The organism is Microbacterium sp. 05T445 (assembly GCF_056395865.1).
In genome coordinates this window covers 1,233,148-1,461,090 of record NZ_JBFTKJ010000001.1, presented here as the reverse complement: position 1 = coordinate 1,461,090, position 227,943 = coordinate 1,233,148, and the positions used below count along the sequence as shown (strand labels likewise).

General features: G+C 70.8%; 210 protein-coding genes and 1 tRNA gene (2 of these 211 cut by a window edge). 135 read left to right on the top strand and 76 right to left on the bottom strand.

Annotated features, from left to right (window positions below; genetic code table 11):
* On the bottom strand, positions 1–2,221 hold the 5' portion of the coding sequence (locus tag AC1DDU_RS07025; protein WP_477432450.1) for a DUF6049 family protein. The gene continues 89 nt to the left of window position 1, outside the view; the window shows 2,221 of its 2,310 coding nt (coding positions 1–2,221); it begins with the start codon at positions 2,219–2,221; the stop codon falls past the left edge of the window.
* Between the two features lie 183 nt (positions 2,222–2,404).
* On the opposite strand from AC1DDU_RS07025, the gene AC1DDU_RS07020 reads away from it, so the two are divergent.
* Both AC1DDU_RS07020 and AC1DDU_RS07015 read left to right on the top strand, forming a co-directional pair.
* The gene (locus tag AC1DDU_RS07020; protein ID WP_477432448.1) at positions 2,405–3,928 is read left to right on the top strand and encodes a DUF7059 domain-containing protein; all 1,524 of its coding nucleotides are present in this window, start codon (positions 2,405–2,407) and stop codon (positions 3,926–3,928) included.
* Positions 3,929–3,952: 24 nt separating this feature from the next.
* A complete protein-coding gene (locus tag AC1DDU_RS07015) occupies positions 3,953–5,380 on the top strand; it encodes a CCA tRNA nucleotidyltransferase (protein WP_477432446.1) in 1,428 nt (475 codons plus the stop codon).
* Between the two features lie 47 nt (positions 5,381–5,427).
* Here AC1DDU_RS07015 and AC1DDU_RS07010 read toward each other — a convergent pair whose 3' ends face one another.
* Both AC1DDU_RS07010 and AC1DDU_RS07005 read right to left on the bottom strand, forming a co-directional pair.
* A complete protein-coding gene (locus tag AC1DDU_RS07010) occupies positions 5,428–5,991 on the bottom strand; it encodes a hypothetical protein (RefSeq protein ID WP_477432444.1) in 564 nt (187 codons plus the stop codon).
* Positions 5,992–6,017: 26 nt separating this feature from the next.
* Positions 6,018–6,455 (bottom strand): excisionase family DNA-binding protein, encoded by a 438-nt coding sequence (locus AC1DDU_RS07005; protein ID WP_477432443.1) that lies wholly within the window; start codon positions 6,453–6,455, stop codon positions 6,018–6,020.
* Between the two features lie 151 nt (positions 6,456–6,606).
* On the opposite strand from AC1DDU_RS07005, the gene AC1DDU_RS07000 reads away from it, so the two are divergent.
* Genes AC1DDU_RS07000 through AC1DDU_RS06990 form a run of 3 tightly spaced genes read left to right on the top strand, consistent with a single transcriptional unit; the run spans position 6,607 to position 8,898 of the window.
* Positions 6,607–7,809, top strand: a complete 1,203-nt coding sequence (locus AC1DDU_RS07000) for a globin domain-containing protein (protein WP_477432441.1) — start codon at positions 6,607–6,609, stop codon at positions 7,807–7,809.
* A 13-nt stretch (positions 7,810–7,822) separates the two neighbouring features.
* On the top strand, positions 7,823–8,473 hold the full coding sequence (locus AC1DDU_RS06995) for a DivIVA domain-containing protein (RefSeq protein ID WP_477432439.1): 651 nt from the start codon (positions 7,823–7,825) through the stop codon (positions 8,471–8,473).
* 47 nt (positions 8,474–8,520) lie between these two features.
* Positions 8,521–8,898 carry a group I truncated hemoglobin gene (locus AC1DDU_RS06990; protein ID WP_477432437.1) on the top strand — a complete coding sequence of 126 codons (378 nt, stop codon included), beginning with the start codon at positions 8,521–8,523 and terminating at the stop codon, positions 8,896–8,898.
* 62 nt (positions 8,899–8,960) lie between these two features.
* Here AC1DDU_RS06990 and AC1DDU_RS06985 read toward each other — a convergent pair whose 3' ends face one another.
* Positions 8,961–9,353 (bottom strand): hypothetical protein, encoded by a 393-nt coding sequence (locus AC1DDU_RS06985; RefSeq protein ID WP_477432436.1) that lies wholly within the window; start codon positions 9,351–9,353, stop codon positions 8,961–8,963.
* Between the two features lie 82 nt (positions 9,354–9,435).
* Between AC1DDU_RS06985 and AC1DDU_RS06980 the strand changes: the two genes are divergently transcribed.
* The 8 genes from AC1DDU_RS06980 to AC1DDU_RS06945 all read left to right on the top strand — a co-directional run bounded on the left by AC1DDU_RS06980 (position 9,436) and on the right by AC1DDU_RS06945 (position 19,057).
* Positions 9,436–10,773 carry a GAF domain-containing protein gene (locus tag AC1DDU_RS06980; RefSeq protein WP_477432434.1) on the top strand — a complete coding sequence of 446 codons (1,338 nt, stop codon included), beginning with the start codon at positions 9,436–9,438 and terminating at the stop codon, positions 10,771–10,773.
* 55 nt (positions 10,774–10,828) lie between these two features.
* A complete protein-coding gene (locus tag AC1DDU_RS06975; RefSeq protein ID WP_477432432.1) occupies positions 10,829–11,230 on the top strand; it encodes a VOC family protein in 402 nt (133 codons plus the stop codon).
* 102 nt (positions 11,231–11,332) lie between these two features.
* On the top strand, positions 11,333–12,883 hold the full coding sequence (exaC, locus tag AC1DDU_RS06970) for an acetaldehyde dehydrogenase ExaC (protein ID WP_477432430.1): 1,551 nt from the start codon (positions 11,333–11,335) through the stop codon (positions 12,881–12,883).
* Between the two features lie 124 nt (positions 12,884–13,007).
* Positions 13,008–13,427, top strand: a complete 420-nt coding sequence (locus tag AC1DDU_RS06965; protein WP_477432428.1) for a DUF779 domain-containing protein — start codon at positions 13,008–13,010, stop codon at positions 13,425–13,427.
* A gap of 154 nt (positions 13,428–13,581) precedes the next feature.
* A complete protein-coding gene (locus tag AC1DDU_RS06960) occupies positions 13,582–15,219 on the top strand; it encodes an ABC transporter substrate-binding protein (RefSeq protein WP_477432427.1) in 1,638 nt (545 codons plus the stop codon).
* 127 nt (positions 15,220–15,346) lie between these two features.
* A complete protein-coding gene (locus tag AC1DDU_RS06955) occupies positions 15,347–16,393 on the top strand; it encodes an ABC transporter permease (RefSeq protein WP_477433457.1) in 1,047 nt (348 codons plus the stop codon).
* Between the two features lies 1 nt (position 16,394).
* Positions 16,395–17,387 carry an ABC transporter permease gene (locus AC1DDU_RS06950; RefSeq protein WP_477432425.1) on the top strand — a complete coding sequence of 331 codons (993 nt, stop codon included), beginning with the start codon at positions 16,395–16,397 and terminating at the stop codon, positions 17,385–17,387.
* Positions 17,387–19,057 carry an ABC transporter ATP-binding protein gene (locus tag AC1DDU_RS06945; RefSeq protein ID WP_477432423.1) on the top strand — a complete coding sequence of 557 codons (1,671 nt, stop codon included), beginning with the start codon at positions 17,387–17,389 and terminating at the stop codon, positions 19,055–19,057. Before AC1DDU_RS06950 ends, AC1DDU_RS06945 begins: the two co-directional genes overlap by 1 nt.
* Positions 19,058–19,159: 102 nt before the next feature.
* Here the strand turns inward: AC1DDU_RS06945 and AC1DDU_RS06940 are convergent, their stop codons facing one another.
* On the bottom strand, positions 19,160–19,651 hold the full coding sequence (locus tag AC1DDU_RS06940) for an FBP domain-containing protein (protein WP_477432421.1): 492 nt from the start codon (positions 19,649–19,651) through the stop codon (positions 19,160–19,162).
* Positions 19,652–19,901: 250 nt separating this feature from the next.
* On the bottom strand, positions 19,902–21,104 hold the full coding sequence (locus AC1DDU_RS06935) for a hypothetical protein (RefSeq protein ID WP_477432420.1): 1,203 nt from the start codon (positions 21,102–21,104) through the stop codon (positions 19,902–19,904).
* A 46-nt stretch (positions 21,105–21,150) separates the two neighbouring features.
* Between AC1DDU_RS06935 and AC1DDU_RS06930 the strand changes: the two genes are divergently transcribed.
* The 6 genes from AC1DDU_RS06930 to rplI all read left to right on the top strand — a co-directional run bounded on the left by AC1DDU_RS06930 (position 21,151) and on the right by rplI (position 25,288).
* On the top strand, positions 21,151–22,350 hold the full coding sequence (locus AC1DDU_RS06930) for an acyl-CoA dehydrogenase family protein (RefSeq protein WP_477432418.1): 1,200 nt from the start codon (positions 21,151–21,153) through the stop codon (positions 22,348–22,350).
* Positions 22,347–23,498 carry a CaiB/BaiF CoA transferase family protein gene (locus tag AC1DDU_RS06925; RefSeq protein WP_477432416.1) on the top strand — a complete coding sequence of 384 codons (1,152 nt, stop codon included), beginning with the start codon at positions 22,347–22,349 and terminating at the stop codon, positions 23,496–23,498. Before AC1DDU_RS06930 ends, AC1DDU_RS06925 begins: the two co-directional genes overlap by 4 nt.
* Positions 23,499–23,607: 109 nt before the next feature.
* Positions 23,608–23,976 carry a 30S ribosomal protein S6 gene (gene rpsF, locus AC1DDU_RS06920; RefSeq protein ID WP_018173635.1) on the top strand — a complete coding sequence of 123 codons (369 nt, stop codon included), beginning with the start codon at positions 23,608–23,610 and terminating at the stop codon, positions 23,974–23,976.
* Between the two features lie 5 nt (positions 23,977–23,981).
* On the top strand, positions 23,982–24,503 hold the full coding sequence (locus tag AC1DDU_RS06915; protein WP_477432414.1) for a single-stranded DNA-binding protein: 522 nt from the start codon (positions 23,982–23,984) through the stop codon (positions 24,501–24,503).
* 66 nt (positions 24,504–24,569) lie between these two features.
* Complete coding sequence (rpsR, locus tag AC1DDU_RS06910) at positions 24,570–24,824, top strand: 30S ribosomal protein S18 (protein WP_045301896.1); 255 nt, start codon at positions 24,570–24,572, stop codon at positions 24,822–24,824.
* An 11-nt stretch (positions 24,825–24,835) separates the two neighbouring features.
* Positions 24,836–25,288: a 50S ribosomal protein L9 gene (gene rplI / locus AC1DDU_RS06905; protein WP_477432412.1), complete on the top strand. Its 453-nt coding sequence runs from the start codon at positions 24,836–24,838 to the stop codon at positions 25,286–25,288.
* A gap of 78 nt (positions 25,289–25,366) precedes the next feature.
* On the opposite strand, the gene AC1DDU_RS06900 is transcribed toward rplI, so the two are convergent.
* From AC1DDU_RS06900 to AC1DDU_RS06890, 3 genes are all read right to left on the bottom strand, one after another.
* Positions 25,367–26,641, bottom strand: coding sequence for a GNAT family N-acetyltransferase (locus AC1DDU_RS06900; RefSeq protein ID WP_477432410.1), 1,275 nt, complete (start codon positions 26,639–26,641; stop codon positions 25,367–25,369).
* 308 nt (positions 26,642–26,949) lie between these two features.
* Positions 26,950–28,491 carry an LPXTG cell wall anchor domain-containing protein gene (locus AC1DDU_RS06895; protein WP_477432408.1) on the bottom strand — a complete coding sequence of 514 codons (1,542 nt, stop codon included), beginning with the start codon at positions 28,489–28,491 and terminating at the stop codon, positions 26,950–26,952.
* 126 nt (positions 28,492–28,617) lie between these two features.
* Positions 28,618–29,586, bottom strand: coding sequence for a hypothetical protein (locus AC1DDU_RS06890; protein WP_477432406.1), 969 nt, complete (start codon positions 29,584–29,586; stop codon positions 28,618–28,620).
* A gap of 604 nt (positions 29,587–30,190) precedes the next feature.
* On the opposite strand from AC1DDU_RS06890, the gene dnaB reads away from it, so the two are divergent.
* Both dnaB and AC1DDU_RS06880 read left to right on the top strand, forming a co-directional pair.
* The gene (gene dnaB, locus AC1DDU_RS06885; RefSeq protein WP_477432404.1) at positions 30,191–31,564 is read left to right on the top strand and encodes a replicative DNA helicase; all 1,374 of its coding nucleotides are present in this window, start codon (positions 30,191–30,193) and stop codon (positions 31,562–31,564) included.
* Between the two features lie 146 nt (positions 31,565–31,710).
* Complete coding sequence (locus AC1DDU_RS06880; protein WP_477432402.1) at positions 31,711–32,277, top strand: dihydrofolate reductase family protein; 567 nt, start codon at positions 31,711–31,713, stop codon at positions 32,275–32,277.
* Between the two features lie 23 nt (positions 32,278–32,300).
* On the opposite strand, the gene AC1DDU_RS06875 is transcribed toward AC1DDU_RS06880, so the two are convergent.
* A complete protein-coding gene (locus AC1DDU_RS06875) occupies positions 32,301–34,736 on the bottom strand; it encodes a transglycosylase domain-containing protein (RefSeq protein ID WP_477432400.1) in 2,436 nt (811 codons plus the stop codon).
* 172 nt (positions 34,737–34,908) lie between these two features.
* Between AC1DDU_RS06875 and AC1DDU_RS06870 the strand changes: the two genes are divergently transcribed.
* Together AC1DDU_RS06870 and AC1DDU_RS06865 are read left to right on the top strand one after the other, a co-directional pair.
* Entirely contained in the window at positions 34,909–35,439 is a 531-nt protein-coding gene (locus AC1DDU_RS06870) for a VOC family protein (protein WP_477432398.1), read from the top strand.
* A gap of 48 nt (positions 35,440–35,487) precedes the next feature.
* Positions 35,488–36,726, top strand: a complete 1,239-nt coding sequence (locus AC1DDU_RS06865) for an amidohydrolase (RefSeq protein WP_477432396.1) — start codon at positions 35,488–35,490, stop codon at positions 36,724–36,726.
* On the opposite strand, the gene AC1DDU_RS06860 is transcribed toward AC1DDU_RS06865, so the two are convergent.
* On the bottom strand, positions 36,727–37,968 hold the full coding sequence (locus tag AC1DDU_RS06860; protein WP_477432394.1) for an MFS transporter: 1,242 nt from the start codon (positions 37,966–37,968) through the stop codon (positions 36,727–36,729).
* A 112-nt stretch (positions 37,969–38,080) separates the two neighbouring features.
* On the opposite strand from AC1DDU_RS06860, the gene AC1DDU_RS06855 reads away from it, so the two are divergent.
* On the top strand, positions 38,081–38,752 hold the full coding sequence (locus AC1DDU_RS06855) for a FadR/GntR family transcriptional regulator (protein ID WP_477432392.1): 672 nt from the start codon (positions 38,081–38,083) through the stop codon (positions 38,750–38,752).
* 15 nt (positions 38,753–38,767) lie between these two features.
* Here AC1DDU_RS06855 and AC1DDU_RS06850 read toward each other — a convergent pair whose 3' ends face one another.
* The gene (locus AC1DDU_RS06850; RefSeq protein ID WP_477432390.1) at positions 38,768–39,679 is read right to left on the bottom strand and encodes a LysR family transcriptional regulator; all 912 of its coding nucleotides are present in this window, start codon (positions 39,677–39,679) and stop codon (positions 38,768–38,770) included.
* A 73-nt stretch (positions 39,680–39,752) separates the two neighbouring features.
* Here AC1DDU_RS06850 and AC1DDU_RS06845 point away from each other — a divergent pair, with 73 nt between their 5' ends.
* A complete protein-coding gene (locus AC1DDU_RS06845; RefSeq protein ID WP_477432388.1) occupies positions 39,753–40,670 on the top strand; it encodes an EamA family transporter in 918 nt (305 codons plus the stop codon).
* A 46-nt stretch (positions 40,671–40,716) separates the two neighbouring features.
* On the top strand, positions 40,717–41,313 hold the full coding sequence (locus AC1DDU_RS06840) for a CueP family metal-binding protein (protein ID WP_477432387.1): 597 nt from the start codon (positions 40,717–40,719) through the stop codon (positions 41,311–41,313).
* Positions 41,314–41,358: 45 nt separating this feature from the next.
* Here the strand turns inward: AC1DDU_RS06840 and AC1DDU_RS06835 are convergent, their stop codons facing one another.
* Together AC1DDU_RS06835 and AC1DDU_RS06830 are read right to left on the bottom strand one after the other, a co-directional pair.
* Positions 41,359–42,342 carry an HNH endonuclease signature motif containing protein gene (locus AC1DDU_RS06835; protein ID WP_477432385.1) on the bottom strand — a complete coding sequence of 328 codons (984 nt, stop codon included), beginning with the start codon at positions 42,340–42,342 and terminating at the stop codon, positions 41,359–41,361.
* Complete coding sequence (locus AC1DDU_RS06830; RefSeq protein WP_477432383.1) at positions 42,293–42,709, bottom strand: hypothetical protein; 417 nt, start codon at positions 42,707–42,709, stop codon at positions 42,293–42,295. Before AC1DDU_RS06830 ends, AC1DDU_RS06835 begins: the two co-directional genes overlap by 50 nt.
* Before the next feature lie 308 nt (positions 42,710–43,017).
* Here AC1DDU_RS06830 and AC1DDU_RS06825 point away from each other — a divergent pair, with 308 nt between their 5' ends.
* Positions 43,018–44,547, top strand: a complete 1,530-nt coding sequence (locus AC1DDU_RS06825; protein ID WP_477432381.1) for an MATE family efflux transporter — start codon at positions 43,018–43,020, stop codon at positions 44,545–44,547.
* A 52-nt stretch (positions 44,548–44,599) separates the two neighbouring features.
* On the opposite strand, the gene AC1DDU_RS06820 is transcribed toward AC1DDU_RS06825, so the two are convergent.
* Positions 44,600–45,175 (bottom strand): putative immunity protein, encoded by a 576-nt coding sequence (locus tag AC1DDU_RS06820; RefSeq protein ID WP_477432379.1) that lies wholly within the window; start codon positions 45,173–45,175, stop codon positions 44,600–44,602.
* A gap of 93 nt (positions 45,176–45,268) precedes the next feature.
* On the opposite strand from AC1DDU_RS06820, the gene AC1DDU_RS06815 reads away from it, so the two are divergent.
* Positions 45,269–46,516 carry an alpha/beta fold hydrolase gene (locus AC1DDU_RS06815; protein ID WP_477432377.1) on the top strand — a complete coding sequence of 416 codons (1,248 nt, stop codon included), beginning with the start codon at positions 45,269–45,271 and terminating at the stop codon, positions 46,514–46,516.
* A 347-nt stretch (positions 46,517–46,863) separates the two neighbouring features.
* The gene (locus tag AC1DDU_RS06810) at positions 46,864–47,355 is read left to right on the top strand and encodes a hemerythrin domain-containing protein (RefSeq protein ID WP_477432375.1); all 492 of its coding nucleotides are present in this window, start codon (positions 46,864–46,866) and stop codon (positions 47,353–47,355) included.
* On the opposite strand, the gene AC1DDU_RS06805 is transcribed toward AC1DDU_RS06810, so the two are convergent.
* Complete coding sequence (locus AC1DDU_RS06805) at positions 47,342–47,857, bottom strand: ATP-dependent endonuclease (RefSeq protein WP_477432373.1); 516 nt, start codon at positions 47,855–47,857, stop codon at positions 47,342–47,344. The two genes, AC1DDU_RS06810 and AC1DDU_RS06805, sit on opposite strands and share 14 nt — an antisense overlap.
* A 159-nt stretch (positions 47,858–48,016) precedes the next feature.
* Between AC1DDU_RS06805 and AC1DDU_RS06800 the strand changes: the two genes are divergently transcribed.
* Positions 48,017–48,952: an aldo/keto reductase gene (locus tag AC1DDU_RS06800; RefSeq protein ID WP_477432371.1), complete on the top strand. Its 936-nt coding sequence runs from the start codon at positions 48,017–48,019 to the stop codon at positions 48,950–48,952.
* A 47-nt stretch (positions 48,953–48,999) separates the two neighbouring features.
* Positions 49,000–49,830 carry a MerR family transcriptional regulator gene (locus AC1DDU_RS06795; protein ID WP_477432369.1) on the top strand — a complete coding sequence of 277 codons (831 nt, stop codon included), beginning with the start codon at positions 49,000–49,002 and terminating at the stop codon, positions 49,828–49,830.
* A 51-nt stretch (positions 49,831–49,881) separates the two neighbouring features.
* Here the strand turns inward: AC1DDU_RS06795 and AC1DDU_RS06790 are convergent, their stop codons facing one another.
* The gene (locus tag AC1DDU_RS06790; protein ID WP_477432367.1) at positions 49,882–50,568 is read right to left on the bottom strand and encodes a type 1 glutamine amidotransferase domain-containing protein; all 687 of its coding nucleotides are present in this window, start codon (positions 50,566–50,568) and stop codon (positions 49,882–49,884) included.
* Positions 50,569–50,683: 115 nt separating this feature from the next.
* Here AC1DDU_RS06790 and AC1DDU_RS06785 point away from each other — a divergent pair, with 115 nt between their 5' ends.
* Positions 50,684–51,583, top strand: a complete 900-nt coding sequence (locus tag AC1DDU_RS06785) for a LysR family transcriptional regulator (RefSeq protein WP_477432365.1) — start codon at positions 50,684–50,686, stop codon at positions 51,581–51,583.
* A 75-nt stretch (positions 51,584–51,658) separates the two neighbouring features.
* Here the strand turns inward: AC1DDU_RS06785 and AC1DDU_RS06780 are convergent, their stop codons facing one another.
* Positions 51,659–51,838: a CsbD family protein gene (locus AC1DDU_RS06780; RefSeq protein ID WP_477432363.1), complete on the bottom strand. Its 180-nt coding sequence runs from the start codon at positions 51,836–51,838 to the stop codon at positions 51,659–51,661.
* A gap of 216 nt (positions 51,839–52,054) precedes the next feature.
* Here AC1DDU_RS06780 and AC1DDU_RS06775 point away from each other — a divergent pair, with 216 nt between their 5' ends.
* On the top strand, positions 52,055–52,879 hold the full coding sequence (locus tag AC1DDU_RS06775) for an alpha/beta fold hydrolase (RefSeq protein ID WP_477433455.1): 825 nt from the start codon (positions 52,055–52,057) through the stop codon (positions 52,877–52,879).
* A 24-nt stretch (positions 52,880–52,903) separates the two neighbouring features.
* On the opposite strand, the gene AC1DDU_RS06770 is transcribed toward AC1DDU_RS06775, so the two are convergent.
* Positions 52,904–53,344, bottom strand: a complete 441-nt coding sequence (locus AC1DDU_RS06770; protein ID WP_477432361.1) for a hypothetical protein — start codon at positions 53,342–53,344, stop codon at positions 52,904–52,906.
* 203 nt (positions 53,345–53,547) lie between these two features.
* Between AC1DDU_RS06770 and AC1DDU_RS06765 the strand changes: the two genes are divergently transcribed.
* From AC1DDU_RS06765 to AC1DDU_RS06755, 3 genes are all read left to right on the top strand, one after another.
* Positions 53,548–55,203, top strand: a complete 1,656-nt coding sequence (locus AC1DDU_RS06765) for a glycoside hydrolase family 13 protein (RefSeq protein WP_477432359.1) — start codon at positions 53,548–53,550, stop codon at positions 55,201–55,203.
* 134 nt (positions 55,204–55,337) lie between these two features.
* Positions 55,338–55,553, top strand: coding sequence for a hypothetical protein (locus AC1DDU_RS06760; RefSeq protein WP_477432358.1), 216 nt, complete (start codon positions 55,338–55,340; stop codon positions 55,551–55,553).
* 130 nt (positions 55,554–55,683) lie between these two features.
* Positions 55,684–56,805, top strand: a complete 1,122-nt coding sequence (locus AC1DDU_RS06755) for a glycoside hydrolase family 27 protein (protein WP_477432356.1) — start codon at positions 55,684–55,686, stop codon at positions 56,803–56,805.
* A gap of 20 nt (positions 56,806–56,825) precedes the next feature.
* Here the strand turns inward: AC1DDU_RS06755 and AC1DDU_RS06750 are convergent, their stop codons facing one another.
* Positions 56,826–57,260 carry an Lrp/AsnC family transcriptional regulator gene (locus AC1DDU_RS06750; protein ID WP_477432354.1) on the bottom strand — a complete coding sequence of 145 codons (435 nt, stop codon included), beginning with the start codon at positions 57,258–57,260 and terminating at the stop codon, positions 56,826–56,828.
* A 151-nt stretch (positions 57,261–57,411) separates the two neighbouring features.
* Here AC1DDU_RS06750 and AC1DDU_RS06745 point away from each other — a divergent pair, with 151 nt between their 5' ends.
* The 3 genes from AC1DDU_RS06745 (at position 57,412) to AC1DDU_RS06735 (ending at position 59,963) form a co-directional block, all read left to right on the top strand.
* Entirely contained in the window at positions 57,412–58,770 is a 1,359-nt protein-coding gene (locus AC1DDU_RS06745) for a pyridoxal phosphate-dependent decarboxylase family protein (RefSeq protein ID WP_477433453.1), read from the top strand.
* 138 nt (positions 58,771–58,908) lie between these two features.
* The gene (locus AC1DDU_RS06740; protein ID WP_477432352.1) at positions 58,909–59,622 is read left to right on the top strand and encodes an acyl-CoA synthetase; all 714 of its coding nucleotides are present in this window, start codon (positions 58,909–58,911) and stop codon (positions 59,620–59,622) included.
* On the top strand, positions 59,619–59,963 hold the full coding sequence (locus tag AC1DDU_RS06735; RefSeq protein ID WP_477432350.1) for an amino acid transporter: 345 nt from the start codon (positions 59,619–59,621) through the stop codon (positions 59,961–59,963). The genes AC1DDU_RS06740 and AC1DDU_RS06735 overlap by 4 nt, the downstream gene beginning before the upstream one ends.
* 529 nt (positions 59,964–60,492) lie before the next feature.
* On the opposite strand, the gene purB is transcribed toward AC1DDU_RS06735, so the two are convergent.
* On the bottom strand, positions 60,493–61,875 hold the full coding sequence (gene purB / locus AC1DDU_RS06730) for an adenylosuccinate lyase (RefSeq protein ID WP_477432348.1): 1,383 nt from the start codon (positions 61,873–61,875) through the stop codon (positions 60,493–60,495).
* Positions 61,876–61,921: 46 nt separating this feature from the next.
* Positions 61,922–62,428, bottom strand: a complete 507-nt coding sequence (locus tag AC1DDU_RS06725; RefSeq protein ID WP_477432346.1) for a low molecular weight protein-tyrosine-phosphatase — start codon at positions 62,426–62,428, stop codon at positions 61,922–61,924.
* A 163-nt stretch (positions 62,429–62,591) separates the two neighbouring features.
* On the opposite strand from AC1DDU_RS06725, the gene AC1DDU_RS06720 reads away from it, so the two are divergent.
* From AC1DDU_RS06720 to AC1DDU_RS06710, 3 genes are all read left to right on the top strand, one after another.
* Entirely contained in the window at positions 62,592–65,222 is a 2,631-nt protein-coding gene (locus AC1DDU_RS06720; RefSeq protein WP_477432344.1) for an ExeM/NucH family extracellular endonuclease, read from the top strand.
* Between the two features lie 136 nt (positions 65,223–65,358).
* The gene (locus AC1DDU_RS06715; RefSeq protein ID WP_477432342.1) at positions 65,359–65,658 is read left to right on the top strand and encodes a hypothetical protein; all 300 of its coding nucleotides are present in this window, start codon (positions 65,359–65,361) and stop codon (positions 65,656–65,658) included.
* The gene (locus AC1DDU_RS06710; protein ID WP_477432341.1) at positions 65,655–67,166 is read left to right on the top strand and encodes an alpha/beta hydrolase family protein; all 1,512 of its coding nucleotides are present in this window, start codon (positions 65,655–65,657) and stop codon (positions 67,164–67,166) included. The genes AC1DDU_RS06715 and AC1DDU_RS06710 overlap by 4 nt, the downstream gene beginning before the upstream one ends.
* Positions 67,167–67,178: 12 nt before the next feature.
* Here AC1DDU_RS06710 and AC1DDU_RS06705 read toward each other — a convergent pair whose 3' ends face one another.
* Positions 67,179–67,568, bottom strand: a complete 390-nt coding sequence (locus AC1DDU_RS06705) for a phage holin family protein (RefSeq protein ID WP_477432339.1) — start codon at positions 67,566–67,568, stop codon at positions 67,179–67,181.
* Positions 67,569–67,717: 149 nt separating this feature from the next.
* On the opposite strand from AC1DDU_RS06705, the gene AC1DDU_RS06700 reads away from it, so the two are divergent.
* From AC1DDU_RS06700 to AC1DDU_RS06685, 4 genes are read left to right on the top strand one after another with little or no spacing between them, the layout of a single operon-like run.
* Positions 67,718–68,839, top strand: coding sequence for a histidinol-phosphate transaminase (locus AC1DDU_RS06700; protein ID WP_477432337.1), 1,122 nt, complete (start codon positions 67,718–67,720; stop codon positions 68,837–68,839).
* Positions 68,840–68,856: 17 nt separating this feature from the next.
* A complete protein-coding gene (locus tag AC1DDU_RS06695) occupies positions 68,857–70,002 on the top strand; it encodes a thiamine pyrophosphate-dependent enzyme (RefSeq protein ID WP_477433452.1) in 1,146 nt (381 codons plus the stop codon).
* A gap of 53 nt (positions 70,003–70,055) precedes the next feature.
* Positions 70,056–71,021, top strand: a complete 966-nt coding sequence (locus AC1DDU_RS06690; protein WP_477433450.1) for an alpha-ketoacid dehydrogenase subunit beta — start codon at positions 70,056–70,058, stop codon at positions 71,019–71,021.
* Positions 71,022–71,037: 16 nt separating this feature from the next.
* Complete coding sequence (locus tag AC1DDU_RS06685; RefSeq protein ID WP_477432335.1) at positions 71,038–72,402, top strand: dihydrolipoamide acetyltransferase family protein; 1,365 nt, start codon at positions 71,038–71,040, stop codon at positions 72,400–72,402.
* Between the two features lie 27 nt (positions 72,403–72,429).
* Here the strand turns inward: AC1DDU_RS06685 and AC1DDU_RS06680 are convergent, their stop codons facing one another.
* Both AC1DDU_RS06680 and AC1DDU_RS06675 read right to left on the bottom strand, forming a co-directional pair.
* Entirely contained in the window at positions 72,430–73,077 is a 648-nt protein-coding gene (locus AC1DDU_RS06680; RefSeq protein WP_477432333.1) for a DUF2238 domain-containing protein, read from the bottom strand.
* 56 nt (positions 73,078–73,133) lie between these two features.
* The gene (locus tag AC1DDU_RS06675) at positions 73,134–73,712 is read right to left on the bottom strand and encodes an SRPBCC family protein (protein WP_477432331.1); all 579 of its coding nucleotides are present in this window, start codon (positions 73,710–73,712) and stop codon (positions 73,134–73,136) included.
* A 196-nt stretch (positions 73,713–73,908) separates the two neighbouring features.
* Between AC1DDU_RS06675 and AC1DDU_RS06670 the strand changes: the two genes are divergently transcribed.
* The 4 genes from AC1DDU_RS06670 to AC1DDU_RS06655 all read left to right on the top strand — a co-directional run bounded on the left by AC1DDU_RS06670 (position 73,909) and on the right by AC1DDU_RS06655 (position 77,659).
* Complete coding sequence (locus tag AC1DDU_RS06670; RefSeq protein WP_477432330.1) at positions 73,909–74,643, top strand: hemerythrin domain-containing protein; 735 nt, start codon at positions 73,909–73,911, stop codon at positions 74,641–74,643.
* 64 nt (positions 74,644–74,707) lie between these two features.
* Positions 74,708–75,826: a type III polyketide synthase gene (locus AC1DDU_RS06665; protein ID WP_477432328.1), complete on the top strand. Its 1,119-nt coding sequence runs from the start codon at positions 74,708–74,710 to the stop codon at positions 75,824–75,826.
* Positions 75,823–76,524 carry a methyltransferase domain-containing protein gene (locus tag AC1DDU_RS06660; protein WP_477432326.1) on the top strand — a complete coding sequence of 234 codons (702 nt, stop codon included), beginning with the start codon at positions 75,823–75,825 and terminating at the stop codon, positions 76,522–76,524. The genes AC1DDU_RS06665 and AC1DDU_RS06660 overlap by 4 nt, the downstream gene beginning before the upstream one ends.
* On the top strand, positions 76,517–77,659 hold the full coding sequence (locus AC1DDU_RS06655) for an FAD-dependent oxidoreductase (protein WP_477432324.1): 1,143 nt from the start codon (positions 76,517–76,519) through the stop codon (positions 77,657–77,659). The genes AC1DDU_RS06660 and AC1DDU_RS06655 overlap by 8 nt, the downstream gene beginning before the upstream one ends.
* 34 nt (positions 77,660–77,693) lie before the next feature.
* Here AC1DDU_RS06655 and AC1DDU_RS06650 read toward each other — a convergent pair whose 3' ends face one another.
* Complete coding sequence (locus tag AC1DDU_RS06650) at positions 77,694–78,536, bottom strand: UbiA family prenyltransferase (RefSeq protein WP_477432322.1); 843 nt, start codon at positions 78,534–78,536, stop codon at positions 77,694–77,696.
* A gap of 68 nt (positions 78,537–78,604) precedes the next feature.
* Between AC1DDU_RS06650 and AC1DDU_RS06645 the strand changes: the two genes are divergently transcribed.
* From AC1DDU_RS06645 to AC1DDU_RS06605, 9 genes are all read left to right on the top strand, one after another.
* The gene (locus AC1DDU_RS06645) at positions 78,605–79,582 is read left to right on the top strand and encodes a metal ABC transporter solute-binding protein, Zn/Mn family (protein WP_477432320.1); all 978 of its coding nucleotides are present in this window, start codon (positions 78,605–78,607) and stop codon (positions 79,580–79,582) included.
* Positions 79,579–80,412, top strand: a complete 834-nt coding sequence (locus AC1DDU_RS06640) for a metal ABC transporter ATP-binding protein (RefSeq protein ID WP_477432318.1) — start codon at positions 79,579–79,581, stop codon at positions 80,410–80,412. The genes AC1DDU_RS06645 and AC1DDU_RS06640 overlap by 4 nt, the downstream gene beginning before the upstream one ends.
* Positions 80,409–81,272 (top strand): metal ABC transporter permease, encoded by an 864-nt coding sequence (locus AC1DDU_RS06635; RefSeq protein WP_477432316.1) that lies wholly within the window; start codon positions 80,409–80,411, stop codon positions 81,270–81,272. Before AC1DDU_RS06640 ends, AC1DDU_RS06635 begins: the two co-directional genes overlap by 4 nt.
* Before the next feature lie 45 nt (positions 81,273–81,317).
* Positions 81,318–81,731 (top strand): Fur family transcriptional regulator, encoded by a 414-nt coding sequence (locus tag AC1DDU_RS06630; protein ID WP_477432314.1) that lies wholly within the window; start codon positions 81,318–81,320, stop codon positions 81,729–81,731.
* A gap of 46 nt (positions 81,732–81,777) precedes the next feature.
* Positions 81,778–82,782 carry a permease gene (locus AC1DDU_RS06625; protein ID WP_477433448.1) on the top strand — a complete coding sequence of 335 codons (1,005 nt, stop codon included), beginning with the start codon at positions 81,778–81,780 and terminating at the stop codon, positions 82,780–82,782.
* Complete coding sequence (locus AC1DDU_RS06620; RefSeq protein ID WP_477432312.1) at positions 82,775–83,650, top strand: TIGR03943 family putative permease subunit; 876 nt, start codon at positions 82,775–82,777, stop codon at positions 83,648–83,650. The genes AC1DDU_RS06625 and AC1DDU_RS06620 overlap by 8 nt, the downstream gene beginning before the upstream one ends.
* Positions 83,640–85,058, top strand: coding sequence for a hypothetical protein (locus AC1DDU_RS06615; protein WP_477432310.1), 1,419 nt, complete (start codon positions 83,640–83,642; stop codon positions 85,056–85,058). The genes AC1DDU_RS06620 and AC1DDU_RS06615 overlap by 11 nt, the downstream gene beginning before the upstream one ends.
* A gap of 98 nt (positions 85,059–85,156) precedes the next feature.
* On the top strand, positions 85,157–85,516 hold the full coding sequence (locus AC1DDU_RS06610; protein ID WP_477432308.1) for a PadR family transcriptional regulator: 360 nt from the start codon (positions 85,157–85,159) through the stop codon (positions 85,514–85,516).
* Entirely contained in the window at positions 85,501–86,337 is an 837-nt protein-coding gene (locus AC1DDU_RS06605) for a hypothetical protein (RefSeq protein ID WP_477432306.1), read from the top strand. Before AC1DDU_RS06610 ends, AC1DDU_RS06605 begins: the two co-directional genes overlap by 16 nt.
* 144 nt (positions 86,338–86,481) lie before the next feature.
* Here AC1DDU_RS06605 and AC1DDU_RS06600 read toward each other — a convergent pair whose 3' ends face one another.
* Positions 86,482–88,122, bottom strand: a complete 1,641-nt coding sequence (locus AC1DDU_RS06600) for an MFS transporter (protein ID WP_477432304.1) — start codon at positions 88,120–88,122, stop codon at positions 86,482–86,484.
* A gap of 74 nt (positions 88,123–88,196) precedes the next feature.
* On the opposite strand from AC1DDU_RS06600, the gene AC1DDU_RS06595 reads away from it, so the two are divergent.
* Positions 88,197–88,865 carry a DNA-3-methyladenine glycosylase gene (locus AC1DDU_RS06595; RefSeq protein ID WP_477432302.1) on the top strand — a complete coding sequence of 223 codons (669 nt, stop codon included), beginning with the start codon at positions 88,197–88,199 and terminating at the stop codon, positions 88,863–88,865.
* Positions 88,866–88,885: 20 nt separating this feature from the next.
* Here the strand turns inward: AC1DDU_RS06595 and AC1DDU_RS06590 are convergent, their stop codons facing one another.
* Positions 88,886–90,862 carry an ABC1 kinase family protein gene (locus AC1DDU_RS06590; protein WP_477432301.1) on the bottom strand — a complete coding sequence of 659 codons (1,977 nt, stop codon included), beginning with the start codon at positions 90,860–90,862 and terminating at the stop codon, positions 88,886–88,888.
* A 666-nt stretch (positions 90,863–91,528) separates the two neighbouring features.
* Here AC1DDU_RS06590 and rpmB point away from each other — a divergent pair.
* The 4 genes from rpmB (at position 91,529) to AC1DDU_RS06570 (ending at position 93,401) form a co-directional block, all read left to right on the top strand.
* Complete coding sequence (gene rpmB, locus AC1DDU_RS06585; protein ID WP_013584774.1) at positions 91,529–91,765, top strand: 50S ribosomal protein L28; 237 nt, start codon at positions 91,529–91,531, stop codon at positions 91,763–91,765.
* Positions 91,765–91,935, top strand: coding sequence for a 50S ribosomal protein L33 (rpmG, locus tag AC1DDU_RS06580; RefSeq protein WP_005051772.1), 171 nt, complete (start codon positions 91,765–91,767; stop codon positions 91,933–91,935). The genes rpmB and rpmG overlap by 1 nt, the downstream gene beginning before the upstream one ends.
* A 3-nt stretch (positions 91,936–91,938) precedes the next feature.
* Entirely contained in the window at positions 91,939–92,244 is a 306-nt protein-coding gene (gene rpsN, locus AC1DDU_RS06575; protein ID WP_018173549.1) for a 30S ribosomal protein S14, read from the top strand.
* Positions 92,245–92,324: 80 nt separating this feature from the next.
* Positions 92,325–93,401 carry an alpha/beta hydrolase gene (locus AC1DDU_RS06570; protein ID WP_477432298.1) on the top strand — a complete coding sequence of 359 codons (1,077 nt, stop codon included), beginning with the start codon at positions 92,325–92,327 and terminating at the stop codon, positions 93,399–93,401.
* A 255-nt stretch (positions 93,402–93,656) separates the two neighbouring features.
* On the opposite strand, the gene AC1DDU_RS06565 is transcribed toward AC1DDU_RS06570, so the two are convergent.
* Complete coding sequence (locus AC1DDU_RS06565) at positions 93,657–94,511, bottom strand: alpha/beta hydrolase (protein ID WP_477432296.1); 855 nt, start codon at positions 94,509–94,511, stop codon at positions 93,657–93,659.
* Positions 94,512–94,737: 226 nt separating this feature from the next.
* Here AC1DDU_RS06565 and AC1DDU_RS06560 point away from each other — a divergent pair, with 226 nt between their 5' ends.
* From AC1DDU_RS06560 to AC1DDU_RS06550, 3 genes are all read left to right on the top strand, one after another.
* Positions 94,738–95,331, top strand: coding sequence for a TetR/AcrR family transcriptional regulator (locus tag AC1DDU_RS06560; protein WP_477432294.1), 594 nt, complete (start codon positions 94,738–94,740; stop codon positions 95,329–95,331).
* 210 nt (positions 95,332–95,541) lie between these two features.
* Positions 95,542–95,829 (top strand): HU family DNA-binding protein, encoded by a 288-nt coding sequence (locus AC1DDU_RS06555; RefSeq protein WP_477432292.1) that lies wholly within the window; start codon positions 95,542–95,544, stop codon positions 95,827–95,829.
* Positions 95,830–95,954: 125 nt separating this feature from the next.
* A complete protein-coding gene (locus AC1DDU_RS06550; RefSeq protein ID WP_477432290.1) occupies positions 95,955–97,940 on the top strand; it encodes a bifunctional copper resistance protein CopD/cytochrome c oxidase assembly protein in 1,986 nt (661 codons plus the stop codon).
* Positions 97,941–97,973: 33 nt separating this feature from the next.
* On the opposite strand, the gene AC1DDU_RS06545 is transcribed toward AC1DDU_RS06550, so the two are convergent.
* Together AC1DDU_RS06545 and AC1DDU_RS06540 are read right to left on the bottom strand one after the other, a co-directional pair.
* A complete protein-coding gene (locus AC1DDU_RS06545) occupies positions 97,974–99,032 on the bottom strand; it encodes a hypothetical protein (protein WP_477433446.1) in 1,059 nt (352 codons plus the stop codon).
* Between the two features lie 173 nt (positions 99,033–99,205).
* Positions 99,206–100,039: an NAD(P)/FAD-dependent oxidoreductase gene (locus AC1DDU_RS06540; protein ID WP_477432289.1), complete on the bottom strand. Its 834-nt coding sequence runs from the start codon at positions 100,037–100,039 to the stop codon at positions 99,206–99,208.
* 54 nt (positions 100,040–100,093) lie between these two features.
* On the opposite strand from AC1DDU_RS06540, the gene AC1DDU_RS06535 reads away from it, so the two are divergent.
* Positions 100,094–100,576, top strand: a complete 483-nt coding sequence (locus AC1DDU_RS06535) for a MerR family transcriptional regulator (RefSeq protein ID WP_477432287.1) — start codon at positions 100,094–100,096, stop codon at positions 100,574–100,576.
* 9 nt (positions 100,577–100,585) lie between these two features.
* Positions 100,586–101,950 carry an ATP-dependent DNA helicase gene (locus tag AC1DDU_RS06530; RefSeq protein ID WP_477432285.1) on the top strand — a complete coding sequence of 455 codons (1,365 nt, stop codon included), beginning with the start codon at positions 100,586–100,588 and terminating at the stop codon, positions 101,948–101,950.
* An 18-nt stretch (positions 101,951–101,968) separates the two neighbouring features.
* Here the strand turns inward: AC1DDU_RS06530 and AC1DDU_RS06525 are convergent, their stop codons facing one another.
* Complete coding sequence (locus AC1DDU_RS06525; RefSeq protein WP_477432283.1) at positions 101,969–102,622, bottom strand: biliverdin-producing heme oxygenase; 654 nt, start codon at positions 102,620–102,622, stop codon at positions 101,969–101,971.
* 45 nt (positions 102,623–102,667) lie between these two features.
* Positions 102,668–102,994, bottom strand: a complete 327-nt coding sequence (locus tag AC1DDU_RS06520) for a DUF2470 domain-containing protein (RefSeq protein ID WP_477432281.1) — start codon at positions 102,992–102,994, stop codon at positions 102,668–102,670.
* Positions 102,995–103,074: 80 nt separating this feature from the next.
* Here AC1DDU_RS06520 and AC1DDU_RS06515 point away from each other — a divergent pair, with 80 nt between their 5' ends.
* Positions 103,075–104,343 carry a serine hydrolase domain-containing protein gene (locus AC1DDU_RS06515; protein WP_477432279.1) on the top strand — a complete coding sequence of 423 codons (1,269 nt, stop codon included), beginning with the start codon at positions 103,075–103,077 and terminating at the stop codon, positions 104,341–104,343.
* A gap of 41 nt (positions 104,344–104,384) precedes the next feature.
* On the opposite strand, the gene AC1DDU_RS06510 is transcribed toward AC1DDU_RS06515, so the two are convergent.
* Positions 104,385–105,491, bottom strand: coding sequence for a LacI family DNA-binding transcriptional regulator (locus AC1DDU_RS06510; protein ID WP_477432277.1), 1,107 nt, complete (start codon positions 105,489–105,491; stop codon positions 104,385–104,387).
* The gene (locus AC1DDU_RS06505; protein ID WP_477432275.1) at positions 105,488–107,434 is read right to left on the bottom strand and encodes a heparinase II/III domain-containing protein; all 1,947 of its coding nucleotides are present in this window, start codon (positions 107,432–107,434) and stop codon (positions 105,488–105,490) included. Before AC1DDU_RS06505 ends, AC1DDU_RS06510 begins: the two co-directional genes overlap by 4 nt.
* A gap of 192 nt (positions 107,435–107,626) precedes the next feature.
* Between AC1DDU_RS06505 and AC1DDU_RS06500 the strand changes: the two genes are divergently transcribed.
* From AC1DDU_RS06500 to AC1DDU_RS06445, 12 genes are all read left to right on the top strand, one after another.
* Positions 107,627–109,618, top strand: coding sequence for a DUF2264 domain-containing protein (locus AC1DDU_RS06500; RefSeq protein WP_477432273.1), 1,992 nt, complete (start codon positions 107,627–107,629; stop codon positions 109,616–109,618).
* 51 nt (positions 109,619–109,669) lie between these two features.
* Positions 109,670–110,974 (top strand): ABC transporter substrate-binding protein, encoded by a 1,305-nt coding sequence (locus AC1DDU_RS06495; protein WP_477432271.1) that lies wholly within the window; start codon positions 109,670–109,672, stop codon positions 110,972–110,974.
* A gap of 153 nt (positions 110,975–111,127) precedes the next feature.
* Positions 111,128–112,060, top strand: coding sequence for a carbohydrate ABC transporter permease (locus AC1DDU_RS06490; protein ID WP_477432269.1), 933 nt, complete (start codon positions 111,128–111,130; stop codon positions 112,058–112,060).
* Entirely contained in the window at positions 112,060–113,022 is a 963-nt protein-coding gene (locus tag AC1DDU_RS06485) for a carbohydrate ABC transporter permease (RefSeq protein WP_477432267.1), read from the top strand. Before AC1DDU_RS06490 ends, AC1DDU_RS06485 begins: the two co-directional genes overlap by 1 nt.
* Positions 113,023–113,025: 3 nt before the next feature.
* Positions 113,026–113,715 carry a ferredoxin-NADPH reductase gene (locus AC1DDU_RS06480; protein ID WP_477432265.1) on the top strand — a complete coding sequence of 230 codons (690 nt, stop codon included), beginning with the start codon at positions 113,026–113,028 and terminating at the stop codon, positions 113,713–113,715.
* A gap of 47 nt (positions 113,716–113,762) precedes the next feature.
* On the top strand, positions 113,763–114,947 hold the full coding sequence (locus AC1DDU_RS06475; protein ID WP_477432263.1) for a glycoside hydrolase family 88 protein: 1,185 nt from the start codon (positions 113,763–113,765) through the stop codon (positions 114,945–114,947).
* Complete coding sequence (locus AC1DDU_RS06470; RefSeq protein WP_477432261.1) at positions 114,944–115,822, top strand: fumarylacetoacetate hydrolase family protein; 879 nt, start codon at positions 114,944–114,946, stop codon at positions 115,820–115,822. The genes AC1DDU_RS06475 and AC1DDU_RS06470 overlap by 4 nt, the downstream gene beginning before the upstream one ends.
* Positions 115,819–116,583, top strand: coding sequence for a 2-dehydro-3-deoxy-D-gluconate 5-dehydrogenase KduD (kduD, locus tag AC1DDU_RS06465; protein ID WP_477432259.1), 765 nt, complete (start codon positions 115,819–115,821; stop codon positions 116,581–116,583). The genes AC1DDU_RS06470 and kduD overlap by 4 nt, the downstream gene beginning before the upstream one ends.
* A 31-nt stretch (positions 116,584–116,614) precedes the next feature.
* Positions 116,615–117,460, top strand: a complete 846-nt coding sequence (gene kduI / locus AC1DDU_RS06460) for a 5-dehydro-4-deoxy-D-glucuronate isomerase (RefSeq protein WP_477432257.1) — start codon at positions 116,615–116,617, stop codon at positions 117,458–117,460.
* A 27-nt stretch (positions 117,461–117,487) separates the two neighbouring features.
* Positions 117,488–118,378 carry a sugar kinase gene (locus AC1DDU_RS06455; RefSeq protein WP_477432256.1) on the top strand — a complete coding sequence of 297 codons (891 nt, stop codon included), beginning with the start codon at positions 117,488–117,490 and terminating at the stop codon, positions 118,376–118,378.
* 50 nt (positions 118,379–118,428) lie between these two features.
* Complete coding sequence (locus AC1DDU_RS06450; RefSeq protein WP_477432254.1) at positions 118,429–119,073, top strand: bifunctional 4-hydroxy-2-oxoglutarate aldolase/2-dehydro-3-deoxy-phosphogluconate aldolase; 645 nt, start codon at positions 118,429–118,431, stop codon at positions 119,071–119,073.
* 51 nt (positions 119,074–119,124) lie between these two features.
* Positions 119,125–119,997: a carbohydrate kinase family protein gene (locus tag AC1DDU_RS06445; RefSeq protein ID WP_477432252.1), complete on the top strand. Its 873-nt coding sequence runs from the start codon at positions 119,125–119,127 to the stop codon at positions 119,995–119,997.
* A gap of 84 nt (positions 119,998–120,081) precedes the next feature.
* Here the strand turns inward: AC1DDU_RS06445 and AC1DDU_RS06440 are convergent, their stop codons facing one another.
* Positions 120,082–121,119, bottom strand: coding sequence for a LacI family DNA-binding transcriptional regulator (locus AC1DDU_RS06440; protein WP_477432250.1), 1,038 nt, complete (start codon positions 121,117–121,119; stop codon positions 120,082–120,084).
* A 205-nt stretch (positions 121,120–121,324) separates the two neighbouring features.
* Here AC1DDU_RS06440 and AC1DDU_RS06435 point away from each other — a divergent pair, with 205 nt between their 5' ends.
* The 12 genes from AC1DDU_RS06435 (at position 121,325) to AC1DDU_RS06380 (ending at position 140,639) form a co-directional block, all read left to right on the top strand.
* Positions 121,325–122,611, top strand: coding sequence for an ABC transporter substrate-binding protein (locus AC1DDU_RS06435; protein ID WP_477432248.1), 1,287 nt, complete (start codon positions 121,325–121,327; stop codon positions 122,609–122,611).
* Positions 122,612–122,682: 71 nt separating this feature from the next.
* A complete protein-coding gene (locus tag AC1DDU_RS06430) occupies positions 122,683–123,663 on the top strand; it encodes a carbohydrate ABC transporter permease (protein ID WP_477432246.1) in 981 nt (326 codons plus the stop codon).
* Entirely contained in the window at positions 123,660–124,574 is a 915-nt protein-coding gene (locus AC1DDU_RS06425; protein ID WP_477432244.1) for a carbohydrate ABC transporter permease, read from the top strand. The genes AC1DDU_RS06430 and AC1DDU_RS06425 overlap by 4 nt, the downstream gene beginning before the upstream one ends.
* Positions 124,571–126,394 (top strand): glycoside hydrolase family 35 protein, encoded by a 1,824-nt coding sequence (locus AC1DDU_RS06420; RefSeq protein ID WP_477432242.1) that lies wholly within the window; start codon positions 124,571–124,573, stop codon positions 126,392–126,394. Before AC1DDU_RS06425 ends, AC1DDU_RS06420 begins: the two co-directional genes overlap by 4 nt.
* Before the next feature lie 186 nt (positions 126,395–126,580).
* Entirely contained in the window at positions 126,581–127,792 is a 1,212-nt protein-coding gene (locus tag AC1DDU_RS06415) for an ROK family transcriptional regulator (RefSeq protein ID WP_477432240.1), read from the top strand.
* Positions 127,793–128,050: 258 nt separating this feature from the next.
* Positions 128,051–131,251: a glycosyl hydrolase family 95 catalytic domain-containing protein gene (locus AC1DDU_RS06410; RefSeq protein ID WP_477432238.1), complete on the top strand. Its 3,201-nt coding sequence runs from the start codon at positions 128,051–128,053 to the stop codon at positions 131,249–131,251.
* Between the two features lie 272 nt (positions 131,252–131,523).
* Positions 131,524–132,612, top strand: a complete 1,089-nt coding sequence (locus tag AC1DDU_RS06405; RefSeq protein WP_477432236.1) for a mandelate racemase/muconate lactonizing enzyme family protein — start codon at positions 131,524–131,526, stop codon at positions 132,610–132,612.
* A gap of 159 nt (positions 132,613–132,771) precedes the next feature.
* Positions 132,772–134,058 (top strand): ABC transporter substrate-binding protein, encoded by a 1,287-nt coding sequence (locus tag AC1DDU_RS06400; RefSeq protein ID WP_477432234.1) that lies wholly within the window; start codon positions 132,772–132,774, stop codon positions 134,056–134,058.
* Positions 134,059–134,135: 77 nt separating this feature from the next.
* Entirely contained in the window at positions 134,136–135,026 is an 891-nt protein-coding gene (locus AC1DDU_RS06395) for a carbohydrate ABC transporter permease (RefSeq protein ID WP_477432232.1), read from the top strand.
* A 131-nt stretch (positions 135,027–135,157) separates the two neighbouring features.
* On the top strand, positions 135,158–136,006 hold the full coding sequence (locus AC1DDU_RS06390) for a carbohydrate ABC transporter permease (protein ID WP_477432230.1): 849 nt from the start codon (positions 135,158–135,160) through the stop codon (positions 136,004–136,006).
* Entirely contained in the window at positions 136,003–138,459 is a 2,457-nt protein-coding gene (locus AC1DDU_RS06385; protein ID WP_477432228.1) for a glycoside hydrolase family 38 N-terminal domain-containing protein, read from the top strand. The genes AC1DDU_RS06390 and AC1DDU_RS06385 overlap by 4 nt, the downstream gene beginning before the upstream one ends.
* Positions 138,456–140,639 (top strand): alpha-galactosidase, encoded by a 2,184-nt coding sequence (locus AC1DDU_RS06380; protein ID WP_477432226.1) that lies wholly within the window; start codon positions 138,456–138,458, stop codon positions 140,637–140,639. Before AC1DDU_RS06385 ends, AC1DDU_RS06380 begins: the two co-directional genes overlap by 4 nt.
* Positions 140,640–140,844: 205 nt before the next feature.
* Here AC1DDU_RS06380 and AC1DDU_RS06375 read toward each other — a convergent pair.
* Positions 140,845–140,918, bottom strand: a tRNA-Gly gene (locus AC1DDU_RS06375).
* A 58-nt stretch (positions 140,919–140,976) separates the two neighbouring features.
* Here AC1DDU_RS06375 and dcd point away from each other — a divergent pair.
* Positions 140,977–141,582 carry a dCTP deaminase gene (gene dcd, locus AC1DDU_RS06370; protein ID WP_477432224.1) on the top strand — a complete coding sequence of 202 codons (606 nt, stop codon included), beginning with the start codon at positions 140,977–140,979 and terminating at the stop codon, positions 141,580–141,582.
* Positions 141,583–141,585: 3 nt separating this feature from the next.
* On the opposite strand, the gene AC1DDU_RS06365 is transcribed toward dcd, so the two are convergent.
* The 3 genes from AC1DDU_RS06365 to AC1DDU_RS06355 are packed head-to-tail and all read right to left on the bottom strand — an operon-like array spanning position 141,586 to position 143,989.
* Positions 141,586–142,422 carry a hypothetical protein gene (locus AC1DDU_RS06365; protein ID WP_477432222.1) on the bottom strand — a complete coding sequence of 279 codons (837 nt, stop codon included), beginning with the start codon at positions 142,420–142,422 and terminating at the stop codon, positions 141,586–141,588.
* 32 nt (positions 142,423–142,454) lie between these two features.
* Positions 142,455–143,207 carry a cache domain-containing protein gene (locus AC1DDU_RS06360; RefSeq protein ID WP_477432220.1) on the bottom strand — a complete coding sequence of 251 codons (753 nt, stop codon included), beginning with the start codon at positions 143,205–143,207 and terminating at the stop codon, positions 142,455–142,457.
* Positions 143,204–143,989 (bottom strand): FadR/GntR family transcriptional regulator, encoded by a 786-nt coding sequence (locus tag AC1DDU_RS06355; protein WP_477432218.1) that lies wholly within the window; start codon positions 143,987–143,989, stop codon positions 143,204–143,206. The genes AC1DDU_RS06360 and AC1DDU_RS06355 overlap by 4 nt, the downstream gene beginning before the upstream one ends.
* Positions 143,990–144,113: 124 nt before the next feature.
* Here AC1DDU_RS06355 and AC1DDU_RS06350 point away from each other — a divergent pair, with 124 nt between their 5' ends.
* The 5 genes from AC1DDU_RS06350 (at position 144,114) to AC1DDU_RS06330 (ending at position 149,080) form a co-directional block, all read left to right on the top strand.
* The gene (locus AC1DDU_RS06350) at positions 144,114–145,148 is read left to right on the top strand and encodes an ABC transporter ATP-binding protein (RefSeq protein WP_477432217.1); all 1,035 of its coding nucleotides are present in this window, start codon (positions 144,114–144,116) and stop codon (positions 145,146–145,148) included.
* Between the two features lie 90 nt (positions 145,149–145,238).
* Positions 145,239–146,405 (top strand): ABC transporter substrate-binding protein, encoded by a 1,167-nt coding sequence (locus tag AC1DDU_RS06345; protein ID WP_477432215.1) that lies wholly within the window; start codon positions 145,239–145,241, stop codon positions 146,403–146,405.
* A 76-nt stretch (positions 146,406–146,481) separates the two neighbouring features.
* Positions 146,482–147,408, top strand: a complete 927-nt coding sequence (locus AC1DDU_RS06340) for an ABC transporter permease (RefSeq protein WP_477432213.1) — start codon at positions 146,482–146,484, stop codon at positions 147,406–147,408.
* A 9-nt stretch (positions 147,409–147,417) separates the two neighbouring features.
* A complete protein-coding gene (locus AC1DDU_RS06335) occupies positions 147,418–148,218 on the top strand; it encodes an ABC transporter permease (protein WP_477432211.1) in 801 nt (266 codons plus the stop codon).
* Between the two features lie 211 nt (positions 148,219–148,429).
* Positions 148,430–149,080 carry a PadR family transcriptional regulator gene (locus AC1DDU_RS06330; RefSeq protein WP_477432209.1) on the top strand — a complete coding sequence of 217 codons (651 nt, stop codon included), beginning with the start codon at positions 148,430–148,432 and terminating at the stop codon, positions 149,078–149,080.
* A 6-nt stretch (positions 149,081–149,086) separates the two neighbouring features.
* Here the strand turns inward: AC1DDU_RS06330 and AC1DDU_RS06325 are convergent, their stop codons facing one another.
* The 13 genes from AC1DDU_RS06325 to AC1DDU_RS06265 all read right to left on the bottom strand — a co-directional run bounded on the left by AC1DDU_RS06325 (position 149,087) and on the right by AC1DDU_RS06265 (position 162,230).
* Positions 149,087–150,046 carry an NAD(P)/FAD-dependent oxidoreductase gene (locus AC1DDU_RS06325; RefSeq protein WP_477432207.1) on the bottom strand — a complete coding sequence of 320 codons (960 nt, stop codon included), beginning with the start codon at positions 150,044–150,046 and terminating at the stop codon, positions 149,087–149,089.
* A complete protein-coding gene (gene fdxA, locus AC1DDU_RS06320) occupies positions 150,036–150,368 on the bottom strand; it encodes a ferredoxin (protein WP_477432205.1) in 333 nt (110 codons plus the stop codon). The genes AC1DDU_RS06325 and fdxA overlap by 11 nt, the downstream gene beginning before the upstream one ends.
* Positions 150,365–151,759, bottom strand: a complete 1,395-nt coding sequence (locus AC1DDU_RS06315) for an FAD-dependent oxidoreductase (RefSeq protein WP_477432203.1) — start codon at positions 151,757–151,759, stop codon at positions 150,365–150,367. The genes fdxA and AC1DDU_RS06315 overlap by 4 nt, the downstream gene beginning before the upstream one ends.
* Positions 151,760–151,804: 45 nt before the next feature.
* Positions 151,805–152,626, bottom strand: a complete 822-nt coding sequence (gene cobA, locus AC1DDU_RS06310) for a uroporphyrinogen-III C-methyltransferase (RefSeq protein WP_477432201.1) — start codon at positions 152,624–152,626, stop codon at positions 151,805–151,807.
* The gene (locus tag AC1DDU_RS06305; protein ID WP_477432199.1) at positions 152,623–153,543 is read right to left on the bottom strand and encodes an ABC transporter permease; all 921 of its coding nucleotides are present in this window, start codon (positions 153,541–153,543) and stop codon (positions 152,623–152,625) included. Before AC1DDU_RS06305 ends, cobA begins: the two co-directional genes overlap by 4 nt.
* Entirely contained in the window at positions 153,533–154,432 is a 900-nt protein-coding gene (locus AC1DDU_RS06300) for an ABC transporter ATP-binding protein (RefSeq protein WP_477432198.1), read from the bottom strand. Before AC1DDU_RS06300 ends, AC1DDU_RS06305 begins: the two co-directional genes overlap by 11 nt.
* A gap of 1 nt (position 154,433) precedes the next feature.
* Entirely contained in the window at positions 154,434–155,513 is a 1,080-nt protein-coding gene (locus AC1DDU_RS06295) for an ABC transporter substrate-binding protein (protein WP_477432196.1), read from the bottom strand.
* A 54-nt stretch (positions 155,514–155,567) separates the two neighbouring features.
* Positions 155,568–156,878, bottom strand: coding sequence for a sulfate adenylyltransferase subunit 1 (locus AC1DDU_RS06290; RefSeq protein ID WP_477432194.1), 1,311 nt, complete (start codon positions 156,876–156,878; stop codon positions 155,568–155,570).
* The gene (gene cysD / locus AC1DDU_RS06285; RefSeq protein WP_477432193.1) at positions 156,878–157,798 is read right to left on the bottom strand and encodes a sulfate adenylyltransferase subunit CysD; all 921 of its coding nucleotides are present in this window, start codon (positions 157,796–157,798) and stop codon (positions 156,878–156,880) included. The genes AC1DDU_RS06290 and cysD overlap by 1 nt, the downstream gene beginning before the upstream one ends.
* Positions 157,795–158,538, bottom strand: a complete 744-nt coding sequence (locus tag AC1DDU_RS06280) for a phosphoadenylyl-sulfate reductase (protein ID WP_477432191.1) — start codon at positions 158,536–158,538, stop codon at positions 157,795–157,797. The genes cysD and AC1DDU_RS06280 overlap by 4 nt, the downstream gene beginning before the upstream one ends.
* A 118-nt stretch (positions 158,539–158,656) precedes the next feature.
* Positions 158,657–160,384 carry a nitrite/sulfite reductase gene (locus tag AC1DDU_RS06275; RefSeq protein WP_477433444.1) on the bottom strand — a complete coding sequence of 576 codons (1,728 nt, stop codon included), beginning with the start codon at positions 160,382–160,384 and terminating at the stop codon, positions 158,657–158,659.
* Between the two features lie 165 nt (positions 160,385–160,549).
* Positions 160,550–161,263 (bottom strand): sirohydrochlorin chelatase, encoded by a 714-nt coding sequence (locus AC1DDU_RS06270; RefSeq protein ID WP_477432189.1) that lies wholly within the window; start codon positions 161,261–161,263, stop codon positions 160,550–160,552.
* 109 nt (positions 161,264–161,372) lie between these two features.
* Entirely contained in the window at positions 161,373–162,230 is an 858-nt protein-coding gene (locus tag AC1DDU_RS06265; RefSeq protein WP_477432188.1) for a MarR family winged helix-turn-helix transcriptional regulator, read from the bottom strand.
* A gap of 124 nt (positions 162,231–162,354) precedes the next feature.
* Between AC1DDU_RS06265 and AC1DDU_RS06260 the strand changes: the two genes are divergently transcribed.
* Positions 162,355–162,987 carry a MarR family winged helix-turn-helix transcriptional regulator gene (locus AC1DDU_RS06260; RefSeq protein WP_477432186.1) on the top strand — a complete coding sequence of 211 codons (633 nt, stop codon included), beginning with the start codon at positions 162,355–162,357 and terminating at the stop codon, positions 162,985–162,987.
* Positions 162,988–163,002: 15 nt separating this feature from the next.
* Here the strand turns inward: AC1DDU_RS06260 and AC1DDU_RS06255 are convergent, their stop codons facing one another.
* The 3 genes from AC1DDU_RS06255 to AC1DDU_RS06245 all read right to left on the bottom strand — a co-directional run bounded on the left by AC1DDU_RS06255 (position 163,003) and on the right by AC1DDU_RS06245 (position 167,352).
* Positions 163,003–165,087: a vWA domain-containing protein gene (locus AC1DDU_RS06255; RefSeq protein ID WP_477432184.1), complete on the bottom strand. Its 2,085-nt coding sequence runs from the start codon at positions 165,085–165,087 to the stop codon at positions 163,003–163,005.
* A gap of 124 nt (positions 165,088–165,211) precedes the next feature.
* Positions 165,212–165,403, bottom strand: coding sequence for a hypothetical protein (locus tag AC1DDU_RS06250; RefSeq protein WP_477432182.1), 192 nt, complete (start codon positions 165,401–165,403; stop codon positions 165,212–165,214).
* Positions 165,404–165,897: 494 nt separating this feature from the next.
* Positions 165,898–167,352, bottom strand: coding sequence for an MFS transporter (locus tag AC1DDU_RS06245; protein ID WP_477432180.1), 1,455 nt, complete (start codon positions 167,350–167,352; stop codon positions 165,898–165,900).
* Positions 167,353–167,436: 84 nt separating this feature from the next.
* On the opposite strand from AC1DDU_RS06245, the gene AC1DDU_RS06240 reads away from it, so the two are divergent.
* Positions 167,437–169,020: an MFS transporter gene (locus tag AC1DDU_RS06240; protein ID WP_477432178.1), complete on the top strand. Its 1,584-nt coding sequence runs from the start codon at positions 167,437–167,439 to the stop codon at positions 169,018–169,020.
* A 25-nt stretch (positions 169,021–169,045) separates the two neighbouring features.
* Positions 169,046–169,603: a hypothetical protein gene (locus AC1DDU_RS06235; protein WP_477432176.1), complete on the top strand. Its 558-nt coding sequence runs from the start codon at positions 169,046–169,048 to the stop codon at positions 169,601–169,603.
* Positions 169,604–169,614: 11 nt separating this feature from the next.
* On the opposite strand, the gene AC1DDU_RS06230 is transcribed toward AC1DDU_RS06235, so the two are convergent.
* Both AC1DDU_RS06230 and AC1DDU_RS06225 read right to left on the bottom strand, forming a co-directional pair.
* Positions 169,615–170,025 carry a VOC family protein gene (locus tag AC1DDU_RS06230; RefSeq protein WP_477432174.1) on the bottom strand — a complete coding sequence of 137 codons (411 nt, stop codon included), beginning with the start codon at positions 170,023–170,025 and terminating at the stop codon, positions 169,615–169,617.
* A 44-nt stretch (positions 170,026–170,069) separates the two neighbouring features.
* On the bottom strand, positions 170,070–170,627 hold the full coding sequence (locus AC1DDU_RS06225) for a GNAT family N-acetyltransferase (RefSeq protein ID WP_477432172.1): 558 nt from the start codon (positions 170,625–170,627) through the stop codon (positions 170,070–170,072).
* Between the two features lie 190 nt (positions 170,628–170,817).
* On the opposite strand from AC1DDU_RS06225, the gene dnaK reads away from it, so the two are divergent.
* The 13 genes from dnaK (at position 170,818) to AC1DDU_RS06160 (ending at position 186,904) form a co-directional block, all read left to right on the top strand.
* Complete coding sequence (gene dnaK / locus AC1DDU_RS06220) at positions 170,818–172,686, top strand: molecular chaperone DnaK (protein ID WP_477432170.1); 1,869 nt, start codon at positions 170,818–170,820, stop codon at positions 172,684–172,686.
* Between the two features lie 2 nt (positions 172,687–172,688).
* Entirely contained in the window at positions 172,689–173,288 is a 600-nt protein-coding gene (locus tag AC1DDU_RS06215; protein ID WP_477432168.1) for a nucleotide exchange factor GrpE, read from the top strand.
* A 14-nt stretch (positions 173,289–173,302) separates the two neighbouring features.
* The gene (locus AC1DDU_RS06210; protein ID WP_477432166.1) at positions 173,303–174,301 is read left to right on the top strand and encodes a DnaJ C-terminal domain-containing protein; all 999 of its coding nucleotides are present in this window, start codon (positions 173,303–173,305) and stop codon (positions 174,299–174,301) included.
* A gap of 128 nt (positions 174,302–174,429) precedes the next feature.
* Positions 174,430–174,918 carry a heat shock protein transcriptional repressor HspR gene (locus tag AC1DDU_RS06205; protein WP_477432164.1) on the top strand — a complete coding sequence of 163 codons (489 nt, stop codon included), beginning with the start codon at positions 174,430–174,432 and terminating at the stop codon, positions 174,916–174,918.
* A gap of 103 nt (positions 174,919–175,021) precedes the next feature.
* Positions 175,022–176,185, top strand: a complete 1,164-nt coding sequence (locus AC1DDU_RS06200) for a DUF4185 domain-containing protein (protein WP_477432162.1) — start codon at positions 175,022–175,024, stop codon at positions 176,183–176,185.
* Positions 176,182–176,439, top strand: a complete 258-nt coding sequence (locus tag AC1DDU_RS06195) for a hypothetical protein (protein ID WP_477432160.1) — start codon at positions 176,182–176,184, stop codon at positions 176,437–176,439. Before AC1DDU_RS06200 ends, AC1DDU_RS06195 begins: the two co-directional genes overlap by 4 nt.
* 10 nt (positions 176,440–176,449) lie before the next feature.
* Positions 176,450–177,796: an ABC transporter substrate-binding protein gene (locus AC1DDU_RS06190; RefSeq protein WP_477432158.1), complete on the top strand. Its 1,347-nt coding sequence runs from the start codon at positions 176,450–176,452 to the stop codon at positions 177,794–177,796.
* Positions 177,797–177,869: 73 nt separating this feature from the next.
* Entirely contained in the window at positions 177,870–178,826 is a 957-nt protein-coding gene (locus AC1DDU_RS06185; RefSeq protein WP_477432156.1) for a carbohydrate ABC transporter permease, read from the top strand.
* Position 178,827: 1 nt separating this feature from the next.
* Positions 178,828–179,709, top strand: coding sequence for a carbohydrate ABC transporter permease (locus AC1DDU_RS06180; RefSeq protein ID WP_477432154.1), 882 nt, complete (start codon positions 178,828–178,830; stop codon positions 179,707–179,709).
* A gap of 4 nt (positions 179,710–179,713) precedes the next feature.
* A complete protein-coding gene (locus tag AC1DDU_RS06175; RefSeq protein ID WP_477432152.1) occupies positions 179,714–181,435 on the top strand; it encodes an ABC transporter transmembrane domain-containing protein in 1,722 nt (573 codons plus the stop codon).
* Positions 181,432–183,219: an ABC transporter ATP-binding protein gene (locus AC1DDU_RS06170; RefSeq protein ID WP_477432150.1), complete on the top strand. Its 1,788-nt coding sequence runs from the start codon at positions 181,432–181,434 to the stop codon at positions 183,217–183,219. Before AC1DDU_RS06175 ends, AC1DDU_RS06170 begins: the two co-directional genes overlap by 4 nt.
* Before the next feature lie 275 nt (positions 183,220–183,494).
* Positions 183,495–184,823, top strand: a complete 1,329-nt coding sequence (locus tag AC1DDU_RS06165) for an ABC transporter substrate-binding protein (RefSeq protein ID WP_477432148.1) — start codon at positions 183,495–183,497, stop codon at positions 184,821–184,823.
* A 56-nt stretch (positions 184,824–184,879) separates the two neighbouring features.
* A complete protein-coding gene (locus AC1DDU_RS06160) occupies positions 184,880–186,904 on the top strand; it encodes a DUF4185 domain-containing protein (protein WP_477432146.1) in 2,025 nt (674 codons plus the stop codon).
* A gap of 107 nt (positions 186,905–187,011) precedes the next feature.
* Here AC1DDU_RS06160 and AC1DDU_RS06155 read toward each other — a convergent pair whose 3' ends face one another.
* Both AC1DDU_RS06155 and AC1DDU_RS06150 read right to left on the bottom strand, forming a co-directional pair.
* On the bottom strand, positions 187,012–188,646 hold the full coding sequence (locus AC1DDU_RS06155) for a hypothetical protein (RefSeq protein WP_477432145.1): 1,635 nt from the start codon (positions 188,644–188,646) through the stop codon (positions 187,012–187,014).
* 5 nt (positions 188,647–188,651) lie between these two features.
* Positions 188,652–189,794, bottom strand: coding sequence for a glycoside hydrolase family 172 protein (locus AC1DDU_RS06150; protein WP_477432143.1), 1,143 nt, complete (start codon positions 189,792–189,794; stop codon positions 188,652–188,654).
* Positions 189,795–189,937: 143 nt separating this feature from the next.
* Here AC1DDU_RS06150 and AC1DDU_RS06145 point away from each other — a divergent pair, with 143 nt between their 5' ends.
* The 9 genes from AC1DDU_RS06145 to AC1DDU_RS06105 all read left to right on the top strand — a co-directional run bounded on the left by AC1DDU_RS06145 (position 189,938) and on the right by AC1DDU_RS06105 (position 200,521).
* On the top strand, positions 189,938–190,927 hold the full coding sequence (locus tag AC1DDU_RS06145; RefSeq protein ID WP_477432141.1) for a LacI family DNA-binding transcriptional regulator: 990 nt from the start codon (positions 189,938–189,940) through the stop codon (positions 190,925–190,927).
* 113 nt (positions 190,928–191,040) lie between these two features.
* Complete coding sequence (locus AC1DDU_RS06140) at positions 191,041–192,561, top strand: FGGY-family carbohydrate kinase (RefSeq protein ID WP_477432139.1); 1,521 nt, start codon at positions 191,041–191,043, stop codon at positions 192,559–192,561.
* A complete protein-coding gene (locus AC1DDU_RS06135) occupies positions 192,558–195,149 on the top strand; it encodes a GH116 family glycosyl-hydrolase (RefSeq protein WP_477432137.1) in 2,592 nt (863 codons plus the stop codon). Before AC1DDU_RS06140 ends, AC1DDU_RS06135 begins: the two co-directional genes overlap by 4 nt.
* Positions 195,146–196,783, top strand: a complete 1,638-nt coding sequence (locus AC1DDU_RS06130) for a fucose isomerase (RefSeq protein WP_477432135.1) — start codon at positions 195,146–195,148, stop codon at positions 196,781–196,783. The genes AC1DDU_RS06135 and AC1DDU_RS06130 overlap by 4 nt, the downstream gene beginning before the upstream one ends.
* A 29-nt stretch (positions 196,784–196,812) precedes the next feature.
* Entirely contained in the window at positions 196,813–197,811 is a 999-nt protein-coding gene (locus AC1DDU_RS06125; protein ID WP_477432133.1) for a hypothetical protein, read from the top strand.
* Between the two features lie 4 nt (positions 197,812–197,815).
* Positions 197,816–198,220: a YciI family protein gene (locus AC1DDU_RS06120; RefSeq protein WP_477432132.1), complete on the top strand. Its 405-nt coding sequence runs from the start codon at positions 197,816–197,818 to the stop codon at positions 198,218–198,220.
* The gene (locus tag AC1DDU_RS06115) at positions 198,217–199,533 is read left to right on the top strand and encodes an RNA polymerase sigma factor (RefSeq protein WP_477432130.1); all 1,317 of its coding nucleotides are present in this window, start codon (positions 198,217–198,219) and stop codon (positions 199,531–199,533) included. Before AC1DDU_RS06120 ends, AC1DDU_RS06115 begins: the two co-directional genes overlap by 4 nt.
* Before the next feature lie 39 nt (positions 199,534–199,572).
* Positions 199,573–200,037: a VOC family protein gene (locus tag AC1DDU_RS06110; RefSeq protein WP_477432128.1), complete on the top strand. Its 465-nt coding sequence runs from the start codon at positions 199,573–199,575 to the stop codon at positions 200,035–200,037.
* A gap of 70 nt (positions 200,038–200,107) precedes the next feature.
* Positions 200,108–200,521, top strand: a complete 414-nt coding sequence (locus AC1DDU_RS06105) for an MmcQ/YjbR family DNA-binding protein (protein ID WP_477432126.1) — start codon at positions 200,108–200,110, stop codon at positions 200,519–200,521.
* A gap of 14 nt (positions 200,522–200,535) precedes the next feature.
* Here AC1DDU_RS06105 and AC1DDU_RS06100 read toward each other — a convergent pair whose 3' ends face one another.
* Positions 200,536–202,161: an amidohydrolase gene (locus tag AC1DDU_RS06100; RefSeq protein ID WP_477432124.1), complete on the bottom strand. Its 1,626-nt coding sequence runs from the start codon at positions 202,159–202,161 to the stop codon at positions 200,536–200,538.
* A gap of 80 nt (positions 202,162–202,241) precedes the next feature.
* On the opposite strand from AC1DDU_RS06100, the gene AC1DDU_RS06095 reads away from it, so the two are divergent.
* A complete protein-coding gene (locus AC1DDU_RS06095; RefSeq protein ID WP_477432122.1) occupies positions 202,242–202,853 on the top strand; it encodes a TetR/AcrR family transcriptional regulator in 612 nt (203 codons plus the stop codon).
* A 3-nt stretch (positions 202,854–202,856) separates the two neighbouring features.
* Here the strand turns inward: AC1DDU_RS06095 and AC1DDU_RS06090 are convergent, their stop codons facing one another.
* Positions 202,857–204,254, bottom strand: a complete 1,398-nt coding sequence (locus AC1DDU_RS06090; protein WP_477432120.1) for a DUF2252 domain-containing protein — start codon at positions 204,252–204,254, stop codon at positions 202,857–202,859.
* A 54-nt stretch (positions 204,255–204,308) separates the two neighbouring features.
* On the opposite strand from AC1DDU_RS06090, the gene AC1DDU_RS06085 reads away from it, so the two are divergent.
* Positions 204,309–205,403, top strand: a complete 1,095-nt coding sequence (locus tag AC1DDU_RS06085) for an AI-2E family transporter (protein WP_477432118.1) — start codon at positions 204,309–204,311, stop codon at positions 205,401–205,403.
* Between the two features lie 38 nt (positions 205,404–205,441).
* Positions 205,442–206,542 (top strand): DUF998 domain-containing protein, encoded by a 1,101-nt coding sequence (locus AC1DDU_RS06080; protein ID WP_477432116.1) that lies wholly within the window; start codon positions 205,442–205,444, stop codon positions 206,540–206,542.
* Here the strand turns inward: AC1DDU_RS06080 and AC1DDU_RS06075 are convergent.
* On the bottom strand, positions 206,531–207,826 hold the full coding sequence (locus AC1DDU_RS06075; protein WP_477432114.1) for an ion channel protein: 1,296 nt from the start codon (positions 207,824–207,826) through the stop codon (positions 206,531–206,533). The two genes, AC1DDU_RS06080 and AC1DDU_RS06075, sit on opposite strands and share 12 nt — an antisense overlap.
* A 92-nt stretch (positions 207,827–207,918) precedes the next feature.
* On the opposite strand from AC1DDU_RS06075, the gene AC1DDU_RS06070 reads away from it, so the two are divergent.
* Positions 207,919–208,695 carry a potassium channel family protein gene (locus AC1DDU_RS06070; RefSeq protein WP_477432112.1) on the top strand — a complete coding sequence of 259 codons (777 nt, stop codon included), beginning with the start codon at positions 207,919–207,921 and terminating at the stop codon, positions 208,693–208,695.
* A gap of 78 nt (positions 208,696–208,773) precedes the next feature.
* On the opposite strand, the gene AC1DDU_RS06065 is transcribed toward AC1DDU_RS06070, so the two are convergent.
* The 3 genes from AC1DDU_RS06065 to AC1DDU_RS06055 are packed head-to-tail and all read right to left on the bottom strand — an operon-like array spanning position 208,774 to position 209,973.
* Positions 208,774–209,112, bottom strand: coding sequence for an SHOCT domain-containing protein (locus tag AC1DDU_RS06065; protein ID WP_477433442.1), 339 nt, complete (start codon positions 209,110–209,112; stop codon positions 208,774–208,776).
* A 26-nt stretch (positions 209,113–209,138) separates the two neighbouring features.
* The gene (locus tag AC1DDU_RS06060; RefSeq protein WP_477432110.1) at positions 209,139–209,555 is read right to left on the bottom strand and encodes a DUF6325 family protein; all 417 of its coding nucleotides are present in this window, start codon (positions 209,553–209,555) and stop codon (positions 209,139–209,141) included.
* 25 nt (positions 209,556–209,580) lie between these two features.
* The gene (locus tag AC1DDU_RS06055; protein WP_477432108.1) at positions 209,581–209,973 is read right to left on the bottom strand and encodes an SHOCT domain-containing protein; all 393 of its coding nucleotides are present in this window, start codon (positions 209,971–209,973) and stop codon (positions 209,581–209,583) included.
* A gap of 176 nt (positions 209,974–210,149) precedes the next feature.
* Here AC1DDU_RS06055 and AC1DDU_RS06050 point away from each other — a divergent pair, with 176 nt between their 5' ends.
* A complete protein-coding gene (locus tag AC1DDU_RS06050) occupies positions 210,150–211,289 on the top strand; it encodes an AI-2E family transporter (RefSeq protein ID WP_477432106.1) in 1,140 nt (379 codons plus the stop codon).
* Between the two features lie 200 nt (positions 211,290–211,489).
* Here AC1DDU_RS06050 and AC1DDU_RS06045 read toward each other — a convergent pair whose 3' ends face one another.
* The 7 genes from AC1DDU_RS06045 to AC1DDU_RS06015 form a co-directional block, all read right to left on the bottom strand.
* Positions 211,490–212,347 (bottom strand): endonuclease domain-containing protein, encoded by an 858-nt coding sequence (locus tag AC1DDU_RS06045; RefSeq protein WP_477433440.1) that lies wholly within the window; start codon positions 212,345–212,347, stop codon positions 211,490–211,492.
* Between the two features lie 268 nt (positions 212,348–212,615).
* The gene (gene cls / locus AC1DDU_RS06040; RefSeq protein WP_477432104.1) at positions 212,616–214,091 is read right to left on the bottom strand and encodes a cardiolipin synthase; all 1,476 of its coding nucleotides are present in this window, start codon (positions 214,089–214,091) and stop codon (positions 212,616–212,618) included.
* A gap of 107 nt (positions 214,092–214,198) precedes the next feature.
* Entirely contained in the window at positions 214,199–214,993 is a 795-nt protein-coding gene (locus tag AC1DDU_RS06035) for a hypothetical protein (RefSeq protein ID WP_477432102.1), read from the bottom strand.
* A 96-nt stretch (positions 214,994–215,089) separates the two neighbouring features.
* A complete protein-coding gene (locus AC1DDU_RS06030; protein WP_477432100.1) occupies positions 215,090–216,004 on the bottom strand; it encodes a formylglycine-generating enzyme family protein in 915 nt (304 codons plus the stop codon).
* 62 nt (positions 216,005–216,066) lie between these two features.
* The gene (locus tag AC1DDU_RS06025; protein ID WP_477432099.1) at positions 216,067–216,738 is read right to left on the bottom strand and encodes a GAP family protein; all 672 of its coding nucleotides are present in this window, start codon (positions 216,736–216,738) and stop codon (positions 216,067–216,069) included.
* A gap of 60 nt (positions 216,739–216,798) precedes the next feature.
* Entirely contained in the window at positions 216,799–217,635 is an 837-nt protein-coding gene (locus AC1DDU_RS06020) for an LLM class F420-dependent oxidoreductase (RefSeq protein ID WP_477432097.1), read from the bottom strand.
* Positions 217,636–217,648: 13 nt separating this feature from the next.
* Positions 217,649–218,245: a hypothetical protein gene (locus AC1DDU_RS06015; protein WP_477432095.1), complete on the bottom strand. Its 597-nt coding sequence runs from the start codon at positions 218,243–218,245 to the stop codon at positions 217,649–217,651.
* Positions 218,246–218,372: 127 nt separating this feature from the next.
* Here AC1DDU_RS06015 and AC1DDU_RS06010 point away from each other — a divergent pair, with 127 nt between their 5' ends.
* From AC1DDU_RS06010 to AC1DDU_RS06000, 3 genes are all read left to right on the top strand, one after another.
* Entirely contained in the window at positions 218,373–219,590 is a 1,218-nt protein-coding gene (locus tag AC1DDU_RS06010) for a glycosyltransferase (protein WP_477432093.1), read from the top strand.
* 5 nt (positions 219,591–219,595) lie between these two features.
* Complete coding sequence (locus AC1DDU_RS06005; protein ID WP_477432091.1) at positions 219,596–220,876, top strand: glycosyltransferase family 4 protein; 1,281 nt, start codon at positions 219,596–219,598, stop codon at positions 220,874–220,876.
* A 297-nt stretch (positions 220,877–221,173) separates the two neighbouring features.
* Positions 221,174–222,256, top strand: a complete 1,083-nt coding sequence (locus AC1DDU_RS06000; RefSeq protein WP_477432089.1) for a GlxA family transcriptional regulator — start codon at positions 221,174–221,176, stop codon at positions 222,254–222,256.
* 28 nt (positions 222,257–222,284) lie between these two features.
* Here the strand turns inward: AC1DDU_RS06000 and AC1DDU_RS05995 are convergent, their stop codons facing one another.
* On the bottom strand, positions 222,285–222,695 hold the full coding sequence (locus AC1DDU_RS05995) for a DUF7144 family membrane protein (protein WP_477432087.1): 411 nt from the start codon (positions 222,693–222,695) through the stop codon (positions 222,285–222,287).
* A 218-nt stretch (positions 222,696–222,913) separates the two neighbouring features.
* Here AC1DDU_RS05995 and AC1DDU_RS05990 point away from each other — a divergent pair, with 218 nt between their 5' ends.
* Both AC1DDU_RS05990 and AC1DDU_RS05985 read left to right on the top strand, forming a co-directional pair.
* Entirely contained in the window at positions 222,914–224,578 is a 1,665-nt protein-coding gene (locus AC1DDU_RS05990) for a SulP family inorganic anion transporter (RefSeq protein WP_477432085.1), read from the top strand.
* 94 nt (positions 224,579–224,672) lie between these two features.
* The gene (locus AC1DDU_RS05985; protein WP_477432083.1) at positions 224,673–226,883 is read left to right on the top strand and encodes an ATP-dependent Clp protease ATP-binding subunit; all 2,211 of its coding nucleotides are present in this window, start codon (positions 224,673–224,675) and stop codon (positions 226,881–226,883) included.
* Between the two features lie 80 nt (positions 226,884–226,963).
* Here AC1DDU_RS05985 and AC1DDU_RS05980 read toward each other — a convergent pair whose 3' ends face one another.
* Positions 226,964–227,545 (bottom strand): nitroreductase family protein, encoded by a 582-nt coding sequence (locus AC1DDU_RS05980; RefSeq protein ID WP_477432081.1) that lies wholly within the window; start codon positions 227,543–227,545, stop codon positions 226,964–226,966.
* 137 nt (positions 227,546–227,682) lie between these two features.
* Positions 227,683–227,943, bottom strand: partial view of an MFS transporter gene (locus AC1DDU_RS05975; RefSeq protein WP_477432079.1) — the 3' portion only. The gene runs 1,155 nt beyond the window's last position; 261 of the gene's 1,416 nt are visible here — the last part of the coding sequence; the start codon falls outside the window, past its right edge; its stop codon occupies positions 227,683–227,685.

The window sequence follows — 227,943 nt, the reverse complement described above, 5'->3', positions numbered from 1 at the left end:
GCGTCGCCGTGTCCTGTTCCTCGACGGCAGCCTCGGCGTCCGCGTCTCCGTCCGGCTCTTCCGCACCGGCCGGCTCGGCGGCATCCGCCTTCTTCCCGCGGCGGCGCACGCGCAGCACCGTGCGCGCGACGCCGATCACCAGGAGTGCGCCGACGAGCACCGCGAGGGCGGCGATGCCGACGCCCTCCCAATCGGCCCACACGTTGACCTCGACGGTCTCGGGATCGCCGATCGCCACGAACGCGGGGCTGCGCAGCTGCAGGGTCAGCGTCACCTCGCCGCGGCCGACGCGGGCCTGGACGGGCACCTCGACGCGCGTGTTGCTCTCAGGCGTCGCCACGACCGGGGTCTCGCTCTGCACGTCGATGCGCAGGTTGTCGCGGGTCGCGTACAGCACCAGGTTTACCGGGTAGGGCAGGTCGTTGCGCACCCAGAACTGCAGGCCGGCGCGGGATCCGTACAGGTCGCTGGGGCTCGTCGGCAGCAGCGCCACCGAGGTCAGCGTGTCGGCCGTCTGCGCGCGATGGTCAGCGAGTGCCGCCGGCCAGCCGTCATCGCCCACCCACGCGACGCCGAGGACCTGGAGGATCTCCGCACGCTCGGGGCCCGTCAGCAGCGCCGGGTCATCGAGGATCGTCGCGAACCGGCCGATCTCGCTCTCCTCCCCCACCAGGACGGATGCCGCGTCCGCACGACCGCTCGACGGGGCGACGTCGGTCAGCTCCACCGCGACGGGGTCGCCGGCGGCCAGGGCGGGGAGCGTCCGGGGCTCCACGCCGGGGGCGGTCAGCGCCGCGGAGATCGCCGCGCCCAGCCCCAGGCGGGTGCGGTCGTCGCCGCGGCCGACGGTCACCAGCAGCGCGTCACCGGTCTCTGCCGTCGCGAACGCGAGGTAGGCGGTGGCCGCGGTGAGGGGTGCGCCGCGCAGCCAGGACTCCTCGGTGCCGCTGGCGTCATCGAGCGCCGACGACACGTCGCTGTCGTACACGAGCACGTCGGCGTCGCCGACGCGGCCGTGCGCCGACACCGTGCCGCCGCCGGCACCGGTCCTGGTCGTGTCGGACGGCACGATCGTCGTCGCGGCGACATCGTCGGTGGACAGGTCGCCGAGGCTGCCCACGACCTCCGTGGTCGCCGTGCCGTCGGCGGGCCAGTAGACCGCCGAGCGCGTCGCGGGGCCGACGGCCAGGAGTTCGTCCGTGCTGGGGAAGACGCTGCCGGGGGTCGGGGTCGCTGTGGGAGTCGGGGTGGGCGTGCCGGTGGGCGAGGCCGTCGGGCCGGGCGTCGGCGCCGAGAAGTCCGACGCGTCCATGTAGGCGGTGAGCGACGTCGGTGCGAGCGGGCGGGGGAATCCCGCCTCCATCTGCGCCGTGACGTCGGCATCGCCGAACTGCAGGGCGAACCGCGAGTTCTGGAGGGCGTCGAGGCGGGTGAGCCAATCGACGGCGGACTCGGGCGCCGAAGACCCGAGCACGCGGATCGCGGCGGGGATCGCGGGGTCGACGGCCAGGATCGCGAGCGTCCCGGTCACGGCGTCGAGCTGCTCGGTGAGCTCGCCGTCCGCGGCGGTCAGTTCGGCGAGCTCGTCGGCCGTGAGGAGCCCCTCCCCGAGCGGGCCGGCGGTGATCGGCACGACGACGCCGATGCCGACCGCGGCGTCGTCGGCGCGCGGCACGATGAGGGCGCTTGTCGAGGTGACCACGGTCCCGGTGGCGTCCTGGTACGACGCGGCCAACGGGTAGACGCCGGCCCCGAGGCCGGCCAGCGCCGGATCGTCCGCGGCGACGGTGAGGCCGCGCACCTGGAAGGATCCGGGGTCGACCGCCTCGAGCACCCCGGTGGTGACGGGTTCGAGGGCGGGCGTCTCACCGGTGCCGTCGAGCCACGCGGTCAGTCGCGCACGGTCGGCGAGCGGGGTCCGCCCGAGCGACAGGGTCACCGTGGTGGCCGGGAGCTCGGCATCCGTCCCGTTCTGCAGTGACACCGTCACCGCGAGGACGCTGCCCGGGCGCACGACGCCGTTTCCGAGCGGCGACAGGGCGAACGCGGTCGTACCGGGCGCCAGGCTCGACGTCGGGGTAGGCGTGGGCGTAGGCGCGGGCGCCGCCAAGGCCGCCGTGGGAAGCAGCAGGCCGACGACCACTGCCGCCGCGGCGAAGGCGGCGGTCACGAGACGCGGTGCGCGGCGGGGGGGACGCCGCAGGGCTCGCGGTGGGGTCACGATCATCCTGTCGGGGGTTTCGCTCCTGTGCGATGTCCTGACCGCACGATCCAGGAGAGTCTACGGTCCGAGCCTCCGAGCCCGCCGGACGCCGGGCGGTGCGGGCGCAACCTGCAGATGCGGGCCATCGCCTCCCACGCGGCCGGGCACGCGCCCTCGTCCCCGGCGCGATTGAATGGACGGGTGCTGCCCGAACCGGATCCCGCCCTGTGCCGCGACCTCGCCGACGACCTCCGCGAGGCCGGATTCACCGCCGAAGCGCTCCGCGACGCGTGGGGCGCCGCGGCCGACGACGCCATCGCCCGGGGCCTCCGATCGCCGGCCGCGCGCGCACTCGGCGCGCGCACCGACCCGTTGGCCGTGCTGGCACGGCTGCTGGTGCTCGGGATGCCGCAGGCTGCGGCATCCGTCGATCTCGCGCTGACACGCAGCGGTGCCGACGGGCTCACCCGGCTGGGACTGGCCGCTGCCGCCGGCGACGAGGTGCGTCCGCTCGCAGTCGTGCGGCCGCAGTCGTACGCTGACGCGTCCGGAACCGGACAGTGGTGGATCGCGAGCGACCTGGACGAGGCGGCGCTGGGCGGCCCGCTGCCGGAGGACCACGTCCTCGGCGTGGGCGGCGCATCGCTGACCCTCGCCGGACTGCAGCTGCCCACTCCCGCCGCACGCGGGCTGGACGTGGGTGCGGGATGCGGCATCCAGGCCCTGCGGGCACGCGCACAGGTCGACGCGATCGTGGCGACCGACATCTCGGCGCGCGCACTGTCGTTCACGCGACTGAACGCGCTCCTCAACGGCGTCGACGGCATCGAGGTGCGCCTGGGCAGCCTGTTCGAGCCGGTCGCCGGCGAGCGATTCGACCGCATCGTCTCCAATCCCCCGTTCGTCATCACCCCTCGGGTGGCCGACGTGCCCTCCTACGAGTACCGCGACGGCGGGATGGTGGGCGATGACGTGGTCGCGGCGTTCGTCACCGGCGTCGGGGCGCATCTCACGCCCGGCGGGGTGGCGCAGCTCCTGGGCAACTGGGAGACGCGGGACGGCGTCGCGGGGCTGGATCGGGTGCGGGAGTGGGTCGCCGCATCGCCGGTGGCCCTGGACGCGTGGGTCGTCGAACGGGAGAGCCTCGACCCGTTGTCTTACGCCGAGCTGTGGGTGCGCGACGGCGGGACGCTCCCCGGCACGCCTGGCTTCGCACGGCTGGTGGATGCCTGGCTCGACGACTTCGCCTCCCGTCACGTGACCGAGGTGGGTTTCGGGTATCTGCTGCTGCGGCGTCCCTCCGAAGGCGCCGCCCCGACGCTGTCGCGCTACGAGACCCTGCACACCGCCCTGCCCGGCGACAGCCTCGGTGCGCACCTGGCGGCGGCACTGGAGGCCCATGACCGCCTGGAGGTGCTCGACGAGGCGGGGCTGGCGGCATCCGTCCTCACCGTCGCACCGGACGTCACCGAGGCGCGCCACCACCTGCCCGGCGCCGAGGACCCCACCGTCATCGAGCTGCGGCAGGGCGGCGGGTTCGGCCGCGCGCTCGGCGTCGATCCGGGACTCGCGGCACTCGTCGGCGCGTGCGACGGCGACCTCGCCGTCGGGGTTCTGATCGACGCGATCGCCGAGCTGCTCGAGGTCGACGCGCCGGCGCTGCGCGCCGACCTCCTGCCCCGCGTGCGCGAGCTGACCTTCACCGGGTTCCTGCGGTTCGCCTGAGCGAGCCTCGATAGGCTGGAACCCATGCTCACCATGGCCGAGGGCATCGTGCGCCTCGGCGCGCTCGCCGAGTCCCCCGTCGTCGCCACCCTGGCGCGCGCCTTCGCCGACGCCGGGTTCGACCTGGCCATCGTGGGCGGTCCGGTCCGCGACGCGCTGCTCGGCCGCGAGACCCACGACCTCGACTTCACCACCGACGCGCGGCCCGACGACATCCTGCGCATCGTCAAGCCCGTCTCGACCGCCCAGTGGGACATCGGGCGGGCGTTCGGCACGATCGGCGCACGCGTGCAGGGCGAGCAGGTCGAGATCACGACCTACCGCGCCGACAGCTACGACGGAATCACCCGCAAGCCCACCGTGGAGTTCGGCGACACCATCGAGGGCGACCTCGTGCGACGCGACTTCACCGTGAACGCGATGGCGCTGCGGGTCCCCGGCCAGACGCTGGTCGATCCCACAGGCGGTGTCGAAGACCTGCTGCGCGGCATCCTGCGCACCCCCGCCGACCCTGCCGTCAGCTTCGGCGACGACCCGCTGCGCATGCTCAGGGCCGCGCGGTTCTCGTCGCAGCTCGGGTTCGACGTCGATCCGGCCACGGTCGCGGCGATGGAGGACCTGCGCCAGACCCTCGAGATCGTCAGCCCCGAGCGCATCCAGAGCGAGCTGGCGCGGCTGCTGGCCACCGACCAGCCGGTGCGCGGTGTGCGCCTGCTCGTCGAGACCGGGCTCATGGCCGAGTTCCTGCCCGAGATCCCCGCTCTGCAGCTCGAGGTGGACGAGCACCACCACCACAAGGACGTCTACGAGCACTCGCTCACGGTGCTGCGTCAGGCGATCGAGCTCGAGAAGGCGCGGAACCCCGGCTCCGCCCCCGATGTGCCGCTGCGGCTCGCGGCGCTGCTGCACGACATCGGCAAGCCCTCGACCCGGCGTCTGGAGCCCGGCGGCGGCGTGACCTTCTACCACCACGATCTCAAGGGCGCGCGGCTGGCGCGCAAGCGGCTGCAGGCGCTGCGCTTCGACTCCGACACGATCGGGACCGTGACGCGGCTGATCGAGCTGCACCTGCGGTTCTTCGGATACTCCGAGGGCGCGTGGACCGACTCCGCGGTGCGCCGGTACGTGCGGGATGCCGGAGCCGAGCTCGAGCGCCTCCACATCCTCACCCGCGCCGACGTGACCACCCGCAACGTCAAGAAGGCCACGCGGCTCGCGCGGGCCTACGACGACATCGAGCGCCGCATCGCCGAGCTCGCCGAGCAGGAGGAGCTGGACGCGATCCGCCCCGAGCTCGACGGCAACCACATCCAGGAGGTGCTCGGCATCGGCCCCGGCCGCGAGGTCGGCGAGGCCTACCGCTTCCTGCTCGACCTGCGGCTCGACGAAGGCCTGGTCGGTGAGGACGAGGCCGAGAAGCGCCTGCGCGCGTGGTGGGCCGACCGGGGCTGATCCGCCTCAGGGGCAGTGGATGCCGCGGCCCCGCCGCTTCGCGGGGATCACCGGAGCGCCTGCAGGTGCGAGGACACCCGCTCGGCGAAGGCGGGGCAGCCCGCGTCGGCGAGAGCCTCTGCGAGAGGCTCGAGGCGGCAGTCTGCCCGCGTTCGCCGCCTGCCTCCGTGCTCCCGGGAGACCACCTCCCTCACGTCGGCACGCGCGCTGTCGTCGACGAGGCACAGGAACTCGTCGGGGGTCCACACCTCGAAGGGCAGCGCGGCGTCGTCGCTGATTCGACGAGGGCGGGAAGAGACCACCACATGGGCCGCGCAGGACGCGATCTCGGCCGCGACGAGACGACGAGGTTCGACCGCCTCGTCCAGGTCGATGTCGGCGTCGATGGCGCCGATCACCTCGTCGAGGCTGGCCGCGACGAGCGCAAGGCGTCGCCCCGCGGCGGTCCGGCGCGCAGGGTGTCGCCTCGACCACAGCCGGGCGGCGTCCGCCACGACGCCCGCGGACGAATGCAGCTGGAAGGACCCTGTCTGGTGGCGCAGGAGCGCGAGCCATTCGAACGGGGTGCGCGCGGCGAGGACGTCGCTGTCGACGAACACACGGTGCAGCACCCGGTCAGACTACCCAGCGGAGGTTGTCAATCCACCCCGAATCCTTCGTCGAGCTCGCGCAGGGCGTCGAGGGCTTCGCGCCGCTCACGCGCGCGGCTGCGTCGCAGCGCGAGCACGTCCGCCGTGCGCAGCCGCGTGTGGGTTCCGACGCGGTGGGAGGCGAGCTCGCCCGCCTGGACGAGCTTCATCAGCGTCGGCCGGGACACCCCGACGAGCTCGGCGGCCACGGTGGTGGTGACCTCCTCGGGGAGGGTGGCGACGGACACGCGTCCGCGCGCCAGGCCCTTGAGGACGTGGGTCAGGAACGAGCCCAGGTCCGTCGGGATCGCGGTCTCCGCTCCGCCCTCCGCAGCGACGGCGTACCCGAGGGAACCGAGGTCGGGCAGGCGCCGGAGGAGGTCCGCCGCCTGCTCGCGCAGACCTTCTTCGACGAACACTGTCCCGTTCGACAACAACACGCTCATGCGGCCCCCCGACCCGTGTCGCGCACCACCCCCGGGCGCTCTACCTGACGATCGTATCCGGTTGCAGTTGCACCTGCTTGCTTTGCAGATACATCTGTAAAGCGCTAGCGTCGCCCGAGATCGACTCGCCGATGGAGGGGACAGGAATCACGTGGATGCGGTAGCGCTCAAGCGGACCTGGAGTCAGGTCGCTGCCCACGGGGACGCGGTTCCCGGGTACTTCTACGCGCACCTCTTCCTCGCCCACCCCGAGACCCGCGACCTCTTCCCGGTCGCGATGGCGGCGCAGCGCGACCGGCTCGTCAAGGCGCTCGGTCACATGGTGAGCAATGTCGACCGTGTCGGCGACGTGGTGCCGTACATCGAGGATCTCGGACGCGATCACCGCAAGTTCGGAACGATCGCCGCCCACTACCCCGCGGTGGGCGCGTCGCTGCTCGCGACCCTGAAGCACTTCCTCGGCGACGCGTGGACGGCCGAGCTCGCCGCAGACTGGGCGGACGCGTACGGACTCATCGCCACGACGATGATCACGGCCGCGGAGGCCGTCGAGTCCCAGCCCGCCACGTGGGCCGCCGAGGTCGTCGCGACGGAGCGGCGGGGGATGGATGTCGGCACCCTCACGATCCGTCCCGACGACAGGTACCGCTACCAGGCCGGCCAGTCGCTGGCCGTCGAGATCCCTCAACGACCTCGGCAGTGGCGCTACCTGTCGCCCACGCACGCGCCGCGCGCCGATGGAACCATCACCTTCCACATCCAGCTCGTCGCCGGCGGCCAGGTCAGCGGTGCGCTGCTGCGCGATGTCGGCCCGGGCGATCGCGTCCGGCTGGGCCCGCCCATCGGCGAGCTGCTGACGCTCCCCTTCGACAGCGAGTGGCCCGACCTGCTCCTCGTCGCCGGAGGCACCGGGCTCGCCCCTCTGCTCGCCGTGATCGACCAGGTCGCCGCCCGCCACGCCGCCCGCGGGAACGGCCCGCGCGTCGCGCTGTACCAGGGGGTGCGGCATCCGTGGGGGTTCTACGCGAAGCCCGAGCTCGAGCGGTACGCCGACGCCACCTGGCTGGACGTCGAGTACGGCGTGTCGGACGACCCCTCCTTCCCCGGACGCCGCGGGCTGATCGGCGACCTCGCCGCCGCGGACGGTCCCTGGGACGACCGACTCGCGATGGTCTGCGGCTCGCCGCGCATGGTCGATCACACCATCGCCGTCCTGCGCCGCGCAGGGCTCGACGAACACCGCATCCGCAGCGAGAAGTACGAAGACCCGTTCACCCAGCAACCCAGCGCCGCCGCCGGACGAGCAGACTCCCCGGAGCTCGTCCGCTCCAGCGTCACGCAGGGCATCCAGTAGAGGGCAGACGATCATGACCGCGATCCAATCCGTATCCACCACGCCGGAGTCGCTCCGCTCCGCATCCTTCTCGGACGAGCGCCACGGCTACGCGCGCGGCGAGGTCCACGCGCTGCTGACGGCGGCGGCCGACGCCCTCGAGGTCGCCTGGCGCGAGAACGCGGCCCTGACGGCCAGCGGCGTGAGCTCCGACGAGGGCGAGATCTCCAGCCGCGCGGTGCTGCTGCTCAGCAGCGCCCAGCGCATCGCCGACGACGCGGTCGCCGAGGCCGAGTCGTACGCGAGCGACCTGATCGAGACCGCGCGCCGGCAGTACCGCGAGATCGTCGAGCGGGCGCAGCAGGCCGCCCACTCGATCGAGAAGCGGGCGGCGGCGCACCCGGGCCAGGTCGCAGCCGCCCAGCCGCCGACCGCGGACCGGTCGTCCGTTCTCGCGTTCGCGACCGACGATCTCGAGGTCGCGGGGCCCGCCTCCCCCGACGACGTCGTCCGAGCCCGCCAGTTCGCACGGATGGCCACCGCGCAGGTGCACTCGCTGCTCGAGTCGATCGAACGCGAGCTGGGGCGCCTGGGAGCCGGTGCCGCACGAACGACTCCTCCCGAGCCTGCCGTGATCGATCCCGCGGACGAACGCCGCCGGCGATCGAGCGACATCGACTACTGAACGACCTGTGACGACGACATCCCTCACCTCACGATCGGAGCACCCGCATGACTGACACGACGGAAGCGACGCTGTACCAGCGACTCGGCGAAGGCGACGGCATCGCCGCCGTGGTCGACGGCCTCTACCGCCGCATCATGGCCGACGAGACGCTCGCCCCATTCTTCGAGAGCACCCGCATGATCGAGCAGAAGCGGCACATGGCGCTGTTTCTCGCGGCCGCAGCCGGGGGCCCCGACGGGTACCGGGGCAAGGACCTGGGCGTCGCGCACGCCGGGCGCGGCATCACCGACGCCGACTTCGACCGTGTCATCGGCCACGCGGCGGCAGCCCTCGCCGAGGCGGGCGTCGACGCCGACGCGATCGACCAGGTCGCCGGGGCGCTGATGCCCCTGCGCGCGCACGTCACCGGCGCGGCAGCGTAGCATTCGCGGCATCCGGTCGGCGCGCCCTCGTCGGCCGGGTGGCGGATGCGCCGAACGCGGGGTCAGCCCGAGACCATGATCGCCGCGGCGGTGATCATGCCGACGGCGCCGAGCAGCAGGAGCAGCGTCACCGCAGCGGCGAAGATCACCAGCCCGGTGCTGCGGCCGGTCCGGGCCAGCACGATCGCGACGACGCCGAGACCCGTGAGCATGAGCATCGCGACGGCGAACATCCAGGTGACGACCACGTTGACGAAGTTCGAACCGGTCGACCACTCCGATCCCAGCGGTTCCGCCGAGGCTGCGGCCACGAGACTCAGCGGTGCGAAGGCGAGTCCGAACAGCAGCAGCACCGACGACACCACCGCCGAAGCCGCGCGTCTGCCGCCACCAGGCGCCGGCGCCGCCGCGACAGCCGGTGAGGGCTGCGGGCGAACGACCGAATCCGTGGACATGGGTTCACCGTAGCGGGCTCGTTCGCGGCGCCGCCGCGCCTACACTGGACGCACGCTCCACCGCCGTCGATCGGAGCCCGCCGTGTCGTCACCCTGGTCGCCGCGCCGGGAGGTGTCGCCCGAGACCTCCCGTCTGCTGATCGAGCGCGCCCACGACGAGCTGGTCGCGGGCAACGCGGGCGACGATCGCCTGCGCGACGTGCGCACCCTGGTGCGGGAGTCGTGGCGCCGCTCGCTCGACAGCTTCGTGGGCGCCGAGGCGCTGCCCCCGCTGGACCTCACCGCCGACGAGCTCGAGGCCTACCGGCGCGCCCATCCGCTCTCCGCCGTCATCGACATGGTGCGCGGCCTCCTGCTGCCGGGCGAGGCCTCGGAGTCGGGCGTGGTCGTGGCGGTGGGCGATGCGGCCGGCCGGCTGCTGTGGATCGAGGGCGACCGCGATGTGCGACGGCTGACGGGCGACATGGGCTTCGTCGAGGGCGCGAACTGGTCGGAGGACGCCGTCGGCACCGCCGCACCGGGCACCGCCATCGCCCTGGATCGATCGGTGCAGATCCACGGCGCCGAGCATTTCAACCGGCTCGTGCAGCCGTGGTCGTGCACGGCAGCGCCGGTGCGCGACCCCGAGACGCGCCGGATCCTCGGCGTGATCGACGTGACCGGAGGGTCGGAGGCCGTCACGCCGCAGGCCCAGCTGCTGGTGGATGCCACGGCCCGCGCGATCGAGGGAGAGCTGCTGGTCTCGCGGCTCCGCGCCCGCGCCGCGCCACCGGCGGCTCGGCGTGCCCCCGCGCGGCGCGTCGAACCCACGCGGGCGACGCTGCGGGTGCTCGGCCGCGACCGGGCGCAGCTGGAGGTGGTGAGCGCCGAGACCGAGACCATCACCGAGATCGGGCCGCGGCACGCCGAGCTTCTGCTCATGCTCGCCGTGCATCGGCAGGGACTGTCGGCGGAGCGGCTCGGCGACCTGGTGTACGGCGAAGCGGCCGGCGAGGCGGCGGCCGTCACCCTTCGCGCCGAGATGGTGCGGCTGCGCAAGGCGCTCGCGACGGCGGCTCCCGCCCTGGTCCCGGAGTCCCGGCCGTACCGGCTGGGCGTCGAGGTCGAGACCGACGCGCAGCAGGTGCTGTCGCTGCTGGATCGAGGGGCCCACCGTGTGGCCCTCGCCGCCTACCGCGGCGACGTGCTGCCCGACTCCGTCGCGCCCGGCGTGGAGGAGCTGCGCGACACCGTCCGCACCGCGCTGCGAGAGGGGCTGATGGCAGAGGCATCCGTCGATGTGCTGCTCGCGTTCGCCGAGACGGATGCCGGCGCCCGCGATCATGAACTCCTGCGGCTGTGCCTGTCGATGCTGCCGCCGCGGTCGCCGCGACGGGCGGGCCTGGTCGCCCGGATCGAGCGGCTCGAGACCGATCTCTGATCACGGACCGGATCTGTCCGCATTCGGCGGGAAGGTGGTCCCACCACAGAGAGGGATGACCATGCTCAACGGTTTCGCCACCCAGAACGTCTACTCCGCCGACCTCGACGCCGCGGCCGACTGGTACGCCGACGTGTTCGGCATCGACCCGTACTTCCGCCGCGCCGGGTACGTCGAGTTCCGCGTCGGACCTTATGAGCACGAGTTCGGCATCATCGACGCGGCCTACCGCCCCGACGCGCCGACGGCACCGGGCGGACCGATCCTCTATTGGCAGGTCGACGACGTCAGCGCCGCGCATGAGGCGCTGCTGGCCAAGGGGGCGTCGCCCTTCCAGCCGGTGATCACGCGCGGTGAGGGCTTCGTGACGGCATCCGTCGTCGACCCGTTCGGCAACCTCCTCGGCGTCATGGAGAACGCCCACTTCGTGGCCACGCGCGACCGCCTCGGCGCCTGACGCGCACCGCCTGCGGCCCCGCAACGTTCTGCAACGTCGCGGGGCCTACCTTCGACCCATCGCGACGACGACCGTCGCGGACAGCGTCGAAGGAGACCAGCAATGACCATCGTCGAAGAGGGCGTCTCGAGCGTCTACGCCGCACCCGGGCAGCGAGGATCGATCGCCGACTACCGTCCCCGCTACGGCCACTACATCGGCGGCGAGTTCGTCGAGCCGATCGAGGGTCAGTACTTCGAGAACATCTCGCCTGTCACGGGCAAGCCCTTCACCGAGGTCGGCCGCGGGACCGCCGAGGACGTCGACCGCGCGGTGGATGTCGCGTGGAAGGCCTTCGAATCCTGGAAGCGCACGACGCCCGCCGAGCGCGCCGTCATCCTCAACAGGATCGCCGACCGCATCGAGCAGAACCTCGAGCGGATCGCCGTCGCCGAGACGTGGGAGAACGGCAAGCCCGTCCGCGAGACGCTGGCCGCCGACATCCCGCTCGCCGTCGACCACTTCCGCTACTTCGCGGGCGTGCTGCGCGGCCAGGAGGGCTCGCTCAGCCAGCTCGACGAAGACACCGTGGCCTACCACTTCCACGAGCCGCTGGGCGTGGTCGGGCAGATCATCCCGTGGAACTTCCCCATCCTCATGGCCACGTGGAAGCTCGCCCCGGCCCTCGCGGCCGGCAACTGCGTCGTGCTCAAGCCCGCCGAGCAGACGCCCGCGTCGATCCTGTTCCTGTTCGAGATCATCGGCGATCTGCTGCCGGCCGGCGTCGTCAACATCGTCAACGGCTTCGGCATCGAGGCGGGCGCGCCGCTCGCGCAGCACAAGCGCATCCGGAAGGTCGCGTTCACGGGTGAGACCACGACCGGCCGCCTCATCATGCAGTACGCGTCGCAGAACCTCATCCCGGTGACCCTCGAGCTCGGCGGCAAGAGCGCGAACGTCTTCTTCGAGGACGTCGCGCGCGACACCGGCGACGCCTACTACGACAAGGCGCTCGAGGGCTTCACGCTGTTCGCCCTCAACCAGGGCGAGGTGTGCACGTGCCCCTCGCGGGCGCTCATCCAGCGCTCGATCTACGACGGCTTCCTCGGCGACGCCCTGGGCCGCGTGGGCAAGATCGTGCAGGGCAACCCGCTGGATCCTGCCACGATGATCGGCGCGCAGGCGTCCAACGACCAACTCGAGAAGATCCTCAGCTACATCGAGATCGGCAAGGCGGGCGGCGCGAAGCTGCTCGCCGGCGGGGAGCGCGTGGACCTCGGCGGCGACCTGTCGGGCGGCTACTACGTCGCGCCGACGGTGTTCGAGGGCACGAACGACATGCGCATCTTCCAGGAGGAGATCTTCGGGCCGGTCGTCTCGGTCACCTCGTTCGACGACTTCGACGACGCCATCTCCATCGCCAACGACACGCTCTACGGCCTCGGCGCGGGGGTCTGGAGTCGCTCCGGCGACACCGCCTACCGCGCCGGCCGCGCGATCGAGGCCGGTCGCGTCTGGACGAACACGTACCACCAGTACCCCGCGCACGCGGCGTTCGGCGGCTACAAGCAGTCCGGCATCGGCCGGGAGAACCACCTCAAGATGCTCGACCACTACCAGCAGACCAAGAACCTGCTGGTGTCGTATGCCGACGGAGCCATGGGCTTCTTCTGAGTCGGCGCCGGCCGGTCGCGCCTCCGGGGGGCGGCGCGACCGGCATCCCCGACCCGGGTGGAGCGGTCCCCAGACTCTCCGCCCGGGTCATCCTCTTCCTTCTGCAGAGACCGAGGCGAACCCGATGGCCGAGACCGGCACCCACTCCCGTGTGGCGGTGACGGATGCCGCGGCATCCCTCCTGCGACAGCTCACCGCCCAGCACGGCCCGCTGATGTTCCACCAGTCGGGCGGATGCTGCGACGGCAGCGCGCCGATGTGCTTCCCGGTCGGGATGTTCGTCGTCGGCCCCGCGGACGTGCGGCTCGGCGACCTCGACGCCGGGCTCGACGAGCCGATCGAGGTGTACATGTCGCAGGCGCAGTTCGAGTACTGGAAGTACACGCACCTCACGATCGACGTGGTCGCGGGGCGTGGGGCGGGGTTCAGCGTCGAGGGTCCGACCGGGAGCCGTTTCATCATCCGCAGCCGCATGCTGGACGAGTCCGAGCTCGCGCATTTCGGCCTCGGATCGGGCCTCTCGGGTGGCAGTTCGACAAGCTGAGCGACCGCGGAAGCGGCATCCGGCATCATCGCGCGCGGGTTTCAGTCTGGTTACGAATCCTTCACTGGATTGCCGTATCGCCGGGTCGGAGACAAGATAGCCAGCAACCGCGACCACCTGACGCGGACGGACACCACTACGCAGAGGTAGCACTATGTCACTGCACCACACCACGCGCGGGCGCGTCGGTCTCGCGATCGGGGCCTTCGGCGCCTCGGCACTCCTCCTCGCCGGTTGCGCCGGCGGTGGCGGCGGCAACGGCGGGTCCACGGACGGTGCCTCGGGCGAGCCCATCATCGTCGGCACCACCGACAAGGTCACCACGCTCGACCCCGCCGGCTCGTACGACAACGGCTCGCTCGCGGTGCAGACCCAGGTGTTCCCGTACCTCGTCAACACCGACTACAACAGCACCGAGGTCGTTCCCGACCTCGCAGAGTCGGCGGAATTCACCTCGCCGACCGAGTACACGGTGAAGCTGCCCGAAGGCCTCAAGTGGGCCAACGGCAACGACCTCACCTCGGCGGACGTCAAGTTCTCGTTCGACCGCAACGTGAAGATCGCCGACCCGAACGGCGCCTCGAGCCTGCTCTACAACCTCGACAGCGTCGAGGCCCCCGACGACACCACTGTCGTGTTCCACCTCAAGACGGCGAACGACCAGGTCTTCCCGTTCATCCTGACGAGCTTCCCGGGCGCGATCGTCGACGACGAGGTCTTCTCGCCCGACGCCGTCACGCCCGACCAGGACATCGTCGACGCGAACGCGTTCGGCGGCCCGTACGCGATCACGTCGTGGGACTTCAACAAGACCGTCGAGTTCACGCCCAACGAGAACTACAAGGGTCTGCTGGACGCCCCCGCCAACAGCGGCGTCATCCTGAGCTACTTCGCCGAGTCGTCGAACCTCAAGCTCGCGGTGCAGCAGGGTGACATCGACGTGGCGTACCGCAGCCTCTCGGCGACCGACGTCGACGACCTGAGCGGCAACAAGGACGTCCAGGTCATCAACGGCCCCGGCGGCGAGATCCGCTACATCGTGTTCAACTTCAACACGCAGCCGTACGGCGCGACGACCCCCGAGGCCGACCCGGCCAAGGCGCTCGCCGTCCGCCAGGCAGTGGCCGACCTCGTCGACCGCGAAGCGATCGCGACGCAGGTCTACAAGGGCACCTACACCCCGCTGTACTCGTACGTCCCCGAGGGCTTCGCCGGCGCCACCGATGCGCTGAAGGGCCTCTACGGCGACGGCAGCGGCGGTCCCGACGCCGACAAGGCGAAGGCGACCCTCGAGGCCGCCGGCGTGCAGACGCCCGTCGCGCTCAGCCTGCAGTACAGCCCCGACCACTACGGCCCCTCGTCCGGCGACGAGTACGCCCTGGTCAAGTCGCAGCTCGAGGAGAGCGGCCTGTTCACCGTCGACCTCAAGTCGACCGAGTGGGTGCAGTACTCGAAGGACCGCACCTCGGACGTCTACCCCGCCTACCAGCTGGGCTGGTTCCCGGATTACTCCGACGCCGACAACTACCTGACGCCGTTCTTCCTGACGAAGAACTTCCTGGGCAACCACTTCAGCGACCCGCAGACCGAGGAGCTCATCCTCCAGCAGGCCGTCGAGACCGACCCGGCGAAGCGCACGCAGGAGATCGAGGACATCCAGGGGCGCGTGGCCGAGCTGCTCTCGACCGTGCCGCTGCTGCAGGGTGCCCAGGTCGCCGTCGCCGGAACGGACGTGAACGGCGTCACCCTCGACGCGTCGTTCAAGTTCCGCTTCGCTCCGGTCACGAAGTAGCGAAAGATGATCGATGGGGCGGCCCGAACCCCGGGCCGCCCCATCGGCATTCGCCACCTCGGCAGTACGAACAGTTAGGCCCACGATGACGAGCGACGTCGCCGCATCCATCGATCAGCCGCCGGCCATGCTGGCGCGCCGCCGCCCCGCCTCGGGGGGCACCCTCGGCCGCTACCTCCTGGTGCGGTTCCTTCTGATCTTCCCGACCGTGCTCATCCTGGTGACGCTGGTCTTCTTCCTCATCCGCCTCACCGGCGACCCGATCACCGCCGCCCTCGGCGGACGCCTCCCCGCCGACCAGCTGCAGGAGCGCATCCACGAGGCCGGGTACGACCGGCCTGTACTCGTGCAGTACGTCGAGTACATCGGCCAGGTGCTCACCGGAAACTTCGGCACCACGATCACCGACAACCAACCGGTGACGCAGGTGCTGCTCACCTACGGCGCCGCGACCTTCGAACTCGTCACCTACGCCTTCCTCATCGCGTTCGTCGTCGGCATCCCCCTCGGCATGGTGGCCGCCGCGAAGCGCGAGAAGGCGACGGATGCCGGACTCCGCGTGGGCGCCATCCTCTTCTACGCGACACCCGTGTTCTTCTCGGGCCTGCTCGCCAAGCTCGTGTTCTCGGTGTGGCTCGGCTGGTTCCCGGTGTCGGGCCGCGCGAGCGTGCGCACCGAGATCGCGCTGACGCGCGAGGGTGGCACGGGCTTCTACCTGATCGACGCGATCAGGTCCGGCAATCCCGCGTACGTGCAGGACGTGCTGCTGCACGCGTTCCTCCCGTCGATGGTGCTGGGTCTGCTGACCGCGAGCGTCTTCCTGCGACTGGTGCGCACGAACGTCATCGGCACGCACAACATGCCGTACATCGACGCGGCACGCTCCCGCGGAGTGAGCGAGTACCGCCTGGTGCGTCGCCACGCCTACAAGCCGGCGCTGATCCCGATCGTCACCGTGATCGGTCTTCAGATCGCCCTTCTCCTGGGTGGCGCCATCCTCACCGAGACGACCTTCGAATGGCAGGGCATCGGCTTCCAGCTGGGCGAGTACCTGAAGTCCCGCGACTTCGTCGCGATCCAGGGAATCGTCGCCATGATCGCGATCCTCGTCGCCCTGACGAACTTCATCGTCGACGTGATAGCCGCGTTCCTGGACCCGAGGGTGAGGTACTGACATGGCCAAGGCTCGTCTCCTCGACCGCGTCCCGGTCGTGCACCAGCTGCGACAGAGCGTCGGCCTCCAGCGAGGGATGCTCGTGGCCGGCCTGGTGCTCACCGCTCTCTTCGTCGTCTTCGCGGTCTTCGCGCAGTGGATCGCACCGTACGGCTTCAACCAGCTGCGCGACGCGCAGGGCAACTTCGGCTCCACCCAGCCGCCGAGTGCCGAGCACTGGCTGGGCACGACCGTGGGCGGGTACGACGTGCTCTCGCGCACCATCTGGGGAGCGCAGACCGCGATCCTCGTCGTGATCGTCGCTCTCCTGCTTTCGGTGATCGTCGGCATCCTGCTCGGACTCGTCTCGGGGTACCTGGGCGGGTGGGTCGACCGCACGCTCGTGGTCATCGCCGACGCGATCTACGCCTTCCCGACGCTGCTGCTGGCGATCGTCGTCGCCATCGCGATCAGCGGTGGGCAGTCGGGCCTGTGGCCGGGGATCATGGCTGCGGCGGTGTCGATCACGGTCGTGTTCATTCCGCAGTACTTCCGTGTGGTCCGTGCCGAGGTGGTGCGCATCAAGGCCGAGGCGTTCGTCGAGTCGGCGAAGGTGATCGGCGCGCCGACCTCGCGGATCATGTTCGTGCACGTGCTGCGCAACGCGACCCGCACTCTGCCGCTGATCGTGACGCTCAACGCGTCGGAGGCGATCGCGACCCTCGCCGCGCTGGGCTTCCTCGGCTTCGGCATCGAGCCGTCGGCCGCCGCCGAGTGGGGCTACGACCTGCAGCGCTCGATCAGCGATGTGGCGGCCGGGATCTGGTGGACGGCGATCCCACCCGGCATCGCGATCGTGCTGGCCATCCTCGGCATGACGCTCATCGGCGAGAGCCTCAACGACCTCGCCGACCCGCGCCTGCGCGCCCGACGTCGTGCGACGAACCAGACACCGGCCGATGCGGTCGCGGCGAGCCAGCCCGCGTCGCGCGAGTTCATGGGAGAGGTGGAGTGATGTCTTCTGCGGCTCCCGCATCCGACGACGTCGCGGTCGACATCCGCGATCTCACGGTCACGTTCGCCAGCGACGGCGGTGACGTCCATGCCGTCCGGGGCGTGACCCTCGACGTGCGACGCGGAGAGGTGCTCGCCATCGTGGGAGAGTCCGGCAGCGGCAAGACCGTCACCGCTCGCACGATCCTCGGGCTCCTCCCCGACACCGCGGTCATGAACGGTGCGGTGGTCCTCGACGGCACCGAGATCGTCGGCCTCGACAAGAAGGAGCTCCGCGAGGTGCGCGGCTCGAAGGCCGCGATGATCTTCCAGGAGCCCTCGACCGCACTGAACCCGGTGTACACCGTGGGCTGGCAGCTCGCCGAGGGGCTGCGGGCGCACGGCAAGTACACCAAGTCCCAGGCGAAGGCGCGCGCGATCGAGATGCTGGGCAGGGTCGGCATCCCAGATCCCCAGCGCCGTGTCGACGACTACCCGCACCAGTTCTCGGGAGGGCAGAAGCAGCGCATCGTCATCGCGATGGCGCTCGCCCTCGAGCCGACGGTGATCATCGCCGACGAGCCGACGACGGCGCTCGACGTGACGGTGCAGGCCGAGATCCTCGACCTGCTGCGCAAGCTTCGCGATGAAGACGGGACGGCCATCGCGCTCATCACCCACAACATGGGGGTGGTCGCCGACCTCGCCGATCGCGTCGCGGTGATGTACAACGGCGAGATCGTCGAGACGGCGCCCGCGCGCGACCTGTTCGCGGCGCCACAGCACGAGTACACGCGCAAGCTGCTGGCCGCGGTGCCGCGGCTCGAGATCGTCGATCGCCGCCTGCCGGAGCCGGAGACCCCGGTCGAGCCGGTGGTGAAGGCGGACGAGCTCGTCATCGAGTACGGCGGCCGTTTCGGCCGTTCCGCCTTCCGCGCCGTGGACCGGGTGAGCTTCACGATCGCGCCGGGCGAGGTGCTGGGCCTGGTCGGCGAGAGCGGCTCGGGCAAGACGACGATCGGTCGCGCGATCGCCGGCCTCACCCCCGTCGCCGGCGGATCGCTCCGGGTGCTGGGCACCGAGATGCTCGGCGTGAAGGAGCGCGAGTTCCGTCGGCGCCGCAACGAGCTCGGGTTCGTCTTCCAGGACCCCGCGACGAGCTTCAACCCGCTGCTGACCATCGCCCGCAACGTCGCCGAGCCCCTCATCGTCCACGGCGGGCACATGGGGCCGGACGCGGTGCAGGCGAAGGTCGACGAGCTGCTCGAGGCGGTGCAGCTGCCGAAGTCGTACGGCGAGCGGTTCCCGCACGAGCTGTCGGGCGGTCAGCGGCAGCGTGCGTCGCTGGCCCGGGCGCTGGCGCTGGACCCGAAGCTGCTCATCGCCGACGAGCCGACGAGCGCGCTGGACGTCTCGGTGCAGGCGCGCGTGCTCGAGCTGTTCGGCGAGCTGCAGCAGCGCTTCGGCTTCGCGACGCTGTTCATCACGCACGACCTCGCGGTGGTCGACATTCTCGCGCACCACATCGTGGTGCTGCACCGCGGCACGATCGCCGAGGCGGGGCCGACGGCGCGTGTGCTGGGGGATCCGCAGGATCCCTACACCCGGCGGCTGATCGCGTCGCTGCCGGTGCCCGACCCCGACGAGCAGGCCGCGCGCCGCGCGGTGTGGGAGGCGACCCGCGAGGAGTGAGGCCACCGGCACCGGCCGGGCGTGATCGCCGGGCAGGATGCCGGGCCACGAATCGTCGACGCATGGTGCGCCGCGGGATCAGCCCGCGGCGCACCACGCGTCTCAGGCGCTGTCGCGGATGTCGCGTGCGAACCGCTGGGCGTGCGCGCGCAGAGTCTCGATGCGCCGCTGCCGCGCGGCCATCACGTCGAAGCCGAGGTACGCGGGCGGCATGGGACGCCGTGCGTTGGCCGAGCACTCGAACCTCTCGCACAGCAGGGTGCCGACGGTGTCGCCGTTGCGCCCGGCCTTGCCGGCGCGCTTGGCGCCGAACAGCACGACGTCGTTGGGCAGGGTGACGTCTTCGCACCACGAGCACTGCGCGCGGGCGCGGGTGCGCTGCTCGGTCTGGCGCAGCAGGATGCCGACTGGCTCGTCGTCGACCGGCACCACGATGAAGCCCGCGAGGGGCTGCTTGGGGTCGCGCCAGCCGAAGTAGTCGAGGCCGTCCCAGTCGACGGCGGCGAGGTCGGCGGGCACGACGAGGGAGTTGCGTTCGCGCAGGGAGGCGTTGACGAAGGACGCGCGGATGTCCTTCTCGGTGAATGCGTGCATGATTCCTTGATTCACGAAGGGTCGCCGAGAGGCGAAAGAGGGATGCCGCAGACCGGCGGTCCGCGGAGAATCGGGCGGCGTCGCTGCGGGCCTCAGGCCCGGCGGCGCGCGCGGCTACCTCCGCTCGGCGCTGAGCGCGCCGAGGACCCCCTCACGCCCGCGGGGCGTCGTGAACGTCGAATGCACGGGCACAGCATACGCCCGGCACCCGAGACGTGACCGTGACCGTGGGCATGGCCCAGGGCGGGGGTCAGCGCGAGAGCAGGCCGAAGGCGCCCGTCTGCGTCAGGATCCAGAACACCACGAGCGCGCCGCCCACGACGATCGGCAGCCACGGCACACGCTGGCGCAGGCGGCGGCCCTGCGCCGCGACGCCCGGCGGCGGGCGCAGCGCATCCAGCGGCGGGGTGAACGGGACGACGGATGCCGCGCCGCCGGCGTCGCGGGCGACCACAGGCGAACCCGCACCGAGCGCGGCGGCATCCACCGCGGCCAGCCGGTCGTCGCGCCAGCGGGACCACTGTGCGAACTTGTCGAGCAGGGCCCCGACGGCCGAGAACAGCCACGCCCACGTCTGCGGGTCGAGGGTGGAGAAGTCGCGCCGCGCGTAGAGGAACAGCCAGTCGTCGACGATCTCGACGTCCAGCGCCGCGGCGTTGTCGATGAAGCGCGCCATGATGTCGGGCGTGAACAGGTACAGCGCGTCGCGCTCGTAGTCGGCGGGGCAGTACAGCGCGAAGTGGCGGTCGAAGTCGCCCTCGAGGCTCAGACGCTGGTCCTTGCCGAAGGTGAGCGGCAGGTTCGAGCCGAACAGGCTGTCGTTGCTGGTCGCGTCGAGCACGATGTGCGGCAGCGGCGCGTCGAGCTTGACGGCGACGTAGCCCCAGTGGTGGGTCTGCCGGTTCTTGCCCGATCCGGTCGTGTAGCGGTAGTTCGCGAACTCGACGAACCGGGGCCGGTCGCCGCGGACCAGGTCGACCGCGTGCCGGGAGCTTCCGAGCGAGAAGATCATGCCCGGAAGCGGCGGGTCCTCGAGCCGGGGCAGGTAGCCCATGCCGTTCGCGCGCGCGAACCCGTCGAGGCGGTACATGCGCTCGTCGCCGCTGCGCGCGCCGCGCACGAACAGCGTGATGGCGACGGCGGCGATGATGCCCACGACCAGCAGCGGGAGGATCGCGAACACCAGTCCGCCCGCCGCGTCGCCGCCCTCGCTGAGCGCGCTCAGCGCGACCGGGATGATCATGGCCGATACCGACCCGAACACCAGCAGCACGGCCAACGCGACGAACACCACGATCAGGACGGCGCCGATGGACGTTCCCTGCAGGCGCCCGGTGCGGCGCAGCTCCTGAACGAACGCGCGTGCGACGCCGGGCGCGACCGGCTCCACGAGCGGCCGGGCGTCGAACGCGGACGAGGGTGCGGGGCCGGGGACGACGCGGGAATCGCTCACCCGACCACGGTACTCGGGCAAGATCGAGGGGACGCGAGGAGGCGCCATGACCGACACCCCCAGGGACCCCGACGACCTCGATGCGCTGCGCGCGGCATCCGATGTCCTCGGCATCGACGGGATGCTGAGCGCCCAGGAGCGGGCCACCCGCGACCGCGTGCGCGCCTTCGTCGACAGCGAGATCCGCCCGTACATCGCCGACTGGTTCGATCGCGCCCACTTCCCCGTCGAGCTCGCTCCCGCCTTCGGGCGCCTGGGCGTGCTCGGCATGCACCTCGAGGGGTACGGATGCCCCGGACGCAGCGCCGTCGAGTACGGCCTGGCCGCGCTCGAGCTCGAGGCCGGCGACTCGGGCCTGCGCACCTTCGTGTCGGTGCAGGGGTCGCTCGCGATGGGGTCGATCCATCGCTGGGGCAGCGAGGAGCAGAAGCGGCAGTGGCTTCCGCCGATGGCGGCGGGCGAGGCGATCGGCAGCTTCGGGCTCACCGAGCCGACCGCCGGGTCCGATCCGTCGAGCATGAAGACCTTCGCCCGCCGGGACGGCTCCGACTGGGTCATCTCGGGTGCGAAGCGCTGGATCGGGCTCGCCTCGATCGCGCAGCTGACGGTCGTGTGGGCCCAGACCGACGAGGGCGTCCGCGGCTTCATCGTGCCGACGGGCACACCGGGCTTCGAGGTCGGCGTGCTCGAGCCGAAGGGGTCGATGCGCGCGTCGATCCAGACCGAGCTGCGCTTCGACGACGTGCGGGTGCCGGCATCCGCTCTCCTTCCCGGGGCGAGGGGACTGCGTGGTCCCTTCTCGGCGCTCAACGAGGCCCGTTACGGGATCGTGTGGGGCGCGCTGGGCGCCGCGCGCGACAGCTACGAGGTCGCGCTGCGCCACGCGCTGCGGCGCGAGCAGTTCGGCAGGCCGATCGCCGGCTTCCAGCTCACGCAGCGCAAGCTCGTCGACATGGTCGTGGAGCTGCAGAAGGGCGCGCTGGTGGCGCTGCAGATCGGGCGGGCGAAGGATGCCGGCACCCTGACGCCGACGCAGATCTCCCTCGGCAAGCTCAACAACGTGCGCGAGGCGATCGAGATCGCACGGGAGGCGCGCACGATCCTCGGCGGCGACGGCGTGCTCCTGGAGAACTCGCCGATCCGTCACGCCGCGAACCTCGAGTCGGTGCGCACCTACGAGGGCACCGACGAGGTGCACACGCTCGTGCTCGGCCAGCATCTGACCGGGCTCGGGGCGTTCCGATGACAGCCGCCCCGGATGCGCAGGGTCCCTTGGCGGGGCTCATCGTCGCCGACTTCTCGCGTGTGCTCGCCGGGCCGTACTGCACGATGCTGCTGGCCGACCTCGGTGCGACGGTCGTCAAGGTCGAGAGCCCCGCCGGCGACGAGACGCGCCACTGGATGCCGCCCTCCCGCGACGGTGACGCCACCTACTACCTGTCGGTGAACCGCGGCAAGCGTGCGATCACGCTGGACTTCGACGATCCCGAGGACCTCGGGATCGCGCACGCGCTCGCCCGGCGCGCGGACGTCGTTATCGAGAACTTCAAGCCCGGGGGCCTCGCGCGGTTCGGGCTCGACTACGACGCGGTGCGCGCCGCGAACCCGGGCGTCGTGTACGTGTCGATCACCGGGTTCGGCGCCGACTCCGCACTGCCCGGGTACGACGTGCTCGCCCAGGCGCTGTCGGGACTGATGAGCGTGACGGGGTCGCCCGACGGCGACCCCGCCAAGGCGGGAGTGGCGATCGTCGACGTCGTGACCGGCCTGCACGCGGGCATCGGTGCGCTCGCCGCACTGCGCCACCGCGACGTCACCGGCGAGGGGCAGCACGTCGAGGTCGACCTGCTGTCGTCGGCGCTGTCGGCGCTCGTGAACCAGTCCGGCGCGTACGCGCTGGCCGGCGTGGTGCCGCAGCGGCTCGGCAACGACCACCCGAGCATCTTCCCGTACGGCCCCTTCCCCACCGCCGACGGTGAGCTGGTGCTCGCGGTCGGCAACGACGGCCAGTTCCGGCGGCTGTGCGAGGTGCTCGGCATCCCGGATGCCGCCGCCGACGCCCGCTTCGCCCGCGCGGCCGACCGCAGCTCCGCCCGCGACGAGCTGCGACCGCTGATCGTCGCAGCCCTCGTCGCGCGTTCCGCCGCCGAATGGGAGGCGCTGCTCGGCGCCGCCGGCGTGCCCTGCGCCCCGATCCTCGGCGTGGACGCCGCGTTCGACCGTGCCCGGGCGCTGGGCCTGGACCCCGTCGCCCACGCCGGCGTCGAGCGGATGCCGGGGGTTCGGCATCCGATCTCGCTCTCCGCAACGCCGCCCTCGTACCCGCTCGCACCACCGGCGCCCGACGCCGACCGGGCGTGGGTTCGGCGCCTGCTCGGGCATCCGCTACCATAGGAGGGTTGTCCGCACGCGTTCTATGCGCGGTGAGTCGGATGACGTGCAACACACCCTCCTGCTGCCGGGAAATGCCCGACAGCCGTTCTAGTCCGAAGGAGGTGGGTTAGTGACGCACCAGTACGAGCTCATGGTCATCCTGAACCCCGAGATCGACGAGCGCCAGGTCGGCGCCAACCTCGACAAGTTCCTGAAGGTCATCACGACCGACGGCGGCACCATCGAGAACATCGACATCTGGGGCAAGCGCCGTCTTGCTTACGAGATCCAGAAGAAGAACGAGGGCATCTACGCCGTCGTCAACTTCACCGCGACCGCCGAGACCACGCAGGAACTCGACCGCCAGCTGAACCTGAGCGAGCAGATCATGCGCACCAAGGTCCTGCGCGCCGAGGAAGCGATCGCGATGATCGCCTCCGAGAAGCAGCGCGCCGACGAGCGCGCCGCCCGCAAGACCGCCAAGGCTGCGAAGGCGTAAGGCAGATGGCCGGCGAGACGATCATCACCGTCGTGGGAAACCTCACGGCTGATCCCGAACTGCGGTACACGCAGAACGGCCTCCCCGTCGCGAACTTCACGATCGCGTCGACGCCTCGCAACTTCGATCGTCAGGCGAACGAGTGGAAGGACGGCGAAGCGCTGTTCCTCCGCGCGAGCGTGTGGCGCGAGTTCGCCGAGCACGTGGCCGGCTCGCTGACCAAGGGCATGCGGGTCATCGCGACCGGCCGCCTCAAGCAGCGCAGCTACCAGGACCGCGAGGGCAACAACCGCACCGCGATCGAGCTCGAGGTCGACGAGATCGGCCCGTCGCTGCGCTACGCGACCGCACAGGTCACGCGCGCCGCAGGCGGCTCGGGCGGCGGCGGCGGCAACTTCGGCGGTGGCGGCCAGTCCCGTCCGGCGCAGGTCGCCGACGAGCCGTGGTCGACGCCCGGTTCGTCGAACGCCGGCGGTGGCGACGCATGGGCTGCCCCTGGCGCCTACGGCGACGACACCCCGTTCTGATCTCAGAAGCAGATTCCGGATGCCTGAACACGAGGCATCCGATCATCAATACGTAAAGGAAACACCATGGCTGGAAAGGCAACCGGCGACCGCCGGAAGCCGCGGAAGGGCGCGAAGAACGCGGCCCCCGCGAAGGCGATCCGTGTCGGTCTCATCGACTACAAGGACGTCGCAACGCTTCGCAAGTTCATCTCGGAGCGCGGCAAGATCCGCGCCCGTCGTATCACCGGTGTCTCGGTGCAGGAGCAGCGTCTGATCGCCAAGGCGATCAAGAACGCGCGCGAAATGGCGCTCCTGCCTTACGCCGGCGCTGGCCGCTAAGGAGTACCCACATGGCAAAGCTCATTCTCACGAACGAGGTCGCCGGGCTCGGTAGCGCCGGTGACGTGGTCGAGGTCAAGAACGGGTACGCCCGTAACTACCTCATCCCCCAGGGCTTCGCGGTCGCGTGGACCCGCGGTGGCGAGAAGCAGGTGGCGTCGATCCGCGCCGCTCGCGAGGCGCGCGCGATCCACGACCACGAAGAGGCTGTGGCGCTCAAGAACGCCCTCGAGACCAACAAGGTCCGCCTGGCCGTCAAGGCCGGCGCCGAGGGTCGCCTGTTCGGCGCCGTCAAGACGGTGGACGTGGCCGAGGCCGTCAAGGCCGCGGGTCTCGGTGACCTCGACAAGCGCAAGATCCACATCACCTCCCCGATCAAGTCGGTGGGCGAGCACGAGGCGACGATCCGCCTCCGCGACGACCTCACCGCCGTGATCACGCTGCAGGTGGTCGCCGCCAAGTAATCCTCCGGGATACGGCGAAACGGATGCCGCGGACCTACGGGTCCGCGGCATCCGTCGTCGGACCGGCGGTTCGCCGGGTCAGAAGATCCAGTTCGCGCCCGCGGAGACCGGCCACGACCACGCCGCCGAGGCCGCGCGCAGTGCTTCGGGAGAGCGGACCTCGACGAGACCGGCCTGGGCGAGCCCTGCGAGAGTGATCGAGCCGAGGTGCGCGGCGCCGAGTTCGCGTACGTCGAGCACGAGGTCGGGCTCGGCGTCGGTGCGCGTCACCTCGGCGTGCTCCCACGCTCCCGCGTGCACCCGCCACCGGCCCCCGTTCGCGGGGAGCATCGCGTCGGCCACCTCGAGCACGACGTCGACGTCGGCCGCGTACCGCCGCTGGCCGAGCGCGGCGGGGAGGTCCACGATGCGGATCCAGCTGTTGTCCTGGTAGTCGGGGACGGCAGGGCGGATGTCGACGAGCAGCGTCACGATCGGGTCGTCCAGCGGCAGGTTGGCGATCTGCACGCGGGTGCTCAGGTCGAGGTCGAGCAGCACCGACCACATGCGGTGGGCAGCGGCAGGAGTGAGCGCGACTGCTTCGCGCACGTGCACGGTGCCTTCGGCGCCGGCCCGCTCCCACGACATCGTGCGCCGGAACGTCGCGAAGGCCACTGCTTCGCCGTTCTCGTCGCGCACGAGCAGCAGTCGCAGGGCCTCCTTGCCGCCGCGCAGGGCCGCCGCGTCGGTGTCGCGCGACGCGCGCAGCTCCGGCGTCTCGCGCGTAGCCCATCCGGGCCGCCCGAGCCCGGCGGGCAGCCGCGCATAGTCGCGATGGATGCCGGCCACGGCGTCGCCGTGGACCGCGGCATCCCACGACTCCAGCGTCACCTCGAGGTCGGCCGAACCCGGCACCGGGCGCAGCGCCGCCCCGCGGGGGATCGTCATGTTCAGCTGCGTCGAGGCCATGCCGTAGCCGAAGCGGCCGTAGATCGGGGTCTCGGCGGCCATCAGGCCCGAGATCGCCTCGCCGTGCGCGAGGCAGTCGGCGAAGTGATGCTCCATCATCGCGCGGAGGATGCCGCGCCGGCGGTGGCCGGGATGCACGCCGACCCACGTCAGCCACCCGCACGAGACCTCGGCGCCGGGCACCGGGTACGACCGCAGCGGGTACGCGCCGTGGAAGCCGGCGAGCAGCCCCTCGTCCTCGTCGCGCGCGACCCCGTAGGTGCGGTCCCAGCTGAGGGGGCTCGGCAGCTCGCGCAGCTTCGCGACCGTCAGCTCGGTCGGGAACGCCCACACGTCCAGGCGCAGCACGTCGTCGAGGCGTTCGGATCCGACGGGAGCGAGGCGGTAGGGCTCGGGAAGCGGCATCCTTCCACTCTGTCGAGCGGGGATCGGCCGCGCAATCCGGGAGCACGGAACGGATGCCGCGAGCCCCCCGGGTCGCGGCATCCGCTCGGTGCATCCGCGTCGCGGTGTCCGGTCCAGGCAGGGCGGACGCGTGCGATCGCGGATCATCGGCCGTCTCGGCCACGGCGTGCGGTCCAGGCGAGCCGCACACCGCGGCCGAGACGGGGTTTCGGGAAGGGTTCAGGGGCGGGAGGGCCTGGGGAGCCCTCCCGCCTGCTCACGCGGGTCGGGGCGAGGGCGTCTGGGGAACGTCGACTTGCCCCGTCGACTCACGCGGAGCGTCGCCGCGACGCGCGCGCGATGGCGCCCGCCGCCAGGAGCAGCAGCCCCATCAGCGCGAACGGGATCGCGCCCGTTCCTCCTGTCGCAGCGAGTGCGGTGGCCGTGCCGGCCGAGGCCGTCGATCCGACGGCGCCGCCGTCGTCCCCGGGGTTCGTCGGGTTCGCCGGGTCGGTGGGACCGGCCGGGTCGGTCGGATCCGTCGGGTCGGTCGGATCCGTCGGGTCGGTCGGGTCGGTGTCGCCGAGGACATCGGTCAGCAGATCGTCGGCGAGGCCGGTGGAGTCCACGGCGTCCGCGAGGTTGTCGCCGACGCCCTGCACGGCATCCGACACCGCACCCAGGACGTCGCCGCCCGTGAGCGCTTCGCCCACGACGGCTCCGACATCGCCGAGCGCGTCGCCGATGAGGCCGCCCAGGACCTGGTCAGCGGCGTTCTCCGACGCGTTCGTCACGGTCGTGCCGACGTCGGCGCCGAGGTCGGCCACCGTGGTTCCCAGATCGTCGACGACTCCGCCGAGGTCGCCGTCGAGCAGGTCGTCGACGGTGTTGTCGGCGTTGTCGACGAGGTCGCCCACCAGGCCGCCCTCGACGAGGATGCCGTCTCCGACGACATCGTTCAGACCCGAATCCTCGCCCAGCAGCCCGTCGAGCACTCCGGTCCCGGCCGTCGTCGCGGTCAGGCCGTCGAGCAGCTCGCCCACGGCACCGGTCACCGGTTCGAGTGCACCCTGATCGCCGAGGATCGGGTCGAGGACGCCGTCGCCGACCAGGCCGTCGATCAGCCCGTCGTCCTCGGTAAGGCCCGTCAGCAGCCCGTCCGCGTCGTCGACGGGCGCCGCCGGGGTCGAGGTGGGCCCACCCTCGAGCGTCGTGTCGAGGGCATCCTCCAGCAGGCCGGTCGTGTCGGTCGCGTCGGCGAGGTTGTCGCCCGCGTGCTCGACCAGGTCACCCAGGCCCGCGACCGGATCGCCGCCCGACAGCACGCCGGTCAGATCGGCGAGGGCGTCGCCCACGAGGCCGTCGATGACCTGGTCGTCGGCGTCGGCGGCGGCATCCGTCACCGTCTGGCCGACGTCGGAGCCGAGGTCCTGCACGGTGGTGCCGAGGTCGGTGCCGACGGACTGGGCGTCGCCGGCGGCGACATCGTCGAGGACCGCGTCGACGTTGGAGGCGAGATCGCCGGCCGTGCCCCCTTCGACGAGTGCGCCGTCGCCGACGACGTCGTTGAGGGCTCCTGCATCGCCGACGACCGTACCGACGATCGTCGTGCCGGCAGTGGTGCCGGTGACGGTGTCGACGATCGCGCCGACGGCGTCGGTCACAGGTGCGACTGCGCCGTCGTCGCCCAGGATCGGGTCGACGATGCCGTCGCCGACCACGGCGTCGATTAGGCCGTCGTCCGCGACCACCGACGAGAGCAGGCCGGGATCGGTGGGAGGTTCGGCCGCATTGGCGACCGTCGCGCCGAGCAGCGTGATGCCGCCGGCCAGGAGCGTGCCCAGGAGGGCGCGCTTGTAGAACGTGCGCATGGTTGTTCCCCTTCGTGGATCGATCGGTTCCGCAGCGCGCGAAGAGGCGCTGCGCGGCGCGTGAGGGCGCGCCGATGCTCTGCCACCTGAGGCTCCGAGGGAGCGACGAAGGCGGCGCGGAGCCGATCAGTCGGGGGAGACGTCGGTGGAGCCGACAGGCGCCGGCGGCGCGTGCTCGTCCTCAGGCCCCGCTCGGCGCACCCAGGCACGGTGTGCGGCGAGAGGACCGAGGGCGACCAGCGCCCAGGCGCCGGGACCCGAACCACCGGATCCCGCGGAAGAAGACGAAGCGGGCAGCGCCGGGCCGCCCGGAGAACCGGAGGCGTCCTCCACCGTGGACGCGGTGACGGCGGGGCCGTCGGATCCCGCGACCGCGAGGAATGCGATGCCGTGTGCGCCGGGCGCGCCGACGAAGATCGGCGACGCCGCCGCAGGCACGTCCGCCTGCCCGGCGGGAATGATCGCGCCGGTGTCGTCCGCGTCGGTGCGCGGGTCGAGGTCGGGAAGCCCGGGGATGCCGGGGAGCCCGGGGGAACCGGGCGCGGGCGGACGGCCGACGGTCGCGCCAGTGTCGTCCACGGCGCCGGCGACGGCGCCGAGCGTGTCGTCGACCGTTCCGCCCAGATCTCTCACCGCGTCGTCGAGGCCTGCACCCGACACGATGCCTCCGACGACCGGAACCTCGGTCACGAGGTCCACGACCGGCTCGGTGACACCGCTCAAGACACCGCCCGAGACGACGCCCGCCACGGGATGCGTCACCGTCGTGACGACGGTGCCGACGGCCTGGACGACCCGACTCACCGGCTGCTGGACGGGAGCGGGAGCCGCTGCCACGACAGTGTTCACAGCGCCCGTCACGCCGGCGGTGACGGTCGTCACGGTGCCGGTGAGCGTCGACGCGGTCCTGTCGACGACCGAGGTCACAGCGGCGAGCGCACCCCCGAGAAGCCCACCGTCGTCGGTGTCGTCGGCGTGCGCCTGCCCGAGCCCGAGGCCGAGGACCAGCGAGACGACGATCCAGGCGAACGCGGTCCCGACCCCGATGAGGGCCAGCCGCACGATCCTCGGCAGCTGCGAGGTTGCGATCTCCACGTTCACCTCCCACGACGAATGAGCCGCACGTTCCGAACGGATCGTGCGTGAGGGTGCCTGGACTTGGAAGGGTACCGGGTCCGCGCTCGCGGTGTCCAGGTGCATCTGCGGGTTCGGTCCCTCGCGCGCGCGTGCGCGCGTACGCGCGCACGCGCGATCGGCACCGTCCCGGAATTGTGCACAGCCCACAGCCCGGCGCCAAACCTTCAACCCGAACTTCAACCGCATCTCTCTCCACAGCCTGTGAAAACAGCAGACCCTGATCAGACGCGTTTTCGGTGAGATATCCCCCAGAACGCCGGGTAGTTCTCCACAGAGGTTGTTCACAGCTAGCGCGGCGTTTCGCGCAGGCTTTCCACATAGTTATCCACAGGGCGTGTTGCGTCTGTCGGAGGCCATCCTTAGCGTGGGGTTCGGCCCACTCGGGCGCGCGCCGTCACGGCACGCGAACGGCCGGAGATCGCGTGGAGGGAACGCGGCAGCGGGCGGGATGCCACGGCATCCCGCTATATGCCGTGTGTTCGCGGTGCGCGCGGCGAGCCGCCCCCGAGACACCATCAGGACTCGGACGATGTGAACGAACGATAAGGAGGGCGCACAGCCTATGTCGATCGCCGACATCTCCGAAGAGCGCATGGGAGGGCCTCGCGAGTTCGAGCGCACTCCCCCGCACGACCTGCTGGCCGAACAGAGCGCGCTCGGCGGCATGCTGCTGTCGAAAGACGCCGTCGCCGACGTCATCGAGACGCTGCGCGGCACCGATTTCTATGTGCCCAAGCACGAGCTGATCTTCGAGGCGATACTCACCCTCTACTCGCACGGCGAGCCGACCGACGTCGTCGCCGTCACCGACGAGCTCATCAAGACCGGCGAGCTGCAGCGCGCCGGCGGCGCCGACTACCTGCACACGCTCACCTCGATCGTGCCGACCGCCGCGAACGCCGGCTACTACGCGTCGATCGTGTCGGAGCGCGCACTGCTGCGTCGCCTCGTCGACGCCGGCACCCGCATCGTGCAGATGGGCTACTCCGGTCAGGGCGAGGCACTCGACCTCGTCAACAACGCGCAGGCCGAGATCTACTCGGTCACCGGTGCCGAGCAGGCCGAGGACTACGTACCGCTCACGATCGCCGTGGACGCGGCGGTGGAGGAGATCGAGGCCGCGCGCGGACGCGACGGCCAGATGACCGGCATCCCCACCGGCTTCTCGGGTCTGGACTCGCTGACCAACGGCCTGCACCCCGGCCAGATGATCATCATCGCGGCGCGACCGGCGATGGGTAAGTCGACGCTCGCGCTGGACTTCGCCCGCTCGGCGGCGATCAAGGCCAACATGCCGACGATCTTCTTCTCGCTCGAGATGGGCCGCAGCGAGATCGCGATGCGCCTGCTCAGCGCCGAGGGCGCGATCCCGCTGCAGTCGATGCGCAAGGGAACGCTCGACTCCCGCGATTGGACGACCGTGGCGGCGACCCGCGGCCGCATCAACGACGCACCGCTGTACATCGACGACAGCCCGAACATGACGCTCGTCGAGATCCGCGCGAAGTGCCGTCGGCTCAAGCAGCGCGCCGGCCTCAAGCTGGTCGTGATCGACTACCTCCAGCTGATGACCTCGGGCAAGCGCGTCGAGTCGCGCCAGCAGGAGGTCTCGGAGTTCTCGCGTGCGCTGAAGCTCCTCGCGAAGGAGCTCGGCGTGCCCGTCATCGCACTGTCTCAGCTGAACCGTGGGGCCGAGCAGCGCGCCGACAAGAAGCCGGCGCTGTCCGACCTCCGTGAATCGGGCTCGATCGAGCAGGACGCCGACATGGTGGTGCTGCTGCACCGCGAGGCCGCCTACGAGAAGGACTCGCCGCGCGCCGGCGAAGCCGACCTGATCGTCGCCAAGCACCGCAACGGTCCGACCGACACGATCACGGTCGCCTTCCAGGGCCACTTCTCGCGCTTCACCGACATGGCCCCGGGGGACTTCGGGTAGCTCGGGTCGCATCCGATCCCGGTCGCCGCAGGAGGAACCGAAGGGGCTTCCGTCTCGCCGGGCGTCTGCCTAGGCTCGGCGGGAGGCATCCGCTCGACACGACGATCCCGGTGCGCGACCGCGAGGCGGACGCGAAGGAGGCTGCTGTGCAGACGTTGACGGTCGATTTCATCATCTCTCTCGACGGCTACGGCTCCGCAGAAGGATGGCCGGGCTTCTGGGGCATGGAAGGTCCCGAATACCTCGGCTGGCTCGCGGAATCCCCCGACAAGGACGATCCGCTGCTGATGGGAGCCACGACGTACCGCGTGATGTCGGAACTGACTGCCGGAGGCGAACCGGGCACGGACATGCTCGGAGGCATCCGCAAGTACGTCTTCTCCGCCACCCTCGAGGAGCCGCTCGCGTGGGACAACTCGACCCTCGTGCGCACCGACGCGATCGAGTTCGTGCGGCAGCTGAAGGAGGACTCCGACAAGCCGCTGCGCACCCTCGGCAGTGTCGCGCTGTGCCGTTCCCTGCTGACGGCGGGGCTCGTCGACCGGTATCGCGTGGGCATCTTCCCCGTCATCACGGGCGCGACCGGGAGCGATCGGATCTTCGACGGCTACCCCGACGTGCGCCTCGACCTCGTCGAGGCGCGCACGTTCGACGGCCGGATCCAGCTGCTGGAGTACGTCCCGACCGTGCTGGACGGCCCTCCGGAGACCTGAGGCGCGGCGCGCGGGGAGTCGGATCAGTGGTCGGGGCCCTGGCCCCCGCCGCCACCGCCCGGGCCGTCGTCCGGCGGCGGCTGGTCATCGGGCGCCTTCGGGGGCGCCGGCGGAGCGGGCGGGCGTCCCAGGAACTCGCTGGGCGGCGGGGGGAAGCCTCCGCCCTGATAGAGCTGGTCGGCGACCACCTGGATGTCGCGGACGATCGGGAGCCGGAGGCTCGACAGTAGCCGGCCGTTGAACGAGGCGTGGAACACATCGCCGAAGCCATCGGCGTTGCCCACCCATGCCGCCGTCGTCACGCGTGTGCTCGACTCGACGAACCATGTCTGGAACTGCTCATGCGTTCCCGTCTTCCCGATCAGCGGCGTGCCGTCGTTCGGGTTGCCCGCGGCTCCCGTGCCGCCCGAGCGCGTGACGCCCTGCAGCGCGAACGCCGCCGCCGCCGCCACCCCTGGGCTGACCGCCTGGTGGCAACGGTCGCCGGGGACGGGCAGTTCGGTCCCGTCCGCGTCGACCACGCGCTCGATCACGCGCGGCACGCAGTAGACGCCGTTGTTCGCGATGGTGGCGTACGCCGCCGCCAGGGCGACCGGAGCGATGTTGTTGGTGCCGATGATCGCCGCCGCACCGTCGACGTCGATGGGGCTTCCGTCGCCGCGGGTCACGCCCAGGCGGGCCGCGACCTCCTCGATGTCGCAGAGGTCCAGCTGCTCCGCCATGCCGAGGTACCCGCTGTTCAGCGACTGCGCGGTGAACTGCATCGGCGTGCCGGTGTACCCCTTCACGCCCCCGAAGTTGCGGACGACGTGGTTCTCGCGGTTGATCCACGTGCCCTCGCATCGATCGGCCAGTCGTGGGATCACCCGCAGGCTGCCGTTGACGGTCTGGTACAGCGAGTGCCCCTTCTCGAGCCAGTCGACGAGGGTGAACAGCTTGAACGTCGACCCGGTCGGGAAGCCCTTCGAGGCGCCGTGGACGAGGTCTCCCGCGTAGACGAGCGACGTGTAGGCCGGATTGGATGCCGCGAGGTCGCGGTCCTCGGTGAACAGGTTGTTCTGGCTGATGGCAAGGATGCGCCCGGTCGTGGCCTCGATGCTGACCGACGCCGAACCGAAGTCCATCCCGGCCGCCGTCTCGGGCGCGTAGCGCCGCATCGCGTCCTGCGAGGCGTTCTGCAGCCGCGGGTCCAGGGTCGTGTAGATGTTGAGGCCGTCGCGCGTGAGCGATCGCTGACGGTCCTGCGCGGTCGCCCCGAACGCGCCCGCGTAGTCCGGGTCGGAGCGCACGGTGTTCACCACGTACTGGCAGAAGAACGGCGCCGACGAGGATGCGCAGCCCGTCAGCGCGGGCTGGATCGCCGGCGTGATGGGTTCGATGGCCGCGGCGACGTACTGGTCGTCGGTGATGCGGCCGTCCACGCGCATGCGGTCGAGCACGTAGAGTTGTCGCCCCTTGGTCGCACTGTAGGCGTCGCCGGCGGCGAGGTACTGCTCCGGGGTGATCCTGCCGTCCGCGAGCAGGGTGTCAAGGCCCGCGAGCGTGCCGGGGTCGACGTCATCGACCGAACCGTCGGCGGCCTTGTTGTAGGTGGTCCCGTCGCCGCCCGTGATGGACCCCGTAGGGCGGTCGATGCGGAACGTGTTGGGGTTCTGCACGATCCCCGCCAGGGTCGCCGCCTGCCCGAGCGTGAGCCCCGCCGCCGTGGTGCTGAAGTAGTAGCGCGCCGCCGCCTCGATGCCGTAGGTCGTGCCGCCGAAGTTGGCGATGTTGAGGTAGCCGAGGAGGATGTCGTTCTTCGAGTACTCCTTCTCGAGCTGGACGGCGTAGCGGATCTCCTGCAGCTTGCGCTCGTAACCGTCGACCCCGCTCGCGTCGGTGGCGTCGAGCCAGCACGCCCGCAGCACCTCGTCGCGCGTGCGGGTCTCGGTGGCGGCGGCATCCCGCTCGCATCGCTGCACGAGCACGTTCTTGACGTACTGCTGGCTGATGGAGGAGCCGCCCTGCGTCGCTCCGCCCTGCACGTTGCTGATGAGCGCGCGGGTCGTGCCGAGGATGTCGATGCCGCCGTGCTCGTAGAACCTCGGATCCTCCGAGGCCAGGATCGCGTCGTACATGACGACGGCGACCTGGTCGAAGGCGATCGGGACGCGGTTCTGGTCGTAGAACGACGTCAGCTCGACGTCCGTCCCGGTGGCGGGATCGCGGGCGTAGATCGTCGTCGGCAGCATCAGTCGATCGATCGCCAGATAGTTCGGCAGTCCGTCGAACAGCGAGACGGCGGTGCTCGCCGCGTGCCCGGAGATCGCGATGGCGGGGGCGAGGGGCGCGACGATCAGCAGACCCGCCACCGCGCTGAGCGCCACCAGACCCGTGAGGCCGCCGAGCACCCCGGCGAAAGTGCGCCGGTAGGGCGGTATGGGCGCGACCGGCGAAGGAACCTCTGATGGTTGCTTCACGACAGCTTCCAATGTGCGGTGGGACAAAGAATGACAGACCGGGAGAGGTTTGGCGAGAGGGATCGTTGCGGCCGTGGACCCCGCTGATCCCGGTGCGGCCGCGCACCACGTCGAGGACAGGATCTGTCCGGGATGCCGCCTACCTTCGAAGCACCGACGAAAGGACGCCACAATGGCCACTGCAGACCCCTCGACCCCGACCGGCTACTCGACCGTCGCGCCGTGGGTCGTCACCGACGACACCGGAGCGCTGCTCGACTTCATCGCGTACGCCTTCGACGGCGAGGAGCTCGCCCGGGTGCAGACGGAGGACGGGTCGATCGGTCACGGCGAGATCCGCGTCGGCGACACGGTGGTCCTCGCGTTCGATCGCCGGCCGGAATGGCCGCCGACGCCGAGCCTGCTGCGTGTGTGGGTGGCCGACGCCGACGGGGCGTTCGCCCGGGCGATCGAGCAGGGCGCGACCGTCGTGACGGAGCTCGGCGACAATGCCTTCGGCCAGCGCGGCGGCCGCGTGAAGGACCCGTTCGGCAACATCTGGTGGGTGACGCAGCAGGTGGAGACGGTGCCGGAGGACGTCATGTGGCAGCGCCTGCAGCAGCCCGTCTACGCCGAGAACATGCGCTACGCGCAGGAGTCGCTCGACGCCGAGCTGAGCGGCTCGAGCGCGGGGAGGGCCAGCGCCCCGCAGCAGCCCCGCTGAGCGGGGCCGGTCGGAGCGGGCGGCGGCGACCGGCGTAGGTTGGAGAGCATGGCTCGCATCCTCGCCGTCACCGGCGGCTACGTCGTCCCTGTCAGCTCCGACCCCATCCCGAACGGCACGGTGATCGTCACCGACGGGGTCATCACCGCCGTCGGCGGCCCCGACACCGCGGTGCCCGACGAGGCGGCGGTGGTGGAGGCATCCGGCAGCTGGGTCGTCCCCGGTTTCGTCGAGGCGCACGGGCACATCGGCGTCCACGAAGAGGGCGAGGGCTGGTCGGGCAACGACACCAACGAGATGACCGATCCGAACGGGTCGCGCTTCCGCGCGATCGACGGCATCGACATCGAGGAGGAGGGCTTCCGCGACGCGCTGCGCGGCGGTGTGACCACGGCGGTCATCAAGCCCGGCTCCGGCAACCCGATCGGCGGCCGCACGGTCGCCATCAAGACCTGGGGTGGCCGCACGGTCGACGAGCAGGTCCTCGCGACCGACGTGTCGGTCAAGTCGGCGCTCGGCGAGAACCCCAAGCGGGTGTGGGGCGACAAGAACCAGACCCCGGCGACGCGGCTTGGTGTGGCATCCGTCCTTCGCGACGCGTTCGTGGCGGCGCAGAACTACGCCGGCAAGCGGGCCGCCGCCGCTGAGAAGGACGAGCCGTTCGAGCGCGACCTCGGCAAGGAGACGCTCGCCGCGGTGCTCTCGGGCGACCTGCTGTGGGATCAGCACTGCCACCGTCACGACGACATCGCGACGGCCATCCGCATCGCCGACGAGTTCGGCTACACCCTCGTCGTCAACCACGGCACCGAGGCGCACAAGATCGCCGATGTGCTCGCCGAGAAGCAGATCCCGGTGATCTTCGGCCCGCTGCTGACGTCGCGTTCCAAGGTCGAGCTGCGCGATCGCGCGATCGGCAACCTGGCGCTCATCGCGGAGGCGGGCGTGAAGGTCGCGATCACCACCGACCACCCGGTGGTGCCCATCGACCAGATCCGCCTGCAGGCGATCCTCGCGGTGCGCGAAGGCCTTCCCGCGACGACGGCGCTCGAGGCGCTCACCGCGAACCCCGCCGACATCCTCCGCCTGAACGACCGGGTCGGCGCCCTCGAGACGGGTCGCGACGGCGACATCGTCATCTGGTCGGGCGATCCGCTCGCGGTGGAGTCGCGCGTGGAGCGCGTGTTCATTGAGGGTCGTCCCGTGTTCGAGCCGCGACCGGATGCCGAGGCGCCGCGCGTCGTCGAGCGCTGGGAGCGCTTCGACCGCGCGTCGTGGATGGGCTAGTCAACGGGGGACGGATGCCTCGGCATCCGGAACCGCGTCGACCTCCGGTTCAGCGGTGACATCCGTGCGCTCGCGGACGAACAGGGAGCACAGGAACGCAGCGACGATGGCGGCCGCGAGGACCGCGAACACGGCCTGCGTACTCGTGCGATCGGCGAGCATGCCCAGCAGCGGCGTCAGCAGACCGCCGAGCGCGGTCGCCATTCCGAGAGTGACCCCGCTCGCGGTACCGAGGTGCCGTGGCAGGAACGAGTGCGACAGCGTCACGTGCAGCGCGAACGGCAGGAAGAGCGCCCATCCGAGCACACCGGCGAGCACGATCGCAGCGGCCTCGCCGGGAGCGAAGAGATAGCCCACGGCCGCCGCCGCCGCGAGGGCGTACCCGAGCACGAGCACGCGGGTGCGTCCGAAGCGGTCGGCGAAGAAGCCACCGACCAGGGTGCCCAGTGCCGCCGCCAGAGAGAAGACGGTGAGTGCGACGGTGCCGATGTCGGCACTGGCGCCGAAGCGGTCCATGACGTCGAGCGCGACGAACGAGCGGGCGCCCACGTACGCGATCGACCACAGGCTCACGATCAGAAGCAGCCACGAGAACCTCCCCCACAGATCTCGAGGAAGCGGGACGGATGCTCCGCCGCGCGGCCCTTCCCCCACCGAGGTCGCCGCTCGCACGGTCGCACGGCGGGCCAGCACGAGGTAGACCAGCGCCACGACGATCGTCGGGATCAGCAGCAGCGGCGTGCCACGCAGTCCCACGACGCCGACGGTCAGCCCGACCGCGATGGGCGCGATCGCCGCCCCGACGGTGCCGCCGACGGAGAAGATGCTCATCGACCGGTTGGTTCCGCCGCCTGCCTCTTTCGCGGCCACGGTCGCGGCGGGGTGGTACGCCGCGACGCCGAGCCCTGAGATCGAGATGACGATCCACGTGAGCCAGTAGTTCGCCGAGGTCACGCCCGCGAGCGCGATCCCGATCGCGGCGATGAGCAACCCGATGACGACCAGCGGGCGGAGCGCGAAACGATCGGTCAGCCATCCGAAGACCGGCTGGAAGACGCTGGACAGCACGGTCGCCGCGAGCGTCAGCCCTGCGACCGCCGCATAGTCGTAGTGCCGCTCGATGACGAAGTACGGCAGCAGTGCCGCGGCTGCGCCGGTCTGGAAGTCGTTCATCAGGTGCGTGCTGACGAGCGACCAGAAACGCGCGCGGTCCGGAGCGAGGGCGGGGCTCGAAAAAGTCATGCGCGCCACCTTACTCCTCAGACAAGTTGACAAGTCAAGTCGACGACCGCGGTGCCGGGACTATGCTCGAGGTGCGCTCGAAGAGTGCGCATCAGACAAGCGGAGGACGTGAATGGCCTCGATCGTGCATCGTGCCCCGCTGGCCGTGCAGGCGGCCGAGATCCTGCTCGGGCGCATCAGGGCGGGTGAGTTCGCGCTCGGCCAGCGGCTCCCCGGCGAGACGACGCTTGCCGCGCAGCTCGGTGTCGGGCGTTCGACGGTCCGCGAAGCGATCCGGGAGCTCGCGGGCAAGGGCGTGCTCGATTCGCGCCAGGGCGCGGGCGTCTTCGTCACCGCGCTCGATACCGCCGAGGAGTGGGACACCGTACTGCGGCGGGCTTCGATCACGACGGTCCTGGAGGCGCGCATCGCCATCGAGGCCGAGGCTGCCGCGCTCGCCGCGGAGCGTCGCACGCCCGCGCAGCTGCGCGCGATGCGCGTCGCGCTGGCGGCGCGCGCCGCCGCCGATACCGCTCCGGAGCCGCACGTCGACGCCGACATGGCCCTGCACCGGCTGATCGTCGCGGCCTCCGGCAACGAGGTGCTCGTCGAGCTCTTCGACGGGTTCGTCCCGCGCGTGCGGACCGCGATGGTCGACATGCTCAAGATCCGGCCGACCGCGTCCCACGAGGCCGACCAGGCCGCTCATGCCGTCGTCGTCGACGCCATCGCCGACCGCGACTCCCGCCGGGCGTCCGAGCTCAGCCGGGCGCACCTCAGCACTCTGAAGTTCGCTTTCGAGTGAAGCGCCCTGACACGGTCACATGCCGCGCGCGTGCTCCACGAAGGCGTCCAGCGTCGTGCGCAGGGCGGGGGAATCCTCCTGCGTTCGGCGGTGCACGGCGAGCACATCACGGGTAGAGGCGGGCTGGACGGTCGGTATCGCGACCAGGTCGGGGCCGATGTCGCCGCGGCCGAGCCGCGGCACCAACGCGACCGCGCGGCCCGCGCGCGCGAGCTCGAGGTGATTCTGGAACTCCATCGACTCGTGCGCGATGCGCGGCGCGTTGGGGACGCCGTCGAAGAGCCGTCGGAGCCATTGGCGGCAGATCGTCGCTTCGAACGTCGCGACCCACTGCTCTTGTGCGAGCTCCTCGGGGTGCAGTTCCGCGCGGCCCGCGAGCGGGTGGTCGCGGTGCAGGATGACGTCGGCGACGTCCGTGAACAGCGGGGTCGAGACGAGGTGGTCCGGCATCGCGAGGGCGACGCCGCCCCACCGGTGCACGATGCCGAGATCGCGCTGACCTGAGGCGACCAGCGCGATCGTCTCCCACGGCTCGCTCTCACGCATGGGCAGCGTGAGGTCGGGGTGGCGTCGTGCCAGATCGCTCAGGACGGGGATGACGAGGCCGCGCACGACGGTCGAGAACGCCGCCAGCCGGATCTCGCCCACCACTCGGTCGTCGGCGCCGGCGGTGAGCTGGAGATCGGCTCGAAGGCGTTCGAGGTCGGCGAGGATCGGAGTGGACGCGACGACGAGGCGGGTGCCCGCCTCGGTGAGGATGACGCCGCGCCCGGCGCGTTCGAGGAGCGCGATGCCGGTCTCGCGCTCGAGTCGCTTGACCTGCTGCGATACGGCGGACGGGGTGTAGCCCAGGCTCGTCGCGGCGGCGACCACGCTGCCCTGCGTGGCGACCGCGCGAAGCGACAGCACGGCTTCCAGGTCGATCATGAAGCAACGCTATACGGTTTCATGAGAAAAGCATCGCTTGTTCTTCATCCATCGAAGCGATGGAGTAGGAGGCATGACGAGGCGCGACATGATCCTGGCGGCGGTGGTGGCATCCTTCTGGGGATTCAACTTCGTCGTGATCGACTGGGGGATGACGGGGGTCCCGCCTCTGCTGTTCGTCGCGATCCGCTTCCTGGTGGTCGCGCTCGCCGTCTTCGTCGTCCCTCGTCCGCGCACCTCATGGCGCACGGTGATCGGCGTGGGGCTCTTCATGAGCCTGGGGCAGTTCGGGCTTCTCTACACCTCGATGGCGCTGGGTCTGCAGCCGGGCCTCGCGGCGCTCGTGCTGCAGGCGCAGGCGGTGTTCACGATCCTGATCGCCGCGGCCGTGCTCCGCGAGCGCCCGACGGCGCCGCAGATCGTCGGCGTCGGGCTCGGCATCGTCGGGCTCGCGATCGTGGCCGCGGGCCGAGGCGGCGACGCTCCCGCGCTCGCGGTGGCACTGGCGCTCGCCGCGGCATTCTCGTGGGGGATCGGCAACGTCATCTCGCGCCGTGCCGGCGTCGTCGTCGGGGCGGGGCGGCTGGGTTCGCTGTCGCTCACCGTGTGGTCGGCGCTGGTCGTGCCCGTCCCCGCGCTGCTGCTGTCGCTCGTGGTGGAGGGGCCCGAGGCGATCGGTGCGGGGATCGCCGCGTTCGGCTGGCAGTCGGCGGTCTCGACGCTGTACACGGCGGTGCTGTGCACGATCGTCGGCTACTCGATCTGGAACGGTCTGCTCGCTCGCAACCCTTCTGCCGCCGTCGTGCCGTGGGTCCTGCTCGCACCGGTCGTGGCGATGGCCTCCGCCGCGCTCCTGCTCGGACAGGTCCCCACCCCGGCCGAAGTCGGCGGCGGCATCCTCCTTGTCGGCGGCGTGCTCGTCACCGGTCTGCGCGGTCCCCGACGGCGACCGCGTGTGGAGCGGGCGGTCCTGGCCGGCCGCGACGGCTGAGGGCCCAAGGCGTGGGTCGTATACCCGACCGGGGTATGCTCGACGGGTGGACACGTCGTGGAGAACTCGTAGCCGATCCGCCCGCGGCCTTGTCGCAGCGACGATCGCCCTGACCACGGTGCTGTCCGGCTGCAGCGGGATGGCGAACCCGACGGGCCAGCCGGAGCAGGCGTCGGAGCTCGATCTCGGCTCAGTCGGCACGGACGCTCGCGCGGTCATCGACCGGCTCGACGCCACCCGCGTCGAGGATCGCCCGGAAGGGGTCGTCGCGTCGGTGCGGCCGGGCGAGCTGGTCGTGCAGGATGCCGCCGGCGAGCGGTCGCTGCCGATGCCCGCGGACCTCTTCTATCTCTCGGTCGCGCCGTACGTCGACGGCACGCACGAGTGCTTCTTCCACAGCCTCACCACCTGCCTCGGCGAACTGCGCAACACCGACGTCGAGATCTCGGTCGTCGATGCCGCGACGGGCGAGACCGTCATGTCGCAGAGCGCGCGTACCTTCGACAACGGCTTCGTGGGCCTCTGGCTGCCTGCCGGCATCGACGCGGTGCTCACGATCACCGCCGAGGGGCGATCGGCGACCGCGGAGATCTCGACCCATGCCGACGACCCGACCTGTCTGACGACGCTCCAACTCGCCTGATCGCTGAGTCGTCGACAGCGCACGGGGACACGCGTCCTCCGGGCTTCAGAACGGTGCGACAGCCGCACCGGGCGGATGGTGGTCCGCGAACAGCCAGGGCTCATGCATCCGGCGCCGGACCCCGTTGTCGTCGGGGACGAACCTCACGACGGGTTCGGGGCGGTCCGTGTGCCTCCGCCCGGTCGGGCTCGTCCACACCAGGACACCCGGCGACACCTGCGCGACGGTCCACGCCGTCACGTGCTTCAGGGTGTGATGACGGCGGCAGAGGTGGGCGAGGTTCGAGTGGGCAGTGGGGCCGCCGAAGGCAGCATCGATGGTGTGGTCGACGTCGCAGCGCCAGACCGGTCGGCGGCAGCCTGGGAACCGGCACCGTTCGTCGCGCGCCGCGAGGAACCGCGAGAGCTCGGCACCGGGACGATATCGGTCGACGGCCAGCACACCTCCGGTCACCGGTGAGGTCATCACGCGTTCCCACCCCGACGCGCCGCGGGCCAGCGCCCGGGCGGTATCCGCGTCGATGGGCCCGTACCCCGCGAGAAGGCACGGCTCGTTCGACGCGCCGGTCATCGTGAGCACGGGAACGGTGACCTGCACGGTCGCGCGGATCGCGTCGAGCCCGTCGCCGGCGACGCATCGGCCGGGACCGGCGGTGAGCAGCGTGTCGGTGAGCACGTCCGCCCGCAACTGGCCCATCGTGCGGTCGTCCCCGTCCGCCTCTTCGCGCGCCGCGACGACCGACCGGGCCTGTTGCGTGAGGCGGTCATGGATGCCGTGGGCGAGCGTCGCGGGAAGCACCGCGGTGAGAGCCGCCATTCCGTCGCGGAGGTCGACGACCTCGACGCCGCGCTGAGCCGAGGCATCCTCGTGCCGCTCGTCGAGCGTGTGCTCGAGGAAGCGCTCGGCGATGGCTCGCAACGCCGGAGCCAGTCGTCCCGGCGTGAGGGACGACGCGCGATCGAGGGCGATCGCGACGAACTCAGCGCGAAGACGGTCGTCGTCGATCCGATCGCCGGCGTCGTGGATCACGCCGAGGTGCTGCCGCGAGACGTCCCCCCCGCGCGAGGGCGTCGACACCCGCGGCGAACCGGATGCACAGGTCCGCGGACTCCGCCAGCAGCCGCTGCACGGTCCACTCGGACACGCGTGCCGATGTCGCCAGATCGGCCACGAGGGCCCGACGGTCGACGTCGGCGCGCCGCACCTGCTCGGGAGTCGCCCCGGGCGGCGTCGCGACGGTCGCCGCCGCGGCGGCAAGCAGACGGATCTCCGCGGCATCCTCCGCGGCGCGCCGCCGTCGTCCGAGCTCGAATGCGTCCACCACCCGTTCGGACCGCATGATTTCCGGTGGCACGCCCTCGGCGGCACCGGGGTCGGACGACGAGATCGCAGGCATGGTGGGCTCGCAGACGCGGGACGGGACGCAGGAGAGACTCCGCACATCACCCGGACGCTGATTCAGCGGCTCTCGCCGCACCCGCCTTCGCCCCAGATCCACAGGGGCCGCTCATCTATCGAATCTCTGATCTACATGCTAGCAGCATCCGTGGATGGGGACCAGAACAAAAGAACGAGAACCCGAGGAAATCCACCCCCGAATCCCCGACATTCGTCCAGCGAAGCCCCGAATCGATTCGATACACTGATCGTCTGCCCACCGGCATCCGTCTCTGCTTCTCCTTCTCGTTCGAGAGTCGCCCCTCAATGACCACCGCCCTGACGACGGGCCGCCCTTGGCGCGTCATCCTCCTGTTCTCCGTCCCGCTGCTCATCGGCAACATCGTCCAGCAGCTGTACCAAGTGATCGACGCGATCGTGGTCGGACGCCATCTCGGCGTCGATGCGCTCGCCGCGGTCGGCGCGACAGGGAGCATGATCTTCCTGCTGCTCGGGTTCGCGTGGGGCATGACGTCGGGGTTCGCGATCCCGACGGCGCAGGCCTTCGGCGCGCGTGATTTCGCGGCCGTGAGGCGGTCGGTGGCGACGGGCACGATCCTCACCGGGTTGTGCACGGTGCTGCTCACGGCCGGTGCGCCGCTGCTGGCGGCGCCGCTCCTCGAGCTGCTGCGGACCCCCGCAGAGCTCATGGACGATGCCGTCGTCTTCGCGCAGATCAGCTTCCTCGGCGCCGGCGCGATGATGTTCTTCAACTACCTGTCGGCGATCATCCGCGCCATCGGCGACTCCCGCACCCCCCTCGTCTTCCTCACACTCGCGTGCATCCTCAACGTCGGTCTCGTGATCGTCATGGTGGGCCCGCTCGACTGGGGGGTGGGCGGCGCGGCGCTGGCGACTGTCGTGTCGCAGGCTGTCTCGGTGCTGCTGTGCCTCGAGTTCGTGCGGCGCCGGATGCCGGTGCTCCACGTCCACCGCCCCGATTGGCGCGTCAGCCGCGCCGAGGTCGTCGAGCACCTGCGGCTCGGCCTGCCGATGGGGTTCCAGGCGTCGATCATCGCCATCGGCACGCTGGCGGTCCAGGTCGCGCTCAACCAGCTCGGAGCGAGCAAGGTCGCCGCCTACACGGCGGCATCCCGCGTCGACGGGCTCGCGGTGGCGCTGCTGATGTCGCTCGGGCTCGCGGTGTCGATGTACGTCGCGCAGAACCACGGCGGCGGCCGCCCCGATCGCATCCGTCGCGGCGTGACGCAGGCGACGTGGATCGCGGTGGGCGCGGCCCTCGTGCTGGGCGGCGTGCTCATCGCGTTCGGTCCGGTCCTCGTCCGGCTGTTCGTCGGCGACGGCTCGAGCGACGTCGTCGACCTCGCGGCGCAGATGCTCGCGATCAACGGTGCGACGTACTGGATCCTCGGCATCCTCCTGGTGCTGCGCGGCGCGCTGCAGGGCCTCGGCCATGCGCTGATCCCCACCGTCACCGGTGTGGTCGAGCTGTTCATGCGCGTCGGCGCCGCCGTGATCCTGGGGAGCATCTTCGGCTTCATCGGCGTCGCGGCCAGCAACCCGCTCGCCTGGTTCGGTGCCGTCGTCGTGCTCGTGCCGGCGTACCTCCACGCGCACCGCAAGCTCGCGAAGACGCCGATCACGCCGACCGTCATGACGCCCACGACGCCGATCCCCGTCATCGGTCCGGTCGACGGGTCGATGACCGTCGACGCGGTCGTCACGGCGCCCATCGTGCTGCCGACGATGACGCAGACCGCAGGCCGACCGCGCCGCCGGCTCTTCCCGGCCGGACGGTCTCGCGCACGCAGCCGCGCGGGCGAGCCGAAGGACTGATCACGACGGGGAGGACGGATGCCGCGCCCAGCGGCATCCGCCCTCTCCACGGTCAGTCGTCGAAGACGTTCCAGCAGATCGCGCTGCGCAGCCGCTGGTCGTCGAGCACGAGGTCGCGGATCTCTGCGGGAAGCTGCGCGCGCTGCCAGTCCCGTTCCCGCAGCCGCGCCGTCTCGGCCTCCGCCACGACGGTGCCGACGCCCCCTCCAGGCGTGACCGGCGCGTCGCTTGGAGCCGCCCGGCGTGAGGCCTCCGCCGCCACCGCCCTGATCGCGTAGGCCGCCGCGCCGAGCTCGTGCGCCGGGACGTGCGCGACGGCGACCGCCTGGCCTGCCGCCAGTGCGGCGAACTTCACCGGGTCGGGCTGATCGCGCCCGGCCGCGTTGGCCACGAAGGCCTGCTGGTGCGCCGCCTTCATCGGCACCTCGCCGCGGATCCACGCCCGGCCGCGCGCGATCGCGTCGCGGGGGCGGGTGTCGCCCGGTCGCTCGGCCTCGAACAGCGGCAGCACGTGCTCCGCGCACACGGCGGCCCACTCCGCGAGCAGGCGATGGTGCTCGTCGGTCAGCGCGCCGCCGCGCCGGATCGTGATGAACCGGGGATCGCGCTGGGCGGGGAGGATCGGCATCCCCTCATTGTGATGCGCTCCCGCGGCCGGCGGGCCGATCGGGCCGTCCGGCGGCCGCGCACGGTGTCGAGGGGCGCCCCTAGGCTCGTAGGCATGTCCGTGACGACGCGCCGCATGCAGGATCTGACCATCGACGACCACATCCTCACCGTTCCCCTGGTGTGGTCCGACCCGGCGGACGGCCGCACGATCGACATCCATGCCGCCGTCGTCACCCGCCAAGGCGGCGAGAGCCTGCCGTACCTGGTGTTCCTCCAGGGCGGGCCGGGGCACGAGGCGCCGCGCGCGTTCCACTCCCCCTCGTCGCCGTACTGGCTCGACGCGGCGCTCGCGCAGTACCGCGTGGTGCTGCTCGATCAGCGCGGCACGGGGCTTTCGACGCCCGTCGGCGACGGCGACCTCGAGCGGGGCACGTCGGAGCTCGCCGAGTACATCACGCATCTGCGCGCCGACGCGATCGTGCGCGACTGCGAGGCGGTGCGGCAGCACCTGGGCGCCCAGACCTGGAGCGTCCTGGGGCAGTCCTTCGGCGGGTTCACCACCCTGGCCTATCTGTCGACGGATGCCGCCTCCCTCCGCCACGTCTACATCACCGGCGGCTTGAGCGCCGTCGGCCGGCACCCCGACGACGTCTACGCCCTCGCCTACGACAAGATGCGCGACGCGTCGGAGCGGTACTACCGTCGCTTCCCCGCCCACCGCGACGCGATGCGGCGGATCGTCGACCTCGCCGCCGAGGGTGGCATCGTGCTCCCGGGCGGGGAGGTCGCCTCCGTGTCGCGCGTGCGCTCGGTGGGCTCGGCGCTCGGCACGAACGACGGCTGGCAGACGGTGTGGAGCCTGCTCGAGCTCGACCCGCGCTCGAACGCGTTCCGCCACGATCTCGCCGCGGCCATGCCGTTCGACGCGCGCAATCCGCTGTACTTCGTCTTCCACGAGTCCAGCTACGCCGACGGCCACGCCACCTCGTGGTCGGCCGAGCGCACCGAACCCGCCGACTTCCGCGACGACCCGACGCTCTTCACCGGCGAGCACGTGCGCCGCGAGTGGCTCGACACCGTGCCCGGGTTCCAGCCGTGGGCCGACGTGACGCGGGAACTGGCCGACTTCGCGTGGCCGAAGCTCTACGACGCCGCGGCGATCGCGGCATCCGACGCCCGCGGTGCCGCCGCCGTCTACGTCAACGACGTGTACGTGCCGTTCGAGTTCTCGATGGAGACCGCCCGCCTGATGCCGGGCGTCACGCCCTGGGTCACCAGCGAGCACGAGCACAACGGCCTGCGCTCCGGCGACGTGCTGGGGCGCCTCATCGACATCGCGCACGGCGGCAGCGTGCGCTGACGCGGAAGGGGCCGCCCTGGTTCGACAAGACCTGGCAGCTGCCCGAGATCACGCGCGAAGGCTGACCCACCGCTGACGCGGACGGGGCGCGCCGTCGGAGAGAACCACAACACGTAAGAGTCGTCCTCCTCCGAGACGACCCCTCCCAGAAGGAGGCCTGAGGGTCGCGCGGCGTGAACACGAGCGCGCGCGAGATCGCCGGGCCGATGCGGGCGGCGTCGTCGAGGATGCCGCCACCGGGTCGGCTACGCTGGCCTGGCGTCGCGTGCCGGTGGCAGACCGTGTCAGGCATGGAGGCGCCGGATCCGAAGGAGTGACGATGACCTCGTCGATCCCTTCGTTCTCGCGTGACTGACCGCGAGACGACCAGGCTCGTCGCCTGGAGCGGTGAGCTGCGCCGCGTGCACGGACGGCTGCGCGATGCCCTGCGCGCGGCCCAGGAGGAGGCGCGCGCCGGCTTCCGCGACGACGCCGCGGCCAGAGAGCTGCTGCTGTACTGCCACGGATTCTGCGTGGCGCTGGACTCCCACCACCGCGGGGAGGATCGCGCGCTCTTCCCGGCGATCGAGGCCGCCCACCCCGATCTCGCCCCCGTGCTGCGCGCGCTCGAGCAGGACCACTCGATGATCGCCCACCTGCTCGGCGGGCTGCGCACAGCGGCGGACCGCGCCGCGCCCCCGGAGGAGATCGAGCGCCACCTCGAGGGGGTCGCCGCGATCATGGAGAGCCACTTCCGCTACGAGGAGCGGCAACTGCTCACGGTGCTCGACACGCTCGGACTGGATGCCGATCCCGCCGACGTCCTCGGCCCCTTGGCCGAACCGGTCACACGGCGGTGAGGAGGGCCGCCAGCGGCGGCGGCACGCGGTCCAGCGGCACCGCCTCCGCGAGCAGCCGCGCGTAGCGGGCCTTGTTGCCGCTGCGGCCGCCGAAGAACCGCGCCAGCTGCGCCTCGACGGGGCGGCCCCGCTGGAACGGCTGCCGCTGCAGCCCGCGGAACGAGTCCAGCTCGCCCTGCTGCGCGATCACCGCCTCGACGCCGCCGACGCCCAGCGCGCGCACGAACTCGGCCTCGAGGTCGGGCACGCAGACGAACACGGTGTCCAGGACGCGCTCGAAGTCGGCGCGCTCGCCGTCGTCGACGAGGCCGATCAGGCGCGCACCGGCGAGCTCGGCGGCCGCGCGCCGCGCACCCTTCGACCCGCCCACGACCCGCACCTGCGGCATCCGCACCCCCATCCGCTCCGCGAGGGTCATCAGTGCGATGCGATCGCTCTCGCCCTCGACGAGCACGACGGCCTGCCCGTCCTGCGAGCCGTCTGAGGTGGGGCGGTGATCCACGAGGGTCCTCCTCCGGCGCCGGGGTGCGGCATCCGTCGGCGCGAGTCTAGGCGCGCGACGGCCCGCGCGGCCGGTGTACGGGGACGAGGGCTAACCTGGACCGCGCACCACCGAGCGGCGCCCGACCGCCGCTCGGCCACCCGGATCGAGAGCGGACTGATGAAGACCATCGAACTCAACGGCGTCGACCGCCCGGCACCGAACGTCGTGCTCGGGCTCATGCGCATCGAGGACCTCGACGACGACGCGGTCCGCACCCTCGTCGGCTCCGCGCGCGACGCCGGAATCGACTTCTTCGACCACGCCGACATCTACGGCACCGAGCCCCACGACTGCGAGCGGCGGTTCGCGGAGGCGATGCGGCTCACGCCGTCCGAGCGTGCGCAGATCACGATCCAGACCAAGGCCGGCATCGTCGGCGACGGCCCGTACTTCGACTTCTCGTACGAGCACATCGTCTCGGCCGCGGAGGGGTCGCTGCGGGCCCTGGACACCGACTACATCGACATCCTGCTGCTGCATCGCCCCGACGCGCTGGTCGAACCCGACGAGGTCGCCCGCGCGTTCGACGAGCTCGAGGCGGCCGGCAAGGTGCGGGCGTTCGGCGTGTCGAATCACACGCCGCGGCAGATCGACCTGCTCAAGAAGTCGGTGCGTCAGCCCATCGTCGCCAACCAGATCCAGCTGTCGATCACGCACGCCCCGGCCATCGCGCAGGGGATCGCGATGAACATGCAGGGCGAGCCGCAGGCCACCACCCTCGACGGCGGCGGCATCGTCGACTACTGCCGGTTGAACGACATCGCGATCCAAGCCTGGTCGCCCTTCCAGGCGGGGTTCTTCACGGGCGTGTTCCTCGGCTCGCCCGAGTACCCCGAACTCAACGCCGTGATCGACCGGCTCGCGGCCGCCTACGACGTGCCGCCGATCGCGATCGCCGTCGCGTGGATCACACGGCATCCTGCCCGCATGCAGGTCGTGCTGGGCACCACCAACCCGGAGCGGGTAGCCGCCGCGGCGCTCGGCTCCGACCTGCCGCTCACCCGCGCCGAGTGGTACGAGCTGTTCCGCGCCGCAGGCTACCGCGTGCCCTGACACGCCCGGGCGGCGCAGCCGAGAGGGCTCGCCTTGACCCTCACACTGTGTCATCGTCGAGCGTGGTCTTCACCATGTACACCATCGGAGAGTTCGCCGCACTCGGGCGCGTCAGCGTGCGGATGCTGCGGCACTACGACGCGATCGGCCTCCTGGTTCCCGCCGACGTCGACGACCGCACCGGCTACCGCCGCTACGCCCCCCAGCAGCTCTCGCCGCTGCTGCGGATCGCGCAGCTGCGCGACCTCGGCTGTGCGCTCGACGACGCCGCGGAGGTGCTGCGGGCCGACGACGAGACGGCGGCGCTCACGCAGGTCCTGCAGCGCCGGCGTATCGACCTCGTCGCGTCCGTCGCCGCGGAGACCGCACGCCTGGCCCGTCTCGACGAACAGCTCCGAGTCCTGGAAGGAGAACAGAGCATGACCACCATCGAATACCGCAGCGTCGACCCCGTCACGGTCTACGCGGCATCGGGGGTCGCCGTCGGCGGCGAGAACGTCCCGGGAGCGATCGACCAGGTGCTGCCGCCGCTGCACGAGGCCCTCGAAGCGGCCGGCGTCGACTACCGCGAGCCCGGCATCTTCTGGTACGAGTCCATCGAGGGCACCGACGACCTCCGTGTGTGGGTCTCGTGGATCGCCGGCGGTGACCCGGTATCCGGTGACGGGTGGCAGGTCGTCGAGCTGCCGGCGTCGCCGCGCACCGCCGTCACCACCTACCGCGGCGAGATGTCGGGCATCGGCAACGCATGGAACCAGTTCATGCAGGCGGTGCTGGCCGACGGCGGCACGTTCACGGGACCCTGCCGCGAGGTGTACCTCCAGGCCGAAGGTCCGCAGTCCGACTGGGTGACCGAGCTGCAGCAGCCGGTCGCCTGATCCCGGAGCGGGCGGAGGGACGGATGCCGCGGCCCGCGGCATCCGTCTCCCTCATCGCGCGGCGAGCACCTCCACGAGTCGCCGCGCGGTGGCGAGGCTCGACTGCGGGTTCTGCCCGCTCACCACGGTGCCGTCGACGACGACGGTGACCGACCACGGCTCGCCCGGCTCGACGACGACGCCGAGCTCGCGCAGCCGTGATTCGACCAGATACGGTGCGCCGTCACCGAGGCCCCCCTGGCGTTCCTCGTCGTCCGTGAAGACGGTCAGCCGGCGCCCGACGAACGCGGACGAACCGTCTTCGCGCACGGCGCTGAGCAGTCCGGCCGGGCCGTGGCACAGCACGCCGACGACGGCGTCACGATCGACGGCGTCGACGAGGAGCCGTCCGAGGTCGGCGTCGGTCGCGAGATCGACCATCGGGCCGTGGCCGCCGGGCAGTGCGATCGCGTCGTATTCACCCGGCTGCACGTCGGCGAGGGCGCGCGGCTGTGCGAGCACCGCGTCGATCGTGGCCAGGTAGCCGCGCAGCTCGTCGCCGGTGTCTTCCCCGAGGCTGCCCGGGTCGACCGGTGGGCGCACACCGCCTGGTGTCGCGACGTCGACCTGGTGGCCCGCGTCGACGAGTCCCCGGTGCAGTTCGACGAGCTCCTCCGCCCAGAAGCCGGTCGGGTGCATCGTCCCGTCCGCGAGCGCGATGGCGTCCGCGCCGGTGACGACCATGAGTACGTGTGCCATGTCTCCTCCTGTTCAGCGACTCGTGCGAGCCGCCGAAGGACAGAACCGGGGATCTATCGGTGTCATTTCCTACACTGGTGCCAAGCCATAGATTTCTTGATGGATTGGATGCCGCATGCAGGAACTCGATCTGCTGTCCACCTTCGTCGAGGTGCATCGGGCGGGGTCCATCACCGCCGCTTCCGCGCGGCTCGGCCTCAGCCAGCCTTCGGTGAGTGAGCGCCTGGCCCGGCTGGAAGCCGAGCTGGGTACCGTCCTGTTCGTCCGCTCGGCGCGTGGGGTGGTCCCCACCCCCGCCGGGGAAGCGCTCGCGGTGCGGGTGGTGTCGTCGGTCGACGCGCTGCGCGAGGTCTGGTCGTCGCCGGAGGGAGGTGCTGCCGATGTCGTGCGGATCGGCGGCGCGAGCGACGTCGTCGCCGCTCGGGTCATCCCCGCGCTGGCTCCGCTCACCACGCAGGGGATCAGCATCGAGTTCAGCCTGGGCCTGGCCGACGCTCTGCTCGCGAAGCTCGCCGACGGCGGGCTCGACCTCGTCGTGTCGTCCGTGCGGGCGCCGATGCGCGGCATCCGCTATCGCGGCCTCGTGGACGAGGAGTTCGTGCTCGTGGGGGCGCCGATGCTCGCCCGGACCATCGACCGGGAGCGCTTGTCGCGGGAGCCGGCCGCGGCCATGCAGCACCTCCCGCTCGTCGCCTATGACGGCGACCTGTCCATCGTGCGCCGGTACTGGCGCAGCCAGTTCGGCCAACGCCCCGCCAACGCCGTGGCGATGATCGTGCCCGATCTGCGCGGTGTGCTCGCCGCCGTGATCGCCGGCGTGGGGGTCTCGGCGCTGCCTCGCTACATCGCCGAACCGGCTGTCATCGCCGGCACGGCGGAGGTGCTGCACCGGCCCGACGAGGTGCCGATCAACACGTTGCATCTCGCGATCCGGTCGGGCGAAGCCACCGTTCCTGCCGTCGACCGGGTCATCGCCGCGCTCGTCGAGCGGGCCCGCGAGTGGGACGTCCTCTGACTGGCGCGCGCGATCGTCACCGTTCCAGCGCGACGATGCCCCGGGTCCGCACAGACCCGGGGCATCGTCGGATACTCACCGGTCGTCGGTCAAGGCGTCCTTGACGTGCTCGCCGGCCTTCTTCACCTTGGCGCTGGCCTGGTCGGCCAGCCCCTCGGCCTGCAGGCGCTCGTTGTCGGTCGCGTCACCGACCGCCTCCTTGGCCTTGCCCTTCATGTCTTCCATGTTGTGCGCGATGTCGTCGTTGAGTCCCATGCCGGGTCCCCTTTCTCGATGGGAGCGCATCCGGCGGCCCGATTCCCGGGCGGCGCCGCGATGCCCATCCCGTGACGATAGGCGGCGCGGCCGAATGTCGGTCGGGGGTTGCCACGGGCGGGGGTGTGGCGTAGCCTGCGCGACTCTGCGAACGACGCGGAGGCGCTGCGCGGGCCCCCGCCCGGACGCCACCCCACCAGGAGCAGAATGGCCGATATGGAAGCCGTCGCCCCGATCCTGCGCACCGAGATGCCTCCCGCGAGCTACATCATGTCGGCCGAGGGGCACCAGATCGCGACGTATGCCTGGGGAGACCCGGATGCCGACACCGTGTTGTGCGTGCACGGATTCGCGTCGAGCTGCCGCGACAACTGGGTGGAGACCGGCTGGGTGCGCGCACTCACCGCCGCCGGCTATCGGGTGATCGGCGTCGACCAGCGGGGGCACGGCGCGAGCGACAAGCCGGACGATCCGCGGGCGTACTCGATGGGGGCGTTCGTCGGCGACCTGATCGCAGTCCTCGACACGTACCTCGTGGACGAGGTGCGCTACCTCGGATACTCGCTCGGCGCCCGGGTCGGCTGGCAGCTGGCGGTGGACGCGCCGGAGCACGTCGGGCGCGCGGTGCTCGGCGGCATCCCCGACGGGCGTCCGCTCGGCCGGCTGCGGATCGAGCAGGCGCGGGCGTATGCCGAGAAGGGAATACCGGTCGAGGACCCGGTCACGCAGAACTACGTGCGGCTGGCGGAGCGGGTGCCCGACAACGACCTGCGCGCTCTCATCGCGCTCGCCGAGGGCATGAGGTTCGGCGACGCGGACCCTGATCCCGAGCGCCCCCCGGTGCAGCCGGTGCTGTTCGCGACCGGGACCGAGGACGCCATCTTCGAGCGATCGCGGGCCCTTGCGGCGACCGCACCCCGGGGTCGGTTCGTCGCGATCCCCGGCCGCCACCACTTCAACGCGCCGGGATCGCGGGTCTTCCGCGACGAGGCGCTCGCGTTCCTGGCGGATCCGCAGACGCCGGAGGCGGGGCCGCAATGACTCCGCCTCGCGCGTGTGTGCCCGTCAGGCGACGGCGGCCTTCACCAGCGCGCTGACCCGTGCCTCGACCGCCGGCGACCACCCGAGCACGGCGAATCCGATCGGCCACATGTCACCGTCGTCGAGGTGGGCGCGATCCTCGAACCCGATCGTAGAGTAGCGGGTCTTGAACTTCTCGGCCGGCTGCATGAAGACGACCATCTTTCCCTCGGCGTTTGCGTAGCCGGGCATGCCGTAGTAGGTCTTCGGGAAGAGGTCGGGCGCGACCGCAGCGACGACGTCGACCAGCCCTTGCGCGATCTGCCTGTCGGAGTCGTTCATCTTGGCGATCGCCTCGGCGACCTGCTTCGCGCCCGCGTCGCGGTTCTTGCCCGCCTTCGCCTGCTCGCGCAGCTCCTTCGCGCGCTGCTTGACCGCGTCGCGCTCGTCCTGAGACAGCCCGTCGGATGCCTTGGTGTCAGCCATGATGATCTCCTTCACGCTTCCGGGGCTCGTTCGGCCCGTGACCCTCACGCTACGCGCGGCTCCGGCCCGGTGCTTCTCCATTCCTGCTGGATCACGCCGCGGCGCTGTTGCGTCGGAGCAGGCGGAGGCGCGAGGATCATGTTTACGTAAACAGCCAGCCCCGTCGGCACATCTGCCGGGGCTGCTTTCATGAGGAGGACCCGATGACGAGCAGTTCCCCGGCATCCGCGGCGACCGTCGTCGCAGCACCTGCTCCGATGCGGTCGGGCGACTGGTGGCGTGACGCGGTGATCTACCAGGTATACCCGCGCTCGTTCGCCGACGCCGACGGCGACGGCATCGGCGACATCCCGGGCATCATCGCGCGCTTGGACGCGCTGGAGGAGCTCGGCATCGACGCGATCTGGCTCTCGCCGTTCTACGTCTCGCCGCAGCGGGACGCCGGCTACGACGTCGCGGACTACTGCGACGTCGACCCGATGTTCGGCACGCTCGCGGACTTCGACGGGCTGCTGGATGCGGCGCATGCACGCGGCATCCGCATCGTCATCGACATCGTCCCCAACCACTCGAGCGACCAGCACCCCTGGTTCCAGTCCGCGCTCGCCGCGAAGCCCGGAAGCGCCGAACGCGATCGCTACCTCTTCGTCGAAGGACGGGGACCCGGTGGCGACGAACCGCCGAACAACTGGCCGTCGGGGTTCGGCGGTCCGGCATGGACGCGCGTCACCGAGTCGGACGGGTCGCTCGGGCAGTGGTACCTGCACCTGTTCGACTCGACGCAGCCCGACTTCAACTGGCGCAACCAGGAGGTGCAGGACGAGTTCCTGCGGGTGCTGCGGTTCTGGCTCGACCGCGGCATCGACGGCTTCCGCGTCGACGTCGCCAGCAGTTTGGTGAAGGCCCGCGGTCTGCCCGACATCACCGAGGACGACCCCGCGCCGATGGACGCGCAGCCGGAGGTCCATGACGTGTACCGCCAGTGGCGGGCGCTGCTCGAGGAGTACGGCGACGACCGTATCCTGGTCGCCGAGGCCTGGATCAAGCCGCTCACGCACCGCGCGGACTGGGTGCGGCCGGACGAGATGCACCAGGCATTCAACGATCTGTTCGATCAGTGGGATGCCGAGGGTCTGCGCGAGGTCATCTCGTTGACGCTGGCGGCCTTCACGCCCGTCGGCGCGCCGTCCACCTGGGTGGTGAGCAACCACGATTCGGTCCGCCAGGCGACCCGGCTCTCCTACCTCCACGAGCAGCCTTTCGGCGGTGTCGGGCCGCGCTCGACCGGCCTGCCGCGCCTGGAAGACGGCATCCGGCGCGCACGCGCCATGGCGATGATGATGCTTGCGCTGCCCGGGTCGGCGTACCTGTACCAGGGCGAGGAGCTGGGCCTGCCGGAGGCGGTCGACCTGCCCGACGACGTGCGCCAGGACCCCACGTGGTTCCGCACGCGGGGCGAGCAGTACGGACGTGACGGATGCCGCGTGCCGATCCCTTGGGAGTCCGCGGCGCCGTCATATGGCTTCGGCCCGGGCGAGAAGTCGTGGCTGCCCCAGCCCGCGGTCTGGGCAGAGCTGGCCCGCGACCGGCAGCAGGATGACCCGGCCTCGACGCTCACGATGTACCGCCGGGCGCTCGAGCTGCGACGCAGCCTCGGACTGGGCTCAGGCGGCCTGGAGTGGCTCGACGGGTACGCGCCCCACGTGCTCGCGTATCGCAACGGCGACGTGGTCGTGCTGTCCAACACCGGGACGGAGCCGGTGCCCCTCCCGGCCGGCGCCGTGCTGCTCGTGAGCGCCGCAGACGCCGGGGGCGGCAGGATGCTGGCACCGGACACCACGGTGTGGATGGCGATCTGATCCCGCAGGCGCGGCGCGCACCCCATGGCGGCTGGCCGGCGGCGATGTTCGCGATGCCCGGGGAACGGGGCGTCAGGAGACCGCGGAGCTCAGAAGGATGCTCGTCTCGCTGTCGCGCACGCCGGCGGTGCTGCATGGTGATGGATCGGACGGCGGAGTCGCGTGCGACGTCGTGGAGTCGCACCGAGAACGTGTATCCGCTGCGCACCGTCACCGGGTTCTTCGTCATCGTCATCGTGTGGGCGCTGCTCGGCGGCCTGGGTGGGCCCGTGTCGAGGCTTGGCGGTCGCCATGGTGTGTGGGCCGAATCCCATGTCAACGTAAACATGTTTGCGCTACCATTCAAGTGATCGCCGTCATCGCAGACCCATCGAGGGGACGGCGGCCGCGATGCCCACGGAGTCGTCGCGGACCGGACCCAGGACCAGAGGAGCGACCATGACTTCACCAGCCACCAGCGGCCGGACGCTCTAGATCCCAGTGCTCGTCCAGACGCCGCCGATGGGCTGGAATAGCTGGAACCAGGTCCGCTGCGAGGGGCTCACCGAACGGGTGGTCCTGGAGGCTGCGACCGCGCTCGTGGACCGCGGACTCGCCGCGGCCGGCTACCGCTACGTCGTCGTCGACGACTGCTGGCAGGGCGGGCGCGACGAGTCGGGCCGGCTCATCTCCGACCCCGTCCGGTTCCCCTCGGGCATTCCGGCCCTCGCCGCCCGCATCCACGAGCTCGGACTCCAGTTCGGCATCTACGCAGTCCCGGGGTCGCAGACCTGCGCGAACTATTACGACGCCTATCCCGACCTCGACCTCGGCAGCTTCGGGCGCGAGCGCCTCGACGCTGAGACCTTCGCCGGATGGGGCGTCGACTACCTGAAGTACGACTGGTGCCGGGCCGAGGAGACAACCCCGCACAGCCGGCCGGAGGCGTTCGAGATCATGCACGGCGAGCTCTCCCGCCTGGAGCGCCCGATCGTCTACGCGATCTCCGAGTACGGCCAGGGCGAGCCGTGGCGTTGGGCGCCGCCGATCGCAAACCTCTGGCGGACGACGGCCGACATCGCCCCCGAGTGGCCGTCGATCGTGTCGATCATCGCGGAGCAGGCCGAACTTGCCGAGTTCGCGGGCCCGGGCGCCTGGAACGATCCCGACATGCTGCAGTTCGGCAACGGCGCCCTCACCGCTGAGCAGAACCGTTCGCACTTCGCCATGTGGTGCATGCTCGCGGCGCCGCTGTTCCTGGGCACCAGCGTCGCGGGCCTTTCCGACGAGCTGGTCGATGTGCTCGCCAATCCGCGCCTCGTCGCGATCGACCAGGACCCGCTCGGCAGGCAGGCGCAGCGCATCGTGCACCTCGAGCCCGGCCAGATCTGGGTGCGCCCGCTCGCGGACGGCGACCTCGCGGTCGCGCTGTTCAACGAGTCGTCGGGCTCCCTGCACCTGAGCATCGGATACGAAGCGCTCGGGCTGGATGCCGGCGACAACGGTGCGGGCATGCGTCTCGTCGACGTGTGGACGGGCGACGAGCGTGGGGGCGCGGCATCCGTGTCGGCCGATCTCGCGCCCTTCCAGACGCGGGTGTTCCGGGTGCGTCGCGCCGACTGAGCCGCGGATCGTTCGAGCAATCAAGAGACCGCGGAGCTCAGAAGGATGCTCGTCTCGCTGTCGCGCACCCCGGCGGTGCTGCGGATCGCGGCGAGGGCGCCGTCGAGATCGCCGAGGCTCTCGCAGCTGAGTTCGGCCACGAGATCCCAGCGGCCGTTGGTGGTGTGCAGGGCGGCGATCTGAGGGATGCCGCGGAGCTGACGGATGGCGTCGCGGGCGTCGTGACCCTCCACGGCGACCATGGTGATGGCTCGGACGGCGGAGTCGCGTGCGACGTCGTGGAGTCGCACCGAGAACCCGGTGATGACCCCGGTCGCCACCAGTCGCTCGAGTCGCTTGTTCACCGTGGTGCGCGTGACGCCGAGCCGTTCCGCCAGACGCACCACCGACTCCCGGCCGTTGGCCCGCAACAGCGAGATCAAGCGTCGGTCGAGATCGTCGATGGGTGCCACCATGCGCAGAATGTATCCCGGTTGTGCGCAAAACGTATGCAAGACGACCGAATAGGCACTGGATGCTGATTGAAAAGCGCAGAGCAGCGCGCATAGCCTGGCTGCGCTCCCTCTGGAAGGAATCGCCGTGACCTCACCCACCGCCGCCGATCAGATGCACGCCATCTCGGTCGACACGCGTCACACCGTCGAGGACGTGCTGGAGTACGCGCGGCGGCGGGCGCTGTACGAGGACGTCCCGCTCGACAAGCCGATGACGCCGCGCGACCTGGACCGCCTCGCCTCGGGCTCGATCACCCCCGACGGCATCGGCTCGCGCCGGGCGATCGCGCTGTTCGAGAACGTGCTCGCCCCGGCGTGCGTGTCCACCGACCACCCGGGATACCTGTCGTTCATCCCCTCTGCACCCAGCAAGGCCTCGCTCGCGTTCGACGTCGTGGTGTCGGCATCCGCGATCTACGGCGGCTCGTGGGTCGAGGGCGCCGGCGCCGTGTACGCCGAGAACGAGGTGCTGCACTGGCTCGCGAAGGAGTTCGGGATGCCGCAGGACGCCGGCGGCGTCTTCGTCCAGGGCGGCACGATCGGCAACCTCTCCGCGCTGGTGACGGCGCGGGATGCCGCACGCCGCCGTGCGGCGGAGGAAGGGCGCCCGACGCCCTCGCGGTGGGTGGTGGTGTGCAGCGCCGAAGCGCATTCGTCGATCGCGTCGGCGGCCGCGGTGATGGACGTGGACGTCGCGACCGCCGAGGTCGACGCGAACGGCCGCCTCCACGGCGACGCGGTCGCACGCGTGCTCGACGAGCACGGCGACGCGGTGTTCGCCGTCGTCGCCACCGCCGGCACCACCAACTTCGGCATCGTCGACGACATCGCCACCGTCGGCGCGGTCGCGAAGGACCGCGGTATCTGGTTCCACGTCGACGGCGCGTACGGTCTGGCCGCGATGCTCGTCGAACGCATGCGGCCCACGTTCGCCGGCGTCGAGCTCGCCGACTCGCTCATCGTCGACCCGCACAAGTGGCTGTTCGCGCCGTTCGACGCGTGCGCGCTCATCTACCGCGAGCCCGCTCTCGCACTGTCGGCGCACACCCAGAAGGCCGAGTACCTCGACACCCTCACCGACAAGCCGGACTGGAATCCGTCCGATCTCGCGATCCAGCTCACCCGCCGTGCGCGCGGCCTGCCGCTGTGGTTCTCGCTGGCCACGCACGGCACCGCGCAGTACCGGGCGACGATCGACTACGGCATCGACCTCGCGCGCCGCATCGCGGACGAGATCGAGGCCCGCGACGGCCTGTCGCTGGTGCGTGACCCGCAGCTGTCGGTCGTGGTGTTCCGCCGCGAGGGCTGGACGCGCGCGGACTACGACATGTGGTCGGACCGCCTCCTCGAGGAGCAGCACGCGTTCGTGGTGCCCAGCTCCCACGCCGGCGAGCCGGTGCTGCGGTTCGCGATCATCTCCCCGCTGACCACGTTCGAGCTGCTCACCGGCATCCTCGACACCCTGGACTGACCGGCGTCCTCCGGGCGGTGCTGCGAGATCCCCTGATCCCGCGCACTTTCCGGAGGAGTCGGATGCCGCGTCCCGCGACCGACGTAGACTGGAGGCATCCGTTCTCGTCCGTGAGAACCCGCCTCTCGCAGGATCGCCGTGACCTCAGCCGAAATCCGCACGTTCGACGTGCGCCATGTGCAACTGGCGCGCGCGGCGTTCGCGGCGCTCGCGGCCCTCATGATCACGTTCTCGTCCGATCATTCCGCCGCCGTGGGCAGCGCGGTGTTCAGCGGCTTCGCGATCGCGACCGGTCTGGTGCTGCTGCTGTCGGTCTGGCTGGTCTACCCCGCCGGCCGCCGCTGGCCCTCCGCGGCCGTGGGAGGCATCGCCGTCGTCGCCGGCATGGCCGGCGGCCTGTACCCGCTGCGCACCGTCGCCGGGTACTTCGTCATCGTCATCGCGTGGGCGCTGCTCAGCGGCCTGGTCGAGCTCATCGCCGGCTGGCGCGGCCTCGCCGCCCGGGCCGAGCGCCGCGAGATCGTGCCCGGCGTCGCCGACGCCCGTCCGCCTGCACCCGTGTGGCCGCGGTCGGAGGCCCGTGACGCCGTGGTCGTCGGCGCAGTGACGATCCTGTTCGCCATCGCCCTGCTGTTCGTGCAGCCCGCCTACGCGCTGGACTACACGATCGAAGAGGCCCACCAGACGTTCACCCTCACCGGCATCACGATCGGCGTGGGACTGTTCGGCGGCTACGCCGCCGTCATCGCGGTGTACCTCGGCATCGCCGGCTTCTCGCCGCGCACCGCCGAGGCCCCCGCAGCGGACGCACCCGCCTCCGCAGACCCGACCCCGCAGAAGGACTCCGCGTGAGCCACGAAAGCCCCACCCGCCGCGACCTGTTGAAGCCCGTCCAGCTCCTCGGGCTGGCGTTCGTCGCAGCCCTGTTCGCCGGGGTTGTGACGCTCGTGTCGATGGGCTTCTTCCAGCAGCGCACGGCCGACGAGGCGCAGCGGGCCGTGGTCACCGCGCTGGTCATCGCGGGCATCAGCTTCATCGCCGTGCTGCTGATCGTGTCGCTGCTGCTCCTGGCGGTCGACCCCGCGCAGGTCACGAAGCAGATCGACAAGCCGGTGCTCTTCGACGAGGAGCCCGACGAGCAGGCGCCCGGCGAGAAGCCGGATGCCGCGGCATCCGGCGACCCGAAGGCCTGACGCGCTTCGTCTCGCTGCGCTCGCTCAGCGACCGGGGCACAGGTCCCGGTGTGCGTTGACGCGCTTCGTCTCGCTGCGCTCGCTCAGCGACCGGGGCACGGGTCCCGGTGTGCGTTGACGCGCTTGGTCTCGCTGCGCTCGCTCCGCGACCGGGGCACGGGTCCCGGTGTGCGTTGGCACGCTTCGTCTCGCTGCGCTCGCTCAGCGACCGGGGCACAGGTGCCGGTGTGCGTTGACGCGCTTGGTCTCGCTGCGCTCGCTCAGCGACCGGGGCACCCGTGTGTGCGTTGACGCGCTTGGTCTCGCTGCGCTCGCTCCGCGACCGGGGCACGGGTCCCGGTGTGCGTTGGCACGCTTCGTCTCGCTGCGCTCGCTCAGCGACCGGGGCACGGGTCCCGGTGTGCGTTGGCACGCTTCGTCTCGCTGCGCTCGCTCAGCGACCGGGGCACAGGTGTCGGTGACGGAGCGAACCCGGGATCCCGGTCCCTGAGCGAGGGAGCGCAGCGACCGAGACGAAGGGCGGCCGGGCTCAGCCCAGCTCGTCGACGAGCTTCGAGGCGAGGCCGTCGTACGTCGCCGGCGTGAGGGCCAGCAGCCGCTGCTTCGCCTCGTCGCCGATGTCGAGGCCGCGCACGAACTCGGCGAGCTCGGGTGCGCCCACGCGGCGTCCGCGCGTGAGGTCCTTCAGCAGCGCGTAGGGGTCGCTGATCTGCGAGCGGCCCGCCGCGATCTCGGCGCGCACGACAGTCTGGATCGCCTCGGCGAGCACCTCCCAGTTCGCGTCGAGGTCGGCCAGCAGCACGGCCTCGGCGAGGGAGATCTCCTTGAGGCCGCGCTGGAGGTTGTCCAGCGCGAGCAGCGAGTGCCCGAACGCGACGCCGATGTTGCGCTGCGTGGTCGAATCGGTGAGGTCGCGCTGCAGGCGGCTCGTGACGAGCGTCTGCGAGAGCGTGGCGAGCAGGCCGCCGGCGATCTCGAGGTTCGCCTCGGCGTTCTCGAACCGGATCGGGTTGATCTTGTGCGGCATCGTCGACGAGCCCGTCGCGCCGGCGACCGGGATCTGCGTGAAGTAGCCGATCGAGATGTACGTCCAGATGTCGGTCGCCAGGTTGTGCAGGATGCCGCCGGCGTGACGCACGCGGTCGTACAGCTCGACCTGCCAGTCGTGCGACTCGATCTGCGTGGTGAGGATGTTGAAGTCCAGACCCAGCCCTTCGATGAACGCGCGCGACAGCTCCGGCCAGTCGACGTCGGGAGCGGCCGACAGGTGGGCCGACCACGTGCCGGTCGCGCCGGAGAACTTCGCGAGGTACTCGCCTGCCTCGATCTGGTCGGCGACGCGGGTCAGGCGCCAGGCGAACACGCCGAGCTCCTTGCCCATGGTCGACGGCGTCGCGGGCTGGCCGTGCGTGCGCGAGAGCATCGCGGCGTCACGGTGGTCCACCGCGAGCTCGGTGAGCGCGGCGATGACCGTGCGCAGCTTGGGCAGCCACACCCGCTGCACCGCCCGCTGCACCGTGAGGGCGTAGGAGGTGGAGTTGATGTCCTCGCTCGTGCAGGCGAAGTGCGTGAGTTCGGCGATCGCGTCGAGCCCGAGCGTCGAGAGCCGGTCGCGCACCAGGTACTCGACGGCCTTGACGTCGTGGCGGGTCACAGACTCCCTCTCGGCGAGCCAGTCGATCTCGGCCTGGCCGAACTCGAGGTACAGCTCGCGCAGGCGCGCCTTGTCGGCGTCGGACAGCGGAGAGGTGCCGAACAGGGAGCGGTCGGTGAGGGCGATGAGCCACTCCACCTCGACCTCGACGCGGGCGCGGTTCAGGCCCGCCTCGGAGAGGTACTCGCCGAGCTCGCCGACCGCGGGGCGGTAGCGCCCGTCGAGGGGGCTCAGGGGCTGAGGGGGAAGAGAGGTCACGGTGGCTCCCGTCGGTATCGCGCCGAAGACGACCGTCGATCCGGCGTCAGGGCACCGGGCGGATGGCGGGTTCGAGTTGCCGGAAGAGCGCCCGGCTCGCGCTCTCGATCATACCGAGCACCTCGTCGAACATTCCGGGCCCGGCATAGTAGGGGTCCGGAACGTCCAGCGTGTGGGCCGACGGATCGAACGACAGCAGCAGCGCGATCTTGTCCGCATCGCCCTCGGTGCGGGCCCATCCGCGCAGGATCCGCTCGTGGCTGCGATCCAGCGCCACGACCAGGTCGCTGTGGGCGAAATCGGCGTGCGTGAACTGCCGGGCACGGTGGTGGGTCCCGTCGTACCCGGCGCGCTCCAGCGCCTCGATCGTGCGCTGGTCGGCCTGCTCGCCCACATGCCAGTCCCCGGTGCCTGCGCTCGTCGAAGCGACTCGCGCGCCCAGTCCCGAGGTATCCGCGAACTCCCGGAACACCACCTCCGCCATCGGCGAGCGGCAGATGTTGCCGGTGCACACGAACACGACGCGGAAGGGCGCCACGTCGCTCGCGGTCATGACGTCCATTGTGGACCGAGCCGACACCGAACGTTAAGGAGATCTCCGTCAAGGGTCTTCCGGGGACGGATGCCGCTCCCCTAGCTTGTGACGAATGGGGGCGACCAGCCCCCGCATCCGCAGCGCGGTTCCACAGATCCGCGCGATGTCACGTGGAGGTTCCGTGTCCCATTCGCCCCGCAGACTCACCGCCGCCCTCGCGGCCCTCACCCTGGCCGGCGCCGGCGTCGTGGCCTTCGCCGCGCCGGCGGCAGCGGCATCCGGCGATCTGCTCATCAGCGAGTACATCGAAGGATCGTCGAACAACAAGGCGATCGAGATCTACAACCCGTCGGCGCAGGCGGTCGACCTCGCGACGGCCGGCTACAAGCTCGTCCAGTACTCCAACGGCGGCACGACCGCAGGTCTGACGATCAACCTCACCGGCACCGTCGCCGCGGGCGGGGTCTTCGTCTTCGCGCACGCGCTCGCCAATCAGGCCATCCTCGATCACGCGAACCAGACCGCGAACCTCGGCCTGTTCAACGGCGACGACGCCGTCGCGCTGGTCAAGGGCACCACCGCCGTCGACGTGTTCGGTCAGATCGGCTTCGACCCTGGCACCGAGTGGGGCACGGGGCTCGCGTCGACGGCCGACAACACGCTCCGTCGCGCGGCGGCGGTCACCGTCGGCGACGCCGACGGCACGAACGCGTTCGACCCGTCCATCGAGTGGGTCGGCTTCGCGACCGATACGTTCGACGGGCTGGGCGTCCCCGGCATCGGGGCGAACCCCGGCACCGACCCGGAGCCCGGGACGGGCGCCGACTGCGCCGCGACCCCGGTGACGATCGGCTCAGTGCAGGGCTCGGGGGCGACCTCGCCGGTCGCCGGGCAGAACGTGCTCGTCAAGGGCACGGTCGTCGGCGACTTCCAGACCGGCGGGTTCGACGGGTACTACGTGCAGGACGGCGGCGACGGCGACCCGGCGACGTCTGACGGCGTCTTCGTCTACGCCCCTGCCGGCGCCGCCGTGTCCTCCGGCGACGTCGTGAGCGTCTACGGCGCGGCCAAGGAGCAGTTCGGCCTCACCGAGATCGTCGCGGCCGACGTCGAGGTGTGCGCGACCGGGCAGGCGCTGCCCACCCCGACAGGTCTGACGCTGCCGGCATCCACCGCTCAGCGCGAGGCGCTCGAGGGCATGTACGTCACGCTGCCGCAGAACCTCGCGATCGGCGAGACGTTCGAGTACGGCCGGTTCGGCACGATCACGCTGACCGACGGCCGCCTCGACACGCCCACTGCGGTCGTCGAGCCCGGCGCCGAGGCGAACGCCCTCGCCGCCGCGAACCTGGACGACAGCATCACGCTCGACGACGGCCGGGGAACGCAGAACCCCGACCCGGCGATCCACCCCGACGGCGCGGTGTTCACGCTCGACCACTCGTTCCGCAGCGGCGATCTCGTGCAGAACGCGACGGGCGTGCTCGACTACCGCTTCGACGCGTGGGGCGTGCAGCCGACGCAGGGCGCCGACTTCACCGTCGCGAACGCGCGGCCCGGGGTGCCGGACGTCGGCGGCGACCTGAAGATCTCGAGCTTCAACGTGCTGAACTACTTCACCTCGATCGACCCGACGCCGACGAACTCGAACGACGACGACTACTACCGCGGCGCGGACACGGCCGAGGAGTTCGAGCGCCAGCAGGACAAGATCGTCTCCGCGCTCGCCGCGATCGACGCCGACGTCTTCGGCCTGCTCGAGATCGAGAACAACGGCACGGCCGTCCAGGCCCTCGCCGACGCGCTGAACGCGAAGGTGGGCCCGGGCACCTACGTCCCCGTCACCACCGGCGTCGTCGGCACGGACGCGATCACCACGGCGATCATCTACAAGCCGTCGACGGTCACCCCGGTGGGCGAGCACCTGCTCATGACCAGCGCCGTCGACCCGGCGTGGTCGGACTCGCGCAACCGTCCCGCGCTCACGCAGCGGTTCGCCTCGACCCAGACGGACGAGGAGTTCGTGGTGTCGGTCAACCACCTGAAGTCGAAGGGCTCGGCATGCGCCGAGAGCCCCGACCTGGGCGACGGCCAGGGCAACTGCAGTGCGGTCCGCACGGCGGCCGCGACGGCGCTCACGAACTGGCTGAACACCACGGTGGCGCCGGACGGCCGGGCGATCGTGATCGGCGACCTCAACTCGTACGACCACGAGGACTCGATCGACGCGTTCGTCGCGGGCGGCTTCACCGACCTGGAGAAGCAGTTCAACGGTGAGCACGCGTATTCGTACGTGTTCGACGGGCAGCTGGGCTACCTCGACTACGCCCTCGCGCAGCCCGCGCTGCAGGCGGACGTGACGGGGGTCTCGGCATGGCACATCAACTCCGACGAGCCGAGCCTCATCGACTACGACATGTCGTTCAAGCTCCCGGCGCAGGACGCGCTGTACGCGCCCGACCCGTACCGCTCGAGCGACCACGACCCGGTGATCGTGGGGCTGGCCCTCACCCCTCCGGACACGACGGACCCCACCATCGAGGTGACCGCCGATCCCGAGACGGTGTGGCCGCCGAACAACAAGATGCGCACGATCGAGTTCACGATCGACGCCGACGATGACCGCGGCGACGTCACCGTCGAGCTCACCGATGTGAGCGCGACCGGTTCGAAGGCGTCGTGGACGCAGGTGGACGACGACACCTTCCAGGTCAAGGCCGCGAAGGGCGCCGTCTACCGGTTCACCTGGACGGCGACGGATGCCGCCGGCAACACCGCGACCGCCACGGCCGAGGTGACAGTGGGCAAGTAGTCCCGCAGCGCCAGGGGCGCCGTTCCGGAGGGACGGCGCCCCGTTGCGTTCCTCCACATCCCCGCTCCGACCGCGACCATCCACCGACCGGCCCGGCGCCGGCCTCGCCGCTCGCGGCGACCGGAACGATCGACCTGTGACGATCCCCCTCCCCGCAGACGCGGCGACACAGCAGCTCGCCATCGTGGTGCGCGAGCTCGCGCAGCTGATCGACAGGATCACGGATGCCGCGCTCGCCGCGCGCGGACTGGCCGAGGCGACCGACTGGCAGGCCAAGGCCGCAACGGCCTTCCATGACCGCGCCGTGACCTGGGCGGGCGACGTCTCGGGTCTCGGCTGCCTCGCCGAGACGCTCCGGTACGACGCCGACCGTGCGCAGGACCGCGCCGCCTGGGCGGCGCGTCTGGCAGCGCTGACGCCAGGGGGCGTGCGATGAGCTCCCCGACGCCGTCGCCCGAGCCGTGGTCGTCGGGCGGGGCGCGCGGCGCGACGGGCACGTGGGACCTGCCGGACGGCCTGGTGGGAACGTTCAGCGCCAACTGGCCGCGCCTGGACGAGCCGATGGAGATCCGCGGCGGCGGCGCGGTCGCGGTCGACACCGTGACCCTCCGCGCCGCCGCCGACCGCTTCGCCGCGGCCGAGGCGGACCTCGACGGAATCGGCAGGCGCCTGGCGTCGCTGCAGCATGCGTTGAAGGGCGTTCCCGAGCACACGGCGGACGCGCGGGCAGCGGCATCCGCTCTCCGGGCGAAGCTCGATCAGGCGCTGGCCGACGCCGCCGGGATCGCCACGGCGCTGCGCGAAGCCGCGTTCGCCTACGAGATCGTGGAGCTCGAGGCCGAGCATCGCGCCGCCGTGCTGGCGGGCGACACCGCACGGGCCGAGGAGCTCGACACCCGGGTGTCGCGATTGGTCGCGGAGCACCCCGACGCGTGGCGGACGGCGCTGTGGGCGGAGTTCGAGCGCGGCGTCATGTGGCCCTCCGAGCTGGTGCGGCAGGCGACGCAATGGGGCGTGGAGGCCGGAGGCTACGCGTCGGAGCCCGGTGCCCTCATCGGCGGGGTGGGGGCCGGTCTGCTGACCCTCGGCGGCGCCGCCCTGGCGGGCACGAGCGGCGCGGGCCGCCTCTCGCGGGACGCACGGCTCGCCGGCGCGGCGGGGCCGATCACCCTGACGCCGGTCGCCCCGGCGGCGCCCGGCACGGGGATGCCCACCACCCCGGCCGTGTCGGGAGCGCCGGCGGGGGCCTCGCGGGCGGCGTCGACGATCGCGCCGCAGAGCCTCGCGGCCGTCACGCAGCGGATGCCGGGAGCCGGCGCGTCGCAGGTGCGGGTCGAGCGCTATGCGATGCCCGACGGCACCCACCAGTACGCGGTGTACATCGCGGGTACACAGTCCATGGCCGTCGGCGGCGACGACCCGTGGGACAACGAATCGAACGTCGAGCTGTACTCGGGGCGGATGTCGGATTCGTACGCGGCGACCGTCGCGGCGCTGGAGGCGGCAGGCGCGCAGCCCGGTGACGTGGTGCACGCCTTCGGCCACTCGCAGGGCGGCATGATCGCCACCCACCTGTCGCTGGAGGGCGGCTACGACGTGCAGACGCTGGTCACGCTGGGCTCACCCGTCGCGGCCGATGTCGGCCCCGACACGCTGAGCGTGGCGCTGCGCCACACCGACGACCCGATCGCAGGGCTCGCCGGCGGCGGGTACGCCGACGCGGTGGGCGCCCCCGGCAGCTTCGTCGCGGAACGGGTGTCCGACCCCGACGCCGACCTCGACGACATCGCCATGCCGGCGCACCGCGTGACGGCGTACACCGAGACCGCGGCGCTCGTGGATGCGTCGACCGATCCGCGTGTGGATGGGCTGCGCGACGTGTTCGACGAGCTCGCGACCGCGGAGGCCGTCGAGGTCACCGAGTACGTCGCGACTCGCGGCTGAGGGCCGGGGAGGTCAGGACTTCTTGGGACGCAGGATGATGCCGAACACCCAGTTGATGAGCGAGATGATGATCGCCGCGACCACGCCCCACCAGAAGTCCTCGACGCGCAGACCCCAGTTCCACCAGTGCGTGAGCCATGCGGTCAGCCACAGCAGGAACGCGTTGATGATCAGGCCGATGAGCCCCAGCGTGAGGACGTAGATGGGGAACGCCAGCACCTTGATGACCGTGCCGATGATGGTGTTCACGAGCGCGAAGATCGCCGCGACGAGCAGCAGCGTCAGCACGAGCTGGAGCGTCTCGCCCGGCGGGAACGGGATGACGGTGACCTGGAGCGCGGGGATCAGGGTGACCACCCAGATCGCGAACGCGTTGACGACGACGCGGATGAGGAAGCCCATAGTCCGCCCAGTCTTCCACGCGCGGTCCCCTCGGCCAACGGGTCGCGACGGCGTTGCGCGCGATGCGTCCGCGGCCGGGACCCGCCGGGTGGGCCCGAAGGCGGGGGGCAGGCCGAGACGCGGCATCCGTCCGCTCGTAGACTCGACACGTGACCGACGCTCCCGAGATCCCCGTTCGCGTGCGCCCCGAGATCGCCGCGCTGCCGCCGTACAAGCAGGGCAAGCAGGCCGGCGCCGACGCGTTCAAGCTGTCGAGCAACGAGAACCCGTTCGACCCGCTCCCGGGCGTCATCGAGCGCGTGCGGGCGGCGACCTCGCTGAACCGCTATCCGGATGCCACGGCCGCACGCCTGCGCGAGCGCCTCGCCGCGCGGTACGGCGTCGGCCCCGACGCGGTGCACATCGGCGCCGGCAGCGTCTCGATCCTCGCCCAGCTCGTGCTCGCGACCTCGGGCCCCGGCGACGAGGTCATGTACGCCTGGCGGTCGTTCGAGGCCTACCCGTGGCTCGCGATCGTCGCCGGGGCGACGGCGGTGCAGGTGCCGCTGGGCGAGGGCGCTCGTCACGACCTCGACGCGATGGCCGCCGCGATCACCGACCGCACCCGGGCGGTCATCGTGTGCAGCCCCAACAACCCCACCGGCCCGATCGTCACGCAGGCCGAGTTCGACGCGTTCGTCGAGAAGGTGCCCTCCGACGTGCTCGTGATCCTGGACGAGGCATACGCCGAGTTCGTCACCGACCCCGACGCCGTCGACGGCGCTCGCGTTCTCGGCGGCGGTGCGCACCCCAACGTCGTCGTGCTGCGCACGTTCTCGAAGGCGTACGGGCTCGCCGGCCTGCGCGTCGGCTATGCGGTCGGGCACCCCCGCATCCTCGACGCCGCCCGCAGCACCGCCATCCCGCTGTCGGTGACGGCGCACGGCGAGGAGGCGGCGCTGGCGAGCCTGGACGCGGAGGACGAGCTCCTCTCCCGCGTGGAGGCCATCGCCGAGCGCCGAGACCGGCTCGCGACCGGGTTGCGCGAGGCGGGCTGGAACGTCCCCGACGCGCAGGGCAACTTCGTGTGGCTGCCCGCCGGCGACGAGACCATGGCCTTCGCGACCGCGTTCGAGGAGGCAGGACTGATCGTCCGCCCATTCGCAGGCGACGGCATCCGGATCTCGGTCGGCGAGGAGGAATCTGTGGAGAAGGTCCTAGGGATCGCGGCATCCGTTGTGAAGAACCTCCCCGAAGGCCATGCGGGAGTGCGGGCTAGCGTAGAACGGTGACTCCGCCTGAAGACTCGGTGACGACCGACGCTGCGGCGCTGGCCGAAGATCCTGCCCTCGTCCGCTTCCTCGAGGCGGACGGCACGTTCGCCCCGACCCCCGCCGCGGAGCGCTACCGCGCCGCCGTCGACGGGCTCGGCGATGCCGACCTCGAGACCTTCTATCGCGACATGGCCGTCATCCGCGCGTTCGACGTGCAGGCGACCAACCTGCAACGGCAGGGGCAGCTCGCGCTGTGGCCGCCGAGCTACGGCCAGGAGGCCGCGCAGGTGGGCTCGGCCCGGGCCGCGCGCGCGCAGGACCACCTCTTCCCGTCGTACCGCGAGCACGTCGTGACGAAGATCCGCGGCGTCGACCCGATCGACATCATCCGGGTGATGCGCGGCCTCACCCACGGCGGGTGGGACCCGACCGACCCGAAGAACGGCAACACCCACATCTACACGCTGGTGCTCGGGTCGCAGACGCTGCACGCCACCGGCTTCGGCATGGGGCTCGTCTTCGACGGGCGCTGCGGCACCGGCGACCTCGACCGCGACGAGGCGGTCATCGTCTACTACGGCGACGGAGCCTCCAGCCAGGGCGACGTGCACGAGGCGATGGTCTTCGCGAACAGCTACCGCACGCCCGAGGTGTTCTTCCTGCAGAACAACCAGTGGGCGATCTCGGTGCCCGTCGCGACGCAGTCGCGCTCGCCGCTGTACAAGCGCGGCGAGGGCTACGGGATGCCGAGCACGCTGATCGACGGCAACGATGTGCTCGCAAGCTGGGCCGTGACGCGCACCGCACTCGACGAGGCGCGCGCCGGCGGCGGGCCGCAGGCGATCGAGGCCATGACCTACCGCCTGGGAGCGCACACCACGAGCGACGACCCCACGAAGTACCGCACGTCCGACGAGGAGGAGTCGTGGCGCCGCCGCGACCCGATCGCGCGCATGAAGGCGTTCCTGCTCGGGCGCGGTGCGTCGGAGGCGTTCTTCGCGGACGTGGATGCCGAGGCTCAGGCGCTCGCCGACGACGTCCGCACGCGCACCAACGCCCTCGGCGGACTGGAGCGCGACGACATCTTCGCGCACGTGTACTCCGAGCGGCATCCGCTCATCGACGAACAGCGGCAGTGGCTCGCCGACTACGAGGCATCCTTCGAGGGAGGCGCATCGTGAGCACTTCGACCACGACGGCACAGACCGCCGGCGCGACGTCGACCGTCACGACCATGCCCTTCAGCCGGGCGATCAACGCCGGCCTGCGCGCGGCGCTCGCCGGCAGCGACCGGGTGCTGCTCATGGGCGAGGACATCGGCAAGCTCGGCGGCGTCTTCCGTGTGACCGAGGGCCTGCAGGCCGAGTTCGGCGAGCAGCGCGTGCTCGACACGCCGCTGGCCGAGTCCGGCCTCGTCGGCACCGCGATCGGACTGGCGATGGCGGGCTTCCGCCCCGTCGTCGAGATCCAGTTCGACGGGTTCGTCTTCCCGGCGTTCGACCAGATCACGACGCAGCTGGCGAAGCTCACGAACCGGCACGAGGGCGCGCTGCAGATGCCCGTCGTCATCCGCATCCCCTACGGCGGGCACATCGGCGCCGTCGAGCACCACCAGGAGAGCCCCGAGGCGTACTTCACGCACACCGCGGGCCTGCGGGTCGTGAGCCCCTCGACGCCCAACGACGGCTACTGGATGATCCAGGACGCCATCGCCTCGCCCGACCCGGTGATCTTCCTCGAGCCGAAGAGCAAGTACTGGCAGAAGGGCGAGGTCGACACCTCCGCCCGTGCGCTGCCGCTGCACGCGTCGCGCGTGGTGCGACGCGGCACCGACGTCACCCTCGTCGGCCACGGCGCGATGGTGACCACGATGCTGCAGGCCGCCGCGCTCGCCGAGGCCGAGGGCACCAGCATCGAGGTCGTCGACCTCCGCTCGCTGTCGCCGATCGACTACGGGCCGATCCTCGAGTCCGTGCGCCGCACCGGCCGCATGGTCTACGCGCAGGAGGCGCCGGGCTTCACCTCGCTCGGCTCCGAGGTCGCCGCGACGGTCATGGAGCGCGCCTTCTACGCGCTCGAGGCCCCGGTGCTGCGCGTGTCGGGGTTCGACACGCCCTTCCCCCCGGCCAAGCTCGAAGGCGTCTACCTGCCCGACGCCGACCGCATCCTCGAGGCCGTCGACCGGTCCCTCGCCTACTGACCCGAAGGGTCCCCGCATGAGCACCCAGACGTTCGTCCTCCCCGATGTCGGCGAAGGCCTCACCGAGGCCGAGATCGTCCAGTGGCGCGTCGGCCCCGGCGACACCGTGGCCGTCAACGACGTGCTCGTCGAGATCGAGACCGCGAAATCCCTGGTCGAGCTGCCGTCGCCGTTCGCGGGCACTGTCGGCGAGCTGCTGGTCGCCGAGGGCGAGACGGTGAACGTCGGCGCGGCGATCATCACGATCGCGTCGGCGACGGATGCCGCCCCCGCGGCCACCGTCGGTCAGTCCGAGCACGGCGAGCCGGCCGAGGCGGCCGGCGAGGGTGCGGTGCTCGTGGGCTACGGCACCGGCGGGCACGTCCAGTCGCGGCGACGTGGGCCCGCTGTTCCGGCGGAGGAGCGGGTCGCGGCATCCGTCGGCGTCGTCGCGAAGCCGCCGATCCGCAAGCTCGCGCGCGACCTCGGCGTCGATCTCGCCACGGTCACGCCCAGCGGTCCGGCCGGCGAGGTGACCCGCGACGACGTCATGGGCCATGCGTCGCAGGCGAGCGTGTTCCGCAACATCCAGACGCCGGAATGGGGCGATGTCCGCGAGGAGCGGATCCCTGTGCCCGCCCCGGCGGCGGTGAACGGTCCGGCGACCGTCGCCCCCTCGTCGCCCGTGCCCGACGCGGCCGGTCGCGAGGAGACCATCGCGGTGAAGGGCGTGCGCAAGGCCACGTCGTCGGCGATGGTGCAGTCGGCGTACTCCGCCCCGCACGTCACCGTGTGGACCGACGTCGACGCGAGCCGCACGATGGAGCTCGTCAAGCGGCTCAAGGCCTCGCCCGACTTCGCCGACATCAAGGTGTCGCCGCTGCTGATCATGGCGCGCGCCGTGATCTGGGCGGCGCGGCGCACGCCGATGGTCAACGCCGCGTGGGTCGACGCCGAGGGCGGCGCCGAGATCCGGGTGCGCCGGTACGTGAACCTGGGCATCGCCGCGGCGACGCCGCGCGGGCTGCTCGTCCCGAACATCAAGGACGCCCAGGACCTGTCGATGCGCGACCTCGCCCGCGCGCTGGAGAAGCTCACGCTCACCGCGCGCGAGGGTCGGACGACCCCGGCCGACCAGCACGGGGGCACCATCACGATCACCAACATCGGCGTGTTCGGCATGGACGCGGGCACCCCGATCATCAACCCCGGCGAGGCCGGCATCGTCGCTCTCGGCACCATCCGCCAGAAGCCGTGGGTGGTCGACGGCGAGGTGCGCCCCCGCTGGGTGACGACCGTCGCCGGCTCGTTCGATCACCGTGTGGTCGACGGCGACGGGATGTCGCGCTTCATCGCCGACGTCGCCTCGATCCTCGAGGAGCCCGCGCTCCTGCTCGACTGAGCGCAGCCGAGCGTGCTGCGGACGGGCTCAGCGCTCGCCGGAGCCGGCGGTCTCGTCGGTGCGGTGATGGTGGCCGGCCCGCAGCAGCGACGCGGGCGCGAGCGACTGCGGCCGGCGCAGGATCAGCAGCAGCGCGATCGCGAACAGGCCGCCCATGGTGCCCGCCATGATGTCCATCATCGTGTCCTCCAGGCTGCCGTTCTGGGACACGGTGCCGATGAGGTGGTCGCTGGCGAACTCGCAGATCTCCCACAGCGCGGCGAAGGCCATCGCGGTCAGCTGGATGACGGTGAGGCTGAACCACGCCGGGAGTGCGGCATCCACCCGCTCCTCCACGCGCCGGACCCACAGCATCCCGAGCCAGGCGACGAGCACTCCGGAGTCGAAGTGGATGAGGGTGTCCCAATCGGCGATGGCGACGTACACGTTCAGGGCGCTGCCCGCGAACGGGCCGAGGGTGATGAAGATCAGGTAGTGCAGCTGCAGCGCACGGGGCAACGTGGTGCGGAAGACCAGTTCGGCGGCCGCGGGCGCCCACATCGACAGGGCGAGCAGTGCCGTGAGCAGCACCTGCGCGGGGAACCCCGCCACCGTCAGGACCACGGCGATCGCCAGGATGCCGGCTTGGAACGGCAGCGCGAGAAGCAGGGAGCGACGGACGGCCTTCGGAAGCACGGCCCGAACATAGCAGTGCGGGCTTCTCGCGCCCGGGCGCCCCGCTCTGCGGGCCGTCAGTCCTCCGCGGCGCTGCGGGATGCTGCGGGATGCCGGTCCTCCCAACGCCGGAGCGCCTGCTCCCTGCGGCCCAGCACGCGTTCGAGTCGTCGGAAGTCCTGCGCGAGGATCGTGTGGGTCGCCCACCCCGGCAGCCACCCGAGCTGCCAGCGCAGTGAATCGCTCAGCCGCCCCGAATACTCCGCGCGGATGCTCGTGGCCGCGCCGGCCTCCCGGCATGCGTACTCGACGCGGGCGTTCCACGGCGCGGACGACAGCCACACCGCGCGCCGGTTCTCCTCGAGGCACTCCAATTCGTCGATGAAATGGATCCGGAACGGGCCGATGCGGTCGGTGGCACGCCACCTCGTGCCGACGCGAGGCGGCCCGTCGTCGATCTGCTCGCGGAACACCACGGCCGGCGCGAAGTCATGCCACCGCGTCGGGTCGGCGAGGTAGGGGAAGACCGCGTCGATCCGATGCCCGACGGTGGCCTTGACGACGACGCGCCGCTCCCAGCGACTTCCCGCGGCCGTGCTGATCTCGACCCCCCAGCGGCCGTCGAGATCACGCCCCGCCCAGGCGCGGTCATCCACGGTCGAGAGCCTAGAGCCCTGCTCGCGCCGCGCACAACGACCCTGCGCGCAGAGACCGGGGCACTCGGTACCTCCGCGTCGCATGCCCGGGCGCCCGCTCGCGGGGTGCCGCGAGGCGCCGCGCCGGGTGTAGCCTGCGGCTGTTCGCCAGGTGGGGACGGCGTCCGCCGATGTCCATGGCGAGATCGGAGCCGTGATGGCCGAGAAGCTGCCGTCGTCGGGGGCTCTGCCGAAGGGGCAGTCCCCGGGCTGCGATACGTCGGGACTGATCCTGGTGCATCGCATCTTCCGCTGGCTGTATCGCGAGCTCCCGATCCTCGTCCGGGAGGTGGAGCCCGGCGACACCGCGCGCGCGGCCGTGATCGGCGACTACGCCAAGCTCGACTTCTTCGCCCTGCATCTGCACCACGAGACCGAGGACCTGCTGCTGTGGGATCGCCTGACCACGCGGCGCCCCGGCTGCGCGGTGCACGTGGACCAGATGCGGGTGCAGCACGCCGAGGTCGCCGCGCAGCTCGCCGGCATCGAGCCGCAGCGCCTGCCATGGGTGGCCACGGCCGATGCAGGCCTGCGCGACGGGTTCGCGGGCGATATCGAAACGCTCCGAGACACGCTGTTCGTGCACCTGGGGCACGAGGAGGACGCCATCATGCCGGTCGCGGGAGAGGTGATGTCGCAGCAGGAATGGGACGGCATGGAGACGCACACGCGCGCCGAGCTGATGGCGCATCGCAAGGAGCTGCCGCGCGACGTGATGTCGCTGCAGCTCGGACTGCTGCTGGCCAGCGTTCCCGAGGCGGAACGGGAGGATTGGTATCGCACGAACGTCCCCGCACCGATCCGCGTGCTCTATCTCCTGCTGATGAAGCGGAAGTACGACAACGCCATGCGCGAGCTCTATCCCGACCGACCCGTGCCCGCGATGACGTGACGACCGCCGTCCGCCTTCGCCCGGCGCGGCCCGCGCGGCACACGATCCGTGCAAAGGTGGCAGCATGACGGCGCGCATCGTGTCCCTCGGCACCGCGGTCCCTCCGACGCGGGTCGACCAGGACAGGGTGCGCGACTTCTTCGCGGGGCAGCCCGGGATCGACCGCCTCTCGCAGCGGCTCATCGGCGCCGCCTTCGACGCCGCGGCCATCGCGCATCGGCATACGGTGATCACCGGTCTCGGCAACCCCGGAGCTGCCGCCGCGCCCGAGGGTGTCGACTTCGTGGAAGACGGGGCGGTGCTGCTCATGCCGACGACGGGAGAGCGCAACGCCGCCTACCAGCGCCTCGCGCCGGGACTGTACGCGAGTGCCGCGAGGGCGGCGATGACGGATGCCGGCATCCCGGCATCCGCTGTCACCCACGTCGTCACGGTGTCGTGTACAGGGTTCTTCGCGCCCGGCCCCGACTACCGCCTGGTGCGCGACCTCGGCCTGCGCGACACCGTGGAGCGGTACCACCTCGGCTTCATCGGGTGCGCGGCGGCGCTGCCGGCGCTGCGGCTGGCAGCGCGCATCACCGCCGCCGATCCGCAGGCGGTCGTGCTCGTGGTGTGCGCGGAGCTGTGCACCCTGCACGTGCGCCGGTCTACCGATCCGCAGCAGATCGTCGCCGCGTCGGTGTTCGCCGACGGGGCCGCGGCCGCCGTGGTCACCGCCGACGACGCCGTGGGGACGCCGGGCGGCCTGGAGATCGAGCGGTTCGGCACGGCCCTCACCGGCGAAGGCGAAGCCGACATGGTCTGGACGATCGGCGACCACGGGTTCGAGATGGTGCTGTCGGCCGAGGTGCCGCGCATCATCGGCCGTGAGATCCGCGGCGCGGTGGAGCGCTTCGTCGCCGACGACGTGCCGCCGGCCGTATGGGCGGTGCACCCGGGCGGGCGCAGCGTGCTCGACCGCGTCGAGGACGGGCTCGGGCTCGATCCCGACGCACTCGCGACCTCGCGGGGCGTGCTGCGCGACTACGGCAACATGTCGAGCGCGACGATCCTGTTCATCCTGCGGCGGCTCCTGCATGACGATGCGGTGGGCGACGGAGCCCGCGTCGCGGCGCTCGCCTTCGGACCGGGGCTGACCGTCGAGTCGGTGCTGCTGACGAAGCGCTCCGGCGACGCGGCATGAACCTCTCGCTGCGCGACGACGCGCTGCGCGAGCTCATGGACGACCCGGACTGCGACCCCGAGCGCCTCCGCGCGACGCTGCGGCGCTTCGGCGTCGTCAACCGCCTCGTCGCGGGGTGGGACGGCGTGTACCGCTCACGGATCCGTCCCGCGCTGGCAGCCCTGGGCCGGCCGGCGCGCGTGCTCGACATCGGCAGCGGCGGCGGAGACGTGGTCGTCCGCCTCGCCGCGCACGCCCGACGCGACGGTCTCGACGTGTCGTGGCTCGGTATCGACCCCGACCCTCGTGCTCATGAGGTCGCCGTCGCGCGCCGTCCGTCAGCGGAGGTGGCGTTCCGATGCGCGGATGCCGAGACGCTCCGGTCGGAGGGCGCCGTGTTCGATCTCGTGCTGTCGAACCACGTCCTGCACCATCTGGACGACGACCTCGCCCGCTTCGCGGACGATTCCCTCGCACTCGCGCGCGGGCCGGTCCTCCACGGCGACATCGAGCGCGGCCGCCTCGCGTACGCGCTGTACACGGTCGGGATCACGCCGTTCGCGCCCGGCACCTTCCTTCGCACCGACGGCCTGCGCTCGATCCGGCGCAGCTTCACCGCGGCCGAGCTCGAGTCCCGGCTCGCCGGTGCCGCCGGGTCGTGGCACGTCGAACGTCCGACCCGGTTCCGGCTGCTCGCCGTGGGCGAGGGCCGTGCCTGACGTCGCCGTGGTCGGCGCCGGCCCCGTCGGGCTGCTGATCGCGGGAGAGCTGGCCCGCCGGGGCCTGGACGTCGAGGTGTACGAGCGCCGCCCCGAGCCCGGTCCCGGCAGCCGCGCGATCGGGGTGCACGCGCCGGTGCTGGCGGCGCTGGAGCCCTCAGGCGTCACCGAGGCGCTCCTGGCCGTGGCGACCCGGGTGCCTCGCGGCGAGGCGCGGTCGGACGGCCGGCTGCTCGGCACCGTGCGGTTCGACCGGCTCGACACGCGGTTCGGGTTCGTCGCGACGCTGCCGCAGGCGGCGACCGAGGCGGTGCTCTCGCGCGACGCGCCGGAGCCGGTGCGGGGTGTCGCCGTGACGAGCGTCGCGCCGGTGGCGGCATCCGTCCGCCTCGCCGCGCAGCGCGGCACGGACCCGTTCGAGGTCGAGGCGCCGCTCGTGGTGGTCGCCGCCGGTGTGGCCGGCCGCGAGCTCGTCTATCGACCCGCGCGGCTCGCGGCGCGCGTCTACCACGACCGCTATCTGATGACGGATGCCGCGTGCCCGCCGCGCGACGATGACGACACCGCCGTGGTGAATCTCGAGCGGGAGGGCGTGCTGGAGTCGTTCCCGCTCCCGGGTGGGATGCGGCGGTTCGTGGCGTGGGACCCGCCGGGAGGAGACCCGGAGCCGGCGACCCGCGCGGACCGGCTGCGTGCGGCGCTGCGCGCGCGCGGAGAGCCGGAGGCCGCCGACGCGGTGCAGGCGGCGACGGCGTTCGGGGTGCGGCGCGCGGTGGCGCCGCGGCTGCGCCGGGGACGCGTGTTCGTGATCGGCGACACCGCCCACGAGGTCAGCCCCATCGGCGGGCAGGGCATGAACCTCGGCCTGCTCGACGCGGTCACCCTTGCGCCCCTGCTGGCCGCCTGGGCGCACACCGGCGATGCGCCGGAGCCCGAGCTGCTGCGGTGGGAGCAGCGGCGGGTGCGCTCGGCGCGCACGGCGGCGCGGCTCGCGACTGTCAACACCGCCCTGGGGCGCCCGCTGCCCGTGGCGATCCACGGCCTGCGCGCCGCCGCGGTGCGCGGGGCGCTCGGATTGGGGGCCGGCGGCATGCTCGCGCACGCGTACGCGATGGGCCTCGACGCCGACGCGTGACCGCACCGCCCCCGTCGGGATCCGCCCGACGGGGTCACCCGGTGAGCGCGTACCCGGTGGCCACCAGCTGCGCGGCCAGCAGAAGTGCGGCGAGCATGACGAGGCGGAACAGCACGCGCGACGGCGGCCGCAGCAGGGCCAGCGCGAGCGTCACGCCGGCCACGCCCACGACCCCGGCGAAGAACACCCATGAGATCGGCGAGACGTGCGACAGGTCCCCGCCCGCCGCGCCGACGAGCACCGAGATGGCGCCCACGACGACGGACCCCGCGGCCGCGACCGCCGAGAGGCGCGGCCCGAGGCGGTGCGGGAGGCCGCGCACGCCGGTAGCGGCATCCTGTTCCAGATCGGGCAGCACGTTGGTCAGATGCACGGCTGCTCCCAACGCAGCGCCGGCGATCCAGGCCCACGGCGGGGCGTAGCTCGGTGGCAGGGCGGAGAGCGTCGCGAGGCTCGGGAACGCCCCGAAGCTCACGAGGAACGGCACCAGCGACGCCGCCGTCGACTTCAGGCCGGCGTTGTAGGCCCAGGCCGATCCGAGGGTGAGGGCGTGGGCGGCCAGCATCCGCCATCCGAGCAGAGCCGACAGCGCGAGGGCGACCGCGAGGGTCAGGAACGCGGCCGTCCAGGCCACGCCGATCCCGGCGTCGCCGCGCGCAAGCGGTTTGTCTCGCCGCCCGACTGCGCGGTCGCGCGGCGCGTCGATCGCGTCGTTGGAGAGGCCGATCGAGAGCTGCCCGGCGAACACGGCGATCACCAGCAGCGCGCCGCGCGCGGCGTCGAGCCCGGCTGCCCAGCCGAGCGCCAGCGCGAGCGTCGTGACCACCAGCGTCGGCCCGGGATGCGACGATCCCCACAGCGCCCGAAGCGTGCTCACGCTCGATGGTCTCACAGGGCCTCGCACGCCAGTTTGAGAACGATTCTCATTAGCGTTAGAGTCGGAACATGACCTCGATGCGACGCCTGACCACCGTGCTCGGCCTGGCCGCGGCATCCGCTCTCCTCCTCGCGGGGTGCGGCGGCACGGCGCCGGACGCCGAGGCCGACGGCCGGATCGCGGTCGTCGCATCGACCAACGTGTACGGGCAGCTCGCCGAGCAGATCGGCGGCGACCTCGTCGATGTGACCTCGATCGTCGACAAGGCGTCGCAGGATCCCCATTCGTTCGAGCCCAGCGCCCGCGACCAGCTCGTCGTGTCGAAGGCCGACCTCGTGATCGAGAACGGCGGCGGCTACGACGCGTTCGTCGACGCGCTCATCGAGTCCAGCGGCAGCGACGCGCCCGTCGTCACCGCCGTCGAGTACTCGCACGACTGGCCCGAGAACGAGGGGCATTCCGACGACGCCGCCGAGGCCGAGGACCACGCCCACGACCACGGCGACCACGAGCACGTCGAGGGCTTCAACGAGCACGTCTGGTACGACCCGCACACGATCGCGCACGTCGCCGAGGCCATCGCCCAGGAGCTCGGCGAACTGAGCCCCGAGAACGCCGCGACCTTCACCGCCAACGCCGAGGCGTTCGGCGCCGAGGTCGAAGGCCTCGAGGCGTCGCTCGATGAGATCGCCGCGTCGCACGCCGGCGAGAAGGTCTTCGTCACCGAGCCCGTGCCGGTGTACCTGATCGAGGCGGCCGGGCTCGAGAACGCGACGCCCGAGGCGTTCAGCGAGGCCGTCGAGGAGGGGCAGGATGTCGCCCCCGCGACGCTCCTCGAATCCCTCGCGCTGCTGCGCGACGGCGGGGTGAGCGTCGTCATCACGAACGTGCAGACCGGCGGCGCCGAGACGCAGGAGATCGTCGACGAGGCCGACGGACGCGGCATCCCGGTGATCGCGTTCTCGGAAACCCTGCCGAAGGGGGAGACTTACATCTCGTGGATGCAGGCGAACATCGAGGCGCTCAGCGCAGCGCTGGACGCGTGACGCCGGCCGCCGCGGGCTCGCGCCCGGTGATCCTCAGCATCCGGGATGCCGCTCTCCAGCGCGGCGACCGGGAGCTGTGGGCGGGGCTCGACCTCGACGTGCACGCCGGCGAGCTGGTCGCGGTGCTCGGGCCCAGCGGGTCGGGCAAGACGACGCTGCTGCGCGCCATCCTCGGGCTCGAGCCGCTCTCGCGCGGCGAGATCACGGTCGAAGGTGCTCCGGTGGCCCACAAGGGCAGCCGCCGCCTCGGCTACATCCCGCAGGCGCGCCCGCTCCCCCGCGACACGTCGCTGCGCGGCCGCGACCTGGTGACCCTCGGCGTCGACGGCCACCGGTTCGGGTTCCCATTCCCCCGCCGCGGCGACCGCGCCCGCGTCGACGCGCTCATCGACGCCGTCGGCGCCCGCGACTTCGCCGATCGGCCGGTCGGGCTCCTCTCCGGCGGCGAGCAGCAGCGCCTGCGCGCCGGGCAGGCGCTCGCCGACGACCCGCCGCTGCTGCTGTGCGACGAGCCGCTCACGAGCCTCGACCTCGCCAACCAGCAGGCCGTCATCGGCCTCATCGACCGGCATCGCCGGGAGAAGGATGCCGCCGTCCTGCTCGTCACGCACGACATCAACCCGCTGCTGGGCAAGGTCGACCGCATCCTGTACATCGCGAACGGGCGGTTCACCCTCGGCACGCCGCAGGAGGTGCTGCGCTCGGACGTGCTCACGGCGCTCTACGGCGCCCACGTCTTCGTGCTGCGCGCGGGCGACCGGCTCGTCGTCGTCGGCGCACCGGACGCCGAGGAATCCCATCATCACCACGACCACGGGGCCGGCGCATGAACTGGAACGACATCGCGGACGCGATGTTCGGCGGGCTGCCGTACTACGGCGAGATCCTCGCGCTCGTGTCGAACTCCGTCTGGGCGGGCGCCGTGCTGGGCCTCGTCGGCGGGCTCGTGGGCGTGTTCGTCATGCAGCGCGACATGGCGTTCGCGGTGCACGGCATCAGCGAGCTGTCGTTCGCAGGCGCGGCGGCGGCCCTCCTCATCGGCTGGGACGTCGTGACCGGTTCGATCGTCGGCTCGCTCATCGCGGCCGCCATCATCGGCGTGCTCGGCACGAAGGCACGCGACCGCAACTCGATCATCGGCGTGCTGATGCCGTTCGGGCTCGGTCTCGGCATCCTGTTCCTCTCGCTCTATGACGGCCGCAGCGCCGCGAGCTTCAGCCTGCTCACCGGCCAGATCGTGTCGGTGCAGACCGGGCAGCTCGGCTGGCTGATCGGCATCGGCGCCTTCGTGCTGCTGGGGCTGCTGCTCATCTGGCGCCCGCTGCGCTTCGACTCGCTCGACCCGCAGTCCGCTGCCGCGCGCGGCGTGCCGACGACCGCCGTCTCGCTCGCGTTCATGCTGCTGCTCGGCCTCATCGTGGCCATCGCCGTGCACATCATCGGCGCACTGCTGGTGATGGCCCTGCTCGTCACGCCCGCCGCCGCGGCCATGAGGATCGTGTCGGGTCCCGTGTCGGTGCCGGTGCTGTCGGCGGTGTTCGGGTTCGTCTCGGCCGTGGGCGGCATCCTTCTTGCGATCATGGGCACGCTGCCGGTGAGCCCGTACATCACGACCATCTCGTTCGCGATCTACGTGGTGTGCCGCATCGTCGGCGCCCGCCGCGACCGCGTCACGAGGGTGGCGGCGTGACCTGGTCCCGGCCCGCGTTCAGGGCGCGCGGGTAGACTCCCGGGCATGGCCCAGCGCAACACGTGGCAGCGCGAACGCGTGCGCGAAGCGCTCTCGGACGCCCGCGGATTCGTCAGCGCGCAGTCGCTGCACGCGACCCTCCGCGACGAGAACACCGGCATCGGGCTGGCGACCGTCTACCGCGCGCTCGCCGGGCTCGCAGCCCAGGGCGACGCCGATTCGCTGCAGAGCCCCGAGGGCGAGGCGCTGTACCGCGCCTGCACCAGCACGGGCCACCACCACCACCTGATCTGCCGCTCCTGCGGACTGACCGTCGAGATCGAGGCGACGGACGTCGAGCAGTGGGCGAAGCGCACCGCCGAGCGCCACGGATTCCGCGACGCCGAGCACGTCGTCGACATCTTCGGGCTCTGCGCGAACTGCGCCGCCGCCCGGGATGCCGCACGTGACGCGGACTGACCCCTCGACCCGCACGGGTTCCGCGCAGCGCCGCGGCGGCCCGGCCATCGCGCGGCTCGAGCCTTCGCCGCAGGCCCGCGCGCTGCTGTGGATCGGCGTGGGCATCGTCGTCGTCGCCGGGCTCTTCCTCATCGACTGGTTCGCGCCGTCGCTGTTCCCGGCATCCCTCTCCACACGCGCCCAGGACGGCCTGACGCTCGCGATCAGCGTGCTCATCGAGTCGTTGCCGTTCGTCGCGCTGGGCGTCGTGCTCTCGATCGTCGTGCAGGTGTGGGTGCCGCCCGGCGTGATCGAGCGATGGATGCCGCGCCGGGCGTGGGCGCGCCGCGCGGTGCTGTCGCTCCTGGGCATGATCGTGCCGGTGTGCGAGTGCGGCAACGTGCCGTTCGCGCGCGGGCTGCTGATGCGCGGGTTCTCCGTGCCCGAGACGCTCACGTTCCTCATCGCGGCGCCGATCGTGAATCCGATCGTCATCATCACGACGCATCAGGCGTTCGGGTTCAGCGACGGCATCCTCATCGCCCGCATCCTCGGCGGGTACGCGATCGCGAACCTCATCGGATGGCTGTATTCGCGGCATCCGTCCCCCGACGCCCTGCTCACCGAGCGCTTCCGCGACACGTGCGACCTCGTGGTGCACGAGCCCGGCGGCAGGTGGCGCCGCACGCTGGCGCAGTTCGTCATCGAGCTGCGCGCGGTGATGCCGGCGCTCGTCGTCGGCTCCGCGCTCGCCGGAGCCGTGCAGGTCTTGATCCCCCGCGACGCGCTGCTGGCGATCGGGGCCAACCCGGCGCTGTCGATCGTCGCGATGATGGCGCTGGCCATGGTGGTGTCGATCTGCTCGAACGTCGACGCGTTCTTCGCGCTGTCGTTCGCGTCGACGTTCACGCCCGGGTCGATCGTCGCGTTCCTGCTGGTCGGGCCGCTCGTGGACGTCAAGATGCTCGCGCTCATGCGCACGACCTTCACGTGGCGCACGCTCGGCGGCATCGTCGTCGTCGTGCTGCTGTCGGCGTTCGCGATCGGGACGGCGGTGAACCTCCTTGCGTAGGGCGGGCTTCGTCGGCACGCGGTGGCTCGGGGTCGGGCTCGCCGCGGTCCTCGCCGTCGTCACGATCTCGCTGGCGGTCACCGGGCAGCTCGGGCTCTACATCAACCCCGACTCGACGTGGTTCGCGGTGTCGATGGCGGTGTTCGTGCTCGTCGGGACGGTCGCCTCGTTCGCGCTGCCGCTCGGAGCGGAGGCCGACCACGGCCACGATCACGGCGAGCCGGAGGCTCGGCGGACAGTGGCCGCATCCGAGATTCGGAGTTCCGCGCTCGATTCGGAGGCGGGGGTCGGGATGCTCCGCACCGACGCCCATTCTCCGAATCCCGTGAGCGCGCACGACGTCGATGACCACGACCACCCCCGGCACCCGGCGGCGGTCGCGGCGACGGCGATCGGCGGGATCGCGGCATCCGGCGTCGTCGTGCTCACTCTCGTGCTGCCGCCCGCATCGCTCTCGGCCGAGCTGGCGATGTCGCGAGACGTCGGCGCGACGCCGCTGTTCGGCGGGGCCGACACGATCCAGCTGGCCTCGACCGGCGACACGGCCTCGTTCGGGGTCGGCGAGTGGGCGACGGTGTTCGCCACGGCGACGAACCCCGACGCGTTCGACGGCGACCCCGTCGAGCTCACCGGCTTCGTCACCCCCGGCGAGGACGGCACGTTCGATCTCACGCGGCTCGTGATCACGCACTGCGTCATCGACGCGCAGCCGGCGAGCCTGCCCGTCGCGGGAGTCGCGCCGACGCCCGACACCGGGCAATGGGTCACGGTCACCGGCACGGTGCGCTCCTCGTCGGACGGACGGCTCGTGGTGGACGCGGCCGAGATCGAGGAGATCCCCGAGCCCAAGGACCCGTATGAGTACTGACGCGGGCTCGAGACGAGCGCGGTCGCGCCGACGTCGCGGGCGCGCGTTCGCCGGCGCGTTCGCGATCGTCGTCGGCGCACTCGCGGTGCTGGGGCTCGCCGGTGCGGCGGCCACCGTCGCCCAGGGGCCGCGGGTCACCGACGCGTACGTGGATCCGGCGGCCGCGGCGGCGGCATCCGGATCCCGCCTCATCGTCACCACGACCCAGTCGCTGCACGAGGTCGACGCGTCGCAGGTGACCGTCACCCCGCCGACGCCGTTCGCCGTCGACACGTCGGGGCGCAGCGTCGGCGTGCGGTTCACGCTGCCGCTGTGGGACGACACCGAGTACACCGTGCGCATCGACGGCGTCGCCTCGCTCGGCGGCGGGCCGGGCGCGACGATCACCGAGACGTTCCGGACGCCCCAGGCGGAGGCGTACCTGCTGCGCCGCGGCGGCGACGGCGACCTCGTCTTCCGGACAGACCTCTCCGGGCAGAACGCGGTCGCGGTGTTCCGGCACGACCACATCGAGGACTTCCGCGCGACCTCGTCGCACCTCGTGATGTCGGTGCGCACCGACGACGACCAGGCCGGCCTCATCGTCACCGACCTCGACGGGAAGCATGCCCACGAGCTGCCGCTGCCGGGCGACGGCTTCGTGTCGAACCTGCAGAGCGCCGACCGGGGCGAGCGGATCGGCTACACGTTCTCGGATGCGCACCTCGACGCCGACTCCGGCCGCGAGAGCCGGCTGTTCACGGCGTCGTTGGGCGACCCCGACGCGAAGCCGGTCGAGATCGCGGTCAAGGGCGCCGACCCGCGCGTCGCCGAGTGGCGGTTCGTGCCCGACACCGACAGCATCCTGCTGCTCTCGTTCGACGGGTCGCTGCTGCTGACCGGATCGGATGCCGGTGCCGGTCCTCCGACCGCGCTCGGCGCCGCGATGGGGATCGAGGGCATCGCGCGCGGGTCGAACGAGGCGGTCGTCGACCGCGTCGACCAGGCCGCGGTGATCGATCTCACGGATGCGAGCGAAGCACCCCTCGCGGCGCCTGACGTCGACCTCGGCGGCACGACCTCGGTGACGCCCCTCCCCGACGGTTCGACGATCCGCACCGCTGCGGTGATCGACGCCGACGGCATCCCGACCGGGCGCACCTCGGTCGCGCACGTCGGCGCCGACGGCTCCACGCGCATGCTCACCGAGATCGCCGACACGGATGCCGTGATCCAGGTGTGCGTGTCGCCCAGCTCCCGGTATGTCGCGGTGCTGCTGGCGCCGGATGCCGTGACCAACGCGTACGACACGTACCTGCACCCGCTGCCGGAGCACCCCGAGACGCGCATCCTCGAGGTGGCGGACGGGTCGCCGGTCGTGGCGCTCACCGGCGCCGCGATCTCGTGGTGCCAGGTGCCGCCGCGCTGACGCGGAACCCCGCGCGAGACGCCGGAACGAGGCATCCGGAAATCGGGGTTCGTATCTTCCTATTGACAATGGGAAGATATCTGCCTATAAATGGATCCATGAGACGGCGACCCGGGACCCTGCTCCCGCTCGAGGCGGAGATCCTCGACGCGGCCCTGCGGCTGCACCGCAGCGGCGAGCAGCGCTTCCACGGCTTCGGCATCGCGAAGCTGATCGCCGAGGGTGATGAGACGGCGACGCTCACGTCGCACGGCACCCTCTACAAGGCGCTCGGGCGGCTCGAGGCCGCCGGGCTCCTCTCCAGCGACTGGGAGGATGCCGACGCCGCGGCCGAACAGGGCCGGCCCCGTCGCCGCCTCTACGAGGTGACCGGCGCCACCCAGGTGGCCCTCGCCGAACACCGACTGCAGACTTCGCGCACCGCGCCCCTCGGGCGCGCCGCGTGGGAGACTCCGTGAACGGGCAGCTCGCCCCGGAGCGGAACCGGACGGCCGCGGCGACGGGTGTCGCCGCGCGCATCGTCCTCGCGTGGGTGGACTGCTACACGGGAGGGGTGAGCGCGCCGGCGGCCGAGCGTCGACGCGACGAGATCCACTCCGACCTGTGGGAGCAGCAGGCCGACGCACGGGCGAACGGGAGCCCGCAGATCGCGGTCTCGCTCTCGATCGCACGACGGGCGGTGTTCGGCGTTCCCGCCGACCTGCTCTGGGTACAGACACAACGCGCGGCATCACGGGGTCTGCCGGCCGAACAGAAGGCCAGATCCATGAACACCGCAACTCGAATCGTCGCCCGCTGGTGGTGGGTGCTCGGCGCCGCCGTGCTCGCCGTGTGGGGCTACGCCATGAGCGTCGGACAGCTCCTCGAACCCGGCATGCCCTACATCGAGGGGACCATCCAGGGCCTGACGATGTCGACGCTGCTGGTCGCCGGCATCGTGCTGCGCGCACCCATGCCGCGCACCGCCGGAACGCTCGTCGTCGCCGGAGCCGCCACGTTCGCGGCGCTGTGGTGGTCGCCGATCGTGATGGCGATCGGCATCGCCGTCGTGCTGGGCGCGGGCGTGTCGACCGTGCGTCTGATCGCGGGTCGTGACGCGGGTCTCGCCGCCCTCGCCTCCGTCGGGCTCATCGCCGTCGCGGCCGTGCCGATCGGGTACGCCGGGCTCGGCTTCGGCGCGGGCGCCGTCGGGCTCATGTGGTTCGTGCTGGGCGCGGTGGGTGTCGCCCTGCTCATCGCCGCGGGCGCACCGCGCTCGCGCACCGTCCACCCCGTCTGATCCTCACGCCCCGCGCGGGCGTGACGCACACTCCGACGCGGAGGGGCTCCGGCCCCGACTCCGTCCGCGTCGGCGCGCGTCCCGGGATGCCACTCGGCATGGCTTCCCGGGACGCGTTGCGTGTCGCCCGGGGTTCCTCGGCGGCTAGTCGCCCGGAGGCGGCGGGGAGGATGCCGCATCCGCCGGAGCCGGCTCGGGTACGGGCAGTTTCGCGGGCAGGCCGCTGGAGAGCATGAGCCCCAGCACCGTCAGGGCGAACACGAAGAACAGCGACTGCCGCAGCGACTCGACCTGCGTGTCGGCGTAGATCTGGGCCACCTCGGAGGCGGAGGCGGCGTCGGCGCCGGCATCCGTCAGCAGCTCCTCCGCCTGCTGCTGCGAGATGATCGGCGCGCCCTTGGACGCGGTGGCGACCACCTGCTGCTGCACGTCGGCGGGGAGCGTCGTGCTCTCCAGCACCGCGGTGGTGAAACCGGACGTGAGCAGCAGGATGAACACCGAGCCGACGATCGCGGTGCCGAACGACGAGCCGAGGTTCTGGAACGTGCCCTGGAGTCCGCCGACCTCGGAGGTGTCGGACTGCTCGACCGCCGACATGTTGACGTTGCCGAGCTGGGAGGCGAGCAGCCCGAACCCCGCACCCACCACGAACATGCCGGTGGCGAAGAGCCAGCCGGCGAGGTCGGGCTGGACCGCCGCGAACACCAGCAGCACGCCGACGCCGAGCGTGAGCTGCCCGATGCGGCCGATGTTCCGCGCCGAGCGCACCGTCGCCAGGCGCGACCCGAGCACCGAGAACAGGATGAGCCCCAGCGACAGCGGCAGGATCTTCAGGCCCGTCTGCAGGGCGTCGAAGCCGAGGATGGTCTGCAGGTAGACCGGGATGACGAAGAACAGCGCGGCGATCGCGAAGTACTGCGCCATGAACATCGTCAGTCCGCTGCGCAGCGCCGGGATCCGCAGCAGGCTGACCTTCAGCAGCGGCACTCGCCCGGTGCGCTCGAGCTGCTGCTGGCGTTTCACGAACAGCCACAGCACGAAGATCGACAGCAGGATCAGGTACGCCACCGGCGAGACGCCGAACGGCGCGACCGGCTGGCCGTTGATCACGGGCGGGTCCAGCGGGATGACCCATCCCCACGTCTTGGACTGCAGGATGCCGTACACCAGGAGCCCGAGCCCGAGGGCGGACAGCACCACGCTCAGCAGGTCGATCCTCAACGTCCGGTTGCCGGGGACGTCCTTGATGCGGCCCGACACGATGAGGACGAGGGTCATCACGACGGCCTCGGCGACGAACACGTAGCGCCACGACGAATAGGTGGTGACCAGGCCACCGATCAGGGGGCCTGCGGCCGCGGCTCCGCCGGTCACGGCGCCCAGCACGGCGAACGCGACCACCCGTGCCCGGCCTTCGTAGTTGATGGCGGCGAGGGCGGCGATCGCGGGGATCACCAGCACCGCTCCGAGGCCCTCGACGAGCGACCAGCCCAGCATCAGCACCGTCAGGTTGGGGCTGAGCGCCGTGGTCAGCGAGCCGATGCCGTAGATGACCGAACCGATGCGGAACGCGAGGCTGCGCCCCCACCGGTCGCCGAGCTTGCCGCCGGTGAGCATGAACGCGGCCATCGTGAGCGCGTAGAAGGTGATCGCCGCCTGCATGCCCGAGATGTCGGTGCCGAGGTCGTGCGCGACCGTCGAGATCGAGACGTTCATGACCGTGCTGTCGAGCACCATGATGAACTGCGAGACGCTCAGCAGGATCAGCACGAACCATTTGCCCATGGCCCGCACAGTAGCCCTGGCGAGGCACCGGCGTCCGCACCCCTGGCGCGACGCGCGGACATAGACTCGCCCCCATGGTGCGGGATCCCTGGCGAGCGGCGACCCGCGCCGACCTCCTCGGCCTTCCCGCCGACGTCGCCCCGCGGCTGCTCGGCGCGCGGCTGACCACGGTCGTCGGCGGCGAGACGGTGATCGTGCGGCTCACCGAGGTCGAGGCGTATCACGGCCTCGGCACGGGCCCGGTGCCCGACCCCGGGTCGCACGCGCGCATGGGGCCGACCGCGCGCAACGCGACGATGTGGGGCGAGCCCGGGCACCTCTACGTGTACCTCAGCCACGGCATCCACTCGTGCGTCAACGTCGTCTGCGGCCCCGAGGGGGTCGCCGGCGGTGTGCTGCTGCGGGCAGGGCAGGTGCTGGAGGGGACGGATGCCGCCGCCCGCCGCCGCCCGGCCGCCAAGACCCCGCGCGACCTGGCGCGCGGACCGGGCCGCTTCGGCGATGCGGTCGGGCTGCGGCATCCCGTCCACGACGGCATCGACGCGATCACGGGCATGCCGTGGCACGGCGCCGTCGCGCGGCTCGACCTGCTCGTCGAGCCGCTCGCCGACATCGCCTCGGGGCCACGCGTGGGCGTGGCCGGCGTCGCGGGCACCGCGGCCTTCCCGTGGCGGTACTGGGTCCCCGGCGACCCGACGGTGTCGCCCTTCCGGTGGGGCCGAGGAGCCGCGGCCGCGGGCTGAGCGGACCTCGCCGCGCCCCCTCAGCCGCGCCGGCGGCGCCGGCGGAACACGTCGAACAGGACGCGCAGGGTCAGGACCCCCGACGTCACCACGAGCAGGTAGCCGAACAGCTGGTGCAGCGTGAGGTCGTCGGTGATCTGCGGGCCTCCCGTGCTGGTCAGCAGCATCGACGCCATGATCCCGAACACGCCCGCGAGGAACGTGATCGCGGCGAGGTTGAAGAACTCCCGCAGCAGTGCCCGGTCGCGGTGGTCGGCGAGCAGGCGCACGTTCACGCTCAGCCGGCCGTCCGCGAGCGAGCCGCTGATGCGGTCGACCCGGTGCGGGAGCTTGCGCAGGAGCGGCACGAGTCCGGCAAGCTCGTCGGCGGCCGTCTGCGCGATCGAGCTCGGCCGCTTCGCCTCCGCGATGCGCTCCTTCGCGTAGGCGGAGGCCTCGGCGACGAAGTCGAAGTCGGGGCTGAGCACCCGCAGCGTCCCCTCGACGGTGGCCATGGCACGGAACGCCACCGTCAGCTGCGGCGGGGCGGTCAGCCCGTTGCCCGTGAGCACGGCCATCACCTCCGTGAACGCGGATGCGTCCAGTGCCGCCCCGGGGCCGAGGCGCCGCGACACGAAGTCGCCGATCTGGCGGCGGAGGGCGAACTCGTCGACGTCGTCGGGCAGCTCGACGAACGCGATGAGCGCGTCCGCGAAGGCGACCGAGTCGCCGCGCGAGAACGCGAGCAGCAGGTCGGCGATCTGGCTGCGCACCTGCGAGTCGAGCCGACCGACCGACCCGAAGTCGAGCAGCGCGAGCGAGGTGTCGGGCATGACCAGGATGTTCCCGGGGTGCAGGTCGGCGTGGAACACGCCGTCGTCCATGATCTGCGTCAGGATCGACCGCAGCAGCTGGGACGCCAGCGCAGAGCGCTCCTCGGGCGACAGCGCGGCGATCGACTCCGGATCGCTGATGGTGCGGCCCTCGAGGTACTCCATGACGAGCACCCGTTTCCTGCTCAGCGACGCGTGCAGCTTCGGCACCCGCATCCGGTGCGCCGGGGAGTGCTGCTCCTGCGCCGCCGCGAGGGCGGCGAGATTGGACGCCTCGATGCGGTAGTCGAGTTCGTCGAGCAGGTTGTCGGTGAGACTGTGGGCGAGATCCTCCACGCCGAACTGCTGCGCCCAGGACGTCGACTCGGCGATGCGGCTCGCGATGCGGCGGGTGATGTCGACATCCCGCTCCACCAGCGGCACGATCCCGGGCCGCTGCACCTTCACGGCGACCCGCTCCCCCGACGCGAGGGTCGCCAGGTGCACCTGCCCGATCGAGGCGGCTGCCACCGGGGTGTGGTCGATCTGCGGGAACGCCGAGGCGACGGGACGGGCGAGCTCGGCCTCGAGGACCTCGGACACCTCATCCCACGCGACCGGGGGCACGGTCTGCTGCAGCTCCCGCAGCGCCTCCGTGAACTCGTGAGGAAGCATGTCGGAGCGGGTCGAGAGCAGCTGACCGAGCTTGACGAAAGCGCCGCCGGCGTCCTCGAGGGCGGCGCGCAGTGCGCGCGCCTGCCGTGTGCGCTCCGCGACGCCGGCGCTGGTCTGCGCGGTGTGGGGCTTGAACGGGAGCAGCTTGTCGCGCGTCGCGATCCGGACCAGCTGCGAGTAGCGCCGTGCGCGCGCCGCAGTGCTGCGCGCCTCGTGCAGGACGCGGCTCGGGCTGGGCACGGTGCCCTGCGGGACGATCAACTCCGCCGCGACCAGGAGGCCGGTGGCGACGAGCAGGATGATCCCCACCTGCACCAGCAGCAGTGCCGGGTTGTACGTGGGGGCGGGCCAGATCGCCTGCGACTCGAAGCCCACCTCGGCGCCCAGCGCAAGGATCCCGGCGATGACGATGCGCACGGCGCTGACGCGCACACCGAGGACGCGGCGGGCGAAGGCGCCGATCAGCAGCATCGCGAGGACCGTCGCGACGGACATGAGGAGGATGTTCCCGACGATCTGCGCGATGTTCACGAGGCCAAGCACACCAGATCAGTCGCGAACGCGCATCAGCGGAACGGTGGATGCCGGTCGCGCAGAGGAGTTGCGAGGCGCCACGGGTTGCGGCATCCGCTCGCCGACCCGCTGAGATGCGGTGCGCGAGTCAGCGCAGCGACGCGACCGCCAGGAACGCCGTGCGCGAAGCCGCATTCCGGACACACCGGCGCCGAGACCACCGTGAAGCACGACGGGCACCGGTGCGCGTCGGCGAGATCGAACGGAGATCCAGGCCATCGAGGGGCCCCGTCGTGCGAATCGGTCATCTCTGCACCCCTCCCGCGGATGTGACCGATATGTTCCCCCGCGATCGGCAGCACGAGCGAGACTTTGTAGACACGCACAGGGGTCCGCGCCCTGCAGGCGGGCCGGTTTGGCGCACCTCTGAGGAGAGATTCCTGCCCCGGAATATAGCGGCGGACAGGGGGATCCGCCAGAACCTCGACGTGTGGAGGCCGATCCGGGCCGCGTCAAGCGCGACACGCCGCCCGTGCTAGACTGACTGTTTGTCTGCGCGCACTCCAGCACGCAGTACGTATCCACACTCCCCCGCCAGGCCGGAAACGGTCCAGTGAAGCGTGGGTGCAGACAAGGGATCTTGGGTGGGGCCGTCCGGCTCCACGGTACTAAGGAGACATCACCATGGCAGCAGTGTGCCAGGTGACTGGAGCAGTTCCCGGCTTCGGTCACAACATCTCGCACTCGCACCGCCGGACGAAGCGCCGCTTCGACCCGAACGTGCAGAAGAAGACCTACTTCGTTCCGTCGCTGGGTCGCAACATCAAGCTCAACGTCTCGGCCAAGGGCATCAAGGTCATCGACGCCCGCGGCATCGAGGCGGTCGTGCGTGACCTTCAGGCGAAGGGTGTGAAGCTCTAATGGCCAAGAAGGCACAGGACGTCCGTCCGATCATCAAGCTGCGTTCGACCGCGGGCACGGGTTACACCTACGTCACGCGCAAGAACCGCCGCAACAACCCCGACCGCATCGTGCTGAAGAAGTACGACCCGGTCATCCGCAAGCACGTCGAATTCCGAGAGGAGCGTTGATCCATGGCTAAGAAGAGCAAGATCGCGCGCAACAAGCAGCGCCAGGAGGTCGTCGACCGCTACGCCGCCAAGCGCCTCGAGCTGAAGAAGGCGCTCGTCTCGCCGACGTCGACCGACGAGGAGCGCGAAGCCGCTCGCGTGGGTCTGCAGAAGCTCCCCCGCAACGCGTCGCCGGTCCGCCTGCGCTCGCGCGACGTCATCGACGGCCGCCCCCGCGGTGTCCTCACGAAGTTCGGCATCTCGCGTGTCCGCTTCCGTGACATGGCGCACCGTGGCGAGCTGCCCGGCGTGACCAAGTCGAGCTGGTAAGCACCACAGCATCAGTCGGAAGGCCCGGAGTTCCTCGGAACTCCGGGCCTTCTGCGTTGCGAGGCGAGAGGATGGGGAGCATGCCGCTGGACCCGTTCTTCGCCGAGCGCCTGCGCGTGCACCGCAGATACCTGTTCGACCAGGCGCTCGGCTCGATGCGCACGCGCCTGTGGGCGCTGTGGCCGTTCGGGCGCACGAGCGTTCCGGAGCCGGTCAAGCCCGCGAAGCCGGCGAAGTCCGCGAAGGATGCCGGACTCGGTCCGCGCGCCAGGGCCCGCGCCAAGCACCGCCGGGCGGCGCTGGCATGGGACCGCACCGAGCTGCGCACCGTCGGCACGTCCGGTCCCGACCTGCGGATCACGGAGCACGAGGTGGCTGTGCCGAAGGCGCCGCCCGTGCGGGTGCGGATCTACCACCCCGACGGCGACGGCCCGGTGCCCGCCGTCCTGGCGTTCTACGGCGGGGCCTTCCGCATCGGGGGCATCGACTATCCGACGACGGATGCCGGCTTCCGCCGCCGTGCCGCCGACGCCGGCGTCGCGATCGCCGCGGTCGACTACGCGCTGGCGCCCGAGCACCGCTATCCGGTGGCGGTCGAGCAGGCGTACGCCGCCCTGGAGTGGCTGTTCGCCGAGGCGCCGGAGCTCGGCATCGACGCGGACCGCATCGGCGTGGCGGGCGTCTCGGCGGGGGCGAACATCGCGGCCGCACTGACTCTCGTGAACCGCGATCGCGGCGCGCACCCGCTGCGGCTGCAGGTGCTCGAGGTGCCCGTGGCCGACCTCACCGGCGCGCACCTGGACCTGAGCGCGACGCGGGCACTCGGCATCCCCCGGTTCATCGTGGCCCGTGAGCTGCGCTCGGTCGTGCGCACCTACTTGCCCTCGAAGCGTCGCGCGCGCGAGGCGTACGCGTCGCCGCTGCGCGCTGCGTCGCACGCTGATCTGCCGCCGGCCGTGATCCTCACCGCGGAGTACGACCCGCTGCGCGGCGACGGCGACGCCTACGGCGCGGCGCTGCGCGCCGCGGGGGTCGACGCGAGCGTCGTGCGGTACCAGGGCGTGACGCACGACACCCCGATCTTCACCGGCGCGCTTCCCGCCGCCCGCCGCTGGCACGACGACGTCGTCACCGCGCTGCGGCGCCTGCACGCGTAACCCGCCCCCGCCGGATTTCGGAGTTCGTGGGGGATGCCGGATGCCGGAGCCCTGGCGTCTCCGAATCACGCGGGGTTCTCCGAATTTCGGATGCGCCAGGCGGGTGTGCGGCGAGGGCCCGGGCTCTTGCGAGCACCGGGCCCTGTGTCCCACCGCGGACACCGGCCGAGACACCACTCGACCGTCGAGGCACCAGGCGGGCTGGTGGCTCGACGGCGGAGTGGGTTCCCGGTCGGCGCCGGGCGGGGCATCCGCCTACTTCGCCGCCTCCGTCTCGGGGGCCTGCTCGCCCTCGCGCACCTCGTGCGTGGTCGCCCACTGCAGGGCGTAGTCGGCGATCTCCTCCCAGCCGTCCTGGCTCACCAGGCGATGGGTGCGGCCCGCGTACTCCTTGTACTCGACGATCGCGGGGCTGCCGGTCTGGGTGTACTTCTTGACGATCGCCTCGCCGATCGCCGGCGGGACGACGTGGTCGATCTCGCCGGTGATGACCAGGAACGGCGCGCGGTCGGGGCGGCTGTAGTCGACGTGGGTGACGCCGCCCTTCTCGTTGAGCACGGAGGTCACGCCCTCGAAGAACACCCGGTTGTAGGAGTTCACGGCGTACTCCTCCCAGAGCTTGTCGGACTCCTCACGGGGCAGGTCGTTGCCGAACGTGAAGTGGAAGTGGCGCTTGCTGAGCGGCTTGGCGCCGTTGCGGCCGAAGGGGTTCGACAGGATCGGGGTGCCGGTCCACAGCGTCGACAGTGGGAGCGCGGTGACCCCTGCGGTCTGTCCGGGGGCGACGCCGACGTAGGCGACGCCGAGGCCGCGGTCGGCGAGCATCTGCGTGATCACTCCCCCGAACGAGTGACCGATGATGATCGGCTTCTCGGGGAGCGCGCGGATGATGCGCTCGTAATTGTCGGCGATCTGCTTCAGGCCGATGCCCTTGAGCGCCTCGGGGTTCTTGCGGATGTCCTCGACGGTGCGGTCGTCGATGCCGGGCCAGCCGGGGACGATGACCTGGTGGCCGGCGGCGCGGAAGCGCTCGGCCCAGGTGTCCCAGCTCTTCGGGGTCATCCAGAGGCCGTGGATGAGGACGATGGGGGTCTTGGTCGTGGTGGTCATGTCGAGCTCCTGGGGTGCGGTGTCGCGGTGGGTTCTGTCGTGGTCTCAGGTTCCGGTTCCTGGTGTGTTCCCGGCTGATGTAATCTGATGGTAGACCGAACGTTCTATCTACGCAAGACTATTCCCAGAGAACCTCGGAAAGATTCCGAAGGCCCTGTCGGCGTCGACCCCACGCCCCGGTCAGCGGGGGGAACGATGGCACGATGGAGGGAATGGAGGGGGATCCATGAGCACCGCCACCGCCGCGACGACCGCGGCATCCCGTCCGTCGTCCGCACGCCAGCGACTGCTGGACGCGGCCACCGATCTCTTCTACAACGAGGGAATCCACTCGGTGGGGGTGGACCGCATCATCGAGGAGGCGGGCGTCACCCGCGCGACGATGTACAAGCAGTTCGCCGGCAAGGAGGGACTCGTCCTGGCCTACCTCGAAGGCGAGGATCAGGTGCTTCGGGCGCTGTTCGGCCAGGCCGCTCAGGCCTCCGACGACCCCGACGTCCTCCTGGACCTCGTCGTGGCGGGCATCGAGCAGGACATCCGCGACCGGCACACGCGCGGCTGCCCCTTCATCAACGCCGCCGCCGAGTATCCGAACGAGGGGCCGGTGCGCGAGCTCATCGCCGACCACCGCGAGTGGTTCCGCTCGACCCTCCAGGCGCTGGCCGCCGGTGCCGGGTTGAGTGATCCCGAGGGTGTCGCGGCATCCCTCGTGCTGCTGCGCGATGCGGCCCTGGTGGGCGGCTATCTCGACGGGCAGGACCGCGTGGGACCGGCGTTCGCGCGCACCGCACGCGACGTCATCGCCGCTCATCGCGCCTGAACGCTGTCGGCGAAATCACGCCTCAGAAGTCACATTCGTCACTCCTGTCACGCGACACGCGGCCCCAAACGGCCGAAATCCGCAGAAATACGCGGATCTGTCGGCCGCTTCGGGTACATTCGGTCCCGGTCGATAGACCAGCCGGGGGGCGAAGCCATCCGGTCCGAGCAATGACAAGACGGCAGTCGTCGTCTCTGGAGGACATCCCACATGGCCGACAAGACCATCACCAAGACCGAGCTCGTCGCGAGCATCGCGAGCGCGACCGGCCAGAGCCAGTCCGCCGTCTCGGGCGTGCTCGACTCCCTCTTCTCCACCGTCTCCGAGGCGGTCGCCGCCGGCAGCAAGGTCTCGATCCCGGGCTGGATCGCGTTCGAGCAGGTCGCCACCTCGGCTCGCACGGGCCGCAACCCGCAGACCGGCGAGGAGATCAAGATCCCCGCGGGCAAGCGCGTCAAGGTCACCGCGGGCTCCAAGCTCAAGGCCGCCGTCAAGTAATCGACGAACGCCTCGGGAAGAGGGGATGCCGCGGCTCGCGGCATCCCCTCTCCTGCGTCTCACCCCCGTATCCGCGAGGCCTGCGGGAGGACGGCGGCGAACCCCGCGCAACGTAGGGTGGAAGGGTGAATCCCCGCGCCCTGCGGGCCGTCGGGCCCGCGCTCCTCGTCGTGGCGGCGCTCGTGGTGATGCTGTGGGCGCTCGCATTCGGCGGCGGCGCGGCACCCCTCGCGCTGGCCGACCCCGGTCCGTTCGTGCGCTGGGGTCTGCCGACCGCGACACTCGTGGTCAACCTCTCGGCCGCCGGCATGGTCGGAGCGCTCGTGACGGCGCTGTTCACGCTGCGCGCCGGTGAGCGCCCGTTCGACGTCGCTCTCGACACCGCGTCGATCTCGGCCGCGATCTTCACGATGGCCGCCGCCGCGACCGGCTTCCTGACGTTCCTCGCCGCACTCAACCCCGCGATCAGCCTGGGGCCGGAGTTCGGCGCCCAGCTCGGCCGATTCCTCATCGAGACCGAGCTCGGCCGCACCTGGCTCATCACCACCATCGCCGGCGCCGCGCTCACCGTGCTCACCTTCGCCGTGCGGTCGTGGACCCCGACCTTCTTCGTGGCCCTGCTGGCCGCGGCCGCCCTCGTGCCGATGGGAACCCAAGGTCATTCCGGCGAGGAGGCGTTCCATCACGAGGCGATGACCGCGCTGATCCTGCACATGATCGCCGCCGCCGTATGGCTCGGCGGTCTCCTGCTCATCGTGATCGTGCGGCCGCTGCAGTCGCGCCCCGACAGCGCCGCCACCGTCGCGCGCTACTCGAGCATCGCGCTGGCCGCGTTCGTCGTCGTCGCGGTGTCGGGCACCGTGCGCGCCGCGATCGGCCTGCAGGACTGGTCGGCGCTCGTCTCGCCGTACGGCGTGATCCTGGGCGTGAAGGTGCTGGCGCTCATCGCCCTCGGCGTGCTCGGCGCCTGGTACCGCACGCGCCTGATCGGCAGGATGCGGGATGCCGCGGCCGCCACGCGCGCCTTCTGGACGCTCATCGCGTTCGAGCTCGTGCTCATGGGCGTGGCCAGCGGCGCCGCCGCCGCGCTCGCGCGCACGCCTCCCCCGGTGCCGCCACTGATCCCCGTGACGCCGACGCCGGCGCAGCGGCTGACCGGTGCCCCGCTGCCGCCGGAGCTGACGATCGACCGATGGCTGACATCGTGGAACATCGACCTGCTGTGGGCGGTGGTCGCCGGGTTCGCGATCTTCTTCTACCTCGTGGGCGTGTGGCGCCTGCGCCGCCGCGGCGACGCGTGGCCGATGTACCGCACGATCCTCTGGGTGGCCGGGTGGGTCGTGCTGGTGTGGGTCACCGGCGGCGTCATCAACGTCTACCAGGACTACCTGTTCAGCATGCACATGGTCGGGCACATGCTGCTGACGATGGCGATCCCGCTGCTGCTGGTGCCGGGCGCGCCGATCACGCTCGCCGCCCGTGCAATCCGAAAGCGCGACGACGGTACGCGCGGCGGCCGCGAATGGATCCTGTGGGCGGTGCACTCGCCCGTCGCGCGGGTGCTGACCAATCCCTTCGTCGCCGCCGGCCTGTTCGTCGGGTCGCTCTGGGTCTTCTACTACACCGACCTGTTCCGGTGGTCGCTGTACGACCACCTCGGGCACGAGTGGATGGTCGCGCACTTCCTCATCACCGGCTACCTGTTCGTGATGAGCCTGATCGGCATCGACCCGGTCCCGTACCGCCTCCCCTACCCCGGACGGATCCTGCTCCTCATCGGCGTGATGGCGATGCATGCCTTCTTCGGCATAGCGATCATGATGCAGGAAGGCCTCATGATCGCCGAGTGGTTCGGGTCGATGGGACGCACCTGGGGCGCGACGCCGCAGGAAGATCAGTACACCGGCGGCGGCATCGCGTGGTCGATCGGCGAGATCCCCACGCTCATCCTCGCGATCACGGTCGCGATCCAGTGGAGTCGCAGCGACGACCGCGAGACCAAGCGCCGCGACCGCCACGCCGATCGCACCGGGGATGCGGAGCTCGAGGCCTACAACGCCCACCTCGCGGCCCTCGCTGAGCGCGATGCGAAGGCAGAATCCGGCCGCTGATCTGGGAGTCTCTGCACCCGGAGCGCGGTGGGATCAGGTCGTGTCGGGGCCGGTCACCACGATCGTCGCGGTGCCGTCGGGGCGGATGCTGATGGTGCCCTTGACGATGAAGGGGACGTCCTCGCTGACCGGGCGCACCCGGCCGTCGAAGAGCGAGCGGATGTCGACGTCGATGTGCGCGACAGCCTCGGACGGGAGGATCGACCAGCCCGCGCCGTCGGGCTCGACAGCCACCTTCGGCTGCTCCACGATCGACCAGCTGGGCAGCGAGTCGATGCGGTCCTGCACGAAATAGCCGAACGGGCATGCGGTCGGCTGGAGCACCTCCTGGGTGGCGCACGCGCTGAGGAACTCCTCCACCTTCTCCTGCACGACGCTCAGGAACTCCTCGGTCGGCTGGGCCTGGATCGAGATCGGGATGGCGTGGAACGGAGTGTCCGAGAGCACGGCCACGCCGGGCGTGCGCGAGATGGCGGTGTCGACGGACACGGAGTACAGGCCGGGGGAGAAGACGAGCAGAGACACCGGGGCGGAGGGATCGGCATCCGCGCCCTCCGGCGAGACCTGACGCTTGTCGAGCTCGAAGCCGTTGACCTCGAAGATCATCGAGCCCGTCACGGCGAGGTTGATGACGGCGAGCGGGGTCCTCGCGAAGCGCCAGGTGGGAGCCAGGCCCACCGACCCGGCGCGCTCGACGTCGAACGTGGTGCGGCCCTCGTGGCCGCGTGCCGTGTACTCGACCGTCACGTGCGTGACGTCGCCGTCCTGCTCCTGCGACACGACGTGCACGTCATCGAGCGGGGCGAGCGCGGCGCTGCGCAGCAGCGCCTCGTTGGCGGTGGGCGGCAGCCCCGCGGCCTCGAGCTCGGCCGAGCCGACCGCCACGCCGGGCACCGCGAGGGCGTCGGCGGCGCGGCCCTCGGCGAGCAGGTCGATGTAGTGCTCGACGAAGGCGGAGGGGCTGTAGAACTCGCGCTCGATCGCTCCCCATGCCGCGAACGCCGCCGCGACGACGAGCGTGCCCGCGATGCCCAGCAGGGTGAGATCCACCGCGAGGCGCCGGCCGCTGCGCGGCTTGCGCGGCGGCTGGATCAGCGTGGCGGCGCCGGGATCGCCGTCGACATCGGGGGTCGTCTCGGTGTCCGGAGGCGCACTCGCGCGACCGGATGCCGTGTCCACCGCCCCTTGGTCCACCCCACCAGTGTAGAAAGCCCTGACCGGGAGCCTCCTGTGGACGCGCAATCTGTGGACATGCGCCGGCGCGGTCAGGCGGTGAGGGCGTCGCGGATGGCGCTCGCGCCCGCGAGCTGACCGGAGGCGATGGCAGCGGCGAGCGACACCATCGGCCCCGGCACCGCCGCCACGTGGCACATGTCTCCGGCGGCATATACCCCGAGAACCGTCGTCCGGGCGAGCGCGTCGACCTCGACGCCGCCGCTGGGAAGCAGTGCGCAGCCGAGCTGCGCGGCGAACGGCGCGCGCTGGGCCGCCGTGGCACCGGTGAAGATCCCGGCGACGCGCTCGGCGGCGCCGTCCGCGAGCTCGAGTTCCAGATCGTCCCCCACCTCGACCACTCTGGCGACGTTGGCCGGGCGAACGATGACCGACGACGCGACGACGGGGCGCAGCATCCCCTCGATCATCCCGGCGTGCGCGCCGTCGATCAGGATGGCGACCCGTCGCCCTGCGAACTCGTGGCCGTGGCAGAAGGGGCACTGGGCGACGCGGCGCCCCCAGTGCTCGACGAGGCCGGGCACGGCGGGCAGCTCGTCGCGCATACCTGTGGCCAGCACGAGGCGGTGCGCGCGTTCGGGGCCGTCGCCCGTCGCCACCTCGAACGACCCGAGCGCGCCCGAGACGGCCGTCACCGTCGTGGTGCGCACCCGCACGGTCTCGTAGGCGGCCAGCTCGTCGCGTGCGATGCGGCGGAGCGCCGCCGGGTCGCGTCCGTCGTTGGTGAGGAGGTTGTGGGCGTGCTCCACCGTGGCGTTGCGGTACTCGCCGGAGTCGAGCAGCAGCACCGTGCGGTGCATGCGGCCCAGCGTGAGGGCGGCCTGGAGTCCGGCCGGGCCGCCGCCGATCACGATGACGTCGTACATGGGTGATCCTTCCGTCGGGTTGCGTCTGGATCGATCCTGTGACTTCATGTCGACATGAAGTCAAGCCTGTCGATCGGGGATGCCGCCGCGCGCTTCTCGCTGCCCACGCACGTGCTGCGGCACTGGGAGGACATGGGGCTGCTGCATCCCGATCGCGACGGCGCCGAACGACGCCGCTACGGCGCCGACGACCTCGTCCGCCTCGGCGTCATCGTGCGCAGCAAGGCGGCCGGCATGAGCCTCGAGCAGATCGGCGTCCTGCTGGACGAGCAGGCGCCACAGCGGCACCGCGTGCTCGAGGAGCACCTCGCCGACCTCGAGCGTCGCATGGCCGACATGGAACGGTCGCGCCGCATGACCGAGCACGCGCTGCGGTGCCGCTCCCACGACATCACCACGTGCCCGCGATTCCGCGCGATCATGGGCGAGGTCGTGGCCGGCACGGGACGGTGGCGCGACGCGGAGCCGCCTGTGGACGACGAGCGGGACTCCACGGATCGCGGCGCGGGCGGCCGGAAGGCGGCATCCGCTCGTTAACATGAATCGGTGAACACCCCGCCGCTGTCCGCCGAGCAGGAGGCGCTGTTCCGGCTCATCGAAGACACGCGGGAGCACGTGTTCGTCACCGGACGCGCCGGCACCGGCAAGTCGACGCTGCTGCAGCACCTCGCGTGGAACACCAGCAAGCAGATCGCCGTGTGCGCGCCGACCGGCGTGGCCGCGCTCAACGTCGATGGTCAGACGATCCACTCGCTGTTCAAGCTGCCGCTGGGCATCATCGGCTCCCATGACGAAGACCAGTCCGACGCGACCCGCAAGCTGCTCAACGCGATCGACACGCTCGTCATCGACGAGATCTCGATGGTCAACGCCGACCTCATGGACGCCATCGACCGGGCCCTGCGCAAGGCCCGGGGGCGCCGCGGCGAGCCCTTCGGCGGCACGCAGATCGTGATGTTCGGCGATCCCTACCAGCTGGCTCCCGTGCCGCCGCGCGGCGACGAACTGCGGTACGTGAACGACCACTACCGGTCGTTCTGGTTCTTCGACGCCAAGGTCTGGGTGGGGGAGGCCTCGGGCGACGGCATCCTCGATGTCGGCTCCTACGGTGCCGACCTCAACATCCGCGAGCTGGTCGACATCCACCGGCAGTCCGACCCCGCCTTCAAGGCCATGCTCAACGCGGTGCGCTACGGCCGGGTGACCGCCGACATCGCGCAGGTGCTCAACGACACCGGCGCGCGGACCCCTCCGGACCCGGCGGACGGCGAGCATCCGATCATCACGCTCGCCACGCGCAACGACATCGTCAACAACATCAACCGGCGGCATCTGAACGAGCTCGTCGGCCGTGAGCAGACGGCGATGGCGGAGGTCAACGGCGACTTCGGGCGGGGGGATGCCGCCTACCCGGCCGACGTCGAGCTGAAGCTCAAGGTCGGTGCCCAGGTGATGTTCCTGCGCAACGACACCGCGTCGTTCGGCGAGCCGCCCCGCTGGGTCAACGGCACGATCGGCACCGTCACGCGCATCGCGGGGGAGACGGTGCGGGTGGACGTCGAGGGCGAGGAGTTCGACGTCGAGCCGTCGGTGTGGGAGAAGTACCGCTACTCCTACAACCCGGGCTCGAAGCAGCTCACCCGCGACATCGTCGCCGAGTTCACGCAGTTCCCACTGCGGCTGGCGTGGGCCGTCACGATCCACAAGTCGCAGGGCAAGACGTACGACCGGGCGATCATCGACCTCGGCTCGGGGGCCTTCGCGCCGGGGCAGACCTACGTCGCCCTGTCGCGGCTGACGTCGCTCGACGGCCTGTACCTCTCGCGCCCGCTGCGGCCCCGCGACATCCAGGTCGACGACGACGTGCGCCGCTTCATGTCGGCCGCCGTGCGCGGCACGCCCGTCGCCTGACGCGGCGGCTCGGCCGGATCAGGCGACCTGGGCGGCCTTGGCGGCGGCGAGGTCCTCGAAGAGCTCGGTGTTGAAGCGGTAGGCCAGCAGCACCTCGTCGATCACGCGCTCCTGCTCCGCGGCATCCCACGGGGCGGCGTCCAGCTGCTCGCGGTAGACATCCTTGAAGGCCTTGGGGTCGGCGATGTCGTCGAAGACGTAGAAGCCGATGCCGTTCGTCTCGAAGCCGAAGCGGCGGGCCATGAGCCGCCCGATGAACTGGCCGCCCGACAGGTCGCCGAGGTAGCGCGTGTAGTGGTGCGCGACGAAGCCGCCCGCCCACGTGGCGCCGACCTCGTTGATGCGGTCGACGTAGCGCTGCGTCGTGGGCAGCGGCTCGACTGTCTCGCGCCAGTCGGGGCCGACGAGGAACTCGAGGTCGGCCTCCAGCGCAGGCAGTCGCGTGAGCTTGTCGCTGATGAACACCGACGCCACAGGGTCGTTGCGCATCCGACCCGCGGTGCGCTCGAGCGCCTCGTAGATGAACCAGTGCTGCACGACGAGCGCGACGTAGTCCTCGCGCGTGCCCTCGCCCTTCATGAGGTCCGCCATGAAACCGGCGTGCTCGCTCGACGAGTGCGAGCGGCTGGAGCGCTCGCGCAGCGCAGTGGAGAAGGGGATCGGGTCGCTCATACCTTCATGCTAACTGAAGATAAGGCGAACCTAACTCCACGTTCCCTATGCGTGCGGGCGGGGCTCGACTCCCAGGCGCCGGCACGACTCGTCGTACAGCGCGACGATCTCCCGCCTGACCTCACGACGCTCGGTGATCGGCCCCGACGGCCACGCGACGGCGATCTCGGCGGAGGACCCGTCGGCGAGAGTGGCCTCCCACACGCCGCGGTCGCCGTCGAACCCGATCATGCGGGATGCCGTGATCGCGGCGTCCGCCACACCCGCTTCGGTGGCGAAAGCGCGTGCGATCAGCAGGTTGTCGTCGCCGTGATCGCCGTTCATGTGGCCGAGCACACCCGTCAGGGCGGCTTCGTCGAAGTGGTGGGTCATGCTCACACCCTACGGATCGCCGTACCGCGTCAGCGACCGCGGTGTGTTTGAATGCATTGCACGATCATCGGGGGGTGAGGATGCGGTCACGACACACACACCGCCGCGCCACCGCGGCGATCGCCGGTGCGCTTGTTTCCGCGCTGCTCCTGGCGGGATGCTCGTTCGGCGGCGAGGTTCCCGTCGACGCCCCGCCGCAGGCCGAGTCCCCGCTTCCCGACGACACCGTCCAGCAGCTGCAGGATGCCGTCACCCACGCGATGGGCGTGACCGGTTCGTCCGGGGCCATCGTGGGCGTGTGGGCGCCGTGGAGCGGCAGCTGGGTCGCCGGGCTCGGTGCGCAGCGACCTGACGGGGGCGGGGAAGTGACCGCCGACCAGGTCTTCCGCGCCGGAAAGATGACCCGCGCGATGACGTGCGACGTGCTGTACGAGGTCGCCGCCGCGGGCAAGGTGAAGCTCGGCGACAGCGTCACCGAATACGTCGCCGGCGTGCCCGACCTCGCCGACGTGAGCCTTGCCGAGCTGTGCGACGGCACCTCGGGCGTCGGCTCGTACACCGGCCAGCTGTACGGGCTGTGGATGCAGAACCCCGAACGGCAGTGGGACCCGCGCTACCTCGCGAGCTTCGGTCTCGGCCAGCCGCGCACCGCGGCCCCCGGCCAGGCCTACCGCGACTCCGACGCCGGCTACCTCCTCCTGGGGCTCGCACTGCAGCGCGCCACCGGCGAGACCGCCGCCGACCTCTTCCAGACGTACGTCGCCGACCCGCTCGGCCTGGACGCGACGGCGCTCGGCGATCTGCCGACCACCGGTGTGCTCAAGGGAGGGCAGTCGGTGAACAACGCCGAGGGCGTGCTCGACTGCGCGCAGCCGGTCGACCTCACCGCCGTCTCGGGGACCACCGGATTCACCGACGCGGGTGCGGTCACCGACATCCACGATCTCGGACACTATGCGCAGGCGCTCGCGACCGGCGCGCTGGTCCCGTCCGACGAGCGCTTCGCCCACCCGCTCCCGGTGTCGCCTGACGGCCCGTCGTGGTACACCGCTGCAGGTGGGGCGCTGCAGGCGGGGTCGCTCATCGGCCAGTACGGCAAGGTGCCCGGGTACATCACGGCCGCCTTCGCGGACCCGCGCAGCGGGCTGACGGTCGCCGTCGTGCTCAACAACTCCGCCGCCGACGCGGCGGTGGGGGAGTACCTCGTCTGGGAGCTCGCGGCGATCGCCTCGAAGGCGCCCGCCACCGCGGGCCAGAAGGTGCCCGAGGCGGGCCTGCCGTGGACCCCCGAGCAGTATCGCGACGCGATCGCGGCGGCAGCGGTGTGCACGCCGCCCGCCGCGGAGTGAGCCCGCGACGCGACGCGGGATGACGGCATCCGCTCTGCGGCTCAGGCCCCCCGCGGGGGAGCGGTGGAGCCGCGCACGTTCAACGTGGGGTTCAGCACCACCCGGTGCACGGGCCGCGTCGGATCCTCGATGCGCCGGGCCAGCAGGTCGACGGCCGCACGACCGACGAAGTGGCGCGGCGGGCTGACCGCGGTGAGCGCGGGGGTGAACAGCTCGGCGACCTCGTCGTCGTAGGCGACGACCGACAGGTCGCCGGGAACCGAGATCCCGCGGTTCAGCGCGAGGTCGACGAACGCCATCGCCTCCGGGTCGGAGTGCACGAGAAGGGCGGTGACCGAGTTCGACAGGGCCGCGTCGAGGGTGGCATCGACGGCAGCGGAGAAGTCCGGACTCGTGCGGGGCGGCAGGCTCGTCTCGAAGTGATCCGACGGGGTCAGGCCCAGCTCGAGGCACGCAGCCTGCCAGCCGGCGGTGATCTTGCGGGACGTCGGCGATTCGCGCGCGATGATGAGCCCGACGCGGCGGTGGCCGAGTGACGCGAGATGGCGCGCGGCGAGCACCGCGCCCAGGGCGTGATCGGTCGTGACGTTCTCGACCGGGCTGCCCTCGGGCATGACGACGGCGTCGCGCTCCACGAGGACGAAGGGCACGCCGCACTCGTCGAGCCATTGCACGACGTCCTGCGCGTGCGGGGTGTCGGTGTTGGGCGCGACGACCAGCCCCCGCACACCGTCCTCGTGCACGAGCCGCTCGAGCACGGGCCTCTCGTCCTGGAGTTCGTACGACGCGCCGCGGAGCACGACGCGCAGGCCGTGACGGGTGGCCTCGGTCTCGGCGCCGCGCACGACGCTGGGCCAGTAGAAGCTCAGCGACGGCACGAGCATCGCGATCGAACCCGTGCGGGAGGAGGGAAGCGGATGCCCCGGCTCGACCTGGTCGAGCCCTGCCGCGGCGGGAACGGCGCCCCCGTGCACGCGGACCAGCAGGCCTTCACGCTCCATCTGGGCGAGGTCGCGGCGCAGAGTCACCGGCGCGACCCCGAGCTCGTCCATGAGCTGCGCGACCCGGACGGCACCGTCGCGTTCGAGCGTCGCCATCACGTGGGCCCGCCGTTCGGCAGCCAGCAGCGCCGGCGTCTGGTCGGTCATCGGGGGTCCTCCGCGTTCGTCTTGTCCAGTTCTATCGTGACCACCACGCTGTTGCGTGGCGTGACGTCGAGATCGAGTCGGGTCAATCGCTCGCCCCACACGTCCGCGAGCATCGGATCGTCCAGTTCGCGCACCACGAGCGCGGCTGCCACGTCGTGCGGCCACGACACCCGCAGCGGCGGGGCGCCGTCCAACGGGGTGACCACGACGGATGCCGCATCCCGGCGCACGTCGCCGGCGAGCAGCATCCTCACCTCGGTGCGCCCGTCGCCTCCGGTCGTCCAGGACTCCTCGATCTCGACGCGCCTGGACGACCTGTCCAGCCGCAGGCGGCGCCGCCAGGACGGGGCCTCGCGGTAGGCGCCTGAGAGGTCGAGCGCCAGCGACGTCTGATCGTCCTCGATCGAGATCTCGACGGCGGATGCCGCGAACCCGACCCCCGGGCTCTGCTCCCGCCCGCCGATCACCGGCACGTTGTGCCACCCGCTCTGCATCGTCCAGATGTCATAGCGGCCTGCGTCGAACGTCTGCCGCGTGTAGGTGGGCCGGCCGGCGTCGACGATCACGGGAACGCCGTCCGAGGCGACGACGAACGTGCCGACGTCGTTGTGGTTGTGATGCTCGCCGTTGTGCCCGCCCTTCGCCGCAAGGGTGAGCCCGGCGGGGGAGCCGGCGCGCTCCCGCGCCACGACCACCTCGGTCGAGCGGAGCCACACGTCGCGCGGGAAGGGGCTGGACGTCTGCGCCGCGCCGACCCATGCGGGGTCGGTGACACCGCGCAGGAGCCGGCCCCGGCCTTCGTGCTCTGTGGCGGCCGGTGTCCCGGCGACGCGATGGGCGGCTGCGTGAGCCGCGGCATCCGGGTCTCCCGCGCTGCGCGCCGCGCGATGAAGCGCGTGCCAGGGCTGGGTGGCCGGCATCCGCGCCTGTCCGTCGGCGAGATTGAGGTACCAGTCACGGCCGAGGTGCATGCGATGGGGGAAGGCGACGGTCTTGCGCAGCGCGGGGAGGCCGGAGGCGTCGAGGACTCCGCCTGTCGCGTGGCGCACGATCTCGAGCGCTTCGAGCGCGCGGCAGGCGCCGTTCCACCAGTACGCGTAGCCCTCGTCGATCGCGCCGTCGGCCGGGAGCGCGGTGACGTAGCGGTCGAGCCCCTCGACCGCGAGGGTGACGATGCGCGCTCGCTCTGCGGCCTCGGCAGGGTCGTCGAGCAGCCGCAACGCCGCGGTGAGCACGTTGCCGTGGATCCACGGGTTCCAGTTGTGCACGTCGCCGTCGAGGCCGAGCCAGTGCCAGTCTCGGCGCTGCACGAACGGCTCGAACACGCGCACGCGCGCCTCGTGGCGGATGCGGGGGCGGATGCCGGGGTACCGCGCCTCGAGACGGTCGCCGAGCAGGTGATCCACCCAGCTCAGCAGCGCGACGGCCTCGCCCGCCCCGAGGTCGAGATAGGGCGATGTCACCGTCGGCAGCACCGATCCCCGTTTCCGGAACGCGTCGTCGTGGGCCGGCCAGCACCACGAGCTCTGCTCGCAGACGAGCCACACGCCGTCGAGGACCTCGGCGAGCCAGGCTGGGCCGAGCTCGGCGTGGTCGGCGTGGTGCGCGGCGGCGACGGCGGCACGGGCGAGGCGTCGCTGCCGTGCGAAGACGATGCTCTCCCAGCCGTCGCGGTCCCCGTCGTCGTGGAGTCGGGTGGCGGCCGTCGCGCGAGGCACAGGCCACGCCGTGGACCGGTCCGCCTCCGCGCGGGCGAGGACGTCGTCGATCGCGATCCGATCAGCGCTTCCGCCGGGCCCCCACACTGTCCGGTCGTCTGCGGCGGCGACCGGCAGTGCGCGGTCGGGGGAGGCGAGGACTGCGGCGACGGCCGCCTCGAACGCGTCGGCACCGACACCGGCCTGCCGATGGAAGGCTGCGGCGAGCTCACCCTGGAACGTCACGTTGCCTCCTTGTCATCGGCGTCGCCGGATTGTGTGGGGAGTCCGGGTCCCGAACTCTTAAGCGATCATAAACGATCATAATAAAACTCAAACAGTCTTGCAATGAACGAAACAGGTTGCTACAGTCCCAATCGTTCGCACACTGCCGTACGCACGAACGGCGCAGGACCAGGCATCGAAGGAGATCCCACTGTGACCGTCCCGCACAGCACGACGCCCCGCATCGCGACGCGGTTCGACTGGACGCGGGACGAGTGGATCGCCTACGCCGACCGCCTGATCGACGGCGCACGCGCATTCGCGTCGCCCGGCGCCGGGTGCATCCGGTTCCCGGGCGCCGAGGGCGGCTACGGGCACGCGGTCGACGGACTCGAGGGGTTCGCCCGCACCTTCCTCCTCGCCGGGTTCCGCATCGCGGGTGCCGGTGGCGAGGGCACCGAGGAGCTCGCCGACTTCTACGGGCGCGGCATCGTCACCGGCGTCGACCCCGAGGCCGAGGATCGCTGGGTCCGCCTCGAGGAGCACCCGCAGGCCAAGGTCGAGGCGGCATCCCTCGCGCTCGTGCTCGACATGACCCGCCCGTGGATCTGGGATCGCCTCGACACGGTGACGCAGCAGCGCGTCATCGGCTACCTCGCACCCGTCGTCGGCGACACGACCTACCCCCGGACGAACTGGCTGTGGTTCCGCGTCGTCGTGCAGACCTTCCTCCGTTCGGTCGGTGGCCCGTGGTCGGCGCAGGACGTCGCCGACGACCTCGCCCTGCACGATGCGCTGGTGCGCGAGGACGGCTGGATCTCGGACGGCTTCGAGCGCTCGTACGACCACTACGTCGGCTGGGCGCTGCACACCTACCCCGTGCTGTGGTCGCGCATGCAGGGCGCCCAGGAGCTCGCCGAGGGCCGCACCCCCGGCGACATCGCGCGCCTGGATCGCTTCCTGCAGGATGCCGTCGCCCTCGTCGGCGCCGACGGCTCACCGCTCGTGCAGGGCCGAAGCCTCATCTACCGCTTCGCCGCCGCCGCGCCGTTCTGGGCGGGTGCGCTCGCCGGAGTGCCGTCCGTGCCGCTCGGGCAGCTGCGCCGTGCCGCGAACGCCGTCGTCGCGCACTTCGACGCGCAGGGCGTCCCGGGGCAGGACGGCGTCCTCACCATGGGCTGGCACCGCGAATGGCGTGAGCTCGCGCAGTCGTACTCCGGCCCCGGCTCGCCGTACTGGGCGGTCAAGGGCCTGCTCGGCATCCTGCTGCCCGCTGACCACCCGGTGTGGGCCGCCGGGAGCGAGCCGCTGCCCGTCGAGGTCCGCGACGAGCTGCGCGCTGTGCGGCCCGCTGGATGGGTGATCTCCGGCACGCAGTCCGACGGCATCGTGCGCGTCGTCAACCACGGCACCGATCACGCCGCCGCCGGCAGCCTCGTCGGCGACTCGCCGCTCTATGCCCGCATCGGCTACTCCACCGCCGCCGGCCCGCTCGCCGACCAGCGCGCGTTCGAAGAGCCCCTCGAGCAGTCCGTCGCGCTGGTCGACCCCGCCGGCCGTGCCACCCATCGCGCGGCGATGGAGCTCATCGACGTGCGCGTGCAGGACGACGAGGGCGGTCGGGTCGGCATCGCCGCCTCGACCGCCCGCGCCCACTGGATCACACCACGCCCCTCGGTCGTGCGCCACGGCTCGGGCATCGACGGCGACATCGACCTGGCCGGTGTCGTGACCGTCCACTCGCTCGTCCGGGGCCCCTGGGAGGTGCGCCTCGCGCGCGTCGACTCCCTCGAGCCCGGCGTCGACGGCGACCTGCTCCGCCTCCGCGTCGGAGGATGGGCGCTCGCATCCGGCACGGTGGAGCACGAGGCCGCCTCCGCCGTCGCCTCGGTGTCGGCGAACGGGCTGCGCAGCGGCATCCGTCCTCTCATCGGCGTCGGTGCGCCCTCCGTCGAGCTGCGCGAGGACGCCAGCCCGCTCGGACGCGTCGCCGCGGTGCCCGTCGTGACGTTCTCCGTCGAGGCGGGGGCGTGGATCGCAACGCTCATCGAGCTCACCGCCGAAGACCTCGCAGCGAACGCCGATGCGACCGTCGCCCTCGACGAGGACGACGCACAGACCTCCGTCACGGTCACCTGGCCTGACGGCACGGCGACCTCGAGTCGCCTCGCACCCCCCGGAACCGCGTCCGTCGCCAACCGGTAACCCCCGATGGACCCGAAGAGGGGTCCGCAATCACAAAGGAGTACCCCCAGAATGAAGCGCTCATTCGCTGCCGCGGCCGGTGTCGCCGTGGTCGCAACGCTCGCTCTCGCCGGCTGCAGCGGCGGCGACGACGCCGCCGCCCCCGAGGAGTCGTCGGGTCCGGTCACGCTCACGATGTCGGGCTGGAGCCTGGACACCACGCCCGAGTTCCAGAAGCTCGCCGACGCGTACCACGAGAAGAACCCCGACGTCACGATCGAGCTCAAGGGCTACGACGCGGCCGAGTACAACACGCTCGTGACCGCCGACCTCGCCGCGGGCTCCGCCCCCGACATCATCACCCAGAAGGAGGTCAAGTACGTCCCGACCTTCGTCAACGGCGGCCAGCTGCTCGACGTGTCGGACGTCGAGCTGCCCGACGGCATCAGCGGCGCCAAGTCGTACGAGGTCGACGGCACCGCCTACGCGGTCCCCTACCGCAACGACTCGTGGGTGCTCTACTACAACAAGGCGCTCTTCGACCAGGCCGGTGTCGACTACCCCGACGGCACCTGGACGTGGGACGACTACGCCGACGCCGCCGGTGCGCTGACCGAGGGTCTCGCCGCCGCCGGCAGCGCCGCCAAGGGCGCGTACCTGCACAACTGGCAGTCGACCGTCCAGGGCTTCGCCAACGCGCAGACCGACAGCGACATCCTCAAGGGCGAGTACGACTACATGGAGCCCTTCTACGAGCGCGTGCTCGCCATGCAGGACGCCGGCGACCAGGTGGACTACAACACCGCCAAGGCCAACCAGCTCACCTACCAGGGCGAGTTCGGCAAGCAGAACGCCGCCATGCAGCCCATGGGCACGTGGTTCGTCGCGACGCTGATCGCCCAGCAGGCATCGGGCGACGCCGACACGTTCGACTGGGGCATCGCGCCGATCCCGCAGGAGTCGTCCAAGACCACTGGCCTCGACAACACTCCGGTGACCTTCGGCGACCCGACGGGTCTCGGCATCAACGCCGCGATCGACGAGTCCAAGGTCGCCGCTGCGAAGGACTTCCTCGCCTTCGCCGCCGGTGAAGAGGGCGCCCAGGTGCTCGCGGGCATCGGCATCACGCCGGCGCTGCTGACCGACGCGGTCGTCGACACGTACTTCGCGGTCGACGGCGCTCCGAGCGACGACCTGTCGAAGTTCGCCTACTCGACGCACGAGGTCCACCCCGAGAACCCCACCTCGGACAAGACCGCCGCGATCCAGGGCATCCTCGCCGACATGCACACCGCAATCATGTCGGGCTCCCAGTCGCCCGCCGACGCCATCAAGGAGGCGCAGGACCGCGTCGCCAACGAGGTCGGCACCGACTGACCCCGCTCCTTCGACGGGCTCGGGAAGCCCTGAGCTCAGTACCGCTCCTCGAGCCCGTCGAAGACCTGAGACCCGGTGCCCGGACCGCTCCCGCGGGTGGGTCGGGCACCGCACCAGCATCCACTCCCGACAGGCCCCTTCTGGAGGTCCGCCATGGCGACCATCACCGCCACCGAGACCGGCACCGCGCCGCCGCCCGTGCGCCGCCGGCGCTCGAAGCTGCGCCTGCGCAACACCCTCATCGGGTGGAGCTTCATCCTCCCCAACTTCATCGGCTTCGGCGTCCTGACGCTCGTGCCGATCGTCATCCTCTTCTACATGGCGTTCACGAACTGGAACGTCTTCGGCAAGGCCGACTTCGTCGGTCTCGCGAACTTCACCCGCCTCATCGGCGACGGCAGCTTCCGCACCTCGGTCGTCAACACCCTCTACTACTCGGTGATGCACATCCCGCTGACGATCGCGGTGTCGCTCGGTCTCGCGCTTCTGCTCAACAACAAGCTCCGCGGCGTCGCGTTCTTCCGCACCGCCGCGTTCTTCCCCTACATCACGTCGATCGTCGCGATCGCCGTCGTGTGGAACCTGCTCTTCAGCCCCGAGTACGGTCCGATCAACGAGTTCCTCAGGTTCATCGGCATCCAGAACCCTCCCGGGTGGCTCACCTCGCCGGAGTGGGCGATGCCCGCCGTCGTCATCGTGTCGACGTGGCGCGACATGGGCTACTACATGATCCTGTTCCTCGCGGGCCTGCAGACCGTGCCCCGCGAGCTGCACGAGGCGGCGCGCATGGACGGCGCGAACGCGTGGCAGCGGTTCACCAACGTGACCCTCCCGAGCCTGCGTCCGACCATGTTCTTCGTCACCGTCATGCTGACGATCAACTCGTTCAAGATCTTCGACCTGATCCTCGTCATGACCGACGGCGGTCCCGGCCAGTCGACGCTCGTGATGTCGCAGTTCATCTATCGCAAGGGCTTCGAGGAGAGCCAGTTCGGCTATGCCTCGGCCGCCGCGGTGGTGCTCTTCTTCATGTGCATCATCGTGACGATCATCCAGTTCCTGTGGAACAAGAGGGGGAGCAAGTGATGGCCGAGCAGCTGGAGAAGGACGCCGCCGACCGTCTGGTCTCGGACTTCACGCCTCCCACGGCCGCCGTGCGCAGCCTCCGCAAGCTCGCCGACCGCAAGCCCGTCACGCGCGACGCCGACGGCGAGCGGCTGACCCCCGGGCGCCGCATCGCCCGCATCCTCATGTACGTCGCCCTGGTCGTCTTCGCGATCGGCCTGCTGACGCCGTTCGTGTGGATGGTGCTCAGCTCGTTCAAGTCGTCGAACGAGGTGTTCTCGGTGCCGATCAGATGGCTGCCCGAGACGTGGGTGTGGCAGAACTACATCGACATCTGGACCCAGTCGAACATGCTGGTCTGGATCCGCAACACGCTGTTCCTCGCGGTGGTCGTGACGTTCCTGCAGGTGCTCACCGGCTCGTTCGCCGCCTACGGCTTCGCCCGCATGAAGTTCCGCGGCCGCGACATCCTGTTCCTGCTGTACGTCGGCACGATCGCCGTGCCGTGGCAGTCGTACATGATCCCGCAGTTCATCATGCTGTCGAACTTCAAGGTGTCGAACACCCTGTGGTCGATCATCCTGCTGCAGGCGTTCGGCGCGTTCGGCGTGTTCCTGATGAAGCAGTTCTACGAGACGATCCCCGAGGAGCTCTCCGAAGCCGCGCGTCTGGACGGCCTCAGCGAGTACGCGATCTGGCGCAGGATCATGCTGCCGCTGTCGGTGCCCGCGCTCGCGTCGCTCACGCTGCTGACGTTCGTCGCCACCTGGAACGACTACCTCGGGCCGCTCATCTACCTGCGCAACCCCGACCTGTGGACGATCCAGCTGGGGCTCAAGGGCTTCGTCTCGAACCTGTTCGACACGAACTACGCGCTGCTGTTCGCGGGCCTGACGATCTCGGTCATCCCGATCGCGATCATCTTCCTGCTCGGCCAGAAGTACTTCGTCGAGGGCATCGCGACGAGCGGACTGAAGGGCTAGGCCATGAAGAAGCTCAACCTGCTGGTGTCGCACGAGACATGGGCGTCCCTCATCGGGATGGTCTACCTCGGGCTCATCGTGAACCTGCTGCTGGTGGTCGCCTGCCTGCCGCTGGTCGCCGTGCTCGTCACGACCGACCCGCTGCACTCGTGGCCGCTCATCGCCGTCGCTGCGCCGCTGGCGGCACCGGGGCTGGCCGCCGCGTTCCGCGCATTCCGCGAGCACGCCGGCGGCGGACTCGGCCCGATCCGCGCGTTCGCCGCGGGGCTGCGCGCGACCTGGCGCCGCGCCCTCGCGATCGGCGCCGCCGTGACGGCGGTCGTCGTGGTGTTGCTCGTGGATGTGCGGATGCTGTCGAACACGGCGGTCGCCGTGTTCACCGTCCCGCTCCTCGGCGTGCTGGCGCTGGTCGCGATCGCGGTGGGGCTCGTCGCCCTCGTCGCGATCGCCGAGGTGCCCGCCGCGCGCCTGCGCGACGTGCTGCGGGCGAGCCTCTACCTGGGCCTGCGCCGCTGGTATCTCACGGCCGCCTCGCTCGCCGCATTCGTGGCGCAGATCGCCGTGTTCGCGACCGCACCCGCACTGGGGCTCGGGCTCACGGCATCGGCTGCGCTCTTCTTCGCGTGGACCAACTCGCGCTTCACGCTGCGCCCCGTCCTCGACCTCGACGAGAAGGCGGCCGTGCCGGCGTGAGCCCGCGGCATCCGCTCTCCACCCACACTTCAGAAGGATTCCCTGCCATGACGTCCACCTCGCCCGCCTCGGGCACCCGCGCCCCCGCCACCGACGCCGCACTCGCCGCCGCGCTGGCGACCGTCCGTCGCAACATCGCGACGTTCGGGGGCGCATACCCCGACGACACGACCGTCGACGACCGCTACGAGCTGCGTCCTGCCCACGGCGGCATCCCGCTCGGCGGCAACCGCGGCTGGACCACGAGCTTCCGTACCGGCATGCTGTGGCTCGCGTGGGAACTCACCGGCGATGAGGACTATCGCGATGCCGCCCGGGTCGACGCGCTCGACTTCGAGCGCCGGGTGCGCGCCGAAGAGGACCTCGACACGCACGACCTCGGCTTCCTCTACACGCTGTCGACGGTGGCCGCCTGGCGTCTGGAGAACGACGAGCAGGCGCGCCAGGCGTCGCTGGAGGCCGCGGACCACCTGATGCGCCGGTTCCTGGAGCCGGCGGGGATCATCCAGGCCTGGGGCGACCTGTCCGATCCGGCGCAGCGCGGTCGCACCATCATCGACAGCCTCATGAACATGCCGCTGCTGACCTGGGCGCACGAGCAGACCGGTGAGGAGCGGTTCGCCGACGCCGTCGTGCGCCACACCGCGCAGCTGCGCGAGCACATCCTCCGCGCCGACGACTCCACGTTCCACACGTTCTACTGGGACGCCGAGACCGGTCGGCCGCTGCGAGGCGGCACCGAGCAGGGCGCGGCCGACGAGTCGTGCTGGGCGCGCGGCCAGGCGTGGGGGATCTACGGCTTCGCGATGAACTACGCCGTGACCGGCGACGAGCGTCTGTTGGAGGCATCCCGTCGCTGCACGGAGTACTTCCTGCGGCACCTGCCCTCGGACGAGGTGCCGTTCTGGGACCTCGTCTACACGGACGGCAGCGACGCCCCGCGCGACAGCTCCGCCGCCGCCATCGCGGTGTGCGGCCTGCTGGAGCTGGCGACGGTGGAGACGGATGCCGCGCGCGCGGCCGAGTGGACGGCCCGGGCGCACGCGATCCTGGCGTCGCTCATCGCGCACTACGCCCCGGCGCGCGCTGAGGACTCCGATGCCCTCCTCCTGCACTCGGTGTACGACATGCCCAAGGGCAACGGCATCGACGAGGGGACGCTGTGGGGCGACTACTTCTACCTCGAGGCGCTGATGCGCGTCGCGCGACCCGAGTGGAGGAAGTACTGGTGAGGCTGGTCACATATGCGGCACCCACCGGCAGGCGACCAGGGGCGGTCGTCGCGAGTGCCGACGGCGACCGCATGCTCGATCTCGGCGGGATCGCAGGCTCGGTCACCGAGCTGCTCGCCGATGACGCGGCCCTCGCCGCCGCACGGGCGGCGGTGGCGGCATCCGATCCGGCCTCGCTGCCGGAGCTCGCCGCGGACGCGCTGCTGGCGCCCGTCGTGCCGGGCAAGATGCTGTGTCTCGGGTACAACTACCGCGGGCATGTTCCCGACGGCGTGGATCCGACCGCGAACGACCCCGAGTACCCGGACGTGTTCGTCAAGACGTCGAACGCGCTCGCCGGACCGACCGAGCCGGTCGTGATCCCGCCCGGAGCGACAGACGTCGACTACGAGGGCGAGGTGGCGGTCGTCATCGGCCGCCGCGCACAGCGCGTGCCGCTCGAGGACGCCCTCGAGCACGTCGGGGGCTACACGATCCTCAACGACGTGTCGGACCGCGCCTGGCAGCGCCGCCAGAGCCAGTGGGCTCTGGGCAAGTGCTCCGACGGCTTCGCGCCGCTGGGGCCGTGGGTCGTCACGCCCGACGAGGTGCCCGACCCGCAGGACCTCCTCGTCGAGGTCGTGCGCGACGGCGCGGTCACCGTGTCGCAGTCGACGTCGACCACGATCTTCAGCGTCGCGTTCGTCATCCATCACCTCAGCCAGGTGCTGACCCTCGAGCCCGGCGATGTCGTCTCGACCGGCACGCCGCAGAAGCTGCCGGCCGCGCAGGACGCGCACCGCCCCCTCGCCGACGGCGACGCCGTCACCGTGCGCATCTCGGGGATCGGCGAGCTCACCACCCGATTCATCGCCAGCCAGGAGTCCGCCGCATGATCCTCGATTCGTTCCGCCTCGACGGCAAGGTCGCGCTCGTCACGGGGTCCAGCCGCGGCCTCGGCCAGGGAGCTGCGCTCGCGCTCGCCGAGGCCGGCGCCGACGTCGCGCTCCTCGACCGCGGCGACGCGTCGGCCACCGCCGCGCTCATCGAGGCCACCGGCCGCCGGGTCCACCGCGTGCAGCGAGACCTCGTCTCGGCGACTCCCGACGAGCTCTCGTCGGCGGTCGAGGAGGTGATCGCCCAGCTCGGCGGCCTCGACATCCTCGTGAACAACGCCGGCACCATCCGTCGCGCGCCCGCGGCCGAGTACCCGCTCGCGGACTGGGACGACGTGCTCGCGATCAACCTCGACGCCGTGTTCCACCTGTCCCAGGCCGCAGGGCGACACATGCTCGCGCAGGGCGGCGGGCGCATCATCAACGTGGCGTCGATGCTGTCGTTCCAGGGAGGCATTCTCGTTCCGGCATACACCGCCTCCAAGCACGCCGTCGCGGGACTGACCAAGGCCCTCGCGAACGAGTGGGCGGCGGGCGGTGTGACCGTCAACGCCGTCGCACCCGGCTACATGGCGACCGACAACACCGCCCCGCTGCGCGCCGACGAGGACCGCGCAGCGTCGATCCTGTCGCGCATCCCCGCAGGGCGCTGGGGCGAGGCATCCGATCTGCAGGGAGTGTTCGTCTTCCTCGCTTCGGATGCCGCCGCGTACGTGACCGGCGCCGTCATCCCCGTCGACGGCGGCTGGCTCGTCCGCTGACCCGCACTTCATGCACAACCAGGAGAGAACCGTGACCGAGACGCACATCCCGCAGCGCTACGCGACCAACCCCGCCCAGATCCCGGGCATGACGACGCAGGACCTGCGCGACACCTACCTCATCCCCGACGTCTTCGTTCCGGGCGAGATCCGCCTCACGTACACCCACCACGACCGGATCGTTCTTGGTGGCGCCGTTCCCGCGGGCTCGGTCCTCGAGCTCGGCGGCTACCCGGAGATCCGCAGCGACTACTTCCTCGAGCACCGGGAGGCCGGCATCATCAACGTCGGCGGCACCGGCACGGTCACCGCGGACGGTGAGGTGTACACGCTCGTCAAGGGCGCGTGCCTGTACCTCGGCCGCGGCATCCGTTCGGTGTCGTTCGCCGATTCGAACGGTGATGCTGGCGCGCAGTTCTACCTCTTCTCGGCGCCAGCACATACCGCCTACCCGTCGGCGCTCGTGTCGCCCGGCGAGGGCACCGTGCGCGAGCTCGGCGACCAGCTCACCTCGAACCGCCGCACGCTCAACCAGTACATCCACGAGAACGGCGTCAAGAGCTGCCAGATCGTCATGGGCGTCACCGAGCTGCACCCGGGCTCGATGTGGAACACCATGCCGGCGCACACGCACGACCGCCGCACCGAGTGCTACCTGTATTTCGACCTCCCCGAGGATGCCCGCGTCATCCACCTCATGGGCGAGCGCGAGGAGACGCGCCACCTCGTGATCGCCGACCGTCAGGCCGTCATCTCGCCCTCGTGGTCGCTGCACTCCGGCGTCGGCACGTCGGCGTACACGTTCATCTGGGCGATGGCCGGTGAGAACCAGGCGTTCGACGACATGGACGCCGCCCCCGTCATCGAACTGCGATGACGGTGCCCGACTACGTACGCTGAGACCGTGCACCGTACTCTCCTCGCGATCGGCGAGACCATGGCCATGGTGGCGCCCGTCGTCGCGACTCCGGTGACGGATGCCGACGTCTTCCTCGTCGACGCCGGCGGCGCCGAGTCGAACGTCGCGGCGCATGTCGCCGCCCTCGGCCATCGCGCCGTGTGGTTCAGTGCGCTCGGCGCCGACGCTCTCGGACGCCGGGTCGCGCGGCAGCTCGCGGCACGAGGTGTCGACGTCTCGCGCGTGCGCTTCGACGACGCCCACCCCACCGGCCTGTACGTCAAGGACCCGGGCAACGGCGTGCTCTACTACCGCGGCGGATCCGCGGCGGCGCACCTGAGTGCGGCCGACGCCGACGAGGTGTCGTTCGAGGGCGTGGACCTGCTGCACGTCTCGGGGATCACGGCGGCGATCTCGGAATCCGCCTGTGACTTCCTCGCGCGGGTCATGGAGCGGGCGCACGAGCACGGCGTGCCCGTCTCATTCGATGTGAACCACCGTGCGCCGCTGTGGGATGCCGCCATCGCGGCGCCCGTGCTGCTCGAGCTCGCCCGCAGCGCCGACATCGTGCTCGTCGGCCGCGACGAGGCCGAGACGCTGTGGGGCACAGCGACGGCGGCCGAAGCCCGGGCGCTGCTGCCCGACGTCGCCGAGCTCATCGTCAAGGACGGCGACGTCGGCGCCACTGCGTTCGTCGGCGCCGACGAGGTGTTCGTCCCGGCGCTGGCCGTCGAGGTCGTCGAGCCCGTCGGCGCGGGCGACGCGTTCGCCGGAGGCTACCTCGCCGGGCTCCTCTCGGGCGCACCCGTCGCCGACCGGCTGCAGGCGGGGCACGGGCGCGCCGCCCGCACGCTCCAGACCACACGGGACTCGATCGACGAGCCCGCCGCACGCTGACCGGGGTGCCCGCTCACACGGACACCGCACCCATGCACGAAGGAACCGCGATGACCTCACACACGACCCAGACGGATGCCGCTGCGCAGTGGTTCGATGACGCGTTCGCCGGGGCGCCGCTCATGGCGATCCTGCGGGGGATGGGGGTCGAGCGCTCGGTGCGCCTGTCGGAGACCGCGTGGGACCTCGGCATCGACTCCGTGGAGGTGCCGCTCCAGACCGAGGAGGACGAGCGTGCGCTCCGGGAGGTCGCCGTCCTCGCCGCCTCTCGCGGCAAGAGCGTGGGAGCCGGCACGATCCTCACGCCGGCCCAGGTGGTGCTCGCCGCGGATGCCGGCGCCGCCTACCTGGTTTCGCCGGGTCTGGATCCCGTGGTCGTCCGGGCGGCGCAGGGTGCGGGCATCCCGATCCTCCCCGGCGTGGCGACGCCCAGCGAGGTGCAGCTGGCGGTCTCGCTCGGGCTGACCTGGCTCAAGGCCTTCCCCGCGACGTGGCTGGGCAGCGGATGGTTCAAGCACATCCGCGGTCCCTTCCCGCAGGTGCGTTTCGTCGCGACCGGCGGGCTCGACGCCTCCAACGTCGAGGAGTTCCTCGACGCCGGCGTACGCGTGGCCGCCGTCGGGTCGGCGCTCGAAGACGCGTCCCAGCTCGAGCGCCTCGCGGCCGTGCTGCGGACGCGCGCCGGCGCGCGCTGAGAGCCGGCCTGCGCCCCGATGAGGGCCTCGCCGGGCTGGTTGAATGATCCGATGCCCCTCGTCTCCGACGCCCGCGTCGCCGTGTGCGGACCTGCATCGTGGAACCACCTGATCCACCTGGACCGGCTGCCCGAGCCGGTGCCGCACATGCAGTTCGCCCTCGGCGACCTGCACACTCTCGGCGGCACCTCCGCGGGCAAGGCGCTGCACCTGGCCGACCTCGGCGTCGCGGTCACGCTCCACGCCCTGTTGGGCGCCGATGACGACGGGCGTCGTGCCGCATCGGCGCTCACGGCGGCGGGCGTGCGTGTCGAGGCCCACACCTCGGAACGCACCGAGCGGCACACGAACCTGATGACGGCAGCGGGGGAGCGCGTGAGCCTGTACCTGGCCACGCCGTCTCCGGCATCCGTCGACGCGCTCGAGCGCATGGAGGCCGCCGTCTCGGCCGCCGACATCGCGGTGGTGGATCTGAGCGAAGCCGGCGCCGTCCTCGTCGCGCGGCGTCTCGCGGCTGGTGCCACCGGCGCGCCGATCTGGACCGACCTGCACGACTACGACGGGGAGGCGGCGTTCCACGAGCCGTTCCTGCGCGCCGCAGACGTCGTGTTCATGAACGACGACGCCACCGATGACCCGTGGGCGCTCCTGCAGAGCTGCCTCGACCGCGGACCGCGCCTGGCCGTGTGCACCCTCGGCGCGCGCGGCGCGATCGCGCTCGCCGCCGACGGCACCCGGGCGACCGTCGCCGCGCACCCCGCGACCGTGGTCGACACCAACGGTGCCGGCGACGCATTCTTCGCGGGCTTCCTCGCCGCCACTCTGGCCGGCGGCGACCTGCACGGATGCCTCGACTCCGGCGCGCGGCAGGCCGTCGTCGCGCTCGCATCGCGGCACCTGCACCCGGAGCTCGGCGAGCACTGAACGGGAGTCGCCCGTGAAGCACCGGGCCGGGCGGACGCCCGCCGTCATCCCGGCCTGCGCCGGCCCGGAGTGCGCTGGTGCCCGTCAGCCCTGGTAGGGGGCTGTGCTCGATCGGATCACGAGGGTCGCGTCGACCTCGGCGGATGCGGACGGCGCGGTCGGTTCGTCGATACGGCGCAGGAGGTGCTCGACCGCGAGGGCCGCGATCTCACCGAACGGCTGTGCCACCGTCGTGAGGGCGGGACTGCAGTACGCCGCCAGGGCGATGTCGTCCACGCCGACGACCGAGACATCCTCCGGTACTCGGCGGCCGAGTTCGTGCAGGGCGCGGATCGCACCGAAGGCCATCTCATCGCTGGCCACGAAGACGGCGGTGGCCTCGGGGATGCGGCCGAGCACGAGGCCCGCTTGATAGCCGGACTCAGGCGACCAGTCGCCGTGCAGGAGCGGCGGCACATCGCCGCCCGCCGCCTGCAGCGCCGCACGCCAGCCGGCGGTGCGCCCCGTGGAGTCCAGCCACCCATCGGGGCCGGCGATGTGCCAGACGGTGGGGTGTCCGAGCGAGAGCAGATGCTCGGTCGCGAGTCTGCCGACGTCGAACTGGTCGATGGCCACGACCTCGCTGGACGCGGTGCGCGAGCCGTCGATCGTGACGGTGGGGATGCTGCGGGCGATCGCCTCGACGGCATCCGAGCCCGTCGGCACGGGGACCGCGAGCACGATGCCCTCGACCGACTGGTCGTCCAGGCGGGTCATCGCCGCGGCGATCGCGGTCGGGTCGAGGGAGCTCGCGGTCGAGATGCTGACCGTGTAGCCGGCGCGACGGGCGGCGGCTTCGACGCCGTGTGTGACCGCCGAGCCGGAGAAGTGGACGTTGGGGAGCACGACGACGCCGATCGTGCGCGTGCGACCCGACGACAGTGCGCGCGCCGCGCTGTTCATGCGGTAGCCGAGCTCGTCGACTGCGCGCAGCACGCGGTCGCGGGTCGCGCTCTGGACGTTGGGGTGGCCGCTCAGCACGCGCGAGACCGTCTGCGCCGAGACATCGGCGTGGCGGGCGACGTCGGCCATGCTCGGCGAGCGTGTGCGGCCGCTGGCATCGAGCCGCCGGATGCTGGTCATTTAGAGCAGTCCTCCTCGTGGTAGCGAAAACATGCTATCGCGATCTGGTCGTGAGAAAGCGCTCAAAATTACGGATCATTTGAGTTGTTAGCGGTAACAACGTGTGGCACCATCGATCACGCCCCACAGAGCTCGCACACCCGAGACCGCGTGGGCCTTCATCGGTGCACGACGCATTCCGAGCTCATTCAAAGGAGAGGCAGCAGTGAAGAAGACAGTCATGCGCATGGCAGGGATCACCGGCGCGTTGGGCCTCGGCCTCGCGATCGCAGGGTGCTCCGGTGCCGCCGACCCCGCCGCTTCCGGTCCCGCTGAGATCACGTTCTGGGGCTGGGCCCCCGGTTACGCCGACGCGGTCGACGCGTTCAACGCCTCGCAGGACGACGTGGTCGTCACCTACGAGGAGGTCGCTCCCGGGGCGAAGGGCGGCTACGACAAGATGCTGAACGCCGTCACCGCGGGAAATGCCCCCTGCCTCGCGCAGGTCGGATACGAGACGCTCACGAGCTTCGCCGCGCAGGGCGCGCTGGAGGACGTCTCGGAGTTCGCGAGCAGCAACGAGGACGAGTTCACCCCCGCGAGCTGGTCGGCGGTGAGCATCGGCGACGCCGTCTACGGCGCGCCCGTCGACCAGGGGCCGATGGCGCTGTTCTACAACAAGGAGGTGTTCGACTCGCTCGGGATCGCCGTGCCGACCACGTGGGCCGAGTACCAGGCCGCGGGCGAACAGCTCAAGGCCGCAGGCAAGTCGCTCTCGGCGAGCTACCTCAACTACGACTACGCCGGCTTCGACTGGCAGGCCGAGGCACCGTGGTTCTCGGTCGACGGGGACAGCTGGAAGGTCTCGATCGACTCGTCCGAGGGCCAGAAGGTCGCCGCCTACTGGCAGGGCCTCACCGACGCCGGCCTCATCAGCCCGGCGCCGATGTGGGACCAGTCCTGGTACACCGGCCTCGGCGACGGCTCGATCGCGACCCACGTCGGCGCGGTCTGGATCGCCGGCGTCCTCAAGGGCAGCGCGCCCGACGGCGCCGGCAAGTGGGCCGTCGCGCCCATGCCGCAGTGGGAGGCCGGCGAGAACAAGGTCGGCAACGTCGGCGGCTCCGCCACCGCCGTGCTGAAGGGATGCGCCGACCCCGAGGCCGCGTGGACCTTCGCGCACTTCATGAGCACCGACCCCGACACCTTCGCGGGCCTGGTCGATTCGGCCGCGCTGTACCCGGCGGCGACCGCGCTGCTTGATCTGCCGGCGCTCACCCAGCCCGACCCCTACTTCGGCGGCCAGGTGATCTTCGACGTCTTCGCCGAGGCTTCGCCGAACGTCACGAGCGGCTGGACCTGGGGTCCGAACATGCCCGAGACGGTCGGCTTCCTCGACGACGGGCTGGGCAGCGCCTGGTCGGGGAAGGGCACCTTCGCCGACGCCCTGACGAGCACGCAGCAGCAGACCGTCGATGCGCTCGAGGCGCAGGGCCTCTCGGTCTCCGAGTAGCCCCTCAGCCGGGGCGGTGCCCGTCACCGCCCCGGCCTTCCCATCCCCAGCATCCACTGACGCAGGACGACATGGTCACCTCATCGACTCGGGCGGTCACCACCGCCGACACCGGGCGGCGCCGGCTCACACGCCCCTCGGCACCCGCGCCGGGCGGCCGCACCCGCCGCGCCGGCGGCCGCTGGCGCACACCGCTGCTGTTCCTGCTGCCCTTCGGCGTGCTGTTCGTCGCGATGTACCTCGTGCCGATGGTCTTCGCGTTCCTGCAGAGCATGTTCACGCTCCAGCGCTCGGGCCTCGGACTGGAGGCGCCCACGCTCGAGTTCACGCCGCTCGCGAACTACGCGCGCCTGCTCGGTGACGACGACTTCATCGCCTCGCTCGGACGGGTCGCGCTGTTCGGGCTCGTGCAGGTGCCGGTGATGCTCGGCGTCGCGCTCGTGCTGGCTCTTCTGCTCGACTCGCGCTCCGCGCGCGGAAAGGGCTTCTTCCGGCTCGCGGCCTTCCTGCCGTACGCCGTGCCCGGGGTCATCGCCGCGGTCATGTGGTCGTTCCTCTATTCGCCCGTGACGAGCCCGATCAACACGCTGCTCGAGCGGGTCGTCGGCACCGGCATCCCCTTCTTCGCTCCCGAGATCGTGCTGTGGGCGGTCGCCAACATCGTCACCTGGGGCTGGACGGGCTACAACATGCTCATCATCTACTCGTCTCTGCAGACGATCCCCGCCGAGACCATCGAGGCGGCGCGCCTCGACGGCGCGGGCGCGCTTCGCATCGCGTGGAGCATCAAGATCCCGATGGTGCGCCCCGCGCTGGTGCTCACCGCGGTGTTCTCGATCATCGGCTCCGCCCAGCTCTACAACGAGCCCAAGGTGCTGCAGACCATCTCGGGCGGCGCGATCAGCAGCACCTTCACTCCGCTGATGGCAGCGCAGGCGCAGGTCACGGCCCAGAACTACCCGTACGCGGCCGCGCAGTCGGTGGTGCTCGCCCTCCTGGTCGGCGTGCTCTCGTTCACCTTCTTCAGACTCACGAATCGAGGCGAGCGATGAGCGCCCCCACGCTGGTGTCGGCCGAGCGGCCGCCGCGTACCGACCGACCGGAGGGGTCGCCCCCGCGCCGTTCGCGGCGCGAGGACGATCTCGCGAGTCGATTGGGGGTCTTCGCCCTCCTCGGCCTCTCGGCGTTCTACTTCATCGTGCCCATCTGGTGGCTCATCGTCGCGGCCACGAAGCCCGTGGGCAAGCAGTTCTCCGAGCCCGGGCTGTGGTTCGACGGCTTCGGCCTGTTCGACAACATCGCTCTCGTGTTCGCCGAAGCCGACGGAATCTTCGGCAGGTGGATGCTCAACAGCGCCTTCTACGCAGGCGTCTCGGCACTGCTCGGCACGCTGCTGTCCGCGCTGGCCGGCTACGCGCTCGCGAAGTACGAGTTCCGCGGACGCGGCGTCGTGTTCGGCGTGATCCTGGCCGCCGTGCTGATCCCGAAGGTGATGTTCACCCTGCCGCTGTTCCTGATGTTCAACCAGGTGGGTCTGCTGAACAACCCGCTCGCGGTGCTGCTGCCGAGCATCGTCAGTCCGTTCGGCGTCTACCTCGCCCGCGTGTTCGCCGCCCAGTCGGTGCCCGACGAGCTCATCGAGGCAGGCCGGATCGACGGTGCGGGGGAGTTCCGCATCTTCTTCTCGGTCGGCATCCGGATCATGTCCCCGGCGCTGGTGACGATCTTCCTGTTCCAGTTCGTCGAGGTGTGGAACAACTATCTGCTGCCGCTCATGGTGCTCAACGACAGCTCGCTCCAGCCGGTGACGGTCGGCCTCGTCGGCTGGGCCGGCAGCAACGGGCAGGTGCCGGCGGGTACCGTCGTGGTCGCCGCGCTGCTGTCGGTGGTCCCGCTGATCATCGCGTTCCTCGGCCTGCAGCGCTTCTGGCGCGCCGGCCTGACGGCAGGAGCCGTGAAATGAGCCCGTCGACGGCGACCGTGACGAGCGCCCTCACCATCGCCGACGGCGTGATCCTCCGTCACGGTCGACCGCACCGCATCCTCTCGGGCTCGCTGCACTACTTCCGCGTGCATCCCGATCAGTGGCGCGACCGTCTCGAACGGCTCGTCGCGCTGGGGCTCAACACCGTGGACACGTACGTCGCCTGGAACTTCCACGAGCGGCGCCCAGGCCACGTCGACTGGACGGGCTGGCGCGACCTCGAGCGGTTCATCGCGCTCGCCGCAGAGACCGGACTCGACGCCATCGTGCGGCCCGGCCCGTACATCTGCGCCGAGTGGGACAACGGGGGCTTTCCGGCCTGGCTGTCGGGCACGCCTGGCATGCGCCTGCGGTCGAGCCACCCGGCCTTGCTCGACGCGGTCGATGCGTGGTTCGACGAGCTCCTGCCGCGGTTGGCACCCCTTCAGGCGGCCCACGGCGGCCCCATCGTGGCGGTGCAGGTCGAGAACGAGTACGGCAGCTACGGGGACGACGCGGACTACCTCGCCTGGTTGCGCGAGCGACTCGCGCTGGGCGGGATCACCGAACTCGTCTACACGGCGGATGGGCCCACCGAGCTCATGCAGGACGGCGGCAGCCTGCCCGGCGTGCTCGCGACCGCGACGTTCGGGTCGCGCGCCGCGGAGGCGGCGTCGATGCTGCGCGATCGCCGCCAGGGCGAGCCGTTCATGTGCGCCGAGCTGTGGAACGGGTGGTTCGATCACTGGGGGAACCCCCACCACGTGCGCACGCCCGAGGGTGCGGCGGGCGTCGTCGCCGACATCCTCGCCGAGGGCGGGTCGCTGAGTCTGTACATGGCGCACGGCGGCACGAACTTCGGGCTGTGGGCGGGCGCGAACCACGATGGTGTGCGTCTGTCGCCGACGCAGACGAGCTACGACTCCCATGCCCCGATCGCCGAGAACGGCGCGGTGACGGAGAAGTTCCACCGCATCCGCGACGTGCTGGTGGATGCCACGGGGCACGTGCCCCCTGAGGCATCCGCGACCCCTCGGGTGCTCCCGGCCGCGCGGCTGCCGCTGCGGCAGGTCGCCGGCCTCCTCGAGCTGGTACGCGGAACCGGCGCGGAGGTGCGCACCGCGATGCCGCCGAGTTTCGAGGAGCTCGGGCTGGACGCAGGCCTGGCGCTGTACCGGGCCGAGCCGATCGTGCCGCGGGGCGGCGCCCTGCTCACCGTGCGCGGCCTCCGCGACCGCGCCGTCGTCTTCGTCGACGGTGTCCGCGTCGCCGTGCTGGACGCGGAGCAGGCGACGGCCGGTGTGCGGATCGCGGGCGACGGTCGCGCCGTGGTGCTCGAACTCCTCGTGGAGAACCAGGGGCGCATCAACTACGGCCCGCTGCTCGGCGAGGGCAAGGGGATCCTCGGCGGCGTCCAGCTCGACCGCCGGCTCGTGCATCGCTGGGTGACGCGGGCGCTGCCGCTCGACGAGTGGGACGCGCAGACGCTCGCCACGCTCGCGGAGACGGCAGCACCCCGCGACGCCGTCGGCGCCGACCGGGACGGTCTCGCTACCGCGGCGCTTCATGTCGAGGAACCGGCCGACACGTTCCTCGCGTTCCCCGGCGCCGGGAAGGGCTTCGCGTGGGTGAACGGGTTCCTGCTCGGTCGGTATTGGGAGATCGGTCCGCAGGTGACGTACTACGTGCCCGCGCCGTTGCTGCGCGCGGGGGATAACACCCTCACGGTGCTCGAGCTCGAGCGACTCGGCGACGTCGTCGAGCTGCGCGAACGGGCCGAGCTCGGCCCCGAACAGGAGTACATCGAGACCTTCGGGTGACCCTCGCGGGGTGTGGCCCCGGCGGGCGGTCGTCACCCCACCTGCATTCCGCGGCGGTCGCTCCGCCGCCGGCTCCGGGCGGCACCTCCCGGTCCGCCCGAACAAGCGCCTCTATGCTGGAGCCGCCACGGGCGACCGTCGGGGACGGCATCCGGCTCAGGGCGTGACGTGACGGGGATGGGATGAATGGCGCGACGAGGAACGAACCTGCCTGCGGTCAGCCAGTTCAACCAGGCGGTCGTGCTGGACATGATCCGTCGGGCGCCCGAGGGCATCAGCCGATCGGAGATCGCGCGGCAGGCCGGGCTCTCGGGACAGACCGCGTCCAACGCCGCTCGTAAGCTCATCGACGACGGCCTGGTCGTCGAGACGGGCACACGGATCTCCGGACGCGGCAAGCCGTCTGTGCTGCTGCAGCTTGTCGGGAGCAGCCGGTACGCGATCGGCGTGCACCTCGATCCGGCGTACGTGACCTACGTGCTGATGGACCTCGCGGGGACCACCGTGCTGAAGCATCGCTCGCGCACACCGTCGGTCGCGGATCCCAGCACCGTCGTCACGGAGATCGCCGGGAGTGTAAGACACCTCATCGACGAGTCGTCCGTCGATCCGGATGCGATCGTCGGCATCGGCCTCGCCGTGCCCGGCCCGATCGACATCGACCGCGGGATCATCGTGGATCCGCCGTTGCTCGACGGGTGGAGCAACGTGCCGCTGCGCGAGGAGCTCGCCGCACGGACCGGACTGCCCGTGCTCATGGCGAAGGACGTCAATGCGGCCGTCATAGCCGAGAACTGGGACGCGGGCTCGGAGTCCGGCCGCGACTTCCTGTTCTGCTACTACGGCTCCGGTGTCGGGATGGGCATCTCGTACCGGGGCGATGCCCTCGTCGGTGTGACCGGCAATGCCGGCAACGGCGGCGGTCTCGTCGTGCCGGCGGCCGGCCTACCGGCCAAGCGTCGCAGCGACATGCTCGGCCACGTGGCCGGGGCGTCGTACCTCGTGGAACAGGCCCGCGACGCAGGGGTGCTCGACCCCGACAGCGATATGGATCGAATCGTCGCGTTCGGCGAGCTGATGCGTCGCGCGTCCGAGGGGGACGCCGACGCGTGGATGCTGGTGGAGCGGGCATCCCGCAACATCGCGGCAGCCCTGATGGGCGCCGTCAACCTGCTCGACGTCAACGACATCATCTTCGGGGGGCCGTACTGGACGCTCCTGGAACCCCTCGCCGTGCCGATCATCCGGCGCGAGCTCGCCTCGTCGCCCTACCTGCTGACTCACGCCGAGGTGAGGATCCTCCCGTCGCGTCTGGGTGAGGAGGCGGTCGCCATCGGCGCCGCCGTGCTCACGCTCGACGCGTTGTACACACCGCGATCGACCTCGCTGCTGATCTGACCCGGCGTTTCGCGTCGACATCCGATGTTTCCCGTTCCATTCGGGAGCCCCGATCGCGCACACCCGAAATCAGGGGTGTTGACATCCGATGTCTGATTGCTAACCTGTGGCAGGAATAGTCCTAATTATTTGGATAAATCGTGCGTCGAGGTCGACGCCGATCCGCAGGCCGAACGTCATCGGGTGAGCTCAGCCGGGCACCGTCGATGCGATGCGGCCTGCCCGCGGGACTTGTACATCGAATCGAGGAGGATCTGCATGTCGAATTCCCACCGATTGCGCCGTTGGAGCGCGGTCACTCTCACCGCGTGCATGGCCGCCGGCGCGCTGACGGTCGCGGCGGTCCCGTCCGGTGCGTCCGCGGCAGCCGATCCGGCCGCCGACTGGGAGCGCATCGAGAGCATCGTCGGCGGCATCCAAGGGCAGTGGACGGGCGACGCCTATTCCGGTGCGATCACCGACGGCATGCCCAACACCGCACTGCTCGGCAACGGCGACCTGGGTGTCACCTCGTTCGGCGCGGCCGGCGAGAAGACCTTCCTGCTGTCGAAGTCGGACTTCATCTCGGCGGGCAACCTCCGAGGGTCCTTCGGCAGTGGCGACGACACCACCAAGCCGCTGCCGATCGGCGGCATCACGATCCGCGAGCAGGCGCCGGACGACGAGGTCGACCCCTCGACCAACCTCGCGCCCCGCAACAGCGCGGCGACGGCCAGCGGCGTCCACGAGGCCTTCCGTGCGGAGAACGCGGTGAACGGGAAGTTCACGCAGTCGCCGAACGGCTACGGCTGGGTGACCCCCATCGGCAAGACGCACTGGCTCGAGGTCAGCTTCGCCGAGCCGATCACCGTGCAGCGCTGGCTGATCCGCAACGACGGCGCGGTGCGGGCGGGGTTCAGCCAGAACAACACCAGCGACTTCCGCCTGCAGGTCAGCGACACCGGCGGTGCGGGCGCGCAGTGGACCGATGTCTCGACGGTCACGGACAACGCCGCCGACGTCTTCGAGCAGAACCTCGACGCCCCGGTGACGAGCGCGCACTTCCGCCTTTATGTGACCGAGCCGCTGCAGAAGTCCAACCGCGACCCCAACCCGCGCGCCCGCATCGGCCAGCTCGAGCTGTTCGCGGAGACCCGCGAGCTGCCCACGCCCGGTGAGAACGTGACCACGACGGAGAAGCAGGACATCCTGAACGCCCGGATCGACACCACGGTCGGCATCGGCGGCGTGCCTCTCGCGATGCAGTCGTGGCTGGCGCCGAACGAGAATGTGATGGTCACGGAGGTGACGTCGAAGGGCGAGGAGCCCGTCGACCTCGAGGTGGCGACCTGGGGCAAGCGCGGCAACGCGAAGTTTCCGGTGACCAGCGCCGTCGAGGACGGTGTCGCCACCGCGACGCGGTCGACGTTCAACAACGCGCCCCAGAACGAGAAGTCCTGGACCTCGCGGGCGACGCTGGCGACGGCGGTCGTCGGAGCGGATGCCGACACCGCGGCCGATGCCGCCAAGGGCGAGGGCACGACGTCGTTCCGGCTCGAGCCGGGCGCATCGGTGCAGATCGTGACGGCCGTCGGCGGGGGCGGACAGACGCTCGCCTCGGACGGCACGCTGAAGGGCGCCGACCCGATGGCCGAGGCGCTCCAGCTCCTCGGTGACGCGACCGCGCCGTCGGGCGTGCAGGCTCTGGATGCCGAGCGCGCGGCGTGGTGGAAGGACTTCTGGTCCGCGTCCTACATCGACCTGCCGAACCGCCCCGAGGTGATGCGCTACTACTACGGGGCGCAGTACCTGCTGGGCAGCACGGCGCGCGAAGGAGAACTCGCGCCGGGGCTCTACGGCGTGTGGCACACCACCGACACGCCGAGCTGGGCATCCGACTACCACCTGAACTACAACTTCATCGCGACCTTCTACGGGACGAACTCCAGCAACCGCACCGAGCTCACGCTCCCCGCGGTGGAGGCGATGCGGGGCTTCATGGAAGAGGGCAAGCGTCGCGCGGCCGATCCTGCGCAGCTGCGTCGCATCAGCGGTTCGTTCATCGACAGTCGTCCCGATCTGCAGAACGGCATCGAGGATGCGCTGCTGTACCCCGTGGGCATCGGCCCGTGGGGGACGGTCATGGACGACAGCTACCACAACGAAGCGCTGAACGCGTCGTACTCGGCGTTCCCGCTGATCGAGTACTACCACTACACCCAGGACGAGCGGTTCCTGGATGAGGAGGTGTACGACTACCTGGTCAGCGCCGTGAACTTCTACGACGCGTGGATCGACAAGACGGCCAAGCCCTACACGCTGTTCGCCGGCTACAACGAGGGCTCGTGGGCGAAGAACCCCGCGGTCGAGCTTGCGGCGCTGAAGAACGTGCTCAGCGAGCTCATCGATGCGAGCGTGCTGCTCGATCGGGATGCCGATCGCCGAGCGGGGTGGAAGGACCTGCGCGACAACCTCGCGGCGCAGCCGACCAGCACGTGGAACGGCAAGCAGGTGTACTCGCTCGCGGAGCAGGAGTGGCGGGGCGGTCAGTGGGTGCCGCTGGCCAACCCCGTGCCGGGCGACGGGAACATCATTCCGCTCGACATCGTGGTGCCGGGCAACCAGCTCGGCTACTACTCCAGCGACGCCGAGCAGCAGGTCGCGCGGAACACGATCGACGTCTTCGGCAGCAACGCCTGGCGGCAGATCAACAACTTCCCGCGCATCTTCAACGACGCCGTGCAGAACCGCTACCCGGCCGAGGGCGTGCTGTCCAACCTCACCACCACCATCAAGGCGCAGCTGCAGCCGAACCTGCGGATCAGCGACGGCGTCCACGGCGTGGAGAAGATCGGCGCCACGGCGGCGGTCAACAACATGCTGCTGATCGCGGACCGAGGGGTGACGAAGGTCTTCCCCAACTGGGTGAAGGGCGAGGATGCCTCGTTCGCACGTCTGCTCGGCGAGGGCGGGTTCGAGTTCACCGCCGCCTACGACGGGCAGTCCGACCGGATCGGTGACGTCACCGTCACGAGCACGGCGGGCAAGCCGCTGACGCTCGCCTCGCCGTGGGCCGAGGGTGCCGACGTGTTCGACTCGCGCGGCGTGCAGGTGTCGACCATCGCCGGGACGGCGCCGAACTGGGAGAGCGAGAAGACGATCGCGTTCGCCACCGAGAAGGGCGAGACCTACACGATCAAGCCCCGCACCGGTGAGATCCGCGTGCTCGACGCGACGGTGTCGAACAACGGCCACTTCGCGATGATCGGCTTCGACATCCACAGCGCGAACGGCAAGGGGTACACGCTCTACACCTCGGCGAGCGGGCTGCCCGGCACGTTCGAAGCGACCGAGGGCGTGAAGTTCAACTCGCGGGGCGCGCGGTTGAGCGGCTTCGAGGGCGAGCTGTTCGCCTACCTGGTGTACCGCCAGGACGGGCGGATCCTCGATGAGACGAAAGTCGTGAAGCTCACCCGCTGACCGGCCGTCGCGCGACGGGGGCAGGGCGTACGCCCTGCCCCCGTTGGCGTGGGGGCGGCCGTGCGCCGGTACTCCGAGGACATCGGACATCTCGCGTCCAGAACCTCGAGGATTCGACTGCCACATGGGCAACCGAGTCTTGACATCGGATGTTTGGCTGCGTACGATTTCGATTAGCGCGAAAGTTTTGGCTTAATCGAGTCTCTCCCGAAGTGGCAAGAAGTCGACGTCCTGCGCAGCTCTTTGATCAACGACGCTGGGGAGCACCGACAATGGCCACCATCACCGATGCGCGCGCCTACCTGGTCGACCTCGAGGTCGAGACCGTTCGCACCGACGCCGTCCAGTCCTTCCTCAAGCAGGAGACCGTGTTCGTCGAGATCACCACCGACGACGGGCTCACCGGCACCGGGTACTCGTACACCATCGGCACCGGCGGCAGGTCCGTGCTCGCGATGCTCACCGAGCACTTCGTGCCCCAGCTGCGGGGATCGGATGCCTCACTCATCGAGGCCGTCTGGTTCCAGCTGTTCGCCTCTTCCCATGCGACGACCGTCGGGGCCATCACCTCCCTCGCGCTCGCCGCCGTCGACACCGCGCTGTGGGATCTCAAGTGCAAGCGTGCGGGCGAGCCGCTGTGGCGGGTCGCCGGCGGATTCCGCCCTACCGTGCCGCTGTACGACACGGAGGGCGGCTGGCTGCACCTCAGCACCGACGAGCTGGTGCAGGGCGCCCTGAGCTCGCAGCGGGCCGGCTGGCACGGCGTGAAGCTGAAGGTCGGCAAGCCCACCGTGCAGGAGGACCGTGAACGGCTTCAGGCCGTGCGCGACGCCGTCGGCCCGCGCCTGGACATCATGGTCGACGCGAACCAGTCCATGACCGGCGCCGAGGCGATCCGTCGTGCGAAGGCGTTCGAGGACGTCGACCTGTTCTGGTTCGAGGAGCCGCTGCCCGCAGACGACGTCGCGGGGCACGTGCGACTGGCCGAGGCGACCAGCATCCCGATCGCCGTCGGGGAGTCGATGTACTCGATCGGCCAGTTCCGCGATTACCTGCAGCGCGGTGCCGCGGGAGTCGTCCAGGTGGATGTCGCCCGCATCGGCGGGATCACCCCGTGGCTGAAGGTGGCCCACCTCGCCGAGACCTTCAACGTCGCGGTCTGCCCGCACTTCCTGATGGAGCTGCACGTGAGCCTGGTCGCGGCGATCCCCAACGGCCGCTACGTCGAGCACATCCCCCAGCTTCGCGCCATCACTCGCACCGAGATGACCGTCGCCGACGGTCACGCCGTCGCTCCCGAGACCATCGGGCTCGGCATCGACTGGGATCCGGACGCGATCGCCGACCGGATCGTGGGATGACCACGATGCCGTAGCCGTACCCGCAGGACCGAAGTACCCGATAACCACACAGCACGACCCGACAACCACAGCAGTACCCGCAGCGCGGAGGACCCCTTCGCGTGAACGCACCACCTCCGCACGGCGCAGGCCGCAGCGGAGCGGATCAAGGAGGATGAAGTGAAGCGTTCCCGTATTCTCGGCCTGGCCGCCGTCGGCGCCACCGCCGCTCTGGCGCTGAGCGCCTGCTCGACCACCGCCCCCACCGGGGGCGACGGCGATACGGCCGAGCTCACGTTCATGACGTTCGAGACCCCGGCCGTCACCCCCGAGTTCTGGGAGGCGTCGATCGACGCCGCCGAGGCAGAGGTCGACGGCGTCGAGATCAAGCGCATCGTGAGCCCGGATGCCGACCGCAATGCCTACGCGAAGAAGCTGCAGGCCACCGGTCAGTTCCCGGACCTGCTCGCCTCGATCAACCCGCGCGACTTCGAGGCCGCAGGACTGCTCGTCCCCTACGAGCAGGAGTGGCTCGACGAGAACTTCGTGCTCCCCGAGGACGGCGCCATCAACGGCAAGACCTACATCCCGCCTACCAACGCCCAGGTGCTGCCGCTGGTCTATTACAACAAGGCGATCTTCGCCGAGAACGACATCGAGGTGCCGACGGACTACGCCGGGTTCCTCACGGCCGTGGACGCGCTGAAGGATGCGGGCGTCACGCCGATCGAACTCGCCGGAGCCGAGCCGTGGTCGGCGAGCATGCCGATCGTCGCGCTCGCGAGCGCCGACGTGATGGGCGGCAACCCCGACTGGATCCAGGAGCGGTACGAGGGCAAGACCCACTTCACCGATCCCGAGTTCGTGGACGCCATGCAGAAGTACGTCGACCTCATCGAGCAGGGTGCCTTCAGCTCGGGTGCCCTGAGCGTGGACTTCGCGACGGCGAACAGCAACTTCCTCGACGGCAAGAGCGGCATGTACATCATGGGCAGCTGGTTCACCGGCTCGGGCTACATCACCCCCGAGCAGGCCGACAACCTCGGCGCCTTCCCGCTGCCCACCGACGACGGCACCGTCGTCGTGCCGTTCAACGTCGGCGGCACCATCTCGGTGAGCTCGAAGTCGGCGAACGTCGACAAGGCCGTGGAGTTCGCCAAGGCGTGGTCGCTCGCACCCGAGAGCCTCGAGCCGCTCATCGAGGGCGACGGTTCGTTCCCGCTGATGAAGAAGCTCACGATGGACGACTTCGACGTCAAGGTCAACTCGCTGTTCACCGCCACCTACCCGCTGGTCACCGACGACAACCTCAAGGTCGCAGCCTTCGGCTGGGTCAACAACGACGACTCGCTGGCCCCCGGGATCAACGACAAGTTCTACGCGCTGGCGCAGTCGTTCTTCTCCGACACCGACGTCGCCGGCCAGCTGGCGACGCTCGACGCGGAGTGGGACAAGGTCGCCCCGTAACACCCATGCGCGCAAGCGAGGTGCCGTCCGGCGTACCCGCGCCGGACGGCATCTCGCTTCAGATGAAAGGAACGCCGATGACTGCTCGTACACGTCTCGGGCGCCAGACCTGGGGGCTCGCCCCGATCGCGTGGGTCGCGATCGGCCTGTACCTGGTCTTCCTGGTGTACCCGATCCTCCGCAGCATCATGACGAGCTTCACCGACCGCAATCCGCTGCAGGCGGAGAGCGCCTTCGTCGGCTTCGACAACTACGTCGAGATGTTCAACGACCCCAACCTGACGCGGAGTCTCGGGTTCACGCTGGTCGTGGTCGTCGTCGTCACGGTCCTCTCCAATGCCTTCGGCATCCTGTTCGCCATCCTGCTGAACAAGACCACCACCAACTTCCGCGTCATGCGCACGCTGGTCTTCATCCCCCAGGTGCTCTCGGGGGTCATCGTCGCCTTCATCTGGCGCAGCATCCTGACCCAGGACGGCCTGCTCAACTCCGCGCTGACCGGAATCGGACTGATCGACAAGCCGATCTCGTGGATCGGCACCCCGGAGCTGGCCACCATGTCGATCTGCGTCGTGGTGTCGTGGGTGACGATCGCCTTCACCACCGTCGTCTACACGGCCTCGCTCCAGGCGGTTCCCGCCGAGCTCTACGAGGCCGCACGCATGGACGGCGCGGGCGCGTTCTCGCGCTTCTGGAACGTGACGTTCCCGATGATCGCGCCCGGGATGACGATCTGCGTCGTGCTCTGCATGATCACCACCTTCAAGCTCTACGACATCATCGTCGTGCTCACCGGAGGCGGGCCCGCGGCATCCACGCAGTCCGCCGCGTTCTACCTGATCGACGTCGCCTTCAACAGCAACCGCTTCGGCTACTCGTCGGCGATCTCGATCCTCCTGCTCGTCCTGACCGCCGCGGTCGCCTACGGCGTCACCGCGCTCCTTCGTCGTCGGGAGGCCCAGCTGTGAGCACCGTCCGTTCCCAGAAGAAGCCCGAAGGCAGGCTTCCCGCCGCCGGCGCAGGAGCCCCCTCCTCACGTCGTGAGCGACGCGGCGGCCCGGTGCCTGCCGAGACCCCTCCGCGGTCGGAGAGCGCGACGGTGAACACCGCCCGCTCTCGCAAGAAGAAGCTCGGCACCTGGGGCCACCTCGTCACGGCGTGGCTCGTGACCTTCGCGTTCATCCTCCCCGTCTACATCGCGTTCTCCAGCGCGTTCAAGACGCAGGAGCAGATCCTCACGAGCCCGCTGTCGCCCCCGATTCCCTTCACGTTCGACAACATCCTCGACGCCATCAAGCGCCCCGATCAGCTGATCCAGGGCGGCCTGACGAACTCGATCCTGGTGACGGCGCTCACCGTCGGCATCCTCATCCCGATCGCGTCGGCGCTGAGCTTCTACATCTCGCAGCGGACCCCGAAGGTCAAGGCGCTCCTCCTCGCGGTCGTGGCGCTCGGCCTCATGGTGCCGCCGCAGGTCGTGCTGCTGCCCGTCGTCGAGCTGCTGCAGGCCGTCGGACTCGCCAACACCTACGTCGGACTGATCCTTTCGAACATCGGCGGCGGGTACATGTCCTTCGCGGTGTTCGTCTATGTCGGATTCCTGCGCAGCGTGCCGCAGGAGATCATCGAGGCCGCCCGCGTCGACGGCGCCTCCGAACTGCGCATCTGGTGGAAGATCGTCATGCCGCTGGTGCGCCCCGCCACAGCGACCGTGGGCATCTTCCTCGGGCTGTGGGTGTGGAACGACTTCCTCAACCCGCTGTTCATCCTCGGCCCGCTGCAGGGCCAGACCATCACCACCGGCATCTACATCTCGCTGGGCCAGTACTCGACCAATTTCGCGCAGCTGTTCGGGATCATGTTCCTCGCGGCGATCGTCCCGCTGGTCGGCTACCTCGTCAGCCAGCGCGAGTTCATCCACGGCCTCATGTCAGGAGCATCGAAGTGACGTCGTCCGACACCCCGGGAATCGGTGGCCGCAAGCCGATCTCGGAGATCCTCGTCCTTGCCCACAGCCACCTCGACGTGGGGTACACCCACTCGCAGCCGCTGATGTGGAACTTCCAGGTGGAGTACATCGACGAGGCGCTCGACTGGCTCGAGGACACGGCCGACATGCCCGACGGCGCGCGGCCGAAGTGGACGTGCGAGGTCACCGAACCGGTCGAGCGCTGGTTCGCGCAGGCCTCGTCGATCGACATCGCCCGATTCAAGGCGCTGTACGACGAAGGGCGCATCGGCATCGGCGCGCTGCGCTGGAACACGGCGGCGCTGGCCGACCGCAAGGGCCTGAACCGGCTGCTCGACGGCAAGAAGCGCCTGGAGGCCGAGCTCGGCGGCGCGATCACCGTGGCCAGCCAGCACGACGTCAACGGCATCCCGTGGCCGCTGGCGGACGAGCTGATGGACAACGGCATCGACTTCTTCGTGATGGCGATCAACCCGCACCTCGGCAAGGCGGTCGCGCCGCGGCCCGGCATGTTCATGTGGGAAGCGCCGTCGGGCCGTGAACTGCGGGTCTTCAACGGCAACCACTACACGATGTTCGACCAGCTTCTGTATGCCTGGGACGACTCGGTGGAGCGGATGCAGGAGGGCTGGGGTGAGCTGCACGCCCGCCTGACCGAGCTCGACTATCCGCTGGACTTCGTCTACCTCACCAGCACCTGCTCCCCGGTGCTGTGGGACAACGCGCCGCCCAACCCGTTCATGCCGCCGCTCATCCAGCGGTGGAACGAGACGCAGGCCGGTCCCGGCATCCGCTATGTCACCTATGAGGATCTGCGGGAGACGGCGATGCGGGTGCCGGAGGCGGAGCTCCCGCACCTGCGCGGCGACTGGACCGACTATTGGAGCTTCGGGTACGGCAGCGCACCCCGCGCGACGGCCAGCAACCAGCTGTCCAAGGCGCTCGTGGATGCCGGAGCCGTGCTGCTCGGCGGTGCCGAGCATACGCAGCTCGACCTCGCGCGCGAGAAGATCGACCTGTACGACGAGCACACCTGGGGCTACTTCGACGGCAACCCCGCCCATCCGCAGGCGCAGGCCAGCGAGGCGATGAAGGATGTCGCCGCCTTCGAGGGCGAGGAGGCTGCCGCGTTCGCCGTGCTCGACGCCCTCGAACGACTGGCGGGCAATCCGCCGGCGGACAAGGGCATCAAGGGTGTGCTCCTGGCCAACCCGGCCCCCTACCCGGTCGCGATCCAGCCCGTGCTGCCCGACGCGTGGTTCGCCGACTCCGACAACGCGATCGGCCGCACCTACCGTGCCAGTCGCATGCACTACCAGGGTCGCTCCTGGGGGCACGAGTTCCCCGGCGACAGCGGCCGCGCCTTCGCCTCGGTCACGCTGCCGCCCCAGTCGTGGAAGAGCATCGCCCTCGGCGACCTCGTGCCCGTCGCCGACACGTCCCCGGTGCTGTCGCACACCATCACGACGACATCGCAGCGCGGCCGTGAGCTGAACTTCGCCACCGAGACGGTGCGCTCGAAGCAGACCGGCACCATCGTCTCGCCGTTCTTCGAGCTGACCTACGAGACGGGCTCCGGGCGCATCCTTTCGGTGCGCGACGTCGTGCGCGACCGGCACCTGCTCGCGCCGCGTCGTGGCATCGACCTGTTCTCGTTCGTGCGCGAGCGGCCCGACCCGCTGGTCGACGGCACCCGGCAGGCCTACTACCGTCGCGATCTCGACAAGGAGAAGGTCGACCAGTCGTGCTGGGTCGAGGAGTGGGACCCGATCCATGAGTCGGCGACCCGCGTCACCTCCTGCACGGTGAGCGAGAGCGCGGGGTCGATCACGCTGACCCGGCGTTTCGATGCGCCGGGCGTGGTGGCGCTGGCCCAGCGGATCACGCTGCACGCCGACGATCCCACCCTCGACATCGAGGTGACGATGGAGCTGGAGCCCGAGACGGCGCCGCAGGCGATCTATTTCGCCGTGCCGCTGGCGCTCGCCGGCGGGTGGCGGGCCGGCTTCGACACCGCGGGGCAGTTCGTCGGCCTGGACGAGGACCAGCTTCCGGGTGCCTGCCGCAACTGGGCCACCGCGGAGACCATGGCCGTGATGTGGGACGACGCCGGCGGCGTGGCCCTGTTCCTGCCCGACGCTCCCGGCGTCCAGTTCGGCGACTTCGGCTTCAAGAAGCCGATGGATGCCGTGCCGCGCGACGCCGACCCGCTGCTGCTCGCCTGGCCGGTGAACAACTACTGGGACACGAACTTCGCGCAGCAGCAGACCGGCTCGAACACGTTCCGCTACGGGCTGCGATCGTTCGCGGAGATGGATGCCGTGGCCCTCAGCGAGCAGTCGCACCATTTCCGGATGCCGGGCTTGGTGTGGCCGATCACGACGGGCGGCATCGAGCCCGGTGAGGGGCGCCTGCAGGATCGCGCGGTGTGACGGCCGTGCGCATCACCCGCTCGGCGGGCGGCGACGCATGGTTCCTCGAGACGGCGACCACGATGTACGTCGTCGGGATCTCCGAGCAGGGCATCCCCGCCCAGCGCTACTGGGGACCGCGGCTTCCCGCCGCCGATCGGGACAGGCTGGCGCACGGGATGCGGTCCCGCAGCCTCCACAGCCACGGGTCGCGGCCGTCCGAGGTCGAGGAGGAGCTGCTCGTCGGCGGCGGTTCGCGGTGGGGTGTGGTGGGCCTGGATGTCGTCCTGCCCGGCGCGGATCGCGCACCGGAACTGGTGTTCGCCGCCGACGAGATCGAGCCCCAGGAGGTGGACGGCACCCTCGATGCGATCACGCTGCGACTGCGGCTGCGGGATTCGCGCGGGCCGCTGATGGTGACGCTGTGCTACCGGCTGCGGGCGGGGACCGACGTCATCGAACGTTGGAACGAGCTGTCGCTGGATGCCTCGGCGCCCGGTGATGCGCTCCTGCACCGCGTCGACTCCGCGAACTGGTTCATCGAGGACCAGAGCGACTACCGCTACTCGGCGGTGAACGGCTACTGGGCTGGCGAGACGCAGCTGGAGCGCAAGGCGCTACCGGTCGGCGAGCTCACCTTCACCAGCCGCACCGGCACGACCAGCCACGGCGCCAACCCCTGGGTGATGATCGACGACGGCACCACGACCGAGGACGTCGGGCTCGTGCGGTCGGTCGCCCTCGGGTGGAGCGGGACGTGGCGTCTCACCGTGCAGCGCCGCGCCGAGGGCGGCGTGTCGGTGAGCACCGGATTCGGGCACGACGGCGTCGTGCTGCGGCTGTGCCCCGGGTCGTCGCTGACCACCCCGTCGTCGTTCGGCCAGGTGAGCTCCGGGGGGTTCGGCGCCGCGTCGCGCGGGTGGCATCGCTTCGTGCGGGAGCGGCTGCGGCCCACCGGCGACCAGGTCAACCCCGTGCTGTACAACTCATGGGAGGCGACGGAGTTCGACGTCACCGAGGAGGGGCAGCTCGCGCTGGCGCGGCGGGCCGCCGATATGGGCGCCGAGCTGTTCGTCGTCGACGACGGCTGGTTCAGCACCCGCACCGACGACACCAGCGGACTCGGCGACTGGTGGCCCGACCCACGCCGATTCCCGGCGGGACTGCGCCGGCTGCGCGACGAGGTCGCTGCCCTGGGCATGCGGTTCGGCCTGTGGGTCGAGCCCGAGATGGTGAACCCCCGCAGCGAGCTCTACCGGCGGCATCCCGAGTGGGTGCTGCATGTCGATGGCCGCCATCGCGCCGAGCGCCGCAACCAGCTGGTGCTGAACTTCGCCCGTGACGACGTGCGCGAATGGGCGTTCGGATGGCTGGACCGGCTGGTCGGCGACAACGCGATCGACTACCTGAAATGGGACATGAACCGGCCGTTCAGCCAGGCGGGCTGGCCCGAGAACGCGACCGATCAGGACTCGCTGTGGGTCGGGCACGCGCGTGCGGTGCACGACATCATGCGGCGGTTGCGCGTGGCTCATCCGGGACTGCGGATCGAGTCGTGCGCGGGCGGAGGCGGCCGGGTGGACCTGGCGATGGCGGCGGTGGCCGACGAGTTCTGGACGTCGGACAACACCGACGCGATCGACCGGCAGCCCATCCAGCACGGCTTCAGCCAGCTCTACCCCGCGATCGCGATGTCGAACTGGGTGACCGATTCGCCGAACCCGCTCACGTTCCGCGAGGTGCCGCTGGAGTACCGCTTCCACGTCGCGATGGCCGGTTCGCTCGGCATCGGCGGCGACCTCACCCGGTGGAGCCCGCACGAGCTCGAGACGGCCACGGCATTGATCGCGCAGTACAAGCGCATCCGCGAGGTCGTCCAGTTGGGGGAGCAGTACCGCCTCGGCGGGCTGCCGGGCCGGGACCGCTCCGCGGTGCAGTACGTGCACGGCGGCCGTGTGGTCGTCCTCTGCTACGAACCGCGCCGATCGCTGGACCGGGGCTCCCGACACGTGACGCTGCGCGGACTGGAGGAGGATGCCCGCTACCGAGACCTCGCCACCGGCGAGGAGTACGGCGGCGGCTACCTGCACCACCGCGGCTTCCCGTTCCACGAGGATGAGCTCGTCATCCCCGCCACCGGTTCGCTGCGGTTCTCGCAGCGCGACTTCCTCAGCTCGATCGTCGAGTTCGAGCGGGTGTGACCACGCGAAAGGCCCATCGCACCGACTTCGTCGGCACGCTGGGCCTTTGGAGGGGCTGACGGGAATCGGCCACTCCGCCCCTCCACGCGCCGCTTCGCGTCGCGCGGAGCCTCTGGCGGAGCGGGACCCCCCGAAGCGGATCCGATCCGACATCAGACGCTCGAATGCCTCAGGGGCGCGACCTTCGGCCGCGCCCCTGAGGCTTTGGAGGGGCTGACGGGAATCGAACCCGCGCTGTCTGCTTGGGAAGCAGAAGTTCTGCCATTGAACTACAGCCCCGCACGCCGGATTACGGCGTCCGGCCAGCATAACAGGAGCGCCCCGATAGGCTGTTTCCGTGCTGCTCAGTGACCGCGACATCCGGATCGAGATCGACGCGGGGCGCATCGGGCTCGACCCGTGGGAGCCCTCGATGGTGCAGCCGTCGAGCGTCGACGTGCGGCTGGACCGCTACTTCCGGCTGTTCGACAACCACAAGTACCCGTTCATCGATCCCGCCGAGGACCAGCCCGAGCTGACCCGCCTCATCGAGGTCGACCCCGGCGAGCCCTTCATCCTCCACCCCGGCGAGTTCGCGCTGGGGTCGACGTTCGAGCAGATCACGCTGCCCGACGACATCGCCGCGCGCCTGGAGGGCAAGTCGTCGCTCGGACGCCTGGGCCTGCTGACGCACTCGACCGCCGGCTTCATCGACCCGGGCTTCACCGGCCACGTCACGCTCGAGCTGTCGAACGTGGCGACGCTGCCCATCAAGCTCTGGCCAGGGATGAAGATCGGCCAGGTCTGCTACTTCCGCCTCACCTCGCCCGCCGAGAGCCCGTACGGCTCGGGTGCCTACGGCAACAGGTATCAGGGCCAGCGGGGGCCGACGGCATCCCGCTCCTTCCAGAGCTTCCACCGCACCGACGTCGGGGCGACGGATGCCGGGCGCCGCGGCGCCTGACCCTCAGGACGTGGGCGGGGTGACGAGCGGCTCCTCGGCGTAGACGTGCACCCGGCCGTCTTCGAGCACGAACTGCAGCGCCGTTCCCTCGGGGAATCGGTCGCGCAGCTCCTTGGGGGAGTCCCGGCTCACCACGAATGACGTGACGGCGGGGAACCGGCCCGCCCCGCACCCGCTGCCGGCGTAGATGATGTTGTCGCCCTCGCCGCCGAAGATGGCCATGCAGGGCAGCGTGTCGCCCGCCGAGCTCCACTGCTGCGGCTGCGAGATCACGGTGAGCCCGAAGAACTCCTCGAACCCGATCGCGTCCTGTGCGTCCGGTCCGCCCCAGATGGCGTCGGACCACTCGGCGTCGGGGTCCGGCGCGAGAACCGCCACGGCGCCGGATTCGAACGACTCGATCGCCAGTGTCGCGCCCGCGCCGAGGATCAGTGCCGCCACGACGGAGCCTGCCCACAGCAGCGGCATCCGCCGGCGCCACCACGGCGCTGCGGATGAGGGCTGCGCGGCGGGCGCGTCGGTGGCGGGTGCCGGGATGCCGGTCCCCGCGTCGGCCGCGACGTCGGCCGCGAGGGGTTCCGCGAACGGGGCTTCGACGTCGGCGTCCTCACGCGGCGGGACCGGCGCCGGGGGGTCGACGAGGGCGACATCGACGGGCGCCGGGGAAGCGGCATCCGGCTCCGATGCGGGAACCGGCGTCGCGACGGCCCGCGCCTGCGCTTCGAGCTCCGCCAGTCGCGCCATCGCGGCGGGATCGGCGTGGATATCGGCAGTGGGCCCGTATGCGCGCTCGCGGAGACTGTGGAGCTCGTCCAGCGGGAGATCGGTCGGCGTTGACATCGAGGCCATCCTGCCGCACCGCGCTCTGCCCGCTAGCGTCCGACGACCAGCGCCAGGGACGTGTCGCCGCAGGCGAGCACGAACGTCCCGTCGGGCAGCCGCACCGGCTCGGGCGACAAGGTCCGCACGGCGGCTGCCAGGCCGTCGGCGCGCAGCATGGAGCCCGGCTCGCGCCGCGCATCGGTCGAGGTGACGACCCTCCCCGAGGCGTTGACGAGCGTGGCGGGGGTCTCGCCGGTGCGTAGCACCGGCAGGAGCACGCGTTCCAGGCGGTCCACCAGTGCGTCTGCGCCGACGACGCCGATCATCTCGTCGCCACGCCGGACGGGCGTGGTGATCGTGACGGTGTAGTCGTCGGTGCACACGTAGTCGACGTACGGCCCAGTCAGGTGCCGTGCGCCGGTCGTGGCCGGAACCCGCCACCACTCCAGGGCGGTGTAGTCGCGGAACTGCTCGTGCGCGGGGTCGTCGATGGTGGCGAGGCGACGGACGACCCGGGAGGTTCCGCTCGTGCCGAGCCACCATCCCAGGTGCCATTCCGCGTCGCTCAGCACGCCGGGCGCGGCGACGAACCCCGCCCCGGTGAGCAGCGTGTCGCCCGAGACGGCGGGCACCGCGAACGTCTCGACGAGCGGGTCCACGGCCTCGGCGGTGAGGGCGCCGCCGTCCGCGAGCCGCTCCTCGAGCAGTGCGCGCCAGCCGTCGATCTTGGCGAAGATGCCGTCGATCGTCACGGCGACGTGTGCCGCGACATCGGCCGGCGACCGGGTCGCGATGGTGGTCATGGGAGGTCCTTCAGGTCGGATGCCGCGTCCTCGCTGCGCGCGTCGATGCGCGCCCGCTCGTCGATGAGCCATTCGAAGGCGCTGTTGATATGTGCGATCGTCGCCGCACGCGCTGCTTCGGGCGAGACGTCGCGGATGGCGTCGACGACCTGCGAACGTGCGATGGCGCTGCGGTCACGGTACTCCTGCTCCCGTAGGCAGAGCCAGAGGAGTGGTCCCGCCTCGCTCTGCAGGCGCATCTCCTCGTGTACGAGCCGGGGGGACTGGCTGACGGCGGCGACCTCCAGCTGGAACCGGCTGACCGCGCGCCGGGCACCGCCCGCCGTGCTCAGATCCGCGGCGTCGGCGATGCGCACCAGCGTCTCGACGTCGTCATCGCTCGCGCGGCCGGCCGCGGTCTCGGCGGAGGTCCCGGCGATCGCCGAGGCGTGGAGGGCGAAATCGCGCAGCTCGATGCGGCTGTGGTCTCGGAGGCGCCGCTCGAGGTGGCGGGTGGCCGAATCGCGGTCGAACGTCACGAAGCTGCCGCCGTCGCGGCCGCGCCGGGTCTTCACCAGTCCCTTGTCGCGCAGCACCTCGAGCGCCTCGCGCGCGGTGACCAGGGCGACCCCCAGACTGCGGGAGAGGTCGGACTCGCTGGGCAGCCGTTCGCCGTCGCGGAGCACGCCCGAGACGATCGCGTCCGACAGGCGTTTCTCGACGAGTTCGGCGCGCCCGCTGCCGTCCAGCGGGGCGAACACCACCGCGCGGGCGGCGTCGACTCTTCCCGTGGCGTGCGGCATGGAACTCCCGAGGTCGGCGGTTCGGCGTCGTCCTCGACGACCGTGACACGACCGTAACACGCAGTCCCCCCTTTTGACATATGGATCCATATGATTTACTTCCATCGACATCGAAGGAGACGTCATGACCGAGCTGCAGCCCGCCATCCGGCTCACCGGACTCACCAAGGAGTTCGGCGCCGTCACGGCCGTCGACCACGTCGACCTGGAGATCGCCGCGGGGGAGTTCTTCTCGATGCTCGGTCCCTCGGGCTCGGGCAAGACCACCGTGCTCCGCCTCATCGCGGGCTTCGAGCAGCCCACCGGCGGGACGATCGAGCTGTTCGGGCAGGACGTCACGAAGAAGGCCCCGTTCGACCGGGACGTCAACACGGTCTTCCAGGACTACGCCCTCTTCCCGCACATGAGCGTGCTCGACAACGTCGCCTACGGGCTCCGCGTGCGCGGCGTGGGGCGCGCCAAGCGTCGCGACCTGGCGATGAAGGCGCTCGCCGCAGTGCGCCTGGAGCAGATGGCCGCTCGCAAGCCGTCACAGCTCTCGGGCGGGCAGCGCCAGCGCGTCGCCCTGGCCCGCGCCACCGTCGTCCAGCCGAAGGTGCTGCTCCTGGACGAGCCCCTCGGGGCGCTGGACCTCAAGCTTCGCGAGCAGATGCAGGTCGAGCTCAAGCAGATCCAGCGCGACCTCGGCATCACGTTCATCTTCGTGACGCACGACCAGGAGGAGGCGCTCACGCTCTCGGACCGGATCGCGGTCTTCCACGACGGGCACATCGTGCAGCTCGGCACTCCGCAGGACCTCTACGAGCGCCCGGCGAGCCACTTCGTCGCCGACTTCGTCGGCACCTCCAACCTCTTCGACCGCGAGCGCTCCGCCGCGCTCATCGGCCGCGACGGCGAGCACTCCATCCGGCCCGAGAAGCTCACGCTGTCGTCGTCGGCCGCGAGCGCACCCGGCGAGCGCTCCGCCGAGGGCACCGTCGTCGAATCGATCTACGTCGGAAGCGGCATCCGTCGCGTCATCGACCTCGACGCCGGCATGCGCGTGACGGTGCTCGAGCGCAACGACCGCAGCCGCGTCTCCGACGACGACCGCGGCGATCGCGTGCACGTCATGTGGCACGACGAGGACGTCGTCTCGCTCATCCCGCCGGGCACCTGACCCGCTCACACCTGGGCGCCCACGCCCCGGATCACCCACCACACAGCACATCGAGAGAACAGCACCCGAGAGGAAAACACCATGATGCGCATGTCACGCGGATCGCGGATCGCCGCGACCGTCCTGGCGGCCGGATCGATCGCGGTCCTGGCCGGCTGCGGCACGTCCAGCGGCGGCAACACCCCGACCCAGGCCGTCGAAGAGCTCGGCGAGGGCGAAGGCGAAGTGTCGATCATCGCCTGGGCGGGCTACGTCGAAGACGGCAGCAACGACCCCGACTACGACTGGGTCTCCGGCTTCGAGGAGAAGACCGGCTGCCAGGTCACCTCCAAGACCTTCAACACGTCCGACGAGGCGGTCACCCTCATGAAGACCGGCGACTACGACGTCGTCTCGGCCTCCGGCGACGCGTCGCTGCGGCTGATCGCGGCCGGCGACGTGCAGCCGGTCAACGTCGACCTGGTCCCGAGCTACGAGGACATCTATCCCTTCCTCAAGGACCAGCCCTGGAACACCGTCGACGGCGAGCACTACGGGGTGCCCCACGGCTACGGCGCCAACCTGCTGATGTACAACACCGACGTCGTCCAGCCGGCACCGACCTCGTGGGATGTCGTCTTCGACGGCGCGAGCGCCTACTCCGGCAAGATCACCGCCTATGACAACCCGATCTACATCGCCGACGCCGCCGTCTACCTGATGGCGCACCAGCCGGACCTCGGGATCGAGAACCCGTACGCGCTGGACGACACCCAGTTCCAGGCCGCGGTGGATCTGCTCAAGGAGCAGCGCCAGCACGTCGGCGAGTACTGGTCGGACTACCTGAAGGAGATCCAGGCGTTCGAGACCGGCGACTCGGTCGCCGGCACCACGTGGCAGGTCATCCAGAACGTGCTCGCCGGCGAGGAGGCGCCCACCGACGTCGTGCTGCCCGAGGAGGGCGCGACCGGGTGGTCCGACACGTGGATGATCTCGTCCACCACCAAGCACCCGAACTGCTCGTACATGTGGCTCGACTGGATCGCCAGCCCCGAGGTCAACGGCGTCGCCACGTCGTACTTCGGCGAGGCGCCCTCGAGCCAGGCGGCGTGCGACCACCGCGAGGACTGCGAGGCGTACCACGCCGGCGACGCCGACTACGCGTCGAAGATCTGGTACTGGACCACCCCGATCGCGGACTGCCTGGACGGACGCACCGACGTCGAGTGCAAGGACTACTCGGCCTGGACCGCGGCCTGGTCGGAGATCAAGGGCTGATCCGGCCCGCACCCGCCGGGGGCGGCGGCATCCGTCGCCCCCGGCATCGACAGAGCACGACTCCCGGAGACCCTCGATGACCCAGACCAGTCCCGTCGCCACGCAGACTGTCCGCACCGTCCCCGCACCCCGCGCCACGCCGGCGCGGCGCGCGTCGGCGTGGCTGAGTGCGCATCCCCGGTTCCGGCTGGTGTTCCTGCTGAGCGCGCCGCTGTTCTGGCTCGGCGTCGTGTACATCGTGGCGCTCGCGCTGCTGCTGATCACCGCGTTCTGGCAGGTGGACTCGTTCACCGGCGAGATCATCACCGACTGGACGCTCGACAACATCATCACCGTCGTGACCGGATCGCTGTATCAGACGGTGACGCTGCGCACCGTGGGGATCGCGCTGCTGGTGACGCTCATCGACGTCGCCATCGCCCTGCCGATCGCGTTCTACATGGCCAAGGTCGCCTCGCCCCGCGCGCAGCGGCTGCTGGTGATCGCCGTGCTCATGCCGTTGTGGGCGAGCTATCTCGTCAAGGCCTACGCGTGGCGGGCGGTGCTGTCGCAGGAGGGGATCCTCGAGTGGATCCTCGCCCCGTTCGGCCTGCACACGCCGGGGTACGGGCTCACCGCGACCGTCATCACCCTGTCGTACCTGTGGCTGCCGTACGTGATCCTGCCGATCTACGCGGGCCTGGAGCGCGTGCCGGACTCACTGTTGGAGGCATCCGCCGATCTGGGGGGCAAGTCGTGGCGGACGCTGGGGTCGGTGGTCCTGCCGCTGGCGTTCCCGGCGATCATCGCGGGCACGATCTTCGCGTTTTCGCTGTCGCTGGGCGACTACATCACCGTCAACATCGTCGGCGGCACGAACCAGATGCTCGGCAATCTCGTCTACACGAACGTGGGCGCCGCCAACAACCTGCCGCTGGCTGCGGCGATCGCGCTCATCCCGATCGTGATCATCTTCGGCTACCTCGCCCTCGTGCGCCGCACCGGCGCCCTGAACAACCTCTAGGACCCGGCGATGCGACTCTCGCGACTGTCCCGCACGGTGCTCGGCATCATCACCGTCCTCATCCTGCTGGTCGTCTACCTGCCGCTGTTCGTCGTGCTCGTCAACTCGTTCTCGACGTCCACCTCGCTCAGCTGGCCGCCTCCCGGGTTCACGTTGGAGTGGTGGGGCAAGGCGTTCCAGAGCACCGGCGCACTGGAGGCGGTGGGTACGAGCGTCGGGATCGCCATCGTCGCGACCCTGATCTCGCTCGCGCTGGGCACCCTCATCTCGCTCGCGCTGCAGCGGTTCGAGTTCTTCGGGCGCGACGCGATCTCGCTGCTGATCATCCTGCCCATCGCGCTGCCGGGCATCATCACCGGCATCGCGCTGAACAACTTCTTCCGCACGATCATGGGGGTGCCGCTGTCGATCTGGACGGTGGTGATCGCCCACGCGACCTTCTGCATCGTGACGGTGTTCAACAACGTCATCGCCCGGCTGCGACGCACCGGAACGAATCTCGAGGAGGCCTCGGCCGACCTCGGCGCCGGGATCTGGACGACCTTCCGGCTCGTCACCTTCCCTCAGCTGCGCTCGGCGCTGCTCGCCGGCGCGCTGCTCGCGTTCGCGCTGAGCTTCGACGAGATCATCGTCACGACGTTCACGGCGGGATCCGGTGTGACCACGCTGCCGATCTTCATCCTCAACAACATGTTCCGGCCGAACCAGGCGCCGATCGTGTCGGTGATCGCCGTCGTGCTGGTGATCGTGTCGATCGTGCCGATCTACCTGGCGCAGCGGCTGTCGGGCTCGGAGCAGACGCGCCGCTGACGCGGGCAGTGGTGCGGCGGGCGATCCCCAGATCGCCCGCCGCGCGGTGGGCTTCGTCCCCACGCTGGGCCCACCACAGGCGCGGTCCGTGCCCCCGCTGGTTCCCGCGCGCGGTTACTGCAAGTCGCAGTATAGGGTCGGAGCGGCCCCTGCGGGATACTCTTTTACCTTCCGCGACGGCGACCCGATGCCGAAGGGGAAGGAGGACGCGGTGCCTGACCGTGAGCTGTCGATCACGGGGTACCTCACCCTGGGTCTCCTGGCCGCGCGCGACTGGTCGGCTTACCAGCTGGCGGAGCAGCTCGGGCGCGGGGTGTCGCAGCTGTGGCCGTCGGCCGACCGGGGCCGTTACGCCGTGCTCAAGCGTCTGTCGGCAGATGGTTTCGTCGGCACCCGCCAGGAGCACACCGGCAAGCGCGCCCGCACGATGTACTCGATCACCCCGGCCGGCCGCGAGGCGCTCGCGCAATGGCTGAGCACGCCGGTGCACCCGCCGTCGGTCGAGTTCGAGGGCATGGTCCGCGTGCTGCTGGCCGACCAGGGCTCGGTCGAGGACCTGCGCCGCACCCTGACGCAGACCCGCGAGCAGGCGCTCGCCCATCGGGAGATGTTCGCGCGCTACGCCGCCTTCATCAGCACCACGGGCGGGACGTTCCCCGAGCGCCGGCATCTGTTCGCCCTCGCGAACACGTTCATGATCGGCCACTACGACCACATCGTGGCCTGGGCGGACTGGGCGGCGCTGCAGATCGAGGACTGGCCCGACACGGTGACCCCCGCCGTGACCCACGAGTCCCACGTTCACGACATGCTCGCCCCGGGCCGCAAGGCCTGGGAGGCAGCCCACCCGCCGGAGGACTGACCCCGTTCAGTGCGCGGTGCGCACGCCGACGAGATCGTGCACGAGCACGGCCGCCGCGCGCGCACCCTGGCCTGCGGCGACGATCAGCTGCTGCGGACCGGGGGAGGCGGCATCCCCCGCCGCATACAGGCCGGGCACCGACGTACGGCCCGAGCGGTCGGTGACGAGGTTGCCGAACACGTCGCGCTCGAGGTCGATGCCGGCGACGAAGTCCAGCGCGGGGTGCCACTGCGGCCGGACGAACCCGCCGTCGACCTCGACGCGCGTGCCGTCGGCCAGGCGCACCGCCGAGACCGCGCCGCGCTCACCCTCGAGGTCGTCGATGAGGCGGCGCTCGACGATGATCCCGGATGCCGCGAGCTCAGCCTCTTCGACCGTGTCGACCGCGTCGGAGCCGTTCGTGAAGACGGTGAGCCGGTCGGTCCAGCGGGCGATCAGCCGCGCCCGATCGGCGAGGTCGGGCGTCTCGCCGATGAGGGCGAGCGGACGGTCCTGCAGCTCCCACGCGTCGCACGCGGCGCAGCTGAAGACGGTCATGCCGTAGAAGGCGCGCAGGCTGGGCAGGTCGGGCAGGGTCTCGCGCAGGCCGGTGGCCACCAGCACCGAGCGGGCCGCGACGGCGGGTGGGATGCCGGCGGCCCGGCCCTGCAACGCCGCGATGAAGCGCTGCCCGCGCTCGCCGCCCGTCGCGATGAGCCGCGTGACCACGGTGCGGTCGAGCACCCGCACGTTCGGGTAGGCGGCCAACTCGGCGCGGGCGAGCTTGCGCAGCTCGAGCGGCGGGACGCCGTCGCGGGTGAGGAAGCCGTGCGAGCGCAGCGTGGCGGCGTTGCGGGGCCGGCCGGCGTCGACCACGACCACCGAGGCACGCGCGCGGCCGAGGTTGAGCGCGGCCGACAGCCCTGCCGGGCCGCCGCCGACGATGACGACATCGACCTCGGCCGAGGGCGCAGCGTTATCGGTCATCGTGGTCTCCTTGGGGCGGGAGCGCCTCGATGATCGGGTGGTCCTTGTGGATCACGCCGACCTTGGCGGCGCCGCCGGGCGAGCCGATGTCGTCGAAGAACTCGACGTTGGCCTTGTAGTAGTCCTGCCACTCGTCGGGCAGGTCGTCTTCGTAGTAGATCGCCTCGACGGGGCACACCGGTTCGCAGGCGCCGCAGTCCACGCACTCGTCGGGGTGGATGTACAGCGACCGGTCGCCCTCGTAGATGCAGTCCACGGGACACTCGTCGATGCAGGCGCGGTCCTTGACGTCCACGCACGGCAAGGCGATCACGTACGTCATCGGACGAGCGCTCCGCGCGAGATCCGCACCTGCTCGTCACGCGGCACGACCTTGACCCGCTCGCGCGTGTGGAGGTGGGTCGCACCGAGCTCCCGCTCGTGCGCGTCGAGGGCGCGCCAGCCGTCCCACGTCGTGTACTCGACCTCGCGCTCCTCGAGCAGGTCGAGCACGTCGCCGTCCACGCTCGGAGCCGACAGACGTCCGCGTTCGACGTCCGACACCAGGTGCGCGACCGTCTCCATCGCGTCGGACTTGGTGTGGCCGATGAGGCCGACCGGTCCTCGCTTGATCCAGCCGGTGGCGTACAGCCCGTCGATGACGGGGGCGTCGGCGTCGGCGGTGCGGGCGCTGTCGGTCACCCGCCCCTCCACGTTCGAGACGACGCCCGCCTGCGCGTCGAACGGGGCGTCGATGACCGGCGATCCGTAGTAGCCGACGGCGCGGTAGACCTGCTGGACGGCGATCTCGCGGAACTCTCCGGTGCCGCGCACCCGGCCGTCGCCGGCGGGCTCCGTGCGCTCGAAGCGGATGCCTTCGACCCGCCCGTCGCCGAGCACCTCGACGGGCGAGTGGTAGAAGTGCAGGTGCAGGCGCCGGCTCGCGCCGGTCGCTTCGCGGGTGCGCCAGCCGTTGAGGACGCGGAGCATCACCTTCAGCTGGTTGTTCGCCGCGTTCGCGGGGTCGGCGTCGGCGAAGTCCTCGTCGTGCACGACGATGTCGACGTCGGGGACCTCGCCGAGCTCGCGCAGCTCGATCGGCGTGAACTTGATGTCGGCAGGTCCTCGGCGGCCGAAGACGTGCACGTCGGTGACGGCGGAGGCCTCGAGGCCGGCGAGCACGTTGTCGGCGATCTCGGTGGGACGCAGGTCCACGGCGTGCTTGGCGAGCACGCGCGCGACGTCGAGCGCGACGTTCCCGTTGCCGATGACGGCGACCTCGCGCTGGTCGAGCGGCCATGTGGCCGGCACGTCGGGGTGCCCGTCGTACCAGGCGACGAAGTCGGCGGCGCCGTACGAGCCGTCGAGGTCGATGCCGGGGATGTCCAGCGCGGCGTCGCGGATCGCGCCGGTCGCGAGGATCACGGCGTCGTAGCGCTCCTGCAGCTCGTCGATCGAGATGTCGCGGCCGACCTCGACGTTGCCGACGAACCGGGTGGTGCCGGCATCCAGCATCTCGTGCAGCGAGTTCACGATGCCCTTGATGCGGGGGTGATCGGGGGCGACCCCGTACCGGATGAGCCCGTAGGGCGCGGGGAGCGACTCGAAGAGGTCGATCGCGACGGTGCCCCCGGCATCCGCGACGGAGTTGGTGAGGATGTTGCCCGCGTAGATGCCGGCGGGACCGGCGCCGACGATCGCGACGCGGAGGTTCTGGAGGCTCGAAGAAGTCACGGTGGTTCTTTCGGGTCGGGCGGAGACGATGAACGGCCGGTCGCCTCAGGGGCGACGGGCGTGCTCGGGGGTGAGCGGGTCGTACGCGGAGAGGTCGAGGGTCGCGAGCTCGGTGGGGGCGTACGGGCTCAGCCGCACGACGTCGCCGACGACCACGACGGCGGGGGAGCGGATGCCGCGCTCGGCCGCCTGATGCGCGATCGTCGCGAGCGTGCCCACCGTGACCCGCTGCCGCGGGCCGTACCCGTCCTCCACGACGGCGACCGGGCAGTCCGCGCCGCGCCCGCCGCGGGCGAGCGTGATCGCCGAGTTCGCGAGCGTGCCGATGCCCATGAGCAGCACCACGGTGTGGTCGCGACCGCCGCCGAGGTCGGCGATCTGGTCGTGGGCGGTGGCGACGGTGAAGGCGGTCGCGACCCCGCGATGGGTGAGCGGGATGCCGGCCACCGCCGGCACCGAGACCGCACTGGTGATCCCGGGCACGACCTCGACCGCGACACCGGCCTCCTGGCAGGAGTGCAGTTCCTCGCCGCCGCGCCCGAAGACGTACGGATCGCCGCCCTTGAGGCGCACGACGGTCCGGCCGTCGTGGGCGAGCTGGACGAGCAGGGCGTTGATCGCGTCCTGCGGCACGGCGTGGTGCCCGGGTCGCTTGCCGACGTCGACCACCTCGGCACGGAGGTGCACGCCGTCGGCGGCGAGCCCGTCGAGCACCCCGCGCGCTCCGAGCCGGTCGGCGACGATGACGTCCGCCGCCTCCAGCGCACGCAGGCCCTTGAGGGTGAGGAGTCCGGCGTCGCCGGGACCCGCGCCGACGAGCCACACCTTGCCGGTGGCCGTGGCACCCGTGCTCTCGCGGGGGCTCATCGCGCACCTCCCGTGACGAGCAGGCCGCGGCGCTTCAGCATCCGCCGCTCCAGTGGGCCGAAGAAGAGGAGCTCGATGAGCACGCCGATCGCGAGGATCACCAGGATCGTGCCGAGGACGCCGGCGAGGTCGGCGAGGTCGCGGTTGTTCTGCAGCATCGAGCCGAGCCCGAAGCCGATCGTGCCGCCCATCGCGATGATCTCGGCAGCCATGAGGGAGCGCCATGAGAACGCCCACCCCTGCTTGAGGCCGGCGAGGTAGCCGGGGAGTGCGGCGGGGAGGATCACCGCGGTCGCGAGCTGCCAGCGCGATGCGCCGAGCACGGTGCCCACGCGGCGCAGCTGCGGCGGCACCTGATCGATCCCCGCGATGAGGCCGTTGACGATCGAGGGGATCGCGCCCATCAGGATCACGAAGTAGACGGTCGCATCCGACAGGCCGAACCAGATGATGGCGGCGGGCACCCACGCCACCGACGGCAGCACCTGCAGTCCCGAGATCAGAGGGCCGACCGCGCGCCGGATCGGGCGCACCTCCGCCAGCAGAAGGCCGATCGGCGTGCCGACGACGATCGCGATGAGGAACCCGATGACGCCCCGTTCGAGGCTCGTCGCGACGGCCTCCTGCAGGCGCCCGGAGTCCCAGGCGGCGCCGAGGGCGGCGGCGACGTCGGCCGGTCCGGGGATGATGTCGGGACGCGGGTGCGCGATCACGACGTACAGCTGCCACGCGATGACGAGCAGGATCACGAAGACGATCGGCGGCACGACGCTCGCGGCGAAGCGGCGCCAGCGGCCGGGGCCGGTGTCGGCGTCGGTCTGGAGGCGGTCGAGGCCGGCTTCGAGCGAGCGCAGGTCGTCGGAGTGGACGGATGCCGCGGCATCCGTCTTCGACAGGGTCAGGGTGTCATGCGGCATTGCGGCGGATCTCCTTGCGCAGCTGCTCGGTGATCTCCACCGACAGGGCGGCGACCTCGGGCGACTCGATGCGCCGGCCGGTGGTCTTGGCGATCTGCCACTGCTGCACGACGCGGCCAGGGCGGCTGCCCAGCAGTACGACGCGCTGACCGAGGCGCGCGGCCTCGCGCACGTTGTGGGTGACGAACACGATGGTGCGGCCGGTGGCGCGCCACACGCGCTCGAGCTCCTCGTGCAGCAGGTCGCGGGTGATGGCGTCCAGCGCCGCGAAGGGCTCGTCCATCAGCAGCACGGGCCGGTCCTGTGCGAGCGCGCGGGCGAGGGCGACGCGCTGGCGCATGCCCCCCGAGAGCTCGTGCGGGCGCTTGTCTGCGGCATCCGCGAGGTTGACGGTGTCCAGCAGCGCGAGCGCCTTCTCGCGGCGCTCGCCGCGGGGGACGCCGCGCAGGCGCAGGGCGAGCTCGACGTTCTTGCGGGCGGTGAGCCAGGGCATGAGCGCCGACTCCTGGAACATCACGGCCGAGCCCTCGGCGGGGGTCTCGATGCGCCCCGCGGKGGGGCGATCGAGACCCGCGACGAGGTTCAGAAGGGTGGATTTGCCGCATCCCGACGCGCCCAGCAGGCACACGAACTCGCCCGGCGCGATGTCGAGCGACAAGTCCTCGAGCACGACCGGCCCGGCGCCGAAGCGCTTGGAGACGCCGTCGATCCGCACCGCGGGCGCGGGGGCGGGCGCCGCGACCGGCACCGGAGCGACGCTGTCGAAGCTCGGCGCCAGTGGCTTGGTCGTGCCCGTCGTGGCGGGCGCGCCCGCCCCCGGGGTCGCCGGCGCGTGAGTTGCCTTCGAGCCCTGTGCGGCACCGGAGGCGGGAGCGGGAGCGGTGCTCATCTCAGTCCTCGCCGAGTCCTGCGGCCGAGACGGTGTCTTCGCCGTCGGCCTCGAGCTGCTTGTTGAGCAGGCGCAGATCGAACAGGCCCTCGATCGAGCCCTTCTTCTGCGTGCCCGCCTCGATGCCGTTGTCGACGAGCGTTTCGAAGGTGTCGGCGTGCGGGTCGACCGAGAACGACACGTGCTCGAGGGCGCGCGCGATCACCTCGTCGGACAGCGGCTTGCCGGTCTCCTTCTCGATCGCGCCGTTGATGACGGCCGGCGCCTGGTCGGGGTTGTCGGCGATCCACTGCACGGCGGCCTCGTGGCCCTTGAGCAGCTCGGCCACCACGTCGGGGTGCTCGTCGAGGAACTGCTTGCGCACCAGCAGCACGGTCGTCGGGAACTCGCCGTCGTCCCAGAGGTCGGCCTCGTCCTGCAGCACGTGCGCGCCGGCGTCGATGACGAGCCGCGAGACCCACGGCTCGGGCAGCCACGCGCCGTCGAGCTGGCCCTGCTGGAACAGCGTCAGCGTCTGCGCGTTCTCGGTCGGGGTGATGTGCACGTCGCCGCCACCGGCCGTGTCGGTGGTGAAGCCCTGGTCCTTCAGCCAGACGCGCGCCGCGACGTCCTGCGTGTTGCCCAGCTGCGGCGTCGCGATCGTGGTGCCCTCGAGGTCGGCCGGGTCGTCGATGCCGTCGCGGACGACGAGCGCCGCGCCGCCGGTCGCCGCGCCGGCGATGATGCGCGCCGACTCGCCGCCGGACTGGATGAACGTGTTGATCGACGGGTTGGGTCCGATGTAGGTCGCGTCGATCGCGCCGGCCGAGAGCGCCTCGATGGCGGCCGGTCCGGCGTTGAAGACCTGCGTGGTGACCTTCACGTCGCCCAGTGCGTCGGCGAACAGCCCCTCCTCCAGGCCGACGAGCGCCGGCGCGTGCGTGACGTTCGCGAAGTAGCCCAGGCGCAGCTCGCTCACCGACGGGGTGTCGGCGGCCGCCGACGACTCGCTCGGCGCGGCCGCCGCGGAGGCGCAGCCGGCCATCATGGCCGCCACGAGTCCCAGAGATGTGATTGCGGTCGCGGTGCGGATGATTTTCACGGTGTCGCCTCCTTAGATCGGGTGGTGCTCAGTGGGATTGACGTGCGCGACCGGTCAGTCGCGCACGATGCCGGCGGCGAGCGTCGCGCCGTCGGACGGATGGATCACGAGGAACGAGCCCCCGTGGCGGCTGGCGGCGTACGGCTCGAGCGGCAGGTCGGCCGCGAGCCGCAGCCGCACGCGGCCGATGTCGTTGGTCTCCAGCGTCTGCGCCGGCTCGTGCGTGAGCGCGTCGAGGTCGTAGCGCGACTCGATCTGCGCCACGATGGCCTGCACGGTCGCGGTGCCGTGCTTGACGAGGACGCGGATGCCGGGTGTCAGCGCCCGCGCGTCGAGCTGGAACAGTTCGGCCCCGAACTCGCGGCGAGCCACCGGCAGCGACCCCGCGGCCACCACCAGCGCGCCGCGCGCGGTGTCGATGTCGTCGGCGAACTCGAGCGAAACGGACTGCGGGGCTGTCGCGTCGTCGACCTCGGCACCGGCGGAGCGGATGCCGGTGACCGTGGTGGCGGAGCCTCCGGGGAAGACCTCGACACGGTCGCCCACGCGCACGACGCCGCCCGAGATCCGGCCGGCGACCGCGCGGTAGTCGCGCAGGCGCTCCGCCTCGGCGGGGTCGATGCCGGGCGCGAGGCCGCCCTGTGGCCGCAGCACCAGCTGCACCGGGAGGCGCAGCGGCTCGAGCTCCTGCTCGAGCTGGTCGGCGGCCGGCAGGGCCTCGAGCAGCTCGAGCAGCGCCGGGCCGTCGTACCAGGGCGTGCGCTCCGAGCGGTCGACGATGTTGTCGCCCTCGAGGGCCGACACCGGCAGCACGTGGAGGTTCTCGATGCCGAGCTCTGCGGCGACGGCGCGGGCCTGAGCGGCGACGTCGGCGAAGGCATCCTCCGAGAAGCCGATCAGGTCGATCTTGTTCACCGCCACGATCACGTGCGGCACGCGCAGCAGGGCGACGACCGCGAGGTGCCGCCGGGTCTGCTCGAGCACGCCCTTGCGCCCGTCGACGAGCACGATCACGGCGTCGGCCGTCGTCGCGCCGGTGACCATGTTGCGTGTGTACTGCACGTGACCGGGGCAGTCGGCGAGGATGAACGACCGCGCACCCGTCGAGAAGTAGCGGTAGGCGACGTCGATCGTGATGCCCTGCTCGCGCTCGGCGCGCAGGCCGTCGGTGAGGAGGGCGAAGTCGAACGCGCCGTGCGCGAAGCCGCGGTCGGCCGACGTGCGCGCGACCTGCTCGAGCTGGTCGGCGAGGATCGCCTTCGAGTCGTGCAGCAGCCGGCCGACGAGGGTCGACTTGCCGTCGTCCACGGAGCCCGCCGTGGCGAAGCGGAACAGCGTGCCCGTCTGGGTGAGGGTCGCGGTCATCAGAAGTACCCGTCCTTCTTGCGGTCCTCCATGGCCGCCTCGCTGAGGCGGTCGTCGGCACGCGTCGCGCCGCGCTCGGTGAGGGTCGAGACGGCGACCTCGGCGACGATCGCGGCGAGGTCGGCGGCATCCGACTCCACCGCTCCGGTGCAGCTCATGTCGCCGACGGTGCGGTAGCGGACGGTGCGGCGCTGGACGGTCTCGTCCTCGCGCGGCGGCGAGAACGGGCCCACGGGCCGCCACATGCCGTCGCGGGCGTACACATCGCGCTCGTGCGCGAAGTACAGCGGCGGCAGCGCGATGCCCTCGCGCTCGATGTAGCGCCAGACGTCGAGCTCGGTCCAGTTCGAGATCGGGAACGCGCGCACGTGCTGGCCGGGGGTGTGGCGGCCGTTGTACAGGCTCCACAGCTCGGGGCGCTGGTTGCGGGGATCCCACTGGCCGAACTCGTCGCGCAGCGAGATGATGCGCTCCTTGGCGCGGGCCTTGTCTTCGTCGCGACGGGCTCCGCCGAAGACGGCGTCGTGGCGGCCGGCCGCGATCGCGTCCAGCAGCGGTACGGTCTGCAGCGGGTTGCGGGTGCCGTCGGCGCGCTCCTGCAGGCGGCCGTCGTCGATGTAGTCCTGCACGCGGGCGACCTCGAGACGGATGCCGAGGCGCTCGACGGTCTCGTCGCGGAACGCGATGACCTCGGGGAAGTTGTGCCCGGTGTCCACGTGCAGCACCGGGAACGGCACGCGGCCGGGTGCGAACGCCTTGGTGGCCAGGTGCAGCACGACCACGGAGTCCTTGCCGCCGGAGAACAGCAGCACGGGCCGCTCGAACTCGGCGACGACCTCGCGGATGACGTGGATGGCCTCGGCCTCGAGCAGGTCAAGGGTCGACAGCGCGGTGGCGGGCGCGGTGATCGTGTCGGTCATTCGTGGAGCCCGCATTCGGTCTTCGAGAGCCCGGCCCAGCGGCCGGATCGTGGGTCTTCGCCGGGCGCGACCGGCTTCGTGCACGGCTCGCAGCCGATCGACGGGTAGCCGAACCCGACCAGCAGGTTCACGGGGGCCTTGTGCGCGGTGGCGTAGGCGAGCACGTCGTCGAAGCTCCACGCCGCGACCGGGTTCACCTTGACCAGGCCGTTGCGCTCGTCCCACGTCACCAGCGGCGTGTTCGTGCGCGTGGGCGCCTCGTCGCGGCGCACGCCGGTGAACCACACCTCGTAGCCGCCGAGGGCGTCCTGCAGGGGCGCGACCTTGCGGCGCGCGCAGCACAGCCCCGGGTCGCGCTCGAACAGCTTGGCGCCGAACTCGGCGTCCTGCTCGGCGACCGTCTGGTCGGGCGTGATGTCGACGATCCGCACGTCGAGCGCGCGCTGCACCTCGTCGCGCGTCGCGTAGGTCTCGGTGAAGTGGTAGCCGGTGTCGAGGAACAGCACGTCGACGCCGGGCAGCTGCTCGGCCACGAGGTGGGGCAGCGCGGCGTCGGCCATCGAGCAGGCGACGGCGGCGGCATCCATCCCGAAGTTGCGCGCGACCCACGCGACCACCTCGGCAGCGGATGCCTCGTGATCGGTGAGGCTGCCCAGCTCGAGGTTGCCCTGCTCGGCGAGGGCGGCGAGCTCTTCGCGCGATCGCTTGACGGCGGCGCGGGGGGCGAGCGAGACGGTCATGCCTGGGGCTCCTCGTACGTTCGAGGCGTTTCGTCTCGCTCGTTCCTCGCTCGCTCAACGACCGGACCAACCCGGCCGTTGAGCGAGCGAAGCGAGACGAAACGCGTGGACGCGATGCTCACTGGAGGGCCTCCTCGTCGGCGCGGTGCGCCCACTGGGCGAACGTCTCGTCGGCCTCTACGTCGCGCTCGGCGAGGAACCGCTTGACGACGCGCTCGGTGTAGTCGGCGATGCCGTCGGCGGCGACCTTCAGTCCGCGCACGGTGCGGCCGAGTCCCGCGTCGTCGCGGTCGGCGTTCACCAGACCACCGCCGAGGTGCACCTGGTAGCCGGGCACCTGCTCGCCGTCGATCGTGACGAGCTGGCCTTTGAGCCCGATGTCGGCGGTCTGGATGCGCGCGCACGAGTTGGGGCAGCCGTTGACGTGGAGGGAGATCGGATGCGGCAGCTCGAACTGCTCGAGACGCTTCTCGAGGTCGAGCACCGCCGCCGTCGCGTAGGCCTTGGTCTCGACGATCGCCAGCTTGCAGAACTCGATGCCGGTGCACGCGATCGTGCCGCGGCGGATGAGGCTCGGGCGGGCCGACAGGCCGAGCTCGTCGAGGCCGGTGATGAACGGCTCGACGCTCTCCTTCGGGATGTCGAGGAACACGAGCTTCTGGTGGGGCGTGGTGCGCAGACGCGTCGAGCCGTGGGCTTCGAGCAGGTCGGCGAGCTTCGCCAGGGTCGGGCCCGAGACGCGCCCCACGATCGGGGTCGCGCCGATGTAGAAGCGGCCGTCCTTCTGTGGGTGCACGCCGACGTGGTCGCCCTGCGTGAGCGGCTTCGGCGCGGCGGGGCCGTCGGGCAGCGCGTAGCCGAGGTACTCGTCCTGCAGCACCTGGCGGAACTTCTCGGCGCCCCATTCGGCGAGGAGGAACTTCAGCCGTGCCTTGTTGCGCAGCCGCCGGTAGCCGTAGTCGCGGAAGATCTGAGCGACGCCGTGCCAGGCATCCGCCACCCGATCCGGCGAGACGAACGTGCCGAGACGCTCGGCGAGACGCGGGGTGGTCGAGAGGCCGCCGCCGACCCAGAGGTCGTAGCCGATGCCCAGCTCGGGGTGCTCGACGGCGACGAACGCGACGTCGTTGATCTCGTGCACGACGTCCTGGCTCGGGTGGCCGGTGATGGCCGACTTGAACTTGCGGGGGAGGTTCGCCAGCGACGCGTCGCCGATGAAGCGCGACGTGATCTCGTCGATCTGCGCCGTCGGGTCGATGAGCTCGTCGGCGGAGATGCCGGCGACGGGCGAGCCGAGGATGACGCGCGGCACGTCGCCGCACGCCTCGGTGGTGCCCAGGCCCACGGCCTCGAGACGGCGCCAGATCTCAGGGACGTCCTCGACGCGTATCCAGTGCAGCTGGATGTTCTGGCGGTCGGTGAGGTCGGCCGTGCCGCGGCCGAACTCGGTCGAGATGCCGGCGATGACGCGCAGCTGCTCGGTGGTGAGCTGGCCGCCGTCGATGCGCACGCGCATCATGAAGTACTCGTCCTCGAGCTCTTCGGGGGTGAGGGTCGCGGTGCGGCCGCCGTCGATGCCGGGCTTGCGCTGCGTGTAGAGCCCCCATACGCGGAACCGGCCGTGCAGATCGGTCGGGTCGATCGACGCGAAGCCGCCCTTCGAGTATGTGTTCTCGATGCGCTCGCGCACGCTCAGGCCGTCGTCGACCTGCTTCCACTCCTCGTTGCCGTTGAGCGGTGCCGTGCCGTCGATCTTCCACTGGCCGTTCGGCTTCGACGACGCACGCGGCGGCCGCACGGCCGCGCGCGGGCGCTCTGCGCCTGCGAGCGCTTCGGTGTCGCTGATGGTCACGGGGCCTCCGGGGTCGAACCCGGGGGTGCCCCGGGCGGGACCCTATCGAGTCCATTCCGTGAGGCTAGAAGCGGGCGGCCCGCCGGCCTATCCCGACGTCAAGAGGCGTTAACAGACGTAATCGTGCGACACACAGTTGCACCGCACCGCTTTGTGGACTCAGTCCGACAATCCGATCGATCCGTTGTAGCGATCGACGACCAGGTCGACGAGGGATGCCGGCGGCTCGTCGTCGCCGAGGAGCGGCGGCGCCACCGGGGCCCCGCCCGCCAGTCGCACCGCGAGGTCGTGGAAGTAGCCAGGGGCGAGGAGGTAGTCGGCCACCACCACCCGGCCGCGGTCGCCCACCCGTGCCGCCACCGCCGCGTCCAGGCGTGGGTCGGCGGCGGCGAGGAAGCCGACCTCGACCTCCTGCCCGAGGCGTTCGCCGAGCAGCCGGGCAGTGGTGCGGCAGTCGTCGTTCGCCCGCTCGTCGCTCGAGCCCGCGACGGCGAGCACGATCGCGTCGTCGGGCGTGGCGGCGAGAGGCGCGAGCCGCGTCGCCAGCGCGTCGACCAGGCGGGCGTCGGGCCCGAGGGCTTGTGCGATGACCACGCCCTGGCGTCCTGCGGACTGCGCGACGAGGTCGACGCGCACGTGATAGCCCGCCGACAGCAGCAGCGGCACGATCACCACCGGCATCCCCTCCGGGATCGCGTCGAGGGATGCCGCGACATCCGGCTGCTGCACGTCCACGTGCCCGAGGCGCACCGTCACGCCGGGAAGCCGGCGTGCGACGGCGGCGACGAGGCCGGCCACGGCGGCCTGGCCCGAGGGCGACGACGTGCCGTGCGAGACGGCGAGGAGCGCGGGCGCGGTGGTCACGAGCCCCATTGTGCCCGCCGCAGATGACGGCGGTGTTGCGCGCGAGAACGGGGCCCGCCCGGAGCTTCGTCGTGAAGTCGCCGGCACGGGCCCCGTGCTGTCGTCGCGGATCGCCGGTTCAGGCGGCCCCGGCCTCGCGGCCGCGGCTGAAGCCGGCGTCGAAGCCGCGCTCGTACGCCCGCTGCGAGCGGCGCCCGCCGTGACCGTGGTCACTGTGACCGTGACCGTGACCGTGACCGTGGTCACCGTGGTGGCCGTGGTGGTGCGGGTGGCCGCCCCAGCCCTCGTGGTCGCCGTGGCCGTGGCCGCCGTGCGGGTGGTGCCCGGCGCAGTCGTCGTCACCGCCGCGGTAGGGCTCGTCGAACCGCTCCGCCGGGTGCCCCGGCCGACCCGGCGCGAAGCCGCGGTGCAGGTTGGGTCCGAAGCCGTAGCGGAAGTCGCGGCCGAAGGGCCCCGGGCGCCCGCCGAAGCCGGGACCGAAACCGGCGCCGGGTCCGAAGCCGGGGCGCCCGAAGCCGCCGAAGCCGAAGCCGCGCTCGCGGCCGGCGGCGGTCTCGTCCCAGCCCAGCTCGCGGGCGATCGCCTCCAGCGAGGAGGTCAGCGCCGAGTACTGCTCGTCGCCGACGGCGCCGACCACGCGGGAGCGGATGCCGTCGACGATCCCGCCGAGGCGCTCCTTCTCGGCGCGACCGAGGTCGGTCAGCGCCCAGGTGCCGTCGCCCTGCTCCTCGACCCAGCCGCGCTCCTCGAGGCCGCGCAGGCGCTTTCCCTTGCGGGCCAGGCGCTCGCGCAGCTCGGGGGCGTCGATGTCGCCCGAGAGCACGTTGAGAAGCATCCAGTCGCGTCGCGTGACGCCCTCGGTCTCGAGTGCGGTCGCGAACTCGCGCGTCAGCATCCCGTCGACGGCGCGCAGCCAGTAGCCCAGCGGTCGCTTGTCGGCGGGGCGGGGAGCGTCGTCCTTTTCGTTCTGATTCATGTCCTCCATGAGAAGTCCTTTCGTGAGCGGTCTGGGGGGCCGTCGTCATTACATGTCGAAGTGCATGTACATGCAGTGTGACATGCAGTTGGGATACATGTCAAGTCGCATGTAAATTGGGTGCATGCCCTCGCCCTCCGACGACCCGTCCGACGCCATCGCGGCCGCACTCGCTCGCCTGCGCGGACGGAGGATGCCGCGCCCGCCCTGGGCCGACGGCCCCGGCCCGCACGGTGCCGGCCCGCACGGGCACGGGCACTCCGGTCCGCACAGTCACGGCGCGGACGGCGCGGAGCACGTCCACGGCGACGGATCGATGCACGGCTTCGGCGGTCGCGGCGGTCCGTGGGGCAGGGGAGGACCCGGACTCGGCGGCCCCGGATTCGGCGGTCCGCCCTGGGGTGCGGGCGGCCGCCTCGGCGGGCCTGCACGCATGAGGCTGCTCGAGGCGCTGGCGGCGGCATCCCATCCCCTGTCGGTCGGCGAGATCGCCGACGCGGTGGGGGTCGATCAGCCGCGCGCGTCGCGGCTGGTGCAGCAGGCCGTGGAGTTCGACCTCGTGCGCCGCGAAGCCGACCCCGACGATGCCCGCCGCACCCGTGTGGCGCTGACGGATGCCGGAACCCGCCTGGTGCGCGGATTCCGCGGCGAGCGGCGCGAGGCGATCGATGCAGCGCTGGCCGCCTTCACCGACGAGGAGCGCGCCGAGCTCGCGCGGCTGCTCACCAAGCTCGCCGACTCCTGGCCGCGCGGCTGAGGACGGCGCCCCGGATCAGAAGCTCGTGACGAGGTCGCCGAGCACCGCCTCGAGCTTGGACGGATCCGTCGCGTCGTAGTAGTGCGCACCGGTCGCGCTCGAGATGGACTGCAGCGTGGCCACGTCGGCGTCCGCGCCGTAGGCGAGGGTGAAGATCAGCACCGGCGTCGAGTGGTGCATGTCCTTCAGGTTCGCGATCAGCTGGTCGGCGCCGATCGTCGGCGCGTTCGGGGTGTCGTTCTCGCCGTCGCTGAGCAGCACGATCGCGTTGATGTGATCGCTCGACCACGACGCCGCCTGCTGCGCCGCGAACGTGTCGACAGCCTGGTACAGGGGCGTGTCGCCCATCGAGGCGAGCCCACCCAGCGCACCGCGGAACGCGTCGCGCGAGGTGGCGATGTCGGCCACCGGAGAGACCAGCCCTGGCACCAGGGAGCCGTCCGGCGCCTGCGCGAAGGCGGCCAGCCCCACGTCGTCGCCGTTCGTGAAATGGCCCAGCGCCGCCTCGATCGCCTTGCGCGCCTGCGTCAGCTTGGTGTCTGAGGCGGAGATCGGCTCGTCCATCGAACCCGACACGTCGAGCAGGAACAGCACGTTCGCGCGCTTGCGCACGTCGGGGAACGTCGTCTGCACCGCCGTCACGACGTCGGAGCCGGGGAATGCGAGTGCCGGCGTCAGCGCACCGCTGAGCTGCCCGACCTTCTGCACGCTCTGGTCGAGGGCGTGGTTGAGATCGCGGTAGCCGGCCGATCGCACCACCGACTGGCCCTGGGAGGTGAGCGCGAAGCGGATGAAGTCGGCGGCCGCCTCGGACTCCACCGGATCGATCCACGACCCGGTGAGCCGCATCGCCGGGTTGTCGGCGGCGTAGAAGCCGTCGGAGGGGTAGATCGGGATGAGCTGCTCCAGCGGCGGATCGGCCTGGGTGCGGTTCACGCCGTCGCGGCTGGTGATGCCGCGGTTGTAGTCCCACACCGACTTCTCGTCGACGATCACGGCAGACAGGAAGTCGGCGGAGGACCCGGATGCCTCCGCCTGGCGCGCGTGCCAGAGGAAGTGCTCGGGCGTGGCCATGTAGTGGCTGGTCGCGAGCTCGTTCTCGTGCACCGTCGCCTGCACCGACGGATCGGCGACCTCGGCCGCGGTGAGGTCGGTGAGCGATCCGGCAGCGGTGCCGTACGACGCGAACATCGCCGCCTCGCCGGAGGTCGCCACCAGCGGGCTGGTCTTGCCGAGCTTGAACGCGCCCCACTCGGGGTGCCCGAGGCCGCTCCACAGCTCGGAGTCGCCGGCCGCCTCGAAGATGTCGGACCAGCTGGGAGCCTCGGCATCCCACCCGATCGCCTCGGCGAGGGGCTCGGGCATCGCCAGCACGATGTCGGAGATCGCCACGCTCGTGCCCTCGGCGCGCAGCGCGGTGGCGCCGTCGGCCTTCGCCACGTCGAGCCACGTCGACGAGTCCGGCAGCCACACCGTGGGCTTCTGGTCGTCGGGCTGGTTCGGGAACCCGCTGGCGACGACCGCCGCGGCCACGCCGGACTTGTCCTTGGCCGTGGTGACCGTCACGCACGAGCCCGCGACGTTGCGGGGCTGGCTGTTGTACGCGGTGGCGAGGCTCTCGACCATCTCAGCGTTCTCGAACGAGGTGAGCACCCGCACGGTCGCGCAGGGTTCCGCCCCCGGGGTCGCCGCGGGCTCGTCCAACGGGAAGGTGATCGGCTTGACGGTCGCCGGCACCTGCGGGGGCGGGTCTGCGGCGGCCGGGTCGGACCCGGAGATGTTCGAGACGATCGCGTACGAGACGGTGCCGATGGAGCCCACGAGCACCACGATGCCCACGATCGTCGTCCACAGCAGTGCGATGCGACGGCGCTTGCGGCGGCGCTCTCGACGCGCGTCGATGGCCGACGGCTTCTTCGGCGTCGCTGCCGCAGGGGTCGCGATGGCCGCGGCCGGTGCCGCGTCGGAGACGGATGCCGCACCGTCGGCGGGAGCGGATGATGCCGGCGACGCCGCCGGCACCGGTGCCGTCGGCGGATGTGAGGACTGCCCCCGGCGGGGTCCGGGCGCGTCCTCGTCGCCGCGCGTGCGATCGCGCATGGGTGTCCTCGAGGTCGTGGCAGGCCGTGAGGCCGAGTGGGGGGTTTCACCGGCCGGGGACGTCCGGTAAGGCTAGAGCCTAACCCGACGGGGGAGTCGAGGCGAGCGCCCGGACGCCGTGAGATCACCCTGAAGCGGTGTTCAGCATCCCGATCAGCACGGCCGTCCACCAACCGGCCTGCGACACGACGGCGCTCCACACGCACCACGTCTGCAGGCGTCGCGGGAGCATCGAGAAGCGCACGCGACCGGGCAGTCGCGCCAGTTCGTCGGTGAGCCGCGTCATGGCCACGCCGTTCATCGCGGCGATCAGCACGGCCAGCATCTTCAGCGCGGTCAGCGGCTGGGTGACGTCCGGCTGCAGGAAAGCGCCGGTCGCCAGCAGGCCGGGCGATGCCGAGCCAGGCGAGGGCGCTCACGGTGCGCTCGACGCGCCGGAGGTCGTCCAGAGTGGAGCGGCGCAGCATCCAGAGCAGTCCGCTCATCTCCAGCAGCACGGCCGAGCCGAGCCCGACGATCACCGAGGCGAGGTGGCCGAATAGCGCCGGGGTGTGGATCCACTCCTGCGGGACGACCGTGGAGCCGATCCACAGCGACAGCGTCAGCGCCAGCAGGACGCACCAGTACCCGAGGGCGCGGCGGTGGCGGGCGACGCGTCGTCTCTCGGTGAGCGGGATCGTCACGGTGCCTCTCGGGGTCGGGCTGGCGCAGAAGTATGTGCGCGACGGCCCCCCTGTCGCACCGGTGAAGACCACCGCAAGCGAGGTTATCGGATGCCGGACCCCCGGCGGCCCGCCGCGGGGGAGCGGGTCATCGCGCGATGTCGCTGGGCTTGAGCTTGACGGGCAGGAGCAGCAGCAGGCCCGCGATCAGCACGATCACGATGCCCAGGATGCCGTAGTGCGTCGCCCCGAACCACGCGATGAAGGCCGACCACAGCAGCGGCGACAGGAAGCTCATGACGCGACCGGTCGTGGCGTACAGGCCGAACACCTCGCCCTGCATGCCGGTCGGGGTGACGCGGGCCAGCAGAGACCGGCTGGATGCCTGGGCGGGACCGACCGCGGCGGAGAGGATGATGCCGCCCACCCAGAACACCGGCTTGCCGCCCTCGCGAAGGAAGAAGACGAACAGGGCGCTCACGATGAGGATCGACAGCGCCGTGATGATCACGGCACGGGCGCCGAAGCGGTCGTCGAGGCGGCCGGCGATGATCGTGGACACACCCGCGACGAGGTTCAGCGCGATGCCGAACGCGATGACCTCGGTCGGGCTGAACCCGAACGAGACCGCGGCCAGCACGCCGCCGAACGCGAACACGCCGGCGAGGCCGTCGCGGTAGACCGCGCTCGCGATGAGGAACCAGAACGTCGGCCGGTGGTTGCGGAACAGCGCCACGATGTCGTGCACCAGGACCACGTAGCCCTCGAAGAACCCGACCTTCCTGCGGTCGGGGTCGGCGGGCGACTCCGGCACCAGGAAGACGAAGGGCAGGGCGAACAGCACGGTCCACACCGCGGCGCCGACCGCGATGAGGCGGTAGGCGAGTCCGCCCGACACGTCCAGTCCGAACCAGTCGAAGGTGTTGAGCACGACGACGAGGGCCAGCGCGAGGATGCCGCCGATGTAGCCCAGCCCCCAGCCGAGACCGCTGACACGGCCGATCGTCTTGGGCGTGGACACCTGCACGAGCATCGCGTTGTAGTTGACGCCGGCGATCTCGGACGAGACCGACCCGAGGGCGACGAGGATCGCGCCCAGCCAGAAGAACTGCGGCTGGGCGTAGACGAAGAACAGCGCGAACTGCAGCAGCGCCAGCACCGCGGTCGCACCCACGACCCAGCGCTTCTTGGTGCCGGCCGCATCGGCGCGCTGGCCGAGCACGGGCGCCAGCAGCAGGATCAGGATGCCGGCGCCGAACGTGACCCAGCCGTACCACTCCGACAGATCGGCCAGCGCCGCGCAGTACGCGGTCGCCGCGTCCGCGGCGCTCGAGCACACCATCTTGCCGTCGGCGTTCTGCGCGGCGACGTCGGCAGGAAGGAAGCTGTCGGACACCAGATACAGCGACACGAAGACGAACGTCAGGATGACGGAGTTGAACGGCTGCGTGGCCCAGTCCCACAGTGCCCACGCGAACACCCGGCGACGCGGCACCGGCGTGTCGTCGAGGCACTCGGTGTTGAGGGCGGCGGTGGACAGCACGTGCTCGGAGGGCTCGGCGGCGCGGCCGGGCTCCTCGGATCCGGGGGCGGGAGAGCTCACGTCGGACACTTAAGACCCCTTCGGTGAACGGCTGGTGCGGATTCACCGTAGCGCTCGGAAGGCACCGGGTGGTTGGCTTCGTTCATGACAGGCGATTCCGCGCCGGCGACGACCTTCAACGGCCGCCTCGCGATCCTGCTCGCGATGGCGATGTTCGTGCTCGTGGTCGACACGTCGATCATGAACGTGTCCATCTCGGCGGTGGTGCGCGAGCTCGACACGACCGCCAGCGGCGTGCAAGGGGCGATCGCCCTCGAAGCGCTGGTGTCGGCCGCCTTCATCCTCATCGGCGGCAAGACGGGCGATCTCATCGGTCGCAAGCTCGCCTACATCCTGGGCCTGCTCGGCTACGCCGTCGGCGCGGTCGCCATGACCTTCGCGCAGAGCCTCACCGCCGTCATCATCTTCTGGGCGGTCATCGGCGGGATCGGCGCCTCGCTCCTGCTCCCGTCGATGCAGTCGCTCATCCACGGCAACTTCGCCGGAGACCATCAGAAGCGGGTCTACGCGCTGGTGGGGGCATCCGCCGCCATCGCGGCCGCTGTGGGACCGCTCCTGGGCGGGTTCATCACGACGTTCTGGTCTTACCGCGTCGCCTTCGGGCTCGAAGCGGTGATCATCGCCGTCGTGCTGCTGGGCATCGGCCTCGTGAAGGACGTGAAGTACACCGGCGACCGCTCCATCGACCTGGTGGGCGCCGGCCTGTCGGTGATCGGCATGGGCGGTGTCGTGCTCGGCATCCTGGTGTGGCAGGAGGGCGGCGGCTACGTCGGACTGCTCATCGGGCTCGGCGTGGTGGCGCTCGGCGGTCTCGCCTGGTGGCTGAACTCGCGCAAGAAGCGGGGCAAGCCGGTACTGCTGGACCCGGCGCTGTTCTCGTCGAAGCCGTTCCGCACCGGCGTGAGCGGTCAGCTGCTGCAGCAGATCGCCCTCGGCGGCACGATGATCGTGCTCCCGCTGTACCTGCAGATGGTGCTCGAGTACAACGCGCTGTGGGCCGGGCTGTCGATCGCCCCGCTGTCGCTGAGCATGTTCGCCGTGGCGATCTGGGCCGGTCGCCGCGGCAAGGGGCGCCCCGCCAACCTCATCCTGCTCGGATTCTCGCTGGCCGCGGTGGGCCTGGTGGCGATCGTGCCACTGGTGCCGATCGCCGATTCCGGCTGGTACCTCACCGTCCCGCTCATCATCGCCGGCTCGGGCCTCGGGCTCCTCGTCTCGCAGCTGAACAACTACACGCTGTCGCCGATCTCCGACGAGCGCGTGAGCGAGGCCGCCGGCGTCAACTCCGCGGCCGGCTCGTTCGGCCTGTCGTTCGGCCTCGCCTTCGCCGGTGCGATCATGCTCGCCACGCTCGCGCTGTCGTTCACCACGCTCGCCTACCAGAGCACCGTCCTCTCGTCCGAGCAGCAGGAGCAGGTCGCCACCGTGCTCGAGGAGGACGCGCAGCTCATGTCGAACACGGGGCTGGAGGAGCTGCTCGCGGACGAGCCGCCCGCCGCCGCCGACGAGGTCGTCCGCATCAACACCGAGGCGCGGCACATCGCCCTTCAGGTGGCGCTCGGGATCCCGATCCTCGCCGCCCTGCTCGGCGTGGTCAACGCCCTCCGCATGCGACGGCTGCCCGATCCGAAGCCGAACGAGGCCGCCGAGGGCTCCCTGCTCGGGTGAGCGCGGGCGGGAGAGAGGACCGCTCATGACGGAGAACGGCGCCGGAGCGCGGCCGCTGTCGCGCAAGCAGCAGCGGCGCCTGGCGGGCTTCGACGGCGACGCCGACGCGTTCGTGAGGTACTTCAAAGAACGCGTGTATGCGACGTTCACGGGACTGGCGATCGTGCTCGTGGTGTCGGCGAGCGACCACCCTGAAGCCGACCATGCGTTCTTCGCGCTCGTGCTCGGCGTCGTCGGGATCACCGCGGCGGGCTTCGTGTCCGACATCGTGTCGCATCTCGCGGTGCACCAGGAGTTCCCCGGACGTGCCGAGTTCGCCCTGCTCGGCCGCATCGCGGGCGGCGCGCTGAGCACGGTGGTCGTGCCGGCGATCCTCGTGGTGCTGGCCTGGACCGGCGTGCTGCACCTGGACACCGCGCTGCGGATCGCGTCGATCGTCTACATCGCGACGCTCGGCGTCATCGGCTGGATGGGGGTCGGCCGCGCGCGTCTGTCGTGGCTGCAGAAGCTGATCGCGCTGGCGATCCTCGTCGCGCTCGGGCTGCTGGTCATCGCGCTGCAGACGCTCGCGCACGCGGTCTGATCCGGAGCAGGTCAGACCGGCGTGGTGTCGCGCGGCGGGTTGTGCATGAACTCGATGCGGATGCCGTTCGCGTCCTCGAGGAACGAGGCGTAGTAGCGGTCGTTGAACCGCGGGTACGGCTTCGGCTCGCGCACCGCCGTCCAGCCCGCATCGAGCGCGATCGCGTGCAGCCGGTCGACGTCGGCACGCGAGTCCACCGCGAAGGCGAGGTGCTGCCAGCCGACCCGCCCGTGCCGATGGGGCCCCGAGCCGGGCTCGCGGGCGGGGAACAGGATCAGCTCCACGTCGCCCTCGGCGTACCAGGCCACCGAGGCCTCGGCGTCGGTGCGGGTGAACCCCAGCGCCGACATGACCGGGTCGAACTGCAGGATCGAGTGGTCGAGGTCGTCGACGGTGATGCCGAGGTGGTCGAAGACAGGCATCCCGGCAGTCTGTCGCAGATGCCCGGCGAGGGCCAAGCCCTCCGTCAGCCGCGCCACTCCCGTTCGAGGATCGCGTAGTGACCGGTGTCGGTCCACTCGCCCTTCAGCCACATGTGCTCGAGGTGGTGGGCCTCGTGGCGCATGCCGAGCCGCTCGCAGATGCGCACCGACCCGGCGTTGCGCGGGTCGAGCTCGGCGTAGACGCGGTGCAGGCCCAGTTCGCCGAACGCCAGGTCCAGCAGCAGCCGCGCCGCCTCCGTCGCGTACCCGCGCCCTTGCGCTGCGGGCGTGAGGATCCAGCCGATCTCGGCGGTGCGGTCGTCCACGCTCGCGATCGTGAAGTACATCGTGCCCAGGAACTCGCCGGACTCCCCGCGGATCGCCGGCTGGACGTAGTCGTCCTTGGCGGCCAGGCGCGTGGCGGCGGCATCCCGTTCCAGGATCTCGGCCACCTTCTCCCGCGACCGTGCCTCGTAGAGGAGGTACCGGCAGACCTCCGGATCGCCCTGCATGGCGGCGAGGTCGTCGAGGTCGTCGTCGCGGAGCAGGTCGAGGGTCAGGCGCTCGCCGCGCAGCGGGCGGAAATCCCAGGGGAGAGGCATCCGTCCATCCTTTCCCGAACACTGCGTCGCGCAACTTGAGTCGAGTCATATCAACTTTGATTTGACGGATGCTGCACCCCGGGCGTATCGTTGAGTCATCGCGACTCAACCTTCGGTCGGGTCGTGAGAAGACTTCCCGTACACCCCGGGCGCCGGCATCGGTCTGCGCCCACACGAAGGAGAGATACACATGGCACGTGCTGTCGGAATCGACCTCGGTACGACCAACTCGGTCGTGAGCGTCCTCGAGGGCGGCGAGCCCAAGGTCATCGCCAACGCCGAGGGCTTCCGGACGACCCCCTCGGTCGTCGCATTCACCAAGGACGGCGAGGTGCTGGTCGGCGAGACCGCCAAGCGCCAGGCCGTCACCAACGTCGACCGCACCGTCTCGTCGGTCAAGCGCCACATGGGCACCGACTGGGGCTTCGACGTCGACGGCAAGAAGTGGACGCCGCAGGAGATCTCCGCGCGCATCCTCCAGAAGCTCAAGCGCGACGCCGAGCAGTACCTCGGTGACACCGTGACGGATGCCGTCATCACCGTCCCCGCGTACTTCAACGACGCCGAGCGTCAGGCCACCAAGGAGGCCGGCGAGATCTCGGGCCTGAACGTCCTGCGCATCATCAACGAGCCCACCGCGGCCGCTCTGGCCTACGGCCTCGACAAGGGCAAGGAGGACGAGCTCATCCTCGTCTTCGACCTCGGTGGCGGAACCTTCGACGTCTCCCTCCTCGAGGTGGGCAAGGACGACGACTTCTCGACCATCCAGGTGCGCGCGACCGCCGGCGACAACCGCCTCGGCGGCGACGACTGGGACCAGCGCCTGGTCGACTACCTGATCAAGCAGTTCAAGGACACCACCGGTGTCGACGTCTCGGGCGACAAGATCGCCCTGCAGCGCCTCAAGGAGGCCGCGGAGCAGGCGAAGAAGGAGCTCTCGAGCTCGACCTCGACGTCCGTGAACCTGCCGTACCTGTCGCTGACCGACTCGGGCCCCGTGTCGCTGTCGGAGACGATCACGCGCGCGAAGTTCGAGGACCTCACCAAGGACCTCCTCGACCGCACCAAGAAGCCGTTCGAGGACGTGATCCGCGAGGCCGGCATCAAGGTCGGCGACATCGACCACGTCGTGCTCGTCGGCGGTTCGACCCGCATGCCCGCCGTCTCCGAGCTGGTGAAGCAGGAGACCGGCAAGGAGCCCAACAAGGGTGTGAACCCGGACGAGGTCGTCGCCGTCGGCGCCGCCCTCCAGGCCGGTGTCCTCAAGGGCGAGCGCAAGGACGTGCTCCTCATCGACGTCACCCCGCTGAGCCTCGGCATCGAGACCAAGGGCGGCATCATGACGAAGCTCATCGAGCGCAACACCGCCATCCCGACCAAGCGGTCCGAGACCTTCACCACCGCCGACGACAACCAGCCGTCGGTCGCGATCCAGGTCTTCCAGGGCGAGCGCGAGTTCACCCGCGACAACAAGCCGCTGGGCACGTTCGAGCTGACCGGCATCGCCCCGGCGCCGCGCGGCATCCCGCAGATCGAGGTCACCTTCGACATCGACGCGAACGGCATCGTGCACGTGTCCGCCAAGGACAAGGGCACCGGCAAGGAGCAGTCGATGACGATCACCGGCGGCTCGTCGCTGCCGAAGGACGACATCGAGCGCATGGTGCGCGAGGCCGAGGAGCACGCCGCCGAAGACAAGAAGCGTCGTGAGTCGGCCGAGGTCCGCAACCAGGCCGAGACGCTCTCGTACTCGATCGAGAAGCTCATCAAGGAGAACGAGGACAAGCTCCCCGAGGACGTCAAGTCCGAGGTCCAGGGCGACGTCGACGCTCTCAAGACCGCTCTCGCCGGTGACGACGACGAGGCCGTGAAGACCGCGTTCGACAAGCTCAACCAGAGCCAGGGCAAGCTGGGCGAGGCGATCTACGCCGCCGGCCAGGCTTCGCAGTCCGCTCCGGATGCCGCAGCCGGCGACGCCGGCGACGCCCAGGGCGCGACGGCCTCCGACGAGGACGTCGTCGACGCCGAGGTCATCGACGACGAAGACGAGAAGAAGTAGTCATGGCGAAGAAGGACCACGAACAGCCGAACGACGGCGACGAGGTCCGGCCCGAGGGTGTGGGGTCGGAGGCGAACGCCTCCGGCCCCGCGCCGCAGGACGGGCAGGACGAGCTCACGGTCGACGACATCCTCGGCGCCGAGCAGAACGCCGACGCCGCGGCAGAGGACGCCGTGCTCGCCGACCTCGAGTCGGCGCTGCTGAACGACCTCAAGCGTCTGCAGGCCGAGTACGCCAACTACCGCCGCCGCACCGAGGAGCAGCGCGAGGTCGAGATCGAGCGCGCCCAGGGCGCGGTCGCCAAGGGCCTGCTGCCGGTGCTCGACGACCTCGACCGCGCTGAGAAGCACGGCGATCTCGAGGAGGGCTCCGCCTTCGCCGCGATCGCCGTGAAGCTGCGCGGCGTGGCCGAGCGCATCGGCCTGGTCACCTACGGCGCGGCCGGCGAGGTGTTCGACCCGCAGCAGCACGAGGCGATCTTCCAGGTGCCGACCCCGGGCCAGACCGACCCGACGATCCTCGAGGTCGTCGAGATCGGCTATCGCCTGGGCTCGGTGGAGCTTCGTCCGGCGAAGGTCGTCGTCGCAGTTCCCGCCGAGTAGCCGAAGGAGGACCCATGGCCAGTCAGGACTGGTTCGACAAGGACTTCTATTCGGTGCTCGGCGTCTCGAAGGACGTCAGCGAGGCCGATCTCAAGAAGACCTACCGCAAGCTCGCGCGGACGTACCATCCGGATTCCAACCAGGGTGACGCCAAGGCGGAGGCGAAGTTCAAGGAGGTCAGCGAGGCCTACTCCGTGCTCTCCGATCCCGAGCAGCGCAAGGAGTACGACCAGATCCGGGCGATGGGCTCGGGCGCGCGCTTCACCGCGGGCGGTCAGGGCGGCGCAGGGGGCTTCGAGGACGTCTTCTCGATGTTCAACCAGGGCCGCGGCGCCCGCTACCAGAGCGCCGAGGACTTCGACGACATCTTCGCGATGTTCAACCAGCAGCAGGGCGGCGGGAGCTTCGGCTCCGGGCGGTTCGGGCAGCCGAGCGGCGGATACCGCGGCTACGGCGGCCCGACCCGCGGCGCCGACGTCACGGCGCGCACGACGATCGACTTCGTCACCGCGACCAAGGGCGAGACGATCTCGCTGCAGGGCGAGGACGGCAAGCCGTTCAAGGTGAAGATCCCCGCGGGGGTCTCGGACGGCCAGAAGATCCGGCTGCGCGGGCGCGGGCGTCATTCGCCCGACGGCGGCGAGAACGGCGACATCGTCGTGCAGGTCACCGTGCGCCCGCATCCGGTGTTCACCCGCGACGGGCTCAACCTGCGCGTCACGGTGCCGGTGACGTTCACCGAGGCGGCCCTGGGCGCCACCATCGAGGTGCCCACCCTCGGCGGCGACCCGGTGCGGCTGCGCGTGGCTCCTGGCACCCCGTCCGGACGCGTGCTGCGCGTCAAGGGGCGCGGCGTCGAGACGACCAAGGGCACCGGCGACCTCCTCGCCGAGGTGCAGGTCGCGGTGCCGTCGCACCTCGACGACGCCGCCCGCGAGGCGCTGGAGCGCTTCCAGAGCCTGGAGCCGAAGGAGAATCCGCGCGCCGAGCTCATGGCCAAGGCGCAGGGCTAGGAGAATCGGTCGTTGAGCGAGCGAAGCGAGACGAAACGCCGCGTGGCCAACGCCGATCGTCGGTTCAAGGCGCTTCGTCTCGCTCGTTCCTCGCTCGCTCAGCGGCCGGCATCAAGGAGGTGACGAGAATGGCCGAGGACGACATCGACGAGGATGCCCCGATCTTCGCGATCGCCGTGGCCGCCGAGCTGTCGGGCATGCACCCGCAGACCCTCCGTCAGTACGACCGGCTGGGTCTGGTGGTGCCGGCTCGCACGCAGGGCGGGTCGCGGCGCTACTCGCTGCGGCATGTGGAGCAGCTGCGCGAGGTGGCCCGGATGTCGTCCGACGGCATCGGGCTTCCCGCGATCGTGCGCATCCTCGAGCTGGAGAACCGCGTGCAGGAGCTGCACGGCCGCGTCCGCGACCTCGAGGACCGCATGCGCGCGGAGCTCGAGAAGCGGCCGGGCGCTCGTGTGTTCGCCGCGGGCTCGACGGGCGCCGTCGTGACGCTCCGGCACGGCACGCGCGTCCGCCGCGCGACCGAGGTCGTGGTCTGGCGACCCCGCACGCCGATCGCGCCGAGCGATGACGCGGACGCCCAGGGCGGGGCATCCGCTCCGCGAGGAGAACGCTGACCGCACCGTCGTGCGGGACGGCGTTTCCGCGCGCAGGAACGTGAAATCGATTTCGCGAATCCGCCTTCCCGACGTATCGTGACATCGACGATCGAGGAGGATCATGTCACCGTCGCGCTCCCGTGCCCGTGCCCGCCGCGTCGCCGCGGTCGCGGCATCCGCTGTGCTCGTCGGAGGGCTCTCCGCGTGCGCCGCTCCGGGGCTGCCCGTCGTCGATTCCGACGCCGACAAGCCCTTCGTGCTCTCCGGGGTGTCGAACCTCACCCAGATCGCACAGCTCACCGGTCCCGACGGGATGAACGACACCGAGTCCGCGGCCGTCGCCGGGACCGACCTCGGCTCGATGACCAACCTGGGCGACCGAACCTACTTCTTCTTCGGCGACACGTTCGGGCAGCGCGACCCGGACTCGATCGGCGGTCAGGGCGGGGTCTGGCGCTCCAACGTCTCGGCCTGGACGACCGACGACGACCCGTCCGACGGCATCAGCTTCGACGGCTGGGCGCCGGTCGACGATCTCGGGTGGGCGCAGGCGCTCGTCGAGGGCGAGCACGACATCAACGACGGCGACGGCGAGGTCACGAAGATCCCGACGCACGGCTTCGCGATCGGCGACACGCTCTACATCTCGTACATGTCGGTGTCGTACTGGGGAGAGCCCGGCGCGTGGGACGCGAATTACGCCGGTCTCGCGAAATCCACCGATCAGGGCCGCACCTGGACGCCCCTGGACGAGCCGCGGTGGCCGGGGGAGTCGAACTTCATCCAGGTCGCGCCGGTGCACGTCTCCGACGGCGGCGAGGACTACGTGTACTTCTGGACGATCCCGTCCGGCCGCTTCGGCGGGGTCGCGCTCATGCGCGTGCCGGCCACGGAGGAGGCGGTCGAAGACCCCGGCGCCTACTCGTACTTCGCCGGCACGGACGCCGACGGCGCGCCCCGCTGGGACCCCGACATGGATGCCGCCGAGATCGTGGTCGACGGCACGATCGGCGAGCTGTCGGTGATGCGGTCGGACTACCTCGACCGCTGGATCATGACCTACTCCGACGGCGGCGACGCCTACATCCGCGAGGGCGTGACGCCGTGGGGGCCGTGGAACGATCCGGTGCTGTTGGTTCCCGGCGCGGACTACCCGGGGCTCTACTCGCCGTACCTGAATCCGCGCTACGTCGCCGAGGGCGGCAAGCGGATCTACTTCACGCTGTCGCTGTGGGGGCCGTACAACGTGTTCTGGTTCTCGGTGGACCTCGAGAAGACCCCATGACCGCCGTCGCCGTGCGTTGTGAAATCGATACAGACCGAGCGGATGCCGCATCCTGCCGTCGCCGTGGGCGTCTCGGTTGGGCCGATCACCGCGGATCGCAGTTTGCGCCCATTGCGCATGAAATCGATTTCGTCTACTCTGACCGTGACGAGGTCACCGGCGATCCGCGCAGGACGGCGGCAGCGCCCGATCCGAACGGATCGGGACGCCGTGACCGGCCACAGCTCCGACTCACCGAAGAGTCGTGTTCCTGAGGAGGGACGAATGCACAAGAGAAACAGCAGGCTCTTGCTCGCCGTCGCGGCAGCGGCGGCGGCGGGAACGGTCCTCGCCGGCTGCAGCGCCGGCGGCGGCGGCGACGCCGGAGGGGACGGGGTCACCACCGTCCAGTTCTGGCACCGCACGTTCACGCCCGTCGAGAACGAGTGGTACGCCGACATCGTGAAGCAGTTCAACGCGTCGCAGGACGAGATCAAGGTCGTCGACACCGAGGTGCCCGCCGACGCGTGGGACCAGAAGATGAAGTCCGCGCAGGCCGCGGGCAAGGCGCCCGACATCTACACGTTCTCGGCGAGCATCACCGACGCCGTCAACGCCGGGCAGCTGCACGAGCTCAACGACCTCGTGCCGCAGGACAAGCTCGACGAGATCATCGACGCGGCCCAGCCGATCTCCCAGATCGGCGGCAAGTACTACGCGTACCCCCTCCTGCTCGAGCCGCAGACGGTGCTGTTCTGGAACAAGGACCTGCTCTCGGCAGCGGGCCTGGACCCGGAGACCGGCCCGACCACGTGGGACGAGCTGCTCGACATGTGCGCGGCGATCAAGCCGACGCTCGCCGACGGCCAGTACTGCATCTCGCCGGCCAGCGACGCGGTCACCTTCGCGTGGTCCTCCGTCGGTCAGCAGTACAACTTCGCCGGCCACACCGCGCTCAACGAAGACTGGACCGCGCCCGACATCGACAACGACGGCTATCGCCAGCTGATGGCCAACTACAAGACGCTGTGGGACGAGGGCTACATGCCCCAGCAGGCCCTGGACGTGTACGTCGGAGGCAAGGACTTCGGCGAGGAGAAGGTCGCGTTCAAGGTGTCGGGCTCGTGGATGATGTCCGAGATCGGGTCGGACTACCAGGACGTGCTGCCCAAGACCGGCGTCGGCGCGTTCCCCAACGCGGCGGACGCCGACGGTCGCGGCGCGACCACCCTGGGCAACTTCCGCTGGGTGATCGACGCCAAGTCGAAGAACGCGCAGGCGGCGGCCGACTTCCTCACGTGGGCGCTCGCCGGCGACCCCGAACTGCTCGTGCCGTTCTTCGTCGACACCCAGTTCACGAAGGTCCCGGTCCGCACGGCCGTGCAGGACGCCGTCACGGCGGACGAGGCCAGTGCCGATGCACCCTGGTCGGGCATCGTGATGAACGACATCGTGCCGACGGCGATCCCCGAGCCCACCTACCCGTGGGACGTCTCGCTCGCGGTCGGAACGGCGATGGAATCCGTCATGAAGGGCGCGGCGTCTGCGGACGACGCCATCAAGACGGCGGAGGATGCCATCAACACCGTGATCCAGCGCGACGACCTGCCCAGCAAGGCGCCGAAGTCCTAGCGAACGGATGAGGTCCGGGGGCCGGTGACATCGGCCCCCGGACTTGTGCCCGGGCCCACAGCGAGGTGAGGAAATGACCGCGACGCAGACGATGATGACCGAGACGGAGACCATGGTGCTCCCCGGTCGATGGCAGGAGAGGCGCCGGCACAACCGCTTCCGGTACCGCGACGGCAGGATCGCGTACCTGCTGATCCTCCCGGCGGTGGTGCTGCTGGGGATCTTCGTGATCTGGCCGGCGGTCTACGCCGGGTACCTGTCCTTCCAGGACTGGAGCTTCTACAAGGACCCCGAGTTCGTCGGCTTCCGCAACTTCACGAATGTGCTGAGCGACCCGCTGTTCTGGGAGTCGATCGGCCGCGGCTTCGTGTTCGTGGCGATGACGGTCCCCCCGATGCTGCTGCTCGCGTTCTTCTTCTCGAGCCTCGTGGTGAGCGTGTCGCGCTGGTTCGCCGGCACCCTCAAGGTGAGCATCTACATCCCGACGATCATCTCGTCGGTGATCACGTCGATCATCTTCGTGCTCATCTACAACTACTCCGGCGGCATCCTCAACGCGATGCTCGACGGCTTCGGCATCGACCCGATCGCGTGGATCGGCGACCCGGCGTGGGCGCTGCTGGCCATCGCGATCCCGGCCATCTGGCTCGGGATGGGGCTCACGTCGCTCATCATGGTGGCCGCGATGGTCGACATCCCGTCCGAGTACTACGAGGCCGCCGCCATGGAGGGCGCGAACTGGTGGCAGAAGACCCGCTACATCACGCTGCCGCAGATGAAGAACGTGTTCCTCTACCTGCTGATCACCGGGTTCGTCGCGGCGATCCAGCAGTTCGAGCTGCCGCTCGTGATGACCGGCGGCGGGCCGCTGAACTCGACCACGCTGCCGAACCTGTTCATCTTCAACCACTTCCGCAACGACATCAACGTGGGCTACTCGATCGCGGCGGCGCTGCTGCTGTTCGTCGTGCTCGGCACCGTCTCGGCGCTGGTGTTCCGTTTCGTCAACTCCGAGAGGCTGGTGGACTGACGTGACCGCCGTTCAGGAAGCCCCCGCCATGACCGCGCTCGCTCCGCGGCGCCGCACCCGCGACCTCAGCTGGTGGTTCTACGCGATCGGCAAGGCGCTGGTCGGGATCGTCTTCATCGCCGCGGCGCTGTTCCCGCTGGCCTGGATGGTGATCGCCGGCTTCAAGTCGAAGACCGAGGTCATCCAGACCCCGTTCCAGTTCTTCCCCGAGGTCTGGCGCTGGGAGAACTACGCGCAGATCCTCGCCGACCCGACGTTCACCCGCACGATGCTGTGGACCTTCTTCGGCGCCGTCCTCTTCACGCTGCTCGCCCTCACGGTCAATTCGCTCGCCGCGTACGCGTTCGCCCGCCTCGACTTCCGGTTCAAGCGGACGCTGTGGGTCATCGTCATCACGACGATGTTCATCCCCGGGATGACGATCCTGCTGACGAGCTTCATCGTGGTGACGAACCTCCAGATGCTCGACACCCTCGCCGTCCTGGTCGTCCCGGGAGCGGCCAGCGCGGGGATGATCTTCTTCATCCGGCAGTTCTACCTGAGCATCCCGTCCAGCCTCGAAGAGGCGGCGATGCTCGACGGCTGCGGACGCATGCGCATCTTCACCAAGCTCTTCCTGCCCCTGTCGAAGCCGCCGTTCGTCGTGATGGGCATCACCGCGTTCCTCGCCTACTGGAACTCGTACGTCTGGCCGATCATGACGATCACCACGCCGGACCAGTTCGTGGTCCAGCAGTACCTCGCGACCTTCCGCTCCGAGCGCAGCACCGAGCTCGGTCTGCTGATCGCCGGGTCGGTCCTCGCGGCGGCGCCCGTCATCATCCTGTTCCTCATCTTCCAGCGCCAGATCATCGGCAACATCAAGATGGCGGGTCTCAAGTAGCTGAATGCAACCCATCCCCGAGCCGTACCAGGAGCCGCCGAGCGCAGTGACGCCCGCCGGCTTCCTGGCGTGGGTGACACGGCTGCAGTGGACGACCGTGCTGCAGGGCACGGTGTGCGACGTCGTGTGGCTGCTGGGCCTGGCGCTGACCCCGTGGGCGATCGGGCAGGCGATCGACCAGGGGCTCGTCGCCGGCGACTACGCCGCGTTCGCCGTGTGGATGGCGGTGGTGCTGTGGCTGCAGCTGCAGCATTCGCTCATCCAGGGACTGCGTGATCGCGCGGGCTCGATCAACTTCTCGCGTGCCGAGTCGCGCGTCGGCCAGGTGCTCGCGCACGCGTCCACTCGCGTGACGACGGCCGCAGACCGTGCCCTGCAGCCGGGGGCCGTGGTCACGATGGCCTCCGAGACCTGGCCGGTGAGCTTCCTGCCCATCAACGTGGGATCGCTGGTGTCGGCGACGGTGTCGTTCGTCACGGTCGCGGTGCTGCTGCTGCGCGAGTCGGTGCTGCTCGGCGTCCTGGTGCTCGTGGGCGTGCCCGTCTTCGCCACGCTGTCGTTCGCGCTCGTGAAGTCGCTGCACACCCGGCAGTCCGCGGCATGGGAGGCGAGGGCCGCGATGAACACGGTGGCCCTCGACAGTGTCAAGGGCCTGCGGGTGCTGCGGGGCGTCGGCGGGGAGCGCCGATTCCTCGCGCGCTACCAGGAGCACTCCGCGCAGGTGCGCGATACCGGGGTCCGGGTCGCCTGGCCGCTCGCGGCCGCCGAGGCGATGAACGTCCTCGTCGCGGGGATCTTCGTCGCGCTCCTCACCTGGATCGGGGCGATCCTGGTGGTGGACGGGCACCTCCAGGTGGGGGCGCTGGTGGCGTTCTACGGGTACGCCGGCTTCCTGCTGCTGCCGGTGGCGCTGGTCAACCAGGTGCTGACCGTCGGCGTCGCCGCGCACGTCAGCGCCAAGCGCATTGTCGGGCTGCTGCGGGTCGAGCCGCTGTGGGAACGGGATGCCGTCGCCCCGGCGCGCGAGCCGCACCCTGGCGTCGTCCTCATCGAGGACGCCACGACCGGCCTGCGCGCGGGCGAGGGCGAGCTGCTCGGTGTCGTCGCCACGGACGCCGGTGCGGCCCGCGCGCTCGTGGACCGCCTCGGCCGCCTCGTCCCCGACGTGCCGGGGGCGACGGTGCGATGGCGCGGCGTGGAACTCTCCGCGTTCCCGGTCGAGGAGGTGCGTCGCCGCATCGTCGTGTCGGACCCGGTGCCCTTCCTCTTCAGCGGCACGCTGCGTGAGCTGCTCGACCCGTGGCGGCGCCACGACGACGACGTGATCCTCCGTGCCGTGGCCGCCGCGGAGGGGGCCGACATCGTCGAGGCTCTCGACGGCGGGCTCGACGTCCTGGTGGGGGAGCGGGGGGTCGAGTTCTCCGGCGGACAGCGCCAACGCCTCGGCGTCGCCCGTGCGCTGCTGGCGGAGCCCGAGCTGCTGGTGATGCTCGACCCGACCTCGTCGGTCGACGCGCCGACCGAGGAGCGCATGGCCGACGGCATCCGTCTTCACCGCGCCGGCGCCGCGACGGTCATCGTCACCACCAGCCCGCTCGTGCTCGCGCGCGCCGACCGCATCGCGTTCATCTCGGGCGACCGCGTCGTCGCCGAGGGGACGCACGACGAACTGCTCGGGTCGGCGGAGTTCCGCGCGGTCGTGCTGCGGGCGGAGGGGGCCCGATGAACGGTGCGGCCGTGCCCACGGCGAGCCCGGCGCGGGTGCGCGCGGCGCTCGTGGGCATCTGGCGCGAGCGGCGCGGCCGGTTCATCGGCGTCATCGTGCTGTTCGGGGTGTCGGCGTTCGTCGGCATCCTTCCGCCGCGGCTCATGGGGCTGCTGGTCGATCGGCTCACCGCCGGTGCGACAGCCGGCGAGGTGGCGCTCGTGTGCGGCGGGATGCTGCTGTGCGCCCTCGTGCAAGGGGCGCTCATCGTGATCGCCACGCGGACGGCCGCGGTGCTGGGCGAGGACGTGTTCGCCCGGCTGCGGGACGACTTCATGGCCAGCGCCCTGCTGCTGCCGATCGGCCTCGTCGAGCAGGGCGGCACGGGCGACCTCGTCACCCGCACGACCCAGGATGTCAGCGCGGTATCGGGGACGGTGCGCCGGGCGCTTCCGGAGTCCACGATCGCGGTCGTGACCGTGGTGCTGACCCTGTCCGCCACGGTGATCACCGCGCCGCTCATCGCCCCCGTCTTCCTGCTCGGGGTGCCCATCCTCGTGCTGGTGATGCGCTGGTACGTGCCGCGTGCGAGCGCCGTGTACCGGCGGATGGGGGCGAGTTACGGCCCGTTCTTCGCCTCCATCAACGAGACCGCGGGTGGTGCGCGCACGGTCGAGGCGTTGAGCCTGCAGGACGCGCGGGTGCGCTCGACGGGTGCCGCGCTCACCGAACGGTGGCTGGCGCAGCTCGGGCGCATCCGGCTCCGGCAGGTGATGCTGCCCTGGTCGAACCTCGCGTTCGCCATCCCGGTGTTCGCGTCGCTCGCGTGGGGCGGATGGCTCGTCATCGAGGGGGTCATCCCGATCGGCACCGTGGTGACGGCATCCCTCTACGCGGCTGCGCTGGTCCCGCCGCTCGAGTCGCTGATCGGGTGGACCGACGAGCTGCAGAAGGGGGTCGTCTCGTTCGCGCGCATCCTCGGCGTGTCGGAGCTTCGGGAGCCGGAGACGGATGCCGCTGCCCGGCCCGTCGGGCAGGATGTCGAGCTGCGCGACGCGCGCTTCGCCTACCGCGAGGGGCACGAGGTGGTGCACGGGGTGTCGCTGCAGGTGGTGCCCGGCGAGCGGCTTGCGGTCGTCGGCCCGTCCGGCGCCGGCAAGTCGACGCTCGCGCGCCTGCTGACCGGCATCGACCGCCCCAGCTCCGGACGCGCGATCGTCGGCGGCGTGGACGTCGTCGACATCCCGCTGGATCGGCGGCGCCGCGAGATCCTCCTGGTGGCGCAGGAGAGCCACGTCTTCGCGACGAGCATCCTCGAGAACGTGCGCTTGGCCCGTGCCGAGGCCACCGACGAGCAGGTGCGGCACGCGCTGGCCACGACGGGAGCGCTGGCGTGGATCGGTGCGCTCGACGACGGCTGGGACACCGCCGTCGGCGCGAACGGCCATCCCCTCACCGCGGCGCAGGAGCAGCAGCTCTCGCTGGCGCGTGTCGTGCTCGCCGACCCGCACACGCTGATCCTCGACGAGGCGACCTCGGCGATGGACCCGCGTGCGGCCCGCGACCTCGAGGCCGCGCTGGGCGCTGCCCTCCACGGACGGACGGTGATCGCGATCGCCCACCGGCTGTCCACGGCCTACGACGCCGACCGCATCGCCGTCGTCGAGGCGGGTCGTGTCGTGGAGCTCGGTTCGCACGACGAGCTGCTGACCGAGGGTCGCGCCTATGCGCGGTTGTGGGACGCCTGGAGCGACGACGGGGCATCGGAGTCCGCGGGTCGCGACGGGCAGCAGGATCCCGCCTGAGTGAAATCGATCCCGAATTCTGGTCCGCCTCCCCGCGGGACCAGAATCACCGATGCGTGTTGATTTTCCCGCAGGGAATCGCTGGTCACGCATGTGATCGCTCTCGAGCTGTGGTCGGAAGTACCCTCAAACGCCTCTTGCGTCTGAAATCGATTTCGCGCTAGTCTCCCAACCACTGTGACCGATGAGGGCGCGTGCCCGGGACGTCGTCGCGGCCGGCCGGGCCGTCGAGGGTGGGGCCCGCGCCAGGAACCGGAAGCCCCAAAGGAGATGCAATGACGCATTCGTTCCCGAGGATCGCCGCCGCCGCCGTCGTGGCCGGAGCGGTCTTCACCGTGACCGCCTGCGGCAGCGGAGCCCCGGACGAGGGATCCGACGGCGCCGTGACCGTCGAGTTCTGGCAGAACCAGTTCTCGGACGAAGACAACGCCTGGTACAAGGAGACCGTCGCCGCGTTCAACGAATCGCAGGACGACATCCACGTGAAGCTCACGGTCGTGCCCGGCGACGCGTGGGACCAGAAGCTCAAGTCGGCACAGGCTGCCGGCAACGCTCCCGACATGTACACGATGAACTACTCGGCCGTGCCGATGAAGGCCCGCAACCAGCAGATCGCACCCATCACGGAGTACATCGACGACAGTGCCTGGGCCGACCTGGACACGCGCTTCCTGGATGCCGTCACCGTCGACGGGGAGCAGTTCGCGTATCCGTTGCTCTACGAGCCCAGCGCTCTCCTCTTCTACCGCACCGATCTGTTCGAGGCCGCGGGGCTCGACCCGGCGACGCCACCGCAGACCTGGGATGAACTGCTGGCCGCCGGCACGGCGCTGAAGGATGCCGATCCGGACGTGGTGCCATTCCAGATCGCGCAGACCGCGGTCGAGCTGTCCTGGTCGACGTGGGGCGCGCAGTTCGGCACCGCCGGTCACATGCCGATCTCCGATGACTGGTCGGAGTCCCTGGCGACCGACCCGGCCTACCGGCCGCTGTTCGAGTTCTATCGCGATCTCTACGGCGACGGAATCCTCGCGAAGCAGCCGCTCTCGCCCTACGGCGATGCGGCGCCGCTCGGCGAGGGGAAGCTCGCGATGATGGCGAACGGGTCGTGGGGGATCAGCCTTCTCCTGAACGATTACCCGGACATGGTGGAGAACCTCGCGGTCGCAGCGATGCCCAGCGTCGACGGCGACCCGAGCCGGGCCACGGCGACGCTCGGCGGCTGGACGATCGGCGTCGACGCGAAGTCGGAGCGCATCGAGGAGGCGGCCGCCGCGATCAGCTGGATGCTCGCGGAAGACACGGCGCTCCCGAAGGACTACTTCGTCAAGACGAAGTTCACGAAGCTCTCGCCCCGACTGTCGCTCGCCGAGGAGCTGGCGGCCGATCCGGGCGCCGACGTGGACCCGTTCTACGAGGTGCTCGTCGACTCCACGAAGTCGGCGATCCTCGAGCCGACCTACGACTGGCAGGTGAGCCTCGCATTCGGCACGGCGCTCGAGAAGGCCATGCGTGGCGAGGACATCGATGCCGCGGTGAACGAGGCCGACGCCACCATCACCAAGCTCATCGGCGACCTCGGGCTCGCTGAGCAACTCCAGTAGGACGACAGGAAGGCAGGAACCTCATGCGACATGCACGAAGAAGCACAGCGGTCACGGTGGCGCTCGCCGCGCTCGTGATCGGCGCGATCGCTCCCGTCGGGATGACGGCCGCGTCGGCCGCCGCCCCCGACGCCGTCGCCGCGGCATCCCCGGATCACTCCCCGGCCGTCGTCGTGGCGAAGATGACCGGTCCGAAGTCGACCAGCGCCACCGATGCGCGCTGGAAGGTGACGGGCACCGACCTCGGCATCATGTGGGACAACGGCCAGGGCGAGATCCTCACCGCGTTCGGCGACACATTCGGCGACTGGAACGGTCCTGGCGGCGGAGGCGGCGACTGGCGGTCGAACGTGCTGCTGCGCAGCTCCGACACCGACCTGTCCGACGGCATCACGTTCGACTCGGCGGTCGAGGACGCCCCCGGTCACGCCGGCGAGATCATCCCGTCGCTCAAGATCAACGGGCAGGAGATGACGACGATCCCGACGGCGGGCATCGCCGTGGGATCGCGCCAGTACCTCGCGTTCATGTCGGTGCGCCAGTGGGGCGCGCCGGGCGCATGGGACACGAACTTCAGCCGCATCGCCTACTCCGACGACAACGGCCAGACCTGGAACTCGACCGACGGCCCGCAGTGGACCAACACGGCCGATGGGCAGCATCCGTTCCAGATGGTCGCGTTCGAGAAGCACGACGGCTACGTGTACATGTTCGGCACGCCCAACGGGCGCTTCGGCGCGGCGCACGTCGCCCGCGTGCCCGAGGCGCAGGTGCTCGACAAGTCGGCGTACTCGTACTGGAACGGCACCACGTGGGTGCTCGGCGACGACACCGCCGCCGTCGCGATCGTGCCGCCGAACGTCGCCGAGCTGTCGGTGCAGTACAGCGAGCACACCGGCGGATGGCTCATGACCTACCTCGATCAGAACCTCGACCTGGTGCTGCGCACGGCTCCGTCGCCCGAGGGCCCGTGGGCGCCGTCGCAGCGGCTGGCGAGCTTCGCGGACTACCCGGGCCTCTACGGCGGGTACATGCACCCGTGGTCGCAGGATGGCGACCTGTACTTCGCACTGTCGCAGTGGGAGCCGTACAACGTCTACCTGATGCGCGCCGAGATCGACGAGGACGGCACCGTCGTGAACCCGAACCTCATCGAGGACCCCGGGTTCGAGCGCGCGACGGGCGGCGGGATGCCGGCGCCCTGGGCCTGCACGGGCAACTGCGGCATCGACACCAACCACGCCTGGGCGCACGGTGGCACGAAGCAGGGCTGGATGCGCTTCAACGCCGGCTGGATCGACGTCCACCAGGACGTCGCCGTCGAGCCGAACACCACCTACACACTGACCGGATTCGTGGTGACCGGCGGTGCACCCGCGCAGGGATCGATCGGCGTGCGTGACCTCGGCGCGGGCGGCGCGACGATCGGCGAGACGACGTTCGAAGCGGTCGGAGCGTACACGCGGTATTCGGTGACGTTCCACAGCGGCAACCGCACTCAGGTGCAGGCGTTCGTGGGCACGAACCTGAACGGCGACCGCTGGGTGCAGATCGACGACATCTCGCTCGTGAAGGCGAAGGAGCAGCTGCCGGGGCTCTCGGTCACCGTCTCCTCGAATCCGAAGGCGGGCACCGAGGTGGTGCGCGACGACGTCGTGACCTACACGGTGCGCGCGTCGACCGACAGCGCGGGGCCCGAGGGCGTGGCGCTGGCCGTCGACCTCGCCGGACTCGTCGACGACGCCACGCTCAACCCGGCCTCGCTGCGCTCCTCGATCGGCGCGCCGGTGCTCGACGGGTCGACGCTGCGGTGGACCGGGGCGATCCCGGCGGGCCAGACGCTCGAGGTCACCTTCGCGGCGACGGTGCGCAGAGATGCCTCGCGAACCGACTCGCAGCTCGTCGTGACGACCGCCGCGACGGCCGACCGCGCCATACTCACCTCGTGCGAAGGATGTGCGCTCACGCTCAAGGCGGTGCACTACGACCCGCGCAAGCCGCGGCCGGAGTTCCCCGACAAGCCCGGCAAGCCCGACAACCCGGGCAAGCCCGACAAGCCTGGGAAGCCGGGCAAGCCGTAGTCGGCTGAGCTCAGGTGCACGCCCGCCGTCCGACCCGACCGGGTCTGGCGGCGGGCGTTCCGCCGCGTGGCGGGCGATGAACGCTCGGGCGCTGACCGGCCTACGGATCAGCGATCGCCGCGGAGCCACACCTCGAGCTCGGCGATCGACGTGTACCGCATCGGCCCGCCAGGGTTGCCGATCAGCCGCACGCCGTCGGCGCACACCTCGGCGAAGTCGAAGACGTACTCGCGCTCCTCGAGCGCCGTGAAGTCGTTGCGATACGCGGGAGCGACGGATGCCGCCACCTCACGCCACTCACCCTCCACCCGGACCTCGATCCGGGGGCCGTCGGAGAACCATCCGCCCATCGAGTCCTGCCCGCCGGGCACATAGACGACGCGGTCGAATCGGCGCGGGGAGGGCCACTGGTAGCCCCACGCGTCGTCTCCGGAACCCGGTCCGCGGCTCGAGTCCTCGGCGAGATCCCGCCGCCCGTCGTTGAGCACCGACGTCTGTCCGTCGGCGACACGGGAGACCAGCGGCCGGGTGTCGGGAGCCAGCGCGAGGTTGCCGGTGGCGGCCGGGGCGACGGCATCCGTCCCCGGATCGAATCGCACCCGGCGCAGGCCGAAGGTGTACGCGCGGCCGCCGCGGGATCCCGCCTCGAAGAACCAGTTGCTCTGCAACCACAGGTCGCGGCCGTCGTCCGAGAGGAACTTCGAGGGCATCGTGGGGGCGTAGCCGCCGTGCTTCGCCAGCGGCGACCGAGGTCCCTGCCAGGGGAAGCTCCCGTAGTCGGCGGAGTGCAGATGCCGCCACGGTCCCCACGGTGCCGGGGCTTCGAAGAACTCGTGCGTGTACTCGCTCCACGAGGAGTAGAGGTACCGTCCGAGCCCCGGGTTCCACACCACCCCGCCCTGGGCGATCGTGGTGAAGCCCGACCTGCTCCCGTCGGGCGGCGGTACGGGGTACATGCGGCGCTCGTCGACCAGCACGGGCGCCTTCGCGGCGATGGCGGCGCTCCAGCGCGGACCGCCGCCGGCGTCGCGGCCGGCGAAGAACTCCCACGCCCCGCGGTCGAGAACGGATGCCGCGGGCACCCGTGCCAGGAACAGCTCCGTCGGGTCGGGCACGATCCGCGTGAACGACGTGCGCCAGTTGCCGTCGAGGCCGTACGCGTAGACCCACGGGCTGCCGCCGTTGGACTGCCCGAGGTCGAGGAACATCACGGTCGTGAACACATGGTCGCGGAAGAGCGGCTCGTCCGCCCACGTCCAGGTGCGGCCGTCATCGGCCGAGCGCACCACGGTGGCAGTGGGCGCCTCGTCGAACACGCCCTCCTCGCCGCCGCAGCGCAGGTCCTGCACGGCGAGGTACAGCTCGTCGTGCCCGTCGCCGTCGCCGTCCACCGCGACCATTCCGGTGGGCTTGCGGTTGAAGCGGGGTGGGTCCCAGATCGGCGCGACGGCGTCGCCCGCCGCGAGCGGCGTGCCGGTCATCCCCGACGTCGGGTCGCCGTCGATGCGCCCGACCAGGATGTCGCTCCAGCCGTGGCGGGCGAACCCGGTGCCGTCTCCGGCGGCCGCGTACAGCGCGCCGTCGCCCGCCCACGCCGAGGGCCACAGGTCGCCGTCGCCGTCGGCCCACACCGTGTTCGCCTGGTCGACGTGCGCGACGCGCAGGCGCAGGGGGGAGGGATCCGGGTTCACCGGCGCGCCGTCGATGCGCGGGAACGCCGCGTCCGACGACGGATCGGTCACCGCGCTCAGTCCTGGGGTGCGCGCGGCGGCGTCGAGCCGATGTCAGGCACCGGGGCGGTGCCTAGGTGCACCTCCATGTCGTCGGCGCTGGGCGACTTCGGGCGGCGCGCCGTCGGCCGGTCCAGGTAGAACATCGCGGTCGACGCGATGTCGTCGCGCAGCGGCAGGTAGCGCCAGCCGCTGCGCCAGCCGAGCGCCTGGATGTCGACCTTCGGGATGCCGGAGCTGAAGAAAATCGGGTCGAGCAGGTGCCAGCGGTACATGCCGAAGCGCTGCTGGCTGACGTACAGGCCGTCGGGGCGGATCACCTGGGGCATGCCGAGGTAGGGCGTGGAGAACTCGGTGTAGCCCTTGCCGGGGATGTCGAAGTTCCACGCGCCGCCGAAGTAGTCCTCGGTGCCGGTGCCGCAGATGGTCGGGTAGTCGGTGTCGTCGTCGAGGTAGAACTTGATCTCGCCCTCGCCCCACCAGCCGTTGGAGTTGACGCCCCACGCGATGTACGTGCCGACGTACTGGCCGCTGCCCTCGATGCCCTCGAGGATCGTGTGCGGCACGAGCTCCTCGAGCGGGTTCGAGCGCCGCCACTGCGCGTGGAAGTAGCCCTCGTTCGAGTAGTCGCCGCCGATCTCGTAGGTGACCTGGTAGTAGACGCGCACGTCGACGACGGACGTGTTCTCGATCGTGAGCCGCGCGCCGCTGCGGAACGGCATCGGCCAGTACGAGTTGAACCCGCCGTGCGGGTTCGCGGCGATGGGCTGCGAGTTCACCTGCGCGAACACGCCCCAGCCGTTGCAGAAGAAGTCGCCGTAGGGCACCTCGACGGCGGGCTCCTCGGCGCCGTCCCAGTACGCACGCAGGATGAGGGTGCGCCAGTTGTCGGTGTGCGTCGTGATCCAGATGTGGGTGATCTTCCCGCCGCCCTGGATGTTCGCGAGGTCGAAGGTCTCACCGGCCTTGATGTCGACGCTCGGCGAGATCTTCCAGCCCGGGCCGAGATCGCGGGCGCAGGACGCCCCGGTGCCCTCGGTCGCGCGTCCGCCGCCCCCAACGGCGCCGTCGAAGTTCTCGGGCGAGATGGAGCGGGTCTGCAGCGACCGCAGCGACGCGATCGAGGAGAGGTCGGGGGAGGGGAGCTGGGGAGCGTTCATCGGCGGGCGCGTCCTCGGGTCGGTGCACCGCAGAGCGGTGCGATCGTTCGTTCGGAACCAGATATGTTGGAATCGATTTCAACACTGTATTGTTGGCTGACCGGCATGTCAACGCGAGCCGGCGCGAGGGCGAGCGAGGTGACATGGCCACGATCTATGAGGTCGCGAAGCTGGCCGGCGTGTCACCGGCGACCGTCTCCCGGGTGTTCAACGGCATGGGCGTGTCGGACGAGAAGACGCTCGCCGTGCGCGAGGCGGCGCGCCAGTTGAAGTTCACGCCCAACCGCACCGCGCGGTCGCTGCGGCGCCAGGCGTCCGAGGTCATCGCGCTCGTCATCCCCGACATCGAGAACCCCTACTTCACCGAGATGGCGCGCGGCGTCGAGGATGTCGCCTCCCAGGCGGGGTACTCCGTCGTGCTGTGCAACACCGACGCGCAGATGGAGAAGGAGGCGACCTACCTCCAGATCGCGATCTCGGAGCAGATGGCGGGCGTCATCCTCGCGGCGGCATCCGACCACACCAACCTCGACGAGCTGATGGCGACCGGGCGTCCGGTCGTGGCCGTCGACCGCGGAACCGGATACGACATCGACGGCGTCGTCATGGCCAACCGCACCGCGGGCCAGGCGGCGACCGAGAACCTGGTGCAGGCGGGCTACCGCCGCATCGCGTGCATCACCGGACCCCAGCACATCGAGACCGCGTACGAGCGTGCGCAGGGGTGGCGGGCGGTGCTCGCGCGCCACTTCCCGGATGCCGATCCCGACGAGCTCCTGCGGTACTCGACGTTCCGCGTCGACGGCGGCCGGGAGGTCATGGAGGAGCTGCTCGCCCTTCCCGATCCGCCCGACGCCATCGTCGCCGCCAACAACCTGCTCGGCGTCGGGGCGATTCAGGTGCTCACCGAGCACGGCCTCACACCGCCGAAGATCGGCGTCGCCGTCGTCGGCTCGCTGCCCTTCACGACGCTCAGCCCGACGGCCGTCACCGTGGTGCGGCTGCCGGCGCGTCACATGGGCGTGACCGCCGCGAAGATGCTGCTCGAGCGCATCAACGGCGACGACCAGCCCGCCCGCACCGTCGTGCTCCGCAACGAGGTGCAGCCCGCCCGGGCCTCCGTCCGAGGCTGACACCGCAACCGCGGTTTCAGACCGAGCGGCGTTTCGCACGGTTGATCATGAAATCGATTTCGTCTACAGTGGACGCGTTCGCCAGACCCCAGATCGTGATCGAGGAGGATCCGATGACCGTCCGCTGCACCCTCGGTGTCGACATCGGCACGTCCAGCAGCAAGGGCGTGCTCGTCGACGAGGCCGGCGCGATCGTCGCGACCGCCACGCGGGAGCACGAGGTCTCGCGTCCGCGCCCCGGTCAGGTCGAGATGGATGCCCGCGTGTGGTGGGACGAGTTCGTCTCGCTGGCCGCGGAGCTCCCTGCGGTCGCCCGGGCGGGTGGAATCGATCCCGAGATCGTCGCGGTCGGCGTGAGCGGCATGGGGCCGTGCGTCGTCCTCGCCGACGAGCGCGACGAGCCGGTGCGCCCCGCGATCCTCTACGGCGTCGACATGCGCACGGGCGAGCAGATCGCCCGTATGACCGACGAGCTCGGCGTCGAGGCGATCACGCGCGTGGGCGGCTCGACGCTGACGTCGCAGGCGGCGGGGCCCAAGATCGTCTGGATCGCCGACGAGGAGCCCGAGGCGTACGCCCGCGCTCGGCGGCTGTTCATGCCCGCGTCGTGGCTGGCGCGCAAGCTCACCGGCGCGTACGTGCTCGACCACCAGTCGGCCAGCCAGGCCTCCCCGCTCTACGACGTCGAGGCGGGCGCCTGGCACGAGCCGTGGTGGCGCCGCTTCGCCCCCGGCATCCAGGCGCCGGCTCTCGCGTGGGCGGGCGATGTGGCGGGAACGGTGACGGATGCCGCGGCGGCGGCCACCGGCATCCGTCCCGGCACGCCCGTCATCGTCGGGACGATCGACGCGTGGATGGAGGCGGTCAGCGTCGGCGCGCACGAGGTCGGCGACCTCATGCTGATGTACGGCACGACGATGTTCCTCATCGCGACCGGTGCCGACACGCTGCGTACGCCGTCGATGTGGACGACCGTCGGCGCGTTCCCCGGGACGCGCAACCTCGCGGGCGGCCTCGCGACCTCCGGGGCGCTGACGGCGTGGCTGAAGCGGATCACGGATGCCGACTACCCGGCGCTGCTCGCCGAGGCCGCGGCGTCGCCGCGCGGCGCGAACGGGCTCGTCATGCTGCCCTACTTCGCCGGCGAGCGCACGCCCATTCTCGACCCGGATGCGCGCGGCGTGATCGCCGGACTCACCCTCGACCACACCCGTGGCGACCTCTACCGCGCGGCCCTCGAGGCGACCGCCCTCGGCGTGCGCCACAACGTGGAGACGATGCGGGCGGCCGGCGCCGACATCCGCCGCATCGTCGCCGTCGGCGGCGGGACACAGGGCGCGCTCTGGCTGCAGATCGTGTCGGATGCCACCGGACTCGTCCAGCAGGTGCCCGAGACCACCATCGGCGCGAGCTACGGTGCCGCGTTCCTTGCGGCCGTCGCGGTCTCCGAGGAGCCGCCGCGCATCGCCGACTGGAACCCGATCGCCACGACGGTGCGCCCCGACCCCGCGGCCACCGGGTTCTACGAAGAGCTGTTCGACCGTTACCAGCGCCTCTACGCGTCGACCAAGGAGCTCGTCCACGAGCTCGCGGCCGACCAGCGCCAGGTGCTGCCCGAGGAGGCGATGGCATGACCGGCGAGAACCCGACGCGCCGGAGGGCGCGCGGCATCCCGCACACCGCCGGGCGCGCGGCCTTCCCGCTGGGCGGCATCGGCACCGGCAACGTGTCGCTCGGTGCGCGCGGCGAGCTGCGCGACTGGGAGTTCGAGAACCTCCCCGACAAGGGACGGATCAACCCGTACTCCTTCTTCGCGATCCACGCGGCTCCCGCAGGCGGCGAGGCCGTCACGCGCGTGCTCGAGGCGCGCATCACCGGCCGCCGCGACATCGATGCCGGCTTCCTGTTCGAATGGCAGGCGGGCCTCCCGCGGCTGCAGGCGGCGACCATGCACGGGGAGTACCCCGTGGTCGACATCGACTTCCACGACGACGTGCTGCCGGTCGAGGTGTCGCTGCACGCGTTCACGCCGCTGGTGCCGCTGGACTCCGACGCCTCCGGCATCCCGGCCGGGGTGCTGCGCTATCGCGTCACGAATCCGTCCGCGGTGCGCGTGCACGTGACGGTCGCCGGCAGCGTCAGCCACACCGCCGGCCGCGGCGACAGGCCGTTCGGCATGCGCGCGCAGCAGACGGTGCGGTGGCGCGAGGAACTGGATGCGAACGGCGGCGGGGTGCGCGGCCTGGACTTCGGCATCCGGCTCCCCGAGGACGACCTCGGCTACGGCACTCTGAGCCTCACCACGACGGATGCCTCCACCACGGCCAAACCGCAGTGGGTCACGGGGTTCTGGCCCGACGGCCCGCGGCTGTTCTGGAACGACCTCTCGGACGACGGACTGCTCGAGCCCGAACCTCGGCTCACGCTGGAGGACCGCCCGCGCGGCCTCTTCGCGGACTCGGCGGCGCCCGGCCCGATGAGCGAGGAGGAGCTGTGGGACCGGCTTCCGCGGCTGCGCACCGGATCCCTCGGCATCGTGCACGAGCTGGCACCCGGCGAGAGCCGCGACTTCGAGTTCGTGCTGGCCTGGAGCTTCCCGAACCGCCACCGCTCGTGGCGCGGGCACATCGTGGCCGACACCCGCACCGACGAGGGCGTCGTCCGCAACCACTACGCGTCGCTGTGGCCCGACGCGTGGGCGGCGGCATCCCATCTGCATCGCGGGCTGCCCGCCCTGGAGGCGACCACCGACGCGTTCGTCGAGGCGCTCTACGGCGGCAGCGTCGACCCCGTGATCGCCGACGCGGTCGGGGCCAACATCGCCGCCGCGCGCTCGACCACCGCGTTCGTCGTCGAGACGCCGAACCCCGAGCTCGGCGAGGGCCCGGTGTTCGCGGCGTGGGAGGGCTCCTTCGACCACGGCGGCTCGTGCGAGGGCACGTGCACGCACGTGTGGTCGTACGCGCAGACCGTCGCGTGGCTCTTCCCATCGCTCGAGCGCAGCGCGCGCCGCGTGGAGTTCCTGCTCGAGACCGACGACGACGGTGCGCAGAAGTTCCGCAGCAACCGCGTCTTCGGCGGCGAGTCCTGGTTCATGGGCCCCGCCGTCGACGGCCAGCTCGGCACGTTCCTGCGCCTACACCGCGAGTGGCGGTTCTCGGGCGACGACGGCTTCCTCCGGGAGTCGTGGCCGGCCGCCGTGCGTACGCTCGAGCACGCGATCCGCGAATGGGACCGCGACGGCGACGGCCTGCTCGACGGCGAGCTGCACAACACCTACGACATCGAGTTCCACGGGATCGATCCGCTCGCCAACGGCATGTTCGCCGCGGCGCTGCGGGCGGGCGCGCGCCTGGCCGCGCACCTGGGCGAGACCGAGCGGGCCTCCGACTGGCTCGACCGTGCCGACCGCGTCGCCGCCGGGATGGACGGGACGCTGTGGAACGGCGAGTACTACCGGCAGGTCGTCGACGACGTCGACGCCCACCGCTACCAGTACGGCGAGGGGGTCCTGTCGGACCAGCTGCTCGGCCAGTTCCACGCGTGGGTCAACGGGCTGGGCGACCTGCTGCCCCGCGAGCGGCTGCGCAGCGCCCTCGGCGCGATCGTCGCCCACAACCACCGCTCCGACCTCACCGCGCACGAGAGCACGCAGCGCGTCTATGCGCTGAACGACGAGGGCGGGCTGCTGCTCGCGTCGTGGCCGCGCGGTGGTCGACCCGCGATCCCGTTCGTCTACTCGGACGAGGTGTGGACCGGCATCGAGCACCAGGTCGCGGCATCCCTCGCCTACGCGGGCATGGTCGACGAGGCGCTCGAGGTCGAGCGCACCCTGCGGGCCCGCTACGACGGCGAGTTCCGCAACCCGTGGAACGAGATCGAGTGCGGCAACCACTACGCCCGCTCGCTCGCGTCATGGGGACTGCTGCTCGCCTTCAGCGGCGCGCAATGGGATGCCCCGGCCCGCACGCTCTCGTTCGACCCGGCCGGCGACGGCCCGTTCCGCGGGCTGTTCACCGCGGGCGAGGCGTGGGGCCGCGTCGAGATCGACGGCGACGAGCTCACGCTCCACGTCGACGGCGGCACGCTGACCCTCGACCGCCTCGTGCTGCGCGGACGCCCGCTCCGCCCCGACTCCGAACCTCTGACCCTGACGGCCGGCGGGCGCGTCACCGCGCGCTCCGCCGCCGTCGCCGACCCCTCACCACAGGAGACGCCATGACCGGCTATGCCCTTCCCCCCGTTCGCGAGCGCCGTGCGGCGGCCCCGAAGACGGCCTACCTCGTCGCATCGGGAGACCTCCGCGAGTCCGCGAACGTGGCCGGCTGGCCGACGCAGGTCGAGCTCGAGGCGGGCGTCACCCGCGTGCTGAACGAGCTGGGGTGGCAGGTGATCCGCGCCAACGACGTCGATCCCGCGACCGGGCACGGCTTCATCTCGAGCCAGCGCATGGGCCTGGAGGTCTTCAAGACCATCCCGACCGATGCCCCGCTCATCGTCGCCGAGGCCGTGTGGCAGTACTCCCACCACGTGCTCGCGGGCCTGCGCACCCACGAGGGCCCGATCCTCACCGTGGCGAACTTCGCGGGGGACTGGCCGGGGCTCGTGGGCCTGCTCGGCCTCAACGCCGGCATGACGAAGATGGGCAAGGAGTACGCCTCGATCTGGTCGGTGGACTTCACCGACGACTGGTTCGCCGCGGGCATCAAGGAGTGGACCGACACCGGCCGCATCACCCATGACGCCTCGCACGTGCGCGCCCTGCCGGCGCTGCCCGACACCCCCGAGGTCGCTCTCGGCCGGGCGCTGGGCGACCAGCTCCTCGCCGACAAGGCCATCATCGGCGTCTTCGACGAGGGCTGCATGGGCATGTACAACGCCATCTTCGACGACGAGCTGCTGAACGCCACGGGCATCTACAAGGAGCGACTGTCGCAGTCTGCGCTGTACGCCGAGATGCTCACCGTGACGGATGCCGAGGCCGACGCCGCGCGCGACTGGCTCACCGACCGCGGCATGACGTTCCGCTTCGGCACCGACGAGGCCACCGAGCTCACCGAGTCTCAGGTGCGCTGGCAGCTGAAGATGTACGTCGCGGCGCTGCGCATCGCCGACGACTTCGGCCTCGACGCCGTGGGCATCCAGTACCAGCAGGGCCTCAAGGACCTGGTTCCGGCATCCGACCTCGCCGAGGGCATGCTCAACACCACCGAGCGTCCGCCGGTGCTCTCGCGCGACGGTTCGCGCGAGCTGTTCGCCGGGCGTGCGTTCCCGCACTTCAACGAAGCCGACGAGGGCGTCGCGGTCGACGCGCTCGTGACCGACCGGGTGTGGACCGCGATGGGGCTCGTGCCCGACAACACGCTCCACGACGTGCGCTGGGGCGAGGACTTCGACGGCGAGTTCGTGTGGGTCTACGAGATCTCGGGCTCGGTGCCGGCATCGCACCTGGGCGGATGGGACAAGGCCGAGGGGTGGCGTCAGGGTCCGGTGTTCTTCCCCGCGGGAGGATCGACGATCAACGGCATCTCCAAGCCCGGCGAGGTCGTCATCTCGCGCGTGTTCATCGCCGACGGCATCCTGCAGGCCGACATCTTCCGCGGGAGCGTCGTCGAGCTCCCCGCTGAAGAGACCCAGCGCCGCAAGGACGCGACCAACCCGGAATGGCCGATCGCGCACGTCGTGCTGCACGACGTCTCGCGCGACCAGTTCATGGCACGTCACAAGGCCAATCACGCGCAGGTCGTCTACGCCCCCGACGCCGAGACCGCGGACAAGGCCCTCGTGGCCAAGGCCGCGATGCTCGACCGCATGGGCATCAAGGTCAACCTCGTCGGTCGCGTCAACGGCCTCTGAAAGCGGCATCCGCGAGAGAAGGAGGACGGATGCCGCAGGACGCCCAGGGCCGCGAATGGACCGAGGCCGTGACCGACGGGCGCTGGCTGCGCCCGGCGGCGGTCGACGGTCCGCGCGAGCCGAGGTGGGGGCATCCCGAGGGCATGCAGCTCGGGCTGCACCCGCTGTCGGGCCCGCGCGGACTGCTGCGGCTGTACACGCCCTACCTCGGCCAGCCGCGCGACCGGCTGCTCAACTTCATCGCGGTCGAGCCGATCCCGGCGGGCAGCACCGAGCGCGGCTACTCCGAGCTCGAGCGCAGCCGCCTCGACGACGTGCCGGGGCTCCGGATGTGGTCGACGGACGACCCCGACGACGCGCGGCCGCGCGATCCGAGCGACCCCGCTCGCGGCGTGGTGTCGGTGGTCGACGGGGTCGAGGCTCTGACCGTCGACGTGGTGGTGGAGCCGTTCGCCGACGGGGCGGACGTGCGGGTGCGCGCGGTGTTCCGCGCCGACCGACCGCACGAGATCTCGGTCGCCGCCTACCGGCGCGAGGGATCGGCCGAGCTGACGGCCTGCATCCTGACCGCGACGATGGGCAACTGGGCGCGGCTGCGCACGCTCCGCCTGGCCTCAGGCGAAGCGTCGGCGGGCGAGCTGTGGCCGGACTACACCGACGTCCATTTCGCGCCGCACGCGCGGTTCGGGCTCGATCGGCTCGCGCGGGACGACGGCGCCGCGACGGTGTCGGCGGTCCCCGACGAGGCGGCTCCGCACCTTGCCGAGTACGCGGCGGGCACCAACGAGGGCTGGCATTTCGTCGGCGTCCCGGCGGTGCAGACATGGCGGGCGGACGACCCCGACCCCGCGTTGGTCGCGCAGGTCAACGGCCGCTTCACGTACTGGATGAGCGCGGCGCCCATCCCCGGTGGCATCGCCTTCGAGAACTTCGAGCTCGTCGAGCCGTTCCGCCAGGGCCGGGCCTTCACGTTCTCCGCCGAGCCGCTCGGCGAGGGTTCCGGAGCGGATGCCGCGATGCCAGGATGACCGCATGCGCTTCATGCTGCTGCAGAACTACGGTCCCACCGCATCGGGTGCCCCGCCCATCATGGAGTGGGAGCCCGCGGACATCCGGGCGCACATCGCCTTCCAGCAGGAGATCAACGAGCGGCTCGAGGAGCTCGGCGAGCTGATCGACGCGGTGGGGCTGGCCGGGCCCGAGGCGGCGCGGTTCGTCACCTCCGACGGCGAAGGCCCGCCGGTGGTCACCGACGGGCCGTACGCCGAGGCGAAAGAACTCCTCGCCGGGTACCGCCTCGTCGACGTCGACACGTGGGAGCGCGCGGTCGAGATCGCCGCGCTCGTCTCGGCCGCTCCGGGACCGCGCGGCGAGCCGATCCAGGAGCACATCGAGGTGCGTCAGGTCATGGGCGCGCCCACGACCGACGACCTGTGACCGCCTCGCACGACGACCCGGGCTCCGGGCCCGCCGGGCCCCCGATCGAACCGCTGCTGCGGGAGCACGCGCCGCGGGCGCTCGCGATCGTCGCCGGCCGCTACCGCGATTTCGACGGCGCCGAGGACGCCGTGCAGGAGGCGCTCATCGCCGCCGCAGAACAGTGGCCCTCCGGCATCCCGGACGATCCCCGCGCGTGGCTGGTGACGGTCGCCTCGCGGCGTCTCGTCGACGCCTACCGCTCCGCGGATGCCCGCCGGCGCCGTGAACGCGAGTCGTGGGAGGAGCACACCGCTCCGGCCGCCGACGAGGTCGAGGCCGACACCGACGACTCGCTCACCCTCGTGCTGCTGTGCTGCCACCCGGCGCTGACGCCGGCGGCGGCGATCCCGCTGACGCTGCGCGCGGTCGGCGGTCTCACCACCCGTGAGATCGCGACGGCGTTCCTCGTGCCGGAGGCGACGATGGCGCAGCGCATCAGCCGTGCCAAGGCGACGCTCCGCGCGGTGGGCGGCCGGTTCGAACCCCCGCCGGCCGAGGCGCGGCACGAGCGCACCCGCTCGGCGCTGCACGTGCTGTACCTGATGTTCAACGAGGGCTACGTCGCCAGCGAGGGCGAAGACCTCGCCCGGCCCGATCTCGCCCGGGAGGCGATCCGCCTCACCCGGATGCTGCGCGCCTCGCTCCCCGCCGACCCCGAGGTGACCGGGCTGCTGGCCCTCATGCTGCTCACCGAGGCGCGCCGGCCCGCCCGTGTCGACGACGCCGGCCGGCTCGTGCCCCTCGCGCAGCAGGACCGCACCCGGTGGGACGGCGCGCTCATCGCCGAGGGCGTCATCCTCCTCACCGACGCGATGCGGCGCCGTCAGGCGGGGGAGTACCAGCTGCAGGCGGCGATCGCCGCGATGCACGACCAGGCGCCGACGTACGCCGACACCGACTGGGCGCGCATCGCCGGCCTCTACCGGGCGCTGGCCCGGCTCACCGACAACCCGATGGTGCTGCTCAACAGCGCGGTCGCGATCGCGATGACCGACGGCGTCGCGGCGGGACTGGAGGCGACGGATGCCGCGGCTGCGGCCGTCGGCGACCACCACCGCGTCCACGCCGTCCGCGCACACCTGTACGAGCTCGACGGCGACCCGACGCGCGCGGTCGCGGAGTTCCGTGCGGCGGCCGCCCGCACCGCGAACGAGGCGGAACGGCGCTACCTCGCGGAGGCGGCATCCCGTCTCGAATCGGACGCTCGCAGCGAATCCCGAGATCTCTCGCGCGCGGATGTCGAGAACGGCGGATCGGCTCCGACTCCCTGATGAAGCCGCCCACCGGGCGGCGTGACGAAAGGAACGGACATGCCTCGCATCACCCCCAACCTGTGGTTCGACACCCAGGCGCTGGACGCCGCCGAGTACTACGTCTCGGTGTTCCCGAACTCGCGGATCACCGACGTCAGCCGGATGGGCCCGGACGGCCCCGTGCTCACGGCCTCGTTCGAGCTGGACGGCCAGCCCTACCTCGCCCTGAACGGCGGCCCGCAGTTCCGCTTCACCGAAGCGGTGTCGTTCGTCATCGACTGCGCCGACCAGGCCGAGGTCGACCGCTACTGGGACGAGCTCGTCTCCGGCGGCGGCGAGGAGGGCCAGTGCGGCTGGCTCAAGGACCGCTTCGGCCTGTCGTGGCAGGTCGTGCCCCGCGCCCTCGTCGAACTGCTCACCGACGCCGACCCCGGTCGCGCGATGCGGGCGGGCATCGCGCTGCAGAGCATGCAGCGCATCGACGTGGCCGCGCTCGAAGCGGCCGCGGACGCCGCCGCCTGACCGGCGGTGCGAGGGAGGGGACGGATGCCGCCCCCTCCCTCACGCGGCGCCGTCGGCGCATGATGGGCTCATGGCGACTCTGGACGACGTCCGCGACATCGCACTCGCACTCCCCGGCGCCGTGGAGCGCGTCGCGGGACACCGGGGAGGGCTGTCCTGGCGCACCCCGGCCGGGGGCTTCGTCTGGCAGCGCGGTCCCACCGGTCGAGATCTCGAGCAGCTCGCGGCGCTCGGGCGCACCTGGCCGGAGGGCGAGGTCGTCGGGGTGCGCACCGACGGCGTGCAGGTGAAGGAGGCGCTGCTCCAGACCTATCCCGAGCAGTTCTTCACCATTCCGCATTTCGACGGGTATCCGGCGGTGCTCGTGCGTCTCACGGCGATCGGCCGCGAGCAGCTGCGCGAGGTCGTCACCGACGCCTGGCTGCTCAAGGTCACCAAGCGCGTCGCGAACGAATGGCTCGCCGCGCACCCGCCGGGGTCGTGACCCGCGTCGCGGCGTCAGAGCCCGGCGGCCTCGTGCACCGTACGGCCCGCCACGACGGTGCGCATCACGCGCGCCGTCAGCAGCGACTCGGGGCCTGCGGAGAACGGGTCGACGTCGACGATCGCGAAGTCGGCGGACAGTCCCGCCTCGAGCCGGCCGCGCGTCGCGCCGTCGCCGACCGAGGCGGCGGCATCCCGAGTCGCGTGCCCGAGCGCCTGCGCGAGCGGGAGGGCGTAGTGCGGGTGCTGCGGTGCGAACGAGGCGTCCAGCGCCGACTTGCGGGTCGCCGCGATGTACATGTTCGGGAGGGCCTCGTGGGGTGCGGTCGGCGCGTCGGTGGAGAACGCCAGCAGCGCGCCGGCGTCGACGTACTCGGGCCACGCGAACGCGCGGTCCACACGCTCGTCGCCGAGCATCGCCGCCCAGTTGTCGTAGATCGCGGGGTCGGCGTGCACCGGCTGCATCGACGCGGTCACCCCGAGACGGGCCATCCGCTCCGCCGTGCCGGGGGCGGCGTACTCGAGGTGCTCGATGCGATGCCGCCGGTCGCGCGGCCCGTTGACCTCGGCGGCGTGTTCGAGGGCGTCCAGGGCGATGTCGCTGGCGAGGTCGCCGATCGCGTGGAGAGCGACCTGCAGCCCCGCGGCGTCGGCTGCGGCGACGACGGGCTTCGCGGCGGCGAGGGGCCAGATGGGGTCGGCATTCGATCCGTCCGCATACGGATGCCGCATCGCGGCCGTGCAGGCGTCGATCACGCCGTCGAGCACGAGCTTGATGCCGACGATCCGCAGCCACGGCGACTGCACGGCGCCCGCGAGCTCGGCGGCGCGCGCGACCTGCGCGAGGTTGGCCGCCTCGTCGCCGGTGTTCTCGACGAACCAGTGCGCCGCGACGCGGACCGGGAGGGTGCCGCCCCGGCGCGCGGAGGCGCGTTCGAACGCCGCCAGGCCGAGCTCGTCGAACGCCATGTCGACCACGCCCGTCACCCCGGTCGCGGCGTACGCGGCGAGCGTGCGCTCCACCGCGGCGTCGCGGTCGGCGTCGGTGGTCTGCTCGGCCAGGAACGACCACGCGTGCGCCTGCGCCGCGGTCTCGAACAGCATGCCGTCGGGCTCGCCCTCGGCGTCGCGCCCGATGCGACCGCCGATCGGGTCGGGGGTGTCGCGGGTGATGCCGAGTTCTGCGAGGGCGGCGGAGTTCACCCAGCACGAGTGATAGTCGTTGGCGTCGAGGTAGACCGGCACGTCGGCGACGGCGGCATCGAGCATCGCGGCGGTGGGCGCTCCGCCGGGCACCGAGTCGAACAGCCAGCCGCGGCCGAGCACGCGCGGGGCGTCGGGCTGCGCGGACCGGGCCGTCCGCAGGCGGGCCTTGATCTCGTCGACGCTGCGCGCATCGGTGAGGCCGACGCGGCCGAGGGCCTCGCCCATCATCACGAGGTGGGTGTGGGCGTCGGTGAACCCGGGGAGGAGCAGGCGACCGGCGAGGTCGACCGTCGCGGCATCCGGTCCGGCCGCGGCCGTCGCCCGGGCGGCGTCGCCCGCGAACACGACGGTGTCGCCGTCGACGACCAGCGCCTCGGCCCAGGGCTCTGCGCCGGCGGTGAAGATGCGGCCTCCGGTGTAGACGGTCGCGGTCATGCGGGAACCTCCTCGTGCCCCAGGCCGCGTCGCGACCCGTTAAACGAATGACGTTCGTTATTATGCCTCATGGAGGACGGATGCCGAGACCCAAGGTCAACCTGCTGTCGGTCGATCTCATCGCCGATGCCGCGATCGAACTTGCCGACTCCGGCGAGCGGTTCGGCGTCAACGCCCTCGCCCGGCGCCTCGGCGTGACGCCGTCGTCGCTGTACAACCACGTCGACGGCAAAGACGCCATCATCGAGCTCATGCGCGGACGCCTGTCCCGCCGCTATCTGCCCGAGGTCGTGGCGGGGGAGTGGGACGACGTCATCGTCGGCACGGTCCGCGCGCTGCGTCGCCTCTACGCCGAGCACCCCCTCATCGTGCCGCTCATCGTGGGCAAGACCATCACCGACCCGGGCGTCGTCGCCGGCTACGACCGCCTGGCGACGGCGCTTGTCGACGCGGGCGTGCCCGACGACGAGGTCCTCGCGATCGTCGCGATCGTCGACGCCTACGCGATCGGCTTCGGGCTCGACCTCGCGTCACCCGACGAGATCTGGCGTCCGGACACGCCGACCGCGACCCTGGGGCGGCTGATCACGGATGCCGAGCGCGGCGCCGAACGCAGCGACCGCGCCTTCGAGATCGGCCTCGAGATGCTCGTGGCGTCGCTCCGGCTCCGGGTGGAGAGCCGCCGCCGCTGAGCCTCAGGCCGCGGTGTCCACGCCGCGGTGCGTGCGGAACAGCTTCCAATCGGCGCGGGAGACGTCGGCGTAGGCGTACGCCCACTCCAGGATCGCCTCACCGGCCGCGCGCCCGCCGCCGACGTATCCGGCCACCGACGACGACAGCGGGGATTGGCCGTGGGCCCGGGCCAGGGTCGCCGCGCACGCGTCGGCGTACCAGAGGAAGGCCGAGTCGTCGAGCTCGTCCATGTCGAACCCGCCCTTCTTGTCGCGGAACTGGCGGACATAGAAGTCGCGCTGCGCGCCGTACGTCGTGCGCCGCACGAAACCGAGGAAGGGGTCCGACACCGACTGCAGGATGCGCTGCATGCCGACCACGCGGCCGCCGTCGCCGTACTGGTCGATGAACCGCGTGACGACCTCCGGCTGCTCGGCCCTGCCGTACTCGATCAGCACGCTCGTGCCCGCCTCCTTGCCCTGGAGGAGCAGCACGCCGTCGTCGCCGTCCTGCATCGACACGACGAAGCACCGCGTCCCGACACTGCCGACCCCGACGACCCGCAGAGCGATGTCGGAGAGGCGGTACTTCTGCAGCAGGGCGCGGATATCGATGTTGGCCGTCTGCACGTACTGGTCGAAGACGCTCAGCACCCGCTGCTCGGACTCGGCGTCGACGTGGGTCATGGTCGGCGGGGCCTCGATGAAGACGATCCTGCCTTCGTCGTCGAGCTCCGTCATCTTCTTCGCCGCGCGGGCGCCGGTGCGCTTCTCGGCCTCCTTGATGGCCGCGTCGATGGCCGCGCGGGTGTCGTCGTCGACGGCCCGCTCCGCGGCCAGGGCGTCGAAGCGGTCGTAGTAGCGCTTGAGCGGACTGCGTTTGGCGCCCGTACCGATCGCCCGTGCGTAGACGCGTACCGCATCCAGTGATGCCTCACGCACGACGGAGTCCGCGCGTCCGGTCGACTGCCCTGCGATGACGATGCTGGTGACCAGGCGCTTCACGTCCCACTCCCACGGCGCCCAGGCGGCCTCGTCGAAGTCGTTGAGGTCGAACACGAGGGTGCGCTGTGGCGACGCGTACAGGCCGAAGTTCGACACGTGCGCGTCTCCGCACGACCCGACGCTCACACCGCTGCTCGGCGAGCGGGCGAGGTCGGCGGCCATCAGCGCGGCAGTCCCGCGGTAGAACGCGAAGGCGCTCGCGGCCATGCGCTCGGTGCGCAACGGCACGAGCTCGGCGACGCGGTCCTCATCCTGCGCGTCGAGGATCGCCATCGGGTCGCGATCGTTCGTCGGCAGCTCGGCGAGCGACTCGCGAGGATTGCGCTCGCGAGCGGTGCGGCCCTCGGCGAGGTGGTCTGCGTGCGACGGCAGAGGGGCCCACGTGCGGCCGATCGGCGAGTCTTCGATCCGAGACATGGGCCCAGTGTGGCACTGAGCGGGACCGGGCCGGAAGAGCGGTACCCTGACGCCGTGACCCGCCCCGCGCAGCCCGCTCCACCCCCCGTGCTCTCCCCGAGCCTGCGCGTGCTGCTCGGCCTCGCGGCCGCCGTCGTCGTGCTGGCGGGCGTGTACTTCGCCCGCGACCTCGTGGGTCCGCTCGCCCTCGCGATCGTGCTCGTGGTGATCTGCGAGCCGGTGCGCCGCCCGCTGGAACGCCGGGGCTGGCCGCGCTGGACGGGCACCACGGCCGTCATCGTCGTGGCCTACCTCGTGCTCGTGGTCATGGGACTGCTGCTGTGGGTCGCGGGCGTGCAGTTCGCCCGGCTCGTCGCGGACTACCTCGACACCCTGCGTGACAGCCTCGACGACCTGCTGGCCTGGCTGCAGTCCGTCGGGCTCGATCAGCAGGCGACGGATGCCGCAGCCTCGGTCCTGGACCCGAAGGCGATCCTCGGGCTCCTGTCGAGCTTCGGCGGCACGGTCGTCGCCGTCGTCACGGCGCTGTTCTTCGTCGTGTCGTACATCATCTTCAACGCCGCCGACGCCGCGCGGTACCGCGACGCGGAGCGCGTCTTCGGCGCCGGGCGCCGACCCGTGCTGGCGCGGATCGGGCGGCTGAACACCGGCATCCGCCGCTACTACGTCGTGAACGCGTCGTTCGGCGCGATCGTGGCGATCATCGACGGTCTCGCGCTGTGGGCCTTGGGCGTGCCCGCGCCGATCGTGTGGGCGGTGCTCGCGTTCGTGACGAACTTCGTCCCGAACATCGGTTTCGTGCTGGGGCTCATCCCGCCCGCCGTGCTGGCGTTCGTCGTCGGCGGCTGGCCGATGCTGTTGGCCGTCATCGCGATCTACTGCGTCGTGAACGTGGTGCTGCAGGTGCTGGTGCAGCCGAAGTTCGTCAGCGACGCGGTGGACCTCAGCCTGACGCTGAGCTTCTTCTCGGTCGTGTTCTGGACGTTCGTGATCGGGCCGCTCGGCGCGATCCTGTCGATCCCGCTCACGCTGTTCGTGCGCGCGCTCGTCCTCGAGGGCGATCCCGGCGCGCTGTGGCTGCGATGGCTGTCGGGCGACCGCACCGCCACGCCGGCCGCCGCCGCGCGCGACCCGCTCGCACACTCCTGACCCTCCCCCTTCCGCACCACCGCACCCCGGAGGCAGCCATGACCCAGACCTCGCTCGACCAGGCCGCGCCCGCCGACGCCCCGGCATCACGGCGCGAGCGCACCACGGCGCGCCTCATCGACCGTTCCAGCGAGCGGTCGCTGGAATCGCTGGCGCTCGGCGTCGGGGCGACCGCGTTCGTCGTGGTCATGCTGGTCGCCCTGATCGCGTTCGGGTTCCAGTCCGCGCCGATCTCGGGGCCGGGTTCGGTCGGCCAGTTCGCCGCCATCGCGTCGGGCGTGGTGGCCCTGCTCGCCGTGATCGCGGGCCGGTTCCTCGTCCATGAGCGGGGAGTGCACCGCCGGCTGGGCGTGCTGGACTACATCGACGTCGTGGCCCTCGCCTTCGCCCACGGCGTCATCGCGCTGCTGGGCTGGACGCTGCTCGCGGTGATCCTCGAGAAGGCGTTCATCGGCGCCGAGGTGTTCGCGCTGCCGGTGCTGATCCTGTCGGGTGCGGCGGCGGCGATGACGGCATACATCGCGTTCTACTCCGCGACCCACATGGACCTGCAGCTGCTTGCGGTCGTCCTGGCCGTCTTCCTCGTCTTCGGCGTCCTGGCCAGCATGCTCACCGCGAGCGACCCGGACTGGTGGAAGGACAACCTGAGCGCGCTGGGCATGTCGTCCAACGTGTCGGCCTTCGCGTTCAACATCACGATCATCGTGGCCGGGTTCCTCGTGACCACGCTCGCCCGCTACTCGACGCGCGGCATCCCCACCACCAACCCCAAGGGCATCGGGCGGGTGCGGGTGTGCCTGATCGTGGTGGGCGTGTTCCTCGGCATGGTCGGCGTCTTCCCGGTGGACCAGTTCTTCGCGCTGCACACCGGCGTCGCGTCGGGGATGGTCGCGGCATTCGGCGTGCTGGTCATCGGACTGCCGCGGTGGATCACGGGCATCCCGCGCGCGTTCGTGGCGCTGGGCTGGCTGTTCCTCGCGGTAACGCTGCTGCTGGCGGTCTTCTTCGCCGTCGGCTACTACACGCTGACGGCCGTCGAGCTGGTGGCCGGCATCCTGGTGTTCACCTGGATCGTGCTGTTCATCCGCAACGCCGCCGCGCTCGAGCAGGATGCGCGGCAGGAGCCGTCAGCGGACTGACCCCGGAGTCTCACGCGCGAGGTCGGCGGGGGTGATGAGCATCTCACGGGCCTTCGTGACCACCAGCCACGCGGGCAGCACGATGATGCACAGCATCGGCAGCACTGTCACGTCGCCGACCATCGCGACCGCGATGAAGATCGCGATCCAGCCGTCGCGGGCGATCGCGAGCGTGAGCCCGAGGACGCCGCACGCGACCGCGAGACTCATGGGCACCGCGGGCAGGAGTGCGTGACCGATGAGTCCGGCGGTGACCCCCAGGAACACCGCGGGGAACACGCGTCCGCCGCGGAACCCCGCACCGGCGGCGATCACGAGCGCCAGCATCTTGATCACCAGGATCACGACCAGCTGACCGAGGCTGTATTCGCCCGGGTTCTGCAGCAGCTCCTCGCTCTGCTCGAGGCCCTTGAACAGCGTGATCGGGCCGCCCAGCATCCCGAGGACACCCAGCAGGATGCCGCCGACAGTGATGTAGAGGAACGGATGCCGCAGCATGCGGAACGCGCGATGCACCGGCGGCAGCAGGTACACGCCGATGAGGCCGAAGGCCGCCGCGGCGCAGGCGATGACCGAACCGGTGAGCAGGTCGAACGGCTGCGGGGCGCCGTAGGGCTCGCCGGAGTATCCGGCCCCGAACCCTCCGCCGAGCAGGTACGTGGTCACCGATCCCGCACCGGCGGCGACCAGCGGCAGGAACAGCCGATCCCACAGCGAGCCGCCGGTCTTGAAGCCGGCCACGATGCCCGTGAAAACCAGCGCCGCGGCCACGGGGGTGCCGAACAGGGCCCCGATCGTCGCCGAGGCGGCCATGGCCGCGATGATCGGTGTCGGGGCGGCCTTGGCCATCCACGCGCCGATCCCCACCGCGAGGGCGGTGTTGACGGCGATGATCGGGTTCTCCGGGCCGAGGCTCACACCGCCGGCGAGGCTCAGGATGACCGCGAGCAGCAGGCCCGGCAGCACCGACAGCTTCAGCGGCGGGGCGACCAGCTCGGTGGTCGCCGAGTCGACGCCGGCGTGACCCGGCACCAGCCACACCGTGAGGCCCACCGCGATGCCGGTGAGGGTCAGGATCGTGAAGATCCACCACGGCGCGTCGCCGCTGATCCCGAAGGCGGCGGGGGCGTTGGTCCACAGCACATCGTGCAGGAGCCCCGCGACGTAGTCGACGAGCCACAGCGACAGCGCCGACACCACGCCGATCACCAGGGCCGGCACCGACATCAGCAGCAGCTGCCGGACGCTGACGGGTGAGGGGGGTGCGGCAGGTTCTCCGGTCATGAGGGCACGATATCGGGCCGGGAGCATCGCGAGCGACGGGGTTGCGGGCGCGCCCCTGCGGCTGGGGCGGCCGGGTGCGCCACAATTCGGCTGTGGACGAGAGCACCTGGCACCGACGCACCGAGACGCCGTTGATGGTCGCGGGGCTCGCGTACCTCATCGCGTACTCCTGGCGGGTCATCGCCGACCTGCAGGGCCCGGGCCGGATCGTCGCGACCGTCGTGATCACGGTGACCTGGGCGCTGTTCATCTTCGACTACCTCATGCGGCTGGCGCTGGCCAAGCACCGGTGGAAGTGGTTCCGCACGCATCTGACGGCGCTGGCCTTCGCCCTCATCCCGGTCCTGCGTCTGGTGCGCCTGCTGCGCTTCCTCACGCGCGTGCCCGGGATGAAGACCACCGCCGGCGGCGTGCTGCGCACCCAGATCCTGGTCTACGGCGCGGGCGCGTCGATCATCCTGGTCTACATCGCCTCGCTGGCGGTGCTCGAGGCCGAGCGCCATGCCCCCGACGCCAACATCACGACTTTCGGCGTCGCGATGTGGTGGGCGTGCACGACGGTGACCACCACCGGGTACGGCGACTACACGCCGGTGACCGATGCCGGCCGCTGGGTCGGCGTCGGGCTCATGCTCGGCGGCGTGGCGCTGGCGGGCGTCATCACCGCGACCCTGGCGTCGTGGGTGCTCGAGCGTGCCTCTCGCGACCACGACGACGAGGAACCGGCCACCCGCGCCCAGGTGCGCGTCCTCATGGAGAAGATCGAGGCGCTCACCGCGGCTCACAACGGATCGAAGGGTGCGGCCGGCGACCCGCCCCATGACCACGGATCGATCGGCAACGGCGGCGACGACCGTCCCGGCGGGTGAGCCGCGGCATCCGCACTCCGCTCGATGCGAAGAGGGCCGCACTCCTCGGGAGTGCGGCCCTCTTCGTGGTGCGGACGGTCAGGCGAGCAGCTTCGCCTTCGCCGCGGCGAACTCGTCGTCCGACAGGATGCCCTGAGCGTGCAGCTGCGCGAGCTGGCTGAGCTTGGCCATCATGTCGTCGCCGGCGGCCGGCGCGGCCGGAGCCGCGGCCGGAGCAGCGGCCTGGGCGTTGGCGACGGCCTGTGCCGCCGCCTGGTCCATGGCCGCCTGCTGCTGCTGGGCCTCGTACGCCTGCTGCTGCGACTGGTCGTAGTACTTCTGCTGCTGGTGACGGGCGACGCTGCCGGAGACGGCGGTCGCGGTGCCCGCGACGACCGCGGTGCGCGCCGCCATGCCGATCAGGCCGGGGCGTCCCATTCTTCCGAGTGGCATGTCTTCCTCCTTCAGTCTGCGTTCTCAGCGAGGAACGCGTTGACGATCGGTGCGGGGATGCCCTCGCGCGCGATCACGGCGCCGCCGGCGTCGTACAGCGCGGCCGCGAAGGACTTCGCCCACAGCAGCTCGATGACGAGGATAGCCGCCGAGGAGCCGGGCTCGAGGTTCTCCGCGAGGAAGAGGATGTCCTCCTCGCCGGCCAGACCGGCGAGGTCCAGCGCCGGAGCGCCGTCGTCGACGGTGTCGGACAGCTCCATCACCTCGAGCTCGCCCTCCGGCGAACGCCGGGCGAAGACGAGGTCGAGGACGTTGACGGTGCCCGTCGCGACGAGGTCGTCGATCGCCTGGAGCACGGCAGGCCCGGGACGGTCGCCCTCGAACCCGATGGCGTAGAACTCGATCGGGCCGTAGTCGAAGGTCGTCATGAGTGTTCTCCTGTTCCGATGCCGGCTAGGACGCCAGCGCCTTGGACTTGAGGGCGTCGTACTCGGCCTGGGTGATGGCACCGGAGTCGAGCAGCGACTTCGCCTTCGCGATGTCGTCTGCGGCGCTGGCGCCGCCCGAGCCCGCCGTCTGGCGGATGTAGGCATCCTGTGCGGCGCGCAGCTCCTGCGCCTGTGCGATCGAGCGCTTCTGCATGCCGGATCCGCGGGCGATGAGGTAGACCAGTGCCGTGATGAAGGGCACGAAGATCAAGAAGATGATCCAGACGGCCTTCCACCATCCGTTGAGCTTGTCGTCGCGGAAGAGGTCTCCGATGATCGAGAAGATCACCATCAGGTAGGCGACGAAAACGAAGATCCAGAACATCCAGACGATGAAGTCCCAGAAGCCTCCACCCATGCCACACCAGCTTTCTCGACGGGACGAGCCGTCGGTATCGATTTATCGAAGGCGAAGCGGGCGTTCCCGCCCCTCCACCTTCGCAAACCGTACTCCCAAAACGGGCTGGAGGACCACGAAAAACCCGTGCCGCGTCGGACTGTTCATCGCGCGTTGTAAGGGCCCATAGTTATGGCATGACCGACGACGCCGAGCCCGCAGCATCCGTTCCGCCCGCGGCCGACGCCGTTGCGGTCGCACCGGAGCGCCCCAGGAGGTTCTCGAACATCCTGGCGGGGGTCGACCATCCGCTCGCGACCGGGTTCCTCGTCACGCTCGGCGTGCTGGGCGCGCTCGTGCTCGGCAGCGCGATCGGATCGATCTCGACGATCCTCGTCTACATCGTGCTGGCGATGTTCCTCGCCGTCGGGCTCGACCCGATCGTCCGCATGCTCGAGCGCCACAAGGTCAAGCGCGGCGCGGGCATCGCGATCGTGTTCTGCGGCTTCGCCCTCGTGGCGATCGCGTTCTTCGTCTTCGTGCTGCCGCCGGTCGTGGCGCAGGTCGCTCAGCTGGTGCAGGCGATCCCCGAGGCGGTCGCGAAGATCCCGCAGAGCGACTGGTTCTCGGCGCTGGACGCCGATACGCAGGCCGCCGTGCTCGCGAGCCTCGAGCAGGTGGCCGACTGGATCTCGGCGCCGTCGACGCTCGCCACGCTGGGCGGGGGAGTCCTCGCGGTCGGCATCGGCTTCGTGGCCGCGATCTCGGCGAGCTTCGTCGTGATCGCGCTCACCCTCTACTTCCTCGCGTCGCTGTCGGCCGCCAAGCGCGCGCTGTACGCGCTCGCGCCGGCCCGCAGCCGCGTGCGCCTGGAAGACCTCACCGAGCGCATCACGGGCTCCGTCGGCAGCGCCCTCATCGGCTCGGTGATCCTGTCGTCGCTGAACGCCGGCGCGGTGTTCGTGCTGCACCTGGTGATCGGGCTGCCGTTCCCGGCGCTCATGGCGGTCATCGCGTTCGTCATCACGCTGATCCCGCTGTTCGGCTCGGTGATCTTCTGGATCTTCGCGTCGATCATCGCGTTGTTCTCCAGCCCCACGCAGGCGCTCATCTTCTTCATCGCGTACCTGATCTACATCCAGCTCGAGTCGTACGTGATCAGCCCGCGCGTCATGAACAAGGCGATCGAGATCCCCGCCGCGCTCGTCCTCATCGGCGCGCTGGCCGGCGGTGCGCTGGCCGGGATCGTCGGCGTGCTGGTGGCCCTGCCGGTGATGGCCTCGATCCTGCTCATCATCCGAGAGGTGGTCGTGCCGCGTCAGAACCTCAAGGTCTGACGCGAGCGGATGCCGGGGGCCCCGGCATCCGATCCTCCTTCTCGGCGTCGCGTGGGCCGTCGCGGCGGCCGCGTGCCCGAGTTGCGGCCATGTGCCGAGCTGCGGAGCGAAGGCGGGGGGTCGCTCCGCAGGCCGGCACGATCCCTCATGTCGGGACCTAGGCGGACCTCGATTCGGGACTGGACGGCGAAGCCCGCGGGTCAACGGGCGAGGTGCAAGCCCTGCGCCACCGCATTCATCACGAGCTGCTGCACCGACGGCCAGTCGTCCATGATCTGGCGATACCCGACACGGATCACGTGGTAGCCGCGGAGCATGAGTTCGGCGTCGTGTCGATTGTCCGACTCGCGTTGCGCGTCGACGTGGTGTCCGCCGTCGATCTGCAGCACCAGGCGTTCACCGATGAGGAAGTCGACCCGATGCCCGTACAGCCACGCCTGATTGATGATTCGCAGGCCGAGCCAGCGCAGACGGTGCCGAAGGATCGTCTCGAGACCGGAGTCGGCGAAGGGCGTGCACGCTCCCAGCAGCTCGCGGGCGACGGCGGGCAGACGCAATCGCGCGAGCAGGTCGCGGTCGATCAGCCCCTTCCGGAGGGCGGAATCCCAGGTCGCGAGTGCCTGCTCGAAGGGCCGGCACCGGGCGATGGTGACCAGCGTGTTCTCGATCCCGTCCTCGAGGGCATGAGGTGGGCGGGGAAGGACGGGCGTGAACCAGTGGGCGACGGCCTTGGGAAAGAGGGTCCGGGGGTCCGCTTCGATCCGCACGCCGCCAGAACGCGGCGGCGCGTTCACGTGGGGCCGCTCGGTGTCGCCATGGATCCACAAGCCGAGCCGCTCGGCGCGCGTGATGCACCCGAGCACGACTCCGGCCCGCGCCGCTGACAGGAGAAGTGGGTCGGCATCGGGCAGCGCCAGCCATGACCGGCGTATGCGGATCAACGAGCCGGCGGCGACCGCGCCTTGCAGCTCGCGTTTGGTGGCGCCTGTTCGGAGCAGCTCCGGCTGCCGGGCGATCCCGCCACTGTCGCGCACGATCGCGTGCCACGCACTCTCCATCTTCACGGATCGAGCGTCGCGCCGTGCCGTCAGCGGCAGGTCTGCGAGGCCGAGACTGTGGACGCCGCGCGATCCATGAACGGGGTGGAGGAGCCTCGTCGGAGCCGAAGGCCGCAATCCGTGCTGGGCCGAGGAGATGTGCGGGAATGCGGGACGAAAGCGGGGTCAGGGTCCGCATTCGGGCACATCTCCTCGATTCGGGACGAGCGGCCGGCGTCGACGCGAAAACGAGCGGATGCCGGGCCCCCCGGCATCCGCTTCGTCCTGACTAGTTCAGGGCCGAGGTGAGGCGCATCAGGCCGTCGAGGAACGTCGCCTTGGCGGGCTCGCGGTTCCACTCCTCGAGCGTGAGCTCGCGCCCGGCGTCGCGGTAGGCCTGCTCGACCTCGCGCATCCCGGCGACGAACGACTCCCCGCGCACCATCAGCGAGACCTCGCTGTTGAGGCTGAACGAGCGGATGTCCATGTTGCTCGAGCCGATGACGGCGATGTCGTCGTCGATCGAGAAGTGCTTCGAGTGCAGGATGAACGGCGCCGGGTAGAGGAAGATGCGCACGCCCGCCTCGAGGAGCACCTGGTAGTACGAGCGCTGCGCGTGCCACACCATGAACTGGTCGCCGATCTCGGAGACGAACAGCTGCACCTCCAGGCCCCGCTGGCAGGCGCTCGTGATGGCGTAGACCATCGCCTCGTCGGGCACGAAGTACGGACTCGTGAGGATGACCTTCTCGGTCGCGCCGTAGATGAGCGACAGGAACAGGCGGAGGTTGTTCTCGGTGTCGTAGCCCGGCCCGCTCGGCACCACCTGGCACTGCACGGAGTCGGCCGCCGTCGACTGCGGCAGCTGCGCGGCCGGCACCTGCTCGGTCTGAGAGAGGTCTTCGCCGGTCTCGATGAGCCAGTCCGACAGGAAGACCGTGTTGACGGATGCCACCACCGGCCCGGTCAGCCGGGTCATGAGCTCCTGCCATTTGAGGCCGCGCTTGATGTTCTTGGGCGAGTCGTACGTGCGGTCGATCAGGTTCTGCGAGCCCATGAAGCCGACGCGGCCGTCGACCACGACGATCTTGCGGTGGTTGCGCAGGTCGGGGCGCTGGTACTTGCCCTTGAACGGCTCGACGGGCAGCATCCACGCCCACTTCACGCCGATGCGGTCGAGCTCGGCGAGCATCGCCTTGCAGCCGGGGACCTTCTTGGTCGCCACGTAGTCGGCCAGCAGGCGCACCGTGACGCCGCGGGCGACGGCGCGCTCCATCGCGGCGAAGAATCCGCGGGTGGTGTCGTCCCAGCCGACGATGAAGAACTCGATGTGCACGAAGTCGGTCGCGGTGTCGAGCTCGGCGGCCATCGCGTCGATCGACTGCTGGTAGTCGGGCAGGAGCGTGGCCTCGTTGCCGCTCGACGCGGGAAGGGCCGTCAGCGCCTGGTTCTGCTGCACGACCCGCTGGAACCAGCGGGGCCACGAGGCATCCGTCTCGTCCAGGGCGTTCTCGGTCACCCGGCCGCGGATGAGCTCGTCGATGCGCGCCTGCTCCGCCCTCCGCTTCGCCGGCAGACGGAAGTTGCCGATCACGAGGTAGAGCACGACCCCGATGCCCGGGAGGATGACGATCAGCAGGATCCACGCCATCGCCGCCGTGGGCTTGCGGCCGCGAGGGATCACGATGAGCGCGGTGACGACGATCGCCGCGTGCACGAGCACGGCGAGCGACCAGGTCAGGTTGGCGAAGAGTCCGGAGTCCACGACCACAGTGTGCCCTGTCGCACCCGTCTTGCGTCACGGAGGGCGCAGGAAACGCCGAAGACGGATGCCGCGAGGCGCGCGGCATCCGTCTTCGCGGACGGTTCTGGTCAGTCGCGCGCGTACGCCGCCGCGAGGTGCGCCTCGAGGTCGAGGTACGCGTCGTCGGCGATGTCGAAGATCACCTTGGAGATCTCGCCGCCGGTGAAGTCGAACCCGTAGCCGTACAGCGACGACACCGGATCGGCGCTGTCGCGGCCGATCGTGAGGCCCTCGCCGCACAGCGAGAAGTGGCCGAGCACGGTGCGGATCTGCTTCTCGCCGACCTGCTGCTCATCGATGTAGAGCCGCACCGGGCCGACGCCCTCGCGGTACTCGCCCATGCCCTCCTTGACGAACTCCACACCGATGATGTGCTTGCCCGACGTCGGGACGGGCGCCGAGACGCGATCCTCCGGCGGGATGCCGAGGAAGTTGTACACGTAGTGCACCTGGCCGTCCTTCACGACGAGGGCGTGACCGCCGAAGCGCGAGCCGTGCGCGAAGATGACGCCCTGCGTCTCGGGTGTGAACTCGATCTCGGCGGCGATCTTGTACGAGACGCCGTGGACGTTGGCCGCCGACCGCTCGGGGATCTCGGTGTGGTAGAGCTCCCACTCGTCGTGGTCGAACCCGCTGATCCCGCTCACCGGGCCGTGCACGGCGACCGCCTTCCCGCCTTCGTGCCAGATCCCGCGACTGCCGAGCATCTCGTAGTACTGCGTCTGCTTGTCGGTCGGGCCGTCGGGCGCGGCGCTGAACGAGGACACCATCGAGACACCCGACCGCGGCGTCTGCTCGACGCCGTTGTAGGTGTCGGGGAAGGCCACGCCGCAGGCCTCGAGGATCGTCGGGACGATGTCCACCGAGTGGTGGTACTGGTCGGCGAGGGTCCCTTCCTGCACCCTATGGGCGGCGGTGCGGCGAAGGAAGGGCGCCGCTCCGCAGCGGCGGGGTTCTGCTCAGGCGTCGGCGGCGCAGCGGAAGCCGATGTGCGACATCCCGGTGTCCTCGGCCTGCGGGGAGCGGGCGGCCGGGCGGAAGCGCAGGCAGTAGTCGGGCGAGCACAGGTGCGAGCCGCCCTTGAGCACGCGGCGCGGGATGGCGGGGAAGCCGTCCTGGGCGCTCGCCGCCGCCAGCAGGTTCTCGCGCTTGCCGGCGTCGACGGGCTTGTCCGACAGGCGCAGGTGGCGCGGCGTGTAGAAGTCGGTGGTCCACTCCCACACGTTGCCGGTCATGTCGAAGAGACCGTAGCCGTTGGGCGGGTAGGAGCCGACGGGGGCGGCATCCCCCACTCCCTGGTTGTCGTACGGGAAGCGCCCGAGCCACGAGTTCGCCTGGGCGGCCCCGCCGGGGTAGGGCTCGTCGCCCCACGCGAACCGCGCGCCGTCGAGTCCGCCGCGGGCGGCGAACTCGTGCTCGGCCTCGGTGGGCAGGCGCAGCCCCGCCCAGTCCGCGTAGGCGGTGGCGTCCTCGAAGGCGATGTGCACGACCGGATGCCGCATCCTGTCGTCGACGGACGACTCCGGTCCGAACGGTCGGCGCCAGTACGCGCCCGGATGCCACCGCCACCAGTTGCGCCAGTCGCGCAGGTCGACCGGACCGGGCGTGGGCGTGAACACCATCGCGCCGGGGACCAGGTCGGCGGGGTCGGCTCCCGGGAAGTTCGCCGGGTCGAGCTCGCGCTCGGCGACCGTCACGTAGCCGGTGGCGTCGACGAACGCGGCATACTGCGCGTTGGTGACGGCGTACCGGTCGATGCGGAACGCCGCGACCTCGCGCTCGTGGACGGGCCGCTCGTCCGGGTAGAACTCGTCGGAGCCCATGCGGAACGTGCCGCCGTCGAGCAGAACCTGGTCGTGCGTCGCCGAAGTCACCGCTCCACCGTAGCCCGGGCGCGTTTCGTCTCGCTTCGCTCGCTCGACGACCGGAGGCGGAGTCAGAAGCTGCCGATGCCCTTGCCGATGAGCGAGACGCCGATCACGAGCAGCAGCACCGCCATGATGACGGCGTTCTCCTTGCCGAGCCACACCCGCAGGGCGTCCAGCGGCCCGCGGAGCTTGTCGGCGGCGATCAGGTAGCCGACGACCGGGACGAGGACGGTGGATGCCGCGATCAGCGTGAAGATCGCGATCACCAGCACGATTGACCCGGTGTCGAGTCCGGCCGAGCCGATGTCGACGCCGGCGCCGGCGGCCATGAGGAGGTTCTTCGGGTTGACGGCGGACAGCAGGAAGCCGAGGCCGAATGCGACGGGGAAGGTGACCTTGTCGATCGCCTGCATCCATTTCGGCATCGTCGGCTCCTCGCCCGCCTTCGGGCGGCCGCGCCACTGGCGGACGGCCAGCAGCAGCAGGAGCGCGCCCAGGATCAGCTGGATCACGCCCTGGATCGGCTTCGAGGCATCGGGGTCGCTGTCGGGCAGCACCGATGAGAGCAGCGTGAACGCGGTCACCGCGACGACGATGCCGAGCACCCAGCCGAGCAGGAACCCGACGCTCGTCACGCGCGCCTTCGGCGACAGGAGCATCAGGATCGCCGCGATGATCGGGATCGGGCTGATCGCCACACCGAGGGCGAGGGGAAGGATGTCTCCGATGACGGCGCCCATGGGCATGTCTCCTGGTTCGTCGTGCGATGCGGCCTCGGCTACCGTATCGGCACGCGCACGTCAGGCGCCGTTGATCCGGTCGCGCCACTCCAGCAGCGGCATCACCGGCGACAGGTCGTAGTCGGGGCCGTCGATCGCCGGGACGATGAGGCGGAACCCCAGCTCGTACAGGCGGGAAGGGGCATCCGTCTCCCGCAGCGGTCCGAAGCCGCGCACCGTGAACCCGGTGGACAGCTCGATGCTCGACGGTTCGCGTCCCTCGCGCGCGCACCACTCGTGCAGGACGCCGATCTTGCGGCCGAGGTCGTCCAGCGGGGTGAAGGTGTGCCAGATGTCGGCGTGCTGGGCGACCAGGCGCAGCGTCTTGCGCTCGCCCTGGCCGCCGATGAGGATCGGGATCCGCCGCGTCGGCGCCGGGATGAGCCGGTCCCAGCGGGCGCGCACGCGGGGCAGGTCGTCGGCGAGGGCGTCCAGCCGCGACCCGACGGTGCCGAACTCGTACCCGTACGCGTCGTAGTCGGGCTGCGCCCAGCCCGATCCGGTGCCGAAGATGAGCCGGCCGGTGCCCGTCGCGCGGGCGCTGATGTGGTCGACCGTCCGCGCCATGTCCGCCTGCAGGTCGGGGTTGCGGTACGAGCTGCAGTTGACGAGCGGACCGAACTCGACGCGCTCGGTCTGCTCGGCCATCGCGGCGAGCACCGTCCACGCCTCGAAGTGCTCCGCCTCGAACGGCTCGGTGAGGGGGAAGAAGTGGTCCCAGTTGAAGACGACGTCCACTCCGAGGTCCTCCGCGCGCAGCACGGCGTCGCGGTAGGCGGTGTACGACCCGTGCTGCGGCGCGAGCTGCACGCCGATGCGCACGGGACGATGGGCGGCGGGATGCCTCGTCTCGGTCACGTCGGGGAGTCTGTCAGCTCTTCGGCTCGATGCGCAGCACCTCGGGCGACTCGCCGACGGTGAGGTCGTCGACCACGCGGAGCGTCCGGGCGAGGTCGTCGACGCTGCCGATCACGGTGCCGAAGCGCTCCCGGTCGGAGCACACCGCGGTGACCGTGACGAAATGCGTCCCGGTGTCCCACGTGTAGGTGGCGAAAGGAGGCGTGCGGGGGTCGGGCGGCAGCGACATCTCGAGCTTCTCGCCCACTCCGAGGTAGGGGTTGCGGAAGGACTCGGTGTCGTCGTACTCCATCGGCATCATCGCCCGCGCGGCCCTGAGATCGTGGGTGGCCTGCTGCATCTGCGCCATGACGACGACCAGTTCGGCGTCGGCCTTCCATACCCACACCAGCACGCGGCCGGCCGCCCTGCGCATCAGGAACGGTGCGGCCTGGCTCATCGCCCATGCCGCGACGGTGCTGCCGGGACGCGCCTCGGCGCCCATCGCGGAGCCGGCCTGGGTGAGCAGCATCCGGATCGCCGCCTTGCGGTGGCGGCGGCCGCGGAAGCCGAGGGATTCGGTCACCGGGACCCACAGATTCGGGTCGGCGTCGGCCTGCAGTCGGGGCATGGCTCCAGGTTACGGTGCGGGTCTGGCGCGTTCCTGGGGAGGCCGCAGAAGCCGCTCGGGTACAGTGGATGCCGCGCGGCGACCAGCCGCTGCCGCGCGCCCGCCGCACAGACAGGCCCCCAACCCCGTGACCGATCCTGCGACGCCCGACGACACTTCCGCCGACGCCGCGAGCCCTCGCCCTCTGAAGATCCTCATCGGTGCCGACACGTTCCTCCCCCACGTGAACGGTGCCGCCCGCTTCGCCGAGCGCCTCGCCGCAGGCCTCGTCGCGCGCGGCCACGAGGTGCACGTTATGGCGCCGAGCAAGACCCATCGCGAGCACGGCACGTTCACCGAGGTGATCGAGGGTCAGCCGATGACGATGCACCGGCTGCCGTCGTGGCGCTGGTACCCGCACGACTGGCTCACGTTCGTGATGCCGTTCCGCTCCAAGCACTACGCGCGCCGCGTGCTCGACGAGGTGAAGCCCGACGTCGTGCACATCCAGTCGCACATCGTGATCGGCCGTGGCCTCTCGCGAGAGGCGGCCAAGCGCGGCATCCCGATCGTGGCCACCAACCACGTGATGGCCGAGAACATCCTCGACTTCACGACGCTGCCGCCCTTCCTCGACAAGGTCGCCGTGAAGCTCGCGTGGGACGACGCCAAGCGCACGTTCGACCTCACCCGCGCCGTGACCACGCCGACCCGCAAGGCGGCGGACTTCCTCGAGTCGACGATCGACATCACGGGGGTCATCCCGATCAGCTGCGGCATCGACGCGAGCAACTACACGGCGGACCTGACGCCGCGCGACGCCCACCGCATCGTGTTCGTCGGGCGCCTGACGACCGAGAAGCAGATCGACGTCGTGCTGCGCGCGATCGCGACGCTCGACCCCGCGCTCGACGTGCGCTTCGACATCGTCGGCAGCGGCGATCAGCGCCGCAACCTCGAGCAGCTGACCGGCGAGCTGGGGCTGACCAGCCGCGTGCACTTCCATGGTCACACCACCGACGACGAGCTGCGCGGACTGCTGACCGACGCCAGCGTGTTCGCGATCGCCTCGATCGCCGAGCTGCAGTCGATCGCGACGATGGAGGCGATGGCCTCGGGCCTGCCGATCGTCGCCGCCGACGCGGTGGCGCTGCCGCACCTCGTCCACGACGGCGAGAACGGCTACCTCTTCCGTCCCGGCGACGTCGACGACCTGGCCGAGAAGCTGACGACCGTGCTGACCGCACCGCACGACGAGCGCGTGCGCATGCAGCAGGCCTCGCTCGAAGGCGTCAAGATCCACGACATGCGCCGCACCCTCGATACGTTCGAGGCGCTGTACCGCGACGAGCCGCTGCCCGAGTAGGCGCCGTGCATGTCGTGATGTTCGGCGACCAGCACGCCGAGTCCCTCGGCGGGGCGCAGGTCTCGATGCGACTGCAGCGCCGGTTCCTCGAGAAGGCCGGCCACACCGTCACCATCGTCGCGCCGGCGATGCACGGCCCGCGCGGGCGGGCGGCGGCATCCGATCCCTCGTATGTCGACCTTCCGTCGATCCCGATCACGTTGGACCGCGAGTACTCGATGACGTGGCCGGGGCGGCGCACCGACAGATGGCTGGATGCCGCACTCCGGCGCCGGATCGCCGAGACGGGGCGCTCGCGGGTCGACGTCGTGCACGTGCAGGCGGACTTCTGGGGCGCCTACATCGGACACCGCTTCGCCCGCCGCCACGGCCTGCCGGTGGTGCACACGATGCACAACCGCGTCGACGTGGGGATCGAGGCGACAGCGCCGTTCCCGAAGACCGTGCTGCGGGTGCTGAACGCGTGGCAGCGGCGCGTGCTCGGCGGCTTCGACAAGGCCGGGTCGGCCGGCCACGACGGCTGGGCGTACCTGCGTCGCTTCGCGCACCGATCGGATGCCGTCACCGCGCCGTCGTCGCACTTCGCCCACCGGCTCGAGGCGCACGGTGCGCTCCCGCAGGGGCGCCATGCCGTTCCGTCGGGCACCGACGCGGCCTCGGCGCCTGCCGTCGACGTGGTSTGGAACGGGATCGACGACGATGTGCTCGACGAGGTGCTCGCGGAGGCCCCCGTCGACCGCGTGCCCGGACCGCCCCGGTTCGTGTGGCTCGGGCGCATGAGCCCCGAGAAACGACTGCTGCCCTTCCTCGAAGCGCTCGCCGTCTCGGGCGTGGAGGCCGATGTCGAGATCATCGGCGGCGGCGGTCAGCTGCGCGCCGCGCGCCGGATCGTCGACAGGCTCCGGCCGCGTGCGACGGTGACCTTCGCCGGGCGGATGCCGTATGCCCGGACCCTGCGGCGGATCGCGGCCGCCGATGCCGTCGTGCAGACCTCGATCGGGTTCGAGACGCAGGGGATGACGATCTTCGAGGCGGCCTCGCTCGGCACGCCGGCCATCGTGAGCGACCCGGACCTCGCCGCCGAACTCGGCACGGGGTACTGGGCGGTCGGCGGCGACGCCGCACCGGCCGCGTCGATCGACGCGCTGGCGGATGCGCTGCGGGAGGCGGCATCCGACATCTCCGGGGGAACGGCGCGCGTGCCCGACCCGGGGATCCGCGAGCGGTTCCGCCAGTCGTCGCGCACCGCCGCGATGATCGGCGTGTACGAGCGCGTCACCGCCTGACCCGGGCCGCCCCGACGCGCGAACGGCAGGCTCTCGCGCACTCGACGTGCGTGATGCCTGCCGTTTCGGCGTACTGCCGGATCAGGGAAGGCGGGCGGGGTCGGTGGGAATCCGACGGTAACCGTCGGAGCGAAGGGCGGCGATCGTCGATCCGAGCGCCACCGCTGACAGGGCTGCGAGAAGAATCACCATGAACATGGCAGAAACGCTACGCTTGCGCTAGGAGTGCCACGAGTGGCAGAATAGCCACGAATCGCAGGATTACTGCCACTCTGTTACCGCCGAGGGAGATTCCCGATGAAGACCGTCGCCTGCATCGTCACGGACGGGTTCGCACCGTTCGAGTTCGGAGTCGCGTGCGAGGCGTTCGGCCTCGACCGTTCCGACGACGGCATCCCGAGCTTCGACTTCCGGGTGGTCACACCCGATCCCGGCGTCGTGGAGTCGAAGATGGGCTTCTCGATCAACGTCGACGCCGATCTGTCGTTCGCCTACGAGGCCGATCTGGTCGTGGTCTCGCCCGTTCCCCACCAGTACTGGGGGCGCGCCGACGAGCGCGTGCTCGACGTCATCCGCGCCGCCGTCGCCCGCGATGCATGGGTGCTGAGCGTGTGCAGCGGATCATTCGTCGTCGCCGCTTCCGGCGTGCTCGACGGACGCCGCGCCACGACGCACTGGATGTACGCGCAGAAGATGAAGGAGATGTACCCCTCCATCGACGTCGACCCCGACGTGCTCTACGTCCAGGACGGCCGCATCATCACCAGCGCCGGCACCGCGGCGGGCCTCGACGCGTGCCTGCACCTGCTGCGTCAGGAGCTCGGTGCCGAGATGACCAACATCATCGCCCGTCGCATGGTCGTGCCGCCGCAGCGCGACGGCGGCCAGGCGCAGTTCATCGCCAACCCGCTGCCGGCCACGACGTCGCTCTCGCTCTCGCCGGTCACCGACTGGATGCTCGACAACCTGCGGCTCGACCTCACCGTCGACCAGCTCGCGGCGAAGGCGCACATGTCGCCGCGGACGTTCGCGCGACGGTTCAAGGCCGACTATGGTGCGACGCCGGCGGCGTGGCTCGCCCGCCAGCGCATCATCCACTCGCAGCGCCTGCTCGAGAAGACCGATCTCGGCCTGGACCGCATCGCGTATGAGAGCGGGTTCGGCTCGGCCGCGGTGCTGCGCCAGAACTTCGCCCGCGTGCTCGGCACGACGCCCACCGCCTACCGTGCGCGTTTCGCGTGCCACCTCGACGAGATCACGGTCCCCACGCCCACTCCGAACGCCGCTGGCGCGGCGTTCGGAGCCTCGGGGCGCGTGGGCCCAGCCCCGGCCTCCGCCGAAGCGGGGGTCGAGGCATCCGTTCTCGAATCGGTCGCGTAGGCGCGGTTCTCGTTCGCCTACGGCGGGCTCAGGCCTTCCTGGCGTCGATCTCGTTGCCGTGGACGGTCAGCGCGTAGAGCACGACGAAGTCCAGGGCGATCAGGGTGAGCGACAGCCAGGGCTGCACCGAGATGAGCGAGACCTGGCCGATCGCGTTGAGCGCGACCAGGACGATCGCGGTGACGCGCGCCCACGTCGCGCCGGCGAGCAGGAAGATGCCGACCAGGATGAGGAGGGCGCCTGCGATCAGGTGCCACCACCCCCAGCTCTGGACGTCGATCGAGAAGAGTCCGACCTGACCCAGGAAGTAGGCGGTGTCAGGGCCGATGAGGGCCTGGAGGCCGTGGAACGCGTCGATCGCGCCGCTGACGATCAGCACGACGGCGGCGAAGACGCCCCATCCTGCCCATCCAGTGGTCGCGGTGTTGTTGTCGGTCATGAGCGATCCCTTCACTTTCGCGAGGTGTGGGCGCGGTCGAGAGGCCCTCGGTCACGTCCGGTGACGGTGCTTTCTGTCGCACTTGCGGCACACACTAGCGAACCTGGGAGAATCCTGAACAGATGTCGTCACGGCGCGCCGCGCGACGTCATGAGCCGACTGCGTCTGGCGTACGACCGGCCCTGGGTCGCGGGGCCATGGTTCGTTAGCGTGTGACCGTGGGGTTCAATCCGCGGACGTGGTTCTCTCGCAAGACGCTGGGCAAGGACGCCCTCGCGGGGGTGGTCCTCGGCGTCGAAGCCGTTCCGGACGGGCTCGCGGCGGGGCTGCTGGCGGGGGTGAACCCGCTCGCCGGACTCTACGGCTACCTGTTCGGCATGGTGGGAGCGGCCGTGCTCACCAGCAGCGCGTTCATGGCCGTGCAGGCCACGAGCGCGATGGCGCTCGTCGTATCCGACGCCGGGCTCGATTCGCTCCCCGATCCCGATCGTGCGCTCTTCACGCTCGCCGTCCTCACCGGCATCATCATGATCATCGCGGGGCTGCTCCGCGGCGGACGACTCATCAGCTTCGTGCCGACGGCGGTCATGACCGGGTTCGTGACGGCGATCGGCGTCAACATCATCCTCGGTCAGCTCTCGAACTTCACCGGCTACCAGGGGCAGGGCGCCAACCGTCTGCTCAAGACCATCGACGTGCTGGTGCACGTGGGGCAGTGGAGCATCCCCTCCCTCGTCGTCGGCGTCGTCTCCGTGCTGGTGATCGTGGTGCTGCTGCCGACGCGCGTCGGCAGCATGGGTCTCGTCGTCGCCGTGGTGGTGGGCTCGGTGTGCGCGGTGCTTCTGAACCTGTGGGTACGTGACTCGGTCGTGCTCCTGCGCGACATCGTCGACGTGCCGAACGGGCTTCCCGCCCCGGTGCTCCCCAGCATCGCCGATGCGCCGACGCTCCTCATCCCAGCGCTCTCGCTGACGTTCATCGGCCTGGTCCAGGGTGCGGCGGTGTCGGCCGGCATCCCGACCGCCGACGGCAGGCGTGCCGACGCGAACCGGGACTTCCTCGGGCAGGGGCTCGGCAACATCGTGTCGGGGCTCTTCCAGGGCATGCCGGTCGGCGGGTCGATGTCGGGGTCGTCGCTCATCGTGCAGGCGGGGGCGAAGACGCGGCTCTCGCTCTTCGTCGCGGGAGCGGTGATGGCGGTCGTGGTCTTCCTCGCCGCCGACATCGTGGCGTACGTGGCCATGCCGGCGCTTGCAGGCCTGCTCATCGTCGTGGGGTGGCGGGCGATCAAGCCCAGCCGGGTGTACTCCGTCATCAAGTCCGGCCTCCTGCCGACCACGATCATGGCGGTCACGTTCGGGCTCACGCTGATCATCCCGCTGCAGTTCGCGGTGCTCGTGGGGGTGGGGCTCGGCGTCATCCTGTACGTGGCCGAGCAGTCCAACCACGTGCGCGTGCGCGCCGTGCACCTCGAGGAGAACGGCCGGATGCGCGAGGGCGATCCGCCCGCCGTCGTCCCGGCCGGTGAGGTGCTGGTGCTCCAGCCCTACGGCAGCCTCTTCTTCGCGAGCGCGCCCGTGTTCGAGCGGCAGCTGCCGGAGGTCAGCCGCGAGTCGAGCGGGTCCGTCGTCATCATCCGGCTGCGGGGCACGGATCAGATCGGCCTGTCGCACGTCGACGTGCTGCGACGCTTCGCCCACGAGCTGAACGATGCCGACTCTTCGATGAAGGTCGTCGCCACCGCGGAACGCGTCATCGGGGAGCTCGACGCCGGCGGGCTCACGGCCGACATCGGCGAGGAGAACGTCTATCGCGGGTCCGAATGGGTGGGGGAGGCGCTCCGTGTCGCCTACGCCGACGCGCGAGCGGAGCTGGACAGGTAGGCGACGTTGATCCGGATGCGCCCTGCTGGTAAACTTGAGCCATGACGACTCAACTTTGACGAAGAGTTGAGATCCCACAGATTTCAGGAGACATATGAACGCCACACAACAGCCCGGACAGGAGGACGCGCAGAGCGCCCTCGAGCAGTTCGGCATCAACCTCACCGACCGTGCCCGTCAGGGCAAGCTCGACCCCGTCATCGGGCGGGACAGCGAGATCCGTCGCGTCAGCCAGGTGCTGACCCGTCGCACCAAGAACAACCCTGTTCTCATCGGCGAGCCCGGCGTCGGCAAGACCGCCGTCGTCGAGGGACTCGCCCAGCGCATCGTCGCGGGCGACGTCGCCGAGTCGCTCAAGAACAAGGAGCTCGTCACCCTCGACATCTCCGCGCTCGTCGCCGGTGCCATGTACCGCGGCCAGTTCGAGGAGCGCCTGAAGAGCGTCCTCAAGGAGATCACCGAGTCCGACGGACGCATCATCACGTTCATCGACGAGCTGCACGTGCTCATGGGCGCGGGGGGCGGCGAGGGGTCGGTCGCGGCATCCAACATGCTCAAGCCCATGCTCGCCCGCGGCGAGCTGCGCCTCATCGGCGCCACCACGCTCAACGAGTACCGCGAGTTCATCGAGAAGGATGCCGCGCTCGAGCGCCGCTTCCAGCAGGTGTACGTCGGCGAGCCCACGGTGGAGGACACCGTCGCGATCCTGCGCGGGCTCAAGGAGCGGTACGAGGCACACCACAAGGTGGCGATCGCGGATGCCGCCCTCGTCGCCGCGGCATCCCTCAGCCATCGCTACATCCCGAGCCGGCAGCTGCCCGACAAGGCCATCGACCTGATCGACGAGGCCGCGTCGCGGCTGCGCATGGAGATCGACTCGGCGCCGTTGGAGATCGACGAGCTGCGCCGCCATGTCGACCGGCTCAAGCTCGAGGAGCTCGCCCTCAAGAAGGAGAAGGACGACGCCTCGCGGGAGCGCCTGGCGGCACTGCGCGAGACCCTGCGCGTCGAGCAGGAGAAGCTCGGCGAGCTGCAGGGCCGCTGGGAGCGCGAGCGTGCGTCGCTGAACCGCGTCGGCGACCTCAAGACCAAGCTCGACGCCGCCCGCATGGAGGCCGAGCGCGCGCAGCGCGAGGGCAACCTCGAGAAGGCCTCGCGGCTGCTGTACGCCGAGATCCCGGCGCTGGAGCGACAGCTGGTCGAAGCCGAGCGGGAAGAGCCCGCCGGCGACCGCATGGTCAACGACCAGGTCACCGAGGAAGACATCGCGGCCGTCATCGCAGCGTGGACCGGCATCCCCGTCGGTCGGCTGATGCAAGGCGAGACCGAGAAGCTGCTGCACCTCGAGTCCGAGCTGGGCAAGCGCCTGATCGGGCAGAAGGATGCCGTCAAGGCGGTGTCCGACGCCGTGCGCCGGTCGCGCGCGGGCATCAGCGACCCGGGCCGGCCCACGGGCTCGTTCCTGTTCCTCGGCCCCACCGGCGTCGGCAAGACGGAGCTCGCCAAGGCGCTCGCCGAGTTCCTCTTCGACGACGAGCACGCCATGGTGCGCATCGACATGTCGGAGTACGGCGAGAAGCACTCGGTCTCGCGTCTGGTCGGCGCCCCTCCCGGGTACATCGGCTACGAGCAGGGCGGCCAGCTCACCGAGGCCGTGCGCCGGCGCCCGTACTCGGTCGTGCTGCTCGACGAGGTCGAGAAGGCGCATCCCGAGGTCTTCGACGTGCTGCTGCAGGTCATGGACGACGGTCGCCTCACCGACGGCCAGGGCCGCACCGTCGACTTCACGAACGTGATCCTGATCCTCACGTCGAACCTCGGCTCGCCGATCCTCATCGACCCGACGCTGTCGGCCGACGAGAAGCGCGACGCGGTGATGGCGATCGTGCGGCAGGCGTTCAAGCCCGAGTTCCTCAACCGCCTCGACGACATCGTGATGTTCGCGGCGCTGAGCGAGGACGACCTCGCCCAGATCGTCGAGCTCGCGGTGTTCGCGCTGCAGCGGCGACTCAAGGACCGCCGTCTCAGTCTCGCGGTCACCCCGGACGCCCGCGCCTGGCTCGCCGAGCGCGGCTACGACCCGGTGTTCGGCGCGCGGCCGCTGCGCCGGCTCATCCAGTCGGAGATCCAGGATCGCCTCGCGATGGCGCTCCTGTCGGGCGGCGTGCGCGACGGCGACGTCGTACGCGTGGATGTCGCAGCCGACGGTTCGTCGCTGGTGCTGACCAGCGACGGCCCCGCCACGGTGGAGCCGGTCGCAGAGGACGACGACGACGTGATCGAGGCCGAGCTCCTCGACGACTGACGCCCCGGCACGGCCAGGACGAAGAAGCGGATGCCTCCCCCCGACGTCGGGGGGAGGCATCCGCTTCGCGTGTACCGGGGTCAGTCGTTCACGAGCACCGACTCGGCGGCGGGGCGGCGCACGCGCGGAGCCGTCTCGCGGGACTGCAGTTCCTCGGAGGCGGCGCGGATGTCGCCCAGCTCGCCGACGGCCATCACGGTGACCGGCGTGAAGTCGGAGCCGAGACCGAACCCGGCCGAGATGGCGTCGCGGTCGAACCCGCCCATCTGGTGGGTGGACAGGCCGTCGGCGTGCGCCTGCACGGTGAAGTGGGCGGCGACCTGACCGGTGTCGTACTGCGCCCACGCCATGGGCCTGCCCTCGCGCGTGGTCTCGGCCACGAAGACGACCAGCGCTGCGGCGTCACCGGCCCACGCGCTGTTGAAGCCGGCGAGCGCTGCCATCACGGTGGCGTGCGCCGCCGAGCCGCGGCGGGCGACGATGACGCGCCAGTCCTGCGCGTTCGCGGCGGTCGGAGCCCAGCGCGCGGCCTCCAGTGCACTGGCCAGAGCGGCCTCGTCGATGACCGACTCGCGGTCGAAGATGCGCGTGCTCCAGCGCTCGGCGAGCACGTCGATGATGGGGGCGTCGGTGTCGGCGATGCGGTCGATGACGGTGGACATGGGGTCTCCTCGGGGTAGCAGTGCCGGGACGCCGTCGGCCCAGGTCTATGCAACCGAATGGATCTGCGGAGCATTCCCACCGAGACGAGCGGATGCCTCGACCCGCGCCCTGCACGCGAGTCGAGGCATCCGTGTCTTCAGTCCGTCGCGGACTCGCTGTGCACGTCGGGCAGCTCGCGCATCGTCCAGAACGGCGCGATCACGACGAACAGACAGGCGAGCACCTGGCCCACCGCGCCGATCCACATCGTCGGCACGACACCGAGCCACGTGCCCAGCGCGCCCGACAGCAGTGCGGCGATCGGCATGACGCCCCACACCACGAAGCGCACCGATGCGTTCATGCGGCCGAGCAGTCGTGCCGGGGTGATGCGCTGACGGAAGGTGACCTGCGTGAT

Coding starts and splice junctions, on each gene's coding strand:
- AC1DDU_RS06520 (WP_477432281.1), bottom strand. CDS start 102,994: ATGACCCACCACTTCGACGAAGCCGCCCTGACGGGTGTGCTCGGCCAC.
- AC1DDU_RS05985 (WP_477432083.1), top strand. CDS start 224,673: ATGAACGCCACACAACAGCCCGGACAGGAGGACGCGCAGAGCGCCCTC.
- AC1DDU_RS06150 (WP_477432143.1), bottom strand. CDS start 189,794: ATGAACGCTCCCCAGCTCCCCTCCCCCGACCTCTCCTCGATCGCGTCG.
- AC1DDU_RS06165 (WP_477432148.1), top strand. CDS start 183,495: ATGACGCATTCGTTCCCGAGGATCGCCGCCGCCGCCGTCGTGGCCGGA.
- AC1DDU_RS06480 (WP_477432265.1), top strand. CDS start 113,026: ATGAAGAAGCTCAACCTGCTGGTGTCGCACGAGACATGGGCGTCCCTC.
- AC1DDU_RS06950 (WP_477432425.1), top strand. CDS start 16,395: ATGGCCAAGGCTCGTCTCCTCGACCGCGTCCCGGTCGTGCACCAGCTG.
- AC1DDU_RS06780 (WP_477432363.1), bottom strand. CDS start 51,838: ATGGGACTCAACGACGACATCGCGCACAACATGGAAGACATGAAGGGC.
- AC1DDU_RS06870 (WP_477432398.1), top strand. CDS start 34,909: ATGGCCACTGCAGACCCCTCGACCCCGACCGGCTACTCGACCGTCGCG.
- AC1DDU_RS06475 (WP_477432263.1), top strand. CDS start 113,763: ATGACGTCCACCTCGCCCGCCTCGGGCACCCGCGCCCCCGCCACCGAC.
- AC1DDU_RS06635 (WP_477432316.1), top strand. CDS start 80,409: ATGAACTGGAACGACATCGCGGACGCGATGTTCGGCGGGCTGCCGTAC.
- AC1DDU_RS06105 (WP_477432126.1), top strand. CDS start 200,108: ATGGCGACTCTGGACGACGTCCGCGACATCGCACTCGCACTCCCCGGC.
- rpmG (WP_005051772.1), top strand. CDS start 91,765: ATGGCCAAGAAGGCACAGGACGTCCGTCCGATCATCAAGCTGCGTTCG.
- AC1DDU_RS06815 (WP_477432377.1), top strand. CDS start 45,269: ATGTCCGTGACGACGCGCCGCATGCAGGATCTGACCATCGACGACCAC.
- AC1DDU_RS06975 (WP_477432432.1), top strand. CDS start 10,829: ATGACCATGCTCAACGGTTTCGCCACCCAGAACGTCTACTCCGCCGAC.
- AC1DDU_RS06125 (WP_477432133.1), top strand. CDS start 196,813: ATGCCGCAGGACGCCCAGGGCCGCGAATGGACCGAGGCCGTGACCGAC.
- AC1DDU_RS06440 (WP_477432250.1), bottom strand. CDS start 121,119: ATGACCAGCATCCGGCGGCTCGATGCCAGCGGCCGCACACGCTCGCCG.
- AC1DDU_RS06525 (WP_477432283.1), bottom strand. CDS start 102,622: ATGAGCGACCCGATCCCCTTCTCCACTGCGCTGCGCGAGCGCTCCAGC.
- AC1DDU_RS06045 (WP_477433440.1), bottom strand. CDS start 212,347: ATGGAGAGTGCGTGGCACGCGATCGTGCGCGACAGTGGCGGGATCGCC.
- AC1DDU_RS06140 (WP_477432139.1), top strand. CDS start 191,041: ATGACCGTCCGCTGCACCCTCGGTGTCGACATCGGCACGTCCAGCAGC.
- AC1DDU_RS06560 (WP_477432294.1), top strand. CDS start 94,738: ATGAGCACCGCCACCGCCGCGACGACCGCGGCATCCCGTCCGTCGTCC.
- AC1DDU_RS06515 (WP_477432279.1), top strand. CDS start 103,075: ATGCGGTCACGACACACACACCGCCGCGCCACCGCGGCGATCGCCGGT.
- rplI (WP_477432412.1), top strand. CDS start 24,836: ATGGCAAAGCTCATTCTCACGAACGAGGTCGCCGGGCTCGGTAGCGCC.
- AC1DDU_RS06830 (WP_477432383.1), bottom strand. CDS start 42,709: ATGCCTGCGATCTCGTCGTCCGACCCCGGTGCCGCCGAGGGCGTGCCA.
- AC1DDU_RS06335 (WP_477432211.1), top strand. CDS start 147,418: ATGCGACTCTCGCGACTGTCCCGCACGGTGCTCGGCATCATCACCGTC.
- rpmB (WP_013584774.1), top strand. CDS start 91,529: ATGGCAGCAGTGTGCCAGGTGACTGGAGCAGTTCCCGGCTTCGGTCAC.
- AC1DDU_RS06895 (WP_477432408.1), bottom strand. CDS start 28,491: ATGCGCACGTTCTACAAGCGCGCCCTCCTGGGCACGCTCCTGGCCGGC.
- AC1DDU_RS06190 (WP_477432158.1), top strand. CDS start 176,450: ATGCACAAGAGAAACAGCAGGCTCTTGCTCGCCGTCGCGGCAGCGGCG.
- AC1DDU_RS06940 (WP_477432421.1), bottom strand. CDS start 19,651: ATGCACGCATTCACCGAGAAGGACATCCGCGCGTCCTTCGTCAACGCC.
- AC1DDU_RS06865 (WP_477432396.1), top strand. CDS start 35,488: ATGGCTCGCATCCTCGCCGTCACCGGCGGCTACGTCGTCCCTGTCAGC.
- AC1DDU_RS06955 (WP_477433457.1), top strand. CDS start 15,347: ATGCTGGCGCGCCGCCGCCCCGCCTCGGGGGGCACCCTCGGCCGCTAC.
- AC1DDU_RS06235 (WP_477432176.1), top strand. CDS start 169,046: ATGACGGAGAACGGCGCCGGAGCGCGGCCGCTGTCGCGCAAGCAGCAG.
- AC1DDU_RS06095 (WP_477432122.1), top strand. CDS start 202,242: ATGCCGAGACCCAAGGTCAACCTGCTGTCGGTCGATCTCATCGCCGAT.
- fdxA (WP_477432205.1), bottom strand. CDS start 150,368: ATGACGTACGTGATCGCCTTGCCGTGCGTGGACGTCAAGGACCGCGCC.
- AC1DDU_RS06690 (WP_477433450.1), top strand. CDS start 70,056: ATGCCCTTCAGCCGGGCGATCAACGCCGGCCTGCGCGCGGCGCTCGCC.
- AC1DDU_RS06850 (WP_477432390.1), bottom strand. CDS start 39,679: ATGATCGACCTGGAAGCCGTGCTGTCGCTTCGCGCGGTCGCCACGCAG.
- AC1DDU_RS06860 (WP_477432394.1), bottom strand. CDS start 37,968: ATGACTTTTTCGAGCCCCGCCCTCGCTCCGGACCGCGCGCGTTTCTGG.
- AC1DDU_RS06670 (WP_477432330.1), top strand. CDS start 73,909: ATGGCCGAGAAGCTGCCGTCGTCGGGGGCTCTGCCGAAGGGGCAGTCC.
- AC1DDU_RS06570 (WP_477432298.1), top strand. CDS start 92,325: ATGCCGCTGGACCCGTTCTTCGCCGAGCGCCTGCGCGTGCACCGCAGA.
- AC1DDU_RS06660 (WP_477432326.1), top strand. CDS start 75,823: ATGAACCTCTCGCTGCGCGACGACGCGCTGCGCGAGCTCATGGACGAC.
- AC1DDU_RS06405 (WP_477432236.1), top strand. CDS start 131,524: ATGGCCACCATCACCGATGCGCGCGCCTACCTGGTCGACCTCGAGGTC.
- AC1DDU_RS06900 (WP_477432410.1), bottom strand. CDS start 26,641: ATGCCGCTTCCCGAGCCCTACCGCCTCGCTCCCGTCGGATCCGAACGC.
- AC1DDU_RS06145 (WP_477432141.1), top strand. CDS start 189,938: ATGGCCACGATCTATGAGGTCGCGAAGCTGGCCGGCGTGTCACCGGCG.
- AC1DDU_RS05980 (WP_477432081.1), bottom strand. CDS start 227,545: ATGTCCACCGTCATCGACCGCATCGCCGACACCGACGCCCCCATCATC.
- AC1DDU_RS06535 (WP_477432287.1), top strand. CDS start 100,094: ATGAAGTCAAGCCTGTCGATCGGGGATGCCGCCGCGCGCTTCTCGCTG.
- AC1DDU_RS06710 (WP_477432341.1), top strand. CDS start 65,655: ATGAGCTCCCCGACGCCGTCGCCCGAGCCGTGGTCGTCGGGCGGGGCG.
- AC1DDU_RS05995 (WP_477432087.1), bottom strand. CDS start 222,695: ATGACCGACAACAACACCGCGACCACTGGATGGGCAGGATGGGGCGTC.
- AC1DDU_RS06555 (WP_477432292.1), top strand. CDS start 95,542: ATGGCCGACAAGACCATCACCAAGACCGAGCTCGTCGCGAGCATCGCG.
- AC1DDU_RS06280 (WP_477432191.1), bottom strand. CDS start 158,538: ATGACCGTCTCGCTCGCCCCCCGCGCCGCCGTCAAGCGATCGCGCGAA.
- AC1DDU_RS06215 (WP_477432168.1), top strand. CDS start 172,689: ATGGCGAAGAAGGACCACGAACAGCCGAACGACGGCGACGAGGTCCGG.
- AC1DDU_RS06415 (WP_477432240.1), top strand. CDS start 126,581: ATGGCGCGACGAGGAACGAACCTGCCTGCGGTCAGCCAGTTCAACCAG.
- AC1DDU_RS06135 (WP_477432137.1), top strand. CDS start 192,558: ATGACCGGCGAGAACCCGACGCGCCGGAGGGCGCGCGGCATCCCGCAC.
- AC1DDU_RS06760 (WP_477432358.1), top strand. CDS start 55,338: ATGGTGATGGATCGGACGGCGGAGTCGCGTGCGACGTCGTGGAGTCGC.
- AC1DDU_RS06240 (WP_477432178.1), top strand. CDS start 167,437: ATGACAGGCGATTCCGCGCCGGCGACGACCTTCAACGGCCGCCTCGCG.
- AC1DDU_RS06325 (WP_477432207.1), bottom strand. CDS start 150,046: ATGACCGATAACGCTGCGCCCTCGGCCGAGGTCGATGTCGTCATCGTC.
- AC1DDU_RS06495 (WP_477432271.1), top strand. CDS start 109,670: ATGAAGCGCTCATTCGCTGCCGCGGCCGGTGTCGCCGTGGTCGCAACG.
- AC1DDU_RS06725 (WP_477432346.1), bottom strand. CDS start 62,428: ATGACCGCGAGCGACGTGGCGCCCTTCCGCGTCGTGTTCGTGTGCACC.
- AC1DDU_RS06600 (WP_477432304.1), bottom strand. CDS start 88,122: ATGGGCAAATGGTTCGTGCTGATCCTGCTGAGCGTCTCGCAGTTCATC.
- AC1DDU_RS07015 (WP_477432446.1), top strand. CDS start 3,953: ATGCTCACCATGGCCGAGGGCATCGTGCGCCTCGGCGCGCTCGCCGAG.
- AC1DDU_RS06785 (WP_477432365.1), top strand. CDS start 50,684: ATGCAGGAACTCGATCTGCTGTCCACCTTCGTCGAGGTGCATCGGGCG.
- AC1DDU_RS06090 (WP_477432120.1), bottom strand. CDS start 204,254: ATGTCTCGGATCGAAGACTCGCCGATCGGCCGCACGTGGGCCCCTCTG.
- AC1DDU_RS06065 (WP_477433442.1), bottom strand. CDS start 209,112: ATGGGACGCCCCGGCCTGATCGGCATGGCGGCGCGCACCGCGGTCGTC.
- AC1DDU_RS06765 (WP_477432359.1), top strand. CDS start 53,548: ATGACGAGCAGTTCCCCGGCATCCGCGGCGACCGTCGTCGCAGCACCT.
- AC1DDU_RS06825 (WP_477432381.1), top strand. CDS start 43,018: ATGACCACCGCCCTGACGACGGGCCGCCCTTGGCGCGTCATCCTCCTG.
- AC1DDU_RS06365 (WP_477432222.1), bottom strand. CDS start 142,422: ATGTCAACGCCGACCGATCTCCCGCTGGACGAGCTCCACAGTCTCCGC.
- AC1DDU_RS06845 (WP_477432388.1), top strand. CDS start 39,753: ATGACGAGGCGCGACATGATCCTGGCGGCGGTGGTGGCATCCTTCTGG.
- AC1DDU_RS06960 (WP_477432427.1), top strand. CDS start 13,582: ATGTCACTGCACCACACCACGCGCGGGCGCGTCGGTCTCGCGATCGGG.
- AC1DDU_RS06060 (WP_477432110.1), bottom strand. CDS start 209,555: ATGACGACCTTCGACTACGGCCCGATCGAGTTCTACGCCATCGGGTTC.
- AC1DDU_RS06925 (WP_477432416.1), top strand. CDS start 22,347: ATGACAGCCGCCCCGGATGCGCAGGGTCCCTTGGCGGGGCTCATCGTC.
- dnaB (WP_477432404.1), top strand. CDS start 30,191: ATGTCGATCGCCGACATCTCCGAAGAGCGCATGGGAGGGCCTCGCGAG.
- AC1DDU_RS06360 (WP_477432220.1), bottom strand. CDS start 143,207: ATGACCACCATCGCGACCCGGTCGCCGGCCGATGTCGCGGCACACGTC.
- AC1DDU_RS06665 (WP_477432328.1), top strand. CDS start 74,708: ATGACGGCGCGCATCGTGTCCCTCGGCACCGCGGTCCCTCCGACGCGG.
- AC1DDU_RS06075 (WP_477432114.1), bottom strand. CDS start 207,826: ATGACCGGAGAACCTGCCGCACCCCCCTCACCCGTCAGCGTCCGGCAG.
- kduD (WP_477432259.1), top strand. CDS start 115,819: ATGATCCTCGATTCGTTCCGCCTCGACGGCAAGGTCGCGCTCGTCACG.
- AC1DDU_RS06630 (WP_477432314.1), top strand. CDS start 81,318: ATGGCCCAGCGCAACACGTGGCAGCGCGAACGCGTGCGCGAAGCGCTC.
- AC1DDU_RS06050 (WP_477432106.1), top strand. CDS start 210,150: ATGACCGACGACGCCGAGCCCGCAGCATCCGTTCCGCCCGCGGCCGAC.
- AC1DDU_RS06225 (WP_477432172.1), bottom strand. CDS start 170,627: ATGCCTCTCCCCTGGGATTTCCGCCCGCTGCGCGGCGAGCGCCTGACC.
- AC1DDU_RS06770 (WP_477432361.1), bottom strand. CDS start 53,344: ATGGCTGACACCAAGGCATCCGACGGGCTGTCTCAGGACGAGCGCGAC.
- AC1DDU_RS06195 (WP_477432160.1), top strand. CDS start 176,182: ATGACCGCCGTCGCCGTGCGTTGTGAAATCGATACAGACCGAGCGGAT.
- AC1DDU_RS06175 (WP_477432152.1), top strand. CDS start 179,714: ATGCAACCCATCCCCGAGCCGTACCAGGAGCCGCCGAGCGCAGTGACG.
- AC1DDU_RS06410 (WP_477432238.1), top strand. CDS start 128,051: ATGTCGAATTCCCACCGATTGCGCCGTTGGAGCGCGGTCACTCTCACC.
- AC1DDU_RS06510 (WP_477432277.1), bottom strand. CDS start 105,491: ATGACCGACCAGACGCCGGCGCTGCTGGCTGCCGAACGGCGGGCCCAC.
- AC1DDU_RS06255 (WP_477432184.1), bottom strand. CDS start 165,087: ATGCGCGATCGCACGCGCGGCGACGAGGACGCGCCCGGACCCCGCCGG.
- AC1DDU_RS06645 (WP_477432320.1), top strand. CDS start 78,605: ATGACCTCGATGCGACGCCTGACCACCGTGCTCGGCCTGGCCGCGGCA.
- AC1DDU_RS06540 (WP_477432289.1), bottom strand. CDS start 100,039: ATGTACGACGTCATCGTGATCGGCGGCGGCCCGGCCGGACTCCAGGCC.
- AC1DDU_RS06055 (WP_477432108.1), bottom strand. CDS start 209,973: ATGGGTGGAGGCTTCTGGGACTTCATCGTCTGGATGTTCTGGATCTTC.
- AC1DDU_RS06790 (WP_477432367.1), bottom strand. CDS start 50,568: ATGGCACACGTACTCATGGTCGTCACCGGCGCGGACGCCATCGCGCTC.
- AC1DDU_RS06015 (WP_477432095.1), bottom strand. CDS start 218,245: ATGCCCCGACTGCAGGCCGACGCCGACCCGAATCTGTGGGTCCCGGTG.
- AC1DDU_RS06775 (WP_477433455.1), top strand. CDS start 52,055: ATGGAAGCCGTCGCCCCGATCCTGCGCACCGAGATGCCTCCCGCGAGC.
- AC1DDU_RS06855 (WP_477432392.1), top strand. CDS start 38,081: ATGGCCTCGATCGTGCATCGTGCCCCGCTGGCCGTGCAGGCGGCCGAG.
- AC1DDU_RS06945 (WP_477432423.1), top strand. CDS start 17,387: ATGTCTTCTGCGGCTCCCGCATCCGACGACGTCGCGGTCGACATCCGC.
- AC1DDU_RS06260 (WP_477432186.1), top strand. CDS start 162,355: ATGCCCTCGCCCTCCGACGACCCGTCCGACGCCATCGCGGCCGCACTC.
- AC1DDU_RS06430 (WP_477432246.1), top strand. CDS start 122,683: ATGGTCACCTCATCGACTCGGGCGGTCACCACCGCCGACACCGGGCGG.
- AC1DDU_RS06100 (WP_477432124.1), bottom strand. CDS start 202,161: ATGACCGCGACCGTCTACACCGGAGGCCGCATCTTCACCGCCGGCGCA.
- AC1DDU_RS06750 (WP_477432354.1), bottom strand. CDS start 57,260: ATGGTGGCACCCATCGACGATCTCGACCGACGCTTGATCTCGCTGTTG.
- AC1DDU_RS06610 (WP_477432308.1), top strand. CDS start 85,157: ATGAGACGGCGACCCGGGACCCTGCTCCCGCTCGAGGCGGAGATCCTC.
- AC1DDU_RS06230 (WP_477432174.1), bottom strand. CDS start 170,025: ATGCCTGTCTTCGACCACCTCGGCATCACCGTCGACGACCTCGACCAC.
- AC1DDU_RS06485 (WP_477432267.1), top strand. CDS start 112,060: ATGGCCGAGCAGCTGGAGAAGGACGCCGCCGACCGTCTGGTCTCGGAC.
- AC1DDU_RS06450 (WP_477432254.1), top strand. CDS start 118,429: ATGACCTCACACACGACCCAGACGGATGCCGCTGCGCAGTGGTTCGAT.
- AC1DDU_RS06990 (WP_477432437.1), top strand. CDS start 8,521: ATGACTGACACGACGGAAGCGACGCTGTACCAGCGACTCGGCGAAGGC.
- AC1DDU_RS06705 (WP_477432339.1), bottom strand. CDS start 67,568: ATGGGCTTCCTCATCCGCGTCGTCGTCAACGCGTTCGCGATCTGGGTG.
- AC1DDU_RS06200 (WP_477432162.1), top strand. CDS start 175,022: ATGTCACCGTCGCGCTCCCGTGCCCGTGCCCGCCGCGTCGCCGCGGTC.
- AC1DDU_RS06490 (WP_477432269.1), top strand. CDS start 111,128: ATGGCGACCATCACCGCCACCGAGACCGGCACCGCGCCGCCGCCCGTG.
- AC1DDU_RS06930 (WP_477432418.1), top strand. CDS start 21,151: ATGACCGACACCCCCAGGGACCCCGACGACCTCGATGCGCTGCGCGCG.
- rpsR (WP_045301896.1), top strand. CDS start 24,570: ATGGCTGGAAAGGCAACCGGCGACCGCCGGAAGCCGCGGAAGGGCGCG.
- cysD (WP_477432193.1), bottom strand. CDS start 157,798: ATGACCGACACGATCACCGCGCCCGCCACCGCGCTGTCGACCCTTGAC.
- AC1DDU_RS06110 (WP_477432128.1), top strand. CDS start 199,573: ATGCCTCGCATCACCCCCAACCTGTGGTTCGACACCCAGGCGCTGGAC.
- AC1DDU_RS06210 (WP_477432166.1), top strand. CDS start 173,303: ATGGCCAGTCAGGACTGGTTCGACAAGGACTTCTATTCGGTGCTCGGC.
- AC1DDU_RS06130 (WP_477432135.1), top strand. CDS start 195,146: ATGACCGGCTATGCCCTTCCCCCCGTTCGCGAGCGCCGTGCGGCGGCC.
- AC1DDU_RS06000 (WP_477432089.1), top strand. CDS start 221,174: ATGAAGACCGTCGCCTGCATCGTCACGGACGGGTTCGCACCGTTCGAG.
- AC1DDU_RS06425 (WP_477432244.1), top strand. CDS start 123,660: ATGAGCGCCCCCACGCTGGTGTCGGCCGAGCGGCCGCCGCGTACCGAC.
- AC1DDU_RS06965 (WP_477432428.1), top strand. CDS start 13,008: ATGGCCGAGACCGGCACCCACTCCCGTGTGGCGGTGACGGATGCCGCG.
- AC1DDU_RS06340 (WP_477432213.1), top strand. CDS start 146,482: ATGACCCAGACCAGTCCCGTCGCCACGCAGACTGTCCGCACCGTCCCC.
- AC1DDU_RS06185 (WP_477432156.1), top strand. CDS start 177,870: ATGACCGCGACGCAGACGATGATGACCGAGACGGAGACCATGGTGCTC.
- AC1DDU_RS06120 (WP_477432132.1), top strand. CDS start 197,816: ATGCGCTTCATGCTGCTGCAGAACTACGGTCCCACCGCATCGGGTGCC.
- AC1DDU_RS06350 (WP_477432217.1), top strand. CDS start 144,114: ATGACCGAGCTGCAGCCCGCCATCCGGCTCACCGGACTCACCAAGGAG.
- AC1DDU_RS06985 (WP_477432436.1), bottom strand. CDS start 9,353: ATGTCCACGGATTCGGTCGTTCGCCCGCAGCCCTCACCGGCTGTCGCG.
- AC1DDU_RS06170 (WP_477432150.1), top strand. CDS start 181,432: ATGAACGGTGCGGCCGTGCCCACGGCGAGCCCGGCGCGGGTGCGCGCG.
- AC1DDU_RS06995 (WP_477432439.1), top strand. CDS start 7,823: ATGACCGCGATCCAATCCGTATCCACCACGCCGGAGTCGCTCCGCTCC.
- AC1DDU_RS06745 (WP_477433453.1), top strand. CDS start 57,412: ATGCACGCCATCTCGGTCGACACGCGTCACACCGTCGAGGACGTGCTG.
- AC1DDU_RS06615 (WP_477432310.1), top strand. CDS start 83,640: ATGAGTACTGACGCGGGCTCGAGACGAGCGCGGTCGCGCCGACGTCGC.
- AC1DDU_RS06420 (WP_477432242.1), top strand. CDS start 124,571: ATGAGCCCGTCGACGGCGACCGTGACGAGCGCCCTCACCATCGCCGAC.
- AC1DDU_RS06445 (WP_477432252.1), top strand. CDS start 119,125: ATGCCCCTCGTCTCCGACGCCCGCGTCGCCGTGTGCGGACCTGCATCG.
- AC1DDU_RS06345 (WP_477432215.1), top strand. CDS start 145,239: ATGTCACGCGGATCGCGGATCGCCGCGACCGTCCTGGCGGCCGGATCG.
- AC1DDU_RS06565 (WP_477432296.1), bottom strand. CDS start 94,511: ATGACCACCACGACCAAGACCCCCATCGTCCTCATCCACGGCCTCTGG.
- AC1DDU_RS06025 (WP_477432099.1), bottom strand. CDS start 216,738: ATGGGCGCCGTCATCGGAGACATCCTTCCCCTCGCCCTCGGTGTGGCG.
- AC1DDU_RS06290 (WP_477432194.1), bottom strand. CDS start 156,878: ATGACCGCGACCCTCACCCAGACGGGCACGCTGTTCCGCTTCGCCACG.
- AC1DDU_RS06800 (WP_477432371.1), top strand. CDS start 48,017: ATGAAGACCATCGAACTCAACGGCGTCGACCGCCCGGCACCGAACGTC.
- AC1DDU_RS06595 (WP_477432302.1), top strand. CDS start 88,197: ATGGTGCGGGATCCCTGGCGAGCGGCGACCCGCGCCGACCTCCTCGGC.
- AC1DDU_RS06820 (WP_477432379.1), bottom strand. CDS start 45,175: ATGCCGATCCTCCCCGCCCAGCGCGATCCCCGGTTCATCACGATCCGG.
- rpsN (WP_018173549.1), top strand. CDS start 91,939: ATGGCTAAGAAGAGCAAGATCGCGCGCAACAAGCAGCGCCAGGAGGTC.
- exaC (WP_477432430.1), top strand. CDS start 11,333: ATGACCATCGTCGAAGAGGGCGTCTCGAGCGTCTACGCCGCACCCGGG.
- AC1DDU_RS06305 (WP_477432199.1), bottom strand. CDS start 153,543: ATGCCGCATGACACCCTGACCCTGTCGAAGACGGATGCCGCGGCATCC.
- AC1DDU_RS06395 (WP_477432232.1), top strand. CDS start 134,136: ATGACTGCTCGTACACGTCTCGGGCGCCAGACCTGGGGGCTCGCCCCG.
- AC1DDU_RS07005 (WP_477432443.1), bottom strand. CDS start 6,455: ATGAGCGTGTTGTTGTCGAACGGGACAGTGTTCGTCGAAGAAGGTCTG.
- AC1DDU_RS06355 (WP_477432218.1), bottom strand. CDS start 143,989: ATGCCGCACGCCACGGGAAGAGTCGACGCCGCCCGCGCGGTGGTGTTC.
- AC1DDU_RS06080 (WP_477432116.1), top strand. CDS start 205,442: ATGACCCAGACCTCGCTCGACCAGGCCGCGCCCGCCGACGCCCCGGCA.
- AC1DDU_RS06265 (WP_477432188.1), bottom strand. CDS start 162,230: ATGAATCAGAACGAAAAGGACGACGCTCCCCGCCCCGCCGACAAGCGA.
- AC1DDU_RS06205 (WP_477432164.1), top strand. CDS start 174,430: ATGGCCGAGGACGACATCGACGAGGATGCCCCGATCTTCGCGATCGCC.
- AC1DDU_RS06915 (WP_477432414.1), top strand. CDS start 23,982: ATGGCCGGCGAGACGATCATCACCGTCGTGGGAAACCTCACGGCTGAT.
- AC1DDU_RS06270 (WP_477432189.1), bottom strand. CDS start 161,263: ATGGGGCTCGTGACCACCGCGCCCGCGCTCCTCGCCGTCTCGCACGGC.
- AC1DDU_RS06685 (WP_477432335.1), top strand. CDS start 71,038: ATGAGCACCCAGACGTTCGTCCTCCCCGATGTCGGCGAAGGCCTCACC.
- dnaK (WP_477432170.1), top strand. CDS start 170,818: ATGGCACGTGCTGTCGGAATCGACCTCGGTACGACCAACTCGGTCGTG.
- cobA (WP_477432201.1), bottom strand. CDS start 152,626: ATGAGCCCCCGCGAGAGCACGGGTGCCACGGCCACCGGCAAGGTGTGG.